Consider the following 229,136-nt stretch of genomic DNA (forward strand, 5'->3'; position numbering starts at 1 on the left):
GCCTTAAGAATGTTATTGTAACCACCCAAAACGGTGCAAATGAGGTCAGAAGGTATAAAGTAGCCTATACTAATGAGGTACAAGAACCTAAACGCTCAATGATTACTTCTCTTACGGAAAGTGTGGATGATGAAAACCTGAAAAAACTTGATTTTACCTGGCAGAGTGGTAGACATAAAAACGGTGGAATGACACTTTGGTCAAATAATGCGAGCGACATCAAGCAATATAACCCAACCCACAATCACGAAGGAAATACCCATAGTCAATTCATTGATATCAATGGTGATGGACTTCCTGACAGGGTGCATCATTATAATTATATGACCAGACAATACGGTCTTTGGGTACAGCTCAATTCAGGACATGATTTCGGTGAAATGACGCTATGGTCGGATAATGCTACCAAGAACGAACAATACCGTCCTTCATGGGGCGGTGGAGAGTATTCTCAGTTTATTGATATTAACGGAGATGGTTTGCCTGACAGGGTGCATCATTATAATTATCTGACCAGACAATACGGTCTTTGGGTACAGCTCAATTCAGGACATGATTTCGGTGAAATGACGCTCTGGTCGGATAATGCTACCAAGAATGAACAATACCGTCCTTCATGGGGCGGTGGAGCATATTCTCAGTTTATCGATATTAACGGAGATGGTTTGCCGGACAGGGTGCATCATTATAATTATCTGACCAGACAATACGGTCTTTGGGTTCAGTTCAATTCAGGACATGATTTCGGTGAAATGACACTATGGTCGGATAATACCGGCAAGGTAGAACAATACCGTCCTTCATGGGGCGCTGGAGAGTATTCTCAGTTTATTGATATCAACGGAGATGGTTTGCCGGACAGGGTGCATCATAAAAATTATATTCATACTTCTGTGGGTTCCCTGGAAATACCGGGCCTTTGGATACAGCTCAATTCAGGACATGATTTCGGTAAAATGACGCGTTGGTCGTATAATACTACAAAGAATGAACAATGCCATCCTTCATGGGGCGGTGGAGAGTATTCTCAGTTTATTGATATCAACGGAGATGGTTTGCCGGACAGGGTGCATCATTATAATTATATGACCAGACAATACGGTCTTTGGGTACAGCTCAATTCAGGACATGATTTCGGTGAAATGACGCTATGGTCGGATAATGCTACCAAGAATGAACAATACCGTCCTTCATGGGGCGGTGGAGAGTATTCTCAGTTTATTGATATCAACGGAGATGGTTTGCCGGACAGGGTGCATCATTATAATTATCTGACCAGGCAATACGGTCTTTGGGTACAGCTCAATTCAGGACACGATTTTGGTGAAATGACGCTCTGGTCGGATAATGCTACCAGGAATAGCCAATATCGTCCTTCATGGGATGGACAGTATTCTCAGTTTATCGATATTAACGGAGATGGTTTGCCGGACAGGGTGCATCATTATAATTATATGACCAAACAACACGGTCTTTGGGTACAGCTCAATACGGTTAGTAGATCGCTTATAACAAAAATTACTAATAACACAGATCAGAATATCGAGATTAGTTATAAAAATATGACCGATAGTAAAATCTATCACAACTATAGTGTCTATGGTCAGCGTAATGCCTTTGCTTGGAATGATCTTGCCAATGACAACATAGAGGTCACCTCTGCAAAACCTTTGGTATATAGGGTAGAGAGTGCTAACGGTATTGGTGGAACTAACAGTATAAGATATAAGTACTACGGGTATATCATCAATAAGCTTAGAGGCTCGCAGGGGTTCCATGCTATCGATACGATCGATGAAACGACCCAAAGGTATACAACTACATATTATAAACAGATAAAGGCGCCTAACGGTGAAGGATTTCAGTATACGGGAATGCCGTTTGTCAGCTATACCGGACAGGATGATACGACTGGCACTATGCTCTCGAAAACCGTAATTACCTATGCAGACCGTACGGATCTACAAGGCATTGACGGAATGCAGGCAAAGGTACATCAGCCATATACCAGACTGAACCTGCAGACGGTTTATGCCCCTGGTACGACAACAGAGATCAAAAAGGTCTATCATTACAATACGTTGAGTGAGGATGGTTTGGGTAATATTGTCTCAACACTGGACAGAACGGTAGACCTTATCAACAACAAATCCTTTACAAAAACCACGACTAATGAATATACAGACGAGGATGAGAGCAGTTGGATCATCGGACGTTTGACCAAATCTACCGTAGTCCATGAGCAAACAGACGGGAACCGTGTTGTCAAATCCTCTAGTTTTGAGTATAACGATCACGGTATCCTGAGCAAAGAGGTTGCAAATGCAGGTACGGACGTTGCCCTGACCAAAGAGTATACTTATGACAGCTTTGGAAACAAAGCGAGTGAAACTGTCTCCGGTTTAGGTATTGTAACTGCTACGACCACTTTTGGGTACAGCGATGATGGAAAGTTCCAAACAACTATAACCAATGCCGCAGAACTTACAGAAACAAGAACGTATGATCCGCGATTTGGTACATTGAAGACCTTAACCGGTCCAAATATACTTACGACAAGATGGGAGTATGACGGACTGGGAAGAAAGACAGCCGAGTATAGAGCAGACGGTACTCAGACAACATGGAAACACAGCTGGGATGATGGCAGTCTGATAGGAGCAAACCATGCACTCTACAGCGTGAAGGTTGAAAGCAGCGGGCAACCGGAAAGTGTCACCTATTATGATATGTTGGGCCGTGAAGTGGGATCTTATAGCTACATCTTGGATAAACGTGTTCAAAAGCTTAAAACCTATAATAGCAGAGGAGAACTCATTGAAGAGACGCTTCCTCACTTCTCGGGGAACATAGAAGGTAAGATCATTACAACCTATGATGACTACGGTAGAGCAGTAGAGGTAAGTAAACCGGGACCGGAGAATACCCGGCAAACCTATACAACCACACACGAGAACTTTACACAGATAGTGACAGATCCCAAAGGCAATAAGAAGAAAACAGTCAAAAATGCGATCGACCAGACGGTCAGTATCACCGATGCATACGGATCAGGGATAGATTCAAGCATTCATTATACCTATGATGCATCAGGCAACCTTCTTACTACTACCGATAGTGCCGGCAATGTGGTGGTGATGGCCTATGATGCTGCGGGTAACAAATACTACATGAACGATCCTGACCTGGGCATATGGAACTACCGATACAATGCCGCAGGTAAAGTGATGCAACAATGGAGCGGTTCAACAGGCCCGGATAGCTCAAAGAACTATACTACTACCGACTACGATCTACTTGGTAGAGTCACAGAGACCAATACTTATGACAGGCAAGCCTACCTGGCAAACGGAAATGTACAGCAGAGCTATAACTATCAGCGGTTTACTTACGGGGACAGCAGTGCAGCAAAAGGTAGCAGAGGAAAGAAGATCGAATCTTATGCCGAGTCAAAACTCAACGGCAGTGACCTTCGCAGCCAAAGACAGACGATCACCTATGATGACAAAGGGCGTCCGGTTGAGACGAACATGCATATAGGCGGAAGGGGTGATTATATCTCTTCTACCACCTATGACCGCTTCTCTAGACCAGTGACAATGAGCTATCCAAACGGCTATCAGGTGACCAATACCTATGAACAGGGTATTCTTAAGTCAGTCACGGGGAGTGATGGCAAGGTACATTACACGATCAATGACCTGAACGCATTCGGAGATATCGCGCAGGCAACTTTCGGTAACGGTATCAAGACTAGTGTCGGGTATGACAGTGTAGGATTTACCGGTACGATCGTGAGTTACTCGGATGTAGCCGTCATCGCCAATGTACAGCGTCTGGACTATACGTATGACAAGCTGGGTAATGTCGTGACCCGTGAGGACAGCAGCCTGGAGAACGGACCGGTCATAGATAACTATACGTATGATGCGATGAACAGGCTGAGCTCACAGACAACTACATCCGATGTGATCGGCAACTATGCCAAGTTCAAAGAGTACCGTTATGACAAGATAGGTAATATCGTCTATCAAACGGGTATCGGTGAGTATACGTACCATACCAATGCACCTCATGCGGTTAAAACAGCTGGAAACAGAAACTATACGTATGATGCTGTAGGAAATATGATCAACCGTAACGGAGATACGATCACATACAGTCCGTTGAACAAACCTGCCGTTATGGAAAACCATACAAACGGTAAAGAGGTACGGTTCTACTACGGTATAGGTGATGCAAGGTATATGAAATTGACTTCAGAGACTGCAACCTACTATATCGGTAAGGGGTATGAAGAACAAGTAGAAGACTATGAAGAGAAGCAGATCGCTTATATCACCGTCGGTAACAAGGTAGTAGGGACGCATACCGAGGTGAAAAACCTCTACTATGCACCCACGCATGAGAACTACAACGAAGAGACATATAACCGCTATTTCCATACCGATGCACTGGGCTCCATCACAGCGATCACCGATGATACGGGAACAGTGGTAGAGAGAAGAAGCTACGATGCCTTTGGTAAGATAAGGGCGATGGACTACTGTACCAACAACAATACCTTTGCCAACAGGGTGATAGAGACGACAAGAGCCTATACCGGGCATGAGCAGATCGCAGAGCTGAGCGGGCTGGTCCATATGAATGCCAGAGTCTACGACTCTAATATCGGACGGTTCCTCAGTGCCGATACCATCATCCAGGCTCCGCATGACAGCCAGTCTTACAACCGTTACTCGTATGTAAGAAACAACCCGTTGATGTACACCGACCCCAGCGGACACTCATGGTTTAGTAAACTGTGGAAGAAGGTGAAGAAATATATCAAGACCATTGCCGCGATCGCGATAGCGGCGGTCATTGCTGTTTATGCTCCGGGGTTATTAGTTCAGTATGGTGGTGCAGTATTTGGTTCAACGGTTGCCGGGGTTACAACTTTAAGTGCGGTGGGGGTAATGACAGTCGGGGCAATGGCCGGCTTCGCCTCAGGAGCCATCATGACGGGGTCTTTGGAGGGCGCCCTGCAGGGTGCCCTGTGGGGTGCGATAAGTGCGGGTGTGGCGTTTGGTGTCGGACACTCTAGTATGTTTAAAGCTATCTATGAAGCTGCAGGAAATATGAAAGAGGTTGTCAGAGCATTAGCGCATGGGCTTAGCCGTGCAGCTATCAGTGCGGTACGTGGTGGTAAGGCGATGGGCGGATTCCTTAGCGGTTTTGCAGGTTCGCTTCTTGGCGGGTTTGTCAAAGGCTTAGACTATGCTAAGACGACAGCAGGTACAATTATGAAGGTGACCATGACAGCCATTGCCGGTGGTACGGCTTCAGTGCTTGGCGGTGGTAAGTTTGCCAATGGTGCGATGAGTGCGGCATTTGTATTTATGTTTAATCATTTGCAAGCAGAAGCTGAAGAGACAAAGGCTGAAATGGAAAAAAGTGGGAGAACAGATTTACGTATTGCTCATGGAAAAGGTGAAAATGGTTATTACGTTACAGATAGTAAAGGCTTTAAATATATGTCAGATACACCAGAAATGAGACAGCATTTGGAAAGTTTAAAAACAGGATTAGGTATACCTTTAACAATAGTTGAATATAGTGCGGGCGGGGTTCTTCCAAAACTTATTATGGTTCCATATGATTTTTACTCAGGAGCCAACTTTGTTTCGCAGCCTACTTCTTTGTCAGGTGTAGCTGGTAAAATATATGGGGATTATATTCGTGAATAGAAAGTTAGAGTTTTTTTTATGGCTTATTGCTTTAATGTATGTTCTTTGGGGATTTTTAAACCCTTTAGAATTTACTTTAGCAAAATGGGGTACAAGCAGTCCAAAAGATCAGTATGCAATACTTTTTATGTTCTTTGGTATAGTTTTATTAAGATTAATTCAAATATTTTTAGATATCAAAAAAAATAAAAAATAAATATAGTTCCTGTACGGTACCACTATGGGCGGTGACGGTGCAGGAGGCTTTTTTCGCTCCCATGATTTCGTGGGAGTGTATATTGGACTGATGCGTCACATACTCCGTATAGGCTTAGCCGTGGTATAATAAGCATGGCTCAAGGTGGAACCTTCAAATCGGGTTTTGCTTCAGGCTTTAGTGCAAGTTTCTTCAGTCCCGGTACCACGATGGGCGGTGACGGTGCAGGAGGCTTCGGTTTGAGAACAAGTATCGCTGCTATAGTAGGAGGTACAGCATCTGCTCTTGGCGGCGGTAAGTTTGCCAATGGGGCTATCAGCGGGGCGTTTGTACATATGTTTAATTCGGAGGGTAAAACTATAGGACAATCCTTTAAGCAATTATGGACGAAGTTAACAGATGGCACAATAACAGGTGATATAGCAAAGGGATTTGAAGGTGGTTTGAAAGGGTATAGGGAAGTACGAGATAATTCACCTTGGTATGCACAATTAATGTTGAAAAGTGGTATGACAGCTATTGAAATGGGATTGACGGGATGGATAAGTTTTGCTGAATATCCTATCGCCCATATTTGGTACAACACAACAAGTGGAGTATATATGGATACTTTTCCATATTTTAACAAGTTTGCACTACCTGCAAATATTATATCAGGAGAAAGTGGCATGAATACCACTTGGTTTGAATAAAATGCATGATAGTTTACTATCTACTGCGATAATGTTCGTATTAGTTGGATTAAACTATTTGCTTGAAATAATATCAATACCTAAAGGCTCTAAGCTATATTTGAGTGAACCAGGACCTACATACGTAGGTAGTGCACTATTGACCATAGGATTATTGATATTATTTTATAAATTGTACAATTGGCAAAAAAAAGGAAATAAAAAGTGAGAAATATCTTTATCAGTTTAAGTGTAATAGGATTTGTTATATTTGGTATTTTACTTTCACTTATCGCATTGTATTCTTCTCCAGATGAGCAGGTACACTTTACTGAAGCCAGTTATATTTGGATAGGGAATGCCATAGCTATTTTCGGGTTATTGATGTATTTTAAAAAGAATTGAGATCCTGGCTCACTCGGTGGTGCAGCCTTGATTACAAGAGTACCAAAAGTTATTGATTCAGTGATATTTGGTAAAATGGTTGGGTATCCAATGAGTTATCAAACAACGTCAAAGGCTCAACTTGCAGCTGAAGGTATGGTACACCTTGGTACCATCAATGTAATAGCAGAAGGTAATTAATGATTACAATTTTACCATTTTTAGTAATATCTTTTGTACTTTTTTCTGTGGTTACATATTTGATGTATAAAATATGTAGAATTAAACTTATTAAGAATAAACGATATATAGAAGTAATATTTATTCTACTAATTAAGGTACCTATAGGAACAACATATTTACATATGTTAGACAAAGAGAATATTGTTGCAGAGTTTTTGCATATTGAGATGAGTACATCAATTCAAATATGGTCTTTATTTTTTTTAATAGCCTACCTTGTAAGTGCGTCTTTACAAAGTTGTAAAGATGAAAACGAAACATGACATTTCCCTGGTCTTAACTGGTTCGACCTGTCCCCAGGTGTAACCCATACCCCAAATCCAAGCAACAAAACAATCCAAATAGATAAAAGTATATAAGTGACTATGTGTTCCACCTCGGGAGAGGTGGAACAAGAGGGAGTGCAGTATAATAAAACTGTAAGAGTCGGTTGATATAGATTGATCATTTCGTTGAAGCCGTTGTAAAAAATGAGCTTGTGTGGGAGCTAAAGAACTGAACCGATAACTTGAGTGGAAACAGAGTCGGAGATAATCTAGACTGCATTTAACTGGTTACACCTGTCCCCAGGTGTAACCCATACCCCAAACCCAAGCAACAAAACAATCCAAATAGATAAAAGTATATAAGTGACTATGTGTTCCACCTCGGGAGAGGTGGAACAAGAGGGAGTGCAAGCACAAGGTATCGGCTTCTTCACATTGTTTGATCTCCCTCGTCTTACCTCTCCGAAGGTGTAGCGAGAAACAACTGCGGGAACGAGTGAAATAGAGCACTTCTTTTTTACTGTTTATTTCTCTTCACACTTATTTCATACTTATCCTTTACAATGTGACTATCAAAACAAAAGGAACAACATTATGAAAAAATTTGCATTAACACTTTTAATTACTTTAGGTTTGGCTTCAACACTGTCAGCACATCATATGTCACCGTCAGATACTGCAGGTGGAAACATGTCATCAACTTCAGGGCACCTGGATCTTGATTTTGACTTTTTGTTAGGTATGTAAGGAGATAGAATGAAAAAAATTATTATGGCACTATTTTTGACACTCGGTTTGGCTTCATCACTCTCGGCACATCATATGTCACCGTCAGATACTGCAGGTGGGAACATGTCATCAAACTCAGGGCATCTTGATCATGATTTTGACTTTTTGCTTGGTATGTAAGGAGATAGAATGAAAACATTATTTATGACACTACTTTTTGTAGCAGGTTTGGCTTCAACACTCTCAGCACATCATATGGCACAATATGAGGATGCAGGTGTTAATATCCCTGAAGATTCTCCACATCTTTTGATGACATTTTATTAATCACTTATTCCCCTCCCTCTTTATTTTTCTGATCAATGTATGCCCACTTGGGCATACTAAGATACAACGTATTTTTGTTTCACTGTTGAATGAGGTGAAGTGAGGTAGCATGATGTACCTCTACTAGGGAGGTACTTAGTTAGTTGATGTTTGTATAGACGTTTTGTACGTCATCATCCTCTTCCAGTTTGTCGATGAGTGACTCTACATCTTCCATCTGCTCATCACTGAGGTCAATCGGTGCATTGGCAATGTATTCAAGTGACGCTTTCGTGACCTCGATACCTCTCTCCTCAAGGGCTTTACTCAACTCTCCGAATGAGGTAAACTCACCGTAGATTCTTACGATCTCTTTATCTTCAGCATTTTCTTGCGGCTCAACATCCTCTTCGATGCTCTCCAAACCGTAATCGATCAGATCAAGTTCAAGTTCTTCGAGGTCCATATCCGCTGTCTTGTCAAAAGTAAAGAGAGATTTTCTGGTGAACATAAAGCTGAGTGAACCAGAAGTAAGCATCTCCCCGCCGTTCTTGTTGACGATGGCTTTGACATTGGCTACTGTTCTTGTGTTATTGTCGGTTGCACACTCTACGATCATCTGTACACCATGTGCTGCTTTTACATCATAGGTGATCTCTTTGAAATCCGCTGCATTTTTTTCAAAGGCTCTTTTGATCGCCGCATCGATATTGTCTTTCGGCATATTTTGCGCTTTGGCATTGAGGATCGCTGTACGAAGCTTGGAGTTCATATCCGGATCCGGAGATCCTCCCTCTTTTGCTGCCATCGTGATACTTTTACCCAGTTTAGGGAAGATACGGGACATTGCTCCCCATCTTTTCATTTTTGCTGCTTTACGGTACTCAAACGCTCTACCCATAAGTGTTTCCTTGTGAGACTCCTTACTTCAACTGAGTAAAATAATAGATTTCATATAGCCTATTATCTTTCATTAAAAACCCTTTTGAATTAGCTATGACTAGTCCTGCAAGGTTTTTTAACAAAATCTAATACACTCTAAAAAATCTCTTTTTTTTACTAAGTTTTGCAATAAGTCAAGATTTTATTGTCGTGATTATATCCCGATTTGGCTTAAGTCATTTCAAAGTAACCATAGGTAAGAATAGCCGCATGAAATTAAAAGAGATAGAACTGACCAATCCCTACCTTGAACTTCCGCCGCTCTGCTTTGACAGGGTAAAGCCCTCACCGCTGCAGGGTGCGTATCTGATCCATGCCAATCCTGAGATGGCTGAGGAGCTTCAGATCGACCGTGATGAGCTGGACACGGAACATTTTACAGCGTTTGTCAACGGTGCACTGGAACTGGAGGGAAGTGATCCTTTTGCCATGTGTTATGCCGGGCATCAATTCGGCTTCTTTGTAGAACGTTTGGGTGACGGTCGGGCGGTGAATATCGGAACGATTGTTACGCCGATGGGTAACCAACATCTTCAGCTCAAGGGTGCAGGGCTTACGAAGTATTCACGTGACGGGGATGGAAGAGCCGTACTGCGCTCTTCGATCCGTGAGTATCTGATGAGTGAAGCGATGCACGGATTGGGTATCCCCACTACCAGGGCTTTGGCACTTATAGGTTCAGGCCACTCTGTCTATAGAGGGGAGTGGGAGAAGGGGGCGATCGTACTGCGTGTCTCTCCATCATGGGTACGTTTTGGTACCTTTGAGTATTTTGCACATCATAAAAAGTATGAAGAGCTGAAAGCGTTGGCTGATTATGCGATCGCTGAGTCTTACCCGCATCTGATCGGCGAAGAAAATCTCTATGAACTCTTTTTTGCAGAAGTGGTGGGTAAGACAGCAATGCTGATGGCACAGTGGCAGGCAGTCGGATTCAACCACGGGGTGATGAATACGGACAATATGTCTATCCATGGTCTTACGATCGACTATGGCCCCTATGCATTTTTGGATGATTACGACTTTCGAAATATCTGCAACCATACCGATACCTACGGACGTTACAGCTTTGGCAGCCAGCCAAATATCGGAGAGTGGAACCTCAGGGCATTAATGGTGGCACTCACCCCGCTGGCAGATGAGATAAAAATGGTCAAAATACTTGAGAAGCACTACTCTAAACTCTATACCGAACACTATTTGGATCGCATGGGGAAAAAGCTCGGACTGGATAAGCGGGAAGAAGATGATATAGATCTGGTCAGCCATCTGCTTAGAATGATGCAGGGGCTAAGCGTGGATTATACGCTCTTTTTCAGAACACTCAGCCGTTATGACGGTGATAGAACGGAGATACTCAAAGTGGGACTTTACCATCAACCGTTGCATGACTGGCTGGATGTTTATGATGAGAGATTGACACGCAACAGCTCTACGACCCCAGAGCGTCACCAAATGATGCAGCGTACCAATCCGAAGTATATACTCAAAAATTATATGCTCCAGGAGGCGATCGATGCAGCTGATGTAGGGGATTACACTCTGGTCGATCAGCTCTTCAAGCTTGCCCAGTCACCTTATGATGAACATCCCGAGTGTGAGAGATGGGCCGGGGCGACACCGGATGAGTTTAAGAACAAGAAGCTCAGTTGTAGCTCCTAAAAGCTATAATTTCAAAAAATCGAGGAGAGAGAAATGACTCTGGAAGAAGTAGAGAATTTGATCAAAGAGGAGGTAGGGGTACTCCTTTACTTTTCAGGTGAGCAGTGCAGTGTCTGTCATGCACTCAGACCGAAGTTCAAAGCGCTTTTTGATGCGGAGTTCCCGCAGATCAAGCAGGTATACCTCGATGCACATGAGAACCCTGAGATCTCTGCACACTATCGGGTCTTCTCTGTACCTACGATGCTTGTTTTTCTGGATGGACGTGAGTTTGTCAGAGAGGGCAGGGCAGTGAGTATGCATAAACTGACAGAGCAGTTGATGCGTCCGTATAAGATGATGACGGAGTAGGTAGTAAGTAGCAGGGAGCAGGGAGCAACGTGAAGTGTAGGTCGGGGTGTCCTCACCCCGACACTAGTGAATAGTAATACGTGATTCGTGTAGGGGGTGGTACCGTTGTGTCTGCCCGTGGAAGGATGCACAAAGGGCTGTCGCTAGCAAAAACCGCCATGTGCTTTTGAGTTGAATCTCTTTCGCTTCGTTCCCGCGATTTTCGTGGGAATGCATAGGTGAGTGTAGTGGTGCGGTAAACTTTAGTCTATTCTATTGGTGTATGGATTACCACGTGCAACGTGGGAACCAAATAAGTGATTCGAGAGGGAGTGATGCTTTCGATTTACCCTAAGGGTATTTCCTCTGGGCGCTTTTCTAAAAAGTAGCATACAACTTAGTTGTAAATTCAATGATTTTATCTCTACTTTTTTTAGAAAAAAGTAGGCAAAAAAGCGTCACTTCGCAAGTGAGCGGACGTTACTACAGCGTGTTTGCTTCGCAAAATATGCACGCTTTCGTAACTGCTCACCCAATGCTACGTGACAAAGAGATCAAGTTGTTTTTTTATTTTCGTTCCCACGATTTTCGTGGGAATGTCTATGAGAGTGTAATATTCAGTAAACTTTACTCTATTCTATTGGCGTATGGAGTACCACGTGCAACACGAGAAGGAAATAAGATAGGTAGGTTGGGGTGTCCTCACCCCGACACCATTTCTCCATTAATCACACGAAGTGTGTCTTGTTGTGGCGAACGACCTTGAAAGCGAAGCGATTCGAGAGCCACAACGCTTTTTTGCTTCGTTTTTTTAAAAAAATGAAGAGAGAAACACCGCCTCATATAGATAAAAAGGGAAATTAATTAAACTTATCCAACTCCCTTATTTTTTACGTTCCTGCGTGCAACACGGGAACCAAAAAAATGATACTCTATTTTTTGGTGACGATAGAGATATTCTCAAACCCTTTTTCTTTGAGGATATCGATCACATTGACAAAGTTTTGAAACTCGGACTTCTGGTCTGTATGAAGTGAAACGATATCTTTTTTCGGATCGAGTTTATGCAGTCTCTCTTTGATCTCTTCGAAAGGAAGCGCTTCTTTGTTGTAGAAGTACTCTCCCTCTTTGTTGATCGCAATGGTAATGCTCTTTTTCTCTTCATTTTTTTCACTGCTTGCAGTGGGGAGATCTACTTTGATCGTCTGGTTGGTGACAAAGGTGGCTGTCGCAAGCACGATGACCAGAAGTACAAGTACGATATCGATGAAGGGAACAACGTTCATCTTGTCAAATGGTTCTCTTCTCATTTGATTCTCCCTTTTGAACAAGTCCAAAAGCAAGAGATATCGTCAGCAGATGGCTCTTGCGAAACTGGTTTCGCTTTTGTGATGAGTATCAGCATACTAAACGAGCCTTCCTTCATCTCTGGCGATCTCCCATGCAGCCAGTTTTCTGTCTACAACGGTGATCAGTGCATTATAGAGTACGGTTGCAGGAATGGCTACTACAAGACCTGCCGCTGTAGCTTTGAGGGCCAAGGCAAGGTGTTTCATGATCTCACCGGGATTGACGGTATCTTGATTTGAACCGATGATATAGAAAGTCAGGATGATCGCAAGTACGGTTCCCAGCAGACCGATATAGGGAGCATTGGAACCGATAGAGGCGATCGTAGGAAGACGTTTGGTCAAATCCAGTTCAAGTGCATTTTTATGGGTGTAGTTTTCAACTTTGATCGAACGGTAAAAGAGTGCACGTTCGATGGCGAACATAAACGTGATAAAACTGAGAAATAAAAGCAGGCCGATCACTCCATAATCGACAATATCTTTGATCTGATCTACAGGCATATATTTTCCTTAAAACAATTGGGATATAGCTGTGAATTATAGGCTAAATATGTTAAGAGAGTGTTAATATTTCAAAAATGCGAAATAAGCCGTTTTTATAAAAATATTATGTTAATCAAAAAAAGTGAAAAATTGTAAAAATCGATATAAAAGGCCTTAAATGGCTATTTAAAGCATTTTTGTGCCTTTTTATTACCTCTACTTAGATAAAATATACGGATTTTAATGAAAGGAAGAAGATGTCTGATCTATTTGAAGAAAATCAAAATGTTGAAGAGGTTTTGATTGAAGATAGTATGAAGGGGTCATACCTCGACTACTCAATGTCCGTCATTATCGGTAGGGCACTGCCGGATGCCAGAGATGGACTGAAACCGGTACACAGACGTATCCTTTATGCGATGAATGATCTTAGTCTTTCACATAGAAGCCCATACAAAAAATCAGCACGTGTGGTCGGGGATGTGATCGGTAAGTATCACCCGCACGGAGATACGGCAGTCTATGATGCCCTTGTACGTATGGCGCAAGACTTCTCGATGAAAGAGACCTTGGTTGACGGTCAGGGTAACTTCGGTTCCATTGACGGTGATAATGCTGCGGCGATGAGGTATACGGAATCACGTATGACCAAGATGGCAGAAGAGCTGCTTGAGGACCTTGAGAAAGATACGGTTGATTTCGTACCAAACTATGATGACTCTATGAGTGAGCCGGATGTACTGCCTAGCCGTGTACCAAACCTGCTGATGAACGGATCAAGCGGTATTGCGGTCGGTATGGCGACGAATATCCCTCCTCACCGTCTGGATGAACTTGTCGATGCACTGACACTCCGTATCGGAAACCCGTCTGCGACGATCGAGGATGTCATGGCAAAAATCCAGGGTCCTGACTTCCCGACCGGCGGTATTATTTTCGGACGTAAAGGGATTACAGATGCTTATCAGACGGGGCGCGGACGTATCAAAGTACGTGCAAAGACGCATATCGAAGAGAAGCGTAACAAAGAGGTGATCGTTGTTGATGAGATCCCTTACCAGGTAAACAAGTCCCGTCTTATCGAAAATATCGCACAGCTCGTGCGTGATAAACAGATCGAGGGAATCTCTGAAATCAGAGATGAGTCTGACCGTGAAGGAATGCGTATCGTGATCGAGCTGAAGCGTGATGCGATGAGCGAGATCGTACTGAACAACCTGTTCAAAAGTACACAGATGCAAGTGACCTTCGGGATCATTATGCTTGCGATCAATAATAAAGAACCGAAAGTATTTAACCTGCTTGAGCTTCTGGATATTTTCCTTAACCACCGTAAAACGGTCGTGATCAGAAGAACGATCTTTGATCTGGAAAAAGCGAGAGCGAGAGCACACATTCTTGAAGGTCTCAAGATCGCGGTAGATAATATCGATGAAGTGATCAGGATCATTCGTGCCAGTGCTGATGACAATGAGGCAAAAGAGAATCTGATGAGTCGTTTTGAACTCTCCGAGATTCAGGCAAAAGCCATTCTGGAGATGAGACTCAGACGTCTGACAGGTCTTGAGATCGAAAAGATCGAAAATGAGTTGGCAGAGCTCCGTAAACTTATCGCAGAGCTTGAAGCGATCCTGAAGTCCGAAGAGAAGATCAACGAGATCATCAGGGATGAACTTATCGAGGTGAAAGAGAAGTACTCTGGACCGCGTCTGACCGAGATCGTTGATGATTATGATGATATCGATATCGAAGATCTTATCCCGAACGAGCCGATGGTCGTGACGATCACGCATAGAGGGTACATCAAGCGTGTCCCTGTAGCGCAATATGAGAAACAGCATAGAGGCGGGAAAGGCAAGACTGCCGTAACAACGTATGATGATGACTTCATCGAGCGGTTCTTTATCTCCAATACCCATGATACGCTGATGTTTGTGACGGACCGCGGTCAGCTCTACTGGCTGAAGGTCTATAAGATCCCTGAAGGTTCACGTGCAGCCAAAGGTAAAGCGGTGGTCAACCTGATCAACCTGCAGGCGGATGAGATGATCAAAGCGATCATCCCGACGACCGACTTTAACGAAGACAAGAGTTTGGTATTTTTCACACAAAACGGTATCGTGAAGCGTACGAACCTTTCTGAGTACTCGAACATCAGAAGCAACGGGGTAAGAGCGATCAACCTGGATGAGGATGATGAACTGGTAGAGGCGAAGATCGTAACACCGGAAACGCAATGGCTCTTTGTGGCAACCAAAAAAGGGATGTGTATCAGATTTAAAACCGAAGATGCACGTGAGATCGGACGTGTGGCACGTGGTGTAACGGCGATCAAGTTCAAGATCAAAGATGACTATGTATGTGGTGCAACAACGATCGAGAATGAAGAGGATGAACTCCTGATGCTCAGCGAAAAAGGTCTGGGCAAACGTACGACTGCCAGCGAGTACCGTGAGCAGAACCGTGCAGGTAAAGGGGTGATCTCTATGAAGCTTACGCCGAAAACAGGAGATGTCGTCGGTGTAGTATTTGTAGAAGAGGATAAAGACTTGATGTGTCTGACAAGTGCAGGAAAGATGATCCGTGTAGATATGGATCAGATCAGAAAAGCCGGACGTAATACTTCCGGAGTAAAAATTGTCAGCGTTGAGTCTAAAGATAAAGTAGTCAGTCTTGCAAAATGTCCGAAAGGCGACGAACCCAAAGACCTGGATGTGGTTGCAGATGAAAATATAGAACAGATAGATAGTACATTAGGATTGGAGTAGAATGAAAACATATAATGTAGCAGTCGTCGGTGCTTCCGGTGCTGTGGGAGAAGAGCTTTTTAGAGTACTTGAAGAGGTAAAGTTTCCTGTAGGAAATTTACTTCCTTTGGCAAGTGCCAGAAGTGTAGGTCAAGAGATAGAGTTCAAAGGTAAAGCATATAAGATAGAAGAGCTGACAGAGACTGTGTTTGAGGGGCGTGATATCGATATCGCTTTCTTCTCGGCAGGCGGAAGTATCTCGGCACAGTACGCAAAATTTGCTGTAGAAGCCGGTGCAGTAGTGATCGATAACACTTCCCACTTCAGAATGGACCCTAAGGTGCCGTTGGTCGTACCTGAAGTAAACCCTGAAGATATCGAACTATGGGAAGACACGGGGATCATCGCAAACCCTAACTGTTCAACGATCCAGATGGTACAACTCCTTAAACCGCTTTATGACCTTTATGGAGGATTCAAAAGAGTGGATGTCAGTACCTACCAGGCAACATCCGGAGCAGGGAAACAGGGGATGGAAGAGCTTGTACGCCAGATGCAGGACTTCTTTGCCTTTAAACTGGGTGAGAGTGAGTGTAAAGCCTTTGCTCACCAGATCGCACTCAATGTTATCCCTCAGATCGATGTGCCTCAGCCGAACGGGTATACCAAAGAAGAGATGAAGATGGTCAATGAGACCAACAAGATCATGCATTCCGACTTTGCAGTCTCGGCTACATGTGTACGCGTACCGGTCCTTAGAAGCCACTCGGAGGCTATTACCATTACCTTTGCCGAAGGGACAGATGTAAGTGTTGAAGCGTCAAGAGAGGCATTGGCAAACTTTGAGAATGTCAAAGTGATCGATGACCTTGAAAAGAGCGAATATCCGATGCCTGTTACGGCAACAGATACGGATTATACCTATGTAGGACGTATCAGAAAAGATAACTTTGCATCAAATATTCTTCACATCTGGGGTGTTGCGGACCAGGTAAGAGTGGGTGCTGCAACCAATGCTGTAAGAATCGCGCAAAAGTGGATCAAGCTTGAGGAGAATGCGTAAGATGTTGGAAGCGTTATTTGAAGGTGCGATATGGCGAAGTAGATTTATTGTGCTCCTAGCTGTTATTTTTGGGTTATTGGGTGCTATTATTCTCTTTATCGTTGCATCTATGGATATCTGGAATGTTACGGTCACGTCCTTTCAGGTTGTGACACATGCGATACCGCACCCTGAGCATTTTCATGAGGATGTGGTTGCGGGTATTATCGGTGCAGTGGATCTTTATCTGATCGCTGTGGTGATGTTTATTTTTGCCTTCGGTCTGTATGAACTTTTCATCTCAGATATCGATGAAGCATCGGGGAAAAATGGAAGTCAGCTTTTGGCGATTCACTCGCTAGATCAACTAAAAGACAAGATTGCCAAAGTGATCGTGATGGTTCTTGTGGTGAACTTTTTTCAAAGAGTTCTCCATACGGAGTTTAAGACGCCACAGGAGATGATGTATTTTGCATTGTCCATTGCTGCATTGGCTGTAGGATTATATTTTTTAGGTAAAGTAGGGAAACACTAGAGAGGAGGTAAAAGGAAGTCACTCCTTTTACTACGCTTTGACCGCTGTGGTCACTAAAGCACTTCTTTTGATAAAGAAGAAATGATTTTCAAGGAAAACAATTGAGTAAAATATTTGTCGATGCGTGTTTTGGTAAGGAGACACCTTATACACCGGTTTGGATGATGAGACAGGCGGGGCGATACCTGCCGGAATATATGGCAGTACGTGGTGAAGCAGGCAGCTTTCTCAACCTTTGTCATGATCCGAAAAAAGCAGCAGAAGTAACGATCCAACCTCTGGATATCGTAGGTGTGGATGCAGCCATCCTTTTCAGTGATATTCTGGTCATCCCGGATGAGATGGGGATGGACCTTGAGTTTATCAAAGGGAGAGGACCGGTATTTCATGACCCGATCAGTACGCAAGAAGATCTTGACAGATTGATCGGCGGGGATGAAGCGGCAAGTAAACTTACCTATGTCTATGAGACGATCAAACTGCTTAGAGAGCAGCTGGATTCAAGAGATGATGAGAAGGCACTGATCGGATTTACCGGGGCGCCTTGGACACTTGCAACCTATATGATCGAAGGTCAGGGAACCAAGACATATAATGTATGTAAGAAGATGATGTACTCTAACCCTGAACTGCTTCACAATATCCTTAGAAAAGTGACTGATGTCGTCAAGCTTTATATGGAGAAACAGATCGAAGCGGGTATCGATGTGGTTCAGATCTTTGATAGCTGGGCAGCAGCGATCGAGCCTAGTAAGTATGATGAGTTCTCTTGGAAGTATATGGTTGAGATCTCTGAGTACCTTAAAGAGAAGTATCCGCATATCCCTGTGATCATGTTCCCTAAGGGAGTGGCATCATTTATCGAGCGAGGATTGGTCTATGGAAACTTCGATGTATTCGGTGTAGACTGGGGGACTCCGATGGCACTGGCAAAAGAGAAGCTGGGTGAGAAGTATGTCCTTCAGGGAAATATGGAGCCATGCCGTCTCTACTCGCAGGAAGCGACCACTGCATGCGTGGAGGCGATCCAGGAGATCATGGGCGGTAAGAGACATATCTTCAACCTTGGTCACGGTATCCTGCCTGACGTACCGGTAGAGAATGCAAAGCACTTTGTAAGAGAGTGCCACAGGGTTTCGGGAAAACAGTAGTTTTCCCGAAACAGTATTCAGTGTTTAGCGGTAGGAGCAGCTGTAATAGTGATTCGTTATTTTGTAGGGGCGGATCGTCGTGTCCGTCCGGGGATGGGTTGGAAGGGTTCTCCTCGTTCCCAAACTGAGTTATATGGAACTGATGTGTCACAATCTCACAATTTGGGAACCAGAAGAAAACGCTTTTAAATCGTAGCACAATAAGGAATGCAATGGCATCTCATCTTCAGCACGCATCATCCAGCACTCAGCACTTTCATGGTCTCGTCGAAGAGTGTGAAATGGGAATCGTCGGACACAAAGTCTTTGTCCGGCTTAAAGATATTCCCATGTATCTTTCCAATAAAACCAGAGATAGTATCCGTAACCGCTACAGCCACTCTGTCGAGGTAGGGCTGAGTACAGAGTATATAATGCGTCATCTCAGCCGCCAACTGGGCCAAGATATCAACCTGAACTTTTTTAATGTCGCCAAGATCGTAGGGATGCTGCACGATATCGGACATACAGCCTATAGTCATGACGGTGAAGTGATTCTTGATCAGATGATTCAAGAGGCTTCCTCGCATTTTAAAGAGCCGCTTCGTTTCAATGCCAACCTCAATAACTTTCGGCGTATCGAAAAGTATGAACTTTATGAAGTCCTCCCTGAGGATATCAGGGAGTATGCGCTTGCTTCACTCCTCAAGCGTGCCAAAGAGCTCGAAGAGTATCCTGAGTATAGTTATCTCAAAGACTATCATGAACGTGCGATCAAGCTGGAAGAGGAGTATCTCTCATCCCAAGGTATCAAGATAGAAAACCGGGTAGGTAAAACGATTCTCTGTCAGGCGATGGACCTGGCGGATGAAAACCGCTACAGGGTGACAGATATCATTGATGCACTCAATATCTATTCCAAGGGGAAACTCAAAGAGATACTCAAAAGCATGGTAAAAAGTGAAGTACGTGTCAAGGAGCTGAGAAAGCTGGTACATATCAAACCTATTGTACTTGAAAATGCCGATGATAAACATTTTGACACACTGAAGATAAAAGAGCTTCTTATCGCACTCTTAGAGCGTTCAAGTAATGCGAAAACAGAGTTCCAAAATGTGATGAATACGATCTCCATGGCATTTAACCGTAATTTTCAGCTCCGGGAGAACGGCAAACTCGTGCCTATAGATGAAGAGATAGAAGCACTGCGTAGTGATTTTCAACGTATCGCAGCCAAATATATCTGGGGGTCAAAGAGGGTAGAGAAGATCAAAAAGCCCTATAAGCACTACTTTACTACCGTAGCAGACTACTTTCTCAACCAGGAGTTTGAAGCGGAGTTAATAGATAGTAATACCTATAAAGAGGCATTACTTGCATTGCGTGCCCAAAAGAGTGATGATATCGATGCGAGGCGGGAAGAGTTGATCCTGATACGTAATTTCCTCGGCGGACTGACCAATGCAAAGATCATAGAACTCTATAAAAAGATTATGGTATTGAAGTTTGAAGCGAAGTTAGGGTATAAACTCGAAAAACGTGAGACGTTGATCGAGAAGAATACGGTCAAAAGTTTGAAAAAGAAACTTGAGAAGTATCGTCAACGGCTTAGTATCAAGGAGTAGTCATGGCATCTATCATTTTTGGACCGGTACACTCGCGCCGCTTTGGAAAATCACTGGGGATTGATCTCAGCCCTTCCAGGAAACAGTGTAACTTTGACTGTCTCTACTGTGAGCTTGATCCTGCAAAGACGATGGATCACTATGAAGATGTGGTGAGTGTGGAGGAGGTGATGCAAGCACTGAAAAAGGCACTGAATGAACATCCTGATATCGACTTCATTACCCTGACGGCAAACGGTGAACCTACCCTCTATCCGCATCTTTCGCAACTGATCGATGAGATTGACAAGATCAAGGGAGGGATCAAAACACTGATTCTCTCTAACGGGGCTACCATTGATGATAAAAGTGTCCAGGAGGCACTGTTGAAGCTGGATGAAGTAAAGCTCTCACTGGACTGTGCAACACAAAACTGTCTTAGAAAGCTGGACCGTGCAGATAGCAGTATCGATATAGAGCGGATCAAAGAGGGAATGCTGGCCTTTAAGTCAAAATATCAAGGACCCTTGATCATCGAGATACTTGTGGTTAAAACGCTCAATGATAAACCCGAAGAGATCGCCAAGCTTAATGCGTATCTTTTGAAGCTTCGGCCTACCCGTATCGATCTGGGAACCATCGACAGACCTCCTGCATATCATGTCAAGCCTGTGAGTTATGAGGAGCTGTTGGAAATTTCAAAACTTTTTGATGCTTCACTGCCTCTCTATATCGCTTCACGTAAAAAGTCAGAGGTAAGAGCATCAAATTACAGTAATGAAGAGATCGTTGAAACACTTGCAATGCGTCCGTTGAGTCCTGAAGATATTGAGGTTTTGTTTGATAAAGAGAGCCAAAAGAGGGTAGAAATGCTCTTAAAAGAGGGGAAACTTCAAGTAATTGAGGGAAATGGTGTAAAATTTTACAAAAAAACTTAAAATATTCTTGACAATAAAGTGAAAAATCACTATAATCTCACCCACTAAAAAAGGTAACTCTTTTTAACCATTCCGGATTAGCTCAGTGGTAGAGTAGATGACTGTTAATCATTTGGTCGCTGGTTCGAATCCAGCATCCGGAGCCACATTAAAAAAACTTTTTTAGATCTTTATAATTGTTCCGGATTAGCTCAGTGGTAGAGTAGATGACTGTTAATCATTTGGTCGCTGGTTCGAATCCAGCATCCGGAGCCACTTTTCAAAACACTCCATATCATATTCATTATTTTATAAAATAGATTTACTTTTTTTTATATGTAAATTACTACAGTTCGTATTTGCATTTTATCTAGCCTATGGTAAGATAAAAGCAAAGTATAGAGTATTATGCTCTTTACCATTTGCTTTGTGTGACAGTTTGGAGGGGAAGCCAATGTTAGAAAATCACTTAATACCATCTATGGATGATTTTTTTCATATGTTTCAAAACAGTTCAAAAAAGATTCTTTTATTGGTCGGTGAAGAGAGCGATTTTGATCATAAGCGTCTTGCACAATATAGCGGCGAGGTCTACGGTGCAATTTTTCCCCAGGTGATTTATGGAAAAGAACACTTTCCCCATGCAATGGTTGCTATAGAGCTTAAGGAGAGTGCCAATGTCATGCTCACGGATTTTGAGAGTTTTCGCGGGTGTGATATGACATTGGACGGCAGTGATATGCTTGTATTTGTTGACGGGCTATCTTCCGGTATCACCGGTTTCCTGGAAGCACTCTATGAGTCAACAGGGAAAAAGGATAATATCCTGGGAGGAGGAGCCGGGAAACTGACATTCAAGCAGGAACCCGTACTCTTCTCCAAACAAGAGATGATACAAGACGGTGCATTGATCCTTACCGACTCCTGGCATTTCTCCGTAGCCGTATCAAATTGTTGGGAAAAGATCTCAGGTCCGCATATCGTAACAGAAGCAGAAAAGCGTGAATTGCATGCATTGGATTTTAGAGATGCGTTTGATGTCTATCGGGAAGTTGTGGAAAAAGAGTCGGGGAAAGGTTTTTCCGATAGAGAATTTTTTCAGCTTTCAAAATATTATCCATTGGGGATATCCAATATCAGCGGCAAGCTTGTGATACGTGATCCAGTCTCCCGTAAAGACGGTACATTACACCTGGTCGGGGATATCGATAAGAGTTCCATTATCTATATCCTCAAAGGAGAGAATGAGGCGCTGGTAAAAGCTGCAGGGGATGCTGCTGAAAAAGCGCTTTCGAAACAGAACACACTCGACAATATTTTGGTCATAGATTGTATCTCCCGAACACTTGTACTGGAGAATGATTTTGAAAAGGAGCTTGCGTTCATAGTTGAGCGTATACCGGATGATGATATGACCCTGATTGGGGTACTCAGCGTAGGGGAGATTGCCAATGTGAACGAAGGGTACATCGATTTTTATAATAAAACTTGTGTCATAGGAGCCTTTTAATGCATAGCTTGGAGTTATTAACGCTTGCCTATGAATGTGAGTCATCCCTTGGAAAGTCTTTGGATCTTCATGAAATGGCAAGAGAATTTTTAAAAGTATTCCTTAAAAAAACAACTGCACTCTATGGTGTACTTTTAAGCTACTCCAATCAAGAGAACATCGGTGTCGTTGAAGAGAAAGGGAAAGAGAGCTTCTATGCCCTGGTTACTGATCACCTGCCCAAGCATGCAGGGAAATTCGAGATTGTATCTGTAGCGGAGGATAGCCTCACTTATCATATGCTCTATCTTCCGTTGGATAATCATATCCTGATACTTGTTTACAATGAACATTTGCATATGGATATCCGTACCATTGCCAATATCTTTTATTCACTTCGTCCCAAGATTGATCTGGGTATCAATGCCTGTCTGGAGCATCAACGAATGATGGAGCTCAATCAATATTTGTTAAAACAGAAGAAGGTATTTAAAACGCAGGCAGAACGTTTTCAGGCGATCCTGGATCAGACACCTTCGATTGCGGTTCAGGGGTATAACAGTGAAGGAGAGTTGATCTATTGGAACAAAGCAAGTGAAACACTTTATGGGTATACCCGTGAAGAGGCACTTGGTACACAATGCGGTGATCTTCTTATCCCTGAAATGATGCAGGAGCAGATGCGGGTATCTTTTCATAAGTGGGTGAAGGATGGCATTAAGATCATGCCTGAGGAGTTCGTACTGAAAGACAAGTACGGAGAGGATGTTTATGTATACGCCCAGCGTGTGCTTATTGAGACGGGGGATGGAAAGCAGGAGATCTACTGTTTACAGATAGATCTGAAATATATTAAAACGACAGAAGCGAAACTGAAAAAAAGTGAAGCGAAACTTCTTGCCGCACAGCAGATCGCAAAGTTGGGTAACTGGGAGTGGAACCTGAAAACCAATGAGATGCTTTGGTCTGATGAGGTATTTCGTATCTATGGAGAGAAACCGCAGTCATTTGTGCCGGACTACAAGAAGTTCTCAACCTATATTACACCCGAAGATCGTACGAAGATCCTGAAAGCAACGGTACAAGCCAAAAAAACAGGCAAAATACAAAGAATAGAGCATAAGATAAAGAGGAAAGATGGGAGTATACGGTATCTGCTCTCCTCTGGTAAAGGGATCTTTGACAATGAAGGAAGTTTCACTTCGATCATCGGAACTGTACAGGATATGACTGATCAGAAGAGGGTGGAAAATATGCTCGAGCAGAGAGCACAGATCATAGAGCAGATCCATGATTCTGTGATCATTATGGACCTTAAAGGGTATATCCTTGAATGGAACAATACTTCAGCTTTCAATCTGGGGTATAGTGCTGAAGAGATGATCGATAAACATATCTCCATTCTTTTCACGAAAAACAACAAACGATTTTTATTCAAAGTCTTTAAGAGACTCAAGCAACAGGGGGTATTGCGTACTGAAATTGAGTTGCAGGATAAAAACGGAAAGCATTTTTATGGGAACCTTCTCCTTTCGTTTTTGAAAAATGACAAAGGCGAGAGAAATTCTATTATCGCCTATGTTGAGAATATCACACAACGTAAAAATGCCGAAGGTGAACTCCGAAAACAAAAAAACCTGATGGAGTACCGTGCCTATCATGATGAGTTGACCGGATTGCCGAATCGTTCCTATTTTCTGGAAGAGTTGGAGCGTACCCTCAACAGAGTCCGGCATTCTAAGGGCTTGGGGGCACTGCTGTTTATCGATATGGATCACTTCAAAGAGATCAATGACTCCCTTGGGCACAGTCATGGGGACAGAGTGCTCAAAGTGATCTCCAAGAGACTGATAGAAGCCTTTAGGAAAAGTGATTTTGTTGCAAGATTCGGGGGAGATGAATTTACTACTATTCTGGAAAATGTCAAAGATATCAATAGTGTCATCAGCAAAGTGCAGCAACTGATGGAGATACTTAATGCCCCGATTACGATCAATGAACAGAGACATTACATCACTTTCAGTATCGGGATCGCACTCTTTCCAAATGATGGAGAGACTGCTGAAGAGTTGCTGAAAAACTCTGATGCATCGATGTACAAGGCAAAAGAGATGGGAAGGAATACCTATGTGTTTTACAAACAGGACCTCACAAGAAAAGCCTTTGAGCGTGTCCTCCTGGCGACAGATCTCCGACAGGCACTGAAGGATCACTCTTTTGAAATCTATTACCAGCCGCAGGTCAATGCCGTCACAGGCAGACTGATCGGTATGGAAGGATTGATCCGCTGGAAGCATGAGACCAAAGGGATACTCTATCCTTCCCAGTTTATCCTGGCTGCAGAGGAGAACGGGATGATCATAGAGATAGACCGCTGGATGATGCATGAGGGGATAGCGCAGGTAAGCCGGTGGTATAAACAGGGATTGAATCCGGGGGTGCTAAGCCTGAACCTTTCGATCAAACAGCTTCAAACAAAAGATTTTATCGGTATACTCAAACAGACGCTGCTGGAAAATGGGTGTAACCCTGAATGGCTTGAACTGGAGATCACGGAAAGCCAGATCATGGAGAACCCGGAATACACTATCGGGATACTTCAACAGATCAGTGACCTTGGTATCAAACTGGCTATCGATGACTTTGGGACAGGTTACTCTTCCCTCTCCTACCTGAAGCGTCTGCCTATCGATAAACTAAAGATAGATCAATCTTTTGTCAGGGATATCCCTACTGATAAAGATGATATGGCGATCGTAGAGACGATCATCGCACTCTCCAAGAGTTTGAAGCTTGAGATCATTGCCGAAGGTGTTGAAAATGAAGCACAAAGGGATTTTCTGATTGAGCATGACTGTTTAAATATTCAGGGGTTTTATTATAGTCAACCGGTGAGCGGAAAGGAGATGCGGAGACTATTGAAACATCCCAAAACCTTTATCTAGTATTTGTGCGATGGGGATCTTCAAATGTGTTATACTATCCCTAAGCAGATAAAGGGAGTGCATATGAAAAAGTGGATAGTGCTGTTATCGGTTTGTACCTCTTTCCTGATCGCCGATGAAGCCCGGATGATCATTGAAAAACTTGAAGAGAACCTGCGTGGCAAAGATGTCTACGCCAAGATGGAGATCATCGTCAAAACAAAGAGACATACACGTAATATGAGGATAGAGAGCTGGGGAAAAGGTAAAAAGAAGAATTTTACCAAGATACTTTCCCCTTCACGAGACAGAGGGATCACCTTCTTGAACCTTGATAAACAGATGTGGCAGTATGTCCCAAAGATCGAGCGTATCATCAAGATCCCCGCTTCCATGATGCTACAGAGCTGGATGGGGACGGATATCACCAATGATGATATGGTGAAGCAGAGTTCACTGGTGGATGACTATCAAGTCTCTATCCTGAAAAAAGAGGGGCCCCTTGTGACACTGAAACTGATTCCCAAAAGCGGTGCAGCGGTAGTTTGGGGGAAGATCATCTCCAAAGTAGATACGCGTTACTTCGTACAGGTGGAAGATCATTTTTATGATGATGAAGGTGCCGAAGTACGTACCATGAGATACAGTAAAGTGAAAAAGTTCGGTGTACATTACGTAACGACCGATATGCGTATCATTCCTCTTGATCCTGATAAAAAGGGTAATGAAACGACGATCAGGATACTTAACGCGACATTTGATCAGGGGATCAGTGAAGCCTACTTCAGCAAAAGTGCGCTTAAAAGATTCTCCCGGTAGGTAGCGTGATGTATTCTCTTGCCTGGAAAAATATCTTCTACTATAAGGGACGGTCGCTCACAACGTTCCTCTTAAGCATGCTTGGTACCTTACTTTTCGTGGTTTATGTGGCTTTTATGGACGGTTCCCATGAGAGTATGCTCAGAAACTCGTTAACTATCTATACCGGGGCGATACAGGTGATGCAGGAAGGAAACCGGGAGAATCCCACCTATGATACCCTGCTGGAAAACGAGTCTCAGGTACGCTCTGAACTTGAGAAGATCAAGGGGATCAAAGCGTATGCTCCGAGGTTAGAGACCTTTGCACTGCTTTCAAGCAGAGAGGATTCTGTGGGGGCCATGGTGACGGGGATTGATCCCCCGGCCGAAGTAAAGATATCCAAACTCAAAGAGGCACTGGTGGAGGGACGGTATCTGAATGATGAAGATACCAGGGCACTCTATGTCGGTGCCGAACTTGCCAAGCGGCTGGATCTCAAGGTAGGTGATGAGGTCGCGCTCGTCGGTTCGGCCATCGACTACTCTTTTGCTGCGGATACCTTCAAGATCGTCGGGGTGTTTAAAACCGGACTCTTTGAGTTTGATGCCTCCTCGGCATTTGTCAACAAATCCTACTTTGATACATTGATGCTCAGCCGAAATATCGCTTCGTATATTGTCATCGCTGTAAATGATCTGGGAAAAGTGGATCATGTCGTAGATGAGATCAAGCAGAAGCTGGCACCCGATATCGAGGTAGATTCCTGGAAAATTTTGATGGCATCGATGGTCCAGGCGATGGAGGTGGACAGTCTTTTCGGATATATCTCGATGGGGCTGTTTTTTGTGGTGATCTTTTTTGTCATCATGATCTTTGGGTTTATCAATATCAGTGGAAGGATCAGGGAGCTTGGATTGTTGCGTGCCCTGGGATTGAGGGCATCGGATATTGTGCAGCTGATGTTATACGAGACTGCAATACTGGCGCTCTCCAGTGTGGCAGTCGGTATTGTGACAGGAGGCTGTCTGGCATACTATTATGAAATAAACCCCATTATCATCGAAGGGATTGCAGAGACCTATAAGCAGTACGGTATTGTCACGGATGCCGTGCCGACACGCTTTGATCTTTTTACGATCGTTTGGAACAGTGCCGTGGTATTGGTACTGAACTTTTTGGCGCTTTTTTATCCGGTCTATTATCTACGACAGTTTACCCCAACCGAGGCGATGCGTCATGTCTAGCGTCTATTATTTGATAGGACACTTTCAAAGCAAAGCTTCTCAAGCTGCGTTAACACTGGGTTCGCCTCGGCGGCGAGCCCCCGCACTTGTGCTTTGGACTTCTTATTTAGTAAGAAGTCTTTTAATATGGAGTTATATGATAAACTACTTAGTTCGCCTCAAATTTTTTCTGCATTTTCTAAGTACAAGCATAGACACTAGTACACTCAAGTATATGAGATCCCGTCATTCCCGACTCCGGTCGGGAATCCAGATGGTATATTCACAGAGAATGATAGCGTGTCACCGTATCCCATCTATTGGATCCCCGGGTCGGAGCCCGAGGATGACGGTTGCTGCCAGGTATGGCTCTGTTCTGCGTGAATCAGAACATGATGAGGTGTTGCTATGAATCTCACTCTCAAAATGGCATGGCTCAATCTATGGCGAAGGAAAACCCGCTCTCTGCTTGTGATCTTGATGATCGGTGTGAGTATGTGCGTGATGTTGAGTATTCAGGGGCTTTATGACGGGATGACCAAGCATCTTATCGAGAGTACGATACGAAGCGAAAGTGGAGAGGTGACGCTCTATGCGTCCTCTTACCGTCTGCAACAGAAGCTGAAGTATCATATCTCCAATACGAAAGAGATAGTGGATAGTTTGGGGAAAATGCCGGAAGTAAGAGCTGTCACAGAGCGTATCAGGGTGATGGGGTTGCTCTCCACCGCTCACAAATCCACCATGGCAAAACTGATTGGTGTGGATAGAGACAAAGAGAACGCCTTTGGAAACTTCAAGGAGTTTATCGTAGAGGGGGAGTTTGGGTTCGGAGAGGATAAACGCGGTGCAGTGATCGGAAAGAAACTGGCAAAGACTCTGGGTGTGACAGTGGGAAGCAGAGTGATCTTCTCCTCGCAGGATATAGACGGGGAGTTGAGCTCGGTTTCACTGCGTATCAAAGGAGTCGTGCAGACGACAAACCTTGCGATCGATGATATGGCACTCTTTGTTGATCCGGACAGGGCAGAGTCTATCACAGGCTTAAGAGGAGGGGAGAGGATAGAGATCGCTTTGCGTGTAGGTAAAGATGTGAACCTTATGGCGTTTAAATCAAAGCTCAAAGCAGAGTGGAACACTCTGGAGATCTACACCTGGAATGAGCTCTATCCGGCACTCGAGCAGATGCAGGTGATGATGACGATCTTTAACGGTATTACATTTGGGATCGTGATGGTGATGGTATTTATCGGCATCCTTGGGGTAATGTTTGTCTCTGTCCTTGAGCGGATACGGGAGTTTGGTATACTGTTAGCGATAGGAGAACCCTACCGCTGTCTTCGGATGCAAGTGCTCTTTGAAGCACTCTTACTTGGTGCAGGGGGATATATCATCGGCAGTATATCCGGCGCGGCAGCCCTCTATTATTTTCAGATATATGGGCTTGACCTGAGTGCATTTTCAGCAGGATTGGAGGAGTTTGGAATGAACAGTATCCTTTATGCGACAATAGAGTTTTACTACTTTACCTTTACCCTGGCCGCGATTATTCTGGCTGCACTGCTTTCGGTTATTTTGCCTTTAAAAAAGATCAAAAGGCTTCATCCCATCGATGTAATACAAGGAGAGTAAGATGGTCAAACTTGAAAATGTCCATAAATACTTCTATCAAGGCACAGAGCGTGAAATCCATGCACTTGATGATATTTCGCTAACTGTGGATAATGGTGAATTCAGTGTGATCACTGGACCATCCGGTTGCGGGAAGACCACACTGCTAAATGCCATCGGTGCACTTGACAGTGTGGACAGCGGTTCGATCATGATAGAGGGAGAGGAGATCACGAAACTGGACCGGGATCAAAGTGCCGCACTGAGACTGCATCAGATCGGTTTTGTCTTTCAGGCATACAATCTCGTGCCGGTATTGAGTGTAGAAGAGAATATCGGTTTTGTGATGAAACTGCAGGGGTACGAGGAAGAGCTGATCAAAAGCCGCATCAAAGAGGTAGCACAGATACTTGAGATCGATCATAAACTTACAGCAATGCCCAATCAGCTCAGCGGCGGACAGCAGCAGCGTGTGGCAGTAGCACGTGCTGTGGCAGCCAAGCCCAAGCTTGTGTTGGCAGATGAACCTACTGCAAACCTGGACTCAAAAAACTCCCAACGTCTGATGGAGATGATGCTAAACCTCAATCAGATAGAAAACACTACGATACTCTTTGCTTCCCATGATGAGTATGTCGTAGAGATGAGCAGAAGACAGATCATACTGAGTGACGGTCATGTGGAAAAGATGTAGCCTGGTGGTCTGTCTGACATTTTCACTGCAGGCCTATGAGCATGAGTTCCGTGTCGAAAACAGCAACTTTACCTTAAGTCAGGCGAGTATCCCTACGACAACGTTAGATGACTCGGATGAACGCTATCTTTATAACTATAACCGTTTGAGACTCTATGATACATTTACCTATGCGTCATTTTATACTACCGCTATCGTTGATCTGGTGAACTATGTCGGTGAATCATACATAGCGAGTCCGGAGTTTGGTTATATAGAACAGCTAAAAGCGGATATGCCTTTTGATACCCGTAGCGGTTTTCACTACTACGGAAATGATAAAGGTGCAGTCTACGGCAAGATACATAGACTCTATGGCGGATATGCGGATGAGACACATCAGGTTGCCGTGGGTATTCAGAAGATATCGATGGGGGTAGGGCATATCTGGACCCCCACCGATCTCTATAATCCCAAAAACTCTTTCGCCCTTGAACCCGATGAGGTATTTGGGGTATTGGCATTGAGCTACAGTTATGCCCCTTCTGCGCTCAGTACGATGCAGACGATCGTATCGCTCAGAGAGGATAAGCGTCTGAAGTACGGATTTCGTTATAAAGCATTCCTGGATTTTGCCGATGTGGGGGTGAGTTTGATCTACAGTGATGAGATACGGATGTACGGGTACGAGATAGAGGGAGATTTCTTTGATACCGGAGCACAGTGGCGGAGTGAAGGTGGCTACTATCAGAGCAAAACCCTGGATGAATCCTTCTATCAGGCGATCCTTGGATTTGATTATGCCTTTCAGAACGGTGTCAACTGGACAGTGGAGGGGTACTATAGCTCGGATACCTTTACCTATGCCCAGCAGTTACTTTATCTAAAGAATGAGCTGGCAGCCAACATGGTTCAGTCACATGCCTATCTTGGTTCATCTCTCTCTTATGATTTTGATCTGGCATGGAGCGGTTCGCTGCTGATGATTGCAAGTTTGGAAGAGGAACCGGGGAGTTTTCTCACTCCTTCACTTACCTATACGGTTGATGACCACCATAAGATCACTGTGGGCAGTATGCTTTATCTCGGTGAAGAGGAGAGTGAGTTCGGAGCATTCGGGCATACCTGCTATCTGAACTGGAAGTGGAGTTTATAAGAGTATTACACTCCTATAACCAACCATTAGATATAATTAGAGCCTTATTTACGAGGAGTCTAGATGAAGATAGCGATAGCAGGTACAGGTTATGTAGGCCTTTCCAACGGTATTTTATTGGCACAGCACCACGAAGTTGTAGCCCTGGATATTATCCCTGAAAAAGTAGAGATGCTCAACAGGAAAGAGTCTCCTATAGAAGACAGAGAGATCGAAGCGTATCTATCCGAGAAACCATTGCACTTTAAAGCAACGCTTGATAAAGAAGAGGCCTATCAGGGTGCTGACTTTGTGATCATCGCCACACCTACAGATTATGACCCTGAAACCAACTACTTCAATACAAAAAGTGTAGAGGCTGTGATCTCTGATGTCTTGGCGATCAACCCTGAAGCGATCATGGTGATCAAGTCCACGATACCTGTAGGATATACAAAGAGTCTGAAAGAAAAATTCGGCACAGAGAATATCCTCTTCTCCCCGGAATTCCTGAGAGAAGGAAAAGCGCTTTATGACAACCTCTATCCTTCACGTATCATCGTAGGCGAACGTTCCAAACGTGCGGAGGTATTTGCAAACCTCTTAAAAGAGGGGGCGATCAAAGAGGAGATCTCTGTACTTTTTACCGACTCTACAGAAGCTGAAGCGATCAAGCTCTTTTCCAACACTTACTTGGCGATGAGAGTAGCCTACTTCAATGAACTTGACTCTTATGCACAGGCACATGGGCTGGATACAAAACAGATCATCGAAGGGGTAGGGCTTGATCCAAGGATAGGAAGTCACTACAACAACCCCTCATTCGGATACGGAGGATACTGTCTGCCTAAAGATACGAAGCAGCTGCTTGCCAACTACCGGGATGTACCAAACAATCTTATTCAGGCGATCGTTGATGCCAACGCGACACGTAAAGACTTTATCGCCGATTCGATCATCGCGAAGCTGAAGGAACGTACGGGAAATACCGATGGTGTGGTAGGCGTATACAGACTGGTGATGAAATCAGGGAGTGACAACTTCCGTGCTTCAGCGATTCAGGGGATTATGAAACGTATCAAAGCCAAAGGGATTGATGTGGTTGTCTACGAGCCGGTGCTGGAAGAGGATGAGTTCTTCCACTCCAAAGTCTATAAAGAGATTGAAAGCTTCAAAAAAGAGGTGGATGTGATCGTTGCCAACAGACTCTCGGATGAGTTGATGGATGTCAAAGAGAAAGTCTATACCAGAGATATATTCAGAGAAAACTAAGGGATTAAAGCAATGAAAATTTTAGTTACAGGAACAGCAGGGTTTATCGGTGCTGCTTTGGCTGAGAAACTGGCAGAGAGGGGAGATGAGGTTGTCGGTGTGGACAATATCAATGACTACTATGATCAGAGTGTCAAATACGGCAGACTGAAAAAGGCAGGCTTTATCGAAAATCTGGAAGAGGGGAAAGATATCCCTTACGGAGAGTTCCTGACCTCTTCAACAAACCCTAATCATAGATTTATCAAACTCAAGCTGGAAGATAAAGATGATATTATGAAGCTTTTTGAAGAGGAGGCGTTTGATGCGGTCTGTAACCTCGCGGCACAGGCAGGAGTACGTTACTCTCTGACAAATCCTGATGCCTATATCGAGAGTAATATCGTAGGTTTCATGAACCTTCTTGAAGCCTGTCGCCATAATGATGTCAAAAACCTCTCTTATGCTTCAAGCTCCTCAGTCTATGGACTCAATGAAAAGATCCCTTTCAGTACCGATGACAATGTGGATCATCCGATCTCGCTTTATGCAGCCAGCAAAAAGTCCAATGAACTGATGGCACATACCTACAGCCATCTTTTCGGTATCCAAACGACGGGACTGAGATTCTTTACAGTGTATGGTCCGTGGGGTAGACCGGATATGGCGCTCTTTTTGTTTGTGAAAGCGGCACTTGAAGGGAAAAGCATCGATGTATTCAATTATGGTGAGATGCTGAGAGACTTTACCTATATCGATGATATCGTAGAAGGGGTGATCCGCGTGATAGACAACCCGGCACAACCGGATGCATCATGGAACGGCAAAACCGGCCGGGCTTCCACCTCTTCCGCCCCATATAAGATCTACAATATCGGTAATCAAAATCCTGTAAAGTTAATGGACTTTATCACGGCGATTGAAAAGAAGCTGGGAAAAACGATAGAGAAGAATATGCTTCCGATACAGCCGGGAGATGTCCCTGCGACATTTGCCGATGTGGATGATCTGGTCGAGGACCTCGGGTATAAGCCTGAGACACCTATACAGGAGGGGATCGATAAGTTTGTGGACTGGTATCTGGATTTTTTTGAGGTATCGATTCAAAATTCATAAAGAAACAATATAAGTTTGGTTAAACTTATAGGGAAAAATTAAAAAGGGAGAAAAATAAAATGAAAAAGCTTTTATTACCTATTGCATTGGTTGCTACAAATGGTCTATTATTGGCAGGTGGAGACTTGCATAAAGCTGTGGAACCGGTAGTGAATATTCCTACGGTTACAGAGGAAGTAAGTGAAAATAACTTCTATGTTGGAGTTGGACTTGCAGCTGTAAGTGTGAGGGATTCAGATGTTAGTGCAAACATATTTGAGGCTAAAGCAGGACAAGATAGACTTGGAAATATTGACCTGATCGCCGGTTATGAGTTCCATCGCCACTTTGCAGTTGAAGGAAGATATACTACAACCATTGCAGAATCAGACTCGATTGATACGATGGACAGTTGGAGTATCTTTGCCAAGCCAAAATATCCTGTAACGGAAAATATCGAACTCTATGGATTATTGGGATACGGCAATGTGCAAGTCGAAGGGACAGATGAGTATATGGCAGATATAGATGAAAGTGGTTTCCAGTGGGGACTGGGGCTATCATATATGATCAATGAAAATTTGGATTTTTTTGTAGACTATAAGTTTCTTGCAAATGACATAGATGTTCTTGTTTACAAGGATGTGGTTGAAATGAGTGTAGATTCATTGACTGCCGGATTGATCTATAAGTTTTAAAACGTAAAAGAGGGGGATCCCTCTTTTGTTCGTTACTCTTTTATGAGTTTTTGTGTATAGATCTATAGATAGTTTTATGCAGAGAATACTCTATGAAAATAGAATTTATATTTAGATTGATAGCTTGAGATGAAGTTAAACTTTTAGGTGAGGGGAAATAATGACAGAAACAATGCATAGAGTAGAAGAGGATGAGATAGATATCAGGGAGATATTTTCTACTATCTACCGCTATAAAGCGATGATTACCTTATTTGTACTCGTAGCAGTGATTGTGAGCAGCACTATTGCTTATTTTAAACCGAATGTATATAAAGCATCAGCTAGTGTTGAGGTTGGTATACAAAAGTATGGGTATATGGCAGGACAGGATATGCTCAGTATGGCAATGTCCGGTGATGCAGCCAATGCAGAGACAGAGATAGAGATCATCAAGTCGAGGTTTTTATCACAAAAAGCTGCAGAAGAGGTAGATGTAACGCACCGTTACTATACAACTCGCAGATTCAAAGAAGTGGAACTCTATAAAGCAAGCCCGTTTCAGGTAGGTATGCTGAGGGGGTACGGTATCTCTTTTGACTTCTATCCTGTAGATGAAAAAAGTTATCGATTGGTTGTTGAAGAGGCCTTTGATAAAAATGGCGGCACGTGGAGTTATGATGAAGTGCATGAGTACGGCAAAGAGGTAAGTACAGAGTATTTTCACCTCAATATCGTACGTATGAAGGAAGCGGCTGACAGTAAGTACCGTTTTGTTGTCTATGATCCGAAGGAGAGCGGACTGATTGCTCAAGGCGGTGTCAGCGTGCAGCAACTCTCCAAATACTCTAACATTCTGCTGGTTTCCTATGAAGACAGTGTTGCGTTGCGGGCAAAAGAGTTTGCAGATGCCCTTGCTAGAGCCTATATCCAGCAGAATATTGAAAATAAAACGCAAGAGGCAGAGAGAAAGCTGGAATTCATAGAAGAACAGCTGAAGTACATTACCGAAAACCTCAAAAGTTCAGCAATGAAACTGGAAGAGTTTAAACGAAGTTCTCAAACCGTGGAGTTGAGTGCGAAGGCTCAGAAGACGATTGAGCAGATCAGTGACTATGAAAGTCAGCTCTCCATGGTCTCGATCCAGGAAGAGTTGCTGAATACCTTGTATGAACAGATCAAGTCCGGGAAAGGGCTTGAGACCATTTCGATAGCCAATCTAAGTTTGAGTGATCCGAGCCTCTCTGCTATGATCAAAAAACTGCAAGATACAACCATAGAGAAGAAGATTTTACGTGAAGATTATACGGAAATGTATCCTGGGGTAGTCAAACTCACCAAAATGATCAATGAACTTAAAAAAGGGATCAGATCTACGGTAAAGAACCTCAAGCAGAGTACGAAGGAGAAAAGAGAACTACTTGAACACTCTATCGCAAAATACAGAGCAACGCTCGAAAAACTTCCGGCAGATGAGAGAATGTTCGGACAGTTGCAGCGTAAGTTCGTGGTCAATGAGAAGATCTACTCCTATCTGCTCGAGAAACGTTCAGAAACGGCTATGGTAAAAGCAGCAACAGTGAGCAATAACCGGGTGATAGACCACGCGCTCTACCCAGAGCTACCGATCAAGCCGAAAAGAAAGCTGATCGTACTGGTAGGACTGATACTTGGACTGATCGTTGGTGTAGCTGTAGCCTTTCTGCGGGAGTTCCTGGACAATCGTATCAAGGATGAAGAGGAGGTTACGAAAAGATCTTCGCTACCGCTGCTTGGAAGCATTCCCCATTTCACAGAGGGTGAAAAGGGTAAAGATAGTGAGATCAAAGTATTCAATTCTCCAAAGTCAGGTGTCTCTGAAGCATTTAGAAACCTCAGAACAAATCTACAGTTTATGTCTTTTGAAAAAGAGAGTCTGATGATCGCTACGACTTCAACCATCAGTGGAGAGGGAAAGACCACAGTGAGTACGAACCTCGGTGCGATTATGAGTATGGCAGGCAAAAAGACAATTATCCTGAACCTTGATATGCGAAAACCTACACTGCATGAGAGATTTGGGATCGAGATAGGAAAAGGACTCAGTTCACTCTTGGCAGGTAAAACGATGTTAAAAGAGGTGATTCAGCATACAGAGTATGAAAATCTTGATGTGATTACATCCGGTCCGATACCGCCTAACCCGAGTGAACTGATCCAGGGACCGATGATGGAGAAAGTCCTGGAGAAGCTCAGAGAGGTCTATGATGTGGTCATTTTGGATACCCCTCCTATCGGACTGGTAACAGATGCAAGGACATTGATGAGTTATGCAGATATCAGTCTCTATATCTTTAGAGCGAATCTCTCCAAAAAAGAGTATATCAAGAACCTGGAAAGGATCACTGAGCTTAATGAGATCCCGGGTCTCGGTGTGGTACTTAATGATGTGCAAAAAGGGACAGGTAGTTATGGCTACGGTTATGGCTACGGCTATGGCTACTATGAGGAAGATAAAAAGTGATATTTTCTTTTTTCAAGAAAAAAAGAGAAAAGAGAGAAGGGGATACCCCTGAAATTTTGACAGATATCCACTCTCACCTCATTCCCGGTATCGATGATGGTGCAAGGGATATAAATGAGAGCCTCATGCTTCTCAGAGGGATGAAAGAGCTGGGATATAAAAAGGTGATCACCACGCCTCATATCATGTTTGACGGATATAAAAATACACCGCAAAATATCCACGAAGGCCTCAAAGCATTGCGTCTGGCAGCAAAAGAGGAGAATATTGATATTGAGATCGATGCAGCAGCAGAGTATTACCTCGATGACGGCTTTTATGATAAGTTAAGTGATGAAAATCTTCTTACTATCGGAGAGTATCTTCTTGTAGAGACCTCCTATGTTTCAAAACCGCTGCAGTTTGATGAAATGATCTTTGAGATCCAGGCTGCGGGATTCAAGCCTATCTTGGCACATCCGGAGAGATACCGATATATCAAAGATCCTCAAAGAGAATATCAAGCGATGAAAGAGAAAGGGATCTATTTTCAAGTGAATTTAAACTCATTTTCCGGACATTACGGGAAAGAAGCAAAGAAAAAAATCGATTTCCTGAATAATGCCGGGATGATTGATTTTTTGGGGTCAGACGTACATCGGATGAAGCAGGTAGAGATACTGGGTGAAGTGTTAAAAAGTGATACATTGCGTTCAGTTTTTAAGCATAACACCATTCTCAATGCTGACTTATAGTCAAGTATAAGCTTTTACAAAGAGAGATAGATGTACCATTTAAGCAATGAAAACAGGGGGAAATAAATGTCAAAGAAAATCATTTTTACCATAACGGCGCTGCTGTTATTTCTAAACGGATGTTCTGAGAGCTCAGACTATAAGCTCATGCAGACAAAAGATGCAGAGAGCAAAAGACCGACCAAAGTCACAAGCCAGAGTATTGAGTATCGTATCCTTCCTCAGGATCGGTTGAATATTATTCTCTATAAGAACCCGGAGCAGAGTGCGACTGTATCTATGCAGGATCTGGGGCAAAATATGAACTCGGAAGGGGTCTTGGTCAATGCTGCCGGTGATATCACGATGCCTCTGATCGGTAAGATCAAAGTAGCCGGTCTTAGTCAGACTCAAGCGGCTGACCGTATCACTACTGCCTATAAAATGTATCTGCGTACCCCTTCAGTCTACCTTGAAGTGATGAACAAGAGGATCTATGTGCTTGGAGAGGTCAAAAACCCTGGTGTCGTGAAACTGGACAAAGAGAAGATGACGCTTTTTGAAGCACTCGCCTTTGCCGGAGACCTGGAGGATTCGGCAGTAAGAGACAATATTATTATCGTCTCCAATGATCCGGAACGCGGTATGGTAATGAGGAGTGTAGATCTTACGAATTTTGATACGATGAACTATGCAGCGTTGATGCTCAGACCCAATGATATCGTCTATGTACAGCCTGACGGATGGAAAGAGTTCAGGGTTGCGTCTACGAACCTGACCGCACCGTTTGAAACGATTTCTAAGATTGCATCACCATTTGTAACGATCAAATATCTTAAAGACTAAGAACAAATGTACTATGCATTAATAGGGGTGTTTTTACTCTCCCTTGTGTTGGTAAAAATAGTCGTTTCTAACGCCCCGAAATGGGGATTGATGGATGTTCCCAATGGGCGTAGTGCACATAGAAACCATACCCCGAGAGGTGCGGGGATAGGGTTTTACTTCGCTGTGGCGATCATACTTCCACTCTTTTATTCTGAGCTACTGTCGGAGCACTGGCTGGTATTGTTGGCAATTTTTCTGGTTTTACTTGTGGGAATACTGGATGATCACCGGGATACTGCGCCAAAGACAAAGTTTGTAGTGCTGGCTCTCTCTACAGTGATTATCTATCTGGATGGTATCTATATTGATCATGTGGGGATCTATTTTGGTATGAATGTCTCACTGGGATGGTTCGCACTGCCGTTTACGGTCTTTGCAGTGATGGGATTTACCAATGCCCTGAACCTGATCGACGGATTGGATGGTCTGGCCGGTTCACTCAGTATCGTGATACTGAGTGCATTTTTTTATATCGGTGTGGTACACCATGATCTTTTTCTGTTGATATTTGCAGGGGCATTTATTGCCGCACTTTTCGCTTTTTTGGTCTACAACTGGAATCCGGCATCGATCTTTATGGGGGACAGCGGTTCCCTGACATTGGGCTTTCTTATCTCAGTACTGGCGATAAAATCATTGGACTATATTCCCGCAGTCGCAGTGCTGTTTATTGCTGCAGTACCTCTCCTTGATACCTTTATTGTAATGATACGGAGGAAGAGAAACGGAAGGTCTATGTTCAGTGCAGACAAGTGCCATATGCACCATCTTCTACAGAGTTTTTTTGGAAATTCTACGAAAGTAACTGTAGTGTTCCTGGTAGTTCTGCAAGTAATTTATACGATGATAGGACTGCAGTTCTCTATAGATATGGAAGAGAGTGTTCCTATGGTGATTTTTGGTCTCAATGTGGTACTTCTGTATCTGCTGCTGAACCGAATGGCACAAAGACAGGAGAGAAACTGCTAAACTCCTGATGCTTTAAGCCTATATCGCTAAAATTCGCCTATGAAATATTTACGAGGCTATAATACCAAACGGTACTTTTCCTTTGCCATTATCGCGATGTATTCAACGCTGCATAAGCTTTCGCAGTGTGACAGTAACTCTCAGTACCACAAGTATGCCTTTAAAAATCTTGAACGAAAGACCTCACCGCCTTATCTTATCCTAACTCAACATATTTTTTAACACATAACATACATTTTATATTAGGATAAATAATGAATAACACAATCAAACTCTCTATGGCAGCATCCATGCTGTTGACTATCGCTGTGAATGCAGTGGAACTTGAACCTATCACGGTTACCTCAATTAACAAAACAGAAAACTCACTTGAGGACAGTACCTCTGCCGTAACGGTGATCACAGCTGAAGATCTGGAAGAAAACGGATATAAGAGCGTAGCTGAGGCGATTAACACGATTGCCGGTATCTCTGTGACAAACTCAGGCGGTTTGGGGCAACAGACTTCATTTTTTGTAAGAGGTGCAGACTCGGGCAAAGTGTTGGTACTTCTGGACGGTATGCGTCTCAATGATCCAAGTACTACCAACGGTACGGCACTGCTTGACAGTCTTACGACAGAGAATATCCAGCAGATAGAGATCATTAAGGGTGGTATGAGCAGTATCTGGGGTACAAATGCCAGTGCGGGTGTGATCAATATCATCACCAAAACACCAGAGAAAGGAACTCATGGTTCTTTGAGTCTGCTTTATGGTTCATATAGGACCCAGGGTATTGATGCAGACATCGGATATAAAGATGAGAAATTGAGTGCTCAGCTGCTTGCTTCTTATCTTGATACGGAAGGTATCTCTGCTTTGGCACCAAGAGAAGCAGAGAAAGACGGTTATACAAATAAAAGTCTTAACTTCAAACTGGGTTACCTGTTTGATGAAAATAATAAGATACAACTAAGCTATAACCGTATTAAGACAGAAACTGACTATGATGATGCCTGGTCGGCAGCACAGGCAGAAGATGACTACTCCCATGCCGACTCAGATCAAGAGAATATAGCACTTCAGTATGACTACAGGTCAGGAGACTATCATACTAACTTTTACGCTAGCCAGGGGAAGTATGAGCGTACTTACTATACAACCAGTGAATTTTATGGTGATGCTGTAAATGTTTACGAAGCGAAACTCAAAGAGTTTGGGTTGATCAACAGTTATGAGTATGCAAAAGGGAAAGCAGTACTTGGATTGGAGTACAAAGATATAGATGGTGTCAATACATACAATGGTTGGCCGACACAGGCAGACTATACCAATAAAGCAGTCTACCTATCGAACCTATACCGAGTGACTCCGGAGACGCAGATCGAGACCAATATAAGATATGACAAGTTTGACCAGTTTGAGAACAAAGTCACCTTTAAGGCCGGAGTCAAGCATGACTCTCAAAATCTTCCCGGATTTGGTGTAGGGGCGAACTATTATACTTCTTACGATGCACCAAGTGCTTATCAGCTTGCTACGCAATCAGTTCCGGAAACTCTTTTAAAGCCAAGTTACACAAAAGGGTATGAGATCTCAGTACACTTCAAAGAGCTACTCGCTGTGACCTATTTTGATAATAAAGTAGAAGATAGTATTGATTGGGTAAGTCAATATGATTCAAACGGAACCTACATTGGGGGCGGTTATACGAATATTGACGGGACTTCACATTTCAGAGGAGTGGAGGTAGAGAGTCACTATAGGTTGGAGACGATAAACCTTTACCTTACGGCAAACTATACGCATCTTTTTGAGGCAACCAAAGAGGATGACAGCGACCTGCCAAGACGTCCGAAAGATACACTCAATCTCTCTGTAAACTACTATACTGACTCCAGCAGTTATGGTGTTACGGCACAATATATTGGAGACAGAACAGATTTGGGCAATATCTCTACAGGTAACTACACGTTGTGGAATCTAAATTACACAAGAGATCTTACAGAAGAGATCAAACTGACACTCAATGCGAAAAATATCTTTGATAAAGCGTATCAGTCCGTCTACGGCTATGCAACAGAAGGCAGAGCTGTGTACGCTAAAATCAGATACAGCTTTTAGGTGAATTCCCCCTTGGGGATTCATCTCTTCGAACAAATAGGTTATAATCACTTATGTTAAAACTTATCCCGCAATGGTTTATCAGATATAAGTTTTTCAACTCCCTGCTTTTGGGATTGAGTGTAGGGGCGATCTTTACGATCTATACGCCTCTTGAACCCTCGGTATACTCCCTGGGAGGCGTGGTGCTTGCGACAGGGATGCTGCTTGTTGCCCGGCTCTATACGCATATCCTGAATGCAGAGTGGTTTTTTCGTATCTCTCTATTTGTGGAGATCGTTCTGCTGCTCATTATGTGCTATTTTTTACTTGAACCCTATACCTACCAGACTGCATTGATCGTCTATATCGGATATCAGGCGACGTTTGTTTTCGGAAATTACCTGGTAAGGGTGGAGACACTTCTCTTGGGTGAAGACAGGCTTTTGACCCGTCTGGATACGGCAAAACAGATGGGGTATCTGCTGGGGATGGCCGGTGCGTACCTCTTTTATCGTCTACTTGATTATTTCGGTATTGCAGAGAATCAACCGCAGGTCTACACTCTGCACTTTCTACTGATCGCAGTCGAAGTGGTTGTCATCCTTCTGATCATAAAGAGCTTTAAAAGGTCTTTATGATGCCAAAGCAGTTCACGATACACTATGCGTGTGAGAGCCTGATCCCCAAACGAAGTTCTCACGTCACCGCCATCGGTCTCTGTGATATCGCGACGAAGAAACGGATCACTTTTTCTCTGGAGGATGCAGAAAAAACGCTTGGTAACCAGAGTGATCCTTCAACACTCGAGGCCTATCTTCTAAAAGAATTTTTTGCGTTCGTTTCCGATCATTTGGATGCGGTGTGGATACACTGGCATATGGATAGCGTGGAGTATGGGTTTGGGGTATTGAAGGAACGATTTGAAATGATTTGGGGAGAAGCATCTCCGGATATCACCTCCACACTGAACCTTCCTGATAAGATCTTTGAAAAGATGCAATATCATTGTTCTGACTATCCAAAGATGTATCAGTTGTTTCAAGCGAACGGTTTGAAGGATGACTCGATATGCTCAGGCAAAGAGGAGGCTGCATACTTCAGAAGCGGAGAGTACGCAGCAATCACTCATTCTACCAGTGCAAAATCCAAAGCATTAGCAGTGATATATGATAAACTAGAGGATCAAAGTTTGGTAACTTCATGCGACAGACCAGAGTTAAAATGGTGGGTAGCGGGAGTTCTGATCTTTTTTGCAGCGATAGTCTATATCGCACTTAAGGGGGTATAGTATGGAGATAGGAGTTGCGTTTTTGATCAAAAAGCTCATTGCCTGGCTGTTGATGCCGATGCCGGTAGGTATGATGGTGATTTTAGCCGCCTTGTGGCTGCTGCATCGCGGCAACAGTAGACTGGCGACACAGCTTCTGCTGGGAACGCTTCTTTGGTTCGGAGTGGTCACACATGCACAGATAAGCAGCCTGTTTTTACTACCCTTGGAAGCACAGTATGAAAAGATAGAACAGATCCCGGAAGAGGTAGAGTATATTTTGCTATTGGGCGGTGATAAAGAGAGACGCGCCTGGGAAGCGATACGGCTGTATCATCGGGTGAAAAATGCTAAAATCATCACATCGGGGTACTCGATGCATGACAGGCTTTCAGATGCCTATAAAGCCTCCAAGCTACTGATAGAAGCAGGCGTACGAGCTGAAGATATCATGATGCAGGAAGATGTCAAAGATACCAAAGAGGAAGCAGCAAAGATGAAAGAGAGAGTAGGGGACAGACCGTTCCTGCTTGTCACGTCAGCCTACCATATGCCAAGAAGCATGATCCTGTTCAAACAAGAGGGACTTACACCCATCGCAGCACCTGCAGATTTTAACGATAGGGGCGAAGACAGTATATGGTCACTCTTTGGGGCAAGACATTTACAAAAAACAGAGAGAGCGTTTCATGAGTATATCGGATTGCTCTGGATCTACGTGAGAGGAGCGGTATAGCGTATGACATACAGTGAATGGTTTGAATCTCATGCCAAGAAGCACCGTGCAGTGGTAGAAAAACTGGAGCATCTCAGCGATGAGGAGCTGATACGTTATTTCAGGTTTGAAAACATGGTGAAGAGGGAGCCTGGCTTCTGTCCGCTCTATCAAACAGGGAAAAAGTGTCATGAGATGGAGATCCTCAACTGTTATCTCTGTGCCTGTCCAAACTTCAGGTTTGATGATGCAGGGCTGCAAGAAGTAGAAGGGAAAACCCTCTTTTCTACCTGCGCAATCGATGCAAAAGAGGGGAAACAGTTTATCTCCGATCAATCAATACACCAGGATTGCACCGGGTGTACGATACCGCACAGGGAAGCCTATATCCGGAAATACTTCTCAAGGGATTGGCGTGCGATGATGAAACACTCGGATCAATCCTCCTCAAGCGGGGAATACGCTGAATGAGCCATGGCTGCCATCAGGTGTCTGATTTTCAAGAACTCACCTCTTTTTTAGGCGTTTGTACGGGCATAGTTTGTCAAGCTCAGGTTAACAAAGTATAATACAAAAACTAATTTATTTTGTATATTTAGGAGAGCTATATGGCTATCAATACAGTAGCAGATATGAACGAATTTAAAGCGCTTGTAGCGGATATCGAAGCACAAGAAGGGTATAGAAAACCGATCGCATTCGGTATTGCAAGAGTAGATAGAGGACAGAAGAATGCCGAGAAGATTCTACAGGCAAACTTCGGTTTGATCAACTGGGAAGAGAACTTCGGTTCAGCGGCTGTTTTCATCAAATCACTGCAGGAAGCAAAGTGTGAAGTAGACTTCAGCGGGAGTGAGTTTGTTGCCACCATTAATGAAAACTTCGTAAACAATGCCATGGCAGCGTTTGCACCGCTTGTGGCTGAGGCAACAGGTGATGCACACAAAAATATCCAGGTGATCAAAACACTCAATAAAATGGGTGATATCGGTAAAGATTTCAGAATCGTATTTTTGTTTGAAGATGCAGCACCGGAGTCAGTAGAAGCAGTCTACCTTAAACTCTATGCACTCTCACTCAGTAAAGCAGCACTTAGAGGGATCAACCTTAACGGTGCATTCGGTATTCTCAGCAATGTTGCATGGGTCGGAAACAGACCGTATGAGCTTGACTACCTGAGAGACAACGAGATCGAAATGAAGCTTAACGGTACCTACCCTGCAGTGGACAGTGTAGATAAGTTCCCAAGATACCTTCAACATGTGATCCCTGCGGATAACACGCGTATCCTTGAGGCTTCGAAGGTACGTATGGGTGCACAGCTTGCAGCGGGTACGACAGTCATGCCGGGTGCTTCATACATCAACTTCAATGCAGGTACACTCGGTCCGGTGATGGTAGAAGGACGTATCTCCAGTTCTGCGGTTGTCGGTTCAGGTTCAGATGTAGGTGGTGGAGCAAGTATCCTTGGTGTACTTTCCGGAACAGACGGAAACCCTATCAGCATCGGTGAGAACACACTTCTTGGTGCGAACTCTACCTGTGGTATCCCTCTCGGTGATGCATGTATCATCGATGGCGGACTTGCGATCTTTGCAGGTACAAAAGTGAAGATTGCTCCGGCTGAGCTGGAGAAGATCAATGCAGCCAACCCGAATGCAAACCTTGAATCAAAAACAACATTCAGAGCGGATGAGCTTCAGGGGCTGAATGGTCTTCACTTCAGACAAGACTCTACAACCGGTGAGATGATCGTCAGAAGAAGTACAAGAGAAGTCAAGCTTAACGAAGACCTTCACTAAGCCTTTTCTACCCCATCGGGGTAGAGATATAGCAGAGTTCAAAGCGTTGGGTTCTTCTATGTACTGTCACCAATTCGGGTAAATACCTGAATGGGTGAGAATAAGAGGATAAAATGATGGATGAAGATAAAATCGTAGAAAAAGTGTGTCTTCTAGCACTCTTCAAGAAGCGTCCGAATGAGACACTGAAAGATATCCAGGCGATGCTTGTAGATACGGGAATGTTTGATATGAAAGAGTGTAAGAGAGTCTTTAAAACGTTGAAGTCTGAAAAGTATATTTCAGAAAACAATGAACTTACACTCAAAGGTATTACAGAAGCCAAAGATGCCGAGGAGATGTTTAAACAACCATGAGAGTAGATAAGTGGTTAAGTGCCGTAAACGTCGTCAAACGTCGTACGATTGCAACAGATATGCTAAAATCAGGTGTGGTTTATGTCAATGAGATGCAGGCCAAAGCTTCAAAAAATGTTGCTATCGGTGATAAGATCACGATAGAGTACCTTAAAGGTCCAAAATCTTACGAGGTACTGCAGATACCTACGACAAAGACGATACCGAAATCCCAGAAAGACGAGTATGTGAGAGAGGTTGAATGAAAGCAAACTGCTTTGCTTTCATCCGATCGAAACCAACGTGGTCGGAACGAAGTGTAGCCACGAAGGCTGGAAAGGAGCTGAATTGAGTAACAGAGAAGCGTTTGAAAAACTATTTAACAATGAGCTGAGTGAAGCTGATGCACGCCAGTTTCTGGTTGATCTCTATACCAAAGGAGAGAGTGCCGAGGATATTGCTGATGCGGCAGCAGTGATGCGTGCACACTCTATCAAGGTACCGTTAAGTGAAGCCCTAAGAGAGCGGGCGATCGATATCGTCGGTACAGGGGGAGATCAGAGCGGAAGTTTCAATATCTCTACCACGACGTCACTGCTTTTGGCTGCGATGGGGCATGTCGTTGCCAAGCACGGAAATAGAAGTGTTACTTCCAAGTCCGGTTCAACAGATGTACTGGAAGCACTCGGTTTGAAGTTGGAGATGACCCCGGAAAACAAGATCAAGATGCTTGAAGAGACAGGCTTCTGTTTTTTCCCGGCAACCGATCATCACCCGGCGATGAAGTATATCATGCCGATCAGAAAATCGATCCCTCACCGTACGATATTCAATATCCTTGGCCCGCTTACGAACCCGGCAGGTGCCCAGAAGTACCTTCTGGGTGTTTTTGATCCGAGTTTTGTGCGCAGGATCGCTGAAGCCTTGGTACAGCTTGATGCCAAAAGGGCCTTTGTCGTGAGCTCTCAGGACGGCATGGATGAGATAGGGCTTGCGACCAATACAAATTTTGCTTATGTTGAGTCCGGACGGATCATCGAAGGGGAGATCAACCCTGAAATATATGGCATTAAAAAAGCACCAAAAGAGGCGATACTCGGCGGAGATGCACTCCATAATGCGCAGATCACCAGAGATATTTTTGCCGGTGTAGAAAAAGGTGCGAAGAGAGATATCGTAGTGCTGAATGCTGCTTTTGCTCTCTTTGTGGAGGGTAAGGTACGTGATGTACGTGAGGCAATCCAACAGGTAGAAGCGATACTTGACAGCGGTACGGCACAAGAGCATCTTGTACGTATGGCAAAGATCAGTGAACAGCTGAGTGGCAAGTAGCAGTGAGCAAGGAGCAGGGAGCAGTGAAAGAGATTGTCGCTTCACTTGAAGAGTTGGATAATATTGTTGAGTTTCTGAATGAAGTATTACCCTCTCATGTTGTGGTATTTCTGCGTGGAGATCTTGCTGCAGGGAAGACGACACTCACCCAGGCAATTGCCAAAGAGAGAGGGATCGAAGGGGATGTGACCTCTCCCACCTTCTCTTTGCAGCACTGTTACGGCGATGATCTTTACCATTATGATCTCTATCGCCTGGACCATGAGGAGTTTATGCAGATGGGGCTTTTTGAAGAGTTTGATAAACCGGGATGGCATATGGTAGAGTGGGGAAGTGACAGCCTTAAATCCTTTTTAGAGTCTGCTGGGTATAATGTGGCCATGATTGAGATAGAGCCGGCAGGGGATGCCAGAAAATACAGGATCAGATACTAATGCATACACTTGAAGCCAAAAATCTTGCAAAGACGATCAAAAAAACCAAGATCGTTCATGACATATCACTCACAGTTAAGAGTAAAGAGGTCGTCGGCCTTTTAGGGCCTAACGGAGCGGGGAAAACCACATCGTTTTATATGGTATGCGGATTGACAGGGACCACAGAAGGCGAAGTATTTCTGGATGGAGAGAATATCACCAAACTCCCTCTCAGCGCAAGAGCAAAGCTCGGTATCGGATATCTGCCTCAGGAGTCCAGTATCTTCAAAGACCTGACTGTCGAAGAGAATCTGCTCATTGCCGCAGAAGTGTTAGGAATGGAGCAGGAGAAGATACAGCCCCGCATTGAAAAACTGCTTGAGATCTTCAATATCGAACCGATTAGAAACCGTCAGGGTATCCGTCTGAGCGGGGGTGAGAGAAGACGTGTGGAGATCGCCAGGGCTTTGGTCGGCGAACCGAAGTTCTTACTGCTTGATGAGCCTTTTGCCGGGGTTGACCCTATCGCAGTGCTTGATATCCAAAATATCATCAAACAGCTTGTAGAGCTTGATATGGGGATATTGATCACCGATCACAATGTCCGTGAGACGCTGGGGATCTGTGACAGGGCTTATGTCATGCGAAGCGGTGAGATGCTTGCCAGTGGTACAAGTGATGAGATTGCGCATGATAAGAATGTAAGAAAATACTATCTGGGTGAACACTTTACATTTTAGCATGTAGGGTGCGTAATCATGCAGCTTTATTAGAAAGATTTTTGGTGCGTGATTACGCACCCTACGCGAAGGTCAAAGGGTTTTTAGTTTGAAATTATCTGAAATAAAACAGCTATTAGATAATGAATTTAAAGCTAGAAACTCTATTTTAGAGCTTTGCTATGAAAAGCCTGACCCTCTCTTTATCGCACAACGATACCAGGATGAATCCATTGCACTGATTTGTGCACTTTTTGCTTACGGCAATGCCCATCAGATCATCAGGTTTCTGGAGAGTCTGGAGTTTGATCTGCTTGACGAGAGTGAAGAGAGGATACGAAAACGTCTCGCTTCTCATTACTACCGCTTTCAAAAAAGTGAAGATGTTATTGCCATTTTTATTGCACTGAAACGACTGCGTGATAGAGAGAGCCTGGAAAATATCTTCTATCAGGGGTATCAAAAAGAGAACAATCTTCTGGATGGTCTCTGGGCTCTGATCCAAGCGATAAGGGCCTCTTATCCCCATGAGAGTTACGGGTACAACTTTCTGGTAGGTAAGACGCCTGAAAAACGCTCGGCTGCAGGAACCTATAAACGTTACCTGATGTATCTCAGGTGGATGGTACGCAAAGACAGTTTGGATATGGGACTCTGGTCAAAGGTAGCTAAAAAAGATCTTTTGATGCCACTGGATACCCACAGTTTTACCGTATCACGTAAAATAGGACTTTTGCAAAGAAAAAGTTGTGATATGAAGGCGTCTATCGAACTCACTGAGAGACTGCGAACATTTGATCCGAACGATCCGATCAAATATGATTTTGCACTCTATAGACTCGGGCAGGAAAAACTGTTATAGGGCAGAAAGCCTATTTTCATTGTCCGTATCTATATGGCTTGATAATTTCAAATATAATGAGTGTGAATGATTTACCCATCACTTGAAAAAGTCTAATTAGCAGGGGCGATAGGCCTGAATGCGGGGCAAATTTAAGTTCAAAAAAGGTATAATCCACGCAATAATTTACGTAAGAGGATGTTTTATGGAAGGTATTTTTACTTACCTGGGTGCGATATTCGGGCACGGGCAGATGCTGTTTGTTTCTCACATGATCTTGGTGACAGGGATTGTCCTGTTTGTTGCAAAAATGGCTACAAAGAGTCTTAGAGCTGTACCAGGCGGTACGCAAAACGTGATGGAGTCATACCTTGGCGGTGTCATCTCTATGGGTACAGATGTACTGGGTGAAGAGAATGCGAGAAAGTACCTTCCATTGATTGCTACATTGGGACTCTTTATCTTTACTTCAAACATGATCGGTGTTATCCCTGGATTTGAATCACCGACATCAAACATCAACATTACATTGACACTTGCAATGATCGTTTTCTTCTACTATAACTTTGAAGGTATCAGAAAGAACGGTGTGATCCACTATTTTGCACACTTTGCAGGTCCTGTAAAACTTCTTGCACCGTTGATGTTCCCGATCGAGATCATCTCACACCTTTCACGTATCGTTTCTCTCAGCTTCCGTTTGTTCGGTAGTATCAGAGGGGATGATATGTTCCTATGGGTAATTTTGATGCTAACACCTTGGATCGTGCCTTTGGCTCCATTCTTCCTTCTTACGGTAATGGGTGTACTTCAGACATTTGTATTTATGATCCTTACTTTCGTCTACCTTGCAGGTGCAGTAGCGATCGAAGAAGACCACTAAGAATCCTCTCACAATGAGACTAAAAGAGAAACCGCTCGGTTTCGTTATTAATTTCTTTTTAGGCATTGCATGGGCATCGGTGCTCATCGGTGTCGTCACTCCATTTTTTTCTTTTGTTCATTTCAGTTTGCTTAATACGTTTATCTCTGCAGTGATCGGTGCATTACCGGGACTGGTAGCTATCTTGCTGCTTGAGCATATCATTACGATCAAAGAGAAACATTATGAGCTCAAAAAGCAGACCAGACTTTTGGAACAACTCCTGGAAAAAATAGATACTCAGACGGCAAAAGAGTAGCGATGCTCTCTTATGCCATTACTGATCCCTCAATACTCTCTTTTGCTTATCTGGATAGCTACCTCTCCCATATCAATGGAAAAGCCGATTTCGTCCTCTACCGTGACAAAAAAAACAGTGACTATCGTAAAAATGCCAAACTATTTATAGAGGCTGCTACGGCCTGCTCTTTTGATAAGATACTGTTACACAACGATATCGTCTTGGCAGAAGCCTTAAAGGCCGACGGGGTACATCTGAGCAGTGACCGTATCGAACAGATACCTCTTGCCAAAGAGAAGGGGCTGTTTGTGATCATGAGTACGCACAGGCTGGATGAAGTAGAAAGAGCTGAAAAGTTGGGGGCGGATATGGTAACATTCAGTCCGATTTTTGATACGCCCAACAAAGGCAGGCCGGTTGGACTGGAAAAATTACGCCAGATAAGTGAAGCTGTTAGTATTCCTGTGATAGCATTAGGGGGCATTTTGACCCAGGAGCAGATCAGGGCATGCATGAAGGCGGGAGCAGAAGGATTTGCTTCAATACGCTATTTCAAATAAAAAAGTAGGATGATTCATGGAAGAGGTAAAAGACTATCAGATCAAAGAGTTAAAAAAACGTATCTTTATTTCCAATCTTAAGGCTTGGATTATCGGTATTATACTGATTGCAGAGATTGCATTTTTTGCGATGTATTTTTCCAAGTCAGGTATGTTTGGCAAACCGGTTATCGGGGATAACAAGGTAGCGGTGATACATTTTGATGAGCTTATTACCGAGAAGTATACGACAAAAGTCATGGAAAAGATGGATGAGATCCGCAAAAACAAGAACTATAAAGAGGTACTCTTTGTGATGGGATCTCCGGGAGGTTCTCCGACAGCCAGTGAGGAGCTCAGCGAGTACCTTAAAGCGTATCAAAAAGATAAGAATGTGACGATGTATATAGGAAGTATCGCTGCGAGCGGCGGCTACTATATCGCCTCTGCCATCAAGCCGCTTTATGCCAACAAAAATGCCATTGTAGGTTCTATCGGGGTGATCATGCCTCACTATAATATAGGAGAGTTGGCAGAAAAGATAGGGATAGAGGAAGACAACCTGGCAGCAGGGAAATATAAACAGCCTATCTCTCTTTTCAAAAAAGTCGAGGGGGATGAGAAAAAGTATATAGAGGAGCACCTTCTGGTACCAACGTATGAAAACTTCATCAATGCCGTTGTGGGTAACAGGGGAATTACCAAAGCGCAGCTTTTGCCTTTTACAGAAGGTAAAATCTATATCGCTAACGCACCTGAGATACAAGGGGTGTTGGTAGACAAGATCACATCACTCTATCAGATCAAACAGGAGATGCGTCAGAGACTCGGAGCGAAAACAGTCAAGTTCGAGACGATAAATCTTAAAGACCAACCATCCTTTTTCCCAAAAGTTCAGGTTGATATGGGCGTTGAAAAACTCCTCAATCAACTGAGCTACAGACAATAATCCTCTTGAGAGAGAGCCTTTTGGCTCTCTCGTAAACTCCCTCAAATAAGCAAATAGGTATAATAATTACAATTATAAATATGAACTACCTTTATAAGGAATTTTCTGATGTTTGAAACCGTTATCGGTCTTGAAGTCCACGTACAACTCAATACAAAAACCAAACTTTTCTGTTCTTGTGCTACCAGTTTTGCCGAACACCAAAACTCAAATACCTGTCCGACATGTCTAGCGCTTCCGGGTGCACTGCCGGTTGTAAACAAAGAAGCCGCAATGAAGGCAATGCGTTTTGGTTATGCGGTCAATGCAGATGTGCAGCACAGCTCGAATTTTGATAGAAAATCATACTTCTATCCGGATAGCCCGATGGCGTATCAGATCACACAGTTGCATAATGCCATTGTCCAAAACGGTGAGCTTTTTATCGATCTTGAGGACGGCACGCAAAAGAGAGTAAGCATTACTCAGGCGCACCTTGAGGCTGATGCCGGGAAAAACATGCATGAGGGTGACCAGTCCAAGGTGGATCTCAACCGTGCCGGTACCCCACTTTTGGAGATCGTATCCGGACCGGACATGAGAAGTTCTGATGAAGCAGTGGCCTACCTCAAAAAGCTGCATGCGACAGTACGTTATCTTGATATCTCGGATGCGAACATGCAGGAGGGATCATTCAGATGTGATGTGAATGTCTCTATCCGTCCAAAAGGCCAGGAAGCTTACGGAACAAGAGTAGAGATCAAGAACATCAACTCATTCAAGTTCGTTGCGGCAGCGATCGCGTATGAGGTACAGAGACAGACTGAAGCCTATGAGGATGGTGTCTATGATCAGGAGGTATTCCAGGAGACAAGACTCTATAACGTTGATGAGGGTGTGACCAAATCAATGAGAGGGAAAGAGGAAGCGGCAGACTACCGTTACTTCCCGGATCCGGATCTTCGTCCGCTTGTTGTGACAGATGAGATGGTGGAAGAGGCAAAGCAGATTCCTGAGATGCCGGATGCAAAGGCGACACGTTACATAGAAGAACTTGGCATCAAGAAATATGATGCACTTGTGATCACTGCACAAAAAGAGATGGCATACTACTTTGAAGAGATGCTGGCAAGCGGTGCAGATGCGAAGATGGCAGTCACATGGCTTACATCTGAACTGTTGGGACGTTTGAACAAAGGAGGTTTCTCTATAGAGAACTCTCCGGTAGATGCAAAAACATTGGGGAATCTGGTTTCAAAGATTTCTGATGATACGGTTTCAGGAAAGGGTGCAAAAGAGGTACTGGACTTCATGATGGAGAATGAGAGCCGTGATGTAGATGCGATCATTGATCAACTCGGATTGGCACAGGTAAGTGACGACGGCGCGATCTTGGCGATCATCGATGAGATACTTGCTGCCAATCCAGAGAAGATCGCTGAATACAAGTCAGGAAAAGAGAAGCTCTTTGGATTCTTTGTAGGTCAGACCATGAAAGCAAGTAAAGGTTCGGCAAATCCGGCAAAAGTGAACGAACTCCTTAAAGAGAGGCTGAGCTAGTAAAGTTCGGTACCGCCTTACGGTACCAAAAAAAGGGATGGTAATGCATGATTTGATATTAAAACTCTCCCGTATGATCGATCGTTCGATCCGCTATCAAACGACAAAATCCTTTTTCAGATCACTCCTTACAGATACAAATTATCCTTATAAAAAGTACTTTGATTGGTTTATGATCGGTCTGATCATTACCTCGATCATGATACTGATCTTTAGTAAATCAGGCAGGCTTCCTGGGTGGTTGATAGAGATCGATCTCTACTTTATCACTGCAATTTTTGCAGTGGAGTATCTCTTGCGGGTCTGGGTGAGTCAGGATATACATAAGCATATCCTAGCTACCAGTAAAATGACAAATCCGAGCAAAAAGGATTATTACCTTATACCGTTGAAAAAAAGGCTGGAGTATCTTTTATCTTTGCCGGCACTGATCGACCTGATTGCAATCTTTCCGAAATTCCGTATTATCAGACTTTTGAAGCTCTATCACTATATGCACGGAACCTCAAGTCTTTTCAAAGCACTCACACGAAAACGTTTTGAGTTTATCTTTTTGGGCTATATGCTCTTGGGCGTTACCTTCTCTTTCGGTACGGTTTTTTATATCCTTGAGTATGGAGTCAATGAAAATTTGGGAAGTTATCTGGATGCCATCTACTGGGCATTCGTGACCATTTCAACCGTGGGATACGGGGATATCTCTCCGGTGACCGATACCGGTAAGATCATCTCAATGTTTGGGATCATTATCGGTATTGCGATGATCTCATTTGTCACCTCTGTGATGGTCACAGCATTTTCTGAACGCTTTGACGAACTGCGCAACGCAGATAATCTCAACCTGGTTTCCAAAATCAACAGAGCAGTGATCATCAACGGTTATGGGCATTTAGGTATGACAATTGCCAGAAAGTTGCAGTTGCGCGGTCTCTATGAACCGGTAATCATTGAAGATGATGAGGATAAGGTAACCCGTGCCAGAGAAGACGGATATAAGGTCATACGTGCCGACGGTTCAAGTGCCAAGCTTATCACAGATCTTTATAAGGGCAACAATATCGAAGCGATGCTGACACTGACAAGTTCTGACATTGATAACATCTATTTTATACTGAATGCAAAGTCGGTAAACGCTGATGTCGTCATCTATGCACGGATGAATCAGCACAATCTTAGAAGACAATATTACGCTACCGGGGTGAATACGATACTGGAGCCTTATGATGTGGTTGACTCCAAAGCATTATCCTATCTCACGCGTCATCATGAAGAGGATAAAAAAGGTATTATCTTTTTTGGATATACCCATAAGAGTAAACACCTTTGTCAAATGCTTCACAAAAAGAGTATTGAAGTGACGATCTATGAGACGGATAGTGAACGGTATGAGAGTGCAAAACGTGACGGGTTTGTCAATGTCGTACAGGTGGATGAGGAGCAGCAGGAGTACCTGGAGCATATCAAGATGCTTAAAGGGTATATCGTGGTATGTGCGATGAAAGAGGATGCATTCAACGTCTACTATGCTATTTCACTCAGATCCGGCGGTTTTGAAGATGAAATCGTTGCTCTCTCTGACAGTAAAGAGGATAACCGCAAGTTGATCCTGGCAGGAGTGAGCAAGATATTTGATATGTATGAAGAGAGTGCAGAACGTTTTATAGAGTTAATTGAGAAGAAGGAGAGTAGTTAGATGAAATTGGCAGTAATCGGTGCAGGGAAATGGGGACTTGTTATTACTAAACGCTATTTGAACAAAGTCCAAATAGCTACGTTACCACTGGGTGGCTTACGATGTGGCATTTAGTGCCTTACTTGCACTGCGATTTAGTCGCTTGTCAGCAGCCGGCTCATGCAACTAGTTGCATTTTATTTAAAGTACTCGAAAAAGGATACAAGATATGAAACTTGCTGTTATCGGTGCAGGGAAATGGGGGCAAGCCCTCTATCATGCATTTTCGGAGAAGAATGAGGTGGTGATCACTTCGCGTACTCCCAAAGATATCCCTCACTTTGTTTCGACCGACGAGGCACTGAAGTACGAGTATCTGGTGATCGCTATACCTGCACAGGCCGTACGCGGATGGATGGAAGAGAACTTTGTGGATCATGGGCAGAAGATTCTTGTGGCGGCCAAAGGGATTGAGACGGCAACGGGATCATTTTTGAATGAGATCTACGGAGAGTTTGTCGACAGTGACAGGCTTGCATTTATCTCGGGTCCCTCTTTTGCAGCAGAAGTAAAAGAGTCACTGCCCACTGCACTGGTGATCAGTTCTACCAATGCAGGGTTGGCCCAGATATATGCAGATGCATTGCCGGAGTATATCAAAGGGTATGTCAATGATGATGTCATAGGCGAAGAGGTGGCGGGAGCGTACAAAAACGTGATTGCCATTGCCGGTGGTGTATCTGACGGTCTGGAGCTGGGTAATAATGCCAGAGCAGCACTGATATCACGGGGACTGGTAGAGATGACACGCTTTGGCGAGGCTTTTGGTGCGAAAACAGAGACCTTTTTATCGCTGGGGGGTGCAGGAGATCTTTTTTTAACCGCAAGTTCCACGCTCTCCCGTAACTACCGTGTAGGGGTCGGGTTGGCCCAGGGCAAAAAGATCGAAGCTATCCTTGAGGAGCTTGGAGAGGTTGCTGAGGGGGTACCGACCGCCAAGGCACTCTACCTTTTGGCAAAGCAAAAGGATATCTATCTTCCGATTGCGACAGAAGTATATGCTATGGTCGAAGAGGGTAAAGATCCACGTCAAAGTGTCAAGGACCTATTGGGATAGCCTGTTTTTTTGGTAAACTTTAAAGAGAGGTTTTTGTCTTGAGTCCATAAATGTGAAGAAAGGGTGTATCGTATGTTATACAGAGTGACCATGATTTTGTTTGCTATCTCTATGCTGCTCAGTGCTGAAGAGATCACCCTTCCTGTACACGATATCAAGATCACGGGAAATAAGACTCATGAGACCTCCAAACTCTATAAAGTGCTTAATGTAGAAACAAAAAGTTTCTGGCAGTTTTGGAAAAAAGAGGATCCAAAGATCTATGACAAACTGATACCGACCCTGGATCAGTCTCTGCAAAGCTTCTACGATTCAGAGGGATTTTATGATGCCAAGTTCGAAATCAAAGAGACAAACACTACACTCTATCTGAATATCAAAGAGAACAACCCGGTTCGTATCAATGAGATCAATGTAACGAGTGATTATGATCTCTCCCCCTATATAACCTTCAAAAAACAGGAACGTTTCAGGGCAGAGAAGTTTATCGAGATCAAAAACAGTATCATAGAGGCATTGCTGGCGGCAGGATATTGCAGTTACGATCTTGATACAAAAGCCTATGTAAACCTTGAAAAACAAAAAGCCGATCTAAAGTACTCTGTAAGAAAAGGGGAGCTCTGCCACTTTGACAAGACCTATATCAAAGGATTGGAAAGTATTGATGAGGAGGTTGTGCTCTCGCGCATAGTCGCCACAGAGGGGAGTAGGTTTGATCCCAAGCGTATTAAAGAGAGTTATGCCAATCTCTACCAGCTGGATGTCTTTGACAGTGTGATGATCAACTATGATCGTAAGTTTTACAACAAGATCCCCGTGGATATTACCCTCAAGGAGACTGAGAAGCCTTACCATACAGAACTCGGATTGGGGTTTGATACCTATCTCGGACTACGTACACACGGTACTCTCGTTAAAAAGAACTTTATGGGGAATGCACAAAAGTTGACACTCAAGGCACAATGGTCACAAAAAGAGTACCTTGGCAGTCTCGATTTTTTTAAACCGGCACTCTTTGATATCCGGGGCTATTCGATCGATTTTATGTCAAAAACAGGATATTCAAATCTTGAGTATCCGGGATTTACGGAAGAGAAGAGTTATCTGAGAGTCTGTGTAGGTCATGAACGCGGCAGGTTGAGACTAAAAAGCGGACTTGTGCTTGAAAATATTGATATTGCACTTCTGGACAACCAGGATGGGAGCGTGACACTGGAACAAGCTGTCAATGAAGGTAATTTTTTACTCTTTTATCCCTATATTGACCTGATCTATGATGCGAGAGATGACAGGTTAAACCCTACGGAGGGATACTATCTGTCATCTTATCTGGAGTATGGGCTTCCCTACAGTGCGGATGCAAGTACTTATCTGAAGGTGCAGTTGGAAGGGAGATATATCTACAGTATTGATAAACTGACCCTTGCTGCCGTGGCAAAGACAGGTGTTGTGGACCAGTTCGATCGTGAAGTACCCGAATCCAAACTCTTTTTTGCAGGAGGAGCCTACTTTAACCGTGCGTATGGATTCAGGGAGATCGGGGTGATACTCTCTCCTACCAAAGACTCTATAGAGGGGGCTTCTACGATGCTCAATCTCTCATTGGAAGCAGACTATCCGGTCTGGGGTGACATTTATGGTGCGATCTTTACCGATAATACGATGCTTAATGATGAGAGCTATGATTATACGGGTGATATCATCACATCAGCAGGTGTCGGTATACGTTATATGACACCGATAGGACCGTTTAAACTGGATGTAGGGGTTAATGTGAATGATCCCTCACAGTACGGTATCTCATTTCAGGTAGGGCAGTCGTTTTGAGAAAAGTATTCATAGCAATTTCGATTATATTTATCGTACTGTCTCTCGCACTTTGGATCGCTGTCAATACACCTGTCGTGGTCAAAGAAGTTGCGAAACGCTATGCACCGAAGTATGCTATCAGCTATAAAGAGATCACAGGGAATGTCCTTGACGGGATCACGATACACGCTCCCAGGTATGAGGAAATGCCACTTGCTGAAGAACTCACGCTAAGATGGAATCCTGTTGCTCTGTTGCAAAAAAAGATCTCTTTGACGAAGGTGGGGATAGACGAGGGGAATATTACAACCATAGAAACATTGGTCAAAAGTTTTGAGAATAATGATACAAAAGAATCTTCGGACTCCTCATTTTCATTTGAAGTAGGGATGGAAGAGGTGGATATCTCTCTGCTGCCTTTTGTGCGCAACGATATCTCTGTCTCAAAGCTCACGCTCTCTGCCGGTATGCTCTCCTATGCTACGGATGAACTGGAGATAGAAGAACTGGCACTCTTTCTGGATTCGAATGTAACGGATATCACGCTTAACGGAAGTTATGAGGAGAGGGAACTGGAGATCAGCTCACTGGATATCAAAAGAGTCGATCTTCCGACGCTTCAAAGATATCTATCAGGTGTTGAAGAGAGAGATCAGCGTGCCGAAACCGCTGAAAAATCCAGCAGTCAACCCTTCTATCTGCCAAAATACATCCGTCTGGACAAGCTTTATCTGAATGCAAAACCTACGATATTTGATCCCCTTCAACTCCAGAAATTCAACCTTCAAGGCAGTAATATCGTAGTGGATCTTGAAGAAATGTTGGTAGAAGATGGGAGTATGCTCCTTGATGCCCGCAGCAACCTCAGTAATATTATCTATAAAGGCACGGTTGATGAGAATGCACTGGTAGGTAAAGTGGCCTTTACCCCACATAAAAGACTGTTTGAACTTTCGGGACTGCCTTTGAGAAAAGAGGCGTTTGGTGATATAGAGATAGACCTGCTTGCAACCAAATCCTATCTGCAAGCCGGTGTGGAAGCAAGTATTACACAGATATTGACCGGAAGAAAGGGCGATTTTAATGTTGATATAGATACCTTCGTATCCAAACTACAATACCATATAGAAGAAGGGAGACTCACTGCTGATACCAATCTGATGATCTCTACCCCTTATGCAAAAAATATTTCGTTGATCAACCACTTAACCATGGATCAAAATATCACCTATCATGGAGAGATATATACCAAGGAGCTTTACGGTCTGGAAGAGAACCTGACAGGCGTGCTGCATGACCTCAATGTAACCTATCTGGGAGATAATCATCACCTGGATGCCAAACTGGATTCTGATGCCCTGGCAGGGAGCTTTGCAATGCAGGACTATCTAAGAGGCACGCTGCAGCTCAAGACAAAAAAGGCCATTAAAGTAGCAAATATTACGAAGCTGCCCGAAACGTTGGAAGAGACAGAGGCAGAGATAGAGGTGAAACTGCCTTTTGATCTGATTGACAATAGAATGCTTCGAGGGAGTGTAGAAGTGAGATCAAACCTGGTCAATATGGATACAGATATCATTTTGACCAAAACCATACAAGTCAAGAACAGGGTGACGATACCGGATGACTCACTCGTCCGATCCCTAGATCCGAAAATACAATGGGAGAAACTTGCTTCTGTAGATCTGGATCTGACAGTGGAAGGGAATGACTCTACGATAGAGGTGAAAACAGAAGAGTTGAACCTTCAGGCACGCTATAAAATGAGAGATCAGACCATTCATGGGAGTTTCATGAGTCCGCCTCTGCGTGCATCATTTGATGCCAATCTCACAAAAGAGATGAGACTGAACGCTGAGATAGGTTCGCTAAGTGCCTTGAACAGCTTTATCCCATCCTATTATACGTTGGGTGAGATGCCAGAGATGGAAGGAAGTGCGGCGATTCATGCTGTGATGACTCAGGAAAAAAGGGTGGATCTTTCCCTGCGCTCTCCTTTGATCGTCTATAATGCAGAGAGAGAAAGTGCCCATAACCTGAGTGATATCGATATCGATATCACGCTGCAAGATAGGCAGATGACACTTCAGCGTTATCAACTGACATACAATAAACAAAAACTCCATGCGAGCAAACCTTCCGTGATCAAACTGAAAGAGAATGAACTGCAACTCTCTCCGTTATGGGTGAATGATGCGCTGCAAATAGCAGGAGCGTATGAGCTGAAAAGCAGAGAAGGAAAGATCGATGCGGATGCGAAGAGCTTAACGCTGGAGCATGAATGGGCCGATATCATTTCAGATATTGACCTGGAAGCAACGGCAGAAGGCAATGATACTGAGATAAAGGGGGAGATCGTTTTACAGGGGGGAGATATCCATTATGATATGAAACAGCAAACATTTGCTTCTGACAGTGATATTATCGTGCTTCAAAATAACCATAAAAAAACAGATAATGCTTTTATGGATCATTTGAGTGTCGCCGTCAACATTGAGAGTAAAAAGCCCCTTATTTTCAAACAAGCAGAGATAAATATTCAGGCCAAACCGGCTTTTACCCTCTATAAAGGGCCGAATGAACCTTTAATGGTATTGGGATCTATAGAGTTGCTTGAGGGCGGTACCTATCTTTTCCAAAATAAGAAGTTTACTCTGGAGAAGAGTTTTATCTACTTTACGGGTACGCTAAATACACCGCTCTTAGAGATCAAGGCAAAACACCAGGCGCGTAACCACTTGATTACCATTACGGTGACAGGTACGCCGGAGGCACCGAATATCAACTTCTCATCAAGTCCGAGTCTTACACGGGAACAGATACTCTCCGTTTTACTCTTTGACTCCGAAGCGGGTGGTGATACCTACAGCGGTGACGAGATGATGAAGATGATGGGGGGTGCCATGGCCAAATCTGTTTTGGTCAATGCCGGAGTGAAGATCGATCACCTGGTACTTGGTGCGGGTAACAGCGTTGAGGTAGGTAAAAATCTTACACGGGACATTATGATTATCTATATCAATGACGAGATCCCGCGAGTTGAGTTGAAATATAGACACACTCCGAGTTTTGAGAGTGTCGTAGGAGCCAGCGGGGAGTCGAGCTCCTATGATATTATCTATACCAAAGATTTTTAGCCGCTTGTTACAGATATTTGGAAGTTGGTGCTTATTTAAGTCGATACGTTGTAAAATTCATTATAGGTATTAATGTTGAAAAAGCTAAACCTGTCGTGAGGCAGGGACAGAAAATCATGGGTCTTTCTTGTGAGGAAGATCGCCAGATTGCCAATAGAATCTACCTCTTTTAGGGACTATTCTGCTTTTAACTTTTTACCCAAAGATGTGAGTATCTGCATGGGAATGTATGTTACATTATCCAAGTGGGGATAGAGATCACTCAGATCACTAAAGTAGAACACTAAAGGAGTGATATGAAAATATCAAAAAACAGAAGTCTGCTGGGACTGCTGCTTATCGTAGTCATGGTAGCTTTTTTTATACTCTCTTATACGGCTTACACTACATATACAAAGTATGAAAGTGAACGAAAGAGTGCGAACCTCCCTTCATTCGTGGAACAGATAGAGTTGCTTATGGATACGATGGAGTTTGAAAGACTCAACAGTGCGATCTATCTGGTGACACGGGATGGAAGTGATGCGAAGAAACTTTCAAAGAGCAGAAGTGATGTCGATCTTGCATTGAAAAATCTCCAGCGTTATATTCAAGAGAGTCAATTTAGCGTATACAGCAGGCAAATTCAAAATATCAATCGTGAGTTACAGCAGACAAGGCGGGCAGTCGATGATGCCAGAGCGAACTATCAAGCGATTCTTATTGAAGCGTACCATGAGAATGTATTTGGATATATACGTGAGATGCTTGAAGGTCTGCAGGATATGCTTACCTCCGCTACAACAGCAGAGTATTTTACGGTGTACCTGGAGATTACAGCGCTTAAAGAGAATACCATACTTGAAAATACTTTGATCTCTTACGTACTGCTCACCTCACAAAGAATGCAACGTGAAGATGTCAGATTATGGGAAACGTTAATCGCAGAGGATAAGCTGCCTGAGTATCGTTTATTGGAAGACCAAATCGTCACCTCCAAGCTTCTTGCATTACTCTCCGCTGATGCGTATAAAGAGATTTTGGAAAAAGAGCGTGAGATGATCATGATTGAAGCCAACCGAGGCGGTTATGCCGTTGCTCTGTTGGGATGGCTGAATCAAATCGGTATCAAGATGGACTACTTGACCCAGGTGCAGTCAGAGTTACGTACACAGATAGATAAGCCGGATGAGACGGGGAAATGGTATGCTGCGGGATATGCACTGGGTGCCTTGGTAGTTCTGTTTCTGATGGTTTTGCTTTTGGTCAAGTTTTTCAAACTTCTACAGGACAGAGAGCTTTTTGAAGAGACGGTGAAAGATATCGAACTTGTACTGAATGACAATCAGCAAAAAGAGCTTCGCCGTCTGATTGAGAGCGGAAAGATGGACCACATCTATAAGTTTCTGATCAAAACGATCAAGGATGCCAACCAGACGAAAGATCTGTTTCTGGCAAGTATGTCTCATGAGATACGTACACCGCTTAACGGTATCCTGGGATTTACACAGTTACTCAAAGAGACAGAAGCAACAGATGAGCAAAGAGAGTTTATCACGACGATTGAGAGAAGCTCGGCACATCTTCTGTCGATAGTGAATGATATTCTGGATCTCTCCAAGATCAAAGCACAAAAAATAGAGTTTGAAAATATAGTGTTTGACCCTGTAGAAAATTTTGAGTCCGCAGTTGAGTCTTATGCGGCAAAAGCTTCTTCTGAACATATTGACTTTAATATCTTTCTGGATCCCACACTTCCAACGAAACTTATCGGAGATCCGACCAAAATATCACAAATCATTGTGAATCTGGTCAGTAATGCAATGAAATTTACTTCTCAAAACGGGGAAGTAAATGTCGTGATCCAGAAAGTCTCAGAAAAGGGTGAGGAGGTAAACGTAAAGTTTGCTGTCAGTGATACAGGTATCGGTATCTCCAAAGAGCAGCAAAAGAGGATCTTCCAGGCATTCGGTCAGGCAGATGTAAGTACCAGCAGAAAGTATGGCGGAACAGGTCTGGGGCTTTCTATCTCAGGAAGACTGGTAGAACTCATGGGAGGGAAATTAGAGATAAAAAGTGTTGTAGATGAGGGATCAACTTTCTATTTTACACTGCCGTTGAAAAAACCGGCAGATGCGACAAGAAGAGTCGTCGAAAATATGCGTGGAAAGACGGTGGGTATACTCAATCCGCATATCGATGAAAAATATTTTAGAAATAAAAACCTGGAAGCCTATATCGCCTATACGGGTGCGCATATAGTCAACTATACAGACGAGAGTTTATTAGATATCAAAAAAAGCCGTTCAGAGCTGCCTGACATTCTCTTTGTCGATCATAAATATCGACAGAGAGAGGATGAGATAAAACAGTTCCTTGGGATCGATACCAAAGTCGTTGTCATCTCAACAGGCGATCAGAAAAGAGCGCTTAAGCGTTATGGTCCGCTGATAGATAAGGTCCTCTATAAGCCTGTCAATTTTACCAAGACGCTTAAAGCCTTGAGTGATAAAGAGGAGATAGCGGATACAAAGAGAAATATCGTATTTAAGAACCTGCACATTATGGTTGCAGAAGACAATGCGATCAACCAGAAGTTGATTACTAATGTACTGAACAGGCTCGGTATTGAAGTGAGTATCGTAAATAACGGGCAGGAGGCCCTTCAAAGCCGTAAAGAAAACAGCTATGATATGATCTTTATGGATATTGAAATGCCTGTGATGGGTGGAATGGAAGCAACAGCGAATATCTTGAATTATGAGAAAAATACGCATAAACAACATATCCCGATCATTGCATTAACTGCAAATGCGCTTTCCGGGGATCGGGCGAAATATCTGGGGGCCGGAATGGATGGTTATCTGGCCAAGCCGATCGAACTTAACATACTTAAAAAGCTTTTGATAGAGTATTTTGAAGAGAAGGTAGTGGATGCAGCAGTGTAGTGGAGAGCTTTTCAGAAAAGCTCTCTTGAATTTTAAGAGAGCCTGCCTTTAAACTCCTCATATCCAAATTCTCTGACGATGTCTATATCTCCATTGAGCCTCTCTATAGCGATGCTGGGAAGTTTGATACCGTTGAAGGTTGTGGCTTTCACCATCGTATAGTGCATCTGGTCCTCGAAAATAATCTTCTCACCTATCTGCAGCGGTCTATCGAAACTGTAGTCTCCCATGATATCTCCTGCAAGACAGGTATTGCCTCCTAGACGATAGGTATAGGTTTTTTCACCGGCTTCACCTGCACCTCTGACATCAGCACGGTAAGGCATGATGATCGTATCAGGCATATGTGCCTCAGCAGAGCTGTCCAGTATCGCGATATCAATACCGTTATGAACTATATCAAGTACAGTAGAGATCAACGGTCCTGTTTGCCATCCGACAGCTTCACCGGGTTCCAGATAGACCTCTACATGGTAACGTGATTTAAATGTTTTGATAAGTCTGATCAGCCTCTCTACATCATATCCCTTGCGTGTGATATGGTGTCCTCCGCCGAAGTTGATCCATTTCATCCGGGGAATAAATTTGCCGAACTTCTCTTCAAAAGCCTTCAGTACCTCTTCGAGTGCCTCGCTGTCCTCTTCACAAAGGGCATGAAAGTGCAGACCGTCACACTGCTCCAGTATTGTTTCATCCAGGTTATCCAGCGTTGTTCCCAGTCTGGAGTAAAGACCGCAGGGGTTATAGATCTCTTTTGGTGCCTGTGAACATTCAGGGTTGACACGGATGCCTAAGGAGAGAGAGGGGTTGATCTCTTTGGCTCTTGTTGCAAAGCGTTTGAACTGTGCAGGCGAATTAAAGACCAGATGATGTGAAATAGAAGCGATCTCTTCAAGTTCATCTTCTTTGAAGGCCGGAGAGTAGGTATGTACCTCTTTTCTGAACTCTTCCTCTGCCAACTTGGCTTCATGCAGTCCCGAAGCGCAACATCCGTCAAGGTATCTTCGCACAGTATCAAAGCTCTTCCAGAGTGCATATCCCTTTAGGGCAAGCAATACTTTTGCACCGCTTTGATCTTTTACTCTCTGTAAAAGTTCCAGATTTTTTACAAGTTTCTCCTCTTCAAGCAACCAGCAGGGTGAAGGAAGGGATTGGTATTTTGTCTCTATTTTTTCCATGAGAAATTATATCAAATAAATTTGTTATAATGACGTATACTAAAACAAATAAAAAGGATCCAAATGGCGGAGAGTGGGGTAAAGGCTAGGAGAGCTGATTTGGCTTTTAACGAGAATGCGCTTAAACTGGCAGTAGGTATGATTGATAAATTAACGACGTCTATAGAGGTCTTATACTATCTATTGGATCATAGACGGCTCAATTCATTTGTTTTGATACTGGTTTCGGCAGAGGATATTGATACGCATGCAGTGATAGAGAAAGAGAAGCGGGATACGGATCTGCTGTTTTGTCTTGGTGAAGAACATAATGTACATGCATTGCTGTGTCAGGAGACCAAAGTGGATGGCGGATATATGTTTGCCGACCGTATTGTGAGAAGACTTTCAGAGGAAAAAGGGAGTGCTGTTTACTGTACGGTATTGGAAGTGAGAACAACAAACTATAGCAGTAAAGATATTATTTTTAGAGCATTGGAGACCTATCTGAAAGCAAAACAGGAAGGAAGTGAAGCTGAAATAGTAGTGAAGAGCCTCAATTAAACGCCTAAAAACCTCTATCTTAGCCTTATTTAAGAGAGTTTAAGGTAAAATCGCGTCCATCATATACCGCATGTAGGTAAATTTAACTAAGGATAGTCCGAATGAAAAGAACATATCAACCACACAACACACCAAGAAAAAGAACACACGGTTTTAGAACAAGAATGAAAACTAAGAACGGTAGAAAAGTGATCAATGCCAGAAGAGCAAAAGGTAGAAAAAGACTAGCTGTATAAGTTAACAGGATAGTCACATCAGTTCGATCAAACATTTTACTAGGATAAAGACTAGTAAAGAGTTTTCTGGAGTGTACCATCGCTCCAGTTGCAGTTGGCACACACCTTACTTTGTACTTTTTTTTAAAAAAGGGAGTACCTATAAAGCAGGTTTCGTTGCCAGCAAAAAAATAGGAAATGCAGTTCAACGTAATAGAGCGAAACGTCTACTAAGGGCACATTTCATAGAAAATATTGACCTTCTATCAGCTGGAAGCTATGTTTTGGTAGCAAAACCGGCGATTTTGGAGGCTGACTTTAAAAAGACTGACAAAGCGTATCTACATGCACTGAAAAAGTGCGCTGCATTAAAATAATTACATTATAATAGCTATTCAATTTTTTTAACACAAGGGTATCACTTTGGAACAGCCAGATCTTCAAAAAAGACTTCTATTAGCACTAGCACTTTCATTTATCGTATTTATCGGTTATAGTTATTTCTTCCCTGTGCAGGCACCTATAAAAACTGAACAGGCGCAAACAGCACAGACATCGCCGCAAACTCCGGCAGTAGAGAAGAGTACAACAAGTGCCGCACCTGCAGGAGAGACAACAAAGGTTGCAATGAATGCACCGCAGAGCACTACCGCGACAATCGCCACAATCAAATCCGATGAGTTTATCATTACAGTAGACGAGTTCGGGCGTTTGGCTCAAATGGAACTTCTCAAAGCAAAGTACCGTACAGAAGATGGCGAAAACCTGAAGATATTGGCGAGTGATAAAGTGAAACCGTTGGAGGTGAGATTCTCCGATACGAAGATCAATGAAGAGGCATTTGCTACACCATACGTCAATGAAGGTGTATCAGAAGTGGACGTAACAACAGGGGCGAAGACGATTACGTTGGTTCAAAGACTCTCATCGATGACTCTTACTAAGAAAATCACCTTTAAACCGAGCGGTGAATACAAAGTGGATATCTCTACCTCTGTTGCAACACCGTACTTTATCACTCCGGGGTATAGACCTGTAGCTGACCAATCAATGTATATGCTTGTAAGAGGTACATTGATCAAGGGTGCAGATGATATTATCACAACGATCGAGGATGGTGATGCAGAAGGACATGAAACATTTAAAAATGCCAAGATAGCTTCTGCATTTGATAGATACTACGCATCGCTCTTTTATGATTTTGATAAAGGGATGAGTGTCTCTGTCCTGCAGGTAGGTGAAGGTGATCCTTTGACTTTTGTAAAAGCTGACGGTGATGCATCATTCACAGGATATATCGGGCCAAAAGAGTATAAGGTGCTTCATGCGATCAATCCTGAATTGACCGATGCGATCGAATTCGGTTGGTTTACTTTCCTTGCATCACCGTTCTTCAAAGTACTGCTTTGGATCAATGATTATGTAGGAAACTGGGGTTGGGCGATCATTATCTTTACGATCCTTATCAAGCTTATCCTCTTCCCGCTTTCATACAAGGGTATGATGTCTATGCAAAAGCTGAAAGACCTTGCTCCAAGAATGAAAGAGCTTAAAGAGAAGTATGGTAAAGATCCTGCCAAGATGAATGCACAGATGATGGAACTTTACAAGAAGCATGGTGCGAACCCGATGGGCGGATGTCTCCCGCTGCTTCTTCAGATCCCTGTATTCTTTGCACTCTACCGTGTATTACTGAATGCGGATGAACTGCAGGGTGCAGAGTGGATCTTCTGGATCAATGACCTTGCCGTGATGGACCCGTACTTTGTACTTCCTGTATTGATGGGTGTTTCTATGTGGTACCAGCAGAGAATCACTCCGGCTAACTTTACCGATCCGATGCAAGAGAAGATCTTTAAATGGTTCCCTGTTATCATGACGGTATTCTTTGTATACTTCCCGGCAGGACTCGTACTCTACTGGTTGGTAAACAATATCTTTACGATCGGTCAACAATACTATATCAACAATGCTTACGCTAAGCAAAAAGAGATGGCAAAAGAAGCACATAGCAAAAAATAGGAGTGCTGATGAAAAAGATCAAAGCACCTACATTAGAAGAAGCTTACGCAAAGGCTGCAAAAGAATTAGGGTGCTCTATCACTGATATCAAATATGAAGTGATACAGCATCCCTCTTCAGGAATTTTTGGACTTTTTAAAAAAGAGGCGATGATCGTCGCTTCTTGCAAATATCCTCAAAGTGTATCGGAACCAAAATCCCCTGTAACTTCAGAAAAGAAACATCCTGCTAAAGAGTCAAAAGAGCGTTTTGAAGAATCGGTCACTGAAGAAGAAGCTGAAGAGAAACAACCTAATGTAGAAGAAGATGAAATCGTTGAGAGTTTCTTCAGTTCTGAATATCTGGATGAAGACGACACCTATGAGATAGAAGAAGAGGTCATTGTATACGATGAACTTGCACGACTTATCGAGTCGCAACTCAAAGAGCTGATGGAGCTTTCATGTTTTGATATCGATGTTGTAGAAGTTGATGTAAGAGACAATACGGCATTGATATTTATTGACGGCGAAGATGCTGCTCTCCTGATCGGCAAAGAAGGATATCGCTATAACGCACTCTCCTATATGCTTTTCAACTGGCTGCATGCAAAGTATGAACTCTTTATCAAACTTGAGATCGCTGCATTTGTAACGACGCAGGAAGAGATGATCCGTAATATGCTGAAACCTGTGATTGAAAATGTACAAAAACAGGGAAAAGGTAAAACACGTTTCCTTGACGGTATTTTGGTTCAAATTGCTCTGGAACAGTTACGTGAAGCTTTCCCTGAAAAGTATGTTGCTGTAAAAACGAGCCGTGACGGCAAAAAATTTGTCGTTATCAATGACTTCAATAAAAAATAGCATGCCATGAACGAGACTATTTCTGCTATCGCTACAGCACATGGTGTTTCATCGATATCCATCATCCGTGTCAGTGGGACAGAGGCCCTCTCTATAGCCAAGAGGGTTTCCAAACAAGAAAAGATTATACCCAGACATGCACACCTCACTTCTCTGTACAATGCGGAGGATGCACTGATCGATCAGGCGATTATGATCTATTTTGCCTCACCGAACAGCTTTACGGGCGAGGACATCGTTGAGTTTCAGTGTCATGGAGGGATGATCGTTGCTGAAGAGATACTCAGCACTGTTCTGGCATATGGCGCAAGGCTGGCCGAACCGGGCGAGTTTTCCAAACGTGCTTTCCTCAACGGAAAAATAGACCTGACCGAAGCAGAGGCGATCTCCAAACTGATCGAAGCCAAGAGTGTAGATGCGGCAAAAGTACTTGCCAAGCAGATGAAAGGGGAGCTCAAAGCGTTCGTTGATGAGAGTAGGGATGCACTATTGAGGTCTTTGGCCTACTCAGAGGTCATGATAGACTACGCCGAAGAGGATATCCCCGAGGATATTTTTGAGAATATCACCAGGCAGCTTGATAGTCTCAGCGAACAGATTACGCGTATCGTTGATGCGAGTCATCGCAGAAGAGGGCTGATCGAGGGGTTCAGGGTAGCTATCATCGGTAAGCCTAATGTCGGTAAAAGTTCTCTACTCAACGCTTTGCTCAGTTATGACAGGGCGATTGTAAGTGATATTGCAGGAACGACACGTGATACGATCGAAGAGCAGGTACGTATCGGTTCGCACATTATACGTTTGGTAGATACTGCAGGTATCCGAGAGTCGGAAGATACGATAGAGAAGATCGGGATTGAGCGTTCACTCTCTTCCGTGAAGGATGCCGATGTCATTATCGCACTTTTTGACAGTGCCAGAGTCTTTGATCATGAAGACGAGAAGATTCTTTCGATGCTGGAGAGTCTTGAAGATAAGCACCTGATCCTGGCACTCAATAAGTGTGATCTGGAGAGAAAACTTGACACTGCGCTTTTGGATTGTTATGATCCTATAGAAGTGAGTGCCAAAAAAGGGTTTATCCGCCTTACCGAGAAGCTTGAAGCGCTCTTTGATTCGATAGGAGAGGGTGAGGAGATCATGCTGGTCTCAGCCCGCCAGATCGAAGCAGTGAAATTTGCAAAAGCAGCGATCGAGGAGGCAAAAACACCTCTTCAAACAGGAGAGTTGGAGTTTTTCTCTTATCATCTGCAAGAGGCGGTCAAGGCGATCTCATCCATCTCGAAACCTTATGACAGTGAAGAGATACTTGATAAAATGTTTGGGGAATTCTGTTTAGGAAAGTGATGTGGAGAAGTTAGAGGGGATTATCGCGTATATTACGAAGATAGAGAATCTGGAACTCTATCTTTTTCTTTTCTTACTGCTCTTTACCCTCTGGTTTATCCGCAATACCGTTAAATATTATAAGGGTGAGAAAAAGAAGGTCAAGACGCTCCACCGTTTTGCCAAAGCGGGAGAGTCAGATTCACAGTACCAGCTGGCCAAGAGATATCAAAAGGGGAAAGCGGTTAAAAAGTCCTGCAATAAGGCAGCTTTTTGGTATCGACAGGCAGCTTATTCGGGAGATAAGGCGGCCAAAAAACAGTGGAGGCTGTTTTTAAAAAAACGCAAAAGCACCCGAAATAATAACAAGTGTTGAGTCACACGTTGTAACTCCTAATCTAAATTGAGTATAATCACAAAACAACATTATCAAAGGGTATAATGCATGAAAAAACATTTATCAGTTGTCACAGCAGTTTTATTTTCTCTATGGCTGGCAGGGTGTGTGCCTACAGACGTCCGTAAACCGTACTACAAAGCGGGTACTAAGGATAATGTGTGGGGTACCTATGATCCTGAAAACGTAGATATGTCGGATATCGATGAAAATATGACAGAGACAGAGACACTTATCACAGAAAATATGCCGGATGACAGGGTAGCGCGTATCGAATTCCCTGTAGATGAGTACCGTGCGCTTGCACGTTCAGGAAAAGGTACGATCAAAGGTAAAATATACCTAAGCAACAGTTTCAACGGTTCGAAGGTATTCGGTGCAGGAACAAGACTCTATCTCAATCCGATGACCTCCTACTCCAACCAGTGGTATGAAGTGAGTTATATCGGTGGACAGAAGATGCAAAAAGCAGATTCGAGACTCTTTAACTATCTTAGATTTACCGCAGCAGACAGTAACGGCAACTTTGCCTTTTACGGAGTGCCGTCAGGCAGGTACTTTCTGATCGGAACAGTGAAGTGTGGTGAAGAGTGCGGTTATGCGAGTACAAAAAGTATACGCCTGGCAACGAAAGTCGAAGTCTACGGAAATCAGATAGAAGTAAAAGATCTTACTAGAAGATTAGACTGATCTTTCTAAAACAGCCTACCCTTTTGGGTAAGCTGCTTGAAGTGGCCGATACGGCAAACGCACTCAGTCAAAAGAAGGGTAAGCTTCTTTGAGCCTCTGATAGAGTTCATTCGGACTGATCGTATTATCCTTATCCAGGATTCCCTGCATAATGACATTATCTTCTTTTCCGTTCCATAGCTTGATATAGGTTCCCTCTTTGTATCCATGATCCTGTCTGAACTGATTGAGGATATTTTTACCCACATAAAGTTCGTAGAGCGCATCAAGGTTCAGTCCTGACTGTATCGCAACATCGATGAAGGACTCCATCATTTTTGTCGTACTCTCATTAGAGAAGATCACTCTCATAAGCTCCTCGACTGTTTCGATCTGTTCATAGTGGTTTTTTTCAGTCGGTACGATCGGGGCATCAAAAGAGGCAAAGTTCGGCAGGGCATTGATATCTTTTGCAAGTGTTTCAATCTCTCCCAGACCTTTGATCTTATAATCCTCCAGTCCCTGGGACATGATAAAGTGCCAGATATCGACTGCTTCGATCTTGATGTTCGCATAGTCCGGTTCAGCATCGATATTCTTCCAATGTTTCCAGGGATAGGATTCGATCAACTCTGCACACTCCAGGTAGGTACAGCGCTTCCAGTCGATCAGTTTACCGTTTTTTGTGATGCCTTGCTCCCATCCTTCACCGTTAGTAGCATCATTGAGCTGCTGTTGAAGTTTAAGCATTTGAAGTATTTTGTCCATTTACAACCTTTTCGATTCGTTGCCGTTATTTTATCTATTAACCCCTTATTTAGCACTTTTAGAGTAAAATAATAGCCTTATTTCAACGCCTTAAGGACACTAAAAAATGTCACAACCTATTGAAAATCTAGATGAAGTTTTAAAAGCGCATAAGCTTAGCCAGCCAGAGTACGAAGAGATCGTTCGTATCCTTGAGGGTCGTCACCCGAATATCGTAGAGATCGGTATCTTCTCTGCAATGTGGTCTGAGCACTGTTCATACAAATCCAGTACAAAATACCTCAGAGGTTTCCCTACGGAGGCACCGTGGGTAATCCAGGGACCGGGTGAAAATGCCGGTGTTATCGATATCGGTGAGGGGATGGCAGCGGTATTTAAGATGGAGAGCCATAACCACCCGTCATTTATTGAACCGTTCCAGGGAGCTGCAACCGGTGTAGGAGGGATCCTGCGTGATGTCTTTACCATGGGTGCAAGACCGGTAGCAAACCTTAATGCTTTGCGTTTCGGTAATGTTAACGGCGACAGTGAAAATGCGAAGTATCAAAGACACCTTGTACGCGGTGTTGTAGATGGTATCGGAAGTTACGGTAACTGTATGGGTGTACCGACGATCGGTGGTGAAGTGAGCTTTGATGAGAGCTACAACGGAAACATCCTTGTCAATGCATTCTCTCTTGGTCTGGTAAAGTCTGACGAGATCTTCCTGGGGGTTGCATCCGGTGTAGGCAACTCTGTCATGTATGTCGGGTCAAAAACAGGTCGTGACGGTCTTGGCGGAGCGGTGATGAGTAGTGACAGCTTTACTGAAGAGTCAAAATCACTTCGTCCGACAGTGCAGGTTGGTGACCCGTTTACCGAAAAACTTCTGCTTGAGGCATGTTTGGAGCTGTTTAAGACAGATCACGTCGTCGGTATCCAGGATATGGGTGCAGCGGGTCTGACTTCATCTGCATTTGAGATGGCAGGTAAGACGGGTGCGGGATTGATCATGAATCTTGATCAGGTTCCTGCACGTGAAGAGGGTATGATGCCATATGACTTTATGCTTTCCGAGTCTCAAGAGCGTATGCTGATCTGTGCAAAAAAAGGGAGTGAGCAGGCGATCATCGATATCTTTGAGAAGTGGGATCTTGACGTTGCCGTAATCGGTGAAGTGACGGATACCGGAAGAATGGAGCTCTTTTGGCATGGTGAAAAGTGTGCTGATATGCCTATCGCACCGGTAAGTGAAGAGGCACCGGTACTTGACAGACCGACGGCAAGACCTGCGTATCTTGATGAAGTCAATGCCAAGTCTGTTGAGAGTTTCCCTGCTGTAGATGACCAGGAAGCTTATGAGAAGATCTTCAGTTCACTGGAAGTAGTGGATAAAGCATGGGTATACAACCAGTATGACTCTATGGTACAGACCAATACGACGAAACACCCGGGAAGCCTTGATGCTTCTTCCATTCGTATCAAAGAGAACGGAAAAGCATTGGCAATGAGCAGTGACTGTAACCCAAGATACTGTTATGTTGACCCAAAGAGAGGTGCAGCATTGGCAGTCGTAGAGTCTGGTCGTAACGTAGCGATGAGCGGGGCAAGACCACTCTCTATTACAGACTGTCTGAACTACGGTAACCCTGAAAACCCGGAAGTGATGTGGCAGTTTGCAGAAGGGTGTGAAGGGATCAAAGAGGCATGTGCAGCACTCAGCACTCCGGTAGTAAGCGGTAACGTATCACTTTACAACGAAACAAACGGAGTATCGGTATTCCCTACGCCATCGATCGCTATGGTAGGGCTGAACGAAGATCAAGACAGAGTACTTTCTTCAGCATTCAAAGAAGAGGGAAGCGAGATCCTTCTGGTAGGTGAGACAAAAGGCGAGTTCGGCGGATCACTCTATATCAAAGCACTTCACGGAGAGACAGTAGGTACGATCCCTGAATTGGACTATGAGTCAGAGTTGGCACTTTGGGAGCTTGTGATCGAAGCGAACAAAAAAGGTCTGCTCAAGTCAGCAAAAGATGTCAACGTAGGTGGTATCGCTACAGCACTTACCAAGATGGCAGCAGTCTCGGGTCTGGGTGTAGAAGCGGATATCAATGTAGAGAAGAGCAGAGATATCTTTGATGAGTCACAAAGCAGAGCGATCCTGGAAGTGGCGTCAGCTGACCTGGAGGCAATTGTAAGAATGGCAACCGAACTCGGTGTGAAGGTAACCCATATCGGTAAAACCGGTGGAGAGAAGGTACGTGTAAACAATGTAGAACTTTCTATGGATAGCGTAAAAGATATCTACTTCAATACATTTGCTAGAACAATTGAACAGGATCTGTAAGTAAGTCTATGAAGATGAACAAATTTTTAACCTTCTTTTTGGTTGCAGTGAGCTTCGGAAACATTTCTTATGCAGAGTCGCAGGGAGAGCTGCTTTTCGATCAAAAGTGTGCAGCATGTCACAGTAAGACTTTTCCTAAAGATATGAATACAGTCGTAGCTCCCGCAGTGATGGGAGTCATGAGACATGTCAAGATGGACTATCCGAAGAAAGCCGATGCCGTAGCCTTTATCAAAGACTATGCATTAAACCCGAGCCGGGATAAGGCGATCTGTATGGCTCAAAAGATAAAAAGATTCGGGCTTATGCCGTCTCAAAAGGGCAATGTAACGGAAGAAGAATTGGAAGTGATCGCTTCCTGGATGTTCGATAACTTCCCTCCAAAAGATTTTAGAGGGATGGGGATGGGAAATAGATTTAAATAGATCATTTTCTTCCCTGATTACAGATTAAATCTCGTTCCCAACGTCCCCGTTGGGAATGCGCTGTGAGTGAAACGAGGAAGTGCCCTTGGGGTGCATACTTCAGTTTTAACATTTAAATTAATCTCGTTCCCAACGTCCCCGTTGGGAATGCATACTTCAGTTTTGTAGGATGTAAAAGTTTTTCCTGTTTTTAAAATTGATGTATGCATTTCTGACTTTTTGCCGGGAATGAGAGGTTCTATTCTGCTTTTTTGCTGAAGAGAGTGATGACTGTGTTACCATTACATTTCACCAGGATAAAAAGCAGGAAGAAAACCATAGAAGATCAGTTTGTGTATAGATCAAAAAGAGAAAAAGAGAGAAGGTTGTAATATGAGAGCACTATTAAGCGTAAGTGATAAAGCTGGGATCGTAGAGTTTGCACAGGGATTGGAAAAGCTTGGTTGGGAGATCATCTCAACAGGCGGAACCTACAAGAAGTTGAGTGAAGCGGGAGTAAAGGTCATCGAGATCGATGAAGTCACGAAATTTCCTGAGTGTTTTGAAGGGCGTGTGAAGACACTGAACCCGTATGTACATGGCGGTATCCTTCACAAAAGAGGGGATGAGGCACATGTAGCACAGGCAAAAGAGCTTGGTGTTGAAGGGATCGATCTTGTATGTGTAAACCTCTATCCGTTCAAGGCTACGATCGAGAGAACAGAAGATTTTGACGAAATTATAGAAAATATCGATATCGGCGGACCTACAATGGTACGTTCAGCGGCTAAGAACTTCAACGACGTCTATATCGTAACAGATGCAGCTGATTATGAGACGGTACTAACTGCACTTGCAAGCGGTGAAGATACATACGAGTTCAGACGTGATTTGATGATCAAAGCGTACGAGCATACTGCAGCCTATGACGGGATGATCGCAAACTACATGAACAAACGTTTCAATAACGGTATGGGAGCGCACCAGTTTATCACAGGTAAAAAAGTATTTGATACACGTTACGGGGAAAACCCGCACCAAAAAGGTGCACTTTACGAATTTGATAACCACTTCACTGAGAACTTCAAACAGGTAAAAGGTGAGGCAAGCTTCAACAATATCAACGATGTGAACGGTGCGCTCAAGATCGCTTCAAGCTTCGGTGACGAGCCGGCAGTATGTATCGTAAAACACGGTAACCCGTGTGGTTTTGCGATCAAAGGTGACCTTCTTGAGTCATACACTGAAGCACTGAAGTGTGACCCTGTCTCTGCATTCGGCGGAGTAGTAGCGGTAAACGGTGTAGTGACAAAAGAGTTGGCTGAAAAGATGAACGAGATCTTCCTTGAGGTTGTGATGGCTCCGGATTTTACACCTGAAGCGCTTGAAGTATTTGCAGTGAAAAAACGTTTGAAACTCTTCAGCCAGGGTGGTGGGACGACACTGAAAATGTCTAAGGATGCACAAGACTTCAAACACGTTGATGGCGGGTTTGTCTTCCAGGACAGCGACATCGTAAATACAGACGAAGTACACAACGCAGAGCTCAAAAGCAGCAGCACGGCATCTGCACAGGAGATGAAAGACCTTGAGATCGCGTGGAAAGTTGCAGCGCTTACAAAGTCAAACTGTGTTGTCTATGTCAAAAACTCTGCGATGGTAGCCGTAGGTATGGGGATGACATCACGTGTTGATGCAGCGCAGTGTGCATTGAAGAAGGCTAAAGAGATGGATCTTGATGTAAGCGGTGCAGCGATGGCATCTGAAGCATTCTTCCCGTTCAGAGACTCTGTAGATGCAGCGGCAGCAGCAGGTGTCAAAGCGATCCTGGAGCCGGGCGGTTCAGTACGTGACGACGAAGTGATCGAAGCAGCGAACGAGCACGGTATCGCACTCTACTTCTCAGGTGTAAGACACTTCCTACACTAAAAAGCATTCGCTTTTTAGTGAGATAGTAGATAGGAAGTAGGAGGTAGGTAGGAAGTAGCAGGGAGCAGGTGGAATATCTTGCCGGTACGTCTCCTATGGCTTCCATCATTCCTGAACTGCATCCTAAGGGTATTCCCTATGGGCATCGAGAATCCGGAAGTTATGCAGTTGTAATGTGTGGATGCTATTCCGTTCGCCCTGAGACTGTCGAAGGGTGAGAAGTGCCAATCAAACACCAATAGAAAACGGCATCTAACGTTTATGTCGGGGTAGGGGTACCCCGATCTACTTTAAGGGGAAAATCATGGATAAATTATTGATCGTATGGAGTTCAGGTGACGCTGAAGTAGCCAAAAAGATGGTACTGCTCTACAGCTCTGTGATCCTTCCGCGCGGATACTGGGAGAGGGCCCACTTGATGATATGGGGACCTTCTATCAAACTGCTGGCTGAGAATCAAGAGTTGCAAACGATGCTTGCCAAAGTAAAAGAGACAGGTGTAGAGCTCTCCTGCTGCGTGGTATGCAGCGATGAGTACGGTGTGACTGAGCAGCTTGAAGCGATGGGTGTGGAAGCGATCCATACAGGTGAGCTGATGACCGAAGCGCTTAAAACGGACTGGAAGGTAGTTACATTTTAATTTATCTTGTTTTCATCTTCTCGTGAGGTGGAGCACTTTATATAATTTTATAACATTCATTCTCCACTTGGGAAGAGAGTGTAAACTAGGGGAAATGATATGTCTAATAGAATAGAATATTTTGATATCTTACGAGCGTTTGCAATATTTGGCGTAGTTGCTATACATTCATCAGGTACAGGACTTCATTTCAGTGATGATAGTATTAATTTCAATTTCACTGTTATATGGCGTAACTTGTTAAACTTTTCTGTTCCTATGTTTCTTGCCATCTCAGGATTTTTTTTAGCAAAGAAAAGAATTGAATGTTATAGAGATTACTTTGTCTTTCTAAAAAAACAGATTCCAAGAGTTTATATTCCATTGTTGACTTGGTCATTAGTTTGGTTTGCTTTAGCAGTTTTAGTTCAACATAAATCGGTTGTTCATGAGCTTATTAAGGTAGTAGTCTTTCAATCTTCTGGACCATACTATTTTATAGCTTTGATTATTCAGTATTATTTGCTACTTCCTATACTAAAAAGCTTTGCAAATAAAAAGGGGGTGGTTCTTAGTCTCATTATAAGTATAGCTATGACCAGTACGATATTTTACCTGAGATATTATACTGATATCAATTTACCACTTATTGTTTATGCTGGTAATTTTGCAACTTGGTTAATGTTCTTTGTTCTTGGTTTATATCTTGGCTCATCAACCAAAATAGAAATATCAAATAGACTTCTCATAGTTCTCATAGTGTCATGTTATATTTTATCTTGTTTTGAATCATATGTATTAATCTCTATGTTTCACCAAGTCGGAGATGCAGTTACCGCTGTTAAACCATCTTCATTTCTTTATTCGTTTGTTCTCATTATTTTTCTTTTCAAGAATCAAAATTGGATTAGATCAAAGCCACTTAAAAATATAGGTGAAATGTCATTTGGAATATATCTTATTCATATGTTTATCCTTACGGGTATAACTATACTAATATCTCGGATTTATCCATCTCTTACAGAAATTTCTCCTGTATATCAATTTGTATTAATTAGCGTAGTTATGTTGTTCTGCTCTTTATTTATTTCTGCATTTAATAATATTTTTACTGCGAAACAAAGTAAATTGGTAGGATTTAAATAATTACAAAAAAATGTTATATATGAGGAGAAGACTTTTATTATATTTCATTCTTTCCTTGTCTATACAACCTCTCCGTAGATGAGATACAGATACTACGACTTTGTTTCTTGGGTATTGCTTTCAGCTATTGGTGGTGTTGGTCTCTCGCGATCGTTTTACTTTGAATATGCGCTACACCTTCGGAGAGATAGAGCGAGAAGGGTTCTTAATATCCTAGAATGTGTAGATCCTGAATCAAGTTCAGGATGACGAGGAGAATTATTCGGAGGGTTTAATTAGAACGAATGGTTAAAGCGGTACATCATTATCGAAGCAGCCACACTCACATTGAAACTCTTGATCCCTTCCTCCATCTCGATGGTGACCACTTCATCACAGACATCCAAAATCTCTTTAGAGATCCCTTTTCCCTCATGTCCCATCAGCAGTACCCATCTATCGGCTACTTTGACCTGTGAGAGAGGGGTGGAGTCTTCTGTCACCTCTGCGGCGTAGATTCTGTATCCCAGTGCTTTAAGTTCCCTGATCGTCTCAAAGATATCGTCGTAGAGGTTATATCTCATCAGGCCTATATGTCCCATCGAGACCCTTACGGCACGTCTGGCATAGGGGTGCGGCCCCTGGTGGGGCAGGAGGTAGGATTTTACACCCAGGGCTGCGGCACTTCTGGCAATGGCACCGATATTCTGGGTGGAGCTGATCTCATCGAGCATAAGGATCTGATCTCCCAAAGCGTTTAGAGGGGTTGGCGTAGGGCGGATGGCGTGCATCATGACGTTGTGGTGTATCGTATGCCCTACGATCTTCTCCATCACCTCTTTGGAAGCGACATAGAGCGTCGGTATCTCTTTTTGTTGTATCAGATCGGCATATTTCTCATAATACTCCTGCGTAGCAAAGATACTTTTGACCTGGATATCCTCTTCGAGAAGGAGGTTTACCACTTTTGGGCTGTCTGCAATGAAGCTGCCGTCTTCTCTGAAGGCATTCTCTCTCATCTGGTGGTAGATCTGCAGTTCCGGGATATCGGTATCGGTCACTTGGATAAAATTCATATGCTATTATAGCTACTGTTTACTTCTATAGGCTACAATAGCGCAAAAAATAATAAGGAAATATTATGAGAATGATTATGCTGCTTCTTATCGCATTCAACTTCTCTTTTGCAGAACTCAAACATGTCTGGGCAACCAAAGATTTTTTGAAAAATGATATCAAGATCATTGATGTGAGAACACCGGGGGAGTGGAGAGAGACAGGTATAGTGGAGGGCTCATATACGATTATGTTTTTTGACGAGCAGGGGAGATTCAATGTACCGCTTTTTCTTGAAGAGTTAAACAAAGTGGTAAAAAAAGATGAGCAGTTCGCACTCATCTGCCGTACAGGCAGCCGGACGACGGAGATATCCAAATTTTTGTCCCAACAGTTAGGGTATAACGTGATCAACCTCGCAGGCGGCATACAGAAGCTGATGAGAGAGGGGTATAAGCCGGTGATGTATATTCCCCATAATCGCTAGGGGGTCACAAGGTTGATTGACATAGACTAAACTATTCTGATATAATATATTAATATTAAGAAGAAATTAAATTTTAGGAACGTCTATGTCAAAAAGTTTATATGAAACTCTTGGTGTAAGTGAAGGTGCAACACCCGAAGAGATCAAAAAAGCTTATAGAAAACTCGCACGTCAGTATCACCCTGATATCAACAAAGAAGAGTCTGCACAGGATAAATTCAAAGAGATCAATGCTGCCTATGAGGTACTGAGCGATCCTGAGAAAAAAGCACAGTATGACCAGTTCGGTGACCAGATGTTCGGCGGTCAGAACTTCCATGACTTTGCACGCGGTCAGGGTGCAGGTGTGGATCTGGATGAGATCCTTCGTCAGATGTTCGGCGGCGGTGCCGGCGGCTTTGGCGGGGGCGGCTTCGGCGGCTTTAGCGGAGGCGGTTTCGGCGGCTTCGGCGGAGTGGATCTTGATATCCAGGCACGTATCACCGTACCTTTCATGACAGCAATCCTCGGTGGTAAACATAACGTCTCAGCGAATGGTCAGACATTTGATATCAAGATCCCTGCAGGTATCAAGTCCGGTGAGACGATGCGTGTAAGAGGTAAGGGTAAACAGTACCAGGGACAGGCCGGTGACCTTCTGCTTCAAGTAGAGGTAGCGGAGTCAAACGAGTATGAAAGAAAAGGCGATAACCTCTATAAGACATTTGATGTACCGTTAAAAGAGGCACTCTTTGGCGGTAAGATCGCAGTCAACACGCCGGAAAAAGAGGTCTCCCTGAAAGTACCGCAGAACACGAAAAACGGACAGAAGTTCAGACTCAAAGGGAAAGGCGTGCCGAACAGGAAAACAGCCCTTACGGGTGACCTCTATCTGGTAGCCAATGTGATCCTCCCTGATGTAGAGAGTATGGACGGTGAACTAAAAACGCTTCTAGAAGAGAAGCTTTAAAACAGCACAAGTGCTGTGAGCTGTCCGCTGAGGACGGTATGCGTACCTGGAAGCTTTGCTTTTAGGTAAATTAGCAAGGAAAGGAAAGTAGTATGCACAGTTACGATGAACCGGTATATCTGATCTCCGTAGTAGCAACAATGCTCGATATTCACCCGCAGACACTGCGTCAGTATGAACGGGAAGGTCTGGTTGAACCGTCACGTACAAGCGGCCGTATGAGACTCTATTCGCAGCGTGATATAGATAGGATGAAACTGATCCTTCGTCTGACCAGACAGATGGGGGTCAATCTGGCAGGTGTGGATGTGGCCCTGAAGCTCAAAGAACAGATCGATGAGATGCAAGATGAGATCGATCAGCTGAGAGAAGAGTTACGCAAAGCGAACCGTCACGGTTCAGTACATTCAAGTAAAGCACTGGTGGCAAAAAGCAGTTACGATATCATTATTTTTGAAGACTGATATACTTCCTTCTCGATAGAGGACTTTACAGAGAAACTGCTAATAGGTTTCAAACAGCTCCTGTATCTTTCTGTGGTCATGTTCACTCTCATAGAGCGGACGTCTGTCCTCCCCCCTCATATGTGTTTCAAAGGTAGCAGGAGTCTCCCTGTTCTGATAGAGTATCCCCAGCGGCATCGGCATACTCTCCTGGGCTTTTTTGAGGGCCTCTTCAAAGTTGCTACTCTCATAGCTCTCCTCCAGTATATAGGTGTGTTCTTTGAACCATTGAAAGGTATTTACTTTGTTGAAGACTACACAGGGTTGAAAGATATCGACCAGGGCATACCCTTTGTGCAAAAATGCAGCCTTCAGTACCTCTTTGGCATGGCTATAGTTCCCGATATTGACGCGTGAGACGAAGCCTGCCTTCAAAGCGAGTGCGACACTGAGCGGGTTGAAGGGTTCATTCTCCACCCCTTCCACCTGCACATTGGTGACAAACCCTTTCTGTGAGGTAGGGGAGGCCTGTCCTTTTGTGAGTCCGTAGACCATATTGTTATGGACGATATGGACGATATCGGGATTGCGTCTGAGCGTATGCAGAAAGTGGTTTCCCCCTTCACCGTACATATCGCCGTCACCTCCTTCTGCAATGACCGTCAGGCCCGGGTTGGCTGCTTTGATCGCCGTGGCAGCAGGAAGCGCTCTTCCATGGAGTACGCCATACATATGGGTATCGATATAGTAGGGTGTTTTGGCCGCCTGTCCGATACCGGAGACGATCACGGTATGCTGTTTCTCCAGCTCCAGCTCCTCCAGTACCTCTTTCACCAGTTTCAGGATACCGAAATTCCCGCATCCCGGACACCATGCAATATCTACGTTTTCTCTATCAAATGAGGTATGCATCATCACTCCTTTATCTGCTCTTTGATCCTCTCTGCCAGCTGGTCTGCAAAGAATGCAAAACCGTTGTACTGGAGTATCCTCTTGTCAACCGTGATATCATGAAGTTTGAGCTGGTCGGCAAATATCCCCGTGGCATTGTTCTCTACGACGATCCTCCGTCTATAGCCTTTAAGCAGCGCCAGCTGTTTCTCTGAAAGCGGGTGTACCCACTCAAAGTGTACATGGCAAAGCCTCGGATCATCCACTCTGGACAAAGCCTCTCTGATCGCACCGTAGCTTGACCCCCAGCCGATGACGGCGATCTCACCTTCACTCTCTACCGTTGGCATGAGAGCACTCTCCAGGAGGGTCTCGGCTTTACGCGCACGCTTGTGTACCATCTCTATACGCGTCTGGTAGCTCTCCGTGATCTGCCCGGTCTCATCATGTTCATCACTTGTAGCACAGACCAGCCCGTCGCCAAAGCCGGGGACACTTCTCGGGCTGATACCGTTTGGCGTATCCGCATAGCGGTGGTACCCCTCTTCGCTTTTCGTGATGTATCTCCCCGGTCTATACTGTGAGAAGTCGACACTCTCTATCGTACTCATTGAGTCGGCCAGGTACTGGTCACTCAGCAGGATCACAGGCACCTGGTAACGGTCGGCTAACTCAAAAGCGAGGTAGCCGCACTCGACAGCTGATTCAAGTGATCCCGGGGCAAGTACGATACGCTCGAACGGTCCGTGTCCTGCATAGATCGCCATATTGAGGTCACCCTGTTCACTCCGGGTAGGCAGGCCTGTTGCCGGCCCCGGTCTCTGTGCCAGGTAGATCACCGCAGGGGTTTCAGTCATCCCGCTCAGGCTCAGCGCTTCGGTCATCAGTGCAAACCCTCCGCCGGAAGTGGTTGTCATCGCCCGGGCACCGGCATACCACCCTCCCAGTACCATGTTCAGTGAGGCGATCTCATCTTCACTCTGTTCGACCACGATGGTAAAGTCCCTGGAGCGTGCTGCCATAAAGTTGAGCACTCCGGTGGAGGGAGACATGGGATAGGCAGTCACCATAGTACAGCCTCCTGCCAGAAAACCAAATCCGCAGGCGGTCGTACCGTTCATCAGATGAAGCTTCTCTACGCTTTTCCTGTCTCTGGAGGGGAGTTCAGGGACCGTGGAGTGTTCTATCTCTTTCCCCTCTTTATACCCCTCTTCAGAGACTTTTATGTTCTCACTCTCCTCTTTGAAGTACTTCTCGATACTCTGCAGTAGCGTATCGAGCTCCAACTCCAACAGTCCGAAGATCACCCCTGCCATATAGGTATTGGCATACTGACGGCTGCCCAGGGCTTTGGCACGTTCATAGATAGGAAGAGTGATGAGGTGTGCGATATCCTTATCTTCGGAGACATCGGCCACTACCAACGTCTGATCAGTGTATCTTGCCTGCATATGCTCCAGGGACGGCTCATCCAGCGCGATGGAGAGGTCCACTTCCCAGCAGGGGGCCTGAATGGGCATATCTCCGATACGGATCAATGTGGAGTTGCTCCCACCGCGTACACGCGACATATACTCTTTGGTAGAGTAGACATAGTAGCCACCGGCCTTGAAGGCATCTGTGAGTATCTTCTCGATCGTATCTATCCCCGAACCTGCGGGACCGCCTATCAGGATAGAGAGGTTTGTGTCATTCATGAGTCTCTCCTTGGTAGATTTTTGAGTGTTGTGAAGCGGCTGTAGTGAAGCGCTCTCTTGATTTTTCTCTTCTGTTTCTCTACGCATGAAAGTATCTCCCCAACTGATCTTGCCTCCATAGTATCCCAGCACGATAACCGATAGCCCGGTAAAGAGGATGATGGTATGGTAGGTAATCCCTGCCGGAGAATCATGATAGACGATCATGGGATCATTTAGGTAGAGTATGATATTGATGAGACCCAGCAGCAGCACCAGGGTGGAGAGGTAGAGTTTGATGAGAAAGGGTTGCGCTTTTGAAAAGTCATAGTTGACCCACCAGCTTAGGATACCGGGCACCATCGCCACGAAGCCCATCACCGTGGAGCCAAAAAAGAGATAGAAGACACTAAGTGCATAGGACTCCTTGGGATCAAAAAGAAAGAGAAGGTCCATGAAGGCCGCAAAGAGGTGCAGGGCGATCGGAAAATGGACCGTCATCGGGTGCGGGTGGTAGCGTCGGTACCAGACTTTGAGCTTCTCTTTCGTATCCGTTGCCGAATCGTCAGTTTCTTGGGTTTGTGATTCAGGCATTTCAAGCCTGCCCACGACGGGAAAGCCCTTAAAAACCTCTTCTCCGTGGGGTGCACCTGAGAGCTGATCGGTCAGGTCTTCTCCGGCAAAGTGCATACCCTCATGCTCCCCCTCTTGCCATAACGGACTCTCTGTCACATCATAAATGTTGTTCTTATAGGCAACATAGGCTTTTGCCCCATTGCGACCGTCATACGCTTTAAGCTCATCAATCGTCATTCCTGATCCCTCTGATTTAACCGTTTATCTCTTCTCTGTTTTTATCCTGTCATAGCTAGTGTATTGCTCTATTTTAGTGAAATGAGTGTGTAGTATGAATGTAGGGAAGATATAGTAGTTGGATAATCTCTCTTCTCGCTCCACCTCTCCGAAGGTGTAGCGTATATCCAAGGTAAAACAATCGTAAGAGACCAACACCACCGATAGGTGGAAGCAATACCCAAGAAACAAAGTCGTAGTCTCTGCATCTCACCTTCGGAGAGGTGAGACGAGGAAAAGTTGCCATATATACTCTCACAAAATCGTGAGAGTGAAAGAAAATTATGACCTATAATTTCAATGAGATTACATCTTTAACTTCTAAAACTTAATTTTTTCAAACAACTCTTCAAAATATGTTTGGTAATCATTTTCTTCGGTTGAAGGATTTTTAAGTTCAGACAATATGAATAACATTTTTTCTTTTAACTTTTCAAAAGTTATTTGAGTCAAGCTCCTTTCATTATATCTTTGTAATATTTGAAATAAAATATAAAAATCTACAAAATATCTTTTTCTATTATTAGAATCTTTTCCCAAAATTTCATTTAGTGATTTTTTTAAGTCATTAGAGTTTAAAATAGTTTTTAAATATTCAATGCGTTTTTCTATTTCTTCTATACTTTTAAGAAAGTTTCTTTTTAAAAGAACATCTGTTGAGATCTTTTCTAATAAAGTTGAAACAGCCTTTTTTTCTCTAATCCTACAATTTACTTTAGAATCTCTTCCATAAAAACCAAGGCTATTAGAATGTAAATAGTGTTGAGTATAATAAATATAAACAAGTAAAGTAATTAACTCTTCATTTTCCATTCTATCTGAGGTACGATTACTACGTTGTTTAATAAAAAACCATTCAATATTATCATTAGTTAATACTTTAATTCTCTCAATAATATCATTATCAATAAATGAATTCCACATTTCGAAAGAGTTTTCTTTGATTGGATATGGCTTATTATTAAGTCTAATAAATAAGTCAACAGGATCAAAATTAGTATTTAGGTTATAATCAATTTCGATAATACTTAATTTAAAATCTAAAATCTTATCTTGAATCGAAATATCTAAATCATAAAAACTTTTTTTATTTAACTCTTTTAAAATTCTTAGTCCCTTAAGTTTATAATTATTATTTTTCGGGAAAGTTAATTGATCATTTTCATTTCTATATTTTTTTCCTGTAAAACCAAGAATCGATAATAAACGTTGTTGTCCATCAATAACTTCTTTTACTCCATTTTTATTTTTAAATATAAATATTGGAGGCAAGTTAATACCTAAAATTATACTTTCAATAATTGCGGATGCTTTAGTAGTATTTATTTTTTCATGCCTTTGGTAGCTGGGCCGGATTAAATATCTTTTTCCACTTAAGTCATCAATTATTTCATAAACTGGTACTAATGAAGGTTCAGGTTTTTGTACTCGTAATGATGATAATTCAGCTAGTTTTAGTTTAGCATCTTTTTCGCTTTGTCTCATTTCTTTAATATTGTCTTTAAAGTTATCATCCTTAAAATATATTTTAAATGATATGTCATACAAGTTTTCAAAAAAATCCGCAATAGTTCTATGTCTAGTAATTATTTCTTTATAATAATGACTATTTTTTGCTTCAAAGACATCGTAATTTTTTTCTATATATTTTTCAAATTGTTTGAATATTTCTTGAGTTAATAAATTATCTATATTTATTTGTTCCTCTAATAATATATTTATTGCCCATAATAAAGTAAGATTTAACTGCTTATTTGTTTTCCATGATTCATTCTTAAATAAATTAATTAACTTTAGGGTAGTTTTTAAATTAGAAATAAGAGTATTACATAGTTCTTGTGTATCATCAACATTACCACTTGTTACATTATATAGTAAATCAATAAGTTCGCTTCGACTATTCCCTGTTGCGTATGTATTTATTGGGAAAGATGATAGTATTAAATATTTTCTTAGAAACTGTAAAATATCAGCACTTTTATTTTGAAAGTCTATTTCATTTCTATTTAGAAATTTTTTACCAATTTCTGTTACTAATTCATGATCTTTAGATAAAAGTTCTTTTAATTTTATTGTAATACTATCATCATCATATGTTGCATTATCTATTTCAGCATTATTTAACGGCGTAATACCAGAATTATATCGACGAAAAATTTCTTTTTTAATTTTATCTTCTAGTATTGATTCAAGTTTTGGTTCGTTTATTATTTCAAATTCAAATATTCTAATTTTAGCATCATCAAAAATCTCTTGAATATCATTATCTAATTTAGAAAAGTTTTGATTTTTCAATTGTGGTAATTTTGTTAAACCTTTTAATGAAAGCTTTAAATCATCAGTTTTAAATTTCTTTATTGTTTCAAAACGTTGACGTCCATCAATGACTTCGTATGTTGAACCATTATTAAAAAAAATCATAGGAGGAATATCTGTGCCTAAAAGAATACTTTCTATAAAAAAAGAAGCTTTCTCTGAATCCCAAACATAATTTCTTTGATAATAAGGATCATACTTAATTTTACGTAGCATTCTGTCACTAAACAATGATTTAATCGATAAAGAGTATACACTTGTTTTTATATGTTTTTTAAAAATATTTTCGAATTGATCTTTATTTAAATATAAATTACTTTTAGATTCCATTTTAGTCCTTATCATTGTTTAACATTAGTTTATTTTTAGATTTTATCTCAAAGGTTATTGAATCTCCTTGATCAATGGTAGTAAGCTTAAAGTCGTCTTGGGGATTTAGCATATATCTAGAAAAAACAAGATAATCATATAATAATGCTGAAAAATAGTCTATGAAATTTTGTTTTAAATTTTTTAAATATTCTCCTGCTTCTGAAGAATTAATGATTTCTATTTTTAGTTCATTGTATGCCGCAGACTGAACTAAAATTATTATATTTTTATCAGAAGTTAATTCGATGGAGATCCTTTCTTCATCAAAATCATCTTGTTGAATATTTTCACTTAATAAATAAAAAAACTGAATCAATAATTGATAGATTTCATTATTGAAATCAAGTAAAATTGGAATATCCTTATATATCATTACAAATGACTTAAATTCAATTTTTGAAGTACTGGGCAAATGCTTTAGTAAATTATAATTAAGGATATGTGTATAAAATGATTTTGCATCATATATAAAGGCATTGTAAAAAAGGATAAGTAATTCATTTTCAGAAAGTAAGGAACGAAAAATTTGGACATATTGATGTTTTTCTTTTTCGCTTATATCAGCTAGATCAATTATTTTTAATATTCTATAGATTGTTTTAAAATACTGTGCTAAATCCTCTCTTTTATTATAATAAAGGCCTTTATACTTATTGACTGCATTAATATGATTATTTCTAGGATCTTTTCTATCTGTTTTAAAGTTTTTAATAAGATCTTGACGAAAATCTTTGAAATAGTTGTTATTTTCACTCAACTTATTTAAGTCATCTATTGTTTTATTATATAATTCAATCATGGAAAAAAAAGTTGTTTCAAACCTTTGTTGTTTTAAGGTTTTCGATTGTTCTATAAAAACTTTTCGTGATTGTTCTAACTCCTGACGTTGTAGTTTAAATTCGTCAGTTTGTACTTTTAAGGCGTTAATTTGTTCTTCAAGTGCACGTCTATTAGTTTTATAATCCTCTCTTTGTTCTTTTAATGCAAGATAAAATAATATTACCCCACCTAACGCCCAAATAGAACCAAACACACCACCAAAGAAATCACCAAAAGTTCCAAATTTACTATGGTCAATTTTTAAATTATAATTTATATTTTCTTGCCAAAAATATAATATGAGTAAAGGTACAGTAAGTATAAATATTGACAATAATAATTTAAATATTCTATCAGCGTTAAAGAACTCTTTCTTCATCAACTTCTCCCTTTTTCTTAAAATTAATTTTACACAATATAACTTTGAAACTAGTAATAAGGATTTTTAAAGTAAATAAATCAAGGAAAGTAAAGGTGTCAGATGATGTTAATGACATAATTGTAAAGGCAGTAAGGTGGTAATCAGGGGGGGGAAGGGAGATCCCCGGGTGCCCGTAGGAAATACTCTTGGGGTGCAAGCCCGAGGATGACGGAAGAGGGGCAAGCTGAGAATGAGGAAGAGCAGAGCAGGAGCTTGGACTACAGCCCTTTCTCATCGAGCTGCTTCTCTGCCGCTTTTCTTCCCTGCTCAATGACTTCAAGGGATTTGTGGAAGTCATAGGTGTTGCAGACATCTTTCGATATCTCTATCAGGATATCGGGAGGGTAGCCTCCCAGCCTGTACCTGGTCAGACCGTTCTGCATCGTATCAAGGGTTTTGTCGAGGATATCAAACATCGTCAGTTCCTCTTTTTTGGGATTGAACTTCTCAAGGAGTTCAAGAAAGACCCGGCTGAAGCTATTGGTCTGTTTCTTCTCTTCATCGCTGATCTCTATCTCCGGTTTGGGGGTGTCCGCATAGAGGTTGACGGCTATGGTGAGATCACTGATATCAGACATTGTGGGTGCAACAGGCAGAGGGTTGAGGATACCGCCGTCGGTCAGGATCATCTCGTCTACTTTTACCGGTGTAAAGATCGTAGGGATGGCGATAGAGGCACGAAGCGCCTGCAGGAGATTTCCCGACTGGAACCAGACCTCTTTTTTGCGTACTACATCCGTGGCAACGGCAGTAAACTTGATCGGCAGCGTTTCGAAGGTCTCTTCCTCACCTATCATTTCAGCGATCTTGTCAAAGACCTTGTCACCTTTGATCAGGCCGCTTGAGTCGAAAGAAAAGTCCACCAGTGAAGCGACATCAAGAGGGTCCAGACCCAAGACCCACTCTTTGTACGCATCCAGTTTCCCGCATGCATAGAGTCCGCCTATGAGCGCACCCATCGAGGCACCGCTGATGGAGACGATCTCATAGCCCCGCTTTTCAAGCGTTTCGATCACTCCGATATGGGCGTAGCCTCTGGCTCCGCCGCTTCCGAGAACGAGAGAAACTTTGCCTTTTGTTTTCATCTTACACCTTTCCTACCTCATACCACTTTCTCAGCCATCTGTCGATAGGATTGATCATCTTGTAGATCACCGGGACAACCAGCAGGGTGAGTACCATCGAACTGATCAGACCTCCTATCACCGCAATGGACATCGGCGCTTTGCTTTCGCTTCCCAGTCCGGTTGCGATCGCAAGAGGAAGCATCGCAAAGATCATAGCAAAAGTTGTCATAAGGATTGGTCTCAGCCTTTTCTCTCCGGCCTCCAGGAGTGCTTCATCGGTGCTTTTCCCCGACTTGAGCGCTTCATTGGCAAAGTCAACCAATAGAACGGCATTTTTACCCACCATTCCCATCAAGAGCATAAATCCGATCATTACAAAGAGACTGAACTGCAGTCCGCTCAGATAGAGTGCGATCAATACCCCGATAATACTCAAAGGGAGTGCAACCATGATAATGATCGGCTGTATAAGAGACTCATAGAGTATCGCCAGGATAATGAACATCAGGATCATAGTGAGTCCGATCGCTGTACCGAATGCCTGTCCTGTTTTTTCCATCTCTTCTGCAAACCCTGTAAACTTATAGTCAACCTCTTTTGGGAGGAGTTCATTGATCTTGTCAGTGGTGTACTGTACGGCTCCTCCGAGATCCAGTCCGAAAAGATCCGCATAGACACTCACCTGTCTCTGTCTGTCATAATGGTAGATACTTGCCAGCGATTCACTCTCTTTGAACGCTACCAGACCATCGAGGTAGACAAGCTCCCCATTCTGGGCACGCAGTTGTATCTTCTTGATATCCCGGATACTTTTTCGGGAATCATCTTCTACCCTCAGTGATATATTGTACTGTTTTCCGCTCTCTTCGAAGTGTGAGATCTCAAGGTCACTGGAGAAGGCTGTTGAGATCGCTAAAGCGATCTGTGAAGCACTGATACCCAGTCTGGCGGCATTTTCACGCAGGATCTGTATCTCTATCTGTGGTTTTCCCTCTTCGAGATTGGTATCGATGTCCACAAAACCTTTTTTCTTGGAAAGATACGCAGTGAGGTTCTCTGTAGCCGTTTTGAGTGATTCAAAAGAGTCAGACTTCAGTACGATCTGATACGGTACAGTGACACCGGTTCCTTTGATGTTCGGTATCGCTGCTGCGGTGATAAAGAGTGATTTTTGGTAGGGTTGGAGTCTCTCTCTGATGTTTTGGATGATCTCCTCCTGGTTCAGCTCTCTCTCCAGTTTCTCTTTCAGTTTTACATAGATCACTGCTTTGTTGATCTCCTGGGCACTGTTATAGCCGATACTGAGCGTCGTATAGATGACATGCTTATCCTCTTTTACGACCGCTTCTATCTTTTTGGATTCCTGGATCATTTTATCCAGGGAGATCCCCGCATCGGCTTTTAGCTTGACTTCAAATTCACCCTTATCCTCTTTTGGAACAAAGTCCATACCGATCTTCGGAAAAAGGCTTAAGGAACCGACGAAGATCACAAGCACGCCGATCAGTGTGGTTTTTCTGAAACGCAGTACAAAACGTAACGCACGGTCATAGAGCCCTTCCAAAGATTTGAAAAAAGGTTCGGTCCGGTCATAGAAACGGCTCTCTTTTTTCTCCAACGTTCTTGCACCGAGACTCGGGATGAAGCTCAGAGCGATCGTATAGGAGATGATGACGGCAAATCCTACGGTCATCGCAAATGATTCAAAGAATTTCCCTACGATACCGCTCATGTTGGAGACAGGGATAAATACGGCCAAAAGCATTGCCGAGATCGCGAGGATGGCAAATGCGATCTCCCTGACCCCCTCGAATGCGGCCTCGAACCTTCCTTTCCCCTCTTCAAGTTTCTTATAGATATTCTCAACGACGACGACGGCATCATCGATGATGATCCCGATCGCCAATGTCAGTCCGATCAGGGTCATTCTGTTGAGATCATACCCCATAAAGTGCATCAGTGCGATCGTACCGAAGATCGAAGTAGGGATAGAGAGTGCCGAGACAAAGGTAATGGTCGTGTTGCGCAGGAAGAAAAAGATGATAATGACTGCAAGCAGCGAACCGTAGATCAGGTCGAACTCTACATCTGCCAGTGAGTGGATGATAAACGGAGTGGTGTCGTTGATCAGTTTTACGCCGAACCTCTCTCCCGCCATCTTCTCCAAAGCAGGGATCTCTTCTTTGACTTTGGAGACGATATCAAGTGTGTTGGTGCCTGAGATCTTCTGTACCTCAAGCATAACACCTTCTATCCCTTCATAGGAAGCGTAACTCTTCGGATCACTCATGCCGTCTTCTACTCTGGCTACATCTCTGAGTCTGACACCCTCTTTGATCTTGATATTACGAAGCTCTTCGATACTCATCGCATCGGCTTTTGTTTTGAGGATGAACTCTCTCTCCTCGCTTATCAGCTTACCGCCGCCGATCTTGTTATTTTCTCTTTTGATGATCTCGTTGAGCTCCCTGATCGTCATATTATTCTGGTTCAGTTTGTTGATATCCGGGTAGACCCTGATCTCCCTGTCTTTGTAACCGATGATATTGATCCCACCCACGCCGTTGATCTTTTGAATGGCAGGTTTGACCTTTTCATCCGCAAAAACCATCAGGTTCTGCAGGGTGTCCTTTTCGGCGGTTAAAAAGAGGTTGATGACTGAAGCCCCGCCGATATCCAGCTTACTGACCAGCGGTGTCTCGGCATCGGTAGGGAGGGAGACGGCAGAGACTTTGTCTCTGACATCATTCGTTGCTTCATCGATATCACGTTCAAGCAGAAACTTGATCGTCACAACGCTCACACTGTCACTGCTTGTTGAGATGACAGAATCTATCCCACCGATCCTTGAGATCGCTTCTTCGATCTTATCCGTGATCTCTGACTCCATGGTAGTCGGTTCTGCACCGGGGTAGACAGTCTTGACCGTAACGATCGGGAAATCAACGTTTGGAAAGAGTGCCGCAGGCATCGCCTTGAAACTCATCCACCCGAAGATGATGAGTGACAGCACATACATGAGGGTTGTAATGGGTCGGTTTATGGCTAATTTATACATACTCTCTATCCGCCTACTTTTGATCTGTAACGATCATTCCTTCACCAAAGAGACCTACCATAAGGTCTTTGGCCTCTACTTCTGCGATGACTTTTCTCTTATCGGTGTTGAGGGCAGGGTAGATCTTGGTAATCTTGCCTTCATAGGAGTTCTCCTCCCCATCGATCTTATATTGAAAGAGATCACCTACTTTTACCTCTGCATGGTATTTTTGATCAAATGCGAGGATGAGCTTTCTCTCATGAAGACTTTGGATCTTCAGTATCGTACGGATCAGCCCGCCGCTGACCGCATCTCCCTCCTCGACGATCTTTTCAAAGATCACGCCGTCAAAAGGTGCTGTAAGGATCGTTTTTTCATAAAGCGCTTTTTGATAGTCTGCCTGTGCCTTGGCATTCTCATATTTGAAGGCATACTGATCATATTGGGCCTGGTTGATCACCTGTTTCACTTTGCGTTGCCTCTCAAAATCTTTTTGTGCATACTTCTTTGCAACTTCGGCACTCTCAAGCATCGCTTTGAGGTCACTGTTCTCGAGTGTTGCGAGTACCTCCCCCTTCTTTACGACACTTCCTACATCGATATGGACCTTCTCTACGACACCGCTGCTGATGAAAGCCAGTTCCGCACTTTTTTCTGCTTTTACCTGGAAGGTAGCATAGACCTCTTCAGCATAGATGGCCGTAGCCATCATGATCATTGTCATAAATATTTTTTTCATTGTATAAACTCCTTAGGGGCTTTTCCTGCATAATAGTAATAGATTGATTTAGCTATCTCATAGTCATAGCGTGTTTCGTCATAGCGTGCCTTGGCAAGTGTCTGATTGTTGAGTGCATCGAGATAGGCGATGTTGTCGACCAGACCGCTTTCAAACTTTTTGACAATCGCACGGTAGGTACTTTTTGCGGCATTCAGCTCACTGTGTGCACTGTTGAGTTTTGCCTGTATCGTCTCCAGATTTGTTTCCGAAAGCCTGAAGTGCATCTTCTGCTCTTCTATACGGTATTGGCGTTCTGATTCCAGGGCCATTTTCTGATACTGCAGTGCTTCCTTCTCTTTTCTCATTTTACCATGATCAAAAAGGCGCATATTTATGGAGATACTTGCCTGGTTTTGATGATCAAGCAGTATGTCACCAGGAAAGGTGGATGGAGCAAGGTCATCATAGTGGGATTTGCTATAGGTATCCTGTATCGTAATTTGAGGCATATATCCGGCATTGATTGCATTTGCATTTTCATCGATCGCATTGGCCCTGGATTTCAGGATCTTGCTCTGCTCGTAAGGTTCAAAGGCAATGTCGTACGGTTCCATGAAGCTCTCCTCCTGGAGTTCTTCAACCGGGAGTCCACTCTCCAGGCGTAGATTTTCCAGACTTGTCTCAAGTGCCAGCTTGGTATTCTCTATCGTATAACGGTTATTTTCGTAAACAGCTACGAGTTTGTCTATATCCTCTTTGGTCGCAAGTCCTGCGGCATTGAACTTCCTGATACGGTCAAGCTGTGCGCTCAGTTCTTTTGACTGCCCGTAGAGTGCGGAGAGCATCGCTTGGAGTTTTTGGACCGTATAGTAATGCTCTATGATCTTCAATGAAAGGTTTTTGGAAAATGCTTCCTGTTCAAAGCGTGATGCACGGTGTTCGAACCCTTTGGCACGCTCCAGGGCACTTTTCCTGCCTCCGTCATAGAGTTCCATGCTTACTGTGGCGTAGCCGCTTGTTGTTTCGCCCGGGCTTACCAGTGAAGTAGGGGTCACCATGCTGTAGTTTCCGCCGATATCAAGTGTCGGCCAGAACGCACTGCCTGCTGCCTCCCTCTCTTTGGATTTCGCCTCGACAGTTAGCATTGTCGCTTGGATCATCGGGTTGTTTTGTTGTGTATGCGTTATCAGCTCTTTTAACCCATACTCACGGGCCGTTACCAAAAGAGGTAGCAGCGCTATCCATATAAGTCTCATTTCTCCTCCTTCATTTCTATCAATTTAAACAGTGTCTCTACAAAGCGTGATATTTCGCTTTGTGCATTCTTATGCAGCAATTGCGTATCGATCACCAGGCCCTTTGAAAAGAGGTGCAGTGCAGGGATCAGATCACGTGCTTCGGGAACGATCTCTCTTTTTTCTATGGCCTCATCAATGATCATAGTTAACTTCTCTGTCGAATTTTTGTGACATAATTGAGTGAACTGTTCCATCTCCTCTGTCCCGTCCATCAAAGAGATCGCAATGAATTCACGATAGAGAGAAAGGTGTTTTTTTGTCTCTTCATTGAGATAAAGCAGGCTTAGAAAATGGTAGATTTTCTCTTTTGTCGAGTCAGATTGTGAAATTTTTTTAAAAAACTCCTCTTCATATTCAGAGATAAAGAGTGTGATGATCTCAAAAACGATATCTTCTTTATTTTGGAAATACTCATAGACCGTACCTTTGCCGATCCCTGCAGTTTTGGCTATCTGTGCTATGGTAAGATCATTAATCCCATGTTCAAGCAACAAGGACCTGCATGAGAGCGCAATGTTCTTTCTTTTTTCCTCTTTATTGACGATAATTGCCATAGGTCTCCTTTTGACTGACCGTCGGTCAATTAAAATAGTAGCATCTTAATATTAAGGTAAATTGAGAAAATGTTATGAGGGAGAAAAAGGTGCTTGAAGCGTGTAGAAGATCTGTATGTATAGAGAAGAGTGTTGGTTCCAAGTTGTAGGTTTGGCACTGTCAAACGTCTCTTGAGAGAATATGAAGTGGTATTGATATTAGTATGCACCCCAAGGGCACTTCCTCCCTTTGGTTAGAGTGCATTCCCGATCAGGAGATCATGTATAGTCAAGAGAAGGATGGGTAGGGTGGATGAAATCCACCATCATGGTGGGATGCTCCCACCCTACGACAAACCGTTCGTACTGTATTGCATAGTTTTTTACTGGTTCCCAAATTGTATTTGGGAATTCATACGGAGCATGTGACATATCAGTTTCATCTACACTTCGAAACTCAGTTTGGGAGCGAGAGGAAAGTCGTAGGTTTGGCACTGCCAAACGCATACCGGGAATATTGACTTTATTATTTGGTAGTGTCAAATCTATAGATGGTGAAGGAATGAAGTTTTGGTATAAAAGTTGGTTGAGAACGTTTGGCAGTGCCAAACCTACAGACTGCGTGGTTATGCATCCTACGCGAAAGACACCCATTCCCACTTAATATGGTCTCAGGAAACGATCTGTTCCAGTGCCTCTTCTATATCTGTATGGAGAAACCTGTACCCTTCATCCAGGATCTTTTTGGGATAGACCTCTTTGGATTCTGTGAGTACGGAAGCCGCTTCCCCGTACATGATCTGCAAGGCAAACTCCGGGATAGGTAGAATAGTTGGACGGTGGAGTGCCTTTCCCAGTGCCTTGGTGAAGGTATAGTTGCTGACGGGATGAGGTGCGGTGGCATTGAAGATACCTGTCAGCTGCTTCTCCATAAGATGTTTATAGATTCCTATCAGATCATCCATATGTATCCAGCTTGTCATCATTTTTCCGTTCCCGATGATCCCTCCTACACCGAGTTTGAACGGCGTGATCATCTGCTTAAGGGCGCCTCCGTCTTTTCCCAGAATCACACCAAATCTCAGGATAGCAGTGGGTTTGTTGCACTTATGCGCTTCATCTTCCCACTCCTTCGCCAGTCTTCCCAGGAAGTCATCGGCATAGGTGTCGCATGACTCGTCGCAGGGAACATCACTGGGATAGATACCGATAGCCGAGGTTGAGATAAAGTGTTTAATGTTACTTTGGTTGATCGCTGAGACAAGACGGTCCGTGGTATGGATACGGCTCTCTCTGAGAATTTTTTTATAGGGGTCGCTCCAGCGCTTGATGATGGGTGCACCTGCAAGGTTGATAACCACGTCGACACCTTTGAGTTTCTCTATGATCGCTGCTTCATCATCCTCTCTCTGGATACTGATCGCATCCCTGAAACTCTTTTGCAACGCTGTTCCGACAAAACCGCTTGCACCTGTAATGGCTATTTTCATCCTCTGCCTCCTCTCTATTGGTTAAGCAGTGTTTCGATCTCCTCTTCGATCTCTTTGGGTTTGGTGGAAGAACCGAAACGTGCCACCACTTTCCCTTTTTTGTCCACAAGAAACTTGGTAAAGTTCCATTTGATCGCTTCTGTTCCCAGTATACCGGACTGTTCGGACTTGAGGTAGGCATAGAGAGGGTGTGCATTCTCTCCATTTACCTCTATCTTTGAAAACATCGGAAAAGTCACACCGAAGTTGACACGGCAGAAGTTCTGTATCTCTTCTTCTGTGCCGGGTTCCTGGTTGGCAAACTGGTTACAGGGAAAGCCCAGTACAACAAACCCTTTCTCACGGTATTTTTCGTAGAGTGTTTCAAGCCCATCATACTGTGGAGTGTAACCGCACTTGCTTGCGACATTGACAATCAGCATGACTTTACCCTTGTAGGGTTCGAGTGTTGTCTCTGCCCCTTGAATGGTTTTTACTTTGAACGCATAGATCGATTGCATTGTCATATCCTTTCCAACTACGGTTAATGTCATCATCAACAGCAGTATAAAAATTTTTTTCAACATTCATTTGCCTTTCTGCCATCTCTCCCTCTATCCGTAGGGTATAGTCTAGCATAACTCTTCTTCCAAGGCAACTCAGCTGCTTCTATGCGCCATTATCTTCTTTTTGATCCATCGTATGAGTGTGCCAAGGAGAGGAAGGGTTTCATAGATATGTTCTCCGGCATCCCAGTAGTCAGTATGTTCCAGGATCTTTCCTCTCTCATCAAAGTGCATACGGCTCAGGCCATCGATGCTGAATGTCTCCTGTTTCTCATGAAAAGCGAAGCGGAATGTCCAATTGAGATAGAGGATATTCTGATCGCTGACAGACTCGGTGATCAGAAGTGTCGGATCATCTACTTGTTGATAGAGCTGCCGAAAAAAATGATAGAGTGCCGCCAGATCATCAAGTTCATAAAACGGATTTTTAAAGTGTACCTCTTCTGTATAGATACTTTTAAGGTCATCAAGAGTGACCCCCTCATCCAGTGTCTCAAAAAAAGTTTTCACTCGTACATGATTCATCTTGTCTCCTTCCCCTTGTCAATGATGATTTTATAGCATAAAGTGGCTGTTTGCTAGTCAGATAATGTCAGCTGGCGGATTTAATATTCCAAAATTATCTATTATGTTATTCTTTGCCTTGTTGTCTTTGTCGTTTCCTGTTATGCTAAGTGAAGTGCGTTCTCCTCTATTCATCACAGTGAGATTGCTCTTCAGTTTCAAACCGACCAACTGTTGTCCGGACGAAAGCAGCTCTTCCATAAGAAGCGTCAAAAAAAGGATGGTTTTTTTCATATTTTTCCCTCACTATAATTTTTTAGTCTCTACACCTCACACAGACATCCCGTCATCTATGGGATTTGGGAGGATCGATCAATTAACAATAATAAAATAAGACTATGGAGATATATGAAAAAGCGGTAAACAGCTTTTGATCCCTCTCTTCCCCTTACAGAAGTATCGTCTCAAAAAAACCATTATAGTATAGATGTGTTAAAAGAAAACATATGAGAGTAGATGGCAACGATATATAATGAATAAGAATTGGATAAAAGCATGAGAGATAGCTGTTTATCTCTCTACGCTTCCGCAGTGAGTTTATTGATGGCTGACATAGATCAGCTTGTCAGTCTCAAAGCCTGCTTCTTTGGCCTTTCTGATCAGACGGGACTGGATCTCAGGTGCCAGCTCCGGGGTGCGTGAGAGTATCCAGAAGTAGGAGTGGTCCGGTCCGCTGATCATCGTATAGCTCTCATAGTCGGTATCCATAACGACATACGCCCCGTAGAACGGCCCGAAGAAAGAGACCTTCAAAAATCCGGTGTTGGGATTTTCGACAAAGTAGGCTTTGCCTTCCGCCTCTTTCCAGCGTCTCTTTTGTGTTTCAAATCCCCGGTTGATCACTTTGACTCCGCCGTCCTCACGCAGGGAGTAGGTGGCAGTGATCTTCTCCAGTCCCCGTTCGAAAGAGTGGTCAAGCCGTGCGATCTCATACCAGGTACCGAGGTAACGGTCGAGTTGAAAGTGCTCTACCGGTGTTACATGTTTCGGTCTTTCGACACAGCCTGTGAGCAGGGCGATAAGAATCAACCACAAATGTTTCATGATGCACTCCTTTCATGGGCAGGATCATTTTTTCTATTATAGCATCACTGGGTAACGGTTCATAGGATTTATTTAAATGTTCATCTTTTTGAAAGGTTTTTATAGATGTCTTGACAATAATTGTTAAAACAACTATAATTGTCTCTATCAGGAGTCAGTCATGAAATTTAATATGGATCAATCCCTGGGATTTGTCTTGAATAGAACAGCTATCGCTTCCAAAAACAGCTTTAACCACTTGATCAGATCGTATGGGATCTCACCTGAGCAGTGGTCGGTGATCTTTCGTATCGTTGAGTCTGACGGGATCAGCCAGAAGGCATTGGCAGAGGGGACCTACAGAGACCAGGGAAATCTGACCAGGATGCTCGACAGGCTGATAGAGAAAGGGTATGTCAGAAGAGAAGCGGATAGCGACGACAGGCGGGCGATCAGGCTTTTTGCTACAGAGAAGTCTGTCGCGGTGGCAGAGGAGATCATTCCTTTGTCCAGTACACATAATGCAAATATGACCGACGGTTTCAGTCACGAGGAGCAAGCGATGCTGATCGCGCTTCTCGACAGAGTCTATCACAATATTCAAAAGGATGAAAATGAAAAATAAAACAGTATTGATCACCGGTGCGAACGGCGGGCTTGGACAAGCGTTTGTTCAAGGCGTATTGGCACAAAAACCCAAAAAGGTTTATTGTGCTGCAAGAGATATAAAAAGTCTGGAAGAGATCAAGAAACTCAGTTCTGATATCGAGACCATTGCGTTGGATATCACGGATAAGGATTCTATCAGTCATGCAGCTGAAACGATCGATTCCCTTGACATATTGATCAACAATGCAGGGGTCAATACAAACAGCAGACTGTTCGATAACAGCTTTCTGGACCTGGATGTCAATTTCAAAGGGACAGTCAATCTCACAGAAGCATTTTTCGATCACCTAAAGGCCTCTAAGGGAAAAGTAGTCACTATTACCTCTGTCCTCGCTTTGGTAAATTTGCCTCTGATGGCGAATTATGCGATATCAAAAAGCGCTTTACATTCGTTTACCCAGGCTTTAAGAGCGGAGTTTGGTCTTTTTGGCGGTGAGGTCTATGAGGTACTCCCCGGTCCGATCGAAACGAGAATGACAGAAGGGTTCCCTATGCCAAAGGCAAAACCTGAGGAGATTGTGAGCTGTGTGATTGAAGCGATCAAAAATAAAGAGTTTGAGGTCTATCCGGACGGTTTCTCTCAAATGGTAAAGCAGAGACTGCAGAGCGAACCGGAGAAACTCATTGAAGAGTTTGCCATGGCTATTGCAGCTCAGTAAGTTTGATATCCTTCATGATGCAGAAGGATTCTTTCCCCTTCTGCCGGGATCTTTTCTCCGATTGATCTCTGAAACACTTTGATCTTTGTTAGACTTCGATTAATGATACTAAGCTACAATCTAGTAGATGATGGATGGAACAGTCCTGGTTGTCTATATCCCGGGGAAAGAGAGAGGAAAAATGTCTACTAAGACTTTATTGCAAGATGTGTCAAAAATTTTCAAGAAACTCAATTTGCTTTACTATGAATATGATAAATACCAAAACAAGTTTATCGTAGACAGAAGGTATAGTAAAGAGACTACCTATGATGAGCTGATCAAACTTACTTATGAACTCTCCAAGCATGATATTGAGTTTTTCAAAGATGAAAAATCCAACATCGTTATCTCGCCTAAGTGTGATCTTCTCTCCCCTTTGAAACAGAGGTTCAAGAATATCTCTTATGAGTTTAAAAGTTACCGTAAAAATATCTACATACTCAGTGACAAACAGGTGGAACATGCGAAAAACCTGCAGCTTATCCAAACAAAGGTGATAGAGCAAAAGCTGGATCTCAGTGGATACGATGCATTGATATTTACCTCTAAAAACGGTGTAAAATATGCAGACAAACTCACCTCTGAATGGAAGAAGATCCCCTCTTATGCTATTTCCGCTCAGACGGCCAAAGAGATCAAAGACTTGAAGGGCAAAGTCGCTCTTGTAGGAAAAGAAAATCACGGTGATGAGTTTGCATATGAGCTTTTGGAGCACCTGAAAGGGAAAAAAATAGCCTATTTGGGAGCACGAAAAATTGTTTCGAACATGATCGGAATTTTTAAAGAGCATAAGATCGAGTGTGATTATATCCCTGTTTATGAAACAGTCTGCAGTGAGTATAAAAGGAAAATAAAATTGCCTTCTGATTCTATCATTATCTTCTCTTCCCCTTCCACCATCGAGTGTTTTTTTAAGAAGGTGACATGGGATAAAAGTTTTACCGCTATCAGTATAGGAAGAACGACGGCAAAATATTTCCCGGACTACATCAAACCGATGATAGCGGACAACACCTCATTGAAGAGTTGTGTCTGTAAAGCACTGAGTTTATAACTATCCCAATAGAACAATCAAGAAAGATGCCGTACTACTTCTTGATAAGAAATAGACGCAGCAGGCCAACACCAAAGAGTAGAAGGGCAAAATTTTCATAGTGTCTATCATAGGCGACTAAAAAGATCGCAGCGAGCATCATACCCAGGGTGACCGTTACAGAAGAGACCTTATGACTGAGTTTTTGCTCGATCACCTCCAGCTGCTGTTTGGAGAGTTCTACGCTGAGATTCTCCTCGCTTATCTTATAGATACTGCTTCGAAATGCTCTGATATCGAGAGGAAATTGGCTGAACTCATCAATGAGCGTCTCAAGGATACTCTCTTTTGCACCCAGTGCCCTGGGGATGTTTTTCTGCAGAATGGGGAGGATATCCTTGATACCGTTGAAGTTCTCGATATAGGTGGTTCCCAGACCCTCGATGATCGCACTTACCCTCAGGATATAGATCGCTTCCTGCGGCAACTTGAAGGGAAGGTTACGGGTCTTCTCCAGTACCTCAAATGCCAGTAACTGCATACTGGCACTGTCAAGGGCATCATTGTTGAAGATCTCGAACATACTTTCGGTAAATTCGGCCAGCTCGCTTGTGGGTGCATCATAGGCGATCGTTCCCAGACGTTTACTGGCATTGACATAGCGTTCATAGTCCTGTTCATTGGCTGCTTTGATGAGTTCGATGATCGCTATACGCGTTTCATTCGGTACCCGTTTTACCATTCCGAAATCCAGCAGGATCAGCTGCCCCTCTTTAGAGATGAGGAGGTTCCCCGGGTGCGGATCGGCATGGAAAAAACCCTTGACCAGCATCTGCTCGGTATAAAAAGTGACAAGAGTATCGATAATGGGTCGGATATCGATCTCGGCATTTTCAATGGAAGCCTTGTCATCAAACCGGAACCCCTCTTCAAAACTCATCACCAGTGCATCATCGCTGCTCAGTGACTCATAGGCAACAGGAAACCGCACGCCCATATCCGCATAGGTCTCAGAAAACCGGATCAGATTGGCCCTCTCCTGGTTGAGGCTTACCTCTTTGAGTATCATCGAGGAGAACTCCGTGATCACCGCTTCAATGGAGTGTTTTGTATAGTGCGAAAAGAGCGGGCGGAAGAGGCGGTTAAACATTGTGAGGATACGGATATCTGCACGTACCTGTCTCTCTATCCCTTCACGACGCAGCTTTACAGCCACTTTGGTTGTGTCGTCCAGCCAGGCTTCATGTACCTGACCGATGGAAGCTGAAGCGATAGGTTCCTTTTTAAACTCTCTGAAGGGGGTTTTCTCAAAGGCACGCTCAAAGACCTCCTGCATGGTTGTCTCATCCATCGGTGGAAGTTCATCATGCAGTGTTTTGAGTGCATTCAGATAGTGCGGTGGGAAGAAGTCGTTACGCGTGGCAAGGACTTGCGCAAGTTTGATGAAACTTGCTCCCAGAGAAGTGATGACCTCTGTGAGTTTTTCTGCACTCAGGGGAGAGAAGAGCAGAAAACGCTCACGCTTGCGTATCAACAGGTAGAGTGTCAGCAGTACCTGAAAGACGTGCCATATCCTTAGAGGGGAGTAGAGTTTGTACTGCACTACTTCTCTTTCAACGCCTCAATGTCTGCCTTCGTGGCAAGGCCCATCTCATCGATCACCTCTTTGAGTGCTTCTTTGATCTTCTCTTTGAGTTTTTCTTCTTCCTCTTCACCGCGTGTCTGAAGTTTCTCCAAAAACTTGTCGGCATCCTCTTTGCTGAGTTTGCCTCTCTCTTCAAGCTTTTTAACCTCTTCATCGATACGCTCTTTGAGCAGTACTGCACCGCCCAGCCCGGTATAAAGAATATCTTTGATCATGGTATCTCCTTTTTTCCTATTATAGCATGCTATCTAAGCAGATGATAGGCTCTCTGTGACCATTCATTACTTTTTGTCTGGAGATCAATCAATTTTGCTATTTTTCCCAAGAAGAAAAAGAACGATTTTACGAAATCTCTTGATGAGGTTGTATGTTCTATGTGTCACACAAGTTTTGAATCTCTGTTTGTAGGTCGGGGTGCCTCACCCCGACACCATACATATTGTCTCTATAAGAGGTGGGTGTCGGGATAAGGGTATCCCGACCTACAGATACCGGAGAGATGATCATTGCCTTTTTTTATATGATTGGAAGTGCTGAAGTGAGGATATCCTTCCGCGTAGGGTACGTAACCACGCACCAAAATAGAGTCTGTAGCTCTCTGCTTACTCTATCCTGTGCTTTTTCCCCATGAAGAAGAGTGCGATTTTCCGAAAGCGTTTGATGGCTCTATAGAGCGGAAGGGTAAGCCATGGGGCAAATCCCCATATGCGATGCAGCTTTCCCAGAAAAGCGTTACGGACGATCAGTGTGTCTAGATAGGCAAGTGCCTCGGTACCCTGCAGACAGCGCCCCTCTGTTTCTATGATCATCCCGTCGTTGATATCGAGGTGCGGACATTTGCTACGGATCTCCTGAAGTGATTCCCTCGCATTGATAAGATGAAGTTCATGGCTCTCTTTGAGTTTAAGGAAATCGGCATAATGGTTACAGAAGGGGCACGCCTTGTCATAATAGAGTATCAGCTTCTGTTTCATCCGTCTGACTCCTTCCTCTCTGAGTGTGCATTTTTTGCTTCTTGATAGATCGAGCGGATCATGTTTCTAAAAACAAGGTAATGAAGAGGGGTCAGTAGATACCAGTAGAATCTGCCCCAAAGACCGCGAGGATAGAAGTAGGCGGTCTGAATAAACACATCATCCTGCAGCTTGAACTCCAGCCAGGCTTTACCGGGCAGTTTCATCTGTGCACGCAAGAGTAGACGCTCGTTGGGAATGAGCTCTTCAACTCTCCAAAAATCAACACTCTCTCCGACTCTGAGCTTCTGTGCATCGCGTCTGCCCCGGTTCAGTCCTGCACCTCCGATCAGCTTATCCATCCCGCCCCGTATCTTCCAGAGCCAGTCATATCCAAACCATCCCTCTTTACCGCCTATGGAGCAGAAGGTATGGAAAAGCGCTTCTTTGGATACATCTTCAAGCGGTACTCTTTGACGGTCTGTCAGGATCGCAGTAGAAGGGTCATGGGTGTGTTGCTCTTCCCAAAGGTCCACGCCTCCTCCGGCATCACTCCACCGGCTGTAGACCTGGTTGTTCTCCATTTCTCGGATCGCTTTTTGGACCGCTTCCTGAAAGGATGAAGGGTGAATATGGGGAAAATACGCTTTTGCATTGTCGTTCTGGATCACCACCTCCGAGGAGAGTCCCTCGATGAGAGACTTGGCGATATTGTAAGGCACGGGGGTAAAGAGGTTCAGCCAATAGGAGGAGAGTTTGATCGTCAGTATCGGAAGCGGTAGGATGATACGGCGCAGCCCCAATGCTCTGGCACAGGAGAGCATCATCTCTTTGTAGGTCATCTTCTCGCTGCCGATATCCACCATAAGGTTTTGGTCATACTCCAGATCCTTCGCACTCTCAAGATAGGCGATCACATCATCTACTCCGATAGGCTGTGCCAGGGTATTGACCCATTTTGGAGTGACCATGATGGGCAGTTTTTCTGTGAGGTGGCGTATGATCTCAAAACTGGCACTGCCCGAACCGATGATGACCCCTGCGCGTATCCAGATAGTCTCTATCCTGTCGGGCCGGCTGGAGAGGATCTCTCCTGTCTCTATGCGGCTGAGAAGGTGTTCGCTGGCATGCTCTTTGATCCCCAGACCGCCCAGGTAGATGATGCGTTTCACTCCGCACTTGATGGCGGCATCCAGGAAGTTTTGTGCGCTTTGTCTGTCCAGCTCCCGGTAGTTGGGTGCCTGCAGGGAGTGTATCAGGTAGTAGGCTGCATCAACCCCCTCAAGCGCGCTTTCCAGAGAGGCAGTGTCAAAGGTATTTCCCTGAAACACTTCGGCTTTCTGATGTATCTCTCTGTCAAGACTTTTGGGGTTGCGTACCAGAAGACGCAGTGAGATATCCTGCTCAAGCAGTTTCTGCTTCAGCCGCCGCCCGATATATCCGTTTGCACCTGTTAAGAGTACTTTCATCTCTACTCCTTTTCTCTGCTCTATTATCGTTCTATTATCGTTCTATTATAGAGTATTTTTTGAGGTTTGTATAGGTGAATGGGAGAGTGACATTATGGATAAATATCAGCGAAACAGCTTCCTCTCATACCCATAGAGATCATTTCTGAACTGCACGACTCCCTCTTCATCCACCCAGACAGTATGGTACTCCACATAGACGGGTATAGGCTCGGGCAGTGTGATCCTTTCATTTTGATCCGTATCATATTCATAGCCTAACTGGTTCAGAAGTTCCATCGGTTTCTCCAGCCGTATACACCCGTGAGAAAATGCTCTGACCCTTCTCTGAAACAACGGTTTTGTCGGCGTATCATGCATATAGACATTGTATCCGTTGGGAAATAAAAACTTCACCAGCCCCAACGCGTTGTTAGGACCTTCCTTTTGATAGAGTTTCCCCTGACTGTCAAAAGCAAAGCCGTTTCTTCTCAGATAACTTCCTGACTTGTGTGCATACTCCTTGGCATAGATCGACGGAGGAACATTCCATCTTGGATTTTTAACGATATACTGCATTTTGCGGTTGAGTACCGGAGTTCTCATCCTGGGCTTCCCTACGATCACTTTCATATCCAGTACGGGTCTGTGATGGAGATAGTAGTAGAGTTTGAATTCGGGGATATTGACCAAAATGTACTTTGATCCTTTCGGGCTTGCGATCCTTTCGAGCTCCAGATTCTTTTTGACTTTTGTGATGATACTGTGGAGAGAGCGTCTGAGCTCTCTTTTTGTCTGCGGACCGATGACACCATCCGCTTCCAGACCGTGCCTTCTCTGAAATTCAAGGATCTCTTCTGCAAACTCTACGGTGATTTGACTATCCTCCCTCAGCTTAGCATCCTGCAGAAGGTTCAGTACCCTTTTGGTCCGGATGACATCTTCTTCCTCATTGCCTTTAAAGCGAGGGGGCGTATAGATCTCAGGGAGCGTGTAGAGGTAGTTAAGATACTCTTTCAGACCCTGATACCTTTTTGTATGCGGCATAAGCCTCATGACATAACGATAGATACTGCCTCTGCGCTCCGCTTCCCTGAATGCCTCTTTGTTGACTCTTCTATACTTGTTCCTGTCTCCCCTGAGCCTGTGGTAGTTGATGGAACCGTTCAATAGACACTGGGTGATCTGATAGTTCGTTTTGCCGTGGCACAGACTGTATCTTGTCTGGTAGCGTTGCAGGTCCGGATCAGGTACGGAAGCAAATATAAATACGGGTAGAAGTAAAAAGATTATCTTTTTCATATCACATCATAACATAGAGATGATTTGTTCATTGGTATTTGTAACTTTTTTTGTCTCCCTGCTATCTCTCGGGTACGAATAGGAGCAGTACCACCGATTGGCTTACCCATAACATTTTCTATTCTCCAGAGCCTATCATTTCTAAACTGTCTATAGGGATGATGAGATATAGTACAAATATTGCATATCAATTCACTTCATAAAAAAGGAGAAATGAATGGAAAATGAAATTCGGGATAGGTATGTTACTTTTCAAAATATAGACTGTTATGAGAATGCGTCAATGGTCCTTGATGCAATGAAAGAACTATTTACATTGGAGCCTAAATCAAAGAACGGGTTTTGGGTAAACTTTATGGAGAAAATTCCGGAAAACTATAAAGAAGTGTATGCAAAGGATAAACACAGAGATACTTTGTATCAGGTGTGTTCCAACGTTTTTTATATCTTTGATCTGTTTGAAGCATATGACTTTGAAAAAGGGATCGAACTCATGGATCAATGTGAATATGAATGTTGTTAAAACCTTGAAGCAGCTTATCGTAACTTAGATCATATCTCATCTTAAGGTGCCAAACGCTCGATCCTCCATCCCTTGCTTTGGTTTCTTTTGTATATAAGCTGTTCAATAGATATTTGAAAAGGGGCAGCTTTTGATGAAACTGGTTGAATAGATCATTGAAAATCATAAGGAAAAACCGGAGATCACTCTTGTATATGAGGTGCTTTGCATTGCAATTAATATGTATATGATTTCATTAACAATTTATATAAGACTTTAACATGATTTCAAACTCTTCTTGCAAATGATACGGTTCAATCACTTTGATCTGAGGCAACCACTTTTTTAAAATCTCAAACAATTCCCTTTTGTCAGTAATAGATATGGTCAGTTCATAGGTACCGTCACTATTCTTTTTGAGATACTGACCTTTAATAGGCTTTCTTATAAAATATATCGCTGCATTTTGTTGTAGCAGCAGTATAACTTCAAATGGTTTTTCTTTTGGATTGAACCAGATATTGACCGCTTTTTCCATACGTTCAAGTAAACTATGATCCTGTGAAAATTGTTTATCGGATATGTTCAAGTCTGTAATCTCTTTGAGATAGAACTTGATAAAGTGCTCTTTGTATTTGCACAAAAGATACCAAAATCCATCAAATATAACGATTTTATAAGGATGTACATCTTTATAGGTTTTTATTTGATCAGGCACATGCCACCGTTTATATTTGAATGTAACTGTATACTTGTCTGAGATCGCCTTTTCAAGGGCCTCAATCAAATCCATTTTTTCAGAGATGTCCTCTACATCTATACGAGTATAAAATGGTGATTGGATATATTTTTGCAGACGACGGAGTGATACCTGTGCTTTGGTATAGAACTCCCCGCCTATATCTTTAGAGAGACTATCCAGCATTGAAATAGTTGAATTGGCATCTTTTGAAGTATTATATTGTGTAGAGAGCGTATATTTTTTACCATCATATGCCCGTATGATTCCATAGTTTCCTTCTTTGAGTTTATCAAAGTCTCTTTGCACTGTTTTTGTCGTGGTTTGCCACTCTTTAGCGAGTTCTGAAATTGAAAGTGTTTCTCCATTCTTTAGTCGTTCTAAGATAATGTTGTGTCTTTGATGTTGTTTTAGTGATGGCATAGATACTCTTTTAATATGAAACTTTTATATGGACATTTATTGTCTACATTGTATCATATAATTAGACTATCAAAGTTAAGGAGTAATCATATGCTGATAGATAAGAATGAAGAGGAAGATTATGCAGATTACACTTTTATGATGCGTCGAGAGGGGTATTATATCGGTTATTACGGAAGAACAACTCCTAATCAGTTTGAAAATGAAATTAGAAAAAAACTGGGGAATATTTTAAATAATGCTCAGGCTTTTTCGATAGATTTTTATGTAAATGAAAACTTTGACCTATCTCTGATTACAACCCTTTATGATAGAATTGATCCTCTTTTTCCAAGAGGAATAAGCGGTTTTTACAATACTCATTTTGATATGAGTATTGTAGATGATTTTTTTGAATATGAGATACTTTTGTCTGGAATTGAAAAAAATAATCTTCAGTAAGGATGCATTAATGGTACAACACAAGTTAGATGAGTTATATACAAAGGTTCTAGATAAGAAAGAAATACAAAATATATTTCCTTCTGATATCTTGGGAAAAATATCTGCTCCGCATCTTCTAAATATTGATCAGAATTATTTAGAAGTTGATATTAGAATCCTTTTTGTAGGGAAAGAGACCAATAAGTGGTGGGGTAAATTAAAGCATTTTTTGGAAGTTGAGGATGCAATAGATATATTAAAACAACGTTATCGTGTTAAGTTTTTTGGTGGTGAAGTTCCAAAATCAGGTGATATTAGTGTATCTAAGCCCTATAAAGCAGAAAAATATAGCACACCCTTTTTTACCGAATACAAAAAAGTAAGCGAAGCGTTATGTGATGGAAAGCCTGGTGCTTTAGTTTGGTCAAACTTATTAAAAATGGATTTAGAGAGAGGGAAAAAGTACTCTCGAAATGCAAAATCAAATGAACAGATAGTATCACTATCTAAAGAGATATTTCTTAAAGAGATTGAGATATTAAAGCCTGATTACATTATCTTTGCTACCAGCTATACCTATGATGATATCATCATAGAGTTTTTATCTGATCTCATAACTGAAAGTGAAGGTAATAAGGAAAAACGTTCATTGTGGAAATTTAAAATTGGTGATACTACTTGTTTTAGAACTTGGCACCCATCTACGATTCGTTATAAAGCAGAAAAATCAAAATATGAATATTATCAAGATATTATCAATCATATTTCAACTGAAAGACTTAATAAGGTACAACAAAAGAAGAGTGAAATCAATGAATTAAGAGAAATATGAAAACAATAGAATAAAAATATATCTACAAAGGGAAATAGTCATGAGGAGACTGAAAAGAATAAAAATACGTAACAGGATCTATACCATACTCCAATCTATGTCTAAAGAAGAAATAGAAGAAGCGGCAAAGAACATAGGATATGACTCTACTAAAAAAGGATTGAAAACTTTAGAGATATTTTTAATGCATAAAGATATATGTACATGGGTTGAAAGTGGTTATCGTGATTCTAAATATACTGCTTTGGAATTTTTGTTAAAACTTTGTGAGCTTTTAAAGATACATCCTGGAATGTGCTCAGATGAACTCGAAACGGAGAGAAAATTTTTACACGATGCAGAAAAATTCAGGTCGACATATATCAATGTGAACACTATTGATAATCCAAATCCAATGACTAAGGTTTTGGATCCTTTTGAGAGTTTAAGAGTATTAGAACGTCCGTATATTGATGAATTGATTGGTAGAACAGATCAGGAAATATTCATTCTAATATCAAATATAATAAAAGAACATTATGCAGATAATGGTGGCAGGATATTATGGGGTGACATAGTAAATTATACCTATTATCATCATGATAAAAAATCTTATATATTTGATAATGATGGTAATCAAATAGAAAATATATAAGTCATAGAGAGTAGAGCAATATTTAGATACAAAGAAAAAATCATGGATGTGGGATTATACGAAATGATGATGTTTAATATAAAAAAGGTTGAAAATGGTTACAAGAGAAAAATATGAAATAATTAAAGAAAAATATGGTGTTCATTCAAGTTGGGCTATATGGGCAGATGAAGATAGCTCATCAATAAACAAGATGTCTGATTTAAATATTTTTGACATTGAAAGTAATAAAGATCTATTAAACTTACTAAATCCAAATATAGTTTTTGTAGGATTAAATATATCAGGGAAAACTCCAACTACATTTAGCAATTTTCATAATAGTTATAATGATTCAAAAATTAGAGATGCCTTTAAAAATACTCGTTTTTACGGTGGGTATATGACTGACATTATTAAACGTTATGCAGAGTCAGATTCAATGAAAATGATAAGTCATTTAAAGAATCAGGAAGCATTGGAAGAAGAAAATATAAAAACTTTTCAAAATGAACTGAATGAATTAGGTGGCGAAAATATTGAAATAGTGGCTTTTGGAAACAGTACTTATGAGATATTACATAGAAATGGTTTTACAGAAAAATATAAAGTAATGAGAGTACCTCATTATAGTGCGAGAGCATTTAATAATAAAGAGATGTATATTAATGTTGTTAAAAAAATATTAAATATTGAAATATAAGGATGTCGAACATGGAAGAAAATAAAATAATATTGAACTCAAAATTCTTAAAAGTTTTTAGCGAAGATGAACTTAAAGACATTATAGATAATGCAACTTCCATTAGTGCTGATTGTATTGTTATAGCAATAGAAAACAATTACTTTGAACTTAGTGCTGATGTAGATGATGAATTAGATATTCATTGTGATGAACATAATAATTCGTCAGCTAGAAAGTTATCAAAAGATGAGTTTATGAGGTTGTATAAAAGTAGTCCTTTAATGGGTACAGTAAAACTTAGTCTCAATGAATAAAAGGCAAAAAAGTGGAGCAACAATTTAAGGATTATGGTAAAGGTGAATACCTGGGTTCCAGTAAAGATATGGCACATCACAAATATGATGCTTACAAAGTGGAAGATGAGATACATTTAGTATATGAGAATGGGCAGGTTGCTACTAAAAATATTCAGATAGTAAAAGATAATATGGATGCTTATCTCTGGACACCATTTGTAGAGTGGGTTTAATATTTGTGAGTATATAACCCAATAAAACAATCAAGTAAATTATTATGTATCTTTTATGATATGAATGTGATAAACAATTAGCTATTATTTATAAATATTAAAAGGGAAATAAAATTGAACTTATCAAAATCGCTCTATACAAGAGGACTGCAATGCTCGAAATCTCTATGGCTTAAAAAATATAAGGCAGATGTACTTACTCCACCAGATGCATCAGCTAAAGCTATCTTTGAAACGGGAGAGAAAGTGGGAGCATTGGCCTGGCAACTTTTTCCTGAGGGTAAAGAGATACCATTTGAGGGTACAACATATGATGAGAAGATGGCCCTTACCAAACAATGGATGGATGAAGGTATTAAAAATATTTACGAGGCTACATTCAAATACGATGATATTCTGGTAATGGTAGATATACTTCATATCAATGAAGATGGCAGCGTAGAAATAAATGAAGTGAAGAGTTCTACTGAGGTAAAAGATGTTTATTTGCATGATGCTTCTATACAATATTATGTACTCAATGGTCTAGGTTATGATGTTAAAAAAACAAATATAGTGCATATCAATAATAAGTACGTAAGAGATGAAGAACTTGAAGTAGATAAACTTTTTTCAATTGTAGATGTATCCGACGAGGTACTAGATTTACAGGCTGATATTCCTACATATTTACAATACTTTCGAAAGCAGTTAGCCAATAAAGATGTAGAACCAGATATAGGGATAGGTAAACATTGTACTAACCCATATGATTGTGATGCAATAGAGTACTGTTGGAATAATATCCCTGAATATAGTATTTTTAATATATCAAGATTGAAAATTGATAAAAAGTTTCAGATGTATCATGATGGTATTATAGAGTTTCAAGATATTACAGATATATCAAGCTTTTCTACCTCTCAACAAGTACAAATAAAGTCTGAACAGACGAATAGTTCTATTATCAATAAAGAGGCTATAAAGGAGTTCATAGACGGACTAACGTATCCTATTTATCATTTAGATTTTGAAACATTTCAACAAGCAATACCTGAATGGAAAGGCATAAGTCCATTTATGAAAATACCATTTCAGTACTCGCTTCATGTCGAGCATAAAGATAAACCTTTAGAACACTATGAGTTTTTGGCTCAAGAAGGAGTAGATCCACGATATGAGTTGGCAAAAAGATTGGTGGAAGACATACCAACTGATGTAACTGTGCTTGCATACAATATGGGATTTGAAAAAGGTGTGATTCGGGAATTAGCAGCTATGTTTGATGAATTTGCACCAAAACTTCTAGCGATACATGACAATATACAAGACTTAATGACGCCATTTCAAAAGAAAGACTACTATGTGCCTTCAATGAGAGGAAGCTATTCAATAAAGTATGTTTTACCTGCTCTTGTTCCTGAAATGGAAAAAGCATATAAAGAGCTTGATGGTGTTCAAAATGGTGGTGATGCCATGCAGACTTATGCAAAATTGGCTCATATGGATGATAAAGAAGAAGTAGCGAGATTTCGTGAAGCACTATTGAGATATTGTGAGCTTGATACATTGGCGATGGTTAAGGTTTTAGAGAAATTAAAGGAGAATGTGAGATGAGTGAAAATAAATGTAACTATGATGATATCAAAGATTATAAAAGTGCTTTTAAATGTTTTGAACAAAGATTTTTAATTGATAACAAGTCTATTTTTAGGTTAGCAGATACTGATAAAATTTTAATACAAAAAAGTATTAATTACTTAATGGAAAATTTTGTAAATAATGGTTACTCTGGCGATGCTAGTTTTATTGATAAAATTGAACATCAATTAGTTAAAGAACCTATACATAAATCAAATGATGATTCTGTTGTTAAAAATGCAATAGAAGTTTTGGCTACAATTGTTTGGCTTTGGAGAGTTCCACCTGCAAATGCAAAAGATAGAAGTGCAAGTGTAATAGAAATTTTAAACCTACATGATGACTTAAAAGATATTAATATTAAGGATAACCCATTTTTCAAAGAATTTTCAGGATTTGCTTCAACGGGTACATATTATAATACTAATAAACCAACTGAACTAGCTTATATTATTAAGTTTCTACAAAAATATTTAGAAGTAGATAATAAAGATGCGATAGAAATTTTAAAAGACAAAGCTTTTGATGGAAAAATGGAGATAAAAACCACGAAAGATTATTCAAAATACAAAGATGGTAAAAAAGATAAAACAGGGACAGAACTAAAGATAGACACAAAACCGGATACTTCACATGATAAACCCAGAACAGTATCCATTCATAATGCACTCCTTCATCTATTCGAAAGTGAAAATTATCAACCAATTCTTAGTAATGACCATAAAGAGAAAATATCCAAAACATTCTCTAAAATATTTAATATTCAAGAAGATGATATTGATGAGTCTTTGAAGAAAATAAAAGAAAAATTGGAAGAGCTTAAGATTGTAGATACTACAAAATTACACCTTTTTTATGATCAGAATATAAACAATATATGGCAAGGTGGAATTGATTTTGAATCTAAGAATATGATTTTACATGGTGCACCTGGTACAGGTAAAACATATATGACAGAAGAGACTATTAAGTCAAGAAAGATAATTGAAAAAAATAGTGAATATGAACTTGTACAGTTTCATCCAAGTTATGGGTATGAAGATTTTATTGAAGGTATTAAACCTGTTGGGCTAGAAAATGGTCATATGAAGTTTGAACTTAAAAATGGTGTATTTAAGAAGATGTGTATAGATGCATTCAAAGATCTTAAAAGAGCTAAACAAAATGGAGAAAATCCAAAGACTTTTTATTTTATAGCCGATGAAATCAATAGAGCCGAACTTTCAAGAGTGTTTGGTGAACTTTTATTATGTTTAGAAGATGATAAAAGACTACGCTTTGATGAAAATGGAAAATTATTAGGAACTAAGGTTAAAACACCAAATAGTGCCTTATGGAATGAAAATCATGCTGTTGTGATTGAAGCTAATGAAATGTACTTTGGTGTGCCGGAGAATCTCTATTTTATTGGGACGATGAATGATATTGATAGAAGTGTAGATAGCTTTGATATGGCTCTTAGAAGAAGATTTGTTTGGAAACATTATAGATGTGATTACGATGTGATTGAAAATCAATATGAAAAAGATGATAAAGTCAGTAATTATATACAATGTTGTAAAAATTTGAATGAACATATTACATCAACCAATGGCTTTAATTTAAGTGATTCGTATGAGTTAGGACAATCATATTTTATGAAACCAACTAAAATAATTAAAAAAGAGTTAGAAAGGGTTTGGGTAGAACATATTGCACCAATTTTAAAAGAATATTTGCGGGCTGAATATAGTGAACAAGAGATACAAGCGCATTTAGATAGTGCAAAAAAAGTTTATACTGAAAACTAAATAATGATAAAAACAGTTGATAATTTTAATGGTTTAGCAAATATTGATAAAACATTAAAACAGTTAGAAAATTATAACCTTGATTCATATTCTTGTGAGATAGTTAAAAAATATAAAAATCAAGAACTAGTAGTTAGTCTAAAGGACTATAAAAATGAAAAATATCCAAACAACACATTTTTTTCATTTTTCAAAGATGAAGAAAAAAAAGATGATAAAAATGAAGATGATTTAATTATCTCTGTTAAAAAAAGTAAAAATCATGATGATGAAGATATTTATCTTGTTCAAACGGGCAACTATGTAGGAAAGTTTGTTTGGCAAGGTCATGTGATAGATATAGAATCAAGATTTTCAAATATATTTCTAGAGCGTATGCTTAATTTTGCCAATGATATTTTTCTTGATGATGTATCTGTAAGTGGTAAGGAGACTAAAAACGATTTAAACATTTCAAAATATATCATCTACTATATGTTTGTACAAAACCTTGAAAAAGCTTTTTTGCTTGGTCTTCCAAAAGCGTATAGAAGTATTAATCACCATGAGATGAAACTCAAAGGTAAAATTGACATAAACAGATTTATCAAGCATGATATACCTTTTCAAGGAAAAGTCTCAAGTGTAAGTCGTGAACAAAAAGAGATACAAGAGGTTATCGATGTACTTTATAAGGCTGTAAAGATAATAGATAAAAACAATGAAGCCTTTACAAAAAACATATCTAATATTAAAACACATATCAAACAATACAGAAGCAACAACTATGTGTCAACTGAAACTATACGCAAAGCACTCCAAAGCAAAGCACTTCAAAATCCTATCTTTACGCCCTATAAAAAAGTACTTGAATATGCCAAGTTTATAATACATGACAATAATATTCAAGAGAAAGAAAAGGGAACAAATGAAACCTATGGTTTCTTGGTAAATATGGCTGAATTATTTGAGATTTATATAACAAAATTGCTACGAAATAAATTTCCAGATTGGGATATAGATTCTCTACCGTTACGGTTAGATAAGGAATTTGGCGATAGTTATCTATATAGTAGAAAAATCATACCTGATATAACTATGATTCATAGGAATGGTAAAGATGTGATGGTATTTGATACCAAGTATAAAAGAATGAAATTTAATGAAATCGCTGGTAACGGTGTAGATATAGATAGATGTGATTTCTTTCAAATAAATACTTACATGAATTATTATAACAATCAGGAAAAATATAATTTACTTGTGGGTGGCCTTTTGTATCCTATTGAAGAAGATTTTGATAATAGATTTGATGATGATGGAAATGAATTAGACCATACGAAAAAAAAAGCCCATACAAATAGTTGGTTCGGGTCAGATATTAAATTTGTTATTGATGGTATTGATCTATCAAACCTAAATGAGAATTCAAATATATTAGACTTTGAAAATAAATTTATTAAAAGGATTAAACGACTAATAAATCAGACATAAGACTATCAAAGAATGAAATTGTATTTACGGAGCCAAACGCTCGATCCTCCACTCTTCTGCCTCTTTGGTGTAGAGGATACGGTCATGCAGACGGCTGGGTCTTCCCTGCCAGAACTCTATCTGCTCGGGTATGACCCTGTATCCTCCCCAGAAGTCCGGCAGCGGGACATCCCCTTTGGCGAACTTCTCTTTCATCTTTACGATCTGCATCTGCAGTGCTTTACGTGAAGTGATCACGCTGCTCTGGTCGCTCACCCATGCACCGATCTGGCTGTCACGTGATCGCTTCATAAAGTAGGAAAGTGACTCTCTTGTCGTTACTTTTTCGCAGGTTCCAAGGATGCGTACCTGACGTTCCAGCTCCAGCCATAGGAACTCGACGGCTACTTTTGGATTATGTGCGATCTCTTCGGCCTTGACGCTGTTGTAGTTGGTAAAGAAGACAAAGCCTTTTTCATCAAAAAGCTTCAGGAGTACGGCTCTGATATTCGGTTGTCCATGCTCTCCTGTTGTTGCAAGCAGCATGGTATTGGGGTCTTTAATCTCTGAATTGACCGCTTCAGAGAACCACTGTTCAAAGAGAAGATAGGGATCTGAGGGAACGGTACTCTCATCGAGTTTCCCTCTCATATAGTCTGTACGCATATCCTGCAGATCAAGCATGGTTCACTCCTTTTCCCACTCTCTTTTTGAAGTACTCCAGTGCTTCTTGTGAAGCCTCTTTGTGGACGACCATCGGTTTGGGGTAGTTCTCTATATGATATGATAGCATGAATGTCTCATCATGGATCTGTTTGGCACTTAAATTCGCAACTTCAGGTACCCACTCCTTGATATAGATCGCCTCTCTGTCAAATTTTTTGGATTGAAGCCAGGGGTTGAAGATACGGAAGTAGGGCTGAGGATCGATGCCGGTTCCTGCACTCCACTGCCATGAGAGGATATTGGATGCGGCATCGTAGTCCAGGAGATGTTCGGCAAAGAACTGCTCGCCCCATTGCCATGGCAGCAGCAGGTCCTTGGTGAAAAATGAAGCGCAGATCATCCGTACACGGTTGTGCATCTGGCCTGTCTGCAGCAGTTGCCGTACTCCGGCATCGATGATCGGCACTCCTGTTTTCCCCTGACAGAATGCCTCAAACTTCTCCTGATCCTCTATGCCGTTAAAAGAGTACCTGTGGTTCTTCCACGAGAGGTCCGGAAAATGGTAGAGGAGAGAAGCATAGAAGTCACGAAAGATCAGTTGTCTTAAAAAAGGTTCGGTATCGACGCCCCGTTTTTTCTGCTCGACCAGAAAATGCAGCAGTTCTCTTATGCCTAACACTCCAAAACGAAGCTCCAGTGAGAGGTTGGAGGTTGCATTCAGGGCAGGGTAGTCTCTCTTTTTTGCATAGGTTTTAAGTTTCTCTCCCAGCAGTTCCAGCTTCTCTTCAAGGCTTGGGATATCGGGCTTATTTTCAACAAATCCCAGTGATCGCAGTCTCAGCGGTAGTGATCTTTCAGCACTACCTTTGATCTCGGTGATCTCATCATATCGTGCAGATAAGAGCGTTTGCTCATCAGGTCTGTAGTGATGGAGGTGTGTTTTTCTGAAGAGTGATCTGGCTCTGTTGTAAAAGGGGGTGAAGACGAGGTAGGGTGTCCCGTCATCCTTGAGGATCTCATCAGCTTTGAAGATATACGTATCATGCAGGGCGTTGAAAGGGAGAAGCATCGAAACCTGTCTGTCCCGCTCTCTGGCATAGCTGTCGTAATCCCCGCTGGCAGCCACTTCATCAAAACCCTCTCTCTCCAATACTTTAAAGACATCCACAGGATCACCGCAGAAGATCTTGAGGTCAAGTCCGAGTCCCTGCAGTGACTCTTTGAGATGCTTGAGCCGGTTGAAGATATAGGTGACACGTCGATCCTCTTTTGCAAGCGGCTCCAAGATGTTGGTATCGAAGATAAAGATCGGCAGTACTTCTCCGCCTAAAGAGAGCAGCGGATTGTCCGTCACTCTCAGATCCCGCCTGAACCAGAGTATCCGTCTCATTTCCCGCTTCTTATATCGGATCGGAGGGCCAATGCTTTGGGGTAGGGGTGAAGGAACTTCTGTCCTGTCAGGTAGGTGACGCCATATCCCTTTGCAAGCATATCAAGCGTGCTTAGCGGTGTAATAAGCGGAACAATTTTTTTCGCATAATCCTCTATCTGTTCATGGAGGGTCTTTTTCTCTACCTCACTGATCGATTTTTTGAGAAAGCCTGCCATATGTTCCAGTACATTACGTGTCTTTCCTATAGAGCTTTTGTGTGCAATGGTCTCTTTGAAGCGCGTTTCATACTCAGCCAGAAGCTCTTCAAACGCCTCTCCGTAACGGTTTGCCACAATGTTCCCCAGCTCTCTGTAGCTTTGATCATCTTTTGACTGGAGCATGAATTTATAGCTTTGATGGAATGCTACCAGCTCTTTCATTGCAGGTTTAGAGGCTTTAAAGGTCTCAAAATCATGGTAGGCAAAGAGCTGCATGATAAAGTTCTCCCTGAGCCACGGGTCCTGAAGTCTGCCTTCCTCTTCTATAGGCAGGAGCGGAAACTCTTTCTGACACATCTGTGCAAAAACACCGCTCCCTTTCTTCTCGGCATATCCGTTGGGCCGGTAGAGTATGGTACTCCCCAGACCGCAGCTGGGTGATTTGGACTTGAGTATGATCCCGCAGAGAGGCTGCTTCGCGATTCTCTCCAGTTCCTCTTTTGAGGTTTGGGTGAGTTCTGCTGTCATATCTTTGGAGGTTTTATTGTTTTGCACGATAATGCCGTCGGGATCATTGACCAGTTTGATAGAGTCCCTGGGGGTTCCAAAGGCAAGATGTTCAGGGCAGAATGAAATAAACTCGGCATAGTGACCCAGTGCATCGGTAATGAAACCATCACGTTTATGTCCTCCGTTGTGACGTATATTCTCTCCTAAGAGGCATCCTGATACAGCGATATACATTACGGCTCCTTTTCCTATATTATAGTGAAAATATCAGAGGGTTCGTAGGGATGAGATAGAGAAAGATGAAAATAGCATGAGAACTTTTTTGCTCTTATAATATCTTCCACCAAGGCAGCTTCTGAAGTCCTACCAACGGGATTTTTCGGGGATCAATCGGTGAAGAGTCGCTATCGCCTTCTATCCGGTAGCCCAGATATTCATTGAGTGCGGCATTCCCGAGATCCAAAGGGTCAAAGTTGAAAGGAGAGTAGTTCTCCTTCTCCGGATCACTGAAGAGGGGATGTCCTTCTGACCAGTAGAATTTTTCAAAGGGCTGTTTGGGACCGATATCCTCGAGGAGTTCCCGGTCAGGACCGGATATACTTAGCGATCTTACAAGTCTGCCGTTTTCCCATATCGCATAGGCAAACCACTCAGCGACACTGTGCATGGCAAAGAGATAGAGTGTGTTTCCCAGATCGGTGTTGATCAGAGAGTGGGGAAGCTGTGAAGGATAGTCCAGTGCGACAGCATCAGAAGAGATGATCGACATGCCGGGGAAAGATCCGATATAGAGTCTGTTTTTGGGTGGACTTGTAAAGAGCAGATTTCCGTCTTCAACGGGGATGAATTTTTTAGAAGGGAAAAGGGTGTTAGCCAGTTCTACAGAGATCTCACGGTTCAGTTTGGGTTGTGACTGTAAGATCTCTTTTGCATTGCCGTCAGAATATACCAGCATCCACGTTTTTGTATCCATCTCTTCCCACCTCTTTATATCCGTATAGTTTATCTCAAGAACCCTTTAATAGTGAAATGTTGTACGATAAAAATAATAAATTATTTCATCAAAAAGGACTTGGATAAACAAACAGCTAACACTCAATGCAAAAAGATGGCAGGAATCCTACTTTATTCTCCCAAATTGTCGGTAAAAATGCCGTTGACACCCCAGCTGAAGAGCTCTTGTTGTCGCGAAGGGGCATTGACCGTATAGACATTGACAAAGAACCCTGCTTCCCTTAAATTTTCTACCAACTCCCTGGTCGCGATCTTCTCCGCAGGATGATAGGCATCCACTTCCAGCGTGTGGAGGTAAGTGATGAGCTCCTTTTGATGTTTGTCTGCCTCTAATGCTGCAGTGGGGATGGAGGGAGCATATCTTTTGCAGAGGGGAAGATAGTGATGGTAAAAAGAGGATAGCAGTATCAACTGTGCACTCTGTGTCTTCTTGATGGGTGCGATGATCTTCTCAATGACGACCGAATCGGCGAACGTCTCTGACATATCCTTGATCTCCACATTTAAAAAGAGTGGTGCCTCTTTGGCAAAAGTGAGTGCCTTTTCCAAAGTAAGGAGCGGTTCATAGTTGCCGTCAAACCAACTTCCAAAGTCCAGTTGTTGGAGTTCCTGAAATGTAAAATCTGAGACTCTCCATGGGGCACGCGCTTCAAACGTTTTGATCTCTGAGATATTGCTGGTCCTGGCGAGTGTCTCATCATGGAGGATGACCGGTACCAGATCCTTCGTCAGCTCTACATCGATCTCTGCAAAGTCGCATTTTCCTACAGAAGAGACAAGGGCAGACAAGGTGTTTTCCGGTTTTTTCGAGCGGTCGCCTCTGTGGGCTGCGATCAGGTTTGGTTTTTTGAAGAGTTCCAGAAAGTTCATAATCTCTATTTTATCCAAAATAGGTCATGATGTAACTATGAAAAAGAGAAGCATCTATGCATGGGCATTGTATGATTGGGCCAACTCCGCCTACGTTACTACGGTCATCGCAGGGTTTTTCCCCGTTTTTTTCAAAGAGTACTTCAGCGCCAATGTCGATGCTACCGTCAGTACGGCACAGCTGGGGTTTGCCAACTCGATATCAAGTTTTCTGATTGTACTGATGGCCCCTTTTCTTGGCGCTATCGCAGACATCGGCGGGTTGAAAAAACGGTTCTTGTTCCTCTTCTCCTATCTGGGGATCTTGATGAGTGCTGCACTCTCGTTCGTCGGTGAGGGTGCATGGGAAGCAGCCGTATTTGTCTATATCATTGGCAATATAGGGTTTATGGGCTCCAACATCTTCTATGACTCGCTTTTACCTACCGTAGCCGGAGAAAAAGAACTTGATCGTGTCTCAGGGCTCGGTTTTGCACTGGGGTATCTGGGAGGAGGGATCCTGTTTGCTCTGGATGTATGGATGGTTCAGAACCCGGCACTCTTTGGTCTGGAGAGTATGGAGGAGGGAGTAAAGGTCTCCTTTCTCTCTGTTGCTTTATGGTGGATGGTCTTTTCCCTGCCGCTCTTTCTTTTTGTCAAGGAGGAGAAACCGGACAATGATTTCAACGCAGGCCGACTTGTTACAGAGGGGTACCAGAGACTGAAAGGGACGATCAGAAAAGTCGTACAGTTTAAGGGACTGGTCTATTTTTTGGTGGCTTATTGGTTCTACATCGACGGGGTGGATACGATCATACGTATGGCCGTTGATTACGGCATGGCGATCGGGTTTGAACCAAAGCACCTGATCCTGTCACTTCTGATCGTTCAGTTCGTCGGTTTTCCTGCCACACTTCTTTTTGCCAAACTGGGCGAAAAGTGGGGGACGAAAAAAGCGATCCTCTTAGGGATAGGTATCTATCTCATTATCACACTTTGGGCAGCTGTCATGGAGGAGGTACATGAGTTTTACCTCCTGGCGGTGATGATCGCACTGGCACAGGGAGGGATACAGGCACTGAGCCGCTCCTACTATGCACGGATGATCCCGGATGCCTATGCTGCGGAGTTTTTCGGGTTTTACAACTTTTTGGGAAAGACCGCTGCGATCCTTGGACCGTTGTTGATCGGTACGGTTGCACTCTTCACAGAGAGTTCGAGGGCAGGAATCATTTCGGTTGTGCTCTTTTTTATCGTCGGTGGGATCATGCTGCTGCGGGTAGATGAGAAAAAAGTAGCAAAAGAGGTAAGGTCCGCACTTGGCTGATCATCTTTGCAGAGGATCTCTTTTCATCTCTTTCTCTATCGCTCCTTTGACCTTCTCTGTCAGCGCTTCATAGCTCAACCCCTCCGGATAGATCGGATCCAGGTACTTGACGACCACAGGGGAAGGTCTTGGGAAAAGTCTTCCTGCGGGCAGGGACTCGAAAGTACCGTCAAGGACGGTAGGAACGACAGGTATATCAAGTTCTATAGCGAGTATCGCAAAGAACTTTTTGAACTCCAGAAGCTCCCTGTCGCGTGATCTGGCTCCTTCCGGAAAGACCACAAGGTTCTGTCCCTGTCTGAGCGGGACGGCACTTTTCTGCACGGAGGCTTTCAGGTCTTTGTTGACATTGATCAGAACGGTTTGGGAGTTCCGTATGATCGGCCGCATTATCTTTGTACCGAAGACCATCTCGAAAGCCAGGAAGAATGTTCTCTTCAACACACTGTAGGGCAGGGCCGCGGCGAGGATAAAGCCATCAAGCATGCTCTGGTGGCTGGGTGCGATGATACACGGTCTTTCGGGAATCTTCTCCACGCCTGATATCTTCAATGAAAAGTAGAGTCTGTAGAGCGGTAAAAAGAGTGTTTTATAGACCAGGATAGGCAAGGGTGAAGTGTGAAGATCAAAGTCGATCTTTTCATCAAGGATTGTTCTCCAGCTGATAGAGGCAAAGCGGAGTTTCTCTTTTTTCTCTCTGACATAGCGGCTCAGTTCAAGCATCACCATCATCTGGGAAAAACGGGCTTCATCGACGGTGACCCCGAAGCTTTTATCGATGAAACTGAAAAGCTCTATATAGTTGAGTGAGTCAAGATGCAGGTCAAGTTCCAGGTGCGAGGAGGGGAGGATAGGCTCTGCAGTGAGTGTCGAGAGAAATCTTTTGATCGTCTGGTAGACTTCATCTTCGGGTTCCTTTTCGCTCTCCCGCTCCTGTGACCTCTGTTCCCTCAAAAAGCTTTCAAGTTCGGATCTGTTGATCTCGCCGTTGTTCTTTTTGGGAAGCGGGGATCGGACGATCTGATACCCTTTGATCTTCCGGCCGCTTTCGGCCTTGATATTATAAAGCTCTACGGCATACCATCTGATCTCATTTTCAATACGTATCAGATTACGCCTCTTTGCCTCTTCAAGATCGGGGTAGATCGCTGCAAAGAGCTGACCCTTATGGATAAAGACCGCTACCTCTTTCACGAATTTTGAGATCTTCATTATGGTCTGTTCTATCCTGGAAAGATCGATCTTCTCTTGACTCTTCATACCCTTATGATATCTTTTTTTGGCTGATTTCACTTGACATTTGATCTACTCTATAAGGGATAAGATAATACGAATTCCATTCTTTTTCTCCCCAAAAAGCTGTTCTTCCGACACCGGATATTGCAGTGGTTTAACGGTCATTGTCGGGGTAGGGATGCTGTGCACCTCTTTTGTCTCTGATAGAGCGATTAATGATCTGATAAAATGAAATTGATTATAATAAAAACATAGCGTATGCAGAAGAGGGAATATTCCAAGGAGGGGCCCGGATGAAAAGAGAAGAAAAATCACCATGTACCAGAAACCATAAAACCGGAAGCAAAACGGTTCCTTCCAATGCGGTCAAACTTAATGAGGTAGAAGTAGACCCGCACGATCCAAACTTCCCTACAGGTATCGATGTCGAAGCGGGTGTTGCCTATCTCTTCCTGGCCGAAGGTTGCTGGAAAGATTGGTTCAAAGTGTGCGGTCCAAACGGCTGGGGACCGCGATGGAACCCTTTGACCTGTTGCAACCGTATCAGATGGCAGCCGTTTTTCCTTTTATGCGGGAACATCGGCAAGGATGACACTACGGCATTTGGTATCGGGGATAGACATATCTGGAGAGCAACACCGGAGGTCAACGAATTAGAGGACCGGCAGCTCTATCTGTTTGCCAATGACTGGAAAAAGATGTATTGGAACAATCACGCCTTAAAACCTGAACAAGGCGGCCCCTTGAAGGTAACGATATTCCGCCTTCAACAAGAGGAGGGATAGGCAGATAAAATAGGAGGTTTCCCATACCCACTACTTTATCCAACGGATGATGCGTGCTATTGTCCAACAAGGTGAAGTGAGTACAAATCTCCTTTATCCGGAGAGTTTTCGTAAACACTTCCTGATCGCTCCCATGAACTCATCAAGGTCTTCCGGGGTTCGGGAGGTGATGAGGTTCCTGTCTATCACTACTTTTTCATCCTTATAGATGGCACCGGCCTCTATAAGTTCCTCTTTGATGCTTTGATACCCCGTGACTTCCCGTCCCTTTAAGAGCCCGGCCGAGATGAGTATCTGCGGTCCGTGACAGATCGCTGCCACAGGTTTACCCTGTTCAAAAAAGTATCGGGCTATCTCCAGGGCTTTGGGTTCTTTACGCAAGGCGGAAGGTGCTTTGCCTCCGGGCAGGATCAGGATATCATAGTATTTGGGCTCCACTTCCTCCAGGCTCAGGCGTGCCTCCAGTCGCAATCCGTGTTTTCCTGTGATACATCCCTTTTCAAAAGAAGCGATATCTATGTCCAAACCGGCTTTGAGAAGTGCGTGAAAAGGTACAGTCAGCTCAGAGTCTTCAAAAAGATCTGCACTGATGATCAGAGCTTTCATTTTTTCTCCTTTACCTCTTTTATAGATCTTGTTTCCAGTATAGCATGATTCTATTTCAAAATGGTATTTTCAGAGTGATGGTGAAGAGGCGGAGTGCTATAGAGCTCTTCAAGCAGGTTTAAAAGCGGTAGAAAGAGCATCTCCACCTCGGAAAAATCTATGCGTGCCTGGTTGGGAAAGAAGAAATGGCTGTTACGGTTTCTTCTGGTACGGATAATAATATAAAACATTTTCGAGATCAGCGCTGTACGCTCGGGATCGATCGGGATCTTCGGAAAGAGCTCACTCTCTGCACTTCTCAGGGCGGTACTGATCGTACCCGTATTGATCTCTGCAATATAGATGATCTGCATCTCTTCGAGTGTTTTTTGAAGCCAGGGATTTGTATCTGCAGTGACCCTTTCTCCATATTCTCCATGGGCCCTTCTTCTGAAAAAAGGGATATGATGCTTGAGCAGAGAGGCTTTGAGCAGTATTTCCGTTGCAAGCGAGAGGTTGCGCCAGAAATCGACCACTTCAAAAGGTTTCTCTCCAAAGGAGGCATCAAGAAGCACAAAAGAGCCGTTTTTATAGCCAATGACATTTTGAACTGTAGCCAGGTGTATCGCATAGTGGTGGTTCTCCTGTGCGATATTGCTGATATCGATGCTCATTCTACGCTCTCCTTTGTCACCATACCAGATCTTTATCAGGTGCGGTGATAGTTATGATAATGAGATTCTGCTAATGTTTAGATAAAGTCGGGCGGCTCTTTGTAGGGAAAAGTATGGCAACTCCAATAGGAGTTGCACGGTGAAGTTCGGATGGTGATTGTAAAGCTTTTTTAACTTAAAAGCGTATGCTCTATAAGGATTTTTGCACCAATACCGATCAATACAATACCACCTAAAAGTTCTGCTTTGCTTTCCAAAAATGCCCCGCCGCGTGCACCCATGAAAACACCGACATAACTGAAAACAAAGGTAGTGAGTGTGATAACGATAATGGAGGTTGCGATGGAACTCTCCATCAGTGTCAGGGTAAAGCCTGCTGCCATAGCATCGATGCTTGTAGCAATAGCAAGGATAAGTAGGACTTTGTTGGTAATGACCGAGACCTCTTCTTCAACCGGTTCACCAAAACTCTCATAGACCATTTTTGATCCGATCAGTGCAAGCAGTACAAAGGCAACCCAGTGGTCTATCGACTCGATAAAACTTGAAAGGCCGACTCCGGCAAGGTAACCGATAAGCGGCATGAAGCCCTGAAAAAAACCAAAGAAGAGTCCGACTTTGACAGCCAGTTTTTTGGTATCCGATGTAAGCTGTTTGGCTCCCAGTCCAAGGGATACAGCAAATGCATCCATACTGAGTGCCACTGCCAAAATGAAAAGTTCAAGCATACTCTAGAGCCTTTTTTAGATCGAATCATACAGCAGATTCGCTTTCAGAAAAGGGTTGAAACCAATGCCTGGTGGATATTAATCGTGTTTCAGGAAGATGTTAAATCTATTTTATCCATTACTCTGCCGTATTCACTTTGCGTCCGGCATAGTAGTCGATCTTCCATGCGTCATCCTCTTTTGAGAAGTACAACACTTTATCTTTCCCATCTTCTTTGAAATGGACCGTTTGTCTCTCCTCTCCATTCTCGAGGTTTGAGGTGATCTCTATCTGGGGATTTTTCTGCCGTGAGAGCAATTCTTTGGAAAGCTTGGTTTCTACTTCCTGAAGAATCTCCGGCGTTTCCAGCTCTTTGAGTTGAGATTTGAAGAGCGGATCCTTCAGTGCCAACTTCAGTCCGAAGCTCTCCAGCGTCATACAGTATGATCTCCACTCCATGAGTGTTTTCACTTCCGAAAGGTCACCTCTGTAGAGTGCCTGATAGTAAGCGATCACGATATCTTTTGGCTCTTTGGTTGGCATGAAAAACGATCCTTTTTGGTATTAGGCTCTTGCAATGGCTGTTTGGAATGCATCGAGGTGATTATAACTTCCCTCTTTCAGATTGTCAAATACATTTACCACATCACTCGGCATCCCTTTTGCAGCCTCTTCCAGATCATCGATATCTGTAAGTTCGATCAGCTCACCGATTTTAAGTGCATCCAGTTTTGACTCTTCCCCAGTGCTGACACACGTATCGTAGAGCTCCTGAAGTACAGGCAGTACAAATTCGCCTACATGACTCTCATCGACACCTGAGATATCCACACCGTACTTCTCACAGAGTCCTCTTGCTGCATCCATATGTCTCTGCTCTGAAAGCTGAATCGAAGCGAAGGTGTTCTCATCTGTATAGATATTGCCAAGTGTGATATAGACATCTCTTGCTACCTTCTCTTCCTGATAGATAAAAAAGAGTTTGTCTTTTTGTGCTTCAGTCAATGTTTCTGTTGTAGAATTTCTTCTCGGACCTTTCGCATATGCTGAAGTTGAGAGCAGTGCAGCACCGCTGATACCTGTTAACATTACCTTGGATAAAAAGTTTCTTCTGTTTTTTACTTCCATTCTTCTTCCTTTTGTTATTTTTATAAGGATGATAAGTATAGATTATTTTTGTTAAGGAAGTGTTAAATTTGTGTTAGATTTGTGTTAGATTTTTGAACAGAGCCGAATGTATGTTTTTACGACTATTGTAGTACAATGACTATATTGGCATTGAAGAGCTAGGTTTGGAGAGAACAGGCTTTGCTTTGAAACCGGCAGAAAGCAACGATAACGAAGAAAGCAAGGATCACAAAGTCTGTAGGGGTGGCGTTTCAAAAACTCAGACTGCAGAATGCAAAAGTGGGAAAATCGAAAGGTTTTATAGATGAACAGATTGTTTAACCCGAGGACGGTTGCCCTTATCGGGGCTTCCGAGAAAGAAGGTTCGGTTGGAAAGGCTATCATGGAGAATCTGCTGGATTCGAAAACTATCCAGTTGTTTCCTGTGAATATAAAAAAAGAGAAGGTATTGGGGTATACCTGTTATGATGATATCTCCAGTGTTCCCGAAACCGTCGATCTGGCGGTTATCGCCATCCCTGCCAAGAGAGTACCCGGGGTCGTGGAAGCATGCGGGAAAGCCGGTGTATATGGAGCAGTGATCATCTCTGCCGGATTCAAAGAGACCGGAGAGACAGGGGAGGAGCTTGAAGCCCAGATCAGGGATCTTAGAGAAAAATACGGCATGCGTATCATGGGACCGAATTGTTTGGGCATGATCCGTCCCGGTATTGGGCTGAATGCATCTTTTCTTCAGTGCAGTCCGAAAAAAGGAGAGATCGCCTTTATCTCCCAAAGCGGTGCCCTGGGAAGTGCGGTGCTTGACTGGGCAGTTGATACGCATGTCGGCTTTAGTATGTTTGCCTCTCTGGGATCCATGCTGGATATTGATTTCGGCGATCTGATCGATTTTTTGGGTGAAGATCCTCATACCCGAAGCATCATGATCTATATGGAAGGTGTGGGGAATGCCAAAAAGTTTATGAGTGCTGCGAGGGGGTTTGCCCGTAATAAACCTATTATTATCATTAAACCGGGCAGGTTCAATGAAAGTGCCAAGGCAGCATTGTCCCATACCGGCAGTATGGCCGGAGATGATGTCGTCTATGACGCAGCATTCAAAAGAGCAGGTGTCGTAAGGGTCAAAGAGATCGGTGATCTATTCAATGCTGCGGAGGTACTTGACTCGAAACGTCTTCCCGAAGGACCGGGGCTGGTGATCATCACCAACGCCGGCGGTCCTGCCGTTATGGCAACGGATACCCTGATAGAGCTGGGCGGAAAACTGGTGGATCTCTCTGATGACTCCTTTATGAAGCTTGATGCGTGTCGGCCCCCGTCCTGGAGCAAAAACAACCCGGTTGACGTTCTGGGTGATGCCGATACTGAACGATACCTCAATGCCGTGGAGATTTGCCTGAAAGACCCGGAAGTAAGCGGCATTATGGTGATCTATACACCTCAGGGCGCCTCCTCGCCCATCGCGCTTGCCAATGCGCTTTCTGAGATAGCCGTGAAAGCTTCAGTTCCGATCGTCACTGTCATGATGGGCGGCCGTGAGGCAGATAAAGGACGGGAGGTTTTTTTGCAACATGATGTTCCCTCCTATGAAACACCGGAAGAGGCGATCAAAACCTATATGCATATGTATCATTATGGTAAGAACCTTGAACTGCTCTATGAGACCCCTGCAGAGTTTTCCATCGATCATACACCGCCCAAGCACCACTTGAAAGCGTTGATCAAGCGTGCGATCAGAGAAGGGCGGATGATCCTCTCGGAAGCAGAGTCAAAGAGTTTTCTCAAAGATTACGGGATACCGATAGCAGAGACATATGTTGCAAAAGATATTGAAGAGGCTGTAAGTCAAGCAGCAACCATCGGATATCCTGTGGTTTTGAAGATCTCTTCTTCCCGAATCACACACAAAAGCGATATGGGCGGTGTGATCACAGGCATCGATTCAGTGATGCAGTTGAGAGAAGCGTACCGCACAATGATAAGCAGGGTAAAAGAGGCCTATCCTGCTGAGGAAAACATCTCTGTATCCGTTGAGAAGATGGTAGAGAAGGTGGATTACGAGATCATGCTGGGTGCCAAAAGGGATAAGGATTTCGGTATGGCGATTCTTTTCGGTATGGGCGGAACTTTGACAGAGGTATTCAAAGACTTTTCCATTGCACTTCCGCCGCTCAACCAGACACTTGCCAGAAGAGTGATGGAGACTACCCGGGCATACCAGATGATTCAAGGGTTCAGGGGGAAAGCTCCTGTCGATATGGATCAGCTGGAGCAACTCATTGTCAATTTCTCAAATCTGATCATTGATTTTCCGGAGATCAGCGAGGTTGATATTAATCCTGTAGCAATTTCTGAGGGGAGATGCTGTGCACTGGATGCGCGGATCATTATTGATACACAGTATACCGACACTGCATCGACATATCCACACCTTGTCATTACCCCCTACCCGACGAAGTATATCATGCCCTGGAAGATGGCAGGGGGAGGAGAAATCTTGTTGAGACCGATCCGGCCTGAAGATGAACCGTTGGAGCGGGAGATGTTGAGAACGTTATCAGATGAATCGTTAAGGTATCGTTTTTTCAGGGTGATCAAGAACATCAGTCATGAGATGCTGACACGCTTCTGCAACATAGATTATGATCGGGAGATGGCTATCGTCGCTGAAGTGAAGGAGAATGGAGAAAGAAAGATCATAGGAATCGGAAGACTGATCATCGAGCCTGATTTTAAACAGGGGGAGTATGCGGTTGTTGTGCATGACACTTATCAGAGAAAGGGCATAGGGTATAAACTGGTCGATATGCTCATCGGTATCGGGCAGGAGAAGGGATTGGAGAAAATATACGGCATGGTTCTGTTGGATAATAGGGGTATGCTGAAAATATGTGAGAGGCTGGGTTTTACAGTGAAGCAGATGCCGGATAGAATGACCGAAGTAGAATTGAGATTGAAATAGCAAGAGAAGAGGCATAATCGGCCCCTATACGACAGTACTATCTTCCTGGAGCGGAGAGGGCAAAGAACTTTTCTATACCGTACTCTTTGTTCTAAAGTTTTAAGTCGTGTAGATATGTTATTATTTTGACCGATGGTCAGTCAAGTGGCTTCAACCCTGAAAAGATCCTGTGAAGATCGAGGAGAGCGTATGTTAAAAAAGAGCATAAGAAATGGTATCTATATTGTATTGGTGATAGTCTTAGCCGCTGTTCTGTTTGCGGCACAACAGTATCTTAACCCATCTGATGAGTTGGAAGGCATTGCTTCCGGAAATGGAAGGATCGAAACGACACAGGTCAATATCACTGCGAAATATGGCGGAAGAATCACACATATCTATGTGCAGGAGGGTGATATGGTGAAAAAAGGTGCGTTGCTGGCTCAACTTGACACCAAAGAGCTTGAAGCACAGCTTATGGTCGCACATGCAAAAGTAGAGCAGGCGAAACAGAGTAAAAAGTATGCCGAAGCCGTTGTGTTGCAAAAAGAGAGTGATCATAGACAGAAAGAGAAAAACTACCGCAGAAGCAAGTCGCTTTTTGAGAGTAAAAGTATTTCACTCTTCAAGTTTGAGCAGGACGAGACGGCATTTCAGGCGTCTTCTGCGGCACTACAGGCTGCCAGGGCACAGGTAACCAGCTACGATGCTGCGATCCAGGCGGCAGAGGCACAGGTGGAGACCATCAAGGTCCAGATAGAAGAGAAAAGTCTCTATGCACCGGTATCCGGGAGGGTACTCTACCGGCTTGTCGAGGAGGGGGAGATGATCGGAAGCGGAGGACATGCCCTTGTGGTACTCAATCTTGTCGATACCTATATGACGATTTTTCTCCCTACCTCCCAGGTGGGGCTGATCGATATCGGTTCAGAGGCTAGGATCGTTCTGGATGCCCTGCCGGATATCGCCATCCCATCGAGAGTGAGTTTTATCTCTCCGGAGGCACAGTTTACCCCCAAAGAGATAGAGACCGCCAGTGAAAGGGAGAAGCTGATGTTCCGCGTGAAAGTGAAGATCGATGCCCCGCTTCTGAAAAAACATATAGAGAAGATCAAAACGGGGCTTCCCGGGATGGCATATATCCGTCTTGATCGTGCAATGCCCTGGCCGGCAGCATTGAGCAGGGTACCAAAGACAGAAGATAAAGTGCGTCAGTAATGTCTGCGGTAGCCAAACTTTCATCGGTGACACACTGTTACGGTGAGGTGCGTGCCGTTGATCAGGTAACACTGGAGATCCCTGCAGGGTGTATGGTAGGCCTGATCGGGCCTGACGGTGTAGGAAAATCGACACTTCTGGCACTCCTCTCCGGTGTAAGAAAACTGCAAAGCGGGAGTGTAGAGGTGCTGGGGGTTGATATGGAGCATGCAGATAACCGCAGCTCGGTCTGTCCCCGTATCGCCTATATGCCGCAGGGCCTGGGAAAAAATCTCTATATGTCACTCTCTGTCTATGAGAATATAGAGTTTTTTGCCCGTCTTTTTGAGCAGAACAGGGAAGAGCGTACACGCCGTATCACTATGTTGCTGCAGAGTACGGGGCTTTTAAAATTCAAAGACCGCCCGGCGGGCAAACTTTCGGGAGGGATGAAGCAGAAACTGGGACTATGCTGTGCACTGATCCATGATCCCTCCCTTCTGATACTTGATGAACCGACTACCGGGGTGGATCCGCTCTCCCGCCGTCAGTTCTGGGCACTGATAGAGAGTATCCGTGCCAACAGAAAAGAGATGAGTGTGCTCGTGGCTACGGCATATATGGAGGAAGCGGAACGTTTTGACCATCTTATCGCAATGGATGAGGGGAAAGTGCTCTCTACCGGTACACCCCACGAGCTGCGTACAAGGACAGGGACAGAGAATCTTGACGATGCCTTTATCTCTCTGCTTCCCGAAGAGAAGCGCAGTGACCATAGGACTCTGACCGTCCCGCCTTTTGAAGAGCATGCGGATGCATTTGCCATTGTCGCCAAATCCCTGACAATGCGTTTCGGGGATTTTACTGCCGTCGATCATGTCGATTTCAGGATCAGGGAGGGGGAAATTTTCGGTTTTCTCGGCTCCAACGGCTGCGGCAAGACAACGACGATGAAGATGCTTACGGGGTTGCTGCCACCAAGCGAAGGAGAGGCATGGCTCTTTGGCAAGCGTGCCGATAGCCGTGACCTGGAGATACGCAACAATGTCGGATTTATGACACAATCCTTCTCTCTCTATACCGAACTGACCGTTTATCAGAACCTGCATCTCCATGCAGCGCTTTTTCATCTTCCTGCAGAGGAGATAGAACCGCGTATCGAAGAGATGCTTGTACGTTTCGACCTGAAAGCGTATGCCGAGGTTTATGCTGCCGGCCTTCCTCTCGGGATCAGGCAGCGTCTCTCTCTGGCCGTGGCGGTGATCCACAAGCCGAAGATGCTGATACTCGATGAACCGACTTCCGGTGTCGACCCTGTCTCTCGTGACAGGTTTTGGGGATTTTTGATCGATCTGGCGAGAAATGACGGTGTCACGATCTTTATCTCTACACACTTTATGAACGAGGGTGAGCGCTGTGACCGTATCTCTCTGATGCATCAGGGAGCAGTTCTTGACAGTGATACACCGGAAGCACTGACCCGAAAAAGGGGGAAGGAGACCTTGGAGGAGGCCTTTATCGATTATCTTGAGGAGGCAACACAGGAGAAGGTCAATGATGTAGAGATCCCCGTAGTTCACTCTCAGGAGAACAGCAGAAAGCGATCCTTCAGCCTACGGAGGCTTTTCGGCTACAGCTACCGTGAAAGCCTGGAGCTTATACGCGACCCGATACGTCTTGCTTTTGCCCTGGCAGGTATGGTTTTTCTTCTCTTTGTGATGGGATTCGGTATTACGATGGATGTGGAAGATCTCCATTTCTCTGTACTTGATTATGATCAGAGCCCCCAAAGCAGGGACTATATACGAAATATCTCAGGATCACGCTATTTCCTCGAACAGCCGCCTCTCCACTCACAGGAGGAACTGGACAGAAGGATGCAGGAGGGTGAACTGACCGTGGCCATCGTGATACCTCCCGGTTTTGAGAAGAAGATTCTGCGGGGAGAAGCAGTGGAGGTGGCTGCATGGGTGGATGGCGCCATGCCGTTTCGTTCGAAAACGATACGGGGCTATCTGACAGGGGTGCATTATGATTATCTTCTGCAGCGCATCAAAGAGACATTGGGGTATCTCCCCGCACTCTCCAATGTCGATGTCCAGGTGCGGTACCGCTACAACCCCGACTTTAAAAGTCTCAATGCCATGGTTCCTGCTGTGATCCCTATGCTGCTGATCTTTATCCCGGCTATCTTGATGGCACTGAGTGTCGTACGGGAGAAAGAGATGGGCTCTATCACCAACTTTTATGCTACGCCTGTGACGCGGCTGGAGTTCCTGATAGGGAAACAGATTCCCTATATCATCGTCGGTATGATCGGCTTTTTCGGACTGGTCGCGCTCTCTGTATGGCTCTTTGACGTGCCGCTCAAAGGGGATCTGTGGCTCTTTGCTTTTGCTTCGCTGCTCTATGTGACGGTCACTACCGGGATCGGGTTCCTTATGTCGGCATTTGCCAAAACACAGGTCGCTGCACTTGCCGGTACGGCGATACTGACGCTGCTTCCGACGATCAACTTCTCGGGACTGAAAGATCCTGTCAACTCTCTCGAGGGTGTGGGTGCCGTGATCGGTACTCTCTTCCCCGTGACCTACTATATCAATATCAGCCGTGGGGTCTTCAGTAAAGCTGTGGATATGGCCGGACTCTCTCACGACCTGATGGCACTTGCGATCGCGATCGTCGTGATCACAGCGGGGAGCCTGCTGCTACTCAAAAAGCAGGAGCGTTAGGATGAGAAAATCACTGCTCAATATCTTTCGTTTCGGTATCAAGGAACTTCGGATACTTTCACGCGACAAGGTGATGATGATCCTCATTGCGTGGTCTTTCTCTTTTGCCATCTATGTAGGAGCCACTTCCGCATCGGTAGAGCTGCACAAAGCCCCTGTTGCCTTTGTCGACCATGACAGGTCGACACTTTCTCAGCGTCTCGTCGATGCATTCACTCCTCCCTATTTCAAGATGGAAGGTGTGATCACGGCGGAGCAGATGGATGCGGGAATGGATGCGGGGGCCTACACCTTCGTCGTGGTACTTCCCCCAGGCTTCGAAAGGGATGTTTTGCGTGGCAAGGTACCGGATATCCAGCTCAATATCGATGCGACGCGTATGACGCAGGCGGGTATCGGTGCAGGCTATATATCGCAGATCCTTACAAATGAGGTTGCAGCATTTTTGCAACAGCAGGATATTGCCCTGCCTGTAGAGCTTATTACGCGTATGAAGTATAATCCTACACTGGAGAGTACCTGGTTCGGAAGTATTATGGAGATCATCAACAATATTGCACTGCTTTCTATCATGCTTGCCGGTGCTGCACTGATCCGAGAGCGGGAACACGGCACCCTTGAGCACCTTCTGGTGCTGCCTGTCAGTGCGACAGAGATCATGCTGGGCAAGGTTTGGTCCATGACATTGGTGGTTCTGGCAGCTGTGAGCTTCTCACTTCTCTTTGTCGTAGAGGGGGTACTCCATGTCCCGCTATCAGGTTCGCTTCCGCTCTTTTTGGGCGGCGTACTGATCACACTCTTTTCGACGACATCACTGGGGATACTGATGGGTACCATCGCACGTACCATGCCGCAGTTCGGTTTGATATTTATTATGACCATACTCCCTATTATGATACTTTCGGGTACCATCACCCCGTATGAGAGTATGCCTGAAGCGCTGCAGTACCTGATGCATCTGGTTCCTACCAGCCACTTTGTAAGCTTCGCGCAGGCAGTACTCTACCGGGGTGCGGGATTTGATATCGTCTGGGATGAGATGTTGAGGGTTTTTGCGATAGGTATGGTCTACTTCCTCTTCTCACTCTCTATCTTCAAAAGGAGTTTGCGTTAAATGCGTGTAGGTGCTGAAACAGTGAAAGGGTTTGTAATGTACTTCTCCGTTATGAAGCACATAGGAACAGTGATGATCGTGTCCGTTTCACTTCTGCTTACAGGATGTGCGCTCAAATCACGCAATTATGCTGCACCATCACTCAGTGAGTATGAAAAGGCAAATGTTGTAGGGTATAAAAAAAATATACGCTACTGGGGTGATGAAACAGCCTCTTTTGCCTACCTGAACCTCAAAAAATTTAAAAAGAACAAAAGTAATCATAAGAGGGTGGATGTACTGGCACTCTCCGGGGGAGGAGAGAACGGTGCCTATGGTGCAGGCGTCTTGAACGGATGGAGCCAAAGGGGTGACAGACCTGAGTTTGCAGTAGTGACAGGTATCTCTGCCGGTGCGATCATCGCTCCGTTTGCATTCCTCGGTCCAAAATATGACAGGGTCATCAAAAAACTTTTTACCGAAAATTCCAAAGAGAACGTTTTCTCTCCTACACCGATCAGCGCACTGCTAGGCGGTCCGGCCATGGGGGATACGTCACCGCTTAGAAGCGCACTTGAAGCGGAGATCGATGATGATTTTGTTGCGGAACTGGCCAAAGAAGCTGACAGAGGCCGTATACTGCAGATCGGCACTACCAATCTTGATGCCCAGCGTCCGGTGGTCTGGGATATCACAGAGATTGCAAAATCCGGTCATCCTGATGCAAAAAAGCTGATACTGGATATCATACTTGCTTCATCCTCGATCCCGGGGATTTTCCCTCCGGTACTGATCGATGTGATGATCGATGGAAAAAGGTATCAGGAGGTCCATGTCGACGGGGGAGTGACCAGACAGATATTTGTCTACTCTTCGGATCTGGATATTCGCGGAATTGAACGAAAACTACATATCTCTCCCCAAAAGAATATCTGGTTGATACGTAATCATAAAATAGATCCGGATTATTCTTCTGTGGTACTCACCCTTCATGATATTACAGAACGTTCCTTCAGTACCTTGATCAAATATCACGGCCTGAGTGATATGGCAAATATCATCTCCTTGGCAAAGCGTGACGGATTTAATGTCTATATCACTCACGTACCCAAAAGTTTCAATGTACCCCTGAACGACAGGTTCGACCAAACGTATATGAATGCCCTTTACAGAGTAGGGTATGAAAAGGGGGGTTTGAGATCTACCTGGCATACGACACTGAAATATTAATGAGGCGAAATACATTTGAAAAGGGTACGAGGAGACAAAAGTACCGCCATAAAAGATCGTAATGAAAGAGTGGCTTGGTATCTGAAAAGGAGGAGTCGCTGGACTCCTACTCTAAGAGTGCAGGAAGTCTCTCCGGGGAGACAAACTCTACCGCCGTGACCGTATGGTTTTTTATCTTATAGACGGTGATCTTCCCCTCTTTTCTGCTGAAATTCTTTCCAAAATCATCCTTGATCAGCATCACGGAGAAGGGGAGTTTTTTCATTTTGGGCAGTGCGAACATCGTGGTGATCAGCGAGGGCATGCCACTGATATCCCCGATATACCAGGCATGATGCTCCTGAAGGTAGTTCGCCGGTTTTGTTTTGAGGTAGTCGTTGATCGCAGAAGAGGTCTCCTTCTCAAAGGAGATGATCAGCACTCTGTCCGTGCTTTTCACCTGCAGCTTATTGTCAAACTGGTCAGGGAGTGAGAGAGGAGGGAGCTTCTCTCCGGCTTTAAATTCCGCAAAGAGCGCCGTTGTCATCAGGAGTGAGAGCATCAGTCGTTTCAGTTTCATTATAGTCCTTTGGTGAGAGTTAAGGTGTGCAGCAACAGAGGGTGCTCCCTCTGTTTTAAAGCGTCTTTTGCCGTATCAGCCCAGTGTATGGATCACATAAGTGAAGGCCGCATAGGCCAAAAGGGTAGCGAGAAATGCTACGCTGATCGTCTCGATCTTGGTGTGAGAGAGCGGCTTTTGGTAGTCGTCCATATCATTTAGCGTCGGTTCCATGGTATCTCCTTTCGAATGTTCTGAAGGAGGTATATCACAGGAAGGTTAACCGTCATTATATAACGGTGCTGTGAACTCCCGCCATATCTATGGGAAATTGTCATTAGAGATCATCAATGCAGCTTCATTTTTGGATGTTTTAACACCTTATAAATGATGAGGTGGTATCTATATTTACATACCGTTAGTGTAGGTAATGTAAAATCCTTTTATAGCAACCAAGCACATGTATAACCAATTTCATGTTGACTCCTTTTTTTCACCATCCCCCAACGTTGGTTGCTATCCCGGAAGTATTTCATCTACTTTTTCTCGCTAACTCCATTTAGATCGAGATACTTCTATTTCAAACTATATTCGATCATCTCATAGAGATATTTTTCCAGATCGCAAATCTCTCTTCCCGGTCTGTTACAGAACCTTTCCGGTAGCCGATTTTCTCATACTTCCGGCGGGATAACTGAAAATCGGCCATATCAATCTTATGGTCGGAGAGAAAAACCTTCACCCCTTCCAACATTGATGAGCTCATTGGAATGCGCTTGTCACTGCTGGTTCACTGGTCGGAATGATCTTTATCCTGGGTTATCTTTTTATGTTGACCGATAGGGTATCCACTGGATCTGATCAAAAACCATTGATTAAAATATATGCAAAGCGGGGATTCTATTAGGTTCCTATTACGTTATACTTGATACAGATGCTAAAAGAAAAAACGATAATTTTTACGGATCTTGACGGTACACTGCTTGATCATGACAGCTATAGTTTTGAGGATGCAGTGCCGATGCTGGATCTCATAAAGAGAGATAAAATCCCATTGATCATTGTTACAAGCAAGACAAAAGAGGAGGTGCTTCGTATCCAAAAACTTTTGGATCTGAGGGAACCTTTTATTGTTGAGAATGGTGCAGGGATCTTTATCCCTTCCAAAGCAGGTTACAAGAGGATAGCAATGGGGTTTGAGTATGCGTATATACGGTCCTGTTTTGTGAAATATGCCAGATCTGTGCCGATACTCGGTTTTTCTGATATGAGTGATGAAGAAGTAGCCAACTATACCGGTTTAAGTATAGAAAACGCTTCTGATGCAAAAAAGAGAGACTTTACAGAACCCTTTATACTGGAAGATAAAAGCAGCCTGGATGCACTTCGGGAAATGGCATATGCGGACAAACTCGATATCGTAGAGGGAGGACGTTTTTATCATTTGATCACAAGGGGGCAGGATAAGGCAAATGCCATCAGGTTTCTCATCGATCACTATGAAAAAAGCAGTGATGCGCATTTTAAAACGATTGCACTTGGTGACAGTGCCAATGACCTGAGTATGCTTCAAAGTGCAGATACTCCGGTATTGATCCCGCACAGTGACGGTACTTTTATGGCGTGTGCTATTGACGGTCTGATCAGGGCGCCATTTCCCGGCCCCAAAGGGTGGAACAGTGTTCTGAAGGAGTATTTTGATGCCAAATAAAATGTTATTGAATAGAGTCTTTCATCAACTTTTGGATGAGATCACACCACAGAAACTTATAGCAGACGCATGCAAACTAGAGGGGAAAAAGCTTACCGTTTTGGGCAAAACCTATGATCTGGATGCATATCGGAATATCTATCTTCTCGGTTCGGGGAAAGCCGTTGTCCCTATGGCCATGGAAATAGAAAAACTGTTAAAACCCTTTTTAAAGCGGACTCTATTGATCGGCCCTTATGACTCCGGGGAAATATTTGAGGAGGGGAATTACATTCAGAGTACGCATCCTTTACCCTCTCAAAAGAGTCTCTTGGCGGCAAAAGCACTGCAGGAGATACTGCAGAGTATGGATAAAGAGGATCTTTTTATCTACCTGTTATCCGGCGGGAACTCTGCTTTGGTGGAACTGCCTGAAGGAGAGATCACGTTAAACGAATTTCAAGAAGTGACCAAACTTATGTTGCACAGCGGTATGCCCATTGCGAAGATCAACAGTGTGAGAAAGCACCTCTCCCGGGTTAAAGGGGGTAAACTGGCGCAAGAGACGAAGGCGAGGGGGATCGTACTGGTTCTCTCGGATGTCATAGGTGATGATCTGCATGCTATAGGTTCTGCCCCCTTGTATTGCGATCAGACAAGTTTCCAGGATGCTGAAGAGGCACTTCATGCCTATGGGATCTTTGAAAAACTCCCTGAGAGCATTCGGACTTTTTTTGAAGAGGTTAAAGCCGGCAAACATACGGAAACCCCAGCAACACCTCTTGAGCATATCGACCATCATATCGTCGGTTCAAACAGTATCGTGCTCAAAAAAGCGCAACAGTTACTTCAAAATGAGGGTATTGATAGCAAAATCATCCATGAACCGCTTCAGGGAGACACCAACCAGCTCGCCAAAGAACTTGTAACCTTCACCGCTTGCAAACAGGAGGCGCCTCAGGCTTATATCTTTGGTGGTGAACCTACTGTTGTGGTCAAAGGCGAGGGGAAAGGCGGACGAAATCAGCATTTGTGTTTAACGATGCTAACACGCTTTGACGGGGCATGTGATATTACTTTTCTGAGCGGGGCCACAGATGGTGTGGACGGAAACTCAAATGCGGCAGGTGCCCTGATCAATACGCACAGCCTTGTCGATGCAAAAGCACATCATATCGACCCTCAGCACTATCTTGAGAGTTTTGATTCGAACAGTTTTTTTATGCAAACGGGTGAACTCTTGATCACCGGTCCTACCCATAATAATTTACTTGATATCGTGATAATGCTTATTGAACCAAATCCAACCGAAGGAGGAAGAGATGGCTGATTTTTTTCAAAATGGAGTGATTACAACGCTTCAAAAGTTAGGTGGACGCACACTGGAAGATATGGAAACGGAGCTTGAATCTTACGCAGAACGCCATAATATGGTCTTGATGCTGCCTGCACTCTATTCTGAGTTTCAAACACCCGCGATGCATAAGATCATTGAGGAGCTTAAGCATGTACATTACCTGCATAAGATCATATTGGGGCTTGACCGTGCTACAGAAGAGCAGTTTGAAGAGGTGAAAGCATTGATGTCTGTTTTACCGTGTCAAGTGGATGTGCTCTGGAATGACGGTCCGCGTATCAAAGAGTTGTATGCAGAGCTTACCGCGGAAGGATTTCCCGGTCTAAACACTCCGGGAAAGGGCCGTAATGTCTGGACGATGATAGGTTATGGCTTAACCGATAAAAACTCTTATGCGTTTGCTTTACATGACTGTGACATCGTGAACTACTCGAGGGAAATTCCCGCACGGCTCTTTTTCCCGATAGTACACCCTGCCTTGGATTTTGAGTTCAACAAGGGCTTTTACTCACGCGTGACGCATAAGCTTCACGGACGTGCAACACGTCTGCTCTATTCCCCGCTTCTACATGCGTTAGGAAAAGTTGTCGGCAGAAGTCGTTATCTTGATTATATGGAGAGCTTCAGGTACGCACTTTCGGGTGAATTTGCCTTTATCCGCTCATTGGGAAGGGGTATCGCTATCTCTCCCACCTGGGGACTTGAAGTTTCAACGCTCAGTGAAGTCTATAAGAACACCTCAAACCGTCGTATCTGTCAGACGGAGATCATGGAAACCTATGAACACAAACATCAGGACCTGGGTTCAGATAACTCCGGCGGTATCTACAAGATGGCCAATGATATCTCCAAGACACTCTTCAGGGTGATGGCACAACAGGGTATTGTCTTTTCTGAAGCATCATTTAAAACCCTTTTGGCAACCTATTATCAGGAAGCACGGTTCGAGATATCAAAATATAATGCGTTGAGTAAGTTGAATGACTTGGAGTACAATCGTGAGAAAGAGATCATCGCTGCAGAGACCTTTCAGGATGCGATTCAGGAAGCGACAGCAGAGTTCTATGAAGATCCGATGGGGATACCGTCATTGTCTCCCTGGATCACTGTACGTTCGGTGATGCCGCATTTCTCAGACAAGTTTGAAAAATATGTAAAAGAGGACAACCGATGAAACATATTTCAGACCCGGAACATACCATCAATCAGCGTCTTCACAAACTCTATCCCGAAGAGATAGCCCAAAAGGCAGTGAATGATATGATCGATCTTGTCTTTAAATACAAACAGCGTATCAAGTCACACCTCTATCATCTCAGTGAAAAAGATATCGTGTTGATATCTTACGGTGACCAGGTACATCGTGATCATGAGCCTTCGCTGAAGACATTGGATGAATTTATGAATCGCCATCTTCATGGCGTGATCAATTCGATCCATATCCTCCCTTTTTATCCCTCCTCTTCGGATAGCGGGTTTTCAGTCGTAAATTATAGTGCGGTAGATCCACAAATGGGTTCATGGCGTGAGATCGAAAGTATCAGCTCAGGTTACAGGTTGATGGTAGATGGCGTGATCAACCATACCTCACAATTCTCAGACTGGTTTCAGGCATATCTTGACGGTGATCAGTATTTCAAGGATTTTTTTATTGAGGTCGATCCGATGACAGACCTCAGTAAGGTTGTGCGTCCCCGTGCGACACCGCTTCTTAGTGAGTTTGTAGACAGTGAAGGAAAGATCCACCATATCTGGACGACATTCAGCAAGGATCAGGTGGATCTTAATTATAAGAACCACAGAGTATTGCGAAATGTACTTGATGCGCTTTTTTACTATATTGAGAAAGGGGCGACGCTTATCCGTCTGGACGCGATAGCCTTTATCTGGAAGGAGATAGGCACGGAGTGTGTCCATTTGTCTCAAACGCATGAATTGGTTCAACTGATGAGAGAGGTACTGCATGAGGTAGCACCTGAAGTGATCATTATCACCGAAACCAATGTGCCTCATCATGAGAATGTCTCTTACTTCGGAAGCGGAGACGATGAGGCACAGATGGTGTACAACTTCGCACTGCCGCCATTGCTGATACACTCTATCCTTCATGAAGATACGAAGAGATTGACAGAGTGGGCAAAGACACTGACTTTGCCGAGCAACAAAGTATGTTTCTTTAACTTTACTGCTAGCCATGACGGTGTGGGGTTGCGGCCCGTAAAGGGGATACTCAGTGATGATGAGATCGATTATCTTGTTTCTCATGTACAGGACCATGGCGGTCTGGTCTCTTTCCGTTCGGAAGAAGATGGTTCAGAAAGTCCCTATGAGCTCAATTGCAGTTATATAGACATACTGAGTCATCCCGAAGAAGAGGATCTGCTGCGTATCAAACGTATGCTGCTTTCCCAGGGTACGGTGTTGGCCATGCCCGGTGTTCCCGGCATCTATTTTCATTCGCTGGTAGGGGCACGGAATTACCATGACGGTGTGAAGCATACCGGTATAAACCGCTCGATAAACCGTGAGAAATTCAATATAGATTGGCTGGAAAATGAGCTTTCGGAGGAGAACAGTTTAGCTAAAACCATATTTGACAGCTATCGTCGCCTGATATCGATTCGCATCAATGAAAAAGCGTTTAATCCGTTTGGGAATTTTTCTTTTTTTGATCTTGATCCCCGGCTTTTTGTGATCAATCAGTCATGCAGTGACAATAAAGAGCATGTTCTGGCCATACATAATTTCTCCAATGAGCAGGTGAAATGCACGATACCGGAGGAGATCGCACTGCCTCTGAAAGACCTGCTCTCACCCTATGAGGTGGGTCAATCACGTGAAGTGACGGTTGAACCTTATCAGATGGTCTGGCTTAAAGGTTACCTTTAAGGGTTAAAAAGAGTGATCTATAACATTCAATGAAGATAAAAAGGAGAGAGAAAATGATTACTACCTGTTTATTCCCTGCGGCAGGATATGGGACACGGTTTTTACCGGCTACAAAAGCAATGCCCAAAGAGATGCTGCCTGTGATGACAAAACCGTTGATCCAATACGGTGTAGAAGAGGCGATAGAGGCCGGTTGTGATGTGATGGCTGTGATCACAGGACGGGGGAAACGTGCCATTACAGACCATTTTGATATCTCCTATGAGTTGGAGCATCAGATCAAAGGTTCATCCAAAGAGGGACTTCTCAAAGATATTCGCAGTATCATTGAACAATGTACCTTTACCTATACACGACAAAATGAGATGAAAGGTCTGGGGGATGCTATCTACAAAGGTAAAGTGCTTGTAGGGGATGACAAACCTTTTGCAGTGATTCTGGCTGATGACCTCTGTGTCAACCCCGAGGGTGACGGTGTCTTGAAGCAGATGGTTGAGCTGTATGAAAAATACAGATGCTGTATCGTCGCTACGATGGAGGTACCGATGGAAGAGGTACACAAGTATGGTGTCATAGAGGGGAACAAGATAGAGGATAATATCTATATGGTCTCCAATATGGTGGAAAAACCTGAGGTTGACAAAGCCCCTACAAACCTGGCGGTGATCGGCCGTTATATCCTTACACCGGAGATATTCAATGTGATAAAAGAGACGAAACCGGGTAAAAACGGTGAACTCCAGATCACAGATGCCTTGTGTGCACAGGCAAAAAAAGGGATGGTGATCGCATACAGGTTCAAAGGGAAACGTTTTGACTGCGGGAGTGTGGACGGTTTTGTCGAAGCAACGAACTATTTCTATAAAGAGAGCCAAGGCTGATAAAGAGAAAGGATGCAAAAAGCACTTTCTTTTTGCATCAGGCCAGCAGGGTTTAAAAGAGTTTACTCACCATTGACTGCGCTTCTTCCTGGATCTGCTTCAGGTGTGTCTCATCTTTAAAACTCTCTGCATAGATCTTGTAGATCGCTTCCGTTCCTGAGGGGCGGAGCGCGAACCATCCGTTTTTTGCCACGACCTTCAGACCGCCGATCGCTGCACCGTTACCGGGAGCATGGGTCAAGATCGCTTCGATAGGCTCACCGGCAAGCTCTGACTCTTTCACATCTTCAACTGAGAGGTTTTTGAGAACAGTGCGCTGCTTGGCATCCGCAGGCGCATCGATACGCGCATAGATAGGAGAACCGAACTTCTCTGTAAGTGCTTTGTAGTGTTCACCGGGGTCACGTCCCGTCGTTGCAAGGATCTCTGCGGCTAGAAGCGTTAGTATGATCCCATCCTTATCCGTACTCCATACGGAGCCGTCTCTGCGAAGGAAGCTTGCCCCGGCACTCTCTTCCCCGCCGAAAAATATCCTGCCTTCCATCAGACCATCGACAAACCATTTAAAACCGACAGGCACTTCGATCACTTTTTTGTCCAGTGAATCTGCGATACGGTCGATCATAGAACTGCTTACCAGTGTTTTCCCTATGCCCAGGTCCTGTTTCCAGAGGGGGCGGTTTTGTGCCAGATAGTGGATGGCAACACTGAGGTAATGGTTGGGATTCATCAACCCTGCACTTTTTGTCACGATACCGTGACGGTCAAAGTCGGTGTCATTTCCAAAAGCGATGTCATAGTTCTCTTTCATAGCGACAAGTCCTGCCATAGCATAAGGGGAGGAACAGTCCATACGGATCTTCCCGTCTTTGTCGCAATGCATAAAAGAGAAGGTCGAATCAAGCGTATCATTAAAGATCTCCATGTTGAGACCATAACGTTCTTTGATCGCAGCATAATAGGCCATGCCCGAACCGCCCATCGCATCAGCCCCGATGCGGATACCGGATTTGGCGATCGCTTCCATATCGATCACATTTTCCAGATCATTGACATAAGGGGAGAGATAGTCATAGGCTACGACATACTCTGAGCTTAGTGCTTCGTCCCTGCCCAGTCGTTTCACATCCCTGAGTTCATTTTCTATCAGCATATTGGCACGTGCCTCTATCCAGTCCGTCACATCGGTATCTGCCGGTCCGCCATGGGGAGGGTTGTACTTGAATCCTCCGTCTGTGGGCGGATTATGAGAGGGGGTGACGACGATGCCGTCACAGAGTGCATCGCTGCCACTATTATGCGTCAAAATCGCATGCGAGATGACCGGAGTGGGGGTATAGCCGAAATCTTCGGCGATGTATACGGTCACCGCATTGGCTGTAAGTACCTGAAGCGCAGAGAGTTGTGCGGGGTAGGAGAGTGCATGGGTATCCATACCCATAAACAATATCCCCGAGATACCCGCTTCCTTGCGGTAATCACACACCGCCTGTGTCACAGCAAGGATGTGCGTCTCATTGAAACTTGTAAGCAGAGAAGAACCACGGTGTCCCGATGTTCCGAAGCTGACACCCTGTGCACTGTTTTGTATATCGGGAACTTTCGTGTAGTAGTCGCTGATCAGTTCGGGTATATTGGCAAGTATGGACTTGGGGGCTAATTTTCCGGCATAGGTATGTAAACTCATTTTCCACCTTTTTATTCTATTTTCGTAGGTGACAGTTTATCATGTCATGCATGTGATTCTTTAGATATCAGTGATGAAAATTGAAACATTGGTGTTATCCCTTCAATGAGTGATGCATAGGGTTCCTTTGCGGGCAGTAGCGTTTTTATCATTCATACCGTTGACTAATAAATAATCATAAAATTTTTTATTTAGTTGTCATATTGCGTTATACTGATAAGAGTAATGATCAGAAAGAAGATGATGAATGAGATAAAAAATGAATGCGATATTATTATTTTCGGCGGACACGGTGACCTTTCTTTTCGAAAACTGATGCCGGCACTCTATCATCTCAGCAATGAGGGGTATCTGCATGAGCAGAGCCGTATTGTTACAGCTACAAGAGATCCGATGAGTCTGGAAGAGCATCGCACGCTTGTCAGGTCCAAACTCAAAGAATTTTTACCCGACAGTGTGTTTGATGAAGAGCAAGTGAAACATTTTGAAAAACAACTTCATGTCGTGATCATAGATTTTAAGAGTGATGAGAGTTACCGCAGTCTTAAAGCGCTTCTTGATCTCTTCCCTCAGCGGGAGCGGGTAAACTATCTCTCAACTGCACCTGATTTTTTCGGCCCGATATGTAAATCTTTGAGTCAATTCGGCCTTATCACGCCCCAAAGCCGCGTGGTACTTGAAAAACCTATCGGTCATGATCTCCACTCTTCCCGTGTTATCAATCTCGAAGTATTGAACTATTTTGACGAATCACAAATTTACCGTATTGACCACTATCTGGGTAAAGATACCGTTCAGAATATTATGGCACTCCGTTTCTCCAACCGGTTTTTTATGCCGCTTTGGAATGCAAACCACATCGACCATATTCAGATCACTGTGGCTGAGAGTGTGGGCGTCGAAGGACGGTGGGGATATTATGATCACTACGGTGCCATGCGAGATATGGTCCAAAACCATCTGATGCAGCTGCTTTGTCTTGTAGCGATGGAGCCGCCCTGTTCACTTGATGCCGACAGTGTGCGTGATGAGAAGGTAAAGGTCTTGCGCTCCCTTCGTATGATGACCCCTGCGGATATCGCAGAGAAGAGCGTGCGTGCACAATATACGAAGGGTGCAAGCAACGGGGAACCTGTACCGGGTTACCGTGAGGGGGAGGGAATGGCAGAGAGCAACACAGAAACGTTTGCCGCGCTACGTGTGGATATAGACAACTGGCGTTGGAACGGTGTGCCTTTTTATCTGAGAAGCGGGAAGCGTATGCGAAAGCGCAACTCGGAAATCGTGATCTACTTTAAAAAGATTCCGCACTCTATTTTTGCGAACCTGGGTAAGCGTATCTCTGAGAATAAACTTGTTATTTCACTGCAGCCAAAAGAGAGTATCCAACTGCAGTTGATGAATAAAGTTCCAGGCCTAAGCGAACAGATGCGCCTGCAACCGGTGGAGCTTGAGCTTAACACACCGCTTACCAAAGAACATAAACCGGATGCCTATGAGCGTCTGCTTTTGGATGTGATCCGTGCCAACCCTACACTTTTTATGCGTCTGGATGAGGTAGAAGCCGCGTGGAAATGGGTAGATGTTATACTAAAGGGGTGGGCAGAGGATATCGTACCTATGAAGAGCTACAGTGCAGGAACCGATGGACCGAGTGCGGCCGTGCAGCTTATCGCACGTGACGGAAGGAGCTGGCACGATGAGTAGAACGGAACATCGATTTAAAACAGAGGAGGAACTTGTAGAGATGTTGAGTAGACGTATCGCATCGGATCTTGAAAATGCGATTCGCACCAATGGCAAAGCTTCATTGATCGTCTCAGGAGGAAAGACTCCTATCCCGCTCTTTAAGAAACTGAGTAAAGCGCCTCTTGAGTGGGAAGCGGTCACTGTGGGGTTGTGTGATGAACGATGGATACCACCGACTCATAAAGAGAGCAATGAACATCTGGTGAAGAGCTATTTGCTTCAGGGCAGGGCAGGCGAAGCGACCTTTGTAGGGATGTACACCGAAGGTGTAGAGACAGAAGCGGCAGAGGGTCTATGTGCAGAGAAGATCAAAGTGGCACTTTACCCTTTTGATGTACTTCTCTTAGGTATGGGGAGTGACGGACATACGGCATCCCTTTTCCCCGGGAACCTCAAGCTGGAGAAAGCGTTTGATCTTGAGAATGATGCCCTCTGTATTTCCATCGAACCCCAAAATGCACCCTATAGGCGCATGAGTCTGACGCTACACGCCATGTTGAGTGCCAAGCATCTTTACCTGCATTTTGAGGGTGAGGAAAAAGTTGCCGTATACAATGAGGCACTAAACGGAGATGACAGCTACAAGATGCCGATCAGGTCTCTTTTAAACCAGGATATCAAAGATGTGGAGGTATATTACGTATGAATGAAATCATCCAAAAAGTGACTGATACCATCATCAAACGTTCATCCAAAAGTAGAGCGGTCTACCTTGACCGCATGGCAAAGGCCAAAGTGCATGGTGTCAACCGAGAGAGACTGGGCTGCAGTAACCTGGCACATGCTATGGCCTCAATGGATGAGCGTGAAAAAAACGCTCTTTCTGCCAAGCAGAGCCCCAACATCGCTATAGTGACCGCATACAATGACATGCTCTCTGCACATGAGCCGTATAAACTCTATCCCTCCCTGATCAAACGTACTTTGATGGAGGAGGGAGCAACCGCACAAGTCGCAGGCGGTGTGCCTGCCATGTGTGACGGGGTGACACAGTCACAGCCGGGAATGGAGTTAAGCCTTTTCAGCCGGGATAACATTGCGATGGGAACGGCAATCGGACTCTCCCACAATGTCTATGACGGTGCACTCTACCTCGGGGTATGCGACAAGATCGTTCCGGGACTACTGATCGGTGCTTTGTCATTCGGTCATCTTCCCGGTATCTTTGTACCGGCAGGGCCTATGCCTTCAGGCATCAGTAATGCCCAAAAGGCGAAGGTGCGTCAAGAGTTTGCACAGGGAAAGATCAGCGAGGATGCGTTACTGCAGGTAGAGTCCGAGTCCTACCACAGCAGCGGTACCTGTACCTTTTACGGTACGGCAAACTCAAACCAGATGCTGCTCGAGATGATGGGACTGCAGCTTCCAAACAGCTCTTTTGTCAATACCAATACCCCGCTAAGAGAAGCGTTGACTGCATATGCGGCAAAAACAATTTTAACCATGACGGATCTGTCGGGCAGGTATAAACCCATTGCAGAGATCATTGATGAAAAAAGTTTTGTCAATGCCATCGTCGGATTGATGGCAACCGGAGGTTCAACCAACCATACAATCCACCTTATTGCCATGGCAAGAGCTGCGGGGATAGTGTTGAATTGGGATGACTTTGATGCGATCTCAAAGGTTACCCCATTGTTATGTAAAATGTACCCCAACGGTCAAGCCGATGTGAACCACTTCAGGGATGCCGGCGGTATGAGTGTCGTGATCTCCCAGCTTTTAGATGCCGGGCTTGTACATAATGATGTGGAGACGGTCGTAGGAAAAGGGTTAGAGAGCTATATCGTAGAACCGGGTCTCAGCGATGAAAAGGTGATCTTTGCCGAGGGGCCAAAAGTATCGAGAGATGAATCTGTGGTTTCTACTGCCAAAACCCCTTTTAGTGAAGAGGGCGGACTTAAACTGCTCCATGGTAATTTGGGACGAAGTGTGGTAAAAACCTCTGCATTGAAACCCGAACAGTTTTTCATTGAAGCCGAAGCGATCGTGTTTGAATCCCAGGAGGCTTTACAGGCTGCATTTAAGGCAGGGGAGCTGGAAAAAGACTTTATCGCTGTTGTCCGATATCAGGGGCCTAAAGCAAACGGCATGCCCGAACTTCACGGGCTTATGCCGCCTTTAGGTGTGCTGCAGGAGAAAGGCTTTAAAGTAGGGATCATCACTGACGGGCGTATGTCCGGAGCTTCAGGCAAGGTACCGTCTGCCATCCATTGTTCCCCAGAAGCACTTGACGGCGGGATGCTTGCCAAAGTAAAAACGGGAGATAGGATCCGTTTTGATATACCTAAAGGTGAGATCATGCTTCTGGTAGAGGAAAAGGAGTTGGCATCACGCCGGGCAGAAGTGCCTGAGCTTAGTGCAAACAGATACGGTTTCGGCAGAGAGCTTTTTGTAGCTGTACGTCAGAGTGTAGGTACGGCAGAAGAGGGTGCAAGTCTCTTTGATATCAGCGGAGAGGAGCGGGCATGAGAGCAAAAGAGGTCATGGAGCTATCCCCGATTGTGCCTGTGGTAGCACTGGAAAATGCAGAAGATGCGTTGCCCCTGGCAGAGGCTCTCCTGGAAGGGGGTATCTCTATCATGGAGATCACACTGCGTACAGAGGCCGGGCTGAAAGCGATCGAAGCTATCTCTCACTCCATCCCGCAAATGCATGTCGGTGCAGGCACGGTGCTAAACAGAGATGATTTCAGAGAGGCTGTTGCACACGGTGCAGAGTTTATTTTCAGTCCGGGTATCAGCGAAGAGCTGATGGAGGCTTCAAAAGAGACGGGCGTTGCTCTTATCCCCGGTGTGGCCACTGCCTCTGAAGTGATGTTGGCCAAAAATAACGGTTTTGAGTATTGTAAACTTTTCCCGGCAAATTTGGCAGGCGGTGTCGAGGTCTTAAAGGCTTTCAGCGGACCTTTCCCTTCTATCTCTTTTTGTCCTACCGGAGGAGTGAATCTAAACAATGTAAATGAATTTTTATCCCTTCCTAATGTGCTGTGCGTGGGTGGAAGCTGGATCGTCCCCAAAGCGCTCATAGAGAAAAAAGATTTTCATGGGATCACAAGACTCTGCAAAGAAGTGATACATCTCATATCATGAAAAGGCAGTCGGATTAAAAATAGCGTCTATTTTTATTTCAAGTGCTCTCTTTTATGTTGGATTTTGGGCCACGATCAACTTTGTGTAGCTCTCCTCCTGTTTTACCGCTACCTGATGAAACCCGTGTCTCGTAGATAGAGTGAAAATTGCATATCGTATAGAGAAGGCTTTGTATATCGCCAAACGGAGGCATATATCAGATGAAAGCCGATACTATTAACCACTTTTGAAAGTCAGAGTTATAAAGGAGAAGTGATGGGTAGCTATCTATTGGGTAAAACGTCGTTGGTGACTTTGCGTAAGATCCGTATCAACAATAATGGTGATACGTTTTTAACTCTTGCAGTTAAGCGTTGCAAGTCTTTGAGTATCAAAAATGTATTTCAAGTTTCAAAATGTTTATCGGCGAATAAATATCTTCTTCTCTTAAAGAAACACTCAAAAGTCCGCTCTATTGCATGGTTGGGAAGAGATTGTTAGGAAAAGTGTGACACTACGATCGATTGAACGGTTTTGGAGTATTTTATGTAACATACTCCTCTCTTTAGTCAATATCAGAAGATATTGACCCTGCAGTAAATTACTGAGCTGTTGGATAAAAGTTTTTTACGATGAAACTACTTTAACGTGCGACTTATCATATACGGCCAATCCCTCATCTATCTGGGAGAGGGCCAGTAGTTTCGCATTTTCTTCCTCTTTTGCACTCCACCAATACTCGATAATCTGCTGTTCTATGCTTCCCAAGAGATTGACCGGAAGGTTGGCAAAGACTTCATAGGAGCTGATCTGCTCTTTTTTGATCTGTTTGTTTTTTGCCAGTTCCTCTATCATCTCCCTGATCGACTTTTCGATATCGGTCGGCTCCGGCAGTGGTGTCTCATCGGTAGGCTGAGGGATGATACGGGCATAGTCGATCCATGTCTTGATCTCATCTTCGAGGTAAGGGTACCCATAGACCTGATAGCAGAGGATACGGTTTGGTCCGTACAGGATCGTATCGCTCTCTTGAAGGATATCTGATACGGTAGGGACTCCATCGAGCAGATAGACTTCGATACGCTGATCCTCTTTTATCGTGGAGGCTCTCTCAAAAGCATCTCTTGCCAGTTTCAGTAGTTCTTCTTTGCGTTCTTGTGTGTTCATAGGGTTCCTTTGTCTGTTGGTGTATTAGTTCATATAGGGAATATCAAGTACGGCATCCCGGTCTTCCGCCTCATAGTCATAGGTTTTTTGGCGCGCTATTTTTTTGATAGGTGCCATGAGTGCAATGACCTGCAGGGGATGCAGTCTCTGCTGTTGGCTATAGGTATGCAAGGCATCACAATAGTAGTTGACAACGATAGGGTGCCACGCCTGATGATTTTCAAAAACCTGATGGCTGAACGCTTTGATCTCCTCGAGTGACCATTCGCTTATAGCGGGGAGTTTACGCACGACATTGCGTACAAACTGTTTGGAAAAGTAGGGCTCTCCCATAAAAAGCAGCTGTGATGCGGCATAGATATCGGCACTCTGTTCACTGTAGCTATAGGCATAACGAAAATGTTCACAGACCCACTCTCTATATCTTGGATAGTGCTCAAGAACCAGGATCAGGTCAGTGAGGTCCCGGTCTATAAGCACTTGAAAGAGCGTGATCGTATTTTTACTGATACGACGCCAGTGCGGTTCATCGCTTTGAAACAGATCTTTTTCAAGTATCGTACGGTATTGCTCTATCTCCCCGATCCCTTTTGTCAGCCGACCCTTGTTTTGATACGCTTCCATAAGGTACTTTAAGAGCTTTTTGCTTTTCTGTTATGAAAATCCCATAGGCGTTTATAGTTGCTGTCCAGTTCAGATAGCATACTGTCGATCACTATGAGGTTGTCAAGCTTTGCAAATCTTTCGTTTGGAAATCTGTTATACCACTCTGTCATTTCGTCTTTTAACATCTCTCTTTTTGAGATGGTCTGCATAATGATCTGTTTGAGCTGATGCATCTCTTCTGTAATAATTTCTGTCATACCCATACCTCCTTTCATAATCTCAGTCATGGCTGCATCCGCATTGGCAGTCACCTGAAGGTGTCCCCGGGTCAAGATACTTTGAAGCATTTGAGGAGTCAACCCTGGTAAAGAGTTTCTCTTTAAGCCCTTCGACTATTTCCCCCAAAGGCAAACGCTCTTTTCCTACATGATAGACATCGATACCGTCTTGAATCATCTGTTCAAAAGGTCCATCTCCCAAAAAAGAGTAGACCACCCTTTTGACATCCCAAGCCTTCAGTGCTTCAGCAGTTTTGATGCCGTTACCGCATCCCGGATTTTTTCTAAAATCAAACGAATCGTCTTTTTCATTATAGAGTGCGAATACTGATGCATTTCCAAACAGAAGTGAGGATTGTGCACTAAGATATTCTATATCTACAGGTATAGCTAGCATATTGTCTCCTTTTTACGCCATTTTATGGATGAAATGCAAAAAGCGTTCCAAAAAAGTTTCTGGAATGAAACTTGTATATCTTTGTGCAAATATATGACCCATAAAAAGGAGAGAGTATGACCACACTGTTTGATAAAGGGGTAAGTGCCTATGAACAGAAGGCTTACCCGGTTGCCTATAAACATTTTGAAGAAGCGGCCTCTGAAGAGAACAGGGATGCGATGGTAAATCTTGCCATTATGCATATGAAGGGTGTCGGATGCGAAAGAGACCTGGAGGAGGCTAAAAACTGGTTTGAAAAGGCTGCATCACTCGGACATTCGCATGCGATGATGAGCCTTGCCCATTTCTATGAGAAGGGGATGGATGGCAGTGCCGACGGTGATAAAGCACTGGAGTACTATGTTCAGGCAGCCAATAACGGGATCGTCGATGCACAGCTCAAAGCGGGGATGCTCTTCCGGGAGAGAGGCAAGATATCCAAAGCAATGCAGTATCTTATCACCGCGGCGCACAACAATAATGCACAGGCCCAGGAGATCATCACCTATGTCAGTAATGCCGGGGTGGATGATCACATGAATGAGATGTTCAGATCTTTAGAGGAAGCGAAACAGAAAGAGCTGGTGGAAAATATGATTCAGACCAAGATACGTCCGACACTTGAAGCAGATAGCGGTGGGATAGAACTGATCAACTATATCGCAGGTGAGACACCTCAGGTGTGGCTCAACTATCTTGGAGCCTGTTCAGGATGTCACCTGGGTTCTACTTCGACAGCAGATATGCTTCTTGACCAGTTTGAAGCATTGATCGACAAAAATGTCGTACTTTATCTGATGTGACATTTCTGTTCTAGTGGAACGGAAGTTGCATACTTTAAAAAGGAGTTCGGAGCACAAGTATGAGAACCGTTAAGTAAACGCAAACAGCTTTGCTTTGAAAGCGTACATATTTAATGAAAAAGGAGTGAATAATGGCAGTAATGATTACTGAAGAGTGTATAAGTTGTGATGCGTGTGCATCTGAGTGTCCGGTAGCGGCAATTTTAGGTGATGACAATGTAAAGAATCCATATGAGGGTGAGTACTTCTATGTAAAACCTGAAACGTGTGTAGAGTGTGTGGGGCATGCAGATACGCCAAGATGTGCAGATGTATGTCCAACAGAGGGAGCGATCGTATGGGATATGCCGTATACGACTGACTTTGAAGCGTACTACGCTGCAGGGAATGAAGAAGGAAAATATATGATCAGAGATCATAAGAAAAAAGGGTTGATGTTGCCTTCTGTAAAATCTCAAGCATTTATGGAAGAGATCGGTATGGATGTACGTGAAGCACATGCTGATGTGGCAGCATCGTTCTAGGAATACAGGATGATAGTTGCCTTCGCGTCGTCAACCGGGGAAAAGATCGATCAGCATTTTGGCTGGTCCAAGGAGTTCTACCTTTACCGTATCACGAAAGAGGGTGCAGTACTTCTCAAGACTATCAATGCCGAGACAGATTTTGAGGACGAGCATCAAAAGCTCAGCTACAAGATCGAGGCGATCGGGGAAGCGGATATCATGTACTGTACTCAGATCGGGCCGAAAGCTTCGCAGATGGTGCAGGCAGCCGGTATCCACCCGGTTCGTGTGGCCGAAGGTGAGGAGCTCAAAGGTTCCATCGACAATATTATTGAAATGCTCAATACTCAGCCGCCGATGTGGCTGCTGAGAGCATTTCACAAAGCAAACGAAAGGGGTGCCTAATGGCTGTTTTGATCACTGATAGCTGTATCAATTGTGATGCATGTATCGAAGAGTGTCCTGCCACGGCTATCGTCAGTGCGGATGAGTCACCATTGGATGGTGGTGAGTATACCTACGTAAAACCTGAAAAGTGTATCGAATGTGTAGATTCTGCTGTACCGAAATGTGCCGATGTCTGTCCGACTGAGGGATGTATCGTTTGGGATATGCCTTATACCGAAGCGTATAATGATCACTTTGTTGATAGTGATGATTATGTGATTCGCGTCCATAAGAAAAAAGGGCTTCTCTCTCCGGAGGTTTCTCCCAGACCATTTAGGGAAAATATCCCCATAGATGACAGAGTCAACCATGTGAGCGTAGGTGAAACGCTCAAACTTTATAACTAATGATTTTATCCAAAGGAGTTAATAATGTCAGTAATTATCGATGATACCTGTATCACATGTGATGCATGTCTGCAAAACTGTCCGGTCAATGCGATCGTAGATGATATGCATAACCCGACAGGGGAGAGCCGCTACTATGTACAGCCTGAAAAGTGTATCGAGTGTGTAGGTGTATTTGATGATCCTCAGTGTGCAGCGATCTGTCCAAGTATCGGATGTATCACCTGGGATATGCCTTATACAAAAGAGTATGAAGAACACTATATGGGTAGTGACCTTTATGCGATCGGGACGAGTAAGAGCGGAAAACTGCTTTCTCCTTCACATAGAGAGAAAAAGTATCGAGAAGATATCCCGCTTGAGCAGCGTGGGGTAGGCAAAGAGGTTCAGGAAGAGCCAGAAGAGCTTGAAGCAGGTTAAATCATGGTCTACCAGATCGATAAGCTTTTCGAAGTTGCCAAACTGCTTGACCCGTTTGAGCGCACCTGTGCCATTACCGTAGCACTCAAGATCGTGGACCAAAGCTGTAAAATGGATGAGTATGAGAAGAGCATTTTTATGATGCTCTATGAAAACCTCGAAAATCCGCTCAGTGATTTTTTTGATGAAGAGATCCATGAACTTATCAAAAAGGTCGAACTCTTTCCATCAGATGAACTTTTTTCAAGGATCGATGAAGAGAAGCAAAAAGCGATGGCGTATATCACACGCCCCCGAATGAAAGCATTTAAGGCAAGTGTGCGGGAGAGGATCTTGTAGTACTTATACCACTGAGAGCGGTATAGGCATATTCTATCGTCCAGGCAGGGACGATAAAAAAGAGATGAAAGTTACACTTTCTGTCTTTACGTGTAATTTACCTACTGATAAAAACTTCTTTTGGATGGGCGGAAGACCAGCTTTTACTTTTCAAAGGCTTTAACGGTTTAAGTGCTTTTAGCCCTTTGAGCGGTTTACGCGTCTTGAGACTTTTTAACGGTTTGAGAAATTTTTTAGGCTTTAGAGGCCCGCGTCCAAACCTAGAGCTGCGACTGAACAGAAGCATCTCTCCGTTATGATCCCAGATACTTCCCTCCTCAAAATAGCCCAGATGATCACCTTTAAATGTAAAGATATCCTCAACATCTATATAGGCGACCGGCTTACCGTCAAAGGTATAGATCGTTGTTGCATCTTCACTGTAGGCATAAGGTGTTCCATCACAATCATAGAAATTTAGTTTCATACGTTACTCCTCTGTGTTGAATTGTTTCATTATCTATTATGGCTTAAAAAAGAGGGAAAAGGGAACAAAGAGTGATGAATTTATCAGCATTTTCCACTACACAGATAGGGTGTTTTGGTGTATAATACACCAAAAAGGGTATGGTATGATCCCTGATACCAATATGATCACACATATTATTCAATCTGCAGTGGCTCCTGTTTTTCTACTTGTCGGGGTAGCCGGTCTTTTGAATGTGTTTACAGGCAGGCTTGCACGGATCACGGACAAGCTTGAAAAGATGGATGCCTATCTGCAGGCCAGGCGGAAGAAGGATGGAGAGTATCAGGAGGACAAAAAGCGTTCAGAGAGAAGGAGTCTGCTGCTCAAACGTATGGGCAATACCAATTTGACGATTTTTTTCTGTACGGCTACGGGGCTGATGGTAGCCATTATTATTCTTACCATTTTTGCGAGTGCACTGTTTGCTTTTCATACAAATACCCTGGTCTCCCTCTTTTTTATTGTTGCGATGATCTCACTGATCATCTCGTTGCTCCTTTTTCTAAGAGAGATCTATTTCTCCACAGCGATGATCCGGATAGAGTATTATGCCCGCTGAGTCTTCGTGCAGAGCACCAAATAAGGAGTGCTGATGCTGCTCTCATTGACCGAAGGGTTTTTGCTGGGAATGGGTGCAGCTATACCCCTGGGGCCAATCAATCTACTGTTGATGAACCGCGCATTGAGAAGTTATCCCCAGGCGGTCCTGACCGGTTTGGGTGCGATGAGTGCGGATGCACTTTACCTTGGCCTGATCCTTTTCGGGATGATACAGCTGTTGCAAAACGGCATCGTATCGGAGCTGCTGTCTCTCTGCAGTATGCTCTTTCTTTTTTATCTGGCGTATCGTATTTACCAGGATCGGAATCGTCATATAGGCGCTGAGATAACCGAAGAGAGAAAAGGTGTCTTGACGGTTTATCTGCAGGGCTTGATTCTGACACTCATCAATCCCTACACTATCGTATTTTGGTTGAGCGTCTCAAGTTATACGAAAAACAGAGCGCTCGATCCGCTTATGGTTTTTGCTGGACTTTTTAGTGCCATAGTGTTGTGGATCACGCTGATGCCCTATCTGGTCCATCGATCGAAACATCGTATCTCTCCGCCTGTCAGGTACGGACTCAATCTCTTCTCGGCACTGTTGTTGGCAGGGTTCGGAATCTCTTTGATGATGGAGATGATAGGAGGCTAAAGGTAAAGGAACGGAGCGGGGGATGCTCCGGGTGCATCAGACAGCACCGAAAAGTACTTTCCCCTCACTGCTTTGCAGTGCTTTGATCTCTTCGTAGCTCTTCTCGCTGATATAGAGCGTACTGCTTTTGATCTCGCTGTAAACTTCATCGATCTTCTCAGCCGGACTGAGTCTTTTAAGGTCACCTTTGGAGAGGTCTGCATGGTCAAGCAGTTCATTCCATACCGAACTTTCATCCAGTGCAAAGGCATAGAAGGTAAACCCTTCATACTCGAACTTACCGTCTGCATCCAGGTCTGTGACAAAAAGCAGGTAAAGTCCATCCGGTGAAAGCACCTCTTTGTATCTCTCAACAAACGGTTCAAAGAAATCCAGTGTTTCAAGCTCACACGCGATAAAGTCTATCTTATCTGAATTTGATGTGAGGATCACTTGTGTTGCCGTAGCTTTTGGCGGCAGCTGTTTATCTGCAGAGAGTACTTTTCCGGGCGTGATCACAAGTGACCCTCTGTATCCGTAAGCACAGTTATCTGTTTTGTCGTTAAATGATGCCTGCCACTGCAGGTTGTTATCATAGATGAAATTTTGTACGTTTGACATGGTATTTACTCCTAATTATGTGGTACTTCTATAGATGCAAAAAATATTCTATAGTTGTTTTTGTAGGGTGGGTTTGCCAACCCGCCGATCAATCATTATCAAGCAGAAAAGTACCATAAGGTTCTTCTATACCGACTGTTGTAGGGTCTATCTGGATCGAGTCGATAAGGAGGGTATCTCTTTGGTGCGGAGGAAGTCGGAGCTTAAGACGCTCTTTGGCTTCTGTTTCATCTTTTGCTTCGATTTTGTAGGTACGTTTCTGCTCTCCATCTATACGGATATCGATGATAAAGATCATAGGACTCTCCTTTTAGCATGTGATATTTTTATACGTTATATAGGTTTTTGGGAAGATAGAGACGCCCGTAACAGTCACAGGGACGTATACTTTTATAGGTACTGTGGAGACTTCTACCTGTTTGTAGCGAGTATTTTCCAAAATTTGTGATGATATCATACTCACTGATATTGATGATCTCAACACTGCGGATGAAACATTTATTATCGTTATGTTTTTGAGTGTATTGTTTTCGGTGATAATGTATCCAAAGGAGCTTGGCTCCCGGTCTTAAACGGCTTGCGATAGACTCATCCCACTCACGGACTACACCAAGTTTGGTGAGTTCGCTGTTTGTGATATTACGGTATTTTCTCATTACCCCACTTCGTTTGTATAGGCATAGGTGGAAGAGATAGAACGTAGACGCTCTGCAGCTTTGGTAAATGCCTCAATGACATAATCGATCTCCTCTTCAGTAGTGAACCTTGAGAGAGAAAGGCGCATCGCCGTATGGGCAAGCTCAGGGTCTTCACCGATAGCGGTCATCACAGGGTTGGCCTCAAGCGATTCAGAGGCACAGGCACTACCTGTAGAGGCTGCGATCCCTTTTTTGTTGAGATCCCAGAGCATCGCTTCACCCTCTATCCCCTTAAGAGAGATCAGCAGGGTGTTCGGCGTACGGTTATCTCTTGGTCCCACGATGATCGTATCCGGGATTTTTGCAAGTGCATCTTCCAGTTTGTCGCGCAGCCTTCTTACTTCGGTATTCATCTTCTCCACATGCCCTGCAGCCTGTTTCATCGCAAGTCCCATACCTACGATAGAAGCGACATTGAGTGTACCTGCACGTTTACCTCCCATCTGTTCACCGCCATGGAGGAGGTTCGGAAGGCTCTTTCCTTTTTTGACATAGAGACCTCCGATCCCTTTGGGACCATGGAACTTATGCGCTGAGAAGGTCAGGTAGTCCACATCGACGCTGCTCAGATCTACAGGGATCTTACCGATCGCCTGTACCGCATCGGTGTGAAAGAGTATCCCTTTCTCTTTGGCAAATCTGCTGACCTCTGCAACCGGGAAGATCATACCGGTTTCGTTGTTTGCCCACATCATGCTGATAAGTACGGTTTTGTCCGTCACGGCAGCTTTGATATCTTCCGCTTTGATGCCCCCGTTCTCATCCACATCCACATAGGTCACATCAACCAGACCGTTGTCACTTAGAAAATGAAGTGTATCAAGGATACAGGGGTGTTCGACGGATGTAGTGACGATATGGTTCTTCTCGGGATTTTTCAGGATATGTTTGAAGTAAACCCCTTTCATGACAGTATTGTTACTCTCTGTCGCACAGGAAGTGACAAGAATGTCATCCTCATCAGGTACATTCAGTGCATCATACATATAACCCAGTGCTTCATTCAGGTGAGGGCGAACTTCCATACCGTACTGGTGTAGAGAGTTGGGGTTGCCGTAGTACTCGCCCAAAAACGGCTGCATCTTCATTGTAACCATCGGATCGATCTTTGTGGTTGCATTATTATCAAGGTAGACTCTCATGTTTGTATCCTTTTTTATTTTAGACTATATTTGTCTGATTGCAAATTTTGTTCGAGAAGGGGGTTTTTCTGCAAAAAGGTTCAAAATTTATGGAAAAAATATTCTTTTTTATCGTCCACATGCTTTGCGAGGGAGTATATAGTTGTGTGGAGTATTTGAGTGTATGAAAGAATGTATACGACTTTTCAATCTTCTGTTTTGGTGCGTGGCTACGCACCCTACGCGAAAGACTACCCCTCGTCCTATCTCTAGGGTATCTGTAGGTCGGGATACCCTTATCCCGACATCCACCCTATATGGAGAAAACGTCAATGGTGTCGGGGTGAGGGCACCCCGACCTACACTTCTTCTCTCGCTCCGTATCTTCTGATGCGGAGTGTATACCAACCGTTAAATGATCAATTATGTTCAAGTCCAGCGTTAGCTGGTATCTATATGCCATTACGTTACAATGTAGCATATGCATTCCCGATCAGGAGATCGGGAACGAGAGAAAGTTGAATGATAATTATCAGTCATATATATACACTTCCATCGGGGACGATGGGAGCGAGGAGAACTTTTATTATAGTTTAGTGAGTGAAAAGGGGTTGGATAATGAAAAAGTTTATCTTTAGTATTTTTAGCTTTATTATAATGATAGGATGTGGAGCAGGTGTTTCAGATATAGTGGAAGATTTACCTAACAATTATACCTATATGTCTGAATCCCTACAACAAAAGTTGATTATGAAAAATCCTTTATCAATCGATAGTGATGTATATATCCCTTGCCAAGTGATTGATTATAAATACAATGAACAATATATTATTGCAAAAATAAAATTCCACTATGATATGAACTGTGTAGTAGGGTTTAAAGAACGTAATATCTTAAAAGAGGGAAAAATTTATTATTATATTATTGATACAAAAAAAGATATACGATATGGTGCATATAAAGATTTAGATGAACTTACTAAGAAAAAAGAACTACTGAATATAGAATTAATATTTTGATAAATAAAAGTAGGTCGGGATACCCTTATCCCGACACCCACTCTATGTGGAGAAAACGTCAATGGTGTCGAAGTGAGGATACCCCGACCTACACTTCTATCTCCGTGAGTTCTTTCACAGTTTCTCAGTTTGGGAGCGAGAGGAGGAGGTGAAGTTGAAGATCACGCCTCGGCGCTCTCTTCTTTTTTGAAGGTATAGATCGGTTCCTGGGTCGGGTCTTTGATCACTGATTCTGTGATGATACACTTCTCCAGTCCCTCTTTGGAAGGGCAGCTGTACTGAAGCGGAAGCATCGACTCTTCTATGATCCCTCTGAGACCACGAGCCCCGACCCCTTTGTCTATCGCTTTTTGTGCGATAGCTTCAAGTGCTGCATCTTCAAACTCCAGTGCGATACCGTCCATCTCAAAGAGCGCCTGGAACTGTTTGATCAGGGCATTGTCCGGTTCTCTGAGGATCTGCACCATCTGATCTTTTGTCAGCTCTCTGAGCTGTGCGATGATCGGTATACGTCCGATGAACTCCGGGATCATCCCGTAATGCACCAGGGCTTTTTGGTCGACTTTAAACTCTTTCACTTCTGTTTTCTGTACGGAACTGAACCCGACCTTGTTGGTCTTTTTGGTATGTGTATCCGGTACCAGTCCGACAAAGGCCCCGCCACAGACAAAGAGTACATGTGTCGTATCAAAGAGTACCGTCTCAGTCGTGGAGTTCTTACGGCTTCCTTTGACCGGTACATAGACCTCCGCACCTTCCAGGATCTTAAGCAGTCCCTGCTGTACCCCTTCTCCTGAGACGTCTCTGCCCATCGTGGAGCTTTCGCTCTTTCTGGCTACCTTGTCGATCTCATCGATATAGATGATACCTCTCTGTGCCAGTTCGACATCGTAGTTCGCTGCTGCAAGCAGACGGGAGAGGATACTCTCCACATCCTCTCCCACATAACCCGCCTCAGTGAGCGCTGTCGCATCAGCCACGGCAAAAGGAACCTTCATCACCTTGGCAAGCGATTTTGCAAGCAGTGTCTTACCGCTTCCTGTCGGACCAAGCAGCAGGATATTACTCTTTTCCAGTTCTACATTGTTGTAGATCGGGTTTTCGATACGTTTGTAGTGGTTATAGAGCGCCACGGCAAGGACTTTTTTTGCCTCTTCCTGACCGATAATATACTTATCCAGGAATGTTACGATCTTTTCAGGTTTGGGAAGTTCTGCATGCATTGATTGCTGCTCTTCATAACGTACCTCTTTTTGCAGGATTGCTGCACAGGTGGTGACACATTCATTACAGATATTGGTCTTCTCTGATGAGAACATTTTTTTTACTTCACTCTGCTTTCTTCCGCAGAATGCACAGGTTTTTTCTTTGCTCATGAGTTATCCTTTTGCGTCAGGTTTGAGAGTATCTGGTCAGCAAGGCCGAACTTGATCGCTTCGGTTGCGATGAAGTAGTTATCCCTGTCACTCTCTTTTTCTATCGTTTTGATATGTTTTCCCGTTGCTGTAGAGATGATCTTGTAGAGGCGTTTTTTCAGGCTGATGATATGGTTGGCCTGTATCTCTATATCACTGGCCTGACCTGAAGCCCCGCCCAAAGGCTGGTGGATCATCACTTCGGCATTTGGGAGGATATATCTATGCCCCGGTTCACCGCAGGTAAAGAGTACGGCCGCCATAGAGGCTACAAGTCCCATGCCGTACGTATATACGGGCGCCGAGATAAACTGCATCGTATCGAGTATCGCCAGTCCTGCCATCACCGATCCTCCCGGAGAACTGATATACATATGGATAGGCTCGCTGGAGTCTTCTGCCTCAAGGTAAAGCAGCTGTGAGACGATAATACCCATCATATGGTCATCGATGGGCTCTGTGATCATAATGACCCTGTCTCCCATGAGTTTGGAGAAGAGGTCGAAGTATCGCTCTCCTCTTGGTGATCGGTCTTTTACCGTTGGTATATATGGCATCGTTTATCCTTTCTATGCTGATTTGTCCAGAAGCAAAGCTCCTGGACACGCTATTGTCTTTAGCAGACGGCTCTTGCGAAACTGGTTTCGCTTTTAAAACAATATTTCATTGCAACAGAGAGTATTCCGAGGGTACTTCCTGCTTGCAAGAACTCTTTTTGTTTTTTTATACTCTTCATCATTACTATACAAACGCTTTCGTAAACTCTTCCAGCGACATCTCCAGCAGTTCAAGGTTGTGTTTTTCGATAAATTTTTCCTCTTTTTTGGTCAGCGGTTGGTCATTGATAAAGTACCCGCCCTCCAGGTCAAGTGTAAGTTCATTGGCGACCATTCTGTCCGTATCACGGTCAAAGGCTGTACCTAAAAAGAGATATTTTTTTGTCTTTCTATAGGTTTTCAGTACGGAAGGTACGGCAAATCCGCCCATCGCTTCAGTCAGCCAATCCACATAGTCTGCATCCGATATCACAAAACTCGGTTCCGGCAGTGGGGTTCCCATCGGTTTAAAGAGAATTTTTTTTGCATCATCGAGTGCCTCCTCTTCTACCTGAAAATATTTTTGATCCTCCATATCCCACTCGAAGATCTCATACCTGTAGTCATTGTTCAGTATCCTGGACTTTCCGATGATGAGGGTATGGGGCTCATAAGCGAGCAGTTCTTGGATCTTGCTGTCACGGTTTGTATCGATAATATAGCGCGGCTGCATATTGAGAATGGTTTTTTGCAGTTGTGTAGGGTCGAACTCTTTGGTATAGATCCAGTTCATCATCTGCTGGATATAGTCAACCCCTCTTCTCTGCTCAAGGTGCATCGCTGCCCTGGAGTATTCGAACATCAGCCTGTCACTCATTGCCCTGCCGTTATTCATCATCAGGATCATAGAGTCTGAGTCATAGGGCATCTGTTCACCCTCTTTTGTTTTCGTACCTTCGAAAATACCCATACCGAAGTAGGGCACAGTGGTTTGGTTTCTTAGTTCTTTTTTGATCGTTTCGATGGTGTCATCGATTGTAAGTGCTGTCATTAGTGACATCCTTTCCCTGTATAACAGGTTTGTGCTGCTGTTAGCTTTCTGAGCAGCGTATCGTGATTGAAAGCACTGCTGACATCGTGTGGATACTCATCGTAAAAGAGCGCACCGTCTTTTGAGATGAGCATCAGCGACTTGGTGAACTCCCCCTCCAGTAGGTCCCCATGCAGTCTGATACCGTACCAGTCTCCAAACTCACCCTCTTTATCAATGAGAAAGTCCATATGTTCCAGGTGTGGATCTGCGTGCTTCTCATTGGCGACGACCAGGTGGCACTCTACCCCATTCTCTTCTTCTGATGAGAGGAGTGTATCGATCTCTTTTAGCTCATCTTTTACTGTTTTGTTGATAAAAGGCAGAGAGATGATCAATTGTGTTTTCCCGTTGTGCCCGCCAACACTGTGTTTCGTATTCTTTTCATCGTACAATGTAATTTTTTCTGATGCGTAACCTATATCCATGGGAATATCCTCAAGTTCTAAAGTGTATGTGTTGTAATTTACTTGCAAGTGAGACTCCTAAAATAAAATTTTTGATTGCGATATCCGGTGAATGTAAAAAAGGAGAGATCTTATAGATAGCAACTCCCTTTTCCTGTAATGCCTTTGTCATATTTGCACAGAAATGATCTGCAAGGACATAATCACAGCTCTTCATTCTATGGCTTAAAATATAGTGTTCTGTGATATGTTCCATCGTACAGCTTTCCGGATCGCAGATACCATGGTTTTCAAAGTGTTCCGGACTGATATCATCAGGGCTGCTATATGGATTGTTGATAATATCTATACATGTGCAATAGACATTGGGTTCAATATGATCAATCGTATAGACTGCAAAAAGCGGTGCTTTAAACATATTGTCATGAAAAACATCTGTTCTGTTTTTGACAGGGATCACTACACGCATACTCTTCACCTTTTACAATTTCTTAAGTAACTCTAATGCAAATAGTATTCCACTATGAAAGAGATAAAGAAGCGTACAAAAATACAAGTCATTCCATTTTCATTCAAAAAACTACAAAATTGTCATGATAGGTGTAAGAAGTGGATGGTGACCATAGGAGTTGGGTTGGAACACATCTTGCATTTATTGCTGTAGAGATGATACATAGCTACATGATGCGAGGTCATTCTGAATATATATAATGAAAAGGAGAAACAATGAGTTGTTGTTCTAGTAATCCGGCAGAAAATTTTATGCCTGAGGATATTCAGGAGAAGATTCATAACCATCCATGTTATTCTGAGGGGGCGCACCATCACTATGCACGTATACATGTTGCGGTAGCTCCTGCATGTAATATACAATGTAATTACTGTAACCGTAAATATGACTGTTCCAATGAGAGCCGTCCTGGAGTTACAAGTGAAAGACTTACTCCGGAAGAATCTGCAAAAAAAGTGATGTATGTTGGTGGAGAGGTACAACGTCTGAGCGTACTTGGGATCGCAGGTCCCGGTGATGCTCTTGCAAACCCCGAAAAGACATTTAAGACCTTTGAACTGGTCAGAGAGAAAGCACCTGATTTGAAACTTTGTCTCTCTACAAACGGTTTGGAGCTTCCAAAATTTGTGGATGAGATGGTCAAGTATAATATCGACCATGTCACAGTGACGGTCAACAGTGTGGATACTACCGGAGAGATCGGTTCTCAGATCTACCCTTGGATCTTCTATAACAATAAGCGTTACTACGGGAAAGAGGCGGCACAGATCCTTTTGGAACGTCAGCTTGAGGGGATGAAGAAGTGTGTTGAAAACGGTATCTTGATCAAGGCAAACTCGGTATTGATCCCGGGTATCAATGACAAGCACCTTCCGGAAGTGGCTAAAAAGCTAAAAGAGATCGGTGTATTCCTCCATAATATTATGCCGATCATCTCCGAACCTGAACACGGTACGAAGTTTGGTCTTGACGGTGTCCCAAGTGCTACTGACCAGCAGCAGATGGAGGTACAGGAAGCGTGCGGTATGGATATGAAGCTGATGCAGCACTGTCGTCAGTGTCGTGCCGATGCCGTAGGACTTATCGGTGAGGACAGAGGCCAGGAGTTTACAAAAGATACGTTTGCGACTATGAGTTTTGATGACCTTGAGGTCAAGTATGATCTTGAAGGACGTAAGGAGACGCAGGAGAAGATCGAAGAGTTCAGGTTCTTCCTTGATAAAGCCAATGAGCGTGTACGCAAAGAGAAAGAAGATCTAAGCAGTGACGGTCAGACGATCCTTGTTGCGGTCACGACGGCAGGTGAAGGGATGATCAACCAGCACTTCGGTTCGGTCAAAGAGTTCCTGATCTATGAGGCCGGAGATAGGGGTATCAGATTTATCCATCACAGAAAAGTGGAATATGAGTACTGTGCCGGACCGGATGGAGCCAATCCGATCGATGGCATTATCGAAAAACTCAAAGACTGTAAACTGATCCTCACTGCCAAGATCGGGGGATGTCCTCAGGATGATCTGGCAAACGCAGGATTGATCGCAGATCAGAGTTACGCATTTGAGCCGATCGAAGCTTCAGTACTGAAAGCAACACGCAAGTACTTCAACCTGCCAGAGGAGCTGGAGGCGAATTAAATATCCTTTGCGTAGGGTGGGTTTGCCAACCCACCGTTTTGACAATTTGCTTAGATATTAATTTTGGTGGGTTAGCAAACCCACCCTACGGATGTGATGGAAACAATAAGGAAGAAAAGATGGCATGGATCAATGATACAACGTTAAGAGACGGGGAACAGGCACCGTATGTCGCCTTCAATACCCGGGAAAAGCTTGAGATCGCACAGGGGCTCGTCGCATGCGGTGCGGATGAACTTGAGATCGGTATCCCGGCGATGGGAGTCTGTGAGCAGGAAGATATCAAAGAGCTTTTGGCGTTGGGTCTTGATGCCCAGATGATGACATGGAACCGTGCCACGATGCATGATCTGGAAGCCTCTATCGCCTGTGGCGTGAAGGCGGTTGATCTCTCTATACCGGTTTCGGATATTCTGATCGATGTGAAGTTCGGCGGTAACAAAGAGAGAATGTTGAGACAGCTTGAAGAGGTGGTAACCGCGGCAAAACAGGAAGGGGTCTATGTCTGCATCGGGGCAGAGGACTCATCACGTGCTTCACTTGAATTTATAGAAGAGGTGATGAGACTGGGGAATGCAGTAGGTGCAGACCGGTTTCGCTACTGTGATACGGTCGGTATCATGACACCGTCGAGAACGTTTGATACGATCAGCAGGCTAAGCCGTCTGGACCTTCTGCCCATCGAGATGCACACGCACAATGACTATGGTCTTGCCAATGCCAATGCCATAAGCGGACTGGATGCCGGAGCAATATCTGTCAACACTACAGTAATCGGGTTAGGAGAGAGAGCAGGGAATGCTTCTTTTGAACAGATCAGTATGGCACTTAAACACCTATACTGTGAGAACAGAAAGATCGATGCGGTTGCAATACGGACTTTGATAGATACGGTAGCAAAAGCAGCCAATATACATCTGGCTCCCAATGCACCGATCATCGGTGAAAGACTTTTTGCCCATGAAAGCGGTATCCATGCAGACGGTATGATGAAACATGGCAGTGCCTATGAGCCGTTCGATGCCATCGAAGTAGGGGGACACAGAGAGTTTCCTATCGGAAAGCACTCCGGAACTTCTACGATCATGTATCATCTAAAGTCACTTGGAATCGATGCAGACAAATCATCGCTTAAAAACCTGCTGCCGGCAATCAGAGAGATCGTGACTTCCCGTAAAAGAGTACTGGATGATACCGAACTGCTTCATCTCTACAGGGATAGCGTATGTTTATAGGTTGGTTGAAATTTACCGATGTCAATGATCTTGTGACGATCGCCAATGATGTGGGTTGGCTGGTTGACGGTTATCACATCAAACTGATGATCATGCATTCTCCTCATTTGTGTTATGGCGCATATGATAACGGTCAGCTGATCGGAGCTATCCTGGCCATAGAGTTTGAACATAGTGCACAGATGAAGTACTTTATGGTAAAACCGGAGTACCAAAAACAGGGTATCGGAAAAAGGCTGGCTGATACATTGATAGGTGTACTTAAAAATGATTTTCAACGTATCTATGTACATTCAAATCCTGCTTTGGTTCCATTTTTTGAATCCTACGGTTTTGAGGCACAGATGGAGATAGGACGTTTTCTCAATGTAGGGAAAGTCCCACCGTTCAATTTTACCAATGCTCATGCCAAAGAGCTTGATAGCAGTGACTTCGAAAGCATTATGAAAAAGATTGATCAAGAGACATTCAATGAAAATAGGCTGGAGTTTCTTACAGACGAGATGGAGCGTCACAGTTCTTTGAAGTTTGCTCTCCCTAACGGTTTTCAGCACTCAAGCGTAGTCAATGCCAGACAGGTCTATCTGGGGCCGTGGCAGGTCAGGGCAGGGCATGAAGAGGAAGCGGAAAAGATGATGAAAGGTGTTCTCTATTTCAGAGGACTTAAAAAGGTCGTGGCAGATGTTCCATTAGGGAACAAACATGTGGTTGACCTGTATGAGCGTTTTCATTTTCAAAACAAACAGCGTTTTGTCCATATGAGTTATGGCGGCAGTGATGTTCGTTTTGAAAATATTTATGCATTTTCATTGTGAAGATTCGTAGGGTTGCCAAACCCACCCTGCAACAAAAAGAGGAGTCAGAGATGTTGTTACATGAATTGGATGTGGGAGAAACAGCGATGATCGATGCGATCCATATAGGTGGTTCACTTAAAAACCGTCTCTGTTCACTGGGACTTGCAGAGAATGAATCTATCTGTGTAAAGCACTACGGCTTGTTCAAAAGTACGGTACAGGTGATGACGGAGAGTTCTTTTATTGCACTTCGAAAAGCCGAAGCAGAGTGTATAGAGGTACATAAGATCGCGTAGGGTGGGTTGTCGTTGTATCCCGACCTACGGGTTCATTATCGATATTAAAAGTATATTTGTCAGTTCAAGAATGAAATATGCATTTTTTACGGTATTGATGATCGTGAAACTATTAAATTTTAAAAGGAGTAAAACATGTCAGAAGAAACAAAAACATTGAAAAAAGAGTTGGCAAAACGTAAACGTATGGCGGTGGAGATCGCATCAGAGATCCATGATATCGTAGAGGATACACTCTGGACCGATTTCGACAAAATGCCTGAACTGAGCGAGAAGCTTGTTGCTGCAGTTACAGAAGCGAACACGTTTAAAGCAGAGAACGGACTGTAATATCTCCGCTCTGCGGAGAAGTGAATAACGAGTAGTGAATAGTGAAAAGTGTCGGTAAGCATTGTAAAACAATGCTTTGTTCTTAGAAAAAGGGGAATATTGATGGATATATTTTGCAATAACTTGATCATTTGTTTTTCCAAGAAAAACAAACTTTCACTCTTCACTTGCTTAAAGGCGTCATGGTGAGCAGTAAAGAAGAGATCCTCCGGATGCAGATCTGTGAGTGCGGAGAGAAGAGCGTAGCAGAGGCAATCGATATCTTTCAAAACACCTCACTGCCGTTCAAAAAAGCCAAAAAGCTGGTTACCGAATGCAACAAAACCTGTTGTCGTACCGCCTTGATGAGACTTTATGATATGCAGCAGTTTGGTAAGTATGATTATGACGAGATCGAGATGCTGATCGAAAATCGATTAGAACGTACCCGACGTTTGATAGAAGGAGACTAAAGTGAGTCAAAAGAGTTGGATGGATCTAAAAGTATGGCTTTTAGAGCATAAGGTTATCGATGACTCTATCGCTGTACCGCATGAGATTAAACGATTGGATTTGAGTGGACTTTCTATAAGTGAACTGCCTGAGAGCTTTGGCATATTGAGTGAGCTGATTACGCTGAATCTCTCAAACAATCAGCTGCAGTCTCTTCCCGACTCTCTCTCCTCTATGACCAAGCTGAGTAATATCGATCTAAGAAGAAACCACTTCAGCAAACTGCCGAAGGTGCTTACCTCTATGCCGATTCGTTCGCTCAATCTTAGTGGGAATATGCTTGATGATGTCAGTGAACTCAAAGCGTATAGTGAGCTTCGTGTCCTTGATCTTAGTGTCAATGCCATCACAACGGTGGATGGGGTGTTGAACCGTGACAATCAACTAAGAAGTTTAAACCTCTCAAATAACTATCTTAAAGATGTAACCAACTTGTTCTCTCATTTACCCGATGCACAACGTTTAGACCTCTCCGGGAATATGATCAGTCAAATTCCTGAGACGATAGGAGAGATGAAAAGTCTGGTAGAACTGAAACTCTCGGACAATCTTATAGAGCATATTGATGATAAGCTCTTTACCCTTGGTCTTGATGTGCTTGACCTCTCCTCTAACAGACTGTATTGGATAGGGCTGAAGGGGCTTGAAGAGCTTGGAAGTATCGTACTGGACTTTAACCCTATCAAGCATATTGAAGTGAGTGATGATTTTGCTCCGTTTCTCCAGGAGTTTTCCTGTGATGGATGTGGACTGAAAAGTTGGGTTCCGTTGAATTATGAGCATCTGAGTACATTATGTTACTCATCCAATGAACTGAGGAAAATACCTGATGAGATTGGTCATTATATAAAACTAAAAGAGCTGGATATTGATGGCAATGAGATCGTGGATCTTCCGGACAGTATGGCTAACCTAACAGAATTGAACACGCTTTATATCGATGATAATCCTTTGAGTAATGGAGCTAGAAAAGTAGTCGATATCTTGCAGCCGGAGATCTGTGATATACATATGAAAAGAGGGATCACGATAGAGAATGCCAAAGCAGAGGACCTTGAAGAGATGGCACATCTGCTCAGTATCCTTTTTGCTATCGAACAGGATTTTAAAATAGATTTTGATAAACAATTGGCAGGGATTACCAAGCTTTTTCACAGCAAGGGAAAAGAGCTTTTGGTTGCCAGGCATGAAGGCGCAGTGGTTGGTATGGTGACGATGCAGCGTCTCATCTCCAGTGCTGAGGGTGACTATATCGGTCAGATCGAAGACCTTGTGGTCAAAGAGGAGTACAGAAAGATGGGTGTGGGAAGCCGTCTCATCAACAAGATCAGAGCCGTCGCACAGGAGTATGGATACAAGCGTATACAGCTTGCCGCTGATGAAGACAATGCCAATGCTTTGCGTTTCTATACCAGACGCGGGTTCCATCAGACACATCTGAAGATGTATCACTATAAAGCGTAACAGGTCTCAAATTGTATAAATAATAGACAATAAATTGAGATAAACGCTCTAAAAACTGATTATAATCCCGGCATGGAAACTTTACTCTTAGCGATCTTTGCCACTATCTTTCTAGCCACTCTGCTGAACATTCTATTTAGAAAATACAATGTCTCACATATCGTCGGATATATTTTTACCGGTACGATCATCAGTTATCTCTTTGATTTCAACACGATAAAGATCGATGCACTGGATCTGGTCGGTGAATTCGGTATCGTATTTTTGATGTTCACCATCGGGCTGGAGCTGAGCTTTGAGAAGATCAAAAAGATGAAAGATACACTCCTCGTTACAGGCGCACTACAGATGGTGCTGAGTTCACTGCTCTTTTATATTCTGGGCTCCTATCTGTTTGAACTGGACTTTCTGACAGCACTTATCGTTGCACTGGCGTTTTCCCTCTCATCGACTGCGATCATTATGCCTTATCTTCAGGAGTCCAAGGATATCGTGACCCCTTACGGTAAAAAAGTCGTGGGTGTATTGATCTTCCAGGATCTGGCGGTCATTCCTATCTTGCTGCTCTTGACCTTTCTCTCCAGCGATTCTGATGTTACGGTGACGGAGCTAGCGCTTAAGACGCTTTTGGCGACGCTCTTTATCGCTGCATTTATCTACTTTATCGGAGACAAGGTCGTAGAAGCGACACTGCGCTTTGCTGCACATACCCAGCTTGAAGAGATTTTTCTGGGAGCGATATTTGCGATCGTGATAGGGATGTCGATACTGACGCATGAGATAGGGTTTACCTATTCGCTCGGTGCATTTATCGCAGGTGTACTCATCGCGGATACGAAGTACCACATGAAGGTCGAATCGGATATCATGAGTTATAAAAATCTGCTTTTGAGTATCTTCTTCTTCAGTGTGGGTACGAAGATAGATATGCTCTATCTGTTTTCAAACCTTGGTACGGTAGTGTTCCTTTTCATACTGGCTATGCTGACAAAAACAGCGGTGACTTATCTGATCGTGAAGAGGAATAACGATACCAACACTTCTATCAAGACTGCCCTGGCACTCTCTCAGATCAGTGGTTTTGGTTTTGTGGTGTTGGATATGGCCTCTTCCCATGATCTCATCGGAAAAGATCTGGCAAATCTGCTGCTCATTACGATCTTTTTGACGATGATCGTGAGCCCGTTTATCCTTAACAACATCTATAAGATCTCTTCTTATTTCCAAAAGGAGTTTTATGAATCGGATGTGATCAGCCCGATCAACAAGAAAAACCATATCATCATTGCCGGTTTCGGTACATTGGGTAGGGCAGTAGCCAAAGACCTTCGTGAAAAGTGCATCGATTTTGTCATTATCTCAGATAACCTGCATCATGTACAGCTGGCAAGAAGGATAGGCTTTATGGCATACTTCGGACACCTCAATAAACGTCCTGTTATGGAGTCCTTGAAAGTAGAAGAGAGTTCGAGTATCATCATCACGGTACTGGGTGAAGTCAGAAAAAGCCTGATCTCGCAAGCAGTGCTCGAGTATTATCATGATGCCAAGATCGTTGTCAAGGTCGATACCGATGAGGAACGGCACCACCTTGAGGAGATGAAACATATCGAGTTTGTCGATTCGAACCATGAGCTCTCCTCACGTCTTGTAGAGCTCTCAATGAAATATTTGGAACGGTAGGAATCTAAATCTCCTACTACTTGCTTCCATATCACCTCAATCTAATTGTCATAAAACTCTAAATCCATCGTTAGATGGCGAGTATATTTAATCAAACTTCCTCGTAGTATGATATGAGGCGGTGTTTTCCTCTTCATTTTTTTCTCAAAGAGAGTGATGACTTCGTCACCGCTACGCTTCACTAAGAGAAAAAACTTGCGCCCGAAGGAAGTACCCTTGGGGTGCAAAACTAGCAGATGCGGTTTGCGTAAGCAAAAGTTTCTTCAGAAAAAAGCATTGTGGCTAATCCTCCGGCGGTGCAGAAGCACATCGCCTTTGGTTCCGAAGCTACAAACGACACGCAGGTGTCATTTGCTTAACGCTTCTCATCGCTTCGCTTATCTGGCACTTGCCCTGAACGAAGAGAGGAAATGCCCTTGGGGTGAAATGCCGATACCCCTGTCGCTAAAGCGTAAGTGGGGTACAAGGTCGTTCGGGATGACAGTTGTTTACTGAATAGGGGTTGTAGTAGTGTAGGTCGGGGTGTCCTCACCCCGACACCATGGTTGATTTCTTCATATGAGGGTGGATGTCAGGATATTATACAGGTAATCATTTGCCTCCTATTATATTCTCTGGAGTGATGAAATGAGAGTGAATATTTGCGTAGGGTGGGTTTGCCAACCCACCTTACAACTTCTATGTTCAAAGTATGATATAGTCTAATCATACCAAGCAGCAAGGAGAGTTCATGACGATTACACCGTTTGAAATGATGCTTATTACCTCCACGATCCTGGAGTTCAATCCGATTTTACAGACGATAAAGATCATAAGACTCAAAGAGGCAAAAGATGTCTCGATCTGGACCTATGTGATCATTTTTGCTATTGGTGTCATGTGGCTTGTCTACTCCATACAGATTGAGAGCCTGCCGCTTATCATAGGAAATGCCATTAAGATTTTTGCGAGTTCGACGGTCATAGTTGTCTATCTGAGATATCGGAGAGGGAAGAGAGGTTTTGAATAGCTTACTCGCTCCCAAGCTTCACCAGCTTGAGAGTCTATGAACGAAATGAAGTCACCCATAGATAGGCTAGAGGTTTGTTTGATTAAGTAAAGTATTTGTTTTTAACAATGATAAAAATAAATTTATCTTATTTTAAGTTCATATAGGTATACTTTCCTTCTTACTATATCTTTCTAATATCTGAATTAAATCAATTTATTTATTTTTTGTTATAGCGTAATGAACGCGGGATAGAGCAGTTTGGTAGCTCGTCGGGCTCATAACCCGAAGGTCGGTGGTTCAAATCCGCCTCCCGCAACCAAATTTATGAAAAAAGGAGAAAATATGTCAATCAAAAATATATCATATGAACGAAGATTGGAAGTTCTAATCAGACTTTTAAATAATCATGAATCACTTGAAACTGCATGTTCAAAGTCGGCAGTCAAAATAGAAGATGCTAAAAAATTTTTAGCCGAAAATTAAAATGATGCTACATTAAGAAAGGTTATTCCACGAGCCTTTTTCTTCAAAATCTATTACTTTTTATTTTTATATTAAAAATTTAATCCATTGTTTTATATTATATAGGGTTAGTAGATGGATTTTCTCTTTATCTATGGGAACTTCAAATGTAATAACAAAAATCTTTAATGATATATACTCATGAAGTTTTACTATCAAAACACTATTTTTAAATATGAGATTAGAATATTATAATCTAAATCAGTAGAGTTGAGACTTTGTTCATTTATCAGTGCGTTTATTTTTTTCTATAATTTGTAGGTTTAACCAAGATGGTGGATTATTGAATGTAAGTTCACTTTGCTTCCAGTTACTGCTTTCTTGATGGCGTGTATGCAATACACCTTTAATCATAGTATATTCCAACCCTGTGACACTACTGATGAGAGTTTTACCTTCATGTAACGCTTCTAAAACAGTTTCTCTACTTTTCATACGTTTCCTTTAAGCAATTTACGAAAAAGGCCTATCGTCACTTTCGTAAATTGTTGAAGCTATGGACAGATTTCTCTGCCCATGAATTAATACGCTTAAAGAGCAGTAACGTTTTCAGCCTGCGGGCCTTTTTGTCCTTCGCCGATCTCAAAAGTAACTTTTTGCCCTTCATTAAGAGAAACACGACCATAACCTTCGTTATTGATATTGCGATAATGTACAAATACATCCTTGCCACCATTTTCTTGTTCGATAAAACCGAAACCTTTTTCACTGTCGAACCATTTTACTGTTCCATTTACTTGAGTTGCCATTGCAATTCCTTTAGTTGTTAATACATATCATTACTGAAATGTTCAAAATATAATACGGAGTGTTCTTTTGGGAGGATAATACTGTAAACTGTAAGTAAGCAATAAAAATCTTGCCTAAGATGAAACTCTAAATCATCTTTGATAGAGTCATTATAGCTGAATCAGTTAATAATAGCAAACTATAGAAGAGACTCCTCTCGCTCCCAAGCTTTAGACTTGGGAGCGTATATGGTTATTTTTGGTTCACAGTCAAGGTCTGCATCCCCAAGCTGGAGCTTGGGGGACGAGGGATATATCTTACTTTTAGGTGGAGCTATCCACAGGATACACTAGGATAAAGTCTCCACTTCCAAATCCATTACAAATAGATAGCAGCAGGTTTGGCAGTGCTGGACCTTCAAATACTTTTTTCTCTATACGCTCACATCTTATTCTTGAAATAACCGGACCAATTCGAGGGGTGTATAAAATTTGATCTTTTTTATCTCTTCTCTCCTATACCTAATAATGTAAGCTTTTTATCTTTATGTTGTATGGATACTACAAATTTGACGCAGGGGAGTGAGAGAAGGGGTAAATACCTACATTTTTACACAAATCCCGATCTTGCATATCCTATTCCTACAAAATTGTGTCCTTTTTGTCGTTTGTCGGAGTTTGGTCATTGTTGTTGTCCTTATGCCTTGAAAAAACCGGGAACGGATTCTGCACTAGTGTTTGGTGAAGTAAGATTACAACATAAGGAGAAACTATGTCAGAACTTCGTCAAATAGCTTTTTACGGAAAAGGTGGGATTGGTAAATCTACTACATCTCAAAACACACTTGCATCAATGGCTCACTTCTTTGATCAAAACATTATGATCGTTGGTTGTGACCCTAAGGCAGACTCAACAAGACTTATCCTTCACGAGAAAGCGCAGTCAACTATTCTTCAGCTTGCTGCTGAAATGGGTACAGTTGAGGATCTAGAACTGGAAGATGCGTGTAAACCGGGTGCTGGAATCTTTGCTCCTGAAGCTCCAGGTGGTTGGATCAACTGTACTGAGTCAGGTGGACCGGAGCCAGGTGTTGGTTGTGCAGGTCGTGGGGTAATTACTGCGATTAACTTCCTGGAGGAAGAGGGTGCATATGAAGAAGAAGGTCTAAACTTCGTATCTTATGACGTACTTGGAGACGTTGTATGTGGTGGATTTGCAATGCCGATCCGTGAAGGTAAAGCGCAAGAGATCTACATCGTTATGTCTGGTGAGATGATGGCAATGTACGCTGCGAACAACATTTCAAAAGGTATTTTGAAGTATGCGAACACTGGTGGTGTTAGACTTGCAGGTCTTATCTGTAACGCTCGTATGACAGATAGAGAGTACGATCTTGCAACTGCATTGGCAAAAGATCTTGGAACTCAAATGATTCACTTTGTACCAAGAAACAACATCGTACAACACGCTGAGCTTAGAAGAATGACAGTTGTTGAGTATAGCCCGACATCTGACCAGGCACTCGAGTATAAAGAGCTTGCTAGAAAGATCATTAAAAATGATATGAAAGTGATCCCTACACCGCTTGAGATGGATGATCTTGAAGACCTTCTTATGGAATTCGGTCTTGAAGAAGAGTGTCTTGAAGATGAAGTAGGTAAATCAGCTGAAGCTTAATCCTATCAAGCTTATCACATTATGCGACCTCTTAGAGGTTCAGAACTCCTCTTTTGAGGAGTCCCTAAAAACACTTTCAATAATGAAAAGAAAATAACAGACAAAGGAGAAAAGATGTTTATTTTAGGTTTCCACTTCCCGGCAGATATGGGGAATTCGATTGAAGATACAGCAGTAGTAGAAAAACTTGACGCACAGGTGGCTGAGGTTGGTATCGATGATATCACAGCAATCGAGCTTGAGATGGGTCTTAGAGGTAAAGAGGTTCAGAAGATCACCTATACAAACAAAGACACTTTCATGTTCAAAGCACTGGCTGCTTACCTTAAAGATGAAACATATATAGCTAAAGATGGTGAGAAGTATCTCGTATATACAAACAGATATCAAATGGCTGAGCTTTCTAAAAGACTTGATTCTGATGACGAAACAATGGATCTTTGTAAGAAATTCGACTCTATGGAACAGTTCAGAGTTAAAGCGGCGTAATAGTCAAAAGCAAAGAGGAGAATACAATGGGTCCAGAAACATTAGAATCAAAACAGAAAGCTGCGGTAGAAGAGGTACTTAAAGCCTATCCTGCCAAAGCTGCGAAAAACCGTGCTAAACACCTCGGTGTGGGTGGTCCGGAAGATGAGAGTCAAAAGACTTGTGGTAACGTAAGATCGAACAAAAAGACCGTACCGGGCGTAATGAGTCAACGTGGATGTGCATATGCAGGTTCCAAAGGGGTTGTATGGGGTCCTGTAAAAGATATGATCCATATCTCTCACGGTCCTATCGGTTGTGGTCAGTACTCAAGAGCAGGTCGTCGTAATTACTATATCGGTACTACCGGTGTCGATACATTTGTTACGATGAACTTCTCTTCAGACTTCCAAGAGAAAGATATCGTATTTGGTGGGGATAAGAAACTCGCAGTGTGTTTCGAAGAGATCGATTCTCTTTTCCCGCTTAACAATGGTATCACAGTTCAGTCTGAGTGTCCAATCGGTCTGATCGGTGATGATATCAATGCAACTTCAAAAGTATATGCAAAGAAAACCGGAAAGACTATCGTACCGGTAAACTGTGAAGGGTTTAGAGGGGTTTCTCAGTCACTTGGTCACCATATCGCGAACGATACGATAAGAGACTACGTTTTTGACGGTCAAATAGATACACTTGGTGATGCGATCGAGCAAACGGATTACGATGTGGCGATCATCGGGGATTACAACATCGGTGGTGATGCCTGGTCAAGCCGTATCCTTCTTGAAGAGATGGGTCTTAGAGTTGTTGCTCAATGGTCAGGAGATGCTACACTTAAAGAGATGGCAGCTACTCCAAAAGTGAAACTTAACTTGCTTCACTGTTATAGATCAATGAACTATATCTCCCGTCATATGGAGAAAGAGTACGGTATACCTTGGATGGAGTATAACTTCTTCGGTCCTACACAGACGATCAAGTCACTCAGAAGGATCGCTTCATTCTTTGATGAGAGTATCCAGCAAAAATGTGAAGAGGTGATCGCGAAGTACCAACCGATGGTTGACGGTGTGATCAACAAATATAAGCCGAGACTCGAAGGTAAGCAGGTCATGCTGTTTGTCGGTGGTCTTAGACCGAGACACGTGATCGGTGCCTATGAAGATCTTGGTATGGAAGTGATCGGTACTGGGTACGAGTTTGCGCACGATGATGACTACAAGAGAACAAAAGACGAGATCATGAGATCTACAGTGATCTATGATGACGTGAACGAATATGAGCTTGAAGCATTTGTTAAGAAACTTCAGCCGGATCTCGTAGCATCAGGTATCAAAGAGAAATACGTGTTCCAAAAAATGGGTCTGCCGTACAGACAGATGCACTCTTGGGACTATAGTGGTCCGTACCATGGGTATGACGGATTTGCAATCTTTGCACAAGACATGGATCTTGCAATGAACTCTCCTGTATGGGCACACAGTACTGCACCATGGGATAAAGCGGAGGAAGCATAATGCAAGAAGTAGAAAATATCGTAAACGGACAGAAACTGTTTCAGAAACCGGAGTACAAAAAAGTACTCGCGGACAAAAAAGAGTTTGAAGGTGGTATGGGTGCGGTTGACCCTGCCAAAGTTGAAGAGATCGCTGAGTGGACGAAGACTTGGGACTACCGTGAGAAGAACCTTGCCAGAGAGGCGATCACGGTGAATCCTGCGAAAGCATGTCAACCGCTTGGTGCCGTGATGGTAGCACTTGGTTTTGAGAACACAATGCCATATGTACACGGTTCACACGGATGTGTGGCATACTTCAGATCATACTTTACAAGACACTTCAAAGAGCCGACACCATGTGTATCTGACTCTATGACAGAAGATGCAGCGGTATTCGGTGGTCTTGTGAACATGAAAGACGGTTTGAAAAACTGTGCGGCGCTTTATAAACCGGATATGATCATGGTATCAACGACCTGTATGGCGGAAGTTATCGGTGATGACCTGAATGCCTTCATCACCTCTGCAAAAGAAGAAGACGGTGGAGAGTTCCTTCCGGAAGACTTCCCTGTGACGTATGCACACACACCATCATTCGTAGGTAGCCACATCACTGGTTACGATAACATGATGCAGGGTACGCTTCAACAGCTTGCTGCAAAAGGTGAGCAAACTGATACGATCAACATCATTCCTGGTTTTGAAACGTATATCGGTTCACTTAGATCAGTAAAACATATCGCCGAAGAATTCGGCGCAAACTATGTCATGTTGGGTGACCACTCTGACCAGTGGGATATGCCTGCTGGTGAGTATAGTATGTTCGCCGGTGGTACGAAGATAGCTGATGCAGCAAATGCGATCAATGCTAAAGCGACGATCTCACTGCAAAAGTACACTACGCCGAAAACAATGAAGATGATCTCTAAGCGTTGGAAGCAAGAGAATACTACATGTAACCCAATCGGTCTTAAAGGGACAGATGAGTTTGTCATGAAGCTTGCTGAGCTTACAGGCAAAGAGATCCCTGAGTCTCTCAAAGTAGAGCGTGGTAGACTTGTAGATGCTATGCAGGATTCTTATCCATATATGCATGGTAAAAAATTCGCTATCTGGGGTGACCCTGACTTCCTTATCGGAGCAGTTTCATTCCTACTGGAGATGGGTGCTGAGCCGACTCACGTGCTTTGTCACAATGCCCCAAGAGGTTGGGAAGATGAGATGAGAGCATTGCTTGATACTTCTCCGGCTGCAGCAGACTGCCATGTATGGGCTGGTAAAGACTTGTGGCATATGAGATCTCTTCTCTTTACAGAGCCGGTTGACTTTATGATCGGTAACTCTTATGGTAAAGAGTTGATGAGAGATACTGGTACACCGCTTATCTATATCGGGTTCCCTATCTTTGACAGACACCACCTCCACAGATACTCTATCAGTGGATATGACGGAGCACTGAACCTGTTGACTTGGATCACAAACAAAGTGCTTGACCAACTGGATGAAGAGACGAAAGGTATCGCAAGTACCGACTACTTCTTCGACCTAGTGAGATAAACATGTAATCTTCCTTTTTCCCTCACCTATTCAGCGGGTGGGGGGGAGATATAAACATTATCTGTTTTATTATGTAGTATAAGTATACATATGTTTTAAACATTAAAGTATAAAATATATGCATTCTTGTCATTAGTAATATCTAAATTTTAATCATATTTATTTTATATAAAGAGCCTATCCTCTGGATACCATATTCGATAATTTTTTTAACTCAAGGAGAGACAATGTCAATGCTCAAATCCCATCCAACCAAAATGGAAATAAAGTCGATGCTTAAACCATATCCGACAAATAAGGAAATCAAGCTCAATCCTAAAGAGATGCTTGTAAGTAAAACAGACCAAAGAGGTGTAATCACTTACGGGAACAAGAAGTTTGTAGAAGTTTCCGGATATAAGGAGAATGAACTGATAGGTTCTCCCCATAGTATCCTCAGACATCCGGATATGCCAAAAGCGATTTTTTATCTTATGTGGGAGAGTATAAAAAAAGGTAAAAATATCATGGCTGTTGTCAAAAATCTTGCGAGAAACGGTGACCACTACTGGGTAACAACGGACTTTGATATCCAGCGGGACAGAGAGGGGAAGATACGTAACTATATTGCCTATAGACAGGCAGCACCGAAGAGTGTCCTCAAAGAGATTGAACCGCTCTATCAAAAAATGCTGGAGATTGAAAACGAGCATGGGATGGATGCATCGCTCAAATACCTGGAAGGATTTCTGGAAGAAAAAGATATGAGCTACAATCAATACATTGAGAACCTGGCAAAACCAAAAGGTATTACCGGTGCATTGTTTGAAAAAATGAAGCAGATGTTTGCGTAAATACGCAATTTGACTAATCGCACTGGAAAGGTTTTATCATGGGCATACAGGATCAGATAAAAGAGAATCTCCTCAAAGAGATCTATACGGATATAGATAAGATGTATGATTTTATGGATCAGCATTTTATTCTAAGCGGTGAACATGAGAAAGTAGTGATCAAACAGCTCAACAAGCTTAAAGACCAGTTTTATCTGATCGCAAAGGAGAGCAGCCTCTCCTGACCCTTTCCTTTGAGACAACCTGTTGCCGTCTTCAGCATTTCAGCAGTATTTAGAGTGAGATGACTCTAGAAGAACCCTTTTCACTTTCCATCTTCTCCAGCAGATCATGCGCAGTCGGTTTGGATCTCCTTATTATCTTTTTATTCTACGGTTTGATAGTAAAAATGAAAATATCGGACAAAAATACTCTTACTAGAATAGAATATGCAAATTGATCACTGTAAGAAAAGTGATGGTTTCTACATCGTGTAGCGGTAGAAACGTGTTGCTTGGGAATTTCATCTAAAAAGGAGTGAATAATGGAACACCATATTGTTGTAGAGAAGATGTGCAGATGTGCACAAAGAAAGCAGATGCCGCAGATCAAAACATTTGATGATAAAGAGAATGCAAGGATGGTAGCCAGAGCATGGGCGCAGGAGCTGAATGAAACATTCTGCGGTATGCATGAGTTTGATGTGGTGGAGGTCGATGAGAACTATGTGATCTCTGTGGGTGAAGGAAGCTACTGATGGGGTGTTTGATAGGAATGTTTTGTATAATGAAAGAGAATGGTAAGTGAGGTTCAATTATTTTCTACGGAATGTAAATGTCATTTCCTGAGAGGAGGGAAAGATGATCATAGGCGTACCCAAAGAGATCAAAACAGATGAGTTTCGCGTAGCTATCACCCCTGCGGGTGTACGTGAACTGGTGCAGGCGGGAAACCGTCTTATCGTAGAGAGCGGTACAGGTGAGGGGAGCGGTTTTCATGATGCGGACTATAGGGATGCCGGAGCGGTGATCACTCCGGATGCTGCAGAGGTATTTGCTAAGGCGGAGATGATCGTCAAGGTCAAGGAGCCGATCGCTCCCGAGTATGATCTGCTGCGTAACGGTCAGACACTCTTTACCTATCTGCACCTTGCAGCAGATAAGGTATTGACAGAGGTGTTGATGCAGAAAGAGGTCGCTGCCTTTTCCTATGAAACACTATCGGTGGAGGAGCGTCTCCCCTTACTGGAGCCGATGAGCGAAGTGGCAGGCAAAATCGCGTCATTGATGGGGAGTGTACATCTTGGACGTTATCACGGCGGCCTTGGCCTGCTTGCAGGCGGTGCCGTAGGAACTGAACGTGCCAGAGTCATGATACTCGGCGGCGGTGTTGCAGGTAAAGCGGCAGCTGAAGTCGCTGCCGGACTTGGGGCTGAAGTGACGATATTGGATATCAATATAGAGCGTTTACATTATCTCAAAGATGTACTGCCGCCTCATGTCACGACCATGTACAGTACGCTGGAGACGATCTCCCAGATACTGCCGCAGTGTGACATAGTGGTAGGTACGGTACTGATACCGGGAGCCAAAGCGCCTAAACTGATCACACGAGAAATGCTGGGTATCATGAAACCGGGCAGTGTGTTGGTAGATGTATCGATCGACCAGGGCGGGTGTTTTGAGAGTTCAAGGCCTACTACGCACAGTGAGCCGACATTTATAGAAGAGGGGATTGTACACTATTGTGTTGCCAATATGCCGGGTGCGTATCCCCGTACCTCCACGTTTGCACTCTCCAATGCGACATTGCCTTATGTCAAACTGCTTGCAAAAGAGGGGTCAAAAGAGGTATGGGAACACTATCCGGTCTTTAAAAGTGCGCTCAATACCTATGAGGGAAAACTCTATAATGCTGCTGTCGGTGCAGCCCACGGTATTGAGGTTTCAATATTAAGCTGAGAGTCCATAGGAGCGTTTGACTTTTCTGGTAAGGCGTTTGGGATCATAGAATACTTTTTGCAGATATCTTTTGAAAGGAATCATCATGGGTATACAAGAACGTATCAAAGAGAATCTCCTGGAAGAGATCTATAGCGATATAGACAGGATGTATGAGTTTATGGATCAGAACTTTGATCTCTACAGGGAACGTCATGATCAGGTGGTCAAGCAGTGCGATAGAGTCAAAGAGCAGTTCTATCTGATAGTATCTAACAGCAGGTTGTCATAATGAAGTACCATGTAGTGATAGAAAAACTGTGTGCATGTGCCAAAAAACGCAACCTGGAGCAGATCAGAAGCTTCGATAGCAAAGAAGAGGCGGAAGAACACGCTTATGAGTGGGCAGAGTCACTCAACAACACTTTTTGCGGCAGACACGGTTTTGATAGTGTAGAGGTGGATGACAACTTTGTTATCTCAGTGGAGAACGGCTGTTTTGTCGAAGCGTGTGAGATCTAGTCCATTTTCCCTCTATTGCTTTTCAATTTTTTTATTCCCCCATCATCTAAGAACGATACGACCCTGCAACCAGTTAAAAACCCAATATTTTGGTGCGTGGTTACGCACCCTACGCGAAAAATCCCTCTTATTTCACTACACTCTTGAGCTTGGAGACGAGGGGAAATATACAAAATCACCTCCAATTAGGGTACGAATATAACAAATACGACATTTTTGTCGTCTTTTGTTTTTTTTAGTATGAAAATTGCATATTTCTGCCGATTTTTCGGGAATGAAAAGTGTAATAGGATAAGTGTAAGCATACTAAATATAAAAGGAGACAACATGTATGACTGTGACATTATCGAGGTAGAAGATTTTGAGTTTAACCACTATATCCACCATTTGGATGAGTTGGAAGGTGACGGGTTCGGGTACAAAAATGAATTGGATTTTGTTTATGATCTAACGGACTATACGAATGAAACGGAATGGGAATAATAAAGAGTTTGACAGGGAGTAGATTTGGGATTAAAACAAGTACAAAAGAGAGACTATAAAGCGCTTTATTGCTAAATACGTAATGATATATCGTAAAATGTGCTAAAGAGGCTTTATAGTGTTACGAAACTCATTTTCTCAAAGAGGGTGGAAACACTTTTTGAAAAGATGATTTTTCATATCTGACTGGTTTTTAAATTGTATTTGGGAATCCATACGGGGCATGTGACACATCGGTTCCATATGCGACTTTACGCTTTATCGTCCAGTTTTTCTTCTTCAATCAACATGAGTTCATCGTATAGATAACTCTCTGCAAGTTTCTTCTTATCCTCTTTATATTGTGCTTTCTGCAGATCATCAAGTTCTTCTACATTGCCTTTGACCTTTGAGATAATACTGTTAAAGTATTTCCCGGCCAATTCTTCGGGCTCAGAATCTTTTATCATTTTGTCTATTTTATCGATCCCACCTTCCGGCAGCGGTAGATCACAGTAGTAGTCTCCCTGGGTGTTAATGCCCCAATAGACGAAACCAAATGTGAGATAAAAGCTCAATGACTGTGGTACACATGTGATACGAAAACGACTGACATGGTTCTTTTCGGCTATCTTGAAAACAAGCTTGAAGAGTTTACTGGCATAACCATGTCTTCTGAATTTCAGCGGAGTGAAGATGTTATGAATAGTGATATATTCATGGTAACGGTCTATTTTGTAGAAGATATAACTAAGATGTTCTTCTTTTTCATTTGTGAGTACAATACATCCGTGTGCGTTCCAGCTGAAGTGCCGATCCCACCACTTTAGTGCCATGTTTGCAAACCCAAGACTTTTTTTGTCATTGATCTGTGAGATAGAGTCGATATATGCATTTCTGTTAAGATGTTCAAGGTGAAGTGTCTGCATCGTTTTTCCTTTTTGCTATCAATGAAAAAGGGAGGTGTCAAGTACCAGATGCATAAATAGAGTGATAACTACAGTATAACAATTCATGGTAGGGGATAAATAAATATTGTGATCCATTTTTAGGCAAACGGTAGAAGGGGATGGAAATCGATTTGTTAGTGTTTCTATTATTTCATCACTGTTGAGAATATAAAAAAGAGGCATTTGATCACCTCTACGGCATCTGTAGGTCGGGATACCCTTATCCCGACATCCACTTCTATTTCCATGAGTTCTTTCAGCATCTCTTGAGCTTGGAGATGAGGGAAAACATACAAAATCATCTTCTATTAGGATACAAAGATGATAAATACGACATTTTTGTCATTCTTTGTTTTTTTTAGTATCAAAATTGCATATCTTGAGTCATTTTTTTAGGAACAGTAGTTGTAATAGTATCAGTGTAAGCATACTAAATATAAAAGGAGACAACATGTATGACTGTGACATTATCGAGGTAGAAGACTTTGGATTTAACCACTATATCCACCATTTGGATGAGTATGAAGGTGACGGGTTAGGGTATAAAGATGAATTGGACTTTATCTTTGATCTGGCGGACTATACCAGTGAAACGGATTGGGAGTAGTCGTGGTTTTGACAGAAGCTGAACCGGGGATCAAAAAGATGAATAAGGAGAGACTCTAAAGTACGCTATGCATCATTAACAGAGAATAGTCTAAAGAGGCTTTAGAGTTTTATCAAAAATCATCTTCTCAAAGAGGGTTTGAACACTTTTTGAAAAGATGATATTGTGACAAATAACTACAAAATGATATCTGCTAGCGAGTCGAATACTGCATCAGGGACAATCGAGCCATCAAGATCAGCAGGTGAAAACTTTCCGGTACGTACCAATATGGCTTGAAGGCCTGCTTCCTGTGCACCTAAAATATCACTTTGGATATCATCACCGATCATGACTGTCTGACTCGGATCCACACCAATAGATGCACATGCAAGACGGTAAAAATCACTGCTTGGTTTGCCAATGATATGCGCTTTTTTACCGGAAGAGTATTCGAGTGCAGAGACAAAAGCACCTGCATCCATGCTGAGTTCACCGTCATAGTCTTTAAAGTAACGGTTATTGGCTGCAGCAAGAAGTTCACCTTCATCCATTAGTATACGAAATGCTTCATTGAGCCGTCGGTAGGTGAAGTTTTCCTGTGCATCTCCTACTACTACATAATGATAAGGAGCTTCAGGTAGATCTTCGAAAAATTCCGTTGCGGCATCTGTAAGGAGTAGTATTGTCCTGCTATGATGCTGCTGCAGATAGGATTTGGTGACATCCAGTGCAGTGATGACTTCGGAAGCATTAATGTCAAAGCCCATTTTTTGAAGTTTGGCTACAACCTCTGCACCTGTTTTTTGTGTAGTATTGGTCAAAAAACGTATGGGGAGGGAGGCTTTAAGTCTATTTATCGCTTCAGCAGCACCCGGGTAAGGCGTATCGCCGACATAAAGTACCCCACCGATATCACATAAAATACCTTTGATTGAAGAACTATCCATCGTTTGTCCCTTGGATCAAGATAGATACAGTATAACACAGCTAAATGGAAGCTGTGTGCAAAGAGAAGATTGATTTTTAGGCAGCTAAAAGTGAGTGTGGAATTTATAAGATCATTAACGGTCGTCCAAATGGTGTTTTATGCGGTCTGGAGAGCGCCCACAGTACCTCATAGGCTGGAGGAATTTTAGGATACCACCCGTCTCCATCGGTAAAGTAGAGCAGCATCGTCGTCATAGGCAGCTGTGAATCGATATAGTCAAATACGGGACGGTAATCCGTTCCGCCTCCACCTTTGATCGGAAAGTTCAGTTTTTCGCCTCCCTGGAAGGTATAGTGTCCATGTACTTTTGCATCGGCGATGATCAGCTCTATCTGTACCGCCGGGAAGTTTTGCATGATGGTTTTAAACTCCTCCATGAAAACACCTAGCAGTTCATCATTGATAGACCCGGATGTATCGATGGCGACACAGAGGCTTAGGGTATCACTGGTGAGTGAGGGGAGGATAAATCCTCTGTGGATATGTTTTTTATTTGGCGGCATGAAGGCATAGTTGTTGCGCATATGGCGGTTGATCGCATTGTAGAGTTCAAAACGCCAGTCTATGTTGTTGGCTTTAACTTTTTTTGCCAGGCGGTCAAGGCCCGAGGGCATCGCACTTTTACGCTGTGCCAGCTCTTGTGAGATAGATGCGGCATATTGCCACTCAGATTCTGTCTGGGCATCCAGATCATCCTCTATATTTTCCAGGTTTGAGAAGGAGTGGTCCTCTTCAGACGCTTGATCCTCTGTTGTACCTGGTAGAAGGTTTTCATTTGGTCTGCTGCTTTCATCATAGGCATCATCTATATCTCCAAAGTACTCTTCTTTGATCAGATCATAGATCTCTTCGGCATACATCCCTTCATACGCTTCATTGAAGTTGGCACCCGGAGGTATATGCAGACCATTGTTGTGGAGCATGTTGTTGATCGCATAGTCAGTAGCAAGCTGCCATAAGGAGCCCCTGCGATTTAGACGGCGCTGCTGGTGTGCAAGTATATGGTGCATCACACAGTTTGTCAGTATGAACATCACTTCTTCGACAGTGCGCTTGGAGAGAAACTCCGGGTTATATAAGAAACGTACCCCATTACTGGCATATCCCCTGATCATCTCACTGCTTTCATGTTTGAGTCTGGAAGCAAGCATACCGAAGTAGGGATGCTTCAGTGTCAGCCGGCTTTTGGCTTTGAGTAGTAGTTTTTCTGTGCTCATCAGTGTAACAGTGTATTGAATTTACGCATCCAGAGCATCCAGCTATCCACATGGTCCAGGTCGATCTTCCGCTCTCTGAGGTCCTGCACGATCATCACTGCGAACTCTCCGGGAAGATTCAAAGAGTATCTGAGGAGGTTATCGAGTTTTTTCGTACTGGTATAGTCATCTATGCGCATCGAAAGTGCGGTACAGAGTACATGGAGCGCAGACGCTTCTTCAGGTACTTCTGTAGACTCTCCGGCCAGGATCGCATCGATATCCGGCAGTTTCCCCGCAACTGTCCTGAATCCAAGGAATGAAGCAGCCAACTCTTCCCCGATCGCACCTGAGACCAGCGGCATGATGAGATCTTCATCGGGATCGGAAGAGAGCACTTCATTGACATACTCCCAGGTACGCGGTGTGGCAAAGGAGCGGCTCTCATCTTGTGTATTGAATGCAAAGAGGGCATCCGGACGGTGTGAGATAAAAGAGATGATCGTGACATCAATCCCGGCATCGATAGCCCACTTGCGCCACTCTTCCACATCCGCTTCCATCTCCAGGTGGACAAAACGGTTGGCCAGCGGTGATGCCATACGAAACACCACCCCACGGTCACTCTCACGGTTCCCGGCAGCCACGATCGACCAGCCTTCCGGCAGGTGGTACTCACCGATCTTCCTGTCAAGTATCAACTGGTAGGCAGAGGCTTGTACCATCGGGGCAGCGGTATTGAGTTCATCCAGGAAGAGAATCCCTTTCTCTTCACTCCCGTCAGGTAAAAATGAGGGAGGTGCCCATACTGCGGTGTCTTGTTTGGTATCAAAAAACGGAATACCGCGAAGATCTGTCGGGTCAAGCAGTGAGAGACGAAGGTCGATATATCCGACTCCCTGTTCTTTGGCAATCTGTGAGACGATAGAGGACTTCCCGATACCGGGAGGCCCCCACAGAAATACAGGGACTTTTCTCTCACAGAGATGGGTTAACGATCTTTTGGCATCATGGGGATTCATGGTACTCCTTTCTCATTTGCGTTATGACTCGATATGCAATTATGGTGCGAGTTAGACTCAGCGTGCATTTTTGAGTATGCGGAGTATCTTGGGGGTCACGGCAAGGTCAAGTGCCGTAAAGTCATCGGGATTTTTGATACCGACATCCGCACCGGCATTTACCAGGAGCGAGACCATAGCTTCTTTCCCGCTGGATGCAGCATACATCAAAGGGGTGACACCGTTGACATTGAGGGTATCTACTTCGATCCCCTTATCCAAAAGCACTTTGATGATGTCGGCATTCTCTCCGAAACATCCTAGCCAAAGTGCGGTATTGCCATCGACATTTTTGAGATGGATATCGGCACCTGCTTCCAGAAGATCACTGACGATTTCGGCATTGCCTTCGCGTGCAGCTTTCATCAATGCGGTATTGCCGTAGCTTCCCTGTTTGTCTATCTCTTCGACAGTGTAGTCATTGTTCTCTAACCAGGTTAATGTTGATTGTTCCATAAAAAGACCCTTATCCTATTTTAGTTTTGATACTGCAATTTGTATTCTTTATGGAGAATGAAAGTTGCATTGAGTATTTAAGTAAATAAAAGGAGTCATTATGGAGACCTATTTTTATTGTCAACACTGTGATCACAAGATCACGATAGAGCAGCTTGCACTATTGAGTGAGGGGAAATGCCCAGAATGTCATACCATTGAAGGGTTTTCTACCGTTCCAAAAGATGAAAATGATTCGTTTGAAAATGTAACCGTGTTGAATGATACAGAGTTTTTAGAGTAATAGCATAGAGTGTGAGTTCCGATAAAAATGGATAAAAACCTCTCTCGTTCCCGATCTCCTGATCGGGAATGCTCCCTGACCGAAGGGAGCATTACGCCTCATAGAAACGTGACGAGGGAAAACCTTATAAAGTTATATATTTTATAAGGTTTTGTAAATAAGACATTCTTGCTATACTATTAATATTAGAATATCGAATTAAAGGAATCAAATGCCTATCGATCTATCAGAATCTCTTGTAATTGGGATATCTGCAACTGCATTATTTGATCTTTCAAAAGCAGATAGTAATTTTCGTAAAAAAATAAAAAAAGATCCCGATACAGCTATTGAAAAGTATAGAAATTATATGCTCAAGCATGAAAATGATCCACTTGATGATGGTACTGGTATGCCTCTTGTCAAAGCATTATTAAATTTGAATAAATATCAAAAAGAAGGTGAACCTCCTATAGTAGAGGTTGTGGTTATGTCAAGAAATAGTCCAGAAACAGGGTATAGAGTTCTGAATGAAATACGAAGAAGAAAATTGAAGATATCCAGATCGGCTTTTACTGCAGGGGAATCAAATGTAGATTACCTGGATGCCTTTTATGTAGATTTGTTTTTAACAACAAGTGAAAAGGATGCACAAAGGGTTATTGATAGTAATGTGTGTGCCTCTGCAATTGTAAAAGCTCCACCAAAAACAAACAAGCATCTAGCAGAGGATCAAGTTCGTTTTGCATTTGATGCTGATGCAGTAATTTTTAGTGAAGATAGTGAAATAGTAAATCAGACTAAAGGGCTACGTACTTTCCATAAGAATGAGGATAAGTCACAAGATATACCTCTGGGGGAAGGACCACATGCCAAGCTTTTAATGAAATTGGCAAAAGTTCAAGAACGATTACCTGGAAGAATAGAATTTTCTCCTATTAAAATCGCTATCATGACAGCACGGAATAGTCCTGCCGAAATGAGAGTTATTAAAACACTTAGAAGTTGGAATGTATATGTTGATGAAGCATTTTTTCTAGGAGGTTTGCAAAAAAGCCGTTTTTTAAAAGCATTTAAACCTCACATATTTTTCGATGACCAAGACTCTCATCTAGATCCTGCAGCAGGAGATGTACCATCTGCTAAAGTCCTATATCCAAGTGGTTCACTACTTACTAAAATAATTAAGAAAAAGAAAAACAAAAAACACTAACAATTTTTTGAACTGAACCCTGAATTCATAATAGTTTAGTTACGGCATTAAATTGGTAGCTAGGCTAGACCTTCCAGCCAATCTATAACATCTTCTGCATTGTCAAAAATTTTATCTAATGACATACTAATCATTGGATTGTTTCCTGACGGAAGCTGTCTTCTTGTATCGGTTTGTAGTCCTATGCATTTTTTATCTAAAGCATACATGTATCCAATTTCAAATGCAACACCCTCATCAATATGGGCACCATCTAAAATGGATAGCAAAATATCACAATTTTTCATAGCTGCAATATCCGCAGAAAAAATCTTTCTTTCTGCAATATTTAATTCTATACCTTCATCGAGTAAGTTTTTTAGTAATAGTCCATCCTCTTGAGGCAAATAGACTTCATATCTAGAGATCAATAAATTTTTTATAGATTTATTGTACATTCTTTCTTGCTTATTAAATAATGGCGCTGCTAAATATATTTTCTTTTTCATAAAGTTATTCCCTGTTTTGCTAATACTTCTAAGTTGGTATGAAGATTTATTTCACTGTAACCATCACAGAAAAGTACTTTAGCTGTATTTTTAATTGTATCATGTAGGGTACTGCGGCTGTTTATTATATATGTTGAGTAATTATCTCCGTAAAGTTTTTTAGTTTTCATATTCAAATCTATTAAAAATTCTTCCGTCCATGAAACTTTTCTTTTTGTAAGCAGTCTGCCTTTTTGTTCTTTTTCGTCACTTTCTAAAAAAATAATATGACCAGGAACTACTATTAGTCCTTCTCCATTGGCAATTCCTTGTAACATACTTTCTGCTCGTTTCTTTTCTTCATGATTATTGTTGGTAAAACTAATGGGGTCTAAAGGACTTCTGTCTATCAGGAAAAAACCTTCCCTTTGTTCATCCAACCATTTATTTTTCTTGTAAAATTGTCCATTTATCCATTTTTCAACCTGTTCTTCTTCTTCTGGAGTTAAATCATTAAATGGTTTTACAAGCTCCGCCGGTCTCTTATCTATCCATTCCTCTAAAATATGAAAATTACCAAAATGTGAGAGTATGGAAGACTTGCCAACAGCAACAGATCCAACAAAATAATTTACAAACTTAATAGGTATGTCTAATTCTCTAGCATATATCTGAAATTCTTCTGCTTCTTGTGTAATTAGTCTAGTAAATGTACTGATTTCTTCATCGTTAAAAAATAATGTAACTAAGTTATATGTAGTGAAATTGGAATTGAATATTGCTTCCTTTTCATCTCTACTTAATTCTGTATTTGTATATCGTATGTAATAATGATAGTTTCCAGGTGATAAAACAGCACTTTGTCTCAATAAGTGTTTGAGTGTTGCATCCTCTAGTGATAAACCAACTAATATACAAGTTTTCTTAGTAAATTGATTTAAAATCATATTAGATTTCCCTGACATACTCTCTAATAATTGGTCAGAAAATGATTCGTCTGAAAATATTAACTCTTCGCTTTGTTGACTATTTTCATCTTCTGGTAAAAAACCATTAGGATGATATATAACAGGAGATCCTGTCTTGTAGTGGCTATGTGACTCCCATAAAACTTGATATGGTTTCTGTATGTCATCTTGATGATGCTCAGACAGTATAAACTCTAATGTGTCATCAAAATTATAATTTATTGTTATTTCTGAGTTTTGAATCAAGGGGATAAAGTCATTAAGGTAAGGATGTGATAATAATTTACCTTTTCGGTCTTTAAGCGCCTCACGATATAGTGAGGAATAAATTATACCTCTCCAATCAGACAGTAATCTTTTTTTTATAAAATATTCATCTTCTCCTTCTAGCTCCTTTATTCTCTTTGTTTTAAAATGCTGAAATAGTATATCTGTTATACTTGATTGGGGAACAGAGTTTTTTACAGATTCATATAGTGAAATACCATCAACCATGGAATGTTCAGCAATATCTTTAATAAGATTTTCCCATGATGGGAAACCTAAATTCATTGAAGCTCCTGCTCCAAACACAAGCCCAAGATTTTTATTCTTGAACTGTTGTCTTAAATGGACAATAGCTTTATTATTTTCTTTTAATATATGCTCCATAATTCCCCAATCGTTTTATCTTTAGGGAAAAATTATACTAAGTATTCTCTTTTAATCACTTATTATGTAGATTGTCTATGTTAGTAAAAAAATGAAAACCTTATAATCTAACATATTGTATAAGGTTATCCGTTGTAGCGACGTTCGCAAGGCATAAATCTATACCCCTCAATAGAAAACCTTATAAAACGTTCTCTATAGAACGTTTTATCATGAAAACTGTCAATGATGAAGAAGACTGCTGATCTGTTCGATCTCGTCACTCTCAAGCACTATCCGGTCAGTTTCCAGATCGTCTCTCATATGTTCTTTGGAGGTGGTACCGCTTAGCGGGGTGATGCCCTGTGAGATAAGGTAGGCAAAAAATATCTGTGCCTCGCTTTTTCGGTATTTCAGTGCCAGCTTCATAATGGTTCTGCTGCCAAGTAGATGCGGGTTGGCTGTCAGGCTCCAAAAGCTTTGATAGGTGATATGCTGTGCGTTACACCACGCTCGTAAATGCACATCATAGTCACTCTCTTCATAAAACCGGTTCTGCACGATAGCGGGTTTGATCTCTGCTTCACTGTAGAGACGTTTTAGAACATTGAGATCATAGCAGTTGCTGATCCCCAGTGCCTTTGCTTCACCTCTTTCATAGATCTTCTCCATCGCTCTCCATACTGCTATCAGGTGTGCAAACGGAAAGAGAGGCGTGTGGAGGATCAGTGCATCGACGTAGTCACTTTTTAGATTGTTTTTTGAAACCTCGAATGACTGTGCCACCTGTTCGGATAAGGGGGCATCTTTATCATAGGGAATGGCGCTCGGGTCATGTCCTGTAACCGGAGTGAATTTCGTTTGGATGAAGAGTTCGCTTCGGTCAATACCGCTGAGCTTCAGGGCATCTCCTACAAGCGCTTCATTGTAGTGTTTGGGTTGGCAGGCGGTGTCGATTCCCTTAAATCCGGATTTCAATGCCTCCAGGACCAGCCTGGCCGTTTGATCTTTTTTCCATGCCGTCCCGTAGATGAGAGAAGGCATAGGAGTCGTGTTCTGATTTTCGTGCATGAGAGGTCTCTTTAGGATGATAGATTGTGTTCTTTCAAAAACATGGCAAGCTGAGAGTCTATACTGATAACGTGTCTTTTGAACTTCTCATAGGCATAGTCATTGATATAGGATCTTCCAAACGCAGGAATCCTTTGTGCTTTTTCATAAAAGTATTGCATCTCGTTTAAAAGATTTGTATGCTCATCGCAATGCTCCTGCTTTCCATAGAAGTCATGTTCGGTCATGATACGCTCTTCGTAGGCAAAATGCTCTTTGGTATGTGTGATCATCTCTTCAAAAAGCGGAAGGAAATCTCTCTTGTTGCATGATTTTATTTTGGAAAGAAGATCCAAAAACTCATCATGTATTTTGTCCATATCGGGGATATTGAGTTGTAAATTATCTTGCATCGTATCTCATTTGCCTCTCTGCCAATTTTGTAAGGTTTTGTTGTGATTTAGTGTTTCTCATGTGAACCGCAACCACATCCGCCGAGCATACCTATCACATAGTGGTCATCCACCTCGGTGATGTCAAAAGTGTGCTTTCCGCAGAAACTGTTTTCCATAAAAGAGAGTTGTGTTTCAGCAGCATTTTTAGCACGCTCTTTCGTCTCAAAGGTAACGATCTGACTTAAACCGTCTCTTTTTGCGCAGCTGCAGAGTTTTTCGATAATGACGTGATGTTCCATGATTTTTCCTTTTTATGTTTTTAGATACAGATGCATTCTTTGTTCTTAAGCGGGCTGTTGCGTCCCCGAATCAGGTGATCATTTTCTGTTCCCGTTTGAGTATGGCAAGTAGTTTGAAAAAGCATCCTCCTTTAAATATGTATCTTCCATTTTCATAAAGGATAGCATGATGATAGAGTGGTACCATCAGGCCCAAATCCTCTTTTTTTACGGTGTAGTTTTTCCGGCACCCTGCGCAGTAAAGTTCAATTTTATTCTCTTTCATAACAACATAGTTGCAAAAAACGTTCGATATTTCCTTCTCTGGCACATTAATTGCACAAGGTATCCATATAGCTTGATAAAGGAGTCATTTATGGTCAACAGAGCCAAGATAAAAGAGTTACTGAATGAGAGTGCTTGTTCTCACAGTAAGGATAAAAAACCCGGAGAGGGGTGTGACAAACCCAAGCCTGGACTTTCCGCGGGAGGGTGTGCTTTTGACGGTGCACAGATCTCGCTCTTTCCCTATGCCGATGCCGTGCATCTGGTCCATGGACCGCAAACCTGCCTTGGGGCGTCCTGGGAGACAAGAGAGACATTGAGCTCTTATGAAGGCCGTGATCATACGGTCATGGGGTTTACTACGGGTATCAGAACCAATGATGTGATCTTCGGTGGCGATAAGAGACTGGAAGAGTCGATAGACTTTATTATGAAAGAGTATGCCCCTGAAGCGATCTTTGTCTACTCGACCTGTGTGACGGCAATGGTCGGGGATGATATCGACATGACCTGTAAGCTGGGGAGTGAGAAACACGGTGTACCCGTAGTCCCTGTCCATGCTCCCGGATTTGTCGGGGGGAAAAACCTCGGGTCCCGCATCGCCGGAGAAGCAGTGCTCGAACATCTGATCGGGACCAAAGAGCCCGAATATACCACCCCTTATGATATCAACCTTATCGGGGACTATAACGTCACCGGAGATATGTGGCAGTATCTGCCTCTGTTTGAAAAGATCGGTATCCGTGTACTCAGTTCACTCAGCGGTGACGGAAGAGTAGGGAGTATCCGTACGGCACACCGTGCCAAGCTCAATGTGATCGTCTGTGCAAAGTCTCTGATCACCTTGTGTAGAAAGCTGAATGAGCAGTATGACATTCCGTGGATCTCTGTCTCCTTTTACGGGAAGCGGGATACCGCTTTTGCGATCCGTGAGATCGTGAAGGCTTTGGGGGACGAGAAGCTGATCGCCAGAGCCGAAGAGGTGTTGAGAGAAGAAGAGGAGAAACTTGAAGCACGCCTGAAACCCTATAAAGCGCTCTTTGCAGGGAAAAAAGCCGTACTCAATACCGGAGGGAACAAGTCATGGTCTATCGCATCGGGGCTTCAGGATCTCGGTATCGAGGTCGTCGCAACATCGATCAGAAAATCCACAGAGGATGATATAGAAAAGGCAAAAAACTATCTCGGACCGGATGCGGTACTGATGAAGACGCCGGCTTCCCAACAGTCTAAGGTGATCGATGAGAAAGGTGCGGATATCCTGCTTGCAGGAGGGAGAAGTCTCTATACGGCGATCAAAAAGAAGATCTCATTTATCGATGTCAACCAGGAGAAGAAGGTAAGTTACGGAGGGTTCGAGGGGCTGCTCAATCTGGCCGAAGACCTCAGACATGCCTTTAACAACCCGGTTTTTGCCAATGTCAGTAAAAAAGCCCCTTGGGATACAGCATCAACGGAGGTAGAGTAATGGAAGTCAATTACGCCATAGAACTTAGCAAACATGAGCATAAACCCCTACAGGTCAATCCTATCAAGCACTCCCAGCCTATGGGTGCGGCATTGGCATTTTACGGTATCCGCAACTGTCTGCCTCTGATGCATTCCGCACAGGGGTGTGCCTCGTACACGAAGGTATTTTTTACCCGGCATTTCAATGAGCCTATCCCGATGTATAACACTTCAGTCACCGATATCACGGCTGTACTGGATGGCGGGGATTATTCTATCCTGATGTCTATTGAAAACATTACGAAGAAAAACAAGTTCACCCCGGAACTGATAGGACTGCACACGACAGGCCTGACCGAGACAAAAGGGGATGATGTAAGGGGCGTCGGACAACATATAGAGATACCCTACTGTTATGTCAATACCCCCGACTATGAGGGGGGAATGGAGAGCGGATGGGCACTGACTGCCAAAGCATTGATCGAACAGCATACCAGACCATACACACAGGTGAGACCCAATAAGCTGTTGCTGCTTCCGCATGTGAGTATGCAGCCTGTCGAGGTGGAGAAGATCAAAGCGCTGTGCGAAAGCTTCGGATTTGAAACCTATGCCTTGCCTGATCTCTCTACCTCTATGGACGGGTTTTTCGGTGAGCAGCAGGGGAAACTGGCACAAGGCGGTATAGGGATCGATGAGATAGAAACACTTGGAAACTGTGCCACAGTGATCTCTATCGGAGATTCTATGCGTATTGCCGCCGAAGCACTGCTGGAGAAAAATCCCCATATCAGACATCTGCATTTTGATCACCTGATGGGACAGGATATGACCGACAATTTTGTAGGTGCATTAATGGAGATCAGAGAGATAGCGCCTACACCGTCGATAAAAAGATGGAGGGGACGTCTGCAGGATGCGATGCTGGATACGCATTTTCTGATAGGGTCATCACGTTTTGTGATCACCGGTGAGCCTGACATGTGTGTGGGGATCGCTGAACTGCTTCAGAGTGTCGGAGGAACGATAGATGCCGTGGTAGCGACGGTCTATAGTCCGGCTCTTGAAAAAATAGAGGCAAAAAAGGTCTTTGTCGGAGACCTGGAAGATGCAAGAGCAGACTTTCAAGATGCAGATCTTGTCATCAGTAATTTCCATGCGGAACGAATCTTGCATATGGATGCGCAGAGCCATACAGGGCTGATACTCAGAGGCTTCCCAAATTACGAAGAACTGGGGAATCAACTTAAAAGTGATCAGCTTTATGAAGGAGGTGCCTACTTCCTTTTCGAGGTTGCCAATAAACTACGGGAGATGAAACATCATGGGTGAATCAATGAAAATAACAGTAGAAAACACAGAAGAACTGGAGAATAGTATCAAGGTGGCATTTGCAACCAAAGATCTTGAGAGCATCAATGCACACTTTGGCGGTGCCAAGGAGTTCATTGTCTATAACGTTTCCAAAGACGGCTTTGTACTCGATGGTGTCATCAAAACGGATACCTCTGAAATGACCGGTGATGATAAGACCGATTTTAAGGTCAAGGCACTTAAAGGTATCAATATCATGTACTGTGAATCGATCGGAGGGACAGCTGCAGCCAAGGTGATCCGTGCCGGAATGAACCCGATGAAAGTACAGGAGCCCAGAGCGATCGAAGAGGTACTGAAAGAGCTCATAGAGATGATCAATACCAACCCGCCGCCGTGGATCAAAAGAATTATGAATATTGAAACGGTTGAAGATCCGAGACTGGAACGCTGGACAGATGAATAACAAAATGTGCAGGGTGGATGTAGTCCACCTTTAAAGAGTGCTTTGGTGGGACTTTCCCACCCTTACAGTATAAAAAACAACAGGAAAGAAGATGATAGATACAACACTGGAACACAATGCATTTACCGAGGAGCTGATCCGTCAGCTCAGAGCTACCGACCAGTTCGGAAACTGGGCAAAGATGAGTGATGAAGAACTCTTGACCAAGAAATATGTCAAGACAAAAGAGGATCTCAAAAATATACCTATTATTGCCGATATCGACGAGATGCTGATCGGAGAGATCAAAATGATCTTCAAGGCCATCGCCCTTCAGTTTGAAAGAAAGACCGGTGTGATGTGCAATGTCGTCATGGAGATGAGTCATGAAGGATTCGGAAGGTGTATCGTGATCGCAGACAAGATCGTACTGGTAGACAAATACTTCAAAGATGCACACCGTTTTGGGTATAGAACCATTGATAAACTTTATGAAGATGGACAAAAACATCTGGACAAGGCATTCAGTATCTATGAACAGTACAAACCGTGTATCAATAAGTAGTAGATAGCAGGGAGTAAGTAGCAGGGAGCAGGGAGCAGGTTTTTCTTGTTCCCGACGTCCTCGTTGGGAATGCATACCTGAATAGGAAGCAGAGTTGACGTTTGCATTCCCAAGCTGGAGCTTGGGAACGAGGCTTATAGTAGATAGTGAGTAGTAGGTAGCAGGGAGTAAGTAGCAGGTAGCAACAGATTTTTGTAAACAAAAATCCAGAGCACAAGTGCGTGGGCGCCCAGTAGGAAGTACTCTTGGGGTGCTCACCGCCGAGGTTATCGCAGTGTATACCTTTAGGTGGAACTCAGCGTTAGCAATCTTGTGAAAAAAAGTTGCCTAAATGGCAAGTTTTTTGCAAAAGAGACTTTAGAAGCTTAGCTTTGAAAGCGTTATTAAAAAGGAGAAAAAATGGCAAATGTAGGAATTTTCGTTGGAAGCAGCAGCGGTGTGACACAGGCAGCAGGAGAACAGCTAGAGGAGTTGTTTGACGGGGCTGAGCTGATCAATATGGAAGAGGATTATGACGATCTTGATCAGTTCGATGAGTTTGATGTACTCTTGATCGGTTCATCTACATGGGGGCAGGGGGACCCACAGCGTGACTGGGTAGACCCTCTTTATGAAATGGAAAATGATGAACCTGACTTTAATGGTAAAAAGGTTGCTTTTTTCGGAGCGGGTGATCAGGATACTCATGGTGAAGAGTTTATCAGTGCGTTGGGGAAAATGAAAGATACTTTCACCAAATTGGGTGCCGATACCGAGTATGGATATTGGCCGACAGAAGGTTACACCTATAAATACTCTGCAGCTGAGAAAGATGGAAAATTCTGTGGTTTGGCTATCGATGATGTAAATCAAGCGGAGTTGACTTCAGAGAGAATCACTACTTGGGCTGAACAGCTCAAGAATGAAATGGGTATCTAACGACAAATTTGTCGGAATTTGTAATAAATATCATAAGTTTAATCTATCTGATTAGACTAAAAATTGCAAAGTGTATTAAAAGGATTTAAGATGAGTGCATTACAGGAATTTAAAACAATAACAGATGCTGAAGACTATTTTGATTTTTTTGATCTTGAGTATGATGAGAGATTGGTGTATGTCAAACGTTTTCACATTATGAAAAAATACGGAGAGATGATACAGAAAGCAGATGGTCATGATCTCGGTAGTGATGAGAAGTTGTTGGATTATTATAAATTTGCCCTGATCTCGGTTTACAAAAACTTTGAGAACGGATATTCTCCTTCAGCTGCGGAGATTTGGGATACATTTGGAAAACCGAGTGCTTGTAGTACCTGTTCAACTTCTTCAAGCTGTAATGATATAGAGGAGGTAAGCAATGGAGTTCACTCATGCACAAGCCAAACAAATCTCAGCTTCAACTAAAGATGAGATCCTGCCGGTATTTCACCTGGGACAGAGAGTACGTATCACCAAGCCTATACGGAATGACGGCTCCAACCCTTTTCATTCGCCTGATGCGATCCTGGTTCAGCCCGGGGCAGAAGGGTATGTGACCCATATCGGTGACTGGCTGCAAGTGATACGTATCTATGAAGTACATTTTATCGAAGAGGGATCTACCTACGGTTGCCGTGAGGCAGAGCTGGTGGCTATCGATGATGTAGACGGCTATGATGAAGTCGAAGAAGAACTTAGATGGTTAAAAGAACACCGTGAAAAAAAAGCTGCCGAGAAGGCAGCGAAGCAATCTCAAAACAAAGGAAGCGATGACTGAGTTTTGAGTATTCGCACAGATCTCATATCTATGATAGATATGAAGATCAAAAATATAAAAGGAGGAACTATGGTAAATATTATCTTCTGCGGTTTCGGTGAAGGTATGGATAAGCGGGTTGTTGCAAAGCAAGGGGACGTACTTTTACGTGTAGCGACCAACAATGGCATCACCATTCCTACAGAATGTACTGACGGTATGTGTGGTAGTTGTGCTGTAAGAGTCGAAGAGCTTGAGACTATTCCTAATGAGGCTGCTGAGTTTGAGAGCAAGGTAGACCCTGATTCCTGGGATAAAGACAAATACACAACTTACATGGAAGACAAGGAACTTAATACACTTGTTGAGATGGGTGCTATTACAAAAAAAGAGGCTGAGGTAGCACAACAGTATGCTCAACAGACACCGATAAGATTGGCTTGTCAGTGTATTATCAAGGGCTCAATGCTCGTTAAGCCATTTGAATAAAAAGGAGACAAACAATGACAACTAGAGTAGAGATCATTAATGATTTTTTGGCAATCAATGTAACACCGGGTAAAACAATTCAGGATATCGTAGAAGCATCAGGTTCTGCACTGCCGTTTGGGTGCCGTGACGGTGAATGTGGTACCTGTGTAGTACTTGTTGAATCAGGGATGGAGTTTTTGAGCGACATGACTGATAAAGAAAAGGCTGTAATGAAAACAATCGGTGAAACAAGCCCTAAAGCTCGTCTTGCTTGCCAAATGAAGATCACAAGTCCAAATGGTCTTGTTCGTCTAAAATACTAATTGTTATAGACTCTTTCTCCGGATTTTCCGGAGAGTGGAAGTAATCCTTATTAAAGTGATCTCATGATCTTTTTAATGATGATTATCCTTTTTTTTGAATAAAGATTCATTTTTGTGCATACTGGAACAAAATATGCATAGAATAAAGAGTAAAATGAAATTATATACTACAAGAGGATATCTATGGCAATCAAGCAAGTCTTTAATCTCAAACAAAAACAGATACCGCGTCTCTCAATGCAGACATGGTTGCCCTTGCTGCAGTGTTCACTCTCGGATCTGGAAAAACATATACAGAATATCGCCAATGAAAACCCGTGTCTTGAAGTAAATTCCGGGTTTGAAGTAGCGGAAAGTTCATCAAGCAGTGCACACGAGGCCTACCTCTCCTACCAAAACCGTGTCTCCAATGCATCAAGTGATGAGATAGAGTGGATGAGTATATCGACGCAGTCGCTTTATGAAAAACTGGATGAACAGATCGCTGCACCGCTTTTCCCTACACCGATCTCTCAGAAGATCGCAAAACAGATCATATTTTATATCAGTGATGAGGGGTATTTTGAAGGGGATATCGAGGAGATCGCCGCACAGTGTGGTGTCTCTGCTGCACAGGTAGAGTCGGTACGACAGCGTTTTGCCTATCTACAGCCGTACGGGGTAGGGGCAAGGGACTATAAAGAGTCCTTTCTGTTTCAGCTCAATGAGTTTGACCTGGATGATGATATGAGTCTGCTGCTCAGTGCAATGATCATACAGTTCGAGTCTTTGGAGAAGTTTCTGAACCATCCAAGGGCTTCGGAAGCAAAAGAGATACTCAAACATCTTAAAAATCCGCCGGCGATCAAGTATATGGAGAGTGAACCGCCTATCCTGCCTGATCTTTTTGTCTATTTTGATCAAGAAGGGTTGACGATCAAGATGAATCATTCGTTTTATCCCGATCTCAAAGTGACACAGATCGACAAATATGAGAATTTCGCAAAACAGAAATTTAAAGAAGCCAGAGAACTTGTCAAGCTCCTGGATCTGAGAAAGAGCACACTCTACAATATTACACTGGTACTGATAGAGAAGCAGTACCAGTTTTTTATGGGCGGTACGTTAAACCCCCTGAAACTTCAGGATGTTGCAGAAGAGCTTGGATTTAACGAATCGACGATATCCCGGGCGATCAACGGAAAGTATCTGGAGACAGAACAGGGCATCTTCTCCTTCAAAGAGTTCTTCTCCAATGCGATAGGCAATGTCTCTACCGCAGAGCTTAAAGAGTTTATCCAAAGGTTGATCCACTCTGAAGATAAAAGCAAACCCTATAGTGATAAGGTGATCCATGAGATGCTCGAAGGACGTTTCGGTATCCAGATGGTACGAAGGTCCATTGCCAAGTACCGCCAGGAGCTGGATATCCCTTCCTTTAAAGAGAGAAAGTTTCTTTATCAGCTTGAGATGCTCTAAGGGGACAGCGCTCTATCCGTCCGTTAAAAGATCAAACATTGTAATGAGAGTGATACCACTGACAAGAAGTGTAGCGAAAGTCAATTTGGAAGCCAGTTTTGCATCACAGCCGTATGTTCTGGAAAAGACTACAGTTAAGAGGGCAGAGGGCATGGCCGCTTCCAGTATCATCACCTGTATCTGCCAACTTTGAAGATCCATGGCTAAGGTAGGTACCCATAGCATCAGAGGTTTGAGGATGAGTTTGATCAGGACGGTAAAGAGTATGATACCTATCACCTCAAGCATACCTGAGAAATGCAGCAGTACCCCGACTGTCATTGCTATCAAAAATGTATTGGCAGAGGACAACACGTTTAAAAAGTCAAATATCGGAGTGAGCAACAGACCTTCGACGGGAAGATTCATTATGGACCAGAGGATACCTGCAAGGAGTGAGAAAAAAAGCGGGGACTTGAAAAAGCCAAGCGCCGCAACGACCTTTTCTTTAGGATCGAGATTTCTTTTTCCGTAATAGATAGCGACCATTGTACCAACAGTAAAAAGGACCGGAGCAAGTCCGACTTCAGAGATGATGACAGCCTCGGCCAATGTATCACTATTGCCGGGGAAAACCTCTGAAATCAATGCATATCCCAAAAACGATGAACTTCCAAAGGCTGATGTCAACATAAACGCACCCATCTGGGGATTTTCCAGATGCAGTCTTTTCCCTACCTGCCATGCCAAAACCAGGGAGAGTAGTTCAGCAACTACCATGAAAAGAGCCAGTAGAGCATACCTGGGATATAGCGTTGCGTGTGAGAGCGAAGAGAAGACAAGTGCAGGCAACGTCAGGTGTGTCACCAAGTCAGCAAAAAGCTTTCCCTGTTCTTCTTTGAGTAATCCTACTCTTCTCAATAAAATTGCACTCAGTATCACACCCGTTAAAATGACGATTGATGTTATTATTTTCTCATGCATCTCTATCCCCGGTTCGTTTTAGTGCATTGTTCCGTTTATTTTGAAAGATGTTGTAGTTTACATTATCCTTCATCACCTCTAAGTAGAAGCTTAATGTTCAGAAATGCGCATGGGAGCGGTGAAACAGGGGATTGTCTTTCGCACAGGATGCGTAACCACGCACCAAAATAGAGGGTTAATTACCTTATAAAAGAGAAAAATGGGTTATGGACTTATGACGGTAGTAGGTATTCCACCTCAGGTGAGGCGGAACACGGAGTGGAAGTCACGCGTTAACTCGCAGGCGTATCTTCCGGAGTGAAGCTCTCAGTTACACTCGGAGCGGTTTTCTCGACTACAGAGTGGGAGAGTGCATCTTCGTTGGTCTCTCCGGTACGGATACGTTCTACTTCCATGACAGGCGTGACCCACATTTTCCCTGAACCTTTTTCAGAGTTTCTCGCATTGTCACGTATCGCCTCTTTTGCAAGCTCCTTGTAGGTGACATTGGAGACGACAATATCCACTCTGATGTGTTCATCGACATCTTTCATGGTATCGATGAATTTACCTTTACCTTTTACCTTACTTAATGTTATACCCTCTATCTCTGAAGATTTGAGATCTTCCAGGACACCTTTGATACATTCTTTGTTGATGATGGCAGTGATTAAATACATTTTATCTTCCTTTTTATTTAATGTATCTATCCGTATGCATATAGTGTTCCAGAAGTGACAGATAGTATAGATCATAGGACAATTTTGTAGTTTTTTTATAAATTAAACAATTTTGTATCGTCAATGACCTATGAAGGATGATCACTTTAGAACACTATTTGCATAGCTTTATTAAAAGAGTATAAAGGAATACAAAATGGCTAGAAATGATCTTATCGGCGGTGCGCTTTGGGAAGAGTATTCACAAGAGGTACAAAAAAGAATGGATAACCCTGTAAATATGGGAGAGATCACCAATGCAGAGGCAGGGAAAAACACTTTGGTGATCGCAGATTTCGGTGCGGAGAGCTGTGGCGATGCGGTGAGACTCTACTGGTTGGTTGATCCAAAAGATGACAGGATCATCAATAGCAAGTTCAAAAGTTTCGGCTGCGGTACTGCTATCGCCAGTTCGGATATGATGGCGGAACTCTGTATGGGGAAAACCGTTGATGAGGCAGTAAAGATCACGAACATTGATGTGGAAAAAGCATTGAGAGATACGCCCGATGTTCCTGCCGTACCGGGGCAGAAGATGCACTGTTCGGTGATGGCCTACGATGTGATCAAAAAAGCCGCTTCCCTCTATAAAAATGTGGATATGGAGAGTTTTGAAGATGAGTTTATCCTCTGTGAATGTGCAAGGGTTACACAGGAGACGATCCAGGAGATCATCCGTTTGAACAAACTTACTACGATAGAAGAGATCGTTGACTATACCAAAGCCGGTGCATTCTGTAAGTCCTGTGTCAAACCGGGAGGACATGAGGCTAAAGATGTCTACCTGGTCGATCTCCTTGCAACGGCACTTGAAGAGAAAGAGGCACAGGAGAAGTCACGTAAGATCATTGAGGCGAAGGGTGACGGTTCATTTGAGTCGATGGGACTGGTACAGAAGATCAAGTCGGTCGAATCTATTTTGGAGGAGTATATCAGACCTACGCTCAAAGCGGACGGCGGGGATGTGGAACTCGTAGATATCAAAGAGGTGGATGAGGTCTTTGAAGTGTTGATCAAGTACCAAGGGGAGTGTATGAGCTGTTCGATGAATACGACGACGACACTTGCAGGGATCGAAGATATGCTCAAGTTTAAGCTCAAAGCACCTCTGAAAGTGATCGTAGTCTAATGGAGTATGCGACCAAAGAGGGGACCTTCGCCTATCTAAAGAAGTTCTCCAAATATAACAAAGATTTTTTCAGATATAACGGGGAGTATTTCGTCTCATCATTGGGGCTTGGTACTTTCCGTAAAGAGCCCTATAGAGAAGAGAACTATGTGATTAACTATAAGGATTCTGTAAAAACCGCTGTTGAAAACGGGATCAATGTGATAGACACAGCGATCAACTACCGCTATCAGGTAAGCGAACAGGAGATCGGTGAAGCACTGCAGGAGATGTTTGCCGAGGGTAAAGTCGATAGAGAAGCCTTGGTGGTTACCTCCAAAGCAGGGTTTATCCCCCTTGAGTTCCCTTTTCCTGAAGATCCTTATGCGTGGATCAAGGAGAATATCGTGGATAAGGGGTTGGCTGCAAAAGAGGAGATCGTGATCGATCAGCACTGTATGAGTCCGGAGTATCTGAGATGGAGTGTGGAGAGATCACTGGATAACCTGGGGCTAGATACGCTGGATATCCTCTATCTACACAACCCCGAAACGCAACTGGGGTATGTAGAGAGAGAAGTGGTACTTGAACGTATCAAGGCGGCTTTCACGCTTTTTGAGTCTTTGGTCGAAGAGGGCAAGATACGTGCTTACGGGATCGCGTCATGGAATACGTTTTTATATGAAGAGGGGCATACGGAGTACCTGAGTCTCTCCGAGATCGTAAAGATAGCAGAGGCGGCAGGCGGAAAGTCTCACCACTTCAAGTATCTGCAGGCACCTTTCAATCTTGCAAAACCGCATGCGTACAGCTATAGCAACCAAAAAGGACCTGACGGCAAGTACTACACATTGATGCAGGCTGCACAGGGGTATGGGCTCGGTTTGTTCGCTTCATCCTCACTGCTTCAGATGAACCTTTTTAAAGGGAAATTCAGTGAGAAGATACGTGAAACGTTGGAGACGGAGCATGTTACCGATGTTGCTACTGCTTTGCAGTTCGCCAGATCGGGCAATGTACTCAGTGCACTTTTTGGTTCTATCGAGCCGCAACATATCAAAGAGAACCTTGCTCTGGCCTATCTCAGTGAGGCCAAGCCTGCTCAGGTAGCGCGTCTTTTCGGAGTCAGAGATGCTGTATGATGTCGTCGTGGTCGGTAGTGGTATATCCGGTCTCTATGCCGCACTCTATGCACAAAGAAGCGGTGCAAAAGTGGCCGTGCTTACCAAAGGGAACCCTATGCGTTCCAACTCCGCTGTGGCATCCGGCGGTATCAATGCGGTGATCAACCTGGGGGAGTATGACTCCTACTTGCAACATGCAGATGATACGATTGCAGGTGCAGACGGTCTGGTCCATGAAGAGAATATCAAAAATATGTGCCAGGAAGCGCCCAATATCATCCAAGAGCTCTCAAAAATGGGGGTGAGATTTGATACCAATGAGGATGAGAGTATCGCACAGCGGCCGTTTGGCGGAGGGAGTGCCGTAAGAACCTGCTATATCGCAGACAGAACAGGCTCTGCTATCGTCATGTCTCTGCTGCAGGAGTGCCGCAAAGCAGGGATCAAGCTACTGACAAACTATAAACTCTTAAATATCATCAAGTATGAGGAGAAGCTGGCGGGTATCAGTGTGCTTCGCAGGGCTGATTCGCAGGTGATCGCTTTGGCCTGTAAGTCGCTTGTCCTGGCAGGGGGAGGATATGCGGGAGTCTACAGGGGGCACTCTACCAATGCCCAGGAGAGTTCAGGGGATGTGATCGCTGCCGCATTTCGTGCAAATATCCTGCTTTCCAATCTGGAGTTCGTGCAGTTTCATCCTACGACCTTGAAAACAAACGGCGCATTGATCAGTGAAGCGGCGAGAGGCGAGGGGGCATACCTTGTAGATGAGACCGGTGAGCGGTTTACCGATGAGCTTCAAACCAGGGACAAACTCTCCAGGGAGATTCTGGAACATATGAACCGGGGACACAAAGTCTATCTTGACTTCAGGCATCTGGGAGAGGATCTGATCGATAAAAAACTCCCTTCATCAAGGAAGATGGCGCTCAATGCCGCCGGTGTGGATATCACAAAAGAGCTTTTGGAGATCACACCCTCCGCCCATTATACGATAGGCGGGATATGGACCAGGTCCGATACTTCGACCACCATGCAGGGCATATTCGCCTGTGGGGAGTGTGCGGTGACAGGGGTACACGGTGCTAACCGACTGGGAGGAAATTCTCTTTTGGAGGGAGCATACTTCGGAAGGATCGCAGGGTATGAGGCAGCAAAGTCAGCCTATAAAAAAGATTATCTTCCTATAGATTACTCTGAAGTGGAAAAAGATATGAACCGCGTCGAGCATATCATGAATGGAGAAAACAGGTTCAACATCAATGCGATGAGAGTAAGTCTCGGAGAGATGTTGTTTAAACATGTCGGACCTTTCAGATCTGAAGAAGGATTGGGAGATGCGATCTCCTATGTCACCTATCTTAGAGGGAAGCGTTATGGACTCAACTGTATCAATAAAGAGAAAGAGAACAATGTGGAACTCTCTTCCATTTTGGAGTTTCATAATGCACTCTTTATTGCTGAAGCGATGGCCAATGTTGCTTACCGGAGAAAAGAGAGCAGAGGAGTACACTTCCGAAGCGACTATCCGAATCAGGATAACAAACACTTCAATGTTGCCTCTTATTTAAGAAGAATCGGAAAGGAGTTTATGGAGATAACATTTGAAAACGCGGTAAAGAAAGATATGTGGCATACAGTCAAAAAATTGTTAATCATACTGAAAGGATAGAGAATGGCAAAAGTAATGTTGAGAGAAAATGATGAAGGGAAGGTACTCTTCTATGTGGCAAAAAAAGATATGGAGGAGATCATAGAATCACTGGAGTTTGATAGCGATGAGAAGTGGGGCGGAAATGTGAATCTCACCAATGGTGATATATGGTTTATCCCACCAGGACCGAAAAACTTACCCGATGAGGTGAATGCAAAGATTATTAGCAGAGGGGATGACTGATCCTCTCTGCTCCCCTCTTCGTACAATATATTTATCTCTATTACAGTATCTTGGATTAGATACCGTAATAGAGTGCAGAAGGTAAATAATAGTAGCTCAGACATGAAGCAAGTGTTGTTTTGCATAATTTGAGGTGTGACTTACTATCAAAACACGACATGTATATTTCTCCTTTCATGATGATTTCTACAACTAATGCAATTCGTATTCTAGAGATCTATGCCGTATTTTTTGATCTTGTAACCAATTTGTCTTGCCGTCATACCAAGTTGTTTGGCTGCTTTTGTCTGAATTCCCCGGTTTTCTACCAATGCCTGGATAATCGCCTCTTTTTCCATCTCCTGCAGGCTGCTTTTTGTCAGAGATGCCTGTTCTTCAATCTTTGTGTAGGTTTCTGTCTCATTACTGTCCTCTTTTGTCGTTTCTTGTTGTTTTGCCGGTGGGGTTACCGTCTCCTGGGGCATATGCATTTTTTGGAAGTTAAACGGCATCACGTGGTTGAGCATCTCCGGTTGCAGCTCTCCCTGAGGACAGATCAGTACGATACGCTCCATCGTATTTTGAAGCTCCCTGATGTTTCCGGGCCACGGGTATTCGAGGAGGATTTCCAGTGCCGGTTTTGAAAAAAACATCTCTTTGTGGTGCTCACGCATATATTTTTTCAGATAGTGTTCGATCAGCAACTGGATATCCTCATAACGTTCTCGAAGCGGCGGAAGATTGACCGGTATGACATTGAGACGGTAGAAAAGATCTTCACGGAATTCACCGTTTTTGACCATCTTCTCAAGATTTCTGTTGGTTGCTGCAACCAGGCGTACATTGGTCTTGATCGTTTTTGTACCGCCTACACGTTCAAACTCCTGCTCTTGAAGGATACGCAGCAGCTTGACCTGCAGTGCCGGTGTGATATCCCCGATCTCATCAAGGAAAAGTGTTCCGCCGTCTGCCAGTTCAAAACGCCCTTTACGCATCTCTTTTGCATCGGTAAAGGCCCCTTTTTCATGACCGAACAGCTCTGATTCGAGCAGTGTTTCACTGATCGCTGCACAGTTGAGTTTGATAAACGGTCCGTTTTTTCTGGGGCTGATATTATGCACCGCCGCTGCAATCAGCTCTTTCCCCGTACCGGTCTCTCCTCTCACCAGGATCGTCGCATCTGAAGGTGCCACCGTTTCAAGAATGCTGAATACCTGCTGCATTACCGTACTTCTCCCGATAATGTTTTCAAACTTATATTCACTCAGCATCTCATCTCTATAGTAGGTTTTGAGATCCTGGATATCCTCTTTCTCTTTTGAAAAGCGTCTATGTACATTGAGCGCACCGATAGAGATCGATCCGAGTATCGTCAACATCCTTACGATTTCATCAAAGTCCAACGGGGCCTCTTTTCTGAGGTTTGCAGAGATCACGCCTACGACACCGTCTTTTTGGATGATCGGTACAGCCACATACGAGATGAGCGAAGTATGCAGTGCTCCCATTTTATTGAGATAGTTGATATTGTTATGAATGTTTTCGATCACGATGGGTTCTGCACTCTGTGCCGCAAGCCCCGTTGCACCCTCTCCGATTTTATACACAGCCATACTCGTTTGTTGCGGGGTGAGATCGATGGAAGCATAAGGCTCAAGAAGCGTCTTGTCTTCATTCAGCAAAAAGAGTGCACAACGGTCAAGGTAACCGTGGTGTTTAAGCATGCGCATCCCTTTTTCTACACTCTCTTTTATATTTTCAGAACTGCTAAGGAGTACAGCAATATCATAGAGCAGCTCTATCTCTTTATAGGCAAACATTAGGGAACAGGCTCTACACTCTTCCGGAAAATCTACTGGTAACATTCTTTTCCCTTTTTTAAGACTCTTATGTGAGATGGTATCATAAAGATTGATTATTTTATTCATAATTCTGATTAAAAAATAATCACTTTGATCTCTAAAATTAGAATAATTTTTGCATATATTCTTTATAAAAAATGAGGAATAATGATGCATATTACAGTACACGGAACGCAAACAGAACTAATTGGCAAAGAACAATCTGTCGGTAAAGAGGCTCCTGCAGCCCGTATTACCAAGCTTGACGGCTCACAAAACGTGATAGGGATGATCGCACCGACCGTGCAACTGCTTATAGCCATCCCGTCACTCAAGACCGAAGTCTGTTCATTGGGGGCAAAAAAGTTTAATGACCTGATCAAGGAGTTCCCGAAACTCACTACCTATATGATCACGACAGATGATCCGGAGTTTGTCGAAGCGTATGCAGAGAAAGAGTCTATCGACGGGGCAGAGCTTGTGATCGACACTGACAGAAACTTTGCAAAAAAATACGGCTTGTTGATCTCAGAAGGTAAACTCAAAGAGAGGTTGGCAAGGGCCGTCTATGTGATCGATAGGGACGGGGTGATCGTCTATAAAGAGTTGGTGCCTGAGATCGTTGATGAAGTAGATTACGATGCCTGTATAGCGGCGGTAAGGGATGCCGTGAACGTGAAGAAAAAAGGGCATACACACGAAGACTGGATGTCTGCGTAGTCCGTATCATGCAGGCAATCTATACTGAGACGATGCTTACACCGCTTCGTGTCGCGAAAACAACGCGTTTCCTTGACTGGGATACACAGCCCTCGCAGTTTAAAAGCTATCCGGGGTTTTTGTACCGCTACCATTATCATGAAATTGAAGCACTGAGGCTGGTTGAACGCTCCCGTTGTGTGACAGACTATCAGACGCTCAACGGAAAACCCTACTATCGTCTCAATACACCCTCGGCCGGGAATCTGCATCCGGTTGAACTCTATGTTCAGATACGCGGTATCAAGGGGCTGATCAGCGGGATCTATCATATCAATCCCAAAGAGGAGAGCCTGGTATTGGTAGGTGAGATTTATGAGGATGGTTTGGAGGGGGCATTGGGTATCAATGCGCGTTTCAAGGGGATGATCTTTCTTGTTTCCCTTGTCCCTTACAGGTCTGAGTGGAAATATGGAGATCGTGCGATACGCTACTGTTACCTGGATGCAGGACACCAGCTCGGTGCGATCATGGCCTCTGCACAGACATTTGGACAAAATTGTAGGGTTTTGTCTGAGATTGACAGAGCGTGTCTGGATCGCTGGATGGGGTTTGCTCCCGAAGAGTTCAGTTGTATCGCTGTGGCTGTAGGGGAAGAGACAGATAAGAGCGTCAAAGATCTTAAACAGCCTTTGATGCAGGTACCTGCGGTAGATTACCTTGAAGGGGAGTTGAAGCTACACTCTTATCTCTCCAAGCAGGCGTATGATGAAACCTTTAGAGTAAAGGAGTGGCCGCCTGTCACTCAAAGCAGTTCTCTCTATAGCCGCAGGTCGGCACGCTACTTTCTGCCAAAAGCGCTTTCAGCAAAAGATTCTGATGATTTGATGGGACTACTCTCGCATGCGCCTGAAGGGCTAGAGGTATATTGTGTCGTACAGAGAGCGGAAGGGCCGGAGGCAGGTATCTATCATTCAGAAGGGTGTGTCAGCAGAGGCTCTTATCACGATACGGTTTCGCACCTGATGGTTGATCAGCGTTTTATCGCCAATGCAGCCATGGTGATGATAGTGACAGCCCAAGCCTGCTCCCCTGAAGCACTGATGCAGGCAGGTGCTTTTGTACATCAGGTTTATCTTGCTGCAGAGAGCAAGGGCGTCGGAGCTACCGGAATCGGTGCCTTTTATGACAACAAAGTCCAAACATTTTTAAAAACCGATAATGCCATATTATATGCCTGTGCGATAGGAGAGGTAAAATGATCACAGAAAAAGAAGAAGCAAAAGAACTACTTTCAATCTACCGTATGATGCAGATGAACGGGACCCTCTACCTCAAGGAGGATGAGCAGAGTCTCGATACACTCTTTGATGCCGTTATACAGGCGATCACCACCGCTACCGTGTTAAAACCCAAGTTGCCCTACAATGAATTTGTGCTCCCGAGCAGAAAGGTGCTTGAGGGCGATCAGGGGTGGATAGGGCACTTTGAAGAGCGGGACAACCGTAGGTTCTTCCTGAGCGATATCTATGACTATCTCTACTTGCTTTACGGTCGAAGTTAGAACGGTTTTTGCATACCTTAAGTAAAGATCGCAAAAGGATACGTATGACTACAGTCTATCTGAAAGATGACAATATCAGGGTCAAAGTGCCATCCGGTATGAGCCTGAGGGAAGTTGCGGAGAGAACCGGTGCATCTATGGAGTTTGGATGCAGGGCAGGTGACTGTGGTGTGTGTAATGCAATAGTAGAGCAAGGTATGAAATTTTTAAACCCTTTGACTCAAAAAGAGGAAACAGTGTTTGAGTTATTTTATAAGAAGAATGAAAAACAGCGTCTTATGTGTCAATGTAGTGTTGAGGGTGAAGAGGGTGAGATCGTTATCTCATATATAAAACTATGGTAGGGCCAATCATTGCTCTTAGCGAAAATGTTCATTTTATCGGTGCATTTGATCCGATGATCCGTACATTTGACATCATTATGAAAACGGCGAACGGAAGTTCATACAACAGTTATCTGGTACGGGGAAGCAAAGGGGTCTGTGTGATGGACACAGTTAAAAAAGAGTTCTCTGATCAGTTTTTTAAACGTCTTGAGCTTCTATGTGCGTACGAAGAGATACGCTACATCGTACTTCATCACCTGGAACCTGACCACTCAGGGGCACTCGATGAACTTATGCAGCGTGCTCCTCAAGCTAAACTGATCATCTCCGGCAGGGCTGTGATGATGCTCAAAGCACTGTTGAAAAAAGATATCGAGTTTGAGATAGCCAATACAGGAAAAACGATCTCTTTGGGCGATAAAACGATTGAGTTCTTGAGTACTCCTTTTCTACACTGGCCTGATACGATGAGCAGTTACCTGCATGAGGATAAGATCTTATTTAGCGGTGATGTGTTTGGAAGCCACTATTATGATGAGAGACTTTTTGATGATGAAGTAGGGGATTTCGGTTATGCCTTCAAGTACTACTACCAGCATATTATGCGTCCATTCAAGCAGTATGTACGTGAAGCACTGAAACTTTACCAACGATTTGATATCTCTCTTATCGCCCCGCTTCATGGTCCGGTCTTACGTACAAATCCGCAGAACTATATCGAGAAGTATGCACTGTGGAGTGAGGATGCCAAAGCGCATAAAAATATAGAGGGCAAGAAGATATTGTCGGTTTTTTATATGTCAAGCTATGACAATACACTGGCGATGGCCGAAAAGATCACCAAGGGCGCTGACCTGGTTGAGGGAATGATTGCCAGTATGTATGATCTGGCATCTTTGGAGGAGCAAAATATGATTGATCTGCTTGAGGAGTCAGATGCCGTGATCGTGGGTTCACCTACGATCAATGGTGATGCGGTCAAACCTGCATGGGATCTGCTGGCATGTATGCCCTACCTTGAAAGTGCAGGTAAGACCGGGGCAACTTTCGGCTCATACGGATGGACAGGTGAAGCACCGGATATGCTGCATGACCGTATGCAGTGGCTGAAGTTCAGGCTTCCAGTAAGTCCACTGAAGATCAAGTTGATCCCGACTGAAGAAGAGTTGGTTAGTTGTGAGGCATTCGGCCGTGAGGTCGCTGAGATAGCTATGGGAAAAATGATGGAGCTGGAATTATGATAGAAGAACATCACACAATGTATGAAGAGGTAAAAGCATTACTCATCTCACATGCTGCAGACAGTTATGCATCAGATACGATCGCACCGATGGTCGCCTTAAAGTCACTGGAGATGAACCATCTCTATGAAGATCTCGGTATGAAAAGCAGAACAGAGATGGGCAAGTTCATGACTCAGCATTTCCCGACACTGGCAGCCAATAAACCCAAAGATAAACTATGGAAAAAATATCTCTATGATCTGATCGGAAGGGTTGCGCCTGCGTGTGCCACATGTGATGATCAAGTGACCTGTTTTGCCTGTATTCTCAAGGAACTTAATGCATGATTACGCCTAGCATCTCAACTACAGAACTCTACACGCATATCGAGACCCTGATAGAGACGGATACGCCTCTGTTCATTCACGGAAGTCCGGGTATCGGGAAGTCCTATATCGTTGCAGATATTGCCAAAAGCAAAGATCTGGAACTTGTGGATATCAGGCTGTCACAGTTAGACCCGGTGGATCTCCGAGGGATCCCCTCTATCAAAGAGGATCAGACCGTCTGGATGCCGCCGGTTTTTTTCCCGAAAGATCCTGACTCTGAAGGGATACTCTTTTTAGACGAACTCAACTCGGCACCCCCTTCGGTACAGGCAGCGATCTATCAGCTGGTACTTAACCGCCAGATCGGCGAGTATATCCTTCCCGAAAAATGGCGGATCATCTGTGCGGGGAACAGGGTAAGTGACAGAGGGGTGGTCTTCAGGCTGCCTACCCCGCTGGCAAACCGTATGGTGCATCTGCATCTTGAAGCCAAATTTGAAGACTTCAAGCGCTTCGCACTCAAGGAGAATCTGCATCACTTTATCATCGGGTTTTTGGGATTCCGTCCTGATCTGCTTTCAAGTGAACCGGTGGTGGAAGATGATGCCAATCCGGCATTTGCGACACCGAGAAGCTATCATATGCTCTCAAATATTCTCAAAGCAACTCAGGATATACAAAAGATCTACTCCATCATCTACGGAACGATCGGTTACAGTGCCGGTATAGAGTTTGTATCCTATATCAAAGTTTATGAGACTCTTCCCGATATCGCTGCTATCTATGAGGGACACTATCCTGAGGTTGAGATGCAGCCGGCTCTTTTGTATGCGCTGGTCTCTGCTTTGGTTGAGTATTATGACGGCAGCGAGGGGCATAAAGAACACCTTTTTGCTTTCTCGGAGAAGCTGCCTACCGAGTTTGGCGTGATGCTGATCAAAGATATTATTGTCAAAGATGAGAGTTTGGCACTGCATGAAGCGTTTGAAAAGTGGTTAGAGAAGTATGGTGACTACATCCTCTAACGAAGCACTGAAAAAACGGCTGGAGAAGATACGTGTTCAGTTTCTTTTCGATCATCCGTTCTTGAGTGTATTGGCACTCTCTCTGCCGATGCATTTTCAGGAAAATCCACATGAGCTATTTGAGACGAACGGTACGGCTATTTTTGTCGATGAGACAAAAATCGGAGTAATGGATGACCCTGCTTTGAAATATATGTACGCACACATCCTTCTACATATTTTGCTCAAACACCCTTTTAGGATGGGTGAGCGTGAAAGCGGAACGTGGAACAGAAGCAGTGATATTGTCATCAATCTGCTTTTGGATGACTTTGAAAGAATAGGAGAACGACCCCATGATGAAGTCTTTTTGGAAAAATTTAGAGAGAAAAGTGTCGAAGAGGTCTACCACGCTTTATATGATGAAAAAGAAGGAGATGAGGGCACTCCTGATGACGAAGATCCCAAAGAGCAGAAGCATGATCTGATAGAAAATGAGGGAGATACCGAGGCTGCGATGGAAGAGATCGACGCCCTGATCGTCCAGGCAATGGGTGCGGCACAAAAACAGGGCAATATCCCGGCCTCTTTCTTGGAGAGTATCCATGAGGTGATCCGGCCCAAGATCGATCTGGCAACGCTGCTTCACACCTATCTCACAGAGAGTTTTTTTGACAAGAAAAGTGACTTTATGCGTCCCAACAGAAGGTTTATCCACCAGGGGCTCTATCTGCCGGGGTATGTGCAGGAAGAGAGCAGGCTCCTGCTCTCTATCGCACTTGACCGCTCTATGAGTATCGACCATCAGACCTTTTCGAAGTTTTTGGGGATCATCGATGCGATACTGCGCGTGAGTACGGATTTTGAGGTGAGGGTGATACCTTTTGACGAGCAGGTGGACAGGGAGAAGATCGTCACCTACGATACACTGGATATCAGGCCGGAGATCTGCTTTGAGAAAGGAAACGGGGGTACCGAATTCAAGCCTCTGCTAACGTATCTTACCGATACCCTGGAGCTTCATCGGACACTGATCGTACTGAGTGACGGTTTTTTCAAGATCGATCAGCCACCGCCGCTCAATACCCTCTTTTTGATCAGTCAGAAAAAAAATATGAAACGTCTAGAGCCATACGGCGATGTCTTCTATTTTGATCTTTGAAAGGGGCGGTGATGGAAGAGCTAAATTATAAAGAGGAGATCGAAGCACTCAGGGATGATCCGGAGTTCGAGTCCAAAGGGGATAGGCTTTATCTCTCTCATGAGGATGATTATGCCAGGCTTGAATGGTCGTTCTACAGGCCTTCTGGCTCCCACCCGGACCAGGTAAGCGACAGGAACCCCATGGTCTCTATCATGGCATTTAACCACTCCAGGCTCGGTGCCTTTGAGCGTTTTTCCCGGGTACATCCTGATGTGATCGCAAAAGAGCATCTGCGTGTCAAGATACGCAACAGAAGCCGTATGCTTTTCAGGGCGATGGTGGATGATGATCTCAAAGAGCTGATAAGCGTGTTGGAGTTTGCCCCGGTATTTTTGGACCTGGCCTGTGACCAGATGATCAACGGGCGTATATGGAATGAGCGTTATGCAGACCCTGAAGCTGCCTCTGCATTCGTCTCTTTTGTCGAAGAGCGGATGGATCAGCGGCTTGCCCAAGGTATCAAAAGACGCCTGCAGCCGATCAAAAAACTGAATTATGATGAAGCCAAAGCCTATCTCGAGTCCCTTGTTGAGCTGGTACAGAATTTGCATAGTTTTATCAAAAGGCATTATCTCGAAGCGTATACGGATTGGCTGGAGAGGATCTCTCTTCATCCGCTTCAACGTATTGCCTTGGAAAAGAAGATAGCACTTTTAAAGGAGTAAGGGATGTTGGATCCACATAACAAAACACAAGTGATACGCAGTGTGATGAAAGCGGTTTACAATCTCAGCGATGAAGAGAACTACAGTGTCTATGACAGTGAGGATATCGCAGCCTATCTCGGCTTGAGAAAAAAGCTCGTAGATGACGCGATAGCCGTTCTGTGGGATGCAGGATGTCTGGCCGAGTGTATGACTCTGGAAGATGACGGTGCAACGACCTATTGTCTGACGGACAAAGCGATCGATCTGGTAGAGATGGGATGAATCTTATTCTTTTTTACGAAAAACCGGGATGTGTGACGAATCAAAAACAGAAAAGAAGTTTGCGTCATGCAGGGTGTATGGTGATAGAACGAAGTCTGCTTGATCATCAGATGACGCCGGAGGAACTCTATAGCTATCTGGAAAAGAGGCCCGTAAACGAGTGGTTCAACCCCAATGCCCCGGCTGTAAAAAAAGGAGAGATAGATCCGGAGAGTTATACCGAAGAGGAGGCCCTGGATCTGCTCTTTCATCAGCCTCTACTGATACGCCGTCCCCTGATCAGTGTAGACGGTCACAGGATGTGCGGATTTGATAAAGCGGTGATCGAAGGGATATTGGGGGTGCGCCTTGACTTGGAGAGAGCCGAAACATGCTCATCCGACACTGCATGCCCTGCGCCAGTACCCCCGGCCGCCTCGAAGTGAGATACACTTTTTCCCCGGAAAGCGTTTTTGATACTCCGGCAGTCTCTCCATCGTTGTTTTTCCTGTATCACAGTAAAAGACGAAGACCGTACCCTCCGGGTAGGATTGCAGTTCGTAAGGGTTATAGAGCAGACTCTCCACCCCTTCGATCGGCAGATTGATCGTATCTACCAGTAGTGTTTGGATACCGTTTGCTTCATTGCGCTTTTTCTCTCTCAGATACTCTTCCTGCGTCCACTCTTTTTTGTTCATTTCAGACTCTGTTTTACGCTATCAGATGCAAATAGTGTTCTCGACAGGATAGGGTATTGTGACAGCGCTTCAAGTCCCCGAAGAAAAATCAACACTATTATATTACCGTTAAACGGGTGTTTCATAGGAGGTTGAACCTTCAGTGGCAACGGATCATAGACATTTCATATTGTCCGTATGTGTGAAGCATAGTTGTTTAGGTCTATCGTGACTTCATGACGATACTCAAATATGAAAAGTGTAACCTAGAGATGGAATAGTTTTAATGAATCTATGTTTAAGCTTAGGTCTTAGGCGCCGCACCAATGTTCTAATGGTATTGGAGTTTGCTTCTTTAGTCGGCCAAAGTGTATTTTCTATCGTATAGTGATCGACGATTTTATTTTTATGATGGATGAAGAGAGAAAGAAGGTCCGTCTCTTTTTTTGTCAGGTTCACGATTGTATCAAAATAATAAAGGGTATGGTGCTCCTCATCATAACTGAATTCTTCATCAAGTTTTATCGAAGTGATATCTACCGGTGAGTAGATTACCTCTTTATTGTTAATCTTGTATTGTGCAATCTTGATCGATGCTTTCAGTTCCTCGCGATTATAGGGCTTAGACAAGTAAGCAATAGGATCAATCTTTACTGCCCGGTCAATATTGTAATTGTCTGTATAGGCTGTGAGAAAAATGATCTTGATCAATGGATTCGATTCTGTGATCATCGAAGCGGTTTCTATGCCATCATTTTCTCCTTTGATAGAGATATCCATCAGCACAAGTTCCGGTTTTTCTTTTTTTACAAGATCCTGTGCGCTTTTGGCATTTGAAGCGATACCCGCAGAATGGTAACCTAGCGAAGTGATATAGTGTTCAAGTTCCATCGCACTGATATTTTCATCTTCTACGATCAGAATTTTCATAGTGTAAACCTTATAAGATAGTGTGTATGGGCGTTGGAAGTGAGGATCAGCTTTCCATCGAGTTGATTGCTTATCAAACTTTTGATCAATTTTAAACCCAGTGAGTTATGGGAAAGAGATGCATCAAATCCTTTTCCGTTATCCAGGTAGTCTAGCTGATAATATTCATGATGTTGTTTCAATATGATCGTTATTTCTCCCGAATCCTCTTTGGAAAATGCATGTTTGTAGCTGTTGGTAATCAATTCATTGATAATAATACCTATATATACTGCCTGGCGCAACGGAAGTATCACGTCGATATCCGTATCGATCCGGATATTGGAAGTGTTATAGTGTAAAGCGTGCAGCAACGAGTATTGTAAGTCCGTGACCAGGATACTGATATACTCCTCCATATCGACATTTTCAAGATCGTCATTCTCAATGAGCATGCTATACGTTTTGGCTATAGCATTGATACGGTTTTCCAGTTCCTCAAATGTTCTTTTGGTATATGGATCCTCTATATCGTTGTTCTGGAGTCTTATCATGGCAAGAATGATTTGTAGATTGTTCTTGACACGATGGTGAACTTCCTGTAGAAGTGTGTCTTTGTTTTGGAGTGCTTTGTTGAGCGCTTCAGTTTTATTTTTTACTTCCAGCCTTATGATCTCTTCTCTTTTTTTTGATTCTTCAAACAGTTTTGTATCACTCTGCAGTTTGGCATGTTGCAAGATAAGGTAACGGTCGGCAAATGCCAGTGAGAGGATCAGCGCTTCGGCAGCGGTCCCCCACATCAGGATATTTTGAAAGTCCTGCATGATAGAGCTGAAGCCCAGTGCATCGAAGATGATCATCGCATAAGAGACAAAGACGATACCAAAGCCCAAAACAAAGAGCCTTGCTTCTTTGAACCCGTGCAGGTAGGTCTGTATCGCTGCAAAAAGGTTAAAGAGGATGAAGAGTGTCCCCGTCAAAATGATGAGATACATCACCGGGCCTGAGGAGAGACCCCAGACGATCATCTCAAAGAGTGAAACAAAGATGAAGAGACGGTAGATACGATGAAGCCTTGTGTTCCATTCGATCTTGAGAAAGTGCATTGCAAAGAGTGCCGAGGTGATGATCAGGAAAGTGACCTTGATGATGGAGATCTGCATATCCAGTGTCACGAACCAGGGCGGGAAAAAGATCTGGGTGAGTCCTACATAGGTGATCTGCTGATAGATCAGGGCAAACAGGTAGAGACTATAGTAGAGATAACTCTTCTCTTTGATAAAGAGAGAGAGAATAAAACTGTAAAACATCAGGGTAAGTATCACTCCCAGAAGGAGTATAGTGACAAGCTGCTGCTGCCTGTCTGACCGGAAGAACATTTCTTGGTCCTGAAGCGCAATGGAAAAATCGAGCGGGGTGTAGTCCGATCGTACTTTCAGGTAGTAGGTCAGCCGGCTGTTCGGCGGGAGGTGAAGATGAAAATAGGGAAAGATCGTCTGATGTGTCTCCGTGATATGTGCGTGTCCCTTGGTGATCTCTTCTCCATCTTCCTTGTAGAGTGTGATATGCTCCAACAGCGGGGAGGTGAGGACTAAAACCTTCTCGATCGCTGAAGGAGTATCGTTTTGCAGGGTAAAGCAGACCCAGATCGTATCCTGGGAGATACTGGTATTGATATAGCGTTTGGTATAGGGGGTAAATCGTATCTTTGGAATGGCCGCTTGGTGATCAAGGTGCTTTTGGTCGAAGTAAATGCTGCTGTGTTCCAGAACCGAGATTGAGGGATCGTTGTTGAGCTTGATCACCCCTGCCTCTATCGTCTTAGAGAGCAAAACCAACAGTATCACCAGAATGATAGAAGATCCCCATATGCGCTGCATTTTTCGATTGTATCGTAAAAGTGTTGTAATTTTGGCACTTTTTTGACACATGGTAGCACTATAATTAAATGAATTAATTACGCTAGAAGGAGGACGAAGATGAAAAAAGTTGTCGTTATGCTGCTGTTGTGGAGTACACTGCTTGTGGCTGAACAAGCGAAAGCGATGATCATTTTTGATGCATCGGGAAGTATGTGGGGGCAGATCGCAGGTAAAACAAAGATAGAGATCGCAAGAGAAGCACTCAACCGCGTAGTGAGAAACTGGAACCCTGAGGTAGAGATGGGGTTGATCGTTTACGGGCACCGAAGCAAGGGGGATTGTAATGATATTGAGACGGTGATCCCCGTAGGGAAGGTGCGCAGTGACCGTGTGATCTCTACGGTAAATGCGATCTCCCCTAAAGGAAAGACGCCGATCAGCCGTGCGATCCGTAAAGCGGCTGAAGCGTTGAAGTATACCGAAGAGAAAGCGACGGTGATTTTGATCTCTGACGGGAAAGAGACCTGCGATCCGGACCCTTGCGGTACGGCTAAAGCGTTGAAACAAGAGGGGATCGACTTTGTAGCGCATGTGATCGGGTTCAATGTCGATAGAAAAACAGATGAAGAGTTACAGTGTATCGCAGAGGCAACAGGGGGTGAGTATTTTTCTGCCAAGAATGCGACGGCATTGAATAAGGCGATGAATACGATCGTGAAGAAAGTGGAAGTCCCCAAGTCTATACCGAAACCTGTAGCCAAAAAACTTGACCATACGGTAGAGATCTCTGCATCAGAGAGAGAGGGTGGCAAATGGATAAGCACTTACCATACCATCTATAATGCTGAGACCAATGCGCGTATGTTTTCCTGTAACTCCACTCAAAAGGACCCCTGTTCAAAACAGCTTTCGGTAGGAAAGTATGTGGTGAAGAGTTCCTATAACGACTTCAAGCAGGAACAGACTTTTGAGATCAACCCGGGCGAGGTGACCAAAGTACATCTTGTGATGGGGCAGACAGGAGAGGTCGAGATCAGCGCGTCTGAAACCGAAGGCGGAAAATGGATAAACGCTTATCACACGGTCTACAATGAAGAAACCGGTCAACGTGTCGGCGGGTCATGCCACTCCGGCAAGACAAAAGGGTGCGTCAAGCAGATACCTGTAGGGAAATATATCGTCAAATCCTCTTACAATAACTTCAAACAGGAACAAGCGTTTGAGATCAAACCGGGCGAGGTGACCAAAGTACATCTTGTGATGGGAGAGACAGGAGAGGTCGAGATCACCGCGTCCGAAACCGAAGGCGGAAAATGGATAAACGCTTATCACACGGTCTACAATGAAGAAACCGGTCAACGTGTCGGCGGGTCATGCCACTCCGGCAAGACAAAAGGGTGCGTCAAGCAGATACCTGTAGGGAAATATATCGTTAAATCCTCTTACAATAACTTCAAACAGGAACAAGCGTTTGAGATCAAACCGGGTGAGGTGACCAAAGTACACGTCACCTTCCCACCTTTTGAGATCAGTACTAAATGTGCCAGTCCCAATGATACCGTAGCGTATGAAGTCTACTCTTCCAACGGCAGGATAGTCTTTCACAAAAAAGTGCAGTGCATAGAGCCTGTAAAGATGGTGCTGGAAGATGGCAGCTATACGGTAGAGACCAAAGTAGGCAACCTCAAAAAAGAGACTGCCTTTACCGCAGGCTCAGGAACGAATGCGCTGCAGGTCGATATGACGCAGCTTCCTGTAAAAGAACCTCTTGACAGCAAGTAGCTAAATGTTAGAAATAAAACTCTTAGAAGGGGGGAAGCGTGCTATGAAATGTAAAAAATTATTGGGGATTGCCGGTTGTTGTATCCTGATGCTTCTTGCGACCTCCTCCGTGGAGGCAGCATCGGGGGAGAGTAGCAGCATATCCGGTGAGATGGCAATCGGCTATAATCCTGCTGATTTTACTATTACCGGCAAAGATATGCCGGGGAGCGCCCTGATGGATATGGTCGTTACCGGTCTGCATAATTTGCGTTGTCCCAATGATAGCAGCAGAGCATATACGGTAGTCGGATCAGAGGACCCCGGGACAATGGAAGCTATTCAGAGGGAGATCGAACTCTCGTCCGGCCCTTATGCTGATCCTGCCGGCAGGTTGAAACCTCATATTATAGTGGCAACCCATTTGGCGAAAGGAAAAATAGTTTTCGAGCAGGGGCGTATGTCAATAGATCTCAGGATTGAAGACCGTCAGGGCCATGTGACGGCTCAGGCAAAGGTCTCAGGAGCTGAAAATAGTTTTTATGAATTGATAGATGAGGCCACGGGATCACTGGGGTACCAGATGTGTACGCCTGCACCGAAAGAGAACCAAGAGAACAATGAGACCAAAGAGGAGCAGCAGGAAGAGGATGCCTGTATACGGCTCTGGAAAGCTTACTATGACTGTATAGGCGACGGGGGAAAAGATGCACAGGGCTATGCGAGAGGTATCGCCTGCGGACAGCAGTATATGCCGCAGCTGCAACACTGTAACCCTACAGAGGTGACAATGAAAGCGATGGAGTCGGAGTTTGATGATATGCCGGATATGGCAGAGGTCGAAGCCAAACTGGAGACGTTGGGCAAAATGTTAAACGGAGAGAGTACACAGGACTCCGATAACGCTCAATCAGACGCGGAGTTTGAACAGATGGCAAATGATCTGGATATGTATACCAAATAACAAGGAGAATAGATGAAAACATGGATCAAAGCAGGAGTGATAGGTATCTTGGGCGTTACACTTGTACACGCAGAGCAGACAAAACTCTATGATGTTGAAAGCGGTAAAGTCAGTTACGAGATCAAAGGCTCAGGCAATACAATGGGTGTCACGACAAAAAGCCTGGGTAAAAAGCATCTTCTCTTCGATGCCTACGGCTCGCAAAGCCTTACCGAAGAGAACAAGGTGGAAAAGACCGTTGTGATGGGACAGACACAGACAAACAAAGCCCATACGATGGTCTATTTTAAAGAGGGAATCATGTACATCGTTGACTTTGACGAGAAAAACATTGTGCGTCAGGAAAACCCTATGGCGATGATGGGCGGAAATATGGCTGCCAAAGGAAAAGCGATGATGAAACAGATGGGCGGTAAGCAGATAGGTTATGATAAAGTGCTGGGCTACCGTTGTGAAGTGTGGGAAGTGATGGGTACGAAACAGTGTATCTACAAAGGGGTGCCGCTTAAAGTTGAATCGAACATGATGGGTATCAAGCATACCGAGACAGCTACCAAAGCGGAGTTTGATATCTCTGTTGATAAAGAGGATTTCAAGCTTCCTGATTTTCCGATCAGCGACGATATGGGTATGGCGATCGATCGGAACAGATTGGGTAAAATGGATGCATCAACCCAGAAAGAGGCGCAGCAGATGCAAATGATGATGGGTATGATGGCTGCGGCGGCGCAGGATGCCGGTGTGCAGCCGGGTCAAAGAGCCGATGCGGGACAAGAGCAGGCGATGCTCTCATCGATGAAAAATGCGATGTTCCCGATGATGAAGGAAGAGATCTTGTCAGAGGAGCAAAGCATGCGTTTTGCACAAGAGTGTCTCACCGATGCAGATACACTAAGCGAAGCGAACCGATGTAATCAAAAGCTCAACGAGATGACAGGAGAGGATGAACCGCCTTTGAGCTCCTGGAATTCCCAGATGAAAGAGGAGTCTTTACAGGAGATCAACCACTATCTCAATGTCATCATTCCTTGTGTCAAAAAGGCACAAACAGTCAATACGCTTGAACAATGCATGAGGTAAATAGGGTGATTGGTATGTTACGTATCAAGTCAATACTATGGGGTTGGTGTTTTCTCTTTTTGTTCACGCAGCTGCATGCAGTGGAGGGTGATCATCCCAAGGGTCCGGGGGATAGGAGAGGAAGTTACTCGAAAACTGACTACGATCCTACGGATCATGGTCTGGGGTGGTTTATGTATCAGTGCACAAAGAAATGCAAAGATGATCCGTGCTGTACTGAGGAGTGCAGACATCGATACTGTATCAAAACGCATAAAATAAGTTCACAGGTTTTCCCTCCCGAATGCAGACCCACCGTCAACAGTTTAAATGATTGCCGAAAGGAGAACCCTCTACCGGGAGGAGCTCCTGTACCTGAGGCCAAAGAGGATGAGCAAAACGTACAAAGCTGTCCCTACCTGTGGGAAGTGACCTTCAAACAGACAGGCACGCACAATTCAAACAGGTGTTGGGGTGAGGGACTTGAAGCGTGGCAGGTGTCTGAGGTGGATGGCTATGCAAGATTTACCAATGTATTGATCTATACGCCTGATCCAACAGAGATGCCAAATATGTCCAGTGAACAGTGGCGGGCATGCCGTTTTCGGCATAAGGATTTCATGGAGAGTGAGCAACGCTCTGTTGACAAGACCTATTACCTGATGTATGGAGGAGATGAAGTCATTGATGCCGATACTACCACTTTACAGGCAAATGAGACTACTGGAAAGATCAGTGTTTTGGAATATGACGGAGATGGCGTCTCTCTGAAGGAATTCAGGGAGATCATGGCACAGTTCAGGAGCCCCCACAGTAGAAGAAGCTTTTCGCTATCCGGCAAATGCGGTAAAGTATACTTTTTCAAACCGATAGCAGTTGATAACAAGTAGATCAATCATGAAAAAACATCTTTTATTATGGCAGTGGTTCCCCTGTCTTTGGTGCAAATCAGTGAAAAGAAGTAGTCTGTGATGAAGTTCAGGTATATGATCCTTCTCTCCTGCTTTGTTACCTTGCTGAACGCCGGACACAAAGAAGAGATTCCCTTGCTGGAGAAAGGTGAGAAACGTTTTAACGGGAGTATGGCATATCGGATGGAGGCGTTTCACTTTGCGTGGGATATCCGCTATTTTGAAGTGCTTCAGTATGACGCAGAGTATGACAAAACCAAGGGAAGTTACCTGCCTGATGAAAAGAGGAAACTTGAGCCTGTATTTCAAAGTGCTCCACGTGCGTTTAGCTCCAGGGAGAGAGAAGTACGAAGGTGGCTGGCTGAAGCGGTAGTGAAGCGGTCATATTTCTGGAAACAGACCTTACACCCTTTTCCTGTGGAGCGTTTCAGGGTATTGAACTTTATCGATCAAAGCGGTCGATTCAAAGCGATAGAAAACCGCAGTGAACTGCTGCAAATGCTCGGGGAGATCGATACGGAAGCCGAACTCTATCTGTGGCTAGAGACTACTATGTCGGACTTCAGCCATCCCTATAGTTATAAAAGGATCGGTGATCTCTACCGGGTGAGGTTCCAAAGCTTTTTCTCTTTCAGTTGTGACTATCAGGAGACGTTTCTCTACTATGATATGCAGGGCAGCCGTCTCAAAGAGGAAGTGGTCAAAAGGAGGCATGATGAGACGTGTATACCGATCTCTCTTTAGAAGGAGCAGCGTATGAAGAGGTGTCTTTTTTTACTCTTCTCTCTTACCGTGTTCCTGTCTGCAGGGAAGATAGAGGTTGCCTCTCCACCGCTTTTTGGAGTGGTAACATATGTTTCGGAAAATGATGTGCTGCATGTACGGGAAAATCCGGACCTGCATTCAAAAAGTATAGGATCACTTCCTCCTGAGGCTGAAGTAGGTGTAGACCACTGTCTTATGGTTGGAAGATCAGTCTGGTGTCATGTGCACCCTCTGGTACAATACAACTATGAGGGGTATGACGACGGTTCTCCTTACGGTTGGGTGAATGCAAGATATTTAGTAGGAAAAAACAGGGGGTATGTACTGATCAACGGAGTCGGGCATTGCGATTATGTCATTGCATGTAATGAGGGGGTATGTCAGGTTGTGACTGCTTTGCAACTGGATGAAGCGTCGAATGTTGCGGGTGTGACGATACGGGAGTATCCCCGCACTGTTCTTTATGCCGAGAGTCACTTTGGTGCAGTTGCCGAGGAGATGGATGGTTACTGTGCGAACGGCAGAATGATAGAGGATTATCTGCATAGAGAGGATAAACAATTGCATAAAAAGGAAGGAGAATAGATGAGTATAGAGTGGTTTTTAGAGTCATATAGTGGAGAGAAGGTCGGTCCGGTAGGCAATGATGAGGCAAAAGCATTCATCGAACGTTACCCGGAAAGTTATGCATGGAGAGCGGGATTCAGTGACTGGAAACCGGTTGCACAGGTGACGGAACTCACCGGTTCGCAAGATAGCCTCGGAGCTGTCACTTCTGCACCTCCTTCACGCCTGACCGAGGGGAGGACGAACAAGGCTGATGAGATCGATTACGAGATATTTGGTGAAGATATCCAGTATGTGGAGATCGAACTGGACCCTGAGGAGAGTGCCATCTCCGAAGCGGGTGCAATGATGTACAAGGATGTCTCTATCGTGATGGATACGGTATTTGGTGACAGTTCGGGCTCCAAAGAGGATACGGGAGGCTTTTTTGACAAGCTTGTCGGTGCAGGGAAAAGACTGGTAACGGGTGAGAGCCTTTTTACGACCGTTTTCACCCACAAGGGAGAGGATAAAGCCAGGGTGGCATTCGCCGCACCGTACCCAGGACGTATCATCCCGGTAGATCTTTCCCAAATGGGTGGCACCTTGATCTGCCAGAAAGACTGTTTTCTCTGTGCAGCAAAAGGGGTTTCGATCGGGATCTATTTTCAAAAGAAGATATTGACCGGTCTTTTCGGCGGTGAGGGGTTCATCATGCAGAAACTTGAAGGTGACGGGATGGCCTTTATCCATGCAGGAGGAATGCTTAAAGAGATCTCGCTGGAAGAGGGGGAAAAACTGCATCTGGATACAGGGTGTCTGGTTGCGATGGAACCCCGTGTGAAGTTTGACATTGAACAGGCAGGAGGGATCAAGACCGCCTTCTTTGGCGGTGAAGGGTTCTTCTTTGCCAACTTGCAGGGGCCGGGGAAAGTATGGGTGCAGTCCCTGCCTTTCTCAAGACTTGCAGGCAGAATGCTCTCAGCAGCTCCGCAATACGGCGGATCGGACAAAGGCGAAGGTTCGGCGCTCGGTATGATCGGTGATATGGTGATGGGCGACAGATTTAACTAAGGAGGGAATAGATGGATACTTTTACAAAACGGACAACGGTCAGTTACGGACAGAATATAGGAAATTCATTTTTCGGGATCATTATGGGGCTGCTGCTTCTGGTAGGTTCTGTGGTGCTGTTATGGTGGAACGAGGGAAGAAGTCTGAAACAGGCAGATGCATTGACTGAGATGAAAGAGAAGACCGTAGTGCTTTCCAACATGGCATACAATCCGGAGTACAACGGCAGGCCTGTGTGGCTGTACGGGGAGATCAAACCGACGAAAATACTTCATGATACACTCTTTATGATCGATGCGAATGCCCTGGTACTTTCCAGAAAAGTGGAGATGTATCAGTGGAGCGAGCGTAAGGAGACCCGTGAAGAGAATAAACTTGGAGGGGGTACGGAGAGGGTCACGACCTATACCTATGAAAAGAGATGGAGAGAAGGACGGATCGCATCAGAGAGTTTTGAGAAACAGGAGGAACATATCAATCCGCAACTCCCTTACCACAGTGACAGATTCATCAGTGATGCGCATGTGGGAGATTTCTATCTTGCGACCAATGTCATCTCAGGGATCAATGCATCAGAACAGTTAAACCTGGGCAAGTTCCCCTCAACGATCGGCGAGGTAAAGAACTACCAGACATTCCTCTACAGGGGAGAGAACCCGCAGGAGCCAAAGGTAGGGGATGTTAAGATCACTTACAGCCAGGCACCGGGCGGGGTCTACTCTCTCTATGCCAAACAGGAGATGAAATCCCTGGCCTCTTTTCATGCCGAGAACGGAAACCAGTTGCTCTTTATTGAAAGGGGTAAGGTGTCTGCCCAAGAGATGCTGGAGGGTGCACAAAGTATCAATACGCTGATCACATGGGGCGTTAGAGTAGGCGGGCTCTTCTTGATGTTCATAGGCTTTATGCTGATCATGGGACCGTTGACAGCATTGGCCAATGTAGTCCCGATGTTCGGTTCATTGGTCGGCGGTGTGAGTGCGATCATCGCTTCGGTCCTTACTCTTGTGATCGGTTCTGTGGTGATCGCGGTCGCATGGTTCAGTGTCAGACCCTTTACTTCGCTTGCGATACTTGCCGTCGGCATCGGGTTGGCTTACGGTATCGCCAAACTCAAAAAGAGCAAAAACGGTCCAACAGAGGCACCGGCCGCTGCGACACCCCCTCCAAGAAAGTAAATCTGAAAAGTTCCCCGATGTTCGGTCCGGGAGCTTTACTGCTTCTTCCCTCTACGATGGACATAACGGGAGTTTCCTTTATACTGTTTTATGAATTTCATATCAGGAGGAGAGAGGTTTGATTGAGATGCGCATTCCCGGTATGGGTTACGTTCACGGTTGAGTGTCTTTTGGTTGACTGCCATGGAACGATGGCATGTGATGGAACCAGCAAGCGGGATGTGCAGGAACAACTTGAACGGTTATCTGATCACGGCCGATACCTTTGCCCGATAGCGCAACAGTGTGATCTGCCTTTCATTACGATACATCTCATTGGTAAAATGCAGTAGAGGTGGAAAACGAGACTACCTGTAAACAACATTCAGGGTAACGTTCCGCCCCAAAAGAGGGGAAGAGTCCTGTCTGGACTATGAGAGTGCTACGGATGCTGTCCAGATACCATGCAGGTTACATCCTGCTTT

General features: G+C 43.6%; 237 protein-coding genes, 3 tRNA genes and 1 riboswitch (2 of these 241 cut by a window edge). Of the genes, 166 read left to right on the forward strand and 74 right to left on the reverse strand.

The window, feature by feature from the left end; all coding sequences use genetic code 11:
- The 6 genes from AC4JOV_RS03730 to AC4JOV_RS03755 form a co-directional block, all read left to right on the forward strand.
- A protein-coding gene (locus AC4JOV_RS03730; protein WP_229936487.1) for an RHS repeat-associated core domain-containing protein crosses the window boundary here: on the forward strand, window positions 1-5,729 show its 3' portion. It extends 733 nt beyond the left edge of the window; 5,729 of the gene's 6,462 nt are visible here — the last part of the coding sequence; its start codon lies off the left edge, out of view; its stop codon occupies window positions 5,727-5,729.
- Entirely contained in the window at window positions 5,722-5,925 is a 204-nt protein-coding gene (locus tag AC4JOV_RS03735; RefSeq protein ID WP_229936486.1) for a hypothetical protein, read from the forward strand. Before AC4JOV_RS03730 ends, AC4JOV_RS03735 begins: the two co-directional genes overlap by 8 nt.
- 134 nt (window positions 5,926-6,059) lie before the next feature.
- Window positions 6,060-6,617: a hypothetical protein gene (locus tag AC4JOV_RS03740; protein WP_229936485.1), complete on the forward strand. Its 558-nt coding sequence runs from the start codon at window positions 6,060-6,062 to the stop codon at window positions 6,615-6,617.
- 1,466 nt (window positions 6,618-8,083) lie between these two features.
- Window positions 8,084-8,236, forward strand: a complete 153-nt coding sequence (locus tag AC4JOV_RS03745; protein WP_229936484.1) for a hypothetical protein — start codon at window positions 8,084-8,086, stop codon at window positions 8,234-8,236.
- A gap of 9 nt (window positions 8,237-8,245) precedes the next feature.
- Window positions 8,246-8,398: a hypothetical protein gene (locus AC4JOV_RS03750; protein WP_229936483.1), complete on the forward strand. Its 153-nt coding sequence runs from the start codon at window positions 8,246-8,248 to the stop codon at window positions 8,396-8,398.
- Between the two features lie 9 nt (window positions 8,399-8,407).
- On the forward strand, window positions 8,408-8,545 hold the full coding sequence (locus tag AC4JOV_RS03755; protein ID WP_229936482.1) for a hypothetical protein: 138 nt from the start codon (window positions 8,408-8,410) through the stop codon (window positions 8,543-8,545).
- 139 nt (window positions 8,546-8,684) lie between these two features.
- Here the strand turns inward: AC4JOV_RS03755 and AC4JOV_RS03760 are convergent, their stop codons facing one another.
- Entirely contained in the window at window positions 8,685-9,425 is a 741-nt protein-coding gene (locus AC4JOV_RS03760; protein ID WP_229936481.1) for a YebC/PmpR family DNA-binding transcriptional regulator, read from the reverse strand.
- 251 nt (window positions 9,426-9,676) lie between these two features.
- Here AC4JOV_RS03760 and AC4JOV_RS03765 point away from each other — a divergent pair, with 251 nt between their 5' ends.
- Both AC4JOV_RS03765 and AC4JOV_RS03770 read left to right on the forward strand, forming a co-directional pair.
- Window positions 9,677-11,128, forward strand: a complete 1,452-nt coding sequence (locus AC4JOV_RS03765; protein WP_229936480.1) for a protein adenylyltransferase SelO — start codon at window positions 9,677-9,679, stop codon at window positions 11,126-11,128.
- Window positions 11,129-11,161: 33 nt separating this feature from the next.
- Complete coding sequence (locus AC4JOV_RS03770) at window positions 11,162-11,479, forward strand: thioredoxin family protein (protein WP_229936479.1); 318 nt, start codon at window positions 11,162-11,164, stop codon at window positions 11,477-11,479.
- Window positions 11,480-12,390: 911 nt separating this feature from the next.
- Here AC4JOV_RS03770 and AC4JOV_RS03775 read toward each other — a convergent pair.
- Both AC4JOV_RS03775 and exbB read right to left on the reverse strand, forming a co-directional pair.
- Entirely contained in the window at window positions 12,391-12,768 is a 378-nt protein-coding gene (locus tag AC4JOV_RS03775; RefSeq protein ID WP_229936478.1) for an ExbD/TolR family protein, read from the reverse strand.
- 96 nt (window positions 12,769-12,864) lie between these two features.
- Window positions 12,865-13,311 carry a TonB-system energizer ExbB gene (gene exbB, locus AC4JOV_RS03780; protein ID WP_229936477.1) on the reverse strand — a complete coding sequence of 149 codons (447 nt, stop codon included), beginning with the start codon at window positions 13,309-13,311 and terminating at the stop codon, window positions 12,865-12,867.
- A gap of 239 nt (window positions 13,312-13,550) precedes the next feature.
- Here exbB and gyrA point away from each other — a divergent pair, with 239 nt between their 5' ends.
- The 45 genes from gyrA to AC4JOV_RS04005 all read left to right on the forward strand — a co-directional run bounded on the left by gyrA (window position 13,551) and on the right by AC4JOV_RS04005 (window position 63,586).
- Window positions 13,551-16,061, forward strand: a complete 2,511-nt coding sequence (gene gyrA / locus AC4JOV_RS03785; RefSeq protein WP_229936476.1) for a DNA gyrase subunit A — start codon at window positions 13,551-13,553, stop codon at window positions 16,059-16,061.
- A gap of 1 nt (window position 16,062) precedes the next feature.
- Window positions 16,063-17,103 carry an aspartate-semialdehyde dehydrogenase gene (locus tag AC4JOV_RS03790; protein ID WP_229936475.1) on the forward strand — a complete coding sequence of 347 codons (1,041 nt, stop codon included), beginning with the start codon at window positions 16,063-16,065 and terminating at the stop codon, window positions 17,101-17,103.
- A 1-nt stretch (window position 17,104) separates the two neighbouring features.
- Entirely contained in the window at window positions 17,105-17,617 is a 513-nt protein-coding gene (locus AC4JOV_RS03795; RefSeq protein WP_229936474.1) for a YqhA family protein, read from the forward strand.
- Between the two features lie 101 nt (window positions 17,618-17,718).
- A complete protein-coding gene (hemE, locus tag AC4JOV_RS03800; RefSeq protein WP_229936473.1) occupies window positions 17,719-18,768 on the forward strand; it encodes a uroporphyrinogen decarboxylase in 1,050 nt (349 codons plus the stop codon).
- A 212-nt stretch (window positions 18,769-18,980) separates the two neighbouring features.
- The gene (locus AC4JOV_RS03805) at window positions 18,981-20,372 is read left to right on the forward strand and encodes a hypothetical protein (protein ID WP_229936472.1); all 1,392 of its coding nucleotides are present in this window, start codon (window positions 18,981-18,983) and stop codon (window positions 20,370-20,372) included.
- A 2-nt stretch (window positions 20,373-20,374) separates the two neighbouring features.
- A complete protein-coding gene (locus AC4JOV_RS03810; RefSeq protein ID WP_229936471.1) occupies window positions 20,375-21,289 on the forward strand; it encodes a radical SAM protein in 915 nt (304 codons plus the stop codon).
- 71 nt (window positions 21,290-21,360) lie between these two features.
- Window positions 21,361-21,435, forward strand: a tRNA-Asn gene (locus tag AC4JOV_RS03815).
- 34 nt (window positions 21,436-21,469) lie between these two features.
- Window positions 21,470-21,544: transfer RNA gene (locus AC4JOV_RS03820), tRNA-Asn, on the forward strand.
- Window positions 21,545-21,722: 178 nt separating this feature from the next.
- On the forward strand, window positions 21,723-22,778 hold the full coding sequence (locus AC4JOV_RS03825) for an FIST signal transduction protein (RefSeq protein WP_229936470.1): 1,056 nt from the start codon (window positions 21,723-21,725) through the stop codon (window positions 22,776-22,778).
- On the forward strand, window positions 22,778-25,702 hold the full coding sequence (locus AC4JOV_RS03830) for a bifunctional diguanylate cyclase/phosphodiesterase (protein ID WP_229936469.1): 2,925 nt from the start codon (window positions 22,778-22,780) through the stop codon (window positions 25,700-25,702). Before AC4JOV_RS03825 ends, AC4JOV_RS03830 begins: the two co-directional genes overlap by 1 nt.
- Before the next feature lie 63 nt (window positions 25,703-25,765).
- The gene (locus AC4JOV_RS03835; RefSeq protein ID WP_229936468.1) at window positions 25,766-26,500 is read left to right on the forward strand and encodes an outer membrane lipoprotein-sorting protein; all 735 of its coding nucleotides are present in this window, start codon (window positions 25,766-25,768) and stop codon (window positions 26,498-26,500) included.
- A gap of 8 nt (window positions 26,501-26,508) precedes the next feature.
- Complete coding sequence (locus AC4JOV_RS03840; protein ID WP_229936467.1) at window positions 26,509-27,726, forward strand: ABC transporter permease; 1,218 nt, start codon at window positions 26,509-26,511, stop codon at window positions 27,724-27,726.
- Window positions 27,727-28,113: 387 nt separating this feature from the next.
- A complete protein-coding gene (locus AC4JOV_RS03845; protein ID WP_229936466.1) occupies window positions 28,114-29,337 on the forward strand; it encodes an ABC transporter permease in 1,224 nt (407 codons plus the stop codon).
- A gap of 1 nt (window position 29,338) precedes the next feature.
- Window positions 29,339-30,010, forward strand: coding sequence for an ABC transporter ATP-binding protein (locus AC4JOV_RS03850; RefSeq protein WP_229936465.1), 672 nt, complete (start codon window positions 29,339-29,341; stop codon window positions 30,008-30,010).
- Window positions 29,994-31,145: a hypothetical protein gene (locus AC4JOV_RS03855; protein ID WP_229936464.1), complete on the forward strand. Its 1,152-nt coding sequence runs from the start codon at window positions 29,994-29,996 to the stop codon at window positions 31,143-31,145. The genes AC4JOV_RS03850 and AC4JOV_RS03855 overlap by 17 nt, the downstream gene beginning before the upstream one ends.
- A gap of 63 nt (window positions 31,146-31,208) precedes the next feature.
- Entirely contained in the window at window positions 31,209-32,396 is a 1,188-nt protein-coding gene (locus AC4JOV_RS03860) for a nucleotide sugar dehydrogenase (RefSeq protein WP_229936463.1), read from the forward strand.
- A gap of 12 nt (window positions 32,397-32,408) precedes the next feature.
- Window positions 32,409-33,491: an NAD-dependent epimerase gene (locus tag AC4JOV_RS03865; RefSeq protein WP_229936462.1), complete on the forward strand. Its 1,083-nt coding sequence runs from the start codon at window positions 32,409-32,411 to the stop codon at window positions 33,489-33,491.
- Window positions 33,492-33,550: 59 nt separating this feature from the next.
- Window positions 33,551-34,168: an outer membrane protein gene (locus tag AC4JOV_RS03870; protein ID WP_229936461.1), complete on the forward strand. Its 618-nt coding sequence runs from the start codon at window positions 33,551-33,553 to the stop codon at window positions 34,166-34,168.
- 160 nt (window positions 34,169-34,328) lie between these two features.
- Window positions 34,329-36,650, forward strand: a complete 2,322-nt coding sequence (locus AC4JOV_RS03875; protein WP_229936460.1) for a GumC family protein — start codon at window positions 34,329-34,331, stop codon at window positions 36,648-36,650.
- On the forward strand, window positions 36,647-37,384 hold the full coding sequence (locus tag AC4JOV_RS03880) for a tyrosine-protein phosphatase (RefSeq protein WP_229936459.1): 738 nt from the start codon (window positions 36,647-36,649) through the stop codon (window positions 37,382-37,384). Before AC4JOV_RS03875 ends, AC4JOV_RS03880 begins: the two co-directional genes overlap by 4 nt.
- 66 nt (window positions 37,385-37,450) lie before the next feature.
- Window positions 37,451-38,209, forward strand: a complete 759-nt coding sequence (locus AC4JOV_RS03885; RefSeq protein ID WP_229936458.1) for a polysaccharide biosynthesis/export family protein — start codon at window positions 37,451-37,453, stop codon at window positions 38,207-38,209.
- Between the two features lie 6 nt (window positions 38,210-38,215).
- Window positions 38,216-39,220: a glycosyltransferase family 4 protein gene (locus AC4JOV_RS03890; RefSeq protein WP_229936457.1), complete on the forward strand. Its 1,005-nt coding sequence runs from the start codon at window positions 38,216-38,218 to the stop codon at window positions 39,218-39,220.
- A gap of 39 nt (window positions 39,221-39,259) precedes the next feature.
- Complete coding sequence (locus tag AC4JOV_RS03895) at window positions 39,260-39,442, forward strand: hypothetical protein (protein ID WP_491522186.1); 183 nt, start codon at window positions 39,260-39,262, stop codon at window positions 39,440-39,442.
- Between the two features lie 32 nt (window positions 39,443-39,474).
- On the forward strand, window positions 39,475-41,325 hold the full coding sequence (locus AC4JOV_RS03900; protein ID WP_229936456.1) for a TonB-dependent receptor plug domain-containing protein: 1,851 nt from the start codon (window positions 39,475-39,477) through the stop codon (window positions 41,323-41,325).
- Window positions 41,326-41,378: 53 nt separating this feature from the next.
- Entirely contained in the window at window positions 41,379-41,945 is a 567-nt protein-coding gene (locus AC4JOV_RS03905) for a hypothetical protein (RefSeq protein WP_229936455.1), read from the forward strand.
- A complete protein-coding gene (locus tag AC4JOV_RS03910; RefSeq protein ID WP_229936454.1) occupies window positions 41,945-42,595 on the forward strand; it encodes a hypothetical protein in 651 nt (216 codons plus the stop codon). Before AC4JOV_RS03905 ends, AC4JOV_RS03910 begins: the two co-directional genes overlap by 1 nt.
- A 1-nt stretch (window position 42,596) precedes the next feature.
- The gene (locus tag AC4JOV_RS03915; RefSeq protein WP_229936453.1) at window positions 42,597-43,310 is read left to right on the forward strand and encodes an ElyC/SanA/YdcF family protein; all 714 of its coding nucleotides are present in this window, start codon (window positions 42,597-42,599) and stop codon (window positions 43,308-43,310) included.
- A gap of 3 nt (window positions 43,311-43,313) precedes the next feature.
- Window positions 43,314-43,760, forward strand: coding sequence for a hypothetical protein (locus AC4JOV_RS03920; RefSeq protein WP_229936452.1), 447 nt, complete (start codon window positions 43,314-43,316; stop codon window positions 43,758-43,760).
- Between the two features lie 137 nt (window positions 43,761-43,897).
- On the forward strand, window positions 43,898-45,091 hold the full coding sequence (locus AC4JOV_RS03925; protein ID WP_229936451.1) for a tetrahydrodipicolinate N-succinyltransferase N-terminal domain-containing protein: 1,194 nt from the start codon (window positions 43,898-43,900) through the stop codon (window positions 45,089-45,091).
- Between the two features lie 116 nt (window positions 45,092-45,207).
- The gene (locus AC4JOV_RS03930; protein WP_229936450.1) at window positions 45,208-45,447 is read left to right on the forward strand and encodes a hypothetical protein; all 240 of its coding nucleotides are present in this window, start codon (window positions 45,208-45,210) and stop codon (window positions 45,445-45,447) included.
- Window positions 45,444-45,692 carry an RNA-binding S4 domain-containing protein gene (locus AC4JOV_RS03935; protein WP_229936449.1) on the forward strand — a complete coding sequence of 83 codons (249 nt, stop codon included), beginning with the start codon at window positions 45,444-45,446 and terminating at the stop codon, window positions 45,690-45,692. Before AC4JOV_RS03930 ends, AC4JOV_RS03935 begins: the two co-directional genes overlap by 4 nt.
- A gap of 82 nt (window positions 45,693-45,774) precedes the next feature.
- Complete coding sequence (trpD, locus tag AC4JOV_RS03940) at window positions 45,775-46,758, forward strand: anthranilate phosphoribosyltransferase (protein WP_229936448.1); 984 nt, start codon at window positions 45,775-45,777, stop codon at window positions 46,756-46,758.
- A 23-nt stretch (window positions 46,759-46,781) separates the two neighbouring features.
- Window positions 46,782-47,192: a tRNA (adenosine(37)-N6)-threonylcarbamoyltransferase complex ATPase subunit type 1 TsaE gene (tsaE, locus tag AC4JOV_RS03945; RefSeq protein ID WP_229936447.1), complete on the forward strand. Its 411-nt coding sequence runs from the start codon at window positions 46,782-46,784 to the stop codon at window positions 47,190-47,192.
- Window positions 47,192-47,914, forward strand: a complete 723-nt coding sequence (gene lptB / locus AC4JOV_RS03950; RefSeq protein ID WP_229936446.1) for an LPS export ABC transporter ATP-binding protein — start codon at window positions 47,192-47,194, stop codon at window positions 47,912-47,914. Before tsaE ends, lptB begins: the two co-directional genes overlap by 1 nt.
- 88 nt (window positions 47,915-48,002) lie before the next feature.
- Window positions 48,003-48,755, forward strand: a complete 753-nt coding sequence (locus AC4JOV_RS03955; protein ID WP_229936445.1) for a TIGR02757 family protein — start codon at window positions 48,003-48,005, stop codon at window positions 48,753-48,755.
- A gap of 184 nt (window positions 48,756-48,939) precedes the next feature.
- Window positions 48,940-49,617, forward strand: coding sequence for a F0F1 ATP synthase subunit A (locus AC4JOV_RS03960; protein WP_229936444.1), 678 nt, complete (start codon window positions 48,940-48,942; stop codon window positions 49,615-49,617).
- A 13-nt stretch (window positions 49,618-49,630) separates the two neighbouring features.
- Window positions 49,631-49,915: a hypothetical protein gene (locus tag AC4JOV_RS03965; protein WP_229936443.1), complete on the forward strand. Its 285-nt coding sequence runs from the start codon at window positions 49,631-49,633 to the stop codon at window positions 49,913-49,915.
- Between the two features lie 2 nt (window positions 49,916-49,917).
- On the forward strand, window positions 49,918-50,457 hold the full coding sequence (locus tag AC4JOV_RS03970) for a thiamine phosphate synthase (RefSeq protein ID WP_229936442.1): 540 nt from the start codon (window positions 49,918-49,920) through the stop codon (window positions 50,455-50,457).
- Window positions 50,458-50,473: 16 nt separating this feature from the next.
- Window positions 50,474-51,385, forward strand: coding sequence for a signal peptide peptidase SppA (gene sppA, locus AC4JOV_RS03975; RefSeq protein ID WP_229936441.1), 912 nt, complete (start codon window positions 50,474-50,476; stop codon window positions 51,383-51,385).
- Between the two features lie 108 nt (window positions 51,386-51,493).
- A complete protein-coding gene (gene gatB, locus AC4JOV_RS03980; RefSeq protein WP_229936440.1) occupies window positions 51,494-52,924 on the forward strand; it encodes an Asp-tRNA(Asn)/Glu-tRNA(Gln) amidotransferase subunit GatB in 1,431 nt (476 codons plus the stop codon).
- Window positions 52,925-52,967: 43 nt separating this feature from the next.
- Window positions 52,968-54,617 (forward strand): NAD-binding protein, encoded by a 1,650-nt coding sequence (locus tag AC4JOV_RS03985; RefSeq protein ID WP_229936439.1) that lies wholly within the window; start codon window positions 52,968-52,970, stop codon window positions 54,615-54,617.
- Between the two features lie 208 nt (window positions 54,618-54,825).
- Window positions 54,826-55,713 carry an NAD(P)H-dependent glycerol-3-phosphate dehydrogenase gene (locus tag AC4JOV_RS03990; RefSeq protein ID WP_229936438.1) on the forward strand — a complete coding sequence of 296 codons (888 nt, stop codon included), beginning with the start codon at window positions 54,826-54,828 and terminating at the stop codon, window positions 55,711-55,713.
- 72 nt (window positions 55,714-55,785) lie between these two features.
- Window positions 55,786-57,540 carry an autotransporter assembly complex protein TamA gene (locus AC4JOV_RS03995; RefSeq protein ID WP_229936437.1) on the forward strand — a complete coding sequence of 585 codons (1,755 nt, stop codon included), beginning with the start codon at window positions 55,786-55,788 and terminating at the stop codon, window positions 57,538-57,540.
- Window positions 57,537-60,659 (forward strand): translocation/assembly module TamB domain-containing protein, encoded by a 3,123-nt coding sequence (locus tag AC4JOV_RS04000; protein ID WP_229936436.1) that lies wholly within the window; start codon window positions 57,537-57,539, stop codon window positions 60,657-60,659. The genes AC4JOV_RS03995 and AC4JOV_RS04000 overlap by 4 nt, the downstream gene beginning before the upstream one ends.
- 73 nt (window positions 60,660-60,732) lie before the next feature.
- Window positions 60,733-60,814: riboswitch (cyclic di-GMP riboswitch) on the forward strand.
- Between the two features lie 141 nt (window positions 60,815-60,955).
- On the forward strand, window positions 60,956-63,586 hold the full coding sequence (locus AC4JOV_RS04005) for a hybrid sensor histidine kinase/response regulator (RefSeq protein WP_229936435.1): 2,631 nt from the start codon (window positions 60,956-60,958) through the stop codon (window positions 63,584-63,586).
- Window positions 63,587-63,618: 32 nt separating this feature from the next.
- On the opposite strand, the gene nspC is transcribed toward AC4JOV_RS04005, so the two are convergent.
- Entirely contained in the window at window positions 63,619-64,764 is a 1,146-nt protein-coding gene (gene nspC, locus AC4JOV_RS04010) for a carboxynorspermidine decarboxylase (RefSeq protein WP_229936434.1), read from the reverse strand.
- A 99-nt stretch (window positions 64,765-64,863) separates the two neighbouring features.
- On the opposite strand from nspC, the gene AC4JOV_RS04015 reads away from it, so the two are divergent.
- From AC4JOV_RS04015 to AC4JOV_RS04050, 8 genes are all read left to right on the forward strand, one after another.
- A complete protein-coding gene (locus AC4JOV_RS04015; protein WP_229936433.1) occupies window positions 64,864-65,307 on the forward strand; it encodes a hypothetical protein in 444 nt (147 codons plus the stop codon).
- Window positions 65,308-65,408: 101 nt separating this feature from the next.
- Window positions 65,409-65,543 carry a 50S ribosomal protein L34 gene (rpmH, locus tag AC4JOV_RS04020; protein ID WP_229936432.1) on the forward strand — a complete coding sequence of 45 codons (135 nt, stop codon included), beginning with the start codon at window positions 65,409-65,411 and terminating at the stop codon, window positions 65,541-65,543.
- 44 nt (window positions 65,544-65,587) lie between these two features.
- Window positions 65,588-65,899, forward strand: a complete 312-nt coding sequence (gene rnpA, locus AC4JOV_RS04025) for a ribonuclease P protein component (RefSeq protein ID WP_256444123.1) — start codon at window positions 65,588-65,590, stop codon at window positions 65,897-65,899.
- Window positions 65,900-65,945: 46 nt separating this feature from the next.
- Window positions 65,946-67,544, forward strand: coding sequence for a membrane protein insertase YidC (gene yidC / locus AC4JOV_RS04030; RefSeq protein WP_229936430.1), 1,599 nt, complete (start codon window positions 65,946-65,948; stop codon window positions 67,542-67,544).
- An 8-nt stretch (window positions 67,545-67,552) separates the two neighbouring features.
- A complete protein-coding gene (locus tag AC4JOV_RS04035) occupies window positions 67,553-68,389 on the forward strand; it encodes a Jag N-terminal domain-containing protein (RefSeq protein ID WP_229936429.1) in 837 nt (278 codons plus the stop codon).
- A 6-nt stretch (window positions 68,390-68,395) separates the two neighbouring features.
- Window positions 68,396-69,736 (forward strand): tRNA uridine-5-carboxymethylaminomethyl(34) synthesis GTPase MnmE, encoded by a 1,341-nt coding sequence (gene mnmE, locus AC4JOV_RS04040; RefSeq protein WP_229936428.1) that lies wholly within the window; start codon window positions 68,396-68,398, stop codon window positions 69,734-69,736.
- Window position 69,737: 1 nt separating this feature from the next.
- Window positions 69,738-70,091, forward strand: coding sequence for an SEL1-like repeat protein (locus AC4JOV_RS04045; protein ID WP_229936427.1), 354 nt, complete (start codon window positions 69,738-69,740; stop codon window positions 70,089-70,091).
- Window positions 70,092-70,160: 69 nt separating this feature from the next.
- Complete coding sequence (locus AC4JOV_RS04050) at window positions 70,161-70,802, forward strand: carboxypeptidase regulatory-like domain-containing protein (RefSeq protein ID WP_229936426.1); 642 nt, start codon at window positions 70,161-70,163, stop codon at window positions 70,800-70,802.
- Between the two features lie 63 nt (window positions 70,803-70,865).
- Here the strand turns inward: AC4JOV_RS04050 and AC4JOV_RS04055 are convergent, their stop codons facing one another.
- Entirely contained in the window at window positions 70,866-71,549 is a 684-nt protein-coding gene (locus AC4JOV_RS04055; RefSeq protein WP_229936425.1) for a dUTP diphosphatase, read from the reverse strand.
- Between the two features lie 106 nt (window positions 71,550-71,655).
- Between AC4JOV_RS04055 and purL the strand changes: the two genes are divergently transcribed.
- The 5 genes from purL (at window position 71,656) to AC4JOV_RS04080 (ending at window position 77,976) form a co-directional block, all read left to right on the forward strand.
- Window positions 71,656-73,878, forward strand: coding sequence for a phosphoribosylformylglycinamidine synthase subunit PurL (gene purL, locus AC4JOV_RS04060; RefSeq protein WP_229936424.1), 2,223 nt, complete (start codon window positions 71,656-71,658; stop codon window positions 73,876-73,878).
- A 14-nt stretch (window positions 73,879-73,892) separates the two neighbouring features.
- The gene (locus AC4JOV_RS04065) at window positions 73,893-74,303 is read left to right on the forward strand and encodes a c-type cytochrome (protein WP_229936423.1); all 411 of its coding nucleotides are present in this window, start codon (window positions 73,893-73,895) and stop codon (window positions 74,301-74,303) included.
- Window positions 74,304-74,675: 372 nt separating this feature from the next.
- On the forward strand, window positions 74,676-76,211 hold the full coding sequence (gene purH, locus AC4JOV_RS04070; RefSeq protein WP_229936422.1) for a bifunctional phosphoribosylaminoimidazolecarboxamide formyltransferase/IMP cyclohydrolase: 1,536 nt from the start codon (window positions 74,676-74,678) through the stop codon (window positions 76,209-76,211).
- 304 nt (window positions 76,212-76,515) lie between these two features.
- Complete coding sequence (locus AC4JOV_RS04075) at window positions 76,516-76,851, forward strand: DsrE family protein (RefSeq protein WP_229936421.1); 336 nt, start codon at window positions 76,516-76,518, stop codon at window positions 76,849-76,851.
- Window positions 76,852-76,950: 99 nt separating this feature from the next.
- Complete coding sequence (locus AC4JOV_RS04080) at window positions 76,951-77,976, forward strand: acyltransferase (protein ID WP_229936420.1); 1,026 nt, start codon at window positions 76,951-76,953, stop codon at window positions 77,974-77,976.
- A gap of 275 nt (window positions 77,977-78,251) precedes the next feature.
- On the opposite strand, the gene AC4JOV_RS04085 is transcribed toward AC4JOV_RS04080, so the two are convergent.
- Window positions 78,252-79,031: a TrmH family RNA methyltransferase gene (locus AC4JOV_RS04085; protein ID WP_229936419.1), complete on the reverse strand. Its 780-nt coding sequence runs from the start codon at window positions 79,029-79,031 to the stop codon at window positions 78,252-78,254.
- A gap of 65 nt (window positions 79,032-79,096) precedes the next feature.
- On the opposite strand from AC4JOV_RS04085, the gene AC4JOV_RS04090 reads away from it, so the two are divergent.
- The 3 genes from AC4JOV_RS04090 to AC4JOV_RS04100 all read left to right on the forward strand — a co-directional run bounded on the left by AC4JOV_RS04090 (window position 79,097) and on the right by AC4JOV_RS04100 (window position 80,911).
- Complete coding sequence (locus tag AC4JOV_RS04090) at window positions 79,097-79,498, forward strand: rhodanese-like domain-containing protein (RefSeq protein WP_229936418.1); 402 nt, start codon at window positions 79,097-79,099, stop codon at window positions 79,496-79,498.
- Window positions 79,499-79,583: 85 nt separating this feature from the next.
- Window positions 79,584-80,447: a DnaJ C-terminal domain-containing protein gene (locus AC4JOV_RS04095; RefSeq protein WP_229936417.1), complete on the forward strand. Its 864-nt coding sequence runs from the start codon at window positions 79,584-79,586 to the stop codon at window positions 80,445-80,447.
- A gap of 92 nt (window positions 80,448-80,539) precedes the next feature.
- Window positions 80,540-80,911 (forward strand): heat shock protein transcriptional repressor HspR, encoded by a 372-nt coding sequence (locus AC4JOV_RS04100; RefSeq protein ID WP_229936416.1) that lies wholly within the window; start codon window positions 80,540-80,542, stop codon window positions 80,909-80,911.
- 39 nt (window positions 80,912-80,950) lie between these two features.
- Here AC4JOV_RS04100 and AC4JOV_RS04105 read toward each other — a convergent pair whose 3' ends face one another.
- From AC4JOV_RS04105 to AC4JOV_RS04170, 14 genes are all read right to left on the reverse strand, one after another.
- Complete coding sequence (locus AC4JOV_RS04105; RefSeq protein WP_229936415.1) at window positions 80,951-81,802, reverse strand: thiamine pyrophosphate-dependent enzyme; 852 nt, start codon at window positions 81,800-81,802, stop codon at window positions 80,951-80,953.
- A 2-nt stretch (window positions 81,803-81,804) separates the two neighbouring features.
- Entirely contained in the window at window positions 81,805-84,270 is a 2,466-nt protein-coding gene (locus AC4JOV_RS04110; RefSeq protein ID WP_229936414.1) for a 2-oxoacid:acceptor oxidoreductase subunit alpha, read from the reverse strand.
- Window positions 84,271-84,630: 360 nt separating this feature from the next.
- Window positions 84,631-86,955, reverse strand: coding sequence for a DUF262 domain-containing protein (locus tag AC4JOV_RS04115; RefSeq protein ID WP_229936413.1), 2,325 nt, complete (start codon window positions 86,953-86,955; stop codon window positions 84,631-84,633).
- A 1-nt stretch (window position 86,956) separates the two neighbouring features.
- Window positions 86,957-88,195, reverse strand: a complete 1,239-nt coding sequence (locus tag AC4JOV_RS04120; protein ID WP_229936412.1) for a putative phage abortive infection protein — start codon at window positions 88,193-88,195, stop codon at window positions 86,957-86,959.
- A 260-nt stretch (window positions 88,196-88,455) separates the two neighbouring features.
- Entirely contained in the window at window positions 88,456-89,322 is an 867-nt protein-coding gene (locus AC4JOV_RS04125; protein WP_229936411.1) for a patatin-like phospholipase family protein, read from the reverse strand.
- 1 nt (window position 89,323) lies between these two features.
- A complete protein-coding gene (locus tag AC4JOV_RS04130; RefSeq protein ID WP_229936410.1) occupies window positions 89,324-92,362 on the reverse strand; it encodes an efflux RND transporter permease subunit in 3,039 nt (1,012 codons plus the stop codon).
- A gap of 13 nt (window positions 92,363-92,375) precedes the next feature.
- Window positions 92,376-93,083, reverse strand: coding sequence for an efflux RND transporter periplasmic adaptor subunit (locus AC4JOV_RS04135; RefSeq protein WP_229936409.1), 708 nt, complete (start codon window positions 93,081-93,083; stop codon window positions 92,376-92,378).
- The gene (locus tag AC4JOV_RS04140) at window positions 93,080-94,321 is read right to left on the reverse strand and encodes a TolC family protein (protein ID WP_229936408.1); all 1,242 of its coding nucleotides are present in this window, start codon (window positions 94,319-94,321) and stop codon (window positions 93,080-93,082) included. The genes AC4JOV_RS04135 and AC4JOV_RS04140 overlap by 4 nt, the downstream gene beginning before the upstream one ends.
- Complete coding sequence (locus AC4JOV_RS04145; protein ID WP_229936407.1) at window positions 94,318-94,917, reverse strand: TetR/AcrR family transcriptional regulator; 600 nt, start codon at window positions 94,915-94,917, stop codon at window positions 94,318-94,320. Before AC4JOV_RS04145 ends, AC4JOV_RS04140 begins: the two co-directional genes overlap by 4 nt.
- 650 nt (window positions 94,918-95,567) lie before the next feature.
- Window positions 95,568-96,386 carry a TIGR01777 family oxidoreductase gene (locus AC4JOV_RS04150; protein ID WP_229936406.1) on the reverse strand — a complete coding sequence of 273 codons (819 nt, stop codon included), beginning with the start codon at window positions 96,384-96,386 and terminating at the stop codon, window positions 95,568-95,570.
- Window positions 96,387-96,400: 14 nt separating this feature from the next.
- On the reverse strand, window positions 96,401-96,886 hold the full coding sequence (locus tag AC4JOV_RS04155; RefSeq protein ID WP_229938374.1) for a glutathione peroxidase: 486 nt from the start codon (window positions 96,884-96,886) through the stop codon (window positions 96,401-96,403).
- 138 nt (window positions 96,887-97,024) lie between these two features.
- Window positions 97,025-97,456 (reverse strand): nuclear transport factor 2 family protein, encoded by a 432-nt coding sequence (locus AC4JOV_RS04160; RefSeq protein ID WP_229936405.1) that lies wholly within the window; start codon window positions 97,454-97,456, stop codon window positions 97,025-97,027.
- A 57-nt stretch (window positions 97,457-97,513) separates the two neighbouring features.
- On the reverse strand, window positions 97,514-97,729 hold the full coding sequence (locus tag AC4JOV_RS04165) for a hypothetical protein (protein WP_229936404.1): 216 nt from the start codon (window positions 97,727-97,729) through the stop codon (window positions 97,514-97,516).
- Between the two features lie 303 nt (window positions 97,730-98,032).
- The gene (locus AC4JOV_RS04170; RefSeq protein WP_229936403.1) at window positions 98,033-98,539 is read right to left on the reverse strand and encodes a lipocalin family protein; all 507 of its coding nucleotides are present in this window, start codon (window positions 98,537-98,539) and stop codon (window positions 98,033-98,035) included.
- 160 nt (window positions 98,540-98,699) lie between these two features.
- Here AC4JOV_RS04170 and AC4JOV_RS04175 point away from each other — a divergent pair, with 160 nt between their 5' ends.
- The 3 genes from AC4JOV_RS04175 (at window position 98,700) to AC4JOV_RS04185 (ending at window position 100,942) form a co-directional block, all read left to right on the forward strand.
- On the forward strand, window positions 98,700-99,143 hold the full coding sequence (locus AC4JOV_RS04175) for a MarR family winged helix-turn-helix transcriptional regulator (RefSeq protein WP_229936402.1): 444 nt from the start codon (window positions 98,700-98,702) through the stop codon (window positions 99,141-99,143).
- Entirely contained in the window at window positions 99,133-99,846 is a 714-nt protein-coding gene (locus AC4JOV_RS04180) for an SDR family NAD(P)-dependent oxidoreductase (protein ID WP_229936401.1), read from the forward strand. The genes AC4JOV_RS04175 and AC4JOV_RS04180 overlap by 11 nt, the downstream gene beginning before the upstream one ends.
- A 130-nt stretch (window positions 99,847-99,976) precedes the next feature.
- Window positions 99,977-100,942 carry a uroporphyrinogen-III synthase gene (locus tag AC4JOV_RS04185; protein WP_229936400.1) on the forward strand — a complete coding sequence of 322 codons (966 nt, stop codon included), beginning with the start codon at window positions 99,977-99,979 and terminating at the stop codon, window positions 100,940-100,942.
- A 34-nt stretch (window positions 100,943-100,976) separates the two neighbouring features.
- Here AC4JOV_RS04185 and AC4JOV_RS04190 read toward each other — a convergent pair whose 3' ends face one another.
- From AC4JOV_RS04190 to AC4JOV_RS04210, 5 genes are all read right to left on the reverse strand, one after another.
- Window positions 100,977-102,524, reverse strand: a complete 1,548-nt coding sequence (locus AC4JOV_RS04190) for an ABC1 kinase family protein (protein WP_229936399.1) — start codon at window positions 102,522-102,524, stop codon at window positions 100,977-100,979.
- Entirely contained in the window at window positions 102,524-102,781 is a 258-nt protein-coding gene (locus tag AC4JOV_RS04195; protein WP_229936398.1) for a hypothetical protein, read from the reverse strand. The genes AC4JOV_RS04190 and AC4JOV_RS04195 overlap by 1 nt, the downstream gene beginning before the upstream one ends.
- Before the next feature lie 387 nt (window positions 102,782-103,168).
- The gene (locus AC4JOV_RS04200) at window positions 103,169-103,540 is read right to left on the reverse strand and encodes a DCC1-like thiol-disulfide oxidoreductase family protein (RefSeq protein ID WP_229936397.1); all 372 of its coding nucleotides are present in this window, start codon (window positions 103,538-103,540) and stop codon (window positions 103,169-103,171) included.
- Entirely contained in the window at window positions 103,537-104,988 is a 1,452-nt protein-coding gene (locus AC4JOV_RS04205) for an SDR family oxidoreductase (RefSeq protein WP_229936396.1), read from the reverse strand. Before AC4JOV_RS04205 ends, AC4JOV_RS04200 begins: the two co-directional genes overlap by 4 nt.
- A gap of 105 nt (window positions 104,989-105,093) precedes the next feature.
- Window positions 105,094-106,269, reverse strand: a complete 1,176-nt coding sequence (locus AC4JOV_RS04210; RefSeq protein ID WP_229936395.1) for a L,D-transpeptidase family protein — start codon at window positions 106,267-106,269, stop codon at window positions 105,094-105,096.
- Between the two features lie 217 nt (window positions 106,270-106,486).
- On the opposite strand from AC4JOV_RS04210, the gene cowN reads away from it, so the two are divergent.
- On the forward strand, window positions 106,487-106,792 hold the full coding sequence (gene cowN / locus AC4JOV_RS04215) for a N(2)-fixation sustaining protein CowN (protein ID WP_229936394.1): 306 nt from the start codon (window positions 106,487-106,489) through the stop codon (window positions 106,790-106,792).
- A 235-nt stretch (window positions 106,793-107,027) separates the two neighbouring features.
- On the opposite strand, the gene AC4JOV_RS04220 is transcribed toward cowN, so the two are convergent.
- Window positions 107,028-107,933 carry a helix-turn-helix transcriptional regulator gene (locus tag AC4JOV_RS04220; RefSeq protein WP_229936393.1) on the reverse strand — a complete coding sequence of 302 codons (906 nt, stop codon included), beginning with the start codon at window positions 107,931-107,933 and terminating at the stop codon, window positions 107,028-107,030.
- Between the two features lie 90 nt (window positions 107,934-108,023).
- On the opposite strand from AC4JOV_RS04220, the gene AC4JOV_RS04225 reads away from it, so the two are divergent.
- From AC4JOV_RS04225 to AC4JOV_RS04265, 9 genes are all read left to right on the forward strand, one after another.
- Window positions 108,024-108,374, forward strand: a complete 351-nt coding sequence (locus AC4JOV_RS04225) for a hypothetical protein (RefSeq protein ID WP_229936392.1) — start codon at window positions 108,024-108,026, stop codon at window positions 108,372-108,374.
- Window positions 108,375-108,384: 10 nt separating this feature from the next.
- Window positions 108,385-109,188 carry a hypothetical protein gene (locus tag AC4JOV_RS04230; RefSeq protein WP_229936391.1) on the forward strand — a complete coding sequence of 268 codons (804 nt, stop codon included), beginning with the start codon at window positions 108,385-108,387 and terminating at the stop codon, window positions 109,186-109,188.
- Window positions 109,189-109,285: 97 nt separating this feature from the next.
- Window positions 109,286-109,822, forward strand: a complete 537-nt coding sequence (locus AC4JOV_RS04235; RefSeq protein WP_491522187.1) for a hypothetical protein — start codon at window positions 109,286-109,288, stop codon at window positions 109,820-109,822.
- A gap of 94 nt (window positions 109,823-109,916) precedes the next feature.
- On the forward strand, window positions 109,917-110,504 hold the full coding sequence (locus AC4JOV_RS04240; protein WP_229936389.1) for a hypothetical protein: 588 nt from the start codon (window positions 109,917-109,919) through the stop codon (window positions 110,502-110,504).
- An 11-nt stretch (window positions 110,505-110,515) separates the two neighbouring features.
- Window positions 110,516-110,800, forward strand: a complete 285-nt coding sequence (locus AC4JOV_RS04245; RefSeq protein WP_229936388.1) for a hypothetical protein — start codon at window positions 110,516-110,518, stop codon at window positions 110,798-110,800.
- An 11-nt stretch (window positions 110,801-110,811) separates the two neighbouring features.
- Complete coding sequence (locus AC4JOV_RS04250; protein WP_229936387.1) at window positions 110,812-111,015, forward strand: hypothetical protein; 204 nt, start codon at window positions 110,812-110,814, stop codon at window positions 111,013-111,015.
- 114 nt (window positions 111,016-111,129) lie between these two features.
- Window positions 111,130-112,611, forward strand: a complete 1,482-nt coding sequence (locus tag AC4JOV_RS04255) for a DUF2779 domain-containing protein (RefSeq protein ID WP_229936386.1) — start codon at window positions 111,130-111,132, stop codon at window positions 112,609-112,611.
- The gene (locus AC4JOV_RS04260; protein ID WP_229936385.1) at window positions 112,608-114,425 is read left to right on the forward strand and encodes an McrB family protein; all 1,818 of its coding nucleotides are present in this window, start codon (window positions 112,608-112,610) and stop codon (window positions 114,423-114,425) included. The genes AC4JOV_RS04255 and AC4JOV_RS04260 overlap by 4 nt, the downstream gene beginning before the upstream one ends.
- 3 nt (window positions 114,426-114,428) lie before the next feature.
- Window positions 114,429-115,898, forward strand: a complete 1,470-nt coding sequence (locus tag AC4JOV_RS04265; RefSeq protein ID WP_229936384.1) for a 5-methylcytosine restriction system specificity protein McrC — start codon at window positions 114,429-114,431, stop codon at window positions 115,896-115,898.
- A 24-nt stretch (window positions 115,899-115,922) separates the two neighbouring features.
- Here AC4JOV_RS04265 and pdxH read toward each other — a convergent pair whose 3' ends face one another.
- The 5 genes from pdxH to AC4JOV_RS04290 all read right to left on the reverse strand — a co-directional run bounded on the left by pdxH (window position 115,923) and on the right by AC4JOV_RS04290 (window position 120,527).
- A complete protein-coding gene (gene pdxH / locus AC4JOV_RS04270) occupies window positions 115,923-116,561 on the reverse strand; it encodes a pyridoxamine 5'-phosphate oxidase (RefSeq protein ID WP_229936383.1) in 639 nt (212 codons plus the stop codon).
- Window positions 116,554-117,933, reverse strand: a complete 1,380-nt coding sequence (locus AC4JOV_RS04275; protein ID WP_229936382.1) for a cryptochrome/photolyase family protein — start codon at window positions 117,931-117,933, stop codon at window positions 116,554-116,556. Before AC4JOV_RS04275 ends, pdxH begins: the two co-directional genes overlap by 8 nt.
- A complete protein-coding gene (locus tag AC4JOV_RS04280) occupies window positions 117,930-118,877 on the reverse strand; it encodes a YbgA family protein (RefSeq protein ID WP_229936381.1) in 948 nt (315 codons plus the stop codon). The genes AC4JOV_RS04275 and AC4JOV_RS04280 overlap by 4 nt, the downstream gene beginning before the upstream one ends.
- A 94-nt stretch (window positions 118,878-118,971) precedes the next feature.
- Window positions 118,972-119,616 (reverse strand): DUF6928 family protein, encoded by a 645-nt coding sequence (locus AC4JOV_RS04285; protein ID WP_229936380.1) that lies wholly within the window; start codon window positions 119,614-119,616, stop codon window positions 118,972-118,974.
- A 152-nt stretch (window positions 119,617-119,768) separates the two neighbouring features.
- Complete coding sequence (locus AC4JOV_RS04290) at window positions 119,769-120,527, reverse strand: glycerophosphodiester phosphodiesterase (RefSeq protein ID WP_229936379.1); 759 nt, start codon at window positions 120,525-120,527, stop codon at window positions 119,769-119,771.
- Window positions 120,528-120,564: 37 nt separating this feature from the next.
- On the opposite strand from AC4JOV_RS04290, the gene AC4JOV_RS04295 reads away from it, so the two are divergent.
- Window positions 120,565-121,833 carry an MFS transporter gene (locus AC4JOV_RS04295; RefSeq protein WP_229936378.1) on the forward strand — a complete coding sequence of 423 codons (1,269 nt, stop codon included), beginning with the start codon at window positions 120,565-120,567 and terminating at the stop codon, window positions 121,831-121,833.
- Here AC4JOV_RS04295 and AC4JOV_RS04300 read toward each other — a convergent pair whose 3' ends face one another.
- The gene (locus tag AC4JOV_RS04300) at window positions 121,834-123,093 is read right to left on the reverse strand and encodes a 1-acyl-sn-glycerol-3-phosphate acyltransferase (RefSeq protein ID WP_229936377.1); all 1,260 of its coding nucleotides are present in this window, start codon (window positions 123,091-123,093) and stop codon (window positions 121,834-121,836) included.
- A 269-nt stretch (window positions 123,094-123,362) separates the two neighbouring features.
- Here AC4JOV_RS04300 and AC4JOV_RS04305 point away from each other — a divergent pair, with 269 nt between their 5' ends.
- A complete protein-coding gene (locus AC4JOV_RS04305; protein ID WP_229936376.1) occupies window positions 123,363-123,854 on the forward strand; it encodes a hypothetical protein in 492 nt (163 codons plus the stop codon).
- Between the two features lie 93 nt (window positions 123,855-123,947).
- On the opposite strand, the gene AC4JOV_RS04310 is transcribed toward AC4JOV_RS04305, so the two are convergent.
- The 5 genes from AC4JOV_RS04310 to AC4JOV_RS04330 form a co-directional block, all read right to left on the reverse strand.
- Window positions 123,948-124,460 carry a type 1 glutamine amidotransferase domain-containing protein gene (locus AC4JOV_RS04310; protein ID WP_229936375.1) on the reverse strand — a complete coding sequence of 171 codons (513 nt, stop codon included), beginning with the start codon at window positions 124,458-124,460 and terminating at the stop codon, window positions 123,948-123,950.
- 50 nt (window positions 124,461-124,510) lie between these two features.
- On the reverse strand, window positions 124,511-125,113 hold the full coding sequence (locus AC4JOV_RS04315; protein WP_229936374.1) for a hypothetical protein: 603 nt from the start codon (window positions 125,111-125,113) through the stop codon (window positions 124,511-124,513).
- Window positions 125,114-125,283: 170 nt separating this feature from the next.
- On the reverse strand, window positions 125,284-125,841 hold the full coding sequence (locus tag AC4JOV_RS04320) for a manganese efflux pump MntP (protein ID WP_229936373.1): 558 nt from the start codon (window positions 125,839-125,841) through the stop codon (window positions 125,284-125,286).
- Between the two features lie 118 nt (window positions 125,842-125,959).
- Complete coding sequence (locus AC4JOV_RS04325; protein WP_229936372.1) at window positions 125,960-126,364, reverse strand: hypothetical protein; 405 nt, start codon at window positions 126,362-126,364, stop codon at window positions 125,960-125,962.
- Window positions 126,365-126,385: 21 nt separating this feature from the next.
- Window positions 126,386-126,949, reverse strand: coding sequence for a DUF2202 domain-containing protein (locus AC4JOV_RS04330; RefSeq protein WP_229936371.1), 564 nt, complete (start codon window positions 126,947-126,949; stop codon window positions 126,386-126,388).
- A gap of 304 nt (window positions 126,950-127,253) precedes the next feature.
- On the opposite strand from AC4JOV_RS04330, the gene AC4JOV_RS04335 reads away from it, so the two are divergent.
- The 5 genes from AC4JOV_RS04335 (at window position 127,254) to AC4JOV_RS04355 (ending at window position 136,142) form a co-directional block, all read left to right on the forward strand.
- A complete protein-coding gene (locus AC4JOV_RS04335; RefSeq protein ID WP_491522188.1) occupies window positions 127,254-129,911 on the forward strand; it encodes a bifunctional acetate--CoA ligase family protein/GNAT family N-acetyltransferase in 2,658 nt (885 codons plus the stop codon).
- A gap of 189 nt (window positions 129,912-130,100) precedes the next feature.
- Window positions 130,101-131,108, forward strand: a complete 1,008-nt coding sequence (locus AC4JOV_RS04340) for an HlyD family secretion protein (protein ID WP_229936369.1) — start codon at window positions 130,101-130,103, stop codon at window positions 131,106-131,108.
- Window positions 131,108-133,819: a ribosome-associated ATPase/putative transporter RbbA gene (gene rbbA / locus AC4JOV_RS04345; protein WP_229936368.1), complete on the forward strand. Its 2,712-nt coding sequence runs from the start codon at window positions 131,108-131,110 to the stop codon at window positions 133,817-133,819. Before AC4JOV_RS04340 ends, rbbA begins: the two co-directional genes overlap by 1 nt.
- Before the next feature lies 1 nt (window position 133,820).
- The gene (locus tag AC4JOV_RS04350) at window positions 133,821-134,933 is read left to right on the forward strand and encodes an ABC transporter permease (protein ID WP_229936367.1); all 1,113 of its coding nucleotides are present in this window, start codon (window positions 133,821-133,823) and stop codon (window positions 134,931-134,933) included.
- Window positions 134,934-136,142 (forward strand): patatin-like phospholipase family protein, encoded by a 1,209-nt coding sequence (locus AC4JOV_RS04355; RefSeq protein WP_229936366.1) that lies wholly within the window; start codon window positions 134,934-134,936, stop codon window positions 136,140-136,142.
- Window positions 136,143-136,248: 106 nt separating this feature from the next.
- On the opposite strand, the gene AC4JOV_RS04360 is transcribed toward AC4JOV_RS04355, so the two are convergent.
- From AC4JOV_RS04360 to AC4JOV_RS04370, 3 genes are all read right to left on the reverse strand, one after another.
- Entirely contained in the window at window positions 136,249-136,701 is a 453-nt protein-coding gene (locus AC4JOV_RS04360) for a hypothetical protein (protein ID WP_229936365.1), read from the reverse strand.
- Between the two features lie 75 nt (window positions 136,702-136,776).
- Window positions 136,777-136,914 (reverse strand): hypothetical protein, encoded by a 138-nt coding sequence (locus tag AC4JOV_RS04365; protein WP_229936364.1) that lies wholly within the window; start codon window positions 136,912-136,914, stop codon window positions 136,777-136,779.
- A gap of 361 nt (window positions 136,915-137,275) precedes the next feature.
- Window positions 137,276-137,446, reverse strand: a complete 171-nt coding sequence (locus tag AC4JOV_RS04370) for a hypothetical protein (RefSeq protein ID WP_229936363.1) — start codon at window positions 137,444-137,446, stop codon at window positions 137,276-137,278.
- 168 nt (window positions 137,447-137,614) lie between these two features.
- Here AC4JOV_RS04370 and AC4JOV_RS04375 point away from each other — a divergent pair, with 168 nt between their 5' ends.
- From AC4JOV_RS04375 to galU, 5 genes are read left to right on the forward strand one after another with little or no spacing between them, the layout of a single operon-like run.
- Window positions 137,615-138,391: an HAD-IIB family hydrolase gene (locus AC4JOV_RS04375; protein WP_229936362.1), complete on the forward strand. Its 777-nt coding sequence runs from the start codon at window positions 137,615-137,617 to the stop codon at window positions 138,389-138,391.
- Window positions 138,381-139,700, forward strand: coding sequence for a glycerate kinase type-2 family protein (locus AC4JOV_RS04380; RefSeq protein ID WP_229936361.1), 1,320 nt, complete (start codon window positions 138,381-138,383; stop codon window positions 139,698-139,700). The genes AC4JOV_RS04375 and AC4JOV_RS04380 overlap by 11 nt, the downstream gene beginning before the upstream one ends.
- Window positions 139,693-140,901 (forward strand): glycosyltransferase family protein, encoded by a 1,209-nt coding sequence (locus AC4JOV_RS04385; RefSeq protein ID WP_229936360.1) that lies wholly within the window; start codon window positions 139,693-139,695, stop codon window positions 140,899-140,901. The genes AC4JOV_RS04380 and AC4JOV_RS04385 overlap by 8 nt, the downstream gene beginning before the upstream one ends.
- The gene (locus AC4JOV_RS04390; protein ID WP_229936359.1) at window positions 140,898-142,616 is read left to right on the forward strand and encodes a sugar phosphorylase; all 1,719 of its coding nucleotides are present in this window, start codon (window positions 140,898-140,900) and stop codon (window positions 142,614-142,616) included. Before AC4JOV_RS04385 ends, AC4JOV_RS04390 begins: the two co-directional genes overlap by 4 nt.
- A gap of 53 nt (window positions 142,617-142,669) precedes the next feature.
- Window positions 142,670-143,497 (forward strand): UTP--glucose-1-phosphate uridylyltransferase GalU, encoded by an 828-nt coding sequence (galU, locus tag AC4JOV_RS04395; RefSeq protein WP_229936358.1) that lies wholly within the window; start codon window positions 142,670-142,672, stop codon window positions 143,495-143,497.
- Window positions 143,498-143,549: 52 nt separating this feature from the next.
- On the opposite strand, the gene pgm is transcribed toward galU, so the two are convergent.
- On the reverse strand, window positions 143,550-145,184 hold the full coding sequence (gene pgm, locus AC4JOV_RS04400) for a phosphoglucomutase (alpha-D-glucose-1,6-bisphosphate-dependent) (protein ID WP_229936357.1): 1,635 nt from the start codon (window positions 145,182-145,184) through the stop codon (window positions 143,550-143,552).
- Between the two features lie 225 nt (window positions 145,185-145,409).
- On the opposite strand from pgm, the gene zwf reads away from it, so the two are divergent.
- The 4 genes from zwf to eda are packed head-to-tail and all read left to right on the forward strand — an operon-like array spanning window position 145,410 to window position 150,025.
- Window positions 145,410-146,891, forward strand: a complete 1,482-nt coding sequence (gene zwf, locus AC4JOV_RS04405; RefSeq protein ID WP_491522189.1) for a glucose-6-phosphate dehydrogenase — start codon at window positions 145,410-145,412, stop codon at window positions 146,889-146,891.
- Entirely contained in the window at window positions 146,884-147,579 is a 696-nt protein-coding gene (gene pgl, locus AC4JOV_RS04410; RefSeq protein ID WP_229936355.1) for a 6-phosphogluconolactonase, read from the forward strand. Before zwf ends, pgl begins: the two co-directional genes overlap by 8 nt.
- A complete protein-coding gene (gene edd / locus AC4JOV_RS04415) occupies window positions 147,576-149,405 on the forward strand; it encodes a phosphogluconate dehydratase (protein ID WP_229936354.1) in 1,830 nt (609 codons plus the stop codon). Before pgl ends, edd begins: the two co-directional genes overlap by 4 nt.
- A complete protein-coding gene (eda, locus tag AC4JOV_RS04420; RefSeq protein WP_229936353.1) occupies window positions 149,402-150,025 on the forward strand; it encodes a bifunctional 4-hydroxy-2-oxoglutarate aldolase/2-dehydro-3-deoxy-phosphogluconate aldolase in 624 nt (207 codons plus the stop codon). The genes edd and eda overlap by 4 nt, the downstream gene beginning before the upstream one ends.
- A 606-nt stretch (window positions 150,026-150,631) precedes the next feature.
- On the opposite strand, the gene AC4JOV_RS04425 is transcribed toward eda, so the two are convergent.
- From AC4JOV_RS04425 to AC4JOV_RS04440, 4 genes are read right to left on the reverse strand one after another with little or no spacing between them, the layout of a single operon-like run.
- A complete protein-coding gene (locus AC4JOV_RS04425) occupies window positions 150,632-151,171 on the reverse strand; it encodes a hypothetical protein (RefSeq protein ID WP_229936352.1) in 540 nt (179 codons plus the stop codon).
- A 24-nt stretch (window positions 151,172-151,195) separates the two neighbouring features.
- Window positions 151,196-151,795, reverse strand: coding sequence for a hypothetical protein (locus tag AC4JOV_RS04430; RefSeq protein WP_229936351.1), 600 nt, complete (start codon window positions 151,793-151,795; stop codon window positions 151,196-151,198).
- Window positions 151,796-151,803: 8 nt separating this feature from the next.
- Window positions 151,804-152,034, reverse strand: coding sequence for a hypothetical protein (locus AC4JOV_RS04435; RefSeq protein ID WP_229936350.1), 231 nt, complete (start codon window positions 152,032-152,034; stop codon window positions 151,804-151,806).
- Window positions 152,035-152,056: 22 nt separating this feature from the next.
- A complete protein-coding gene (locus AC4JOV_RS04440) occupies window positions 152,057-152,452 on the reverse strand; it encodes a NifB/NifX family molybdenum-iron cluster-binding protein (RefSeq protein ID WP_229936349.1) in 396 nt (131 codons plus the stop codon).
- A 116-nt stretch (window positions 152,453-152,568) separates the two neighbouring features.
- Between AC4JOV_RS04440 and AC4JOV_RS04445 the strand changes: the two genes are divergently transcribed.
- The 6 genes from AC4JOV_RS04445 to AC4JOV_RS04470 all read left to right on the forward strand — a co-directional run bounded on the left by AC4JOV_RS04445 (window position 152,569) and on the right by AC4JOV_RS04470 (window position 155,356).
- Complete coding sequence (locus AC4JOV_RS04445; protein ID WP_229936348.1) at window positions 152,569-153,297, forward strand: NifU family protein; 729 nt, start codon at window positions 152,569-152,571, stop codon at window positions 153,295-153,297.
- A gap of 131 nt (window positions 153,298-153,428) precedes the next feature.
- Window positions 153,429-153,821, forward strand: a complete 393-nt coding sequence (locus AC4JOV_RS04450; protein ID WP_229936347.1) for a 4Fe-4S dicluster domain-containing protein — start codon at window positions 153,429-153,431, stop codon at window positions 153,819-153,821.
- Between the two features lie 9 nt (window positions 153,822-153,830).
- Window positions 153,831-154,208 (forward strand): NifB/NifX family molybdenum-iron cluster-binding protein, encoded by a 378-nt coding sequence (locus AC4JOV_RS04455; RefSeq protein WP_229936346.1) that lies wholly within the window; start codon window positions 153,831-153,833, stop codon window positions 154,206-154,208.
- Window positions 154,208-154,597 (forward strand): 4Fe-4S dicluster domain-containing protein, encoded by a 390-nt coding sequence (locus AC4JOV_RS04460; RefSeq protein ID WP_229936345.1) that lies wholly within the window; start codon window positions 154,208-154,210, stop codon window positions 154,595-154,597. Before AC4JOV_RS04455 ends, AC4JOV_RS04460 begins: the two co-directional genes overlap by 1 nt.
- 24 nt (window positions 154,598-154,621) lie before the next feature.
- A complete protein-coding gene (locus AC4JOV_RS04465) occupies window positions 154,622-155,017 on the forward strand; it encodes a 4Fe-4S dicluster domain-containing protein (RefSeq protein ID WP_229936344.1) in 396 nt (131 codons plus the stop codon).
- A gap of 3 nt (window positions 155,018-155,020) precedes the next feature.
- The gene (locus tag AC4JOV_RS04470) at window positions 155,021-155,356 is read left to right on the forward strand and encodes a hypothetical protein (protein ID WP_229936343.1); all 336 of its coding nucleotides are present in this window, start codon (window positions 155,021-155,023) and stop codon (window positions 155,354-155,356) included.
- Between the two features lie 97 nt (window positions 155,357-155,453).
- Here AC4JOV_RS04470 and AC4JOV_RS04475 read toward each other — a convergent pair whose 3' ends face one another.
- Window positions 155,454-155,822, reverse strand: a complete 369-nt coding sequence (locus tag AC4JOV_RS04475) for a 4-fold beta flower protein (protein WP_229936342.1) — start codon at window positions 155,820-155,822, stop codon at window positions 155,454-155,456.
- A gap of 145 nt (window positions 155,823-155,967) precedes the next feature.
- Between AC4JOV_RS04475 and AC4JOV_RS04480 the strand changes: the two genes are divergently transcribed.
- Together AC4JOV_RS04480 and AC4JOV_RS04485 are read left to right on the forward strand one after the other, a co-directional pair.
- Window positions 155,968-156,423 (forward strand): DUF2721 domain-containing protein, encoded by a 456-nt coding sequence (locus AC4JOV_RS04480; RefSeq protein WP_229936341.1) that lies wholly within the window; start codon window positions 155,968-155,970, stop codon window positions 156,421-156,423.
- 33 nt (window positions 156,424-156,456) lie between these two features.
- Window positions 156,457-157,059: a LysE family translocator gene (locus AC4JOV_RS04485; protein WP_229936340.1), complete on the forward strand. Its 603-nt coding sequence runs from the start codon at window positions 156,457-156,459 to the stop codon at window positions 157,057-157,059.
- Window positions 157,060-157,095: 36 nt separating this feature from the next.
- On the opposite strand, the gene AC4JOV_RS04490 is transcribed toward AC4JOV_RS04485, so the two are convergent.
- From AC4JOV_RS04490 to AC4JOV_RS04505, 4 genes are all read right to left on the reverse strand, one after another.
- The gene (locus tag AC4JOV_RS04490; protein ID WP_229936339.1) at window positions 157,096-157,659 is read right to left on the reverse strand and encodes a hypothetical protein; all 564 of its coding nucleotides are present in this window, start codon (window positions 157,657-157,659) and stop codon (window positions 157,096-157,098) included.
- 88 nt (window positions 157,660-157,747) lie between these two features.
- Window positions 157,748-157,957, reverse strand: a complete 210-nt coding sequence (locus tag AC4JOV_RS04495; RefSeq protein WP_229936338.1) for a hypothetical protein — start codon at window positions 157,955-157,957, stop codon at window positions 157,748-157,750.
- Window positions 157,958-157,985: 28 nt separating this feature from the next.
- The gene (locus AC4JOV_RS04500) at window positions 157,986-158,315 is read right to left on the reverse strand and encodes a hypothetical protein (protein WP_229936337.1); all 330 of its coding nucleotides are present in this window, start codon (window positions 158,313-158,315) and stop codon (window positions 157,986-157,988) included.
- Entirely contained in the window at window positions 158,315-159,499 is a 1,185-nt protein-coding gene (locus tag AC4JOV_RS04505; RefSeq protein WP_229936336.1) for a NifS family cysteine desulfurase, read from the reverse strand. Before AC4JOV_RS04505 ends, AC4JOV_RS04500 begins: the two co-directional genes overlap by 1 nt.
- Before the next feature lie 597 nt (window positions 159,500-160,096).
- Between AC4JOV_RS04505 and AC4JOV_RS04510 the strand changes: the two genes are divergently transcribed.
- Window positions 160,097-160,498, forward strand: a complete 402-nt coding sequence (locus AC4JOV_RS04510; protein WP_229936335.1) for a DUF3997 domain-containing protein — start codon at window positions 160,097-160,099, stop codon at window positions 160,496-160,498.
- Window positions 160,499-160,659: 161 nt separating this feature from the next.
- Here AC4JOV_RS04510 and clpX read toward each other — a convergent pair whose 3' ends face one another.
- The 5 genes from clpX to AC4JOV_RS04535 form a co-directional block, all read right to left on the reverse strand.
- Entirely contained in the window at window positions 160,660-161,874 is a 1,215-nt protein-coding gene (clpX, locus tag AC4JOV_RS04515) for an ATP-dependent Clp protease ATP-binding subunit ClpX (protein WP_229936334.1), read from the reverse strand.
- Complete coding sequence (locus AC4JOV_RS04520; protein WP_229936333.1) at window positions 161,871-162,470, reverse strand: ClpP family protease; 600 nt, start codon at window positions 162,468-162,470, stop codon at window positions 161,871-161,873. The genes clpX and AC4JOV_RS04520 overlap by 4 nt, the downstream gene beginning before the upstream one ends.
- A gap of 184 nt (window positions 162,471-162,654) precedes the next feature.
- Complete coding sequence (locus AC4JOV_RS04525) at window positions 162,655-163,500, reverse strand: SIR2 family protein (protein WP_229936332.1); 846 nt, start codon at window positions 163,498-163,500, stop codon at window positions 162,655-162,657.
- Window positions 163,500-163,967, reverse strand: coding sequence for a phospholipase D-like domain-containing protein (locus AC4JOV_RS04530; protein ID WP_229936331.1), 468 nt, complete (start codon window positions 163,965-163,967; stop codon window positions 163,500-163,502). Before AC4JOV_RS04530 ends, AC4JOV_RS04525 begins: the two co-directional genes overlap by 1 nt.
- A 10-nt stretch (window positions 163,968-163,977) precedes the next feature.
- A complete protein-coding gene (locus AC4JOV_RS04535) occupies window positions 163,978-164,415 on the reverse strand; it encodes a NifB/NifX family molybdenum-iron cluster-binding protein (RefSeq protein ID WP_229936330.1) in 438 nt (145 codons plus the stop codon).
- Window positions 164,416-164,672: 257 nt separating this feature from the next.
- Here AC4JOV_RS04535 and nifB point away from each other — a divergent pair, with 257 nt between their 5' ends.
- The 11 genes from nifB (at window position 164,673) to AC4JOV_RS04590 (ending at window position 173,862) form a co-directional block, all read left to right on the forward strand.
- Entirely contained in the window at window positions 164,673-166,091 is a 1,419-nt protein-coding gene (gene nifB / locus AC4JOV_RS04540) for a nitrogenase cofactor biosynthesis protein NifB (protein WP_229936329.1), read from the forward strand.
- 119 nt (window positions 166,092-166,210) lie between these two features.
- Window positions 166,211-167,326 (forward strand): homocitrate synthase, encoded by a 1,116-nt coding sequence (gene nifV, locus AC4JOV_RS04545; RefSeq protein ID WP_229936328.1) that lies wholly within the window; start codon window positions 166,211-166,213, stop codon window positions 167,324-167,326.
- A complete protein-coding gene (locus AC4JOV_RS04550) occupies window positions 167,317-168,141 on the forward strand; it encodes a GNAT family N-acetyltransferase (RefSeq protein WP_229936327.1) in 825 nt (274 codons plus the stop codon). The genes nifV and AC4JOV_RS04550 overlap by 10 nt, the downstream gene beginning before the upstream one ends.
- A gap of 50 nt (window positions 168,142-168,191) precedes the next feature.
- Complete coding sequence (locus AC4JOV_RS04555; RefSeq protein ID WP_229936326.1) at window positions 168,192-168,419, forward strand: FeoA family protein; 228 nt, start codon at window positions 168,192-168,194, stop codon at window positions 168,417-168,419.
- A 135-nt stretch (window positions 168,420-168,554) separates the two neighbouring features.
- A complete protein-coding gene (locus AC4JOV_RS04560; RefSeq protein ID WP_229936325.1) occupies window positions 168,555-168,749 on the forward strand; it encodes a CCE_0567 family metalloprotein in 195 nt (64 codons plus the stop codon).
- 185 nt (window positions 168,750-168,934) lie between these two features.
- Complete coding sequence (locus AC4JOV_RS04565; RefSeq protein WP_229936324.1) at window positions 168,935-169,201, forward strand: hypothetical protein; 267 nt, start codon at window positions 168,935-168,937, stop codon at window positions 169,199-169,201.
- Between the two features lies 1 nt (window position 169,202).
- Complete coding sequence (locus tag AC4JOV_RS04570; protein WP_229936323.1) at window positions 169,203-170,705, forward strand: GNAT family N-acetyltransferase; 1,503 nt, start codon at window positions 169,203-169,205, stop codon at window positions 170,703-170,705.
- Window positions 170,706-170,777: 72 nt separating this feature from the next.
- Window positions 170,778-172,388 carry a cation:proton antiporter domain-containing protein gene (locus AC4JOV_RS04575; protein WP_229936322.1) on the forward strand — a complete coding sequence of 537 codons (1,611 nt, stop codon included), beginning with the start codon at window positions 170,778-170,780 and terminating at the stop codon, window positions 172,386-172,388.
- Between the two features lie 730 nt (window positions 172,389-173,118).
- On the forward strand, window positions 173,119-173,397 hold the full coding sequence (locus AC4JOV_RS04580; RefSeq protein WP_229936321.1) for a SemiSWEET family sugar transporter: 279 nt from the start codon (window positions 173,119-173,121) through the stop codon (window positions 173,395-173,397).
- 224 nt (window positions 173,398-173,621) lie between these two features.
- Window positions 173,622-173,698 (forward strand) — tRNA-Met (locus AC4JOV_RS04585).
- Window positions 173,699-173,721: 23 nt separating this feature from the next.
- Window positions 173,722-173,862 (forward strand): hypothetical protein, encoded by a 141-nt coding sequence (locus tag AC4JOV_RS04590; protein ID WP_229936320.1) that lies wholly within the window; start codon window positions 173,722-173,724, stop codon window positions 173,860-173,862.
- A 261-nt stretch (window positions 173,863-174,123) separates the two neighbouring features.
- Here the strand turns inward: AC4JOV_RS04590 and AC4JOV_RS04595 are convergent, their stop codons facing one another.
- Complete coding sequence (locus tag AC4JOV_RS04595) at window positions 174,124-174,336, reverse strand: hypothetical protein (RefSeq protein WP_229936319.1); 213 nt, start codon at window positions 174,334-174,336, stop codon at window positions 174,124-174,126.
- A 95-nt stretch (window positions 174,337-174,431) separates the two neighbouring features.
- On the reverse strand, window positions 174,432-174,650 hold the full coding sequence (locus tag AC4JOV_RS04600; protein ID WP_229936318.1) for a cold-shock protein: 219 nt from the start codon (window positions 174,648-174,650) through the stop codon (window positions 174,432-174,434).
- A 751-nt stretch (window positions 174,651-175,401) separates the two neighbouring features.
- On the opposite strand from AC4JOV_RS04600, the gene nifH reads away from it, so the two are divergent.
- The 11 genes from nifH to AC4JOV_RS04655 all read left to right on the forward strand — a co-directional run bounded on the left by nifH (window position 175,402) and on the right by AC4JOV_RS04655 (window position 183,590).
- The gene (gene nifH, locus AC4JOV_RS04605) at window positions 175,402-176,307 is read left to right on the forward strand and encodes a nitrogenase iron protein (protein ID WP_229936317.1); all 906 of its coding nucleotides are present in this window, start codon (window positions 175,402-175,404) and stop codon (window positions 176,305-176,307) included.
- Between the two features lie 114 nt (window positions 176,308-176,421).
- Window positions 176,422-176,796 (forward strand): hypothetical protein, encoded by a 375-nt coding sequence (locus AC4JOV_RS04610; protein ID WP_229936316.1) that lies wholly within the window; start codon window positions 176,422-176,424, stop codon window positions 176,794-176,796.
- A 26-nt stretch (window positions 176,797-176,822) separates the two neighbouring features.
- A complete protein-coding gene (gene nifD, locus AC4JOV_RS04615) occupies window positions 176,823-178,295 on the forward strand; it encodes a nitrogenase molybdenum-iron protein alpha chain (protein ID WP_229936315.1) in 1,473 nt (490 codons plus the stop codon).
- A complete protein-coding gene (gene nifK, locus AC4JOV_RS04620) occupies window positions 178,295-179,833 on the forward strand; it encodes a nitrogenase molybdenum-iron protein subunit beta (RefSeq protein ID WP_229936314.1) in 1,539 nt (512 codons plus the stop codon). The genes nifD and nifK overlap by 1 nt, the downstream gene beginning before the upstream one ends.
- Window positions 179,834-180,060: 227 nt before the next feature.
- On the forward strand, window positions 180,061-180,666 hold the full coding sequence (locus AC4JOV_RS04625; protein WP_229936313.1) for a PAS domain-containing protein: 606 nt from the start codon (window positions 180,061-180,063) through the stop codon (window positions 180,664-180,666).
- Between the two features lie 38 nt (window positions 180,667-180,704).
- Complete coding sequence (locus AC4JOV_RS04630; RefSeq protein WP_229936312.1) at window positions 180,705-180,890, forward strand: hypothetical protein; 186 nt, start codon at window positions 180,705-180,707, stop codon at window positions 180,888-180,890.
- A 299-nt stretch (window positions 180,891-181,189) separates the two neighbouring features.
- On the forward strand, window positions 181,190-181,402 hold the full coding sequence (locus tag AC4JOV_RS04635) for a hypothetical protein (protein ID WP_229936311.1): 213 nt from the start codon (window positions 181,190-181,192) through the stop codon (window positions 181,400-181,402).
- 103 nt (window positions 181,403-181,505) lie between these two features.
- The gene (ald, locus tag AC4JOV_RS04640; protein WP_229936310.1) at window positions 181,506-182,606 is read left to right on the forward strand and encodes an alanine dehydrogenase; all 1,101 of its coding nucleotides are present in this window, start codon (window positions 181,506-181,508) and stop codon (window positions 182,604-182,606) included.
- 85 nt (window positions 182,607-182,691) lie between these two features.
- Entirely contained in the window at window positions 182,692-182,877 is a 186-nt protein-coding gene (locus tag AC4JOV_RS04645; protein WP_229936309.1) for a hypothetical protein, read from the forward strand.
- On the forward strand, window positions 182,877-183,107 hold the full coding sequence (locus AC4JOV_RS04650) for a hypothetical protein (protein ID WP_229936308.1): 231 nt from the start codon (window positions 182,877-182,879) through the stop codon (window positions 183,105-183,107). Before AC4JOV_RS04645 ends, AC4JOV_RS04650 begins: the two co-directional genes overlap by 1 nt.
- A gap of 327 nt (window positions 183,108-183,434) precedes the next feature.
- Window positions 183,435-183,590, forward strand: a complete 156-nt coding sequence (locus AC4JOV_RS04655; protein WP_229936307.1) for a hypothetical protein — start codon at window positions 183,435-183,437, stop codon at window positions 183,588-183,590.
- Window positions 183,591-183,841: 251 nt separating this feature from the next.
- Here the strand turns inward: AC4JOV_RS04655 and AC4JOV_RS04660 are convergent, their stop codons facing one another.
- Entirely contained in the window at window positions 183,842-184,498 is a 657-nt protein-coding gene (locus AC4JOV_RS04660; protein WP_229936306.1) for a GNAT family N-acetyltransferase, read from the reverse strand.
- Between the two features lie 472 nt (window positions 184,499-184,970).
- On the opposite strand from AC4JOV_RS04660, the gene AC4JOV_RS04665 reads away from it, so the two are divergent.
- Window positions 184,971-185,126 (forward strand): hypothetical protein, encoded by a 156-nt coding sequence (locus tag AC4JOV_RS04665; protein ID WP_229936305.1) that lies wholly within the window; start codon window positions 184,971-184,973, stop codon window positions 185,124-185,126.
- Window positions 185,127-185,302: 176 nt separating this feature from the next.
- On the opposite strand, the gene AC4JOV_RS04670 is transcribed toward AC4JOV_RS04665, so the two are convergent.
- The 4 genes from AC4JOV_RS04670 to AC4JOV_RS04685 form a co-directional block, all read right to left on the reverse strand.
- Window positions 185,303-186,055 (reverse strand): TIGR01458 family HAD-type hydrolase, encoded by a 753-nt coding sequence (locus tag AC4JOV_RS04670; RefSeq protein ID WP_229936304.1) that lies wholly within the window; start codon window positions 186,053-186,055, stop codon window positions 185,303-185,305.
- A gap of 103 nt (window positions 186,056-186,158) precedes the next feature.
- Window positions 186,159-187,313: a vWA domain-containing protein gene (locus tag AC4JOV_RS04675; RefSeq protein ID WP_229936303.1), complete on the reverse strand. Its 1,155-nt coding sequence runs from the start codon at window positions 187,311-187,313 to the stop codon at window positions 186,159-186,161.
- A complete protein-coding gene (locus tag AC4JOV_RS04680; protein ID WP_229936302.1) occupies window positions 187,313-188,314 on the reverse strand; it encodes an AAA family ATPase in 1,002 nt (333 codons plus the stop codon). The genes AC4JOV_RS04675 and AC4JOV_RS04680 overlap by 1 nt, the downstream gene beginning before the upstream one ends.
- Window positions 188,315-188,371: 57 nt before the next feature.
- Entirely contained in the window at window positions 188,372-188,809 is a 438-nt protein-coding gene (locus tag AC4JOV_RS04685) for an ankyrin repeat domain-containing protein (RefSeq protein WP_229936301.1), read from the reverse strand.
- Between the two features lie 100 nt (window positions 188,810-188,909).
- On the opposite strand from AC4JOV_RS04685, the gene AC4JOV_RS04690 reads away from it, so the two are divergent.
- Together AC4JOV_RS04690 and AC4JOV_RS04695 are read left to right on the forward strand one after the other, a co-directional pair.
- On the forward strand, window positions 188,910-189,092 hold the full coding sequence (locus AC4JOV_RS04690) for a hypothetical protein (RefSeq protein ID WP_229936300.1): 183 nt from the start codon (window positions 188,910-188,912) through the stop codon (window positions 189,090-189,092).
- 211 nt (window positions 189,093-189,303) lie between these two features.
- Window positions 189,304-190,284, forward strand: a complete 981-nt coding sequence (locus AC4JOV_RS04695) for a 5'-nucleotidase (protein ID WP_229936299.1) — start codon at window positions 189,304-189,306, stop codon at window positions 190,282-190,284.
- Between the two features lie 59 nt (window positions 190,285-190,343).
- Here the strand turns inward: AC4JOV_RS04695 and AC4JOV_RS04700 are convergent, their stop codons facing one another.
- The 5 genes from AC4JOV_RS04700 to AC4JOV_RS04720 all read right to left on the reverse strand — a co-directional run bounded on the left by AC4JOV_RS04700 (window position 190,344) and on the right by AC4JOV_RS04720 (window position 194,093).
- Window positions 190,344-190,772, reverse strand: coding sequence for a nucleoside 2-deoxyribosyltransferase (locus AC4JOV_RS04700; protein ID WP_229936298.1), 429 nt, complete (start codon window positions 190,770-190,772; stop codon window positions 190,344-190,346).
- Entirely contained in the window at window positions 190,769-192,370 is a 1,602-nt protein-coding gene (locus AC4JOV_RS04705; RefSeq protein ID WP_229936297.1) for an SIR2 family protein, read from the reverse strand. The genes AC4JOV_RS04700 and AC4JOV_RS04705 overlap by 4 nt, the downstream gene beginning before the upstream one ends.
- A 222-nt stretch (window positions 192,371-192,592) precedes the next feature.
- On the reverse strand, window positions 192,593-193,420 hold the full coding sequence (locus AC4JOV_RS04710) for an aldo/keto reductase family protein (RefSeq protein WP_229936296.1): 828 nt from the start codon (window positions 193,418-193,420) through the stop codon (window positions 192,593-192,595).
- A gap of 11 nt (window positions 193,421-193,431) precedes the next feature.
- Entirely contained in the window at window positions 193,432-193,812 is a 381-nt protein-coding gene (locus AC4JOV_RS04715) for a hemerythrin domain-containing protein (protein ID WP_229936295.1), read from the reverse strand.
- 47 nt (window positions 193,813-193,859) lie between these two features.
- Window positions 193,860-194,093: a hypothetical protein gene (locus AC4JOV_RS04720; protein ID WP_229936294.1), complete on the reverse strand. Its 234-nt coding sequence runs from the start codon at window positions 194,091-194,093 to the stop codon at window positions 193,860-193,862.
- Between the two features lie 355 nt (window positions 194,094-194,448).
- On the opposite strand from AC4JOV_RS04720, the gene nifE reads away from it, so the two are divergent.
- The 10 genes from nifE (at window position 194,449) to rpoN (ending at window position 202,099) form a co-directional block, all read left to right on the forward strand.
- A complete protein-coding gene (gene nifE, locus AC4JOV_RS04725; RefSeq protein WP_229936293.1) occupies window positions 194,449-195,825 on the forward strand; it encodes a nitrogenase iron-molybdenum cofactor biosynthesis protein NifE in 1,377 nt (458 codons plus the stop codon).
- On the forward strand, window positions 195,825-197,138 hold the full coding sequence (gene nifN, locus AC4JOV_RS04730) for a nitrogenase iron-molybdenum cofactor biosynthesis protein NifN (RefSeq protein WP_229936292.1): 1,314 nt from the start codon (window positions 195,825-195,827) through the stop codon (window positions 197,136-197,138). Before nifE ends, nifN begins: the two co-directional genes overlap by 1 nt.
- Before the next feature lie 4 nt (window positions 197,139-197,142).
- Entirely contained in the window at window positions 197,143-197,586 is a 444-nt protein-coding gene (gene nifX / locus AC4JOV_RS04735) for a nitrogen fixation protein NifX (RefSeq protein ID WP_229936291.1), read from the forward strand.
- 91 nt (window positions 197,587-197,677) lie between these two features.
- The gene (locus tag AC4JOV_RS04740) at window positions 197,678-198,130 is read left to right on the forward strand and encodes a NifX-associated nitrogen fixation protein (RefSeq protein ID WP_229936290.1); all 453 of its coding nucleotides are present in this window, start codon (window positions 197,678-197,680) and stop codon (window positions 198,128-198,130) included.
- Between the two features lie 399 nt (window positions 198,131-198,529).
- Window positions 198,530-199,048, forward strand: coding sequence for a flavodoxin (locus tag AC4JOV_RS04745; RefSeq protein ID WP_229936289.1), 519 nt, complete (start codon window positions 198,530-198,532; stop codon window positions 199,046-199,048).
- Between the two features lie 90 nt (window positions 199,049-199,138).
- Window positions 199,139-199,516, forward strand: a complete 378-nt coding sequence (locus AC4JOV_RS04750) for a nitrogenase-stabilizing/protective protein NifW (RefSeq protein ID WP_229936288.1) — start codon at window positions 199,139-199,141, stop codon at window positions 199,514-199,516.
- Window positions 199,470-199,868: a nitrogen fixation protein NifZ gene (locus AC4JOV_RS04755; RefSeq protein WP_229936287.1), complete on the forward strand. Its 399-nt coding sequence runs from the start codon at window positions 199,470-199,472 to the stop codon at window positions 199,866-199,868. The genes AC4JOV_RS04750 and AC4JOV_RS04755 overlap by 47 nt, the downstream gene beginning before the upstream one ends.
- A 69-nt stretch (window positions 199,869-199,937) precedes the next feature.
- Complete coding sequence (locus AC4JOV_RS04760) at window positions 199,938-200,336, forward strand: 2Fe-2S iron-sulfur cluster-binding protein (RefSeq protein WP_229936286.1); 399 nt, start codon at window positions 199,938-199,940, stop codon at window positions 200,334-200,336.
- A 14-nt stretch (window positions 200,337-200,350) separates the two neighbouring features.
- Entirely contained in the window at window positions 200,351-200,641 is a 291-nt protein-coding gene (locus tag AC4JOV_RS04765) for a 2Fe-2S iron-sulfur cluster-binding protein (protein ID WP_229936285.1), read from the forward strand.
- A gap of 183 nt (window positions 200,642-200,824) precedes the next feature.
- A complete protein-coding gene (gene rpoN / locus AC4JOV_RS04770) occupies window positions 200,825-202,099 on the forward strand; it encodes an RNA polymerase factor sigma-54 (RefSeq protein ID WP_229936284.1) in 1,275 nt (424 codons plus the stop codon).
- A gap of 12 nt (window positions 202,100-202,111) precedes the next feature.
- Here rpoN and AC4JOV_RS04775 read toward each other — a convergent pair whose 3' ends face one another.
- Window positions 202,112-203,062, reverse strand: coding sequence for an AEC family transporter (locus AC4JOV_RS04775; RefSeq protein ID WP_229936283.1), 951 nt, complete (start codon window positions 203,060-203,062; stop codon window positions 202,112-202,114).
- Between the two features lie 272 nt (window positions 203,063-203,334).
- On the reverse strand, window positions 203,335-203,721 hold the full coding sequence (locus AC4JOV_RS04780; protein WP_229936282.1) for a P-II family nitrogen regulator: 387 nt from the start codon (window positions 203,719-203,721) through the stop codon (window positions 203,335-203,337).
- Window positions 203,722-203,917: 196 nt separating this feature from the next.
- Here AC4JOV_RS04780 and AC4JOV_RS04785 point away from each other — a divergent pair, with 196 nt between their 5' ends.
- From AC4JOV_RS04785 to nifT, 4 genes are read left to right on the forward strand one after another with little or no spacing between them, the layout of a single operon-like run.
- Complete coding sequence (locus AC4JOV_RS04785; RefSeq protein ID WP_229936281.1) at window positions 203,918-204,889, forward strand: iron-sulfur cluster assembly scaffold protein; 972 nt, start codon at window positions 203,918-203,920, stop codon at window positions 204,887-204,889.
- Window positions 204,889-206,010, forward strand: a complete 1,122-nt coding sequence (locus tag AC4JOV_RS04790) for an aldo/keto reductase (protein WP_229936280.1) — start codon at window positions 204,889-204,891, stop codon at window positions 206,008-206,010. The genes AC4JOV_RS04785 and AC4JOV_RS04790 overlap by 1 nt, the downstream gene beginning before the upstream one ends.
- Window positions 206,000-207,664: an L-aspartate oxidase gene (locus AC4JOV_RS04795; RefSeq protein WP_229936279.1), complete on the forward strand. Its 1,665-nt coding sequence runs from the start codon at window positions 206,000-206,002 to the stop codon at window positions 207,662-207,664. Before AC4JOV_RS04790 ends, AC4JOV_RS04795 begins: the two co-directional genes overlap by 11 nt.
- 3 nt (window positions 207,665-207,667) lie before the next feature.
- Window positions 207,668-207,889, forward strand: a complete 222-nt coding sequence (gene nifT / locus AC4JOV_RS04800; RefSeq protein ID WP_229936278.1) for a putative nitrogen fixation protein NifT — start codon at window positions 207,668-207,670, stop codon at window positions 207,887-207,889.
- Between the two features lie 209 nt (window positions 207,890-208,098).
- On the opposite strand, the gene AC4JOV_RS04805 is transcribed toward nifT, so the two are convergent.
- Window positions 208,099-209,733: a sigma-54-dependent Fis family transcriptional regulator gene (locus tag AC4JOV_RS04805; RefSeq protein WP_229936277.1), complete on the reverse strand. Its 1,635-nt coding sequence runs from the start codon at window positions 209,731-209,733 to the stop codon at window positions 208,099-208,101.
- Window positions 209,734-209,880: 147 nt separating this feature from the next.
- Here AC4JOV_RS04805 and AC4JOV_RS04810 point away from each other — a divergent pair, with 147 nt between their 5' ends.
- Genes AC4JOV_RS04810 through AC4JOV_RS04860 form a run of 11 tightly spaced genes read left to right on the forward strand, consistent with a single transcriptional unit; the run spans window position 209,881 to window position 217,412 of the window.
- Window positions 209,881-210,429 (forward strand): redoxin family protein, encoded by a 549-nt coding sequence (locus AC4JOV_RS04810; RefSeq protein WP_229936276.1) that lies wholly within the window; start codon window positions 209,881-209,883, stop codon window positions 210,427-210,429.
- An 8-nt stretch (window positions 210,430-210,437) separates the two neighbouring features.
- A complete protein-coding gene (locus tag AC4JOV_RS04815) occupies window positions 210,438-211,670 on the forward strand; it encodes a nitroreductase family protein (protein ID WP_229936275.1) in 1,233 nt (410 codons plus the stop codon).
- Window positions 211,667-211,972, forward strand: a complete 306-nt coding sequence (locus tag AC4JOV_RS04820) for a hypothetical protein (protein ID WP_229936274.1) — start codon at window positions 211,667-211,669, stop codon at window positions 211,970-211,972. The genes AC4JOV_RS04815 and AC4JOV_RS04820 overlap by 4 nt, the downstream gene beginning before the upstream one ends.
- Before the next feature lie 44 nt (window positions 211,973-212,016).
- Window positions 212,017-212,316: a 2Fe-2S iron-sulfur cluster-binding protein gene (locus tag AC4JOV_RS04825; protein WP_229936273.1), complete on the forward strand. Its 300-nt coding sequence runs from the start codon at window positions 212,017-212,019 to the stop codon at window positions 212,314-212,316.
- Window positions 212,310-213,539 (forward strand): FprA family A-type flavoprotein, encoded by a 1,230-nt coding sequence (locus AC4JOV_RS04830; protein ID WP_229936272.1) that lies wholly within the window; start codon window positions 212,310-212,312, stop codon window positions 213,537-213,539. The genes AC4JOV_RS04825 and AC4JOV_RS04830 overlap by 7 nt, the downstream gene beginning before the upstream one ends.
- Complete coding sequence (locus tag AC4JOV_RS04835) at window positions 213,536-213,868, forward strand: nitrogen fixation protein NifQ (RefSeq protein WP_229936271.1); 333 nt, start codon at window positions 213,536-213,538, stop codon at window positions 213,866-213,868. Before AC4JOV_RS04830 ends, AC4JOV_RS04835 begins: the two co-directional genes overlap by 4 nt.
- Entirely contained in the window at window positions 213,865-214,875 is a 1,011-nt protein-coding gene (locus AC4JOV_RS04840; protein WP_229936270.1) for an ATP-binding protein, read from the forward strand. The genes AC4JOV_RS04835 and AC4JOV_RS04840 overlap by 4 nt, the downstream gene beginning before the upstream one ends.
- Complete coding sequence (locus AC4JOV_RS04845) at window positions 214,859-216,016, forward strand: vWA domain-containing protein (protein WP_491522190.1); 1,158 nt, start codon at window positions 214,859-214,861, stop codon at window positions 216,014-216,016. The genes AC4JOV_RS04840 and AC4JOV_RS04845 overlap by 17 nt, the downstream gene beginning before the upstream one ends.
- Window positions 216,017-216,027: 11 nt before the next feature.
- On the forward strand, window positions 216,028-216,723 hold the full coding sequence (locus tag AC4JOV_RS04850) for a hypothetical protein (RefSeq protein WP_229936268.1): 696 nt from the start codon (window positions 216,028-216,030) through the stop codon (window positions 216,721-216,723).
- A 3-nt stretch (window positions 216,724-216,726) separates the two neighbouring features.
- The gene (locus AC4JOV_RS04855) at window positions 216,727-216,987 is read left to right on the forward strand and encodes a hypothetical protein (protein ID WP_229936267.1); all 261 of its coding nucleotides are present in this window, start codon (window positions 216,727-216,729) and stop codon (window positions 216,985-216,987) included.
- Complete coding sequence (locus AC4JOV_RS04860; RefSeq protein ID WP_229936266.1) at window positions 216,984-217,412, forward strand: ArsC/Spx/MgsR family protein; 429 nt, start codon at window positions 216,984-216,986, stop codon at window positions 217,410-217,412. Before AC4JOV_RS04855 ends, AC4JOV_RS04860 begins: the two co-directional genes overlap by 4 nt.
- Here the strand turns inward: AC4JOV_RS04860 and AC4JOV_RS04865 are convergent.
- From AC4JOV_RS04865 to AC4JOV_RS04875, 3 genes are all read right to left on the reverse strand, one after another.
- Window positions 217,362-217,664, reverse strand: coding sequence for a hypothetical protein (locus AC4JOV_RS04865; RefSeq protein WP_229936265.1), 303 nt, complete (start codon window positions 217,662-217,664; stop codon window positions 217,362-217,364). The genes AC4JOV_RS04860 and AC4JOV_RS04865 overlap by 51 nt on opposite strands.
- A 225-nt stretch (window positions 217,665-217,889) precedes the next feature.
- Window positions 217,890-218,573, reverse strand: coding sequence for a response regulator (locus AC4JOV_RS04870; RefSeq protein WP_229936264.1), 684 nt, complete (start codon window positions 218,571-218,573; stop codon window positions 217,890-217,892).
- Window positions 218,570-220,432, reverse strand: a complete 1,863-nt coding sequence (locus AC4JOV_RS04875) for a 7TM diverse intracellular signaling domain-containing protein (protein ID WP_491522191.1) — start codon at window positions 220,430-220,432, stop codon at window positions 218,570-218,572. Before AC4JOV_RS04875 ends, AC4JOV_RS04870 begins: the two co-directional genes overlap by 4 nt.
- Before the next feature lie 99 nt (window positions 220,433-220,531).
- Here AC4JOV_RS04875 and AC4JOV_RS04880 point away from each other — a divergent pair, with 99 nt between their 5' ends.
- The 9 genes from AC4JOV_RS04880 (at window position 220,532) to AC4JOV_RS04920 (ending at window position 229,004) form a co-directional block, all read left to right on the forward strand.
- A complete protein-coding gene (locus AC4JOV_RS04880; RefSeq protein WP_229936262.1) occupies window positions 220,532-222,196 on the forward strand; it encodes a vWA domain-containing protein in 1,665 nt (554 codons plus the stop codon).
- Between the two features lie 43 nt (window positions 222,197-222,239).
- Window positions 222,240-223,139, forward strand: a complete 900-nt coding sequence (locus tag AC4JOV_RS04885; protein ID WP_229936261.1) for a hypothetical protein — start codon at window positions 222,240-222,242, stop codon at window positions 223,137-223,139.
- 12 nt (window positions 223,140-223,151) lie between these two features.
- Window positions 223,152-224,219 carry a hypothetical protein gene (locus AC4JOV_RS04890; RefSeq protein ID WP_229936260.1) on the forward strand — a complete coding sequence of 356 codons (1,068 nt, stop codon included), beginning with the start codon at window positions 223,152-223,154 and terminating at the stop codon, window positions 224,217-224,219.
- Between the two features lie 14 nt (window positions 224,220-224,233).
- Window positions 224,234-225,088 (forward strand): hypothetical protein, encoded by an 855-nt coding sequence (locus AC4JOV_RS04895; protein ID WP_229936259.1) that lies wholly within the window; start codon window positions 224,234-224,236, stop codon window positions 225,086-225,088.
- A gap of 81 nt (window positions 225,089-225,169) precedes the next feature.
- Window positions 225,170-225,853, forward strand: a complete 684-nt coding sequence (locus tag AC4JOV_RS04900) for a hypothetical protein (RefSeq protein WP_229936258.1) — start codon at window positions 225,170-225,172, stop codon at window positions 225,851-225,853.
- A 12-nt stretch (window positions 225,854-225,865) separates the two neighbouring features.
- The gene (locus tag AC4JOV_RS04905) at window positions 225,866-226,459 is read left to right on the forward strand and encodes an SH3 domain-containing protein (protein ID WP_229936257.1); all 594 of its coding nucleotides are present in this window, start codon (window positions 225,866-225,868) and stop codon (window positions 226,457-226,459) included.
- Window positions 226,460-227,494, forward strand: a complete 1,035-nt coding sequence (locus AC4JOV_RS04910; RefSeq protein ID WP_229936256.1) for an AIM24 family protein — start codon at window positions 226,460-226,462, stop codon at window positions 227,492-227,494.
- Between the two features lie 11 nt (window positions 227,495-227,505).
- Window positions 227,506-228,672 carry a TMEM43 family protein gene (locus AC4JOV_RS04915; RefSeq protein ID WP_229936255.1) on the forward strand — a complete coding sequence of 389 codons (1,167 nt, stop codon included), beginning with the start codon at window positions 227,506-227,508 and terminating at the stop codon, window positions 228,670-228,672.
- A gap of 122 nt (window positions 228,673-228,794) precedes the next feature.
- Window positions 228,795-229,004, forward strand: coding sequence for a hypothetical protein (locus tag AC4JOV_RS04920; RefSeq protein WP_229936254.1), 210 nt, complete (start codon window positions 228,795-228,797; stop codon window positions 229,002-229,004).
- Between the two features lie 78 nt (window positions 229,005-229,082).
- On the opposite strand, the gene AC4JOV_RS04925 is transcribed toward AC4JOV_RS04920, so the two are convergent.
- Window positions 229,083-229,136, reverse strand: the end of a protein-coding gene (locus AC4JOV_RS04925) for a desulfoferrodoxin family protein (protein ID WP_229936253.1). The gene runs 387 nt beyond the window's last position; 54 of the gene's 441 nt are visible here — the last part of the coding sequence; the start codon falls outside the window, past its right edge; the stop codon is at window positions 229,083-229,085.

The sequence above is a fragment of the Sulfurovum sp. MH2-6 genome (genome assembly GCF_058374785.1).

What these genes read in the sequence shown, in the direction of transcription:
- nifV (WP_229936328.1), top strand. Translation starts at nt 166,211, where the DNA reads ATGGCATGGATCAATGATACAACGTTAAGAGACGGGGAACAGGCACCG.
- AC4JOV_RS04505 (WP_229936336.1), bottom strand. Translation starts at nt 159,499, where the DNA reads ATGAGAGTCTACCTTGATAATAATGCAACCACAAAGATCGATCCGATG.
- AC4JOV_RS04490 (WP_229936339.1), bottom strand. Translation starts at nt 157,659, where the DNA reads ATGTCAAACGTACAAAATTTCATCTATGATAACAACCTGCAGTGGCAG.
- AC4JOV_RS04370 (WP_229936363.1), bottom strand. Translation starts at nt 137,446, where the DNA reads ATGAGCTCATCAATGTTGGAAGGGGTGAAGGTTTTTCTCTCCGACCAT.
- AC4JOV_RS04095 (WP_229936417.1), top strand. Translation starts at nt 79,584, where the DNA reads ATGTCAAAAAGTTTATATGAAACTCTTGGTGTAAGTGAAGGTGCAACA.
- AC4JOV_RS03935 (WP_229936449.1), top strand. Translation starts at nt 45,444, where the DNA reads ATGAGAGTAGATAAGTGGTTAAGTGCCGTAAACGTCGTCAAACGTCGT.
- AC4JOV_RS03810 (WP_229936471.1), top strand. Translation starts at nt 20,375, where the DNA reads ATGGCATCTATCATTTTTGGACCGGTACACTCGCGCCGCTTTGGAAAA.
- AC4JOV_RS03890 (WP_229936457.1), top strand. Translation starts at nt 38,216, where the DNA reads ATGTACTATGCATTAATAGGGGTGTTTTTACTCTCCCTTGTGTTGGTA.
- AC4JOV_RS03920 (WP_229936452.1), top strand. Translation starts at nt 43,314, where the DNA reads ATGACATACAGTGAATGGTTTGAATCTCATGCCAAGAAGCACCGTGCA.
- nifB (WP_229936329.1), top strand. Translation starts at nt 164,673, where the DNA reads ATGAGTTGTTGTTCTAGTAATCCGGCAGAAAATTTTATGCCTGAGGAT.
- AC4JOV_RS04580 (WP_229936321.1), top strand. Translation starts at nt 173,119, where the DNA reads ATGACGATTACACCGTTTGAAATGATGCTTATTACCTCCACGATCCTG.
- eda (WP_229936353.1), top strand. Translation starts at nt 149,402, where the DNA reads ATGAGAGCAAAAGAGGTCATGGAGCTATCCCCGATTGTGCCTGTGGTA.
- AC4JOV_RS04085 (WP_229936419.1), bottom strand. Translation starts at nt 79,031, where the DNA reads ATGAATTTTATCCAAGTGACCGATACCGATATCCCGGAACTGCAGATC.
- AC4JOV_RS03970 (WP_229936442.1), top strand. Translation starts at nt 49,918, where the DNA reads ATGCTCTCTTATGCCATTACTGATCCCTCAATACTCTCTTTTGCTTAT.
- AC4JOV_RS03775 (WP_229936478.1), bottom strand. Translation starts at nt 12,768, where the DNA reads ATGAGAAGAGAACCATTTGACAAGATGAACGTTGTTCCCTTCATCGAT.
- AC4JOV_RS04245 (WP_229936388.1), top strand. Translation starts at nt 110,516, where the DNA reads ATGGAAGAAAATAAAATAATATTGAACTCAAAATTCTTAAAAGTTTTT.
- AC4JOV_RS03910 (WP_229936454.1), top strand. Translation starts at nt 41,945, where the DNA reads ATGCCAAAGCAGTTCACGATACACTATGCGTGTGAGAGCCTGATCCCC.
- AC4JOV_RS04840 (WP_229936270.1), top strand. Translation starts at nt 213,865, where the DNA reads ATGATTACGCCTAGCATCTCAACTACAGAACTCTACACGCATATCGAG.
- AC4JOV_RS03885 (WP_229936458.1), top strand. Translation starts at nt 37,451, where the DNA reads ATGTCAAAGAAAATCATTTTTACCATAACGGCGCTGCTGTTATTTCTA.
- AC4JOV_RS04140 (WP_229936408.1), bottom strand. Translation starts at nt 94,321, where the DNA reads ATGAGACTTATATGGATAGCGCTGCTACCTCTTTTGGTAACGGCCCGT.
- AC4JOV_RS04225 (WP_229936392.1), top strand. Translation starts at nt 108,024, where the DNA reads ATGCTGATAGATAAGAATGAAGAGGAAGATTATGCAGATTACACTTTT.
- AC4JOV_RS04145 (WP_229936407.1), bottom strand. Translation starts at nt 94,917, where the DNA reads ATGGCAATTATCGTCAATAAAGAGGAAAAAAGAAAGAACATTGCGCTC.
- AC4JOV_RS04265 (WP_229936384.1), top strand. Translation starts at nt 114,429, where the DNA reads ATGATAAAAACAGTTGATAATTTTAATGGTTTAGCAAATATTGATAAA.
- AC4JOV_RS04875 (WP_491522191.1), bottom strand. Translation starts at nt 220,432, where the DNA reads ATGCAGCGCATATGGGGATCTTCTATCATTCTGGTGATACTGTTGGTT.
- AC4JOV_RS04720 (WP_229936294.1), bottom strand. Translation starts at nt 194,093, where the DNA reads ATGGAACATCACGTCATTATCGAAAAACTCTGCAGCTGCGCAAAAAGA.
- AC4JOV_RS03850 (WP_229936465.1), top strand. Translation starts at nt 29,339, where the DNA reads ATGGTCAAACTTGAAAATGTCCATAAATACTTCTATCAAGGCACAGAG.
- AC4JOV_RS03790 (WP_229936475.1), top strand. Translation starts at nt 16,063, where the DNA reads ATGAAAACATATAATGTAGCAGTCGTCGGTGCTTCCGGTGCTGTGGGA.
- AC4JOV_RS04235 (WP_491522187.1), top strand. Translation starts at nt 109,286, where the DNA reads ATGTCTAAAGAAGAAATAGAAGAAGCGGCAAAGAACATAGGATATGAC.
- AC4JOV_RS04205 (WP_229936396.1), bottom strand. Translation starts at nt 104,988, where the DNA reads ATGAAAGTACTCTTAACAGGTGCAAACGGATATATCGGGCGGCGGCTG.
- AC4JOV_RS04380 (WP_229936361.1), top strand. Translation starts at nt 138,381, where the DNA reads ATGCCAAATAAAATGTTATTGAATAGAGTCTTTCATCAACTTTTGGAT.
- AC4JOV_RS04230 (WP_229936391.1), top strand. Translation starts at nt 108,385, where the DNA reads ATGGTACAACACAAGTTAGATGAGTTATATACAAAGGTTCTAGATAAG.
- AC4JOV_RS03905 (WP_229936455.1), top strand. Translation starts at nt 41,379, where the DNA reads ATGTTAAAACTTATCCCGCAATGGTTTATCAGATATAAGTTTTTCAAC.
- AC4JOV_RS03740 (WP_229936485.1), top strand. Translation starts at nt 6,060, where the DNA reads ATGGCTCAAGGTGGAACCTTCAAATCGGGTTTTGCTTCAGGCTTTAGT.
- AC4JOV_RS04760 (WP_229936286.1), top strand. Translation starts at nt 199,938, where the DNA reads ATGGTAAATATTATCTTCTGCGGTTTCGGTGAAGGTATGGATAAGCGG.
- AC4JOV_RS04335 (WP_491522188.1), top strand. Translation starts at nt 127,254, where the DNA reads ATGAACAGATTGTTTAACCCGAGGACGGTTGCCCTTATCGGGGCTTCC.
- AC4JOV_RS03995 (WP_229936437.1), top strand. Translation starts at nt 55,786, where the DNA reads ATGTTATACAGAGTGACCATGATTTTGTTTGCTATCTCTATGCTGCTC.
- AC4JOV_RS04710 (WP_229936296.1), bottom strand. Translation starts at nt 193,420, where the DNA reads ATGCACGAAAATCAGAACACGACTCCTATGCCTTCTCTCATCTACGGG.
- AC4JOV_RS03755 (WP_229936482.1), top strand. Translation starts at nt 8,408, where the DNA reads ATGAAAACATTATTTATGACACTACTTTTTGTAGCAGGTTTGGCTTCA.
- AC4JOV_RS04150 (WP_229936406.1), bottom strand. Translation starts at nt 96,386, where the DNA reads ATGAAAATAGCCATTACAGGTGCAAGCGGTTTTGTCGGAACAGCGTTG.
- nspC (WP_229936434.1), bottom strand. Translation starts at nt 64,764, where the DNA reads ATGGAAAAAATAGAGACAAAATACCAATCCCTTCCTTCACCCTGCTGG.
- AC4JOV_RS04315 (WP_229936374.1), bottom strand. Translation starts at nt 125,113, where the DNA reads ATGAGCATCGATATCAGCAATATCGCACAGGAGAACCACCACTATGCG.
- AC4JOV_RS03840 (WP_229936467.1), top strand. Translation starts at nt 26,509, where the DNA reads ATGTATTCTCTTGCCTGGAAAAATATCTTCTACTATAAGGGACGGTCG.
- AC4JOV_RS04790 (WP_229936280.1), top strand. Translation starts at nt 204,889, where the DNA reads ATGGAGTATGCGACCAAAGAGGGGACCTTCGCCTATCTAAAGAAGTTC.
- cowN (WP_229936394.1), top strand. Translation starts at nt 106,487, where the DNA reads ATGGAAAATGAAATTCGGGATAGGTATGTTACTTTTCAAAATATAGAC.
- AC4JOV_RS04520 (WP_229936333.1), bottom strand. Translation starts at nt 162,470, where the DNA reads ATGCCATATATACCAACGGTAAAAGACCGATCACCAAGAGGAGAGCGA.
- AC4JOV_RS03895 (WP_491522186.1), top strand. Translation starts at nt 39,260, where the DNA reads ATGAAATATTTACGAGGCTATAATACCAAACGGTACTTTTCCTTTGCC.
- AC4JOV_RS04635 (WP_229936311.1), top strand. Translation starts at nt 181,190, where the DNA reads ATGGAACACCATATTGTTGTAGAGAAGATGTGCAGATGTGCACAAAGA.
- AC4JOV_RS04310 (WP_229936375.1), bottom strand. Translation starts at nt 124,460, where the DNA reads ATGAAAGCTCTGATCATCAGTGCAGATCTTTTTGAAGACTCTGAGCTG.
- AC4JOV_RS04360 (WP_229936365.1), bottom strand. Translation starts at nt 136,701, where the DNA reads ATGAAACTGAAACGACTGATGCTCTCACTCCTGATGACAACGGCGCTC.
- AC4JOV_RS03915 (WP_229936453.1), top strand. Translation starts at nt 42,597, where the DNA reads ATGGAGATAGGAGTTGCGTTTTTGATCAAAAAGCTCATTGCCTGGCTG.
- AC4JOV_RS04745 (WP_229936289.1), top strand. Translation starts at nt 198,530, where the DNA reads ATGGCAAATGTAGGAATTTTCGTTGGAAGCAGCAGCGGTGTGACACAG.
- AC4JOV_RS04130 (WP_229936410.1), bottom strand. Translation starts at nt 92,362, where the DNA reads ATGTATAAATTAGCCATAAACCGACCCATTACAACCCTCATGTATGTG.
- AC4JOV_RS04120 (WP_229936412.1), bottom strand. Translation starts at nt 88,195, where the DNA reads ATGAAGAAAGAGTTCTTTAACGCTGATAGAATATTTAAATTATTATTG.
- AC4JOV_RS04705 (WP_229936297.1), bottom strand. Translation starts at nt 192,370, where the DNA reads ATGGAGCATATATTAAAAGAAAATAATAAAGCTATTGTCCATTTAAGA.
- AC4JOV_RS04600 (WP_229936318.1), bottom strand. Translation starts at nt 174,650, where the DNA reads ATGGCAACTCAAGTAAATGGAACAGTAAAATGGTTCGACAGTGAAAAA.
- AC4JOV_RS04005 (WP_229936435.1), top strand. Translation starts at nt 60,956, where the DNA reads ATGAAAATATCAAAAAACAGAAGTCTGCTGGGACTGCTGCTTATCGTA.
- AC4JOV_RS04850 (WP_229936268.1), top strand. Translation starts at nt 216,028, where the DNA reads ATGGAAGAGCTAAATTATAAAGAGGAGATCGAAGCACTCAGGGATGAT.
- nifK (WP_229936314.1), top strand. Translation starts at nt 178,295, where the DNA reads ATGCAAGAAGTAGAAAATATCGTAAACGGACAGAAACTGTTTCAGAAA.
- AC4JOV_RS04090 (WP_229936418.1), top strand. Translation starts at nt 79,097, where the DNA reads ATGAGAATGATTATGCTGCTTCTTATCGCATTCAACTTCTCTTTTGCA.
- AC4JOV_RS03960 (WP_229936444.1), top strand. Translation starts at nt 48,940, where the DNA reads ATGGAAGGTATTTTTACTTACCTGGGTGCGATATTCGGGCACGGGCAG.
- AC4JOV_RS03855 (WP_229936464.1), top strand. Translation starts at nt 29,994, where the DNA reads ATGTGGAAAAGATGTAGCCTGGTGGTCTGTCTGACATTTTCACTGCAG.
- AC4JOV_RS04105 (WP_229936415.1), bottom strand. Translation starts at nt 81,802, where the DNA reads ATGCATACCTCATTTGATAGAGAAAACGTAGATATTGCATGGTGTCCG.
- AC4JOV_RS04715 (WP_229936295.1), bottom strand. Translation starts at nt 193,812, where the DNA reads ATGCAAGATAATTTACAACTCAATATCCCCGATATGGACAAAATACAT.
- zwf (WP_491522189.1), top strand. Translation starts at nt 145,410, where the DNA reads ATGATCAGAAAGAAGATGATGAATGAGATAAAAAATGAATGCGATATT.
- AC4JOV_RS03750 (WP_229936483.1), top strand. Translation starts at nt 8,246, where the DNA reads ATGAAAAAAATTATTATGGCACTATTTTTGACACTCGGTTTGGCTTCA.
- AC4JOV_RS04805 (WP_229936277.1), bottom strand. Translation starts at nt 209,733, where the DNA reads ATGTTACCAGTAGATTTTCCGGAAGAGTGTAGAGCCTGTTCCCTAATG.
- AC4JOV_RS04320 (WP_229936373.1), bottom strand. Translation starts at nt 125,841, where the DNA reads ATGCTTGAACTTTTCATTTTGGCAGTGGCACTCAGTATGGATGCATTT.
- AC4JOV_RS04385 (WP_229936360.1), top strand. Translation starts at nt 139,693, where the DNA reads ATGGCTGATTTTTTTCAAAATGGAGTGATTACAACGCTTCAAAAGTTA.
- AC4JOV_RS04100 (WP_229936416.1), top strand. Translation starts at nt 80,540, where the DNA reads ATGCACAGTTACGATGAACCGGTATATCTGATCTCCGTAGTAGCAACA.
- AC4JOV_RS04455 (WP_229936346.1), top strand. Translation starts at nt 153,831, where the DNA reads ATGATAGTTGCCTTCGCGTCGTCAACCGGGGAAAAGATCGATCAGCAT.
- AC4JOV_RS04795 (WP_229936279.1), top strand. Translation starts at nt 206,000, where the DNA reads ATGCTGTATGATGTCGTCGTGGTCGGTAGTGGTATATCCGGTCTCTAT.
- nifN (WP_229936292.1), top strand. Translation starts at nt 195,825, where the DNA reads ATGGAAGTCAATTACGCCATAGAACTTAGCAAACATGAGCATAAACCC.
- AC4JOV_RS03770 (WP_229936479.1), top strand. Translation starts at nt 11,162, where the DNA reads ATGACTCTGGAAGAAGTAGAGAATTTGATCAAAGAGGAGGTAGGGGTA.
- AC4JOV_RS04325 (WP_229936372.1), bottom strand. Translation starts at nt 126,364, where the DNA reads ATGCCAACCAAAGAGCCAAAAGATATCGTGATCGCTTACTATCAGGCA.
- AC4JOV_RS04365 (WP_229936364.1), bottom strand. Translation starts at nt 136,914, where the DNA reads ATGGAACCGACGCTAAATGATATGGACGACTACCAAAAGCCGCTCTCT.
- ald (WP_229936310.1), top strand. Translation starts at nt 181,506, where the DNA reads ATGATCATAGGCGTACCCAAAGAGATCAAAACAGATGAGTTTCGCGTA.
- AC4JOV_RS03845 (WP_229936466.1), top strand. Translation starts at nt 28,114, where the DNA reads ATGAATCTCACTCTCAAAATGGCATGGCTCAATCTATGGCGAAGGAAA.
- AC4JOV_RS04390 (WP_229936359.1), top strand. Translation starts at nt 140,898, where the DNA reads ATGAAACATATTTCAGACCCGGAACATACCATCAATCAGCGTCTTCAC.
- AC4JOV_RS04900 (WP_229936258.1), top strand. Translation starts at nt 225,170, where the DNA reads ATGAAGTTCAGGTATATGATCCTTCTCTCCTGCTTTGTTACCTTGCTG.
- AC4JOV_RS04625 (WP_229936313.1), top strand. Translation starts at nt 180,061, where the DNA reads ATGTCAATGCTCAAATCCCATCCAACCAAAATGGAAATAAAGTCGATG.
- AC4JOV_RS04125 (WP_229936411.1), bottom strand. Translation starts at nt 89,322, where the DNA reads ATGAAAACAAAAGGCAAAGTTTCTCTCGTTCTCGGAAGCGGCGGAGCC.
- lptB (WP_229936446.1), top strand. Translation starts at nt 47,192, where the DNA reads ATGCATACACTTGAAGCCAAAAATCTTGCAAAGACGATCAAAAAAACC.
- AC4JOV_RS03985 (WP_229936439.1), top strand. Translation starts at nt 52,968, where the DNA reads ATGCATGATTTGATATTAAAACTCTCCCGTATGATCGATCGTTCGATC.
- AC4JOV_RS04890 (WP_229936260.1), top strand. Translation starts at nt 223,152, where the DNA reads ATGAAAACATGGATCAAAGCAGGAGTGATAGGTATCTTGGGCGTTACA.
- AC4JOV_RS04475 (WP_229936342.1), bottom strand. Translation starts at nt 155,822, where the DNA reads ATGAAACTAAATTTCTATGATTGTGATGGAACACCTTATGCCTACAGT.
- AC4JOV_RS04575 (WP_229936322.1), top strand. Translation starts at nt 170,778, where the DNA reads ATGGAAACTTTACTCTTAGCGATCTTTGCCACTATCTTTCTAGCCACT.
- exbB (WP_229936477.1), bottom strand. Translation starts at nt 13,311, where the DNA reads ATGCCTGTAGATCAGATCAAAGATATTGTCGATTATGGAGTGATCGGC.
- AC4JOV_RS04280 (WP_229936381.1), bottom strand. Translation starts at nt 118,877, where the DNA reads ATGTATATCGCTGTATCAGGATGCCTCTTAGGAGAGAATATACGTCAC.
- AC4JOV_RS04175 (WP_229936402.1), top strand. Translation starts at nt 98,700, where the DNA reads ATGAAATTTAATATGGATCAATCCCTGGGATTTGTCTTGAATAGAACA.
- AC4JOV_RS04495 (WP_229936338.1), bottom strand. Translation starts at nt 157,957, where the DNA reads ATGATCTTTATCATCGATATCCGTATAGATGGAGAGCAGAAACGTACC.
- AC4JOV_RS04675 (WP_229936303.1), bottom strand. Translation starts at nt 187,313, where the DNA reads ATGAGCACAGAAAAACTACTACTCAAAGCCAAAAGCCGGCTGACACTG.
- AC4JOV_RS04470 (WP_229936343.1), top strand. Translation starts at nt 155,021, where the DNA reads ATGGTCTACCAGATCGATAAGCTTTTCGAAGTTGCCAAACTGCTTGAC.
- AC4JOV_RS03765 (WP_229936480.1), top strand. Translation starts at nt 9,677, where the DNA reads ATGAAATTAAAAGAGATAGAACTGACCAATCCCTACCTTGAACTTCCG.
- AC4JOV_RS04350 (WP_229936367.1), top strand. Translation starts at nt 133,821, where the DNA reads ATGAGAAAATCACTGCTCAATATCTTTCGTTTCGGTATCAAGGAACTT.
- purL (WP_229936424.1), top strand. Translation starts at nt 71,656, where the DNA reads ATGTCACAACCTATTGAAAATCTAGATGAAGTTTTAAAAGCGCATAAG.
- AC4JOV_RS04650 (WP_229936308.1), top strand. Translation starts at nt 182,877, where the DNA reads ATGAAGTACCATGTAGTGATAGAAAAACTGTGTGCATGTGCCAAAAAA.
- AC4JOV_RS04290 (WP_229936379.1), bottom strand. Translation starts at nt 120,527, where the DNA reads ATGAACTTTCTGGAACTCTTCAAAAAACCAAACCTGATCGCAGCCCAC.
- AC4JOV_RS03745 (WP_229936484.1), top strand. Translation starts at nt 8,084, where the DNA reads ATGAAAAAATTTGCATTAACACTTTTAATTACTTTAGGTTTGGCTTCA.
- AC4JOV_RS04160 (WP_229936405.1), bottom strand. Translation starts at nt 97,456, where the DNA reads ATGAATCATGTACGAGTGAAAACTTTTTTTGAGACACTGGATGAGGGG.
- AC4JOV_RS04630 (WP_229936312.1), top strand. Translation starts at nt 180,705, where the DNA reads ATGGGCATACAGGATCAGATAAAAGAGAATCTCCTCAAAGAGATCTAT.
- AC4JOV_RS04450 (WP_229936347.1), top strand. Translation starts at nt 153,429, where the DNA reads ATGGCAGTAATGATTACTGAAGAGTGTATAAGTTGTGATGCGTGTGCA.
- AC4JOV_RS04510 (WP_229936335.1), top strand. Translation starts at nt 160,097, where the DNA reads ATGAAAAAGTTTATCTTTAGTATTTTTAGCTTTATTATAATGATAGGA.
- AC4JOV_RS04810 (WP_229936276.1), top strand. Translation starts at nt 209,881, where the DNA reads ATGCATATTACAGTACACGGAACGCAAACAGAACTAATTGGCAAAGAA.
- AC4JOV_RS04185 (WP_229936400.1), top strand. Translation starts at nt 99,977, where the DNA reads ATGGATGGAACAGTCCTGGTTGTCTATATCCCGGGGAAAGAGAGAGGA.
- AC4JOV_RS04165 (WP_229936404.1), bottom strand. Translation starts at nt 97,729, where the DNA reads ATGAAAAAAACCATCCTTTTTTTGACGCTTCTTATGGAAGAGCTGCTT.
- nifE (WP_229936293.1), top strand. Translation starts at nt 194,449, where the DNA reads ATGGTCAACAGAGCCAAGATAAAAGAGTTACTGAATGAGAGTGCTTGT.
- AC4JOV_RS04910 (WP_229936256.1), top strand. Translation starts at nt 226,460, where the DNA reads ATGAGTATAGAGTGGTTTTTAGAGTCATATAGTGGAGAGAAGGTCGGT.
- AC4JOV_RS04425 (WP_229936352.1), bottom strand. Translation starts at nt 151,171, where the DNA reads ATGAACACACAAGAACGCAAAGAAGAACTACTGAAACTGGCAAGAGAT.
- nifD (WP_229936315.1), top strand. Translation starts at nt 176,823, where the DNA reads ATGGGTCCAGAAACATTAGAATCAAAACAGAAAGCTGCGGTAGAAGAG.
- AC4JOV_RS03795 (WP_229936474.1), top strand. Translation starts at nt 17,105, where the DNA reads ATGTTGGAAGCGTTATTTGAAGGTGCGATATGGCGAAGTAGATTTATT.
- rpmH (WP_229936432.1), top strand. Translation starts at nt 65,409, where the DNA reads ATGAAAAGAACATATCAACCACACAACACACCAAGAAAAAGAACACAC.
- AC4JOV_RS04655 (WP_229936307.1), top strand. Translation starts at nt 183,435, where the DNA reads ATGTATGACTGTGACATTATCGAGGTAGAAGATTTTGAGTTTAACCAC.
- AC4JOV_RS04550 (WP_229936327.1), top strand. Translation starts at nt 167,317, where the DNA reads ATGTTTATAGGTTGGTTGAAATTTACCGATGTCAATGATCTTGTGACG.
- AC4JOV_RS04440 (WP_229936349.1), bottom strand. Translation starts at nt 152,452, where the DNA reads ATGCTAGCTATACCTGTAGATATAGAATATCTTAGTGCACAATCCTCA.
- gatB (WP_229936440.1), top strand. Translation starts at nt 51,494, where the DNA reads ATGTTTGAAACCGTTATCGGTCTTGAAGTCCACGTACAACTCAATACA.
- AC4JOV_RS03860 (WP_229936463.1), top strand. Translation starts at nt 31,209, where the DNA reads ATGAAGATAGCGATAGCAGGTACAGGTTATGTAGGCCTTTCCAACGGT.
- AC4JOV_RS04465 (WP_229936344.1), top strand. Translation starts at nt 154,622, where the DNA reads ATGTCAGTAATTATCGATGATACCTGTATCACATGTGATGCATGTCTG.
- AC4JOV_RS04485 (WP_229936340.1), top strand. Translation starts at nt 156,457, where the DNA reads ATGCTGCTCTCATTGACCGAAGGGTTTTTGCTGGGAATGGGTGCAGCT.
- AC4JOV_RS04595 (WP_229936319.1), bottom strand. Translation starts at nt 174,336, where the DNA reads ATGAAAAGTAGAGAAACTGTTTTAGAAGCGTTACATGAAGGTAAAACT.
- AC4JOV_RS04210 (WP_229936395.1), bottom strand. Translation starts at nt 106,269, where the DNA reads ATGAAAAAGATAATCTTTTTACTTCTACCCGTATTTATATTTGCTTCC.
- AC4JOV_RS04885 (WP_229936261.1), top strand. Translation starts at nt 222,240, where the DNA reads ATGAAATGTAAAAAATTATTGGGGATTGCCGGTTGTTGTATCCTGATG.
- gyrA (WP_229936476.1), top strand. Translation starts at nt 13,551, where the DNA reads ATGTCTGATCTATTTGAAGAAAATCAAAATGTTGAAGAGGTTTTGATT.
- pdxH (WP_229936383.1), bottom strand. Translation starts at nt 116,561, where the DNA reads ATGCTTGATCTGCAGGATATGCGTACAGACTATATGAGAGGGAAACTC.
- AC4JOV_RS04065 (WP_229936423.1), top strand. Translation starts at nt 73,893, where the DNA reads ATGAACAAATTTTTAACCTTCTTTTTGGTTGCAGTGAGCTTCGGAAAC.
- AC4JOV_RS04700 (WP_229936298.1), bottom strand. Translation starts at nt 190,772, where the DNA reads ATGAAAAAGAAAATATATTTAGCAGCGCCATTATTTAATAAGCAAGAA.
- AC4JOV_RS04300 (WP_229936377.1), bottom strand. Translation starts at nt 123,093, where the DNA reads ATGAAGAGTCAAGAGAAGATCGATCTTTCCAGGATAGAACAGACCATA.
- mnmE (WP_229936428.1), top strand. Translation starts at nt 68,396, where the DNA reads ATGAACGAGACTATTTCTGCTATCGCTACAGCACATGGTGTTTCATCG.
- AC4JOV_RS03865 (WP_229936462.1), top strand. Translation starts at nt 32,409, where the DNA reads ATGAAAATTTTAGTTACAGGAACAGCAGGGTTTATCGGTGCTGCTTTG.
- AC4JOV_RS04555 (WP_229936326.1), top strand. Translation starts at nt 168,192, where the DNA reads ATGTTGTTACATGAATTGGATGTGGGAGAAACAGCGATGATCGATGCG.
- AC4JOV_RS04755 (WP_229936287.1), top strand. Translation starts at nt 199,470, where the DNA reads ATGGAGTTCACTCATGCACAAGCCAAACAAATCTCAGCTTCAACTAAA.
- AC4JOV_RS03805 (WP_229936472.1), top strand. Translation starts at nt 18,981, where the DNA reads ATGGCATCTCATCTTCAGCACGCATCATCCAGCACTCAGCACTTTCAT.
- AC4JOV_RS03965 (WP_229936443.1), top strand. Translation starts at nt 49,631, where the DNA reads ATGAGACTAAAAGAGAAACCGCTCGGTTTCGTTATTAATTTCTTTTTA.
- AC4JOV_RS04590 (WP_229936320.1), top strand. Translation starts at nt 173,722, where the DNA reads ATGTCAATCAAAAATATATCATATGAACGAAGATTGGAAGTTCTAATC.
- AC4JOV_RS04775 (WP_229936283.1), bottom strand. Translation starts at nt 203,062, where the DNA reads ATGCATGAGAAAATAATAACATCAATCGTCATTTTAACGGGTGTGATA.
- AC4JOV_RS04500 (WP_229936337.1), bottom strand. Translation starts at nt 158,315, where the DNA reads ATGAGAAAATACCGTAATATCACAAACAGCGAACTCACCAAACTTGGT.
- edd (WP_229936354.1), top strand. Translation starts at nt 147,576, where the DNA reads ATGAATGAAATCATCCAAAAAGTGACTGATACCATCATCAAACGTTCA.
- AC4JOV_RS04260 (WP_229936385.1), top strand. Translation starts at nt 112,608, where the DNA reads ATGAGTGAAAATAAATGTAACTATGATGATATCAAAGATTATAAAAGT.
- AC4JOV_RS04660 (WP_229936306.1), bottom strand. Translation starts at nt 184,498, where the DNA reads ATGCAGACACTTCACCTTGAACATCTTAACAGAAATGCATATATCGAC.
- AC4JOV_RS04200 (WP_229936397.1), bottom strand. Translation starts at nt 103,540, where the DNA reads ATGAAACAGAAGCTGATACTCTATTATGACAAGGCGTGCCCCTTCTGT.
- AC4JOV_RS04880 (WP_229936262.1), top strand. Translation starts at nt 220,532, where the DNA reads ATGAAAAAAGTTGTCGTTATGCTGCTGTTGTGGAGTACACTGCTTGTG.
- AC4JOV_RS04460 (WP_229936345.1), top strand. Translation starts at nt 154,208, where the DNA reads ATGGCTGTTTTGATCACTGATAGCTGTATCAATTGTGATGCATGTATC.
- AC4JOV_RS04285 (WP_229936380.1), bottom strand. Translation starts at nt 119,616, where the DNA reads ATGGATACAAAAACGTGGATGCTGGTATATTCTGACGGCAATGCAAAA.
- AC4JOV_RS04155 (WP_229938374.1), bottom strand. Translation starts at nt 96,886, where the DNA reads ATGCAATCGATCTATGCGTTCAAAGTAAAAACCATTCAAGGGGCAGAG.
- AC4JOV_RS04340 (WP_229936369.1), top strand. Translation starts at nt 130,101, where the DNA reads ATGTTAAAAAAGAGCATAAGAAATGGTATCTATATTGTATTGGTGATA.
- AC4JOV_RS04115 (WP_229936413.1), bottom strand. Translation starts at nt 86,955, where the DNA reads ATGGAATCTAAAAGTAATTTATATTTAAATAAAGATCAATTCGAAAAT.
- nifH (WP_229936317.1), top strand. Translation starts at nt 175,402, where the DNA reads ATGTCAGAACTTCGTCAAATAGCTTTTTACGGAAAAGGTGGGATTGGT.
- AC4JOV_RS03990 (WP_229936438.1), top strand. Translation starts at nt 54,826, where the DNA reads ATGAAACTTGCTGTTATCGGTGCAGGGAAATGGGGGCAAGCCCTCTAT.
- galU (WP_229936358.1), top strand. Translation starts at nt 142,670, where the DNA reads ATGATTACTACCTGTTTATTCCCTGCGGCAGGATATGGGACACGGTTT.
- AC4JOV_RS03930 (WP_229936450.1), top strand. Translation starts at nt 45,208, where the DNA reads ATGGATGAAGATAAAATCGTAGAAAAAGTGTGTCTTCTAGCACTCTTC.
- AC4JOV_RS04080 (WP_229936420.1), top strand. Translation starts at nt 76,951, where the DNA reads ATGTCTAATAGAATAGAATATTTTGATATCTTACGAGCGTTTGCAATA.
- AC4JOV_RS04535 (WP_229936330.1), bottom strand. Translation starts at nt 164,415, where the DNA reads ATGCGTGTAGTGATCCCTGTCAAAAACAGAACAGATGTTTTTCATGAC.
- AC4JOV_RS04075 (WP_229936421.1), top strand. Translation starts at nt 76,516, where the DNA reads ATGGATAAATTATTGATCGTATGGAGTTCAGGTGACGCTGAAGTAGCC.
- AC4JOV_RS03875 (WP_229936460.1), top strand. Translation starts at nt 34,329, where the DNA reads ATGACAGAAACAATGCATAGAGTAGAAGAGGATGAGATAGATATCAGG.
- AC4JOV_RS04765 (WP_229936285.1), top strand. Translation starts at nt 200,351, where the DNA reads ATGACAACTAGAGTAGAGATCATTAATGATTTTTTGGCAATCAATGTA.
- AC4JOV_RS04135 (WP_229936409.1), bottom strand. Translation starts at nt 93,083, where the DNA reads ATGAAAAAAATATTTATGACAATGATCATGATGGCTACGGCCATCTAT.
- AC4JOV_RS03900 (WP_229936456.1), top strand. Translation starts at nt 39,475, where the DNA reads ATGAATAACACAATCAAACTCTCTATGGCAGCATCCATGCTGTTGACT.
- AC4JOV_RS04050 (WP_229936426.1), top strand. Translation starts at nt 70,161, where the DNA reads ATGAAAAAACATTTATCAGTTGTCACAGCAGTTTTATTTTCTCTATGG.
- AC4JOV_RS04110 (WP_229936414.1), bottom strand. Translation starts at nt 84,270, where the DNA reads ATGACGATTGATGAGCTTAAAGCGTATGACGGTCGCAATGGGGCAAAA.
- AC4JOV_RS04430 (WP_229936351.1), bottom strand. Translation starts at nt 151,795, where the DNA reads ATGGAAGCGTATCAAAACAAGGGTCGGCTGACAAAAGGGATCGGGGAG.
- sppA (WP_229936441.1), top strand. Translation starts at nt 50,474, where the DNA reads ATGGAAGAGGTAAAAGACTATCAGATCAAAGAGTTAAAAAAACGTATC.
- AC4JOV_RS04855 (WP_229936267.1), top strand. Translation starts at nt 216,727, where the DNA reads ATGTTGGATCCACATAACAAAACACAAGTGATACGCAGTGTGATGAAA.
- AC4JOV_RS04820 (WP_229936274.1), top strand. Translation starts at nt 211,667, where the DNA reads ATGATCACAGAAAAAGAAGAAGCAAAAGAACTACTTTCAATCTACCGT.
- AC4JOV_RS04275 (WP_229936382.1), bottom strand. Translation starts at nt 117,933, where the DNA reads ATGAGACGGATACTCTGGTTCAGGCGGGATCTGAGAGTGACGGACAAT.
- AC4JOV_RS04480 (WP_229936341.1), top strand. Translation starts at nt 155,968, where the DNA reads ATGATCCCTGATACCAATATGATCACACATATTATTCAATCTGCAGTG.
- AC4JOV_RS04035 (WP_229936429.1), top strand. Translation starts at nt 67,553, where the DNA reads ATGAAAAAGATCAAAGCACCTACATTAGAAGAAGCTTACGCAAAGGCT.
- AC4JOV_RS04355 (WP_229936366.1), top strand. Translation starts at nt 134,934, where the DNA reads ATGCGTGTAGGTGCTGAAACAGTGAAAGGGTTTGTAATGTACTTCTCC.
- AC4JOV_RS04860 (WP_229936266.1), top strand. Translation starts at nt 216,984, where the DNA reads ATGAATCTTATTCTTTTTTACGAAAAACCGGGATGTGTGACGAATCAA.
- AC4JOV_RS04750 (WP_229936288.1), top strand. Translation starts at nt 199,139, where the DNA reads ATGAGTGCATTACAGGAATTTAAAACAATAACAGATGCTGAAGACTAT.
- nifX (WP_229936291.1), top strand. Translation starts at nt 197,143, where the DNA reads ATGAAAATAACAGTAGAAAACACAGAAGAACTGGAGAATAGTATCAAG.
- AC4JOV_RS04530 (WP_229936331.1), bottom strand. Translation starts at nt 163,967, where the DNA reads ATGGATATAGGTTACGCATCAGAAAAAATTACATTGTACGATGAAAAG.
- AC4JOV_RS04180 (WP_229936401.1), top strand. Translation starts at nt 99,133, where the DNA reads ATGAAAAATAAAACAGTATTGATCACCGGTGCGAACGGCGGGCTTGGA.
- rbbA (WP_229936368.1), top strand. Translation starts at nt 131,108, where the DNA reads ATGTCTGCGGTAGCCAAACTTTCATCGGTGACACACTGTTACGGTGAG.
- AC4JOV_RS04870 (WP_229936264.1), bottom strand. Translation starts at nt 218,573, where the DNA reads ATGAAAATTCTGATCGTAGAAGATGAAAATATCAGTGCGATGGAACTT.
- AC4JOV_RS04785 (WP_229936281.1), top strand. Translation starts at nt 203,918, where the DNA reads ATGGCTAGAAATGATCTTATCGGCGGTGCGCTTTGGGAAGAGTATTCA.
- pgm (WP_229936357.1), bottom strand. Translation starts at nt 145,184, where the DNA reads ATGAGTTTACATACCTATGCCGGAAAATTAGCCCCCAAGTCCATACTT.
- AC4JOV_RS04220 (WP_229936393.1), bottom strand. Translation starts at nt 107,933, where the DNA reads ATGCCATCACTAAAACAACATCAAAGACACAACATTATCTTAGAACGA.
- AC4JOV_RS04295 (WP_229936378.1), top strand. Translation starts at nt 120,565, where the DNA reads ATGAAAAAGAGAAGCATCTATGCATGGGCATTGTATGATTGGGCCAAC.
- AC4JOV_RS03825 (WP_229936470.1), top strand. Translation starts at nt 21,723, where the DNA reads ATGTTAGAAAATCACTTAATACCATCTATGGATGATTTTTTTCATATG.
- AC4JOV_RS03925 (WP_229936451.1), top strand. Translation starts at nt 43,898, where the DNA reads ATGGCTATCAATACAGTAGCAGATATGAACGAATTTAAAGCGCTTGTA.
- AC4JOV_RS04525 (WP_229936332.1), bottom strand. Translation starts at nt 163,500, where the DNA reads ATGACAGCACTTACAATCGATGACACCATCGAAACGATCAAAAAAGAA.
- AC4JOV_RS03870 (WP_229936461.1), top strand. Translation starts at nt 33,551, where the DNA reads ATGAAAAAGCTTTTATTACCTATTGCATTGGTTGCTACAAATGGTCTA.
- AC4JOV_RS04445 (WP_229936348.1), top strand. Translation starts at nt 152,569, where the DNA reads ATGACCACACTGTTTGATAAAGGGGTAAGTGCCTATGAACAGAAGGCT.
- AC4JOV_RS04780 (WP_229936282.1), bottom strand. Translation starts at nt 203,721, where the DNA reads ATGTATTTAATCACTGCCATCATCAACAAAGAATGTATCAAAGGTGTC.
- AC4JOV_RS04435 (WP_229936350.1), bottom strand. Translation starts at nt 152,034, where the DNA reads ATGACAGAAATTATTACAGAAGAGATGCATCAGCTCAAACAGATCATT.
- AC4JOV_RS04240 (WP_229936389.1), top strand. Translation starts at nt 109,917, where the DNA reads ATGGTTACAAGAGAAAAATATGAAATAATTAAAGAAAAATATGGTGTT.
- AC4JOV_RS03830 (WP_229936469.1), top strand. Translation starts at nt 22,778, where the DNA reads ATGCATAGCTTGGAGTTATTAACGCTTGCCTATGAATGTGAGTCATCC.
- AC4JOV_RS03760 (WP_229936481.1), bottom strand. Translation starts at nt 9,425, where the DNA reads ATGGGTAGAGCGTTTGAGTACCGTAAAGCAGCAAAAATGAAAAGATGG.
- AC4JOV_RS04690 (WP_229936300.1), top strand. Translation starts at nt 188,910, where the DNA reads ATGGAGACCTATTTTTATTGTCAACACTGTGATCACAAGATCACGATA.
- AC4JOV_RS04670 (WP_229936304.1), bottom strand. Translation starts at nt 186,055, where the DNA reads ATGGATAGTTCTTCAATCAAAGGTATTTTATGTGATATCGGTGGGGTA.
- AC4JOV_RS04610 (WP_229936316.1), top strand. Translation starts at nt 176,422, where the DNA reads ATGTTTATTTTAGGTTTCCACTTCCCGGCAGATATGGGGAATTCGATT.
- purH (WP_229936422.1), top strand. Translation starts at nt 74,676, where the DNA reads ATGAGAGCACTATTAAGCGTAAGTGATAAAGCTGGGATCGTAGAGTTT.
- AC4JOV_RS03835 (WP_229936468.1), top strand. Translation starts at nt 25,766, where the DNA reads ATGAAAAAGTGGATAGTGCTGTTATCGGTTTGTACCTCTTTCCTGATC.
- AC4JOV_RS04695 (WP_229936299.1), top strand. Translation starts at nt 189,304, where the DNA reads ATGCCTATCGATCTATCAGAATCTCTTGTAATTGGGATATCTGCAACT.
- AC4JOV_RS04055 (WP_229936425.1), bottom strand. Translation starts at nt 71,549, where the DNA reads ATGGACAAAATACTTCAAATGCTTAAACTTCAACAGCAGCTCAATGAT.
- AC4JOV_RS04905 (WP_229936257.1), top strand. Translation starts at nt 225,866, where the DNA reads ATGAAGAGGTGTCTTTTTTTACTCTTCTCTCTTACCGTGTTCCTGTCT.
- AC4JOV_RS04645 (WP_229936309.1), top strand. Translation starts at nt 182,692, where the DNA reads ATGGGTATACAAGAACGTATCAAAGAGAATCTCCTGGAAGAGATCTAT.
- AC4JOV_RS04685 (WP_229936301.1), bottom strand. Translation starts at nt 188,809, where the DNA reads ATGGAACAATCAACATTAACCTGGTTAGAGAACAATGACTACACTGTC.
- AC4JOV_RS04740 (WP_229936290.1), top strand. Translation starts at nt 197,678, where the DNA reads ATGATAGATACAACACTGGAACACAATGCATTTACCGAGGAGCTGATC.
- pgl (WP_229936355.1), top strand. Translation starts at nt 146,884, where the DNA reads ATGAGTAGAACGGAACATCGATTTAAAACAGAGGAGGAACTTGTAGAG.
- AC4JOV_RS04830 (WP_229936272.1), top strand. Translation starts at nt 212,310, where the DNA reads ATGGTAGGGCCAATCATTGCTCTTAGCGAAAATGTTCATTTTATCGGT.
- AC4JOV_RS04195 (WP_229936398.1), bottom strand. Translation starts at nt 102,781, where the DNA reads ATGATCAAAGATATTCTTTATACCGGGCTGGGCGGTGCAGTACTGCTC.
- AC4JOV_RS04825 (WP_229936273.1), top strand. Translation starts at nt 212,017, where the DNA reads ATGACTACAGTCTATCTGAAAGATGACAATATCAGGGTCAAAGTGCCA.
- AC4JOV_RS04170 (WP_229936403.1), bottom strand. Translation starts at nt 98,539, where the DNA reads ATGAAACATTTGTGGTTGATTCTTATCGCCCTGCTCACAGGCTGTGTC.
- AC4JOV_RS04895 (WP_229936259.1), top strand. Translation starts at nt 224,234, where the DNA reads ATGTTACGTATCAAGTCAATACTATGGGGTTGGTGTTTTCTCTTTTTG.
- AC4JOV_RS04915 (WP_229936255.1), top strand. Translation starts at nt 227,506, where the DNA reads ATGGATACTTTTACAAAACGGACAACGGTCAGTTACGGACAGAATATA.
- AC4JOV_RS04305 (WP_229936376.1), top strand. Translation starts at nt 123,363, where the DNA reads ATGAAAAGAGAAGAAAAATCACCATGTACCAGAAACCATAAAACCGGA.
- rpoN (WP_229936284.1), top strand. Translation starts at nt 200,825, where the DNA reads ATGGCAATCAAGCAAGTCTTTAATCTCAAACAAAAACAGATACCGCGT.
- AC4JOV_RS04815 (WP_229936275.1), top strand. Translation starts at nt 210,438, where the DNA reads ATGCAGGCAATCTATACTGAGACGATGCTTACACCGCTTCGTGTCGCG.
- clpX (WP_229936334.1), bottom strand. Translation starts at nt 161,874, where the DNA reads ATGAGCAAAGAAAAAACCTGTGCATTCTGCGGAAGAAAGCAGAGTGAA.
- AC4JOV_RS04375 (WP_229936362.1), top strand. Translation starts at nt 137,615, where the DNA reads ATGCTAAAAGAAAAAACGATAATTTTTACGGATCTTGACGGTACACTG.
- AC4JOV_RS04330 (WP_229936371.1), bottom strand. Translation starts at nt 126,949, where the DNA reads ATGGAAGTAAAAAACAGAAGAAACTTTTTATCCAAGGTAATGTTAACA.
- AC4JOV_RS04835 (WP_229936271.1), top strand. Translation starts at nt 213,536, where the DNA reads ATGATAGAAGAACATCACACAATGTATGAAGAGGTAAAAGCATTACTC.
- AC4JOV_RS04560 (WP_229936325.1), top strand. Translation starts at nt 168,555, where the DNA reads ATGTCAGAAGAAACAAAAACATTGAAAAAAGAGTTGGCAAAACGTAAA.
- AC4JOV_RS04665 (WP_229936305.1), top strand. Translation starts at nt 184,971, where the DNA reads ATGTATGACTGTGACATTATCGAGGTAGAAGACTTTGGATTTAACCAC.
- nifT (WP_229936278.1), top strand. Translation starts at nt 207,668, where the DNA reads ATGGCAAAAGTAATGTTGAGAGAAAATGATGAAGGGAAGGTACTCTTC.
- AC4JOV_RS04865 (WP_229936265.1), bottom strand. Translation starts at nt 217,664, where the DNA reads ATGAACAAAAAAGAGTGGACGCAGGAAGAGTATCTGAGAGAGAAAAAG.
- AC4JOV_RS04680 (WP_229936302.1), bottom strand. Translation starts at nt 188,314, where the DNA reads ATGAATCCCCATGATGCCAAAAGATCGTTAACCCATCTCTGTGAGAGA.